Genomic DNA, 230,686 nt, shown 5'->3' with positions numbered 1-230,686 from the left:
TTTTATTCGGGTCCACGGCATCACTCAGTTCTAACTCAGAGACGCTGCAATCTTCAAGGTGATCGCCTGAACAGCAGCATGGCACCGTGCCCTCTTTTTGATAAGATTGAAGGAGATCTGGAATATTGGGATTGGTCTCATTTTTATAGCCATCAACCACGGTATGAAGTTTCCCGGTCGTTGGATGCATCACAAGGCCGTGAATGGCGACATGTTGCGGCATGAGTGGATGATTTTTTACTTTTTCAACGGTATAACGCACCGAATCGGCCACATTATCAAACCCGCGTAACCAGCCATCAAGATCAATCCCGGCGTTACGAAGGGTGGTGATGGTCTCTTCTTTGATGCCACATTTCATCGCTTTATCGAGCAGATGTTGTGGCTCAAATCCGCGCATACCACAGTCGGTGTGCCCGATCACTAAGATCTCTTTTGCATTAAATTCAAGCGCTGCCACAATCAAGCTACGCATCACCGCCCCCCAAGGGTGACTCACTAATGCGCCGGCGTTTTTGATGATCTTCGCGTCCCCATTTTTGATGCCCATCGCTTTCGGTAATAATTCCACGATGCGCGCATCCATACAGGTTAAAATCGCAATTTCACGGCTAGGATATTTATCCGTACGCAGTTCGCCATACTCTTTTGCATCAACGAACTCTTTATTAAAATCTAAAATCTCACTTAAAATGGTCATTGTTACTCTTTTACCTAATTCTGAGTTAAATGCTTCGTTTGACGCCCCTCGAAAAAAGAGGCTATTAAAATAATTACGACGCCAACGGAGACAAAAATGTCGGCTACATTAAAGACCGGCCAGTTAAACCAGCCATAGGAGACATGTATAAAATCGATCACTTTCCCGAGGAAAAGTCGGTCAATAAAATTGCCCACTGCACCTGATAGAAGGAGGGTTAATCCCCACAATTGCAGGCGATCACGGCGATCTGTTTTCACCATCCAATAGGCGATGGCGATCGAGGCAAAAAAGGAGACCGCGGTGAAAAACCAACGCTGCCACCCTCCTTGGTCGGACAGAAAGCTGAATGCAGCCCCTTTATTATATAGTAGATTCCAGTCCAAAAAGGGCAAAACTGGCACCGAAATCCCAGGAATTAATTGAGTGTGGGCGATCTGTTTGGTCACAAAATCCAAAATGATTCCCACCAATGCAAAAAAGAACCAGCGATATTTCATCGCCAGTTCTTTTCTAAATAGACGTATATTACGCATATTTTCGTTCTTCACCTAATGGAGAGAGGTTCTCAACACAGCGACCACAGAGCGTTGGGTGCACTTCCACTTTGCCCACATCATCACGATGATGCCAGCAGCGTTCACACTTGTGATACTCTTCACCAAGCGCCGATACCGCTACTGCAAAGGTCAATCCTTCCACCTCTAAAGTCTCAAGATCGCTTGGTTTTTCCGCCATCGGTTTGACTTCCGCGTATGAAGTGAGAAGGACAAAGCGTAACTCATCTTCAAGGGCAGCAATATCATTATAGAGCTCGCCGTCGGCGTAGATTACCGCGCGCGCTTCTAACGAGGCACCAATTGCCCCTTCGTTACGCGTTTTTTCGATCGCTTTCGCCACTTCCGCACGAACCGTTAACAGCTCGCTCCAGAATTTATGCGAAAACGCACTATTTTCATCAAGCGGCACTAAACCTTCGTAGAACGTCTCAAGAAAGACCGATTCACTGCGCTCATCGCCACGCTCACGCATGTTGAGCCAGATCTCTTCTGCAGTAAATGATAAGATCGGCGCCATCCAGCGAACCATCGCTTCAAGCACGTGGAACAGAGCGGTTTGACACGAACGGCGTGCCAGTGACTCTTTCGCACAGGTGTATTGACGGTCTTTAATAATATCGAGATAGAAACTGCCTAAGTCGATCGAGCAGAAGTAATGCAGCTTTTGATACACATTATGGAATGAGTAGCTCGTGAACGCTTCCGCAATCTCTTTTTGCACTGTTAGCGCGCGGTCCACAATCCAGCGATCAAGCGGGAGCATCTCATCATAACTTAATCCATTTTCATCCATATCGAACTCATTGGTGTTCGCAAGGAGGAAACGCATTGTGTTACGAATACGGCGATAAGTGTCCGCAGTACGGGTTAAAATCTCATCAGATACCGGAATTTCAGTGCGATAGTCGGTCGATGATACCCAAAGTCTTAAGACATCCGCCCCACGTTTTTTGATCTCTTCGTGTGGATCGACCCCATTGCCTAATGATTTAGACATTTTGCGGCCTTGACCATCAACGGTAAATCCGTGGGTTAAGAGCGCTTTATAGGGCGCAATGCCGTTAATCGCGGTCGAAGTACAGATCGATGAGTTGAACCAACCTCGATGCTGATCCGATCCTTCAAGATAGAGATCAGCAGGATATTGCAGTTCATCACGACGTGATAAGACGCTAAAGTGCGTCGTTCCGGAGTCAAACCAAACGTCTAAAATATCGCGGTTTTTCTCATAATCATTGGCTTCACCGGCGGGTAAAAAGTCTTCTACCGTTGCGCCAAACCAGGCTTCTAATCCATCTTTACGAATGCGATCTGACACCTCTTGCAGTAATTCATCGGTACGAGGATGAAGCTCACCGGTCTCCTTATGAAGGAAGAACGGAATCGGCACACCCCAATAGCGCTGGCGTGAAATACACCAATCACCACGACCTTCGATCATGCCGTAAAGGCGCTCACGCCCCCAGCTTGGAACGAATTGAACTTTATCAATCTCGCTTAAAATATCCTGACGCAATCCTTTTTTATCCATGCTGATAAACCATTGTGGTGTTGCACGGAAAATAGTAGGCGTTTTATGGCGCCAACAATGAGGATAGCTATGGCGAATCTTGCTTTGGCAGACTAAGATCCCTTTTTCCTCAAGTTTTGCGAGGATTTCAGGCTCTGCTTTACGGATATTCATGCCCGCAAAGAAGGGCGTTTGTGAATTAAACGTTCCGTTTGCAAGGACGTAGTTTTCAAAACTAACATTGTATTTTTGCGCAACAGCGTAGTCTTCCTCACCGTGTGCAGGTGCGGTATGAACAAATCCAGTACCGGCATCTAATGTGACGTGATCGCCCAAAATAACGGGCACAGTTTCACCTGAGAATGGGTGAAATACGCGTAGATTCTCGAGGGCTTCCCCTTTAAATTCGGCAACAACCGGAAGCGCTTTCCCCCAACGCTCGCGAAGTGATTCTGCAAGTTCAGCGGCAACAAGATAATAGGCCTCTTCAGCATCAACAACCACATAATCAAATTCAGGATGTGCGGATACGGCGGCATTTCCCGGAAGTGTCCAAGGCGTTGTGGTCCAAATTACGACAGATGCCGGCTTATCAAGGCTCACATTAATGCGTTTTTCAAGCTCTGCTTGATCTTCCACACCAAAGGCCACATCGATACTGAGCGAGGTTTTATCTTCATACTCCACCTCAGCTTCCGCAAGTGACGATCCACAATCGATACACCAGTTAACCGGACGGGCACCCTTCTCAATATGACCGCCTTTTACGATCTCTTTAAGTGCAAGTACGATATCCGCTTCGGTATCTTGATTCATCGTGATATAAGGGGCTTCTTTATGAGATAACACCCCTAAGCGCTCAATCCCTTCAGCTTGAATATCAATTTGGCTTTTCGCAAATTCGCGACATTTCGCGCGGAATTCCGCTTCCGTCAGTTTTTCACCAACTTTACCAAATTTACGCTCAACCACTAATTCAATGGGTAATCCGTGACAGTCCCAGCCTTGAACATAGGGCGCATCATAGCCCAATTGTCCGCGGGACTTAATAATCATATCTTTTAATATTTTATTCACTGCATGACCTAAGTGGATCGCTCCGTTCGCATAGGGAGGGCCATCGTGTAAGACGAATTTAGGACGGCCTTCAAATTTTGCACGTTGCTTTTTGTATAGGTCAATATTATTCCAGTGATCAATAAATATAGGCTCACGAACCGGTAAGTTCCCGCGCATCGCGAAATCGGTCTGTGGTAAATTAAGCGTGTCCTTATAGACACCCTCATCTTTCAATTTATTATTTTTTTGTTTAGTCACTGCGTATTCCCTAGTCATAAAATATTAAAAAATATGTCCTCAATTGAGCGCAAGCATTCTCGATATGTAAGAAGTCGTTCATTCTCAACAAGGCTCTGATCGGTGGGATCACCCCTCCAGAAAATCAATTTAAGATGACGTCGAATGGCTTCAACATTATCTTAAAGGAATCTTCTAAAGTAAGCTTAATTCCCCGAGAAAGCAAATTTACTCCTACTAGTTTTACCACAAATTTGTGCAATCGGCAGAAAAATAACCACAATAAAAAAGCCGGCTATATCGCTATAACCGGCTATTTAAACTATATCGCTTTATTAGTTTGCTTCTTCAACTTGAGGCAAAACACGATCGACTAATTCAACATACGCCATAGGCGCGTTATCGCCGGGTCTAAAGCCACATTTCATAATTCGAAGATAGCCACCATTACGCTCTTTGCAACGTGGTCCTAAATCATCAAATAGTTTTGCAACCATTTCTTTAGAACCTAAACGAGCAAACGCTTTACGGCGATTAGCTACTGTATCATTTTTCGCTAAAGTGATTAGCGGTTCAACAACTCGTCTTAACTCTTTTGCTTTAGGAAGAGTTGTTTTAATAATTTCGTGCTCAATAATAGAAACTGACATATTTTTGAACATTGCCGTTCTATGTGCGCTTGTGCGACTAAAGGCACGACCTGATTTACGATGACGCATTTTTTTACTTCCTATTAAATCTTAATTATCTAAATTTATTTATGCTGGTGGTTTAGTCGTATCTAAGTGAGGTGGTGGCCAGTTTTCTAGCTTCATACCTAACGATAAACCATACTGTGCTAACACATCTTTAATCTCAGTGAGTGACTTCTTACCTAAGTTAGGGGTTTTAAGAAGTTCAGTCTCAGTTTTCTGGATTAAATCACCAATATAGTAAACACTTTCTGCTTTCAAACAGTTCGCCGAACGAACGGTGAGTTCAAGATCATCCACAGGTCTTAAGAGTGTTGGGTCGATCTCAAATTCTGGCTCTTCTGGCTCCGGCTCTTCTTCAGGCATTGGTTTGAGGTCTACAAATACCTCTAATTGCTGATGAAGAATCGTCGCTGCATTTCGGATTGCTTGTTCAGGGTCGATGCTTCCGTTTGTCTCAAGAGAGATTACAAGACGGTCTAAGTCAGTACGCTGTTCAACACGAGCGGTTTCAACTTTATAGCTCACTTTTTCAACTGGGCTAAAGGTTGTATCTAACTTAAAAAGACCTAATTGCATAGAAGCACTATCGCCACTTTCAAGCTCACGAGATGCCGCAGTACTATAACCACGACCCATCTCGACTTTAAGGCGCATGTTGACACTGCCGCTAGAGGTTAAGTTTGCGATCACGTGATCAGGATTTACCACTTCCACGTTATGCGGAAGTTCTAAATCAGCTGCAGTAACTACACCTTTGCCTTTTTTATTTAAAGTGATCGTCGCCTCTTCAGCATCGTGTAAAATTAATGACACGCCCTTAAGGTTCTGAAGCAGGTCAATCACATCCTCATGCATCCCAGGAATTGCCGAATATTCTTTTTGAAGACCTTCGATTTCACACTCAGTAATCGCCGCACCTGGCATAGATGACAAAAGAATCCTTCTCAGAGCGTTACCCAAAGTATGAGCAAACCCTCTTTCTAAAGGTTCAAGCGAGATCTCCGAGCGGTGATTCTCATCTGTTTGAATATCTACTATTCGTGGAGTTAACAACTCATTTAAAGCCATAAATATATTTACCTAATTACTGAATTAAGAGACGGATCAATAACAATATTACTTAGAATACAACTCAACTACGAGTGATTCGTTAATATCTGCTGGTAAATCCGCACGATCAGGAACGCGTTTGAATTCGCCTTCCATTTTGTTCGTATCTACTTCAACCCAGTCTACAAAACCTGATCCTTCTGCTAATTCTAAAGCGGTAGCGATACGCGCTTGTTTTTTAGCTTTTTCTCTTACTGAGATTTTATCTTCAGCTTTTACTTGGTAAGAAGGAATGTTTACCTTTTCACCATTCACTAAGATTGCACAGTGGCTAACTAATTGTCTTGCCTCTGCACGAGTCGCAGCAAAACCCATACGATATACTACGTTGTCTAAACGTGACTCAAGGATTTGAAGTAAGTTCTCACCTGATGATCCACGACGACGATCTGCTTCTTTATAGTAGAGACGGAACTGTTTCTCAAGAACGCCATAGATGCGTTTGAGTTTTTGTTTTTCTCTTAACTGTAAGCCGTAGTCTGAAAGACGGGTTGGGCGTCCACCATGTTGTCCAGGAGTCTTATCATGTTTACATTTTGACTCAAAAGGACGTGCGCCTGATTTAAGAAAAAGGTCAGTACCTTCTCTTCTTGCTAATTTACACTTTGGTCCTAAATAACGTGCCATTCTATCTTATACTCCTTAAATTACACTCTACGTTTTTTCGGTGGGCGGCAGCCATTATGCGGGATTGGAGTTACATCAGCGATTGATGTAATTTTGTATCCAATTGCATTAAGCGCACGAACTGCTGAGTCACGTCCTGGGCCAGGGCCACTTACGTTAACATCAAGATTTTTAAGTCCATACTCTTTAGCCGCTTCACCAGCGCGTTCCGCTGCTACTTGAGCTGCGAAAGGAGTTGATTTTCTTGAACCACGGAAGCCTGAACCACCCGCTGTTGCCCAAGATAACACGTTACCTTGTCTGTCTGAAATTGAAACAATTGTATTATTAAATGATGCTTGTACGTGAGCAACACCGTCTACAACCGTTCTTTTTACGCGTCTGCGTACTTTTACTGAAGGTTTTGCCATTATAAATTCCTATTCCTATTATTTAACTAATCTTCTTGGACCTTTACGTGTACGAGCATTAGTCTTAGTGCGCTGCCCTCTTAAAGGAAGGTTGCGACGATGACGAATACCTCTATAGCAGCCAAGATCCATTAATCTTTTAATACTCATAGAAACTTCGCGTCTTAAGTCACCTTCTACTGTGTACTGTCCAACTTTGTCACGAAGAGCTTCGATTTGCGCTTCTGTTAATTCTCTAACTTTGGTTGTTGGGTCAACATTCGCCGCTTCACAAATTGCTTTTGCGCGAGTTGCACCAATTCCATAAATTGATTGTAGTGAAATAACTACATGTTTTTGTAGTGGTATGTTGATACCTGCAATACGTGCCATACTTAACCTTATTCTAAAATCATATCAAGCAGAATATTCTACACGATATTTTATTTATTCTCAATAAATTTAACCTTGACGTTGTTTGTGGCGACCGTCTGAACAGATCACTCGCACAACACCACCGCGTTTAATAATTTTGCAATTACGACAAATTTTCTTTACTGATGCTCTAACTTTCATTTTAAAACTCCAAAATTTTTATATTGATGGTGGGTTTCCACCTAATGCCGAACTAATATTCGCTTTCTTCATTAACGATTCATATTGCTGCGACATTAATTGTGCTTGAATCTGTGCGATGAGGTCCATAACGACCACCACTGCGATCAAGACTGAGGTCCCACCAAAATGCATATTCATGTTAAAAATGCCATTGATAAACTCAGGCAATAGACAGATAGCAGTAATATAAAGTGCTCCCCAAAGCGTGATACGGGTTAATACCTTATCAAAATATTGTGATGTATTAATTCCTGGACGAATCCCTGGAATAAAGCCACCTTGACGCTTAAGGTTCTCCGCTGTCTCTTTTGAATTGAACTGGATTGCAGTATAAAAGAAACAGAAGAAGATAATTAAAGCTGCAAATAGTAAGAGATACGCTGGTTGACCTGGTGCGAAATAACGCACCCCTGCAACGCCGATTTTATTGAAGAAAATCGCCATAGAATGACCGAATTTATCCAAGAAACCGAGGCTCGCTAACGCTTCCGCACTCACATCCTCAACCTTGATATTGCGTAGAGCATCACTGATTGTGTAGACGAAAGAGAGAAACGCTGATCCGAAGATCGCAGGAATTACCCCCGACATGTTAAGTTTTAAGGGTAAGTGGCTTTGCTGGCCACCAAGTGACATCATTCTTCCTTGCTGTCTGCGCGCATAGTTGATCGTAATACGACGCTGACCACGCTCAACAAACACAATGAAGAAGATTACCGCCAAGATCACCGCGAAAAGCACTAAAGGAAGCGCCCATGCGAGCCCGCCTTCAACTTTTGCCATCTCAAAGAGATATGCAAGCCCTGAGGGAACGCCCATCAAGATACTTGCAAAGATGATCATAGAGATCCCGTTACCTACACCGCGCTCAGTGATCTGCTCACCAAGCCACATGAGGAAAACAGTCCCTGTCACAAGAGTTAAGGTAGATAGTGCTACGAAGAACGTGGGTTCTGTGAGCACTACCTGTGTTCCATTTGTAAAACTACCATTTGCGATTGCTACTGAATAAACAATTCCTTGAACGGATGCAAATCCAATCGTCATATAACGAGTGTATTGTGTAATTTTTCGCTGACCGGCTTGACCTTCTTTCTTAATTTGCTCAAGCGGAGGATAAACTACCGTAAGCATTTGCATCACAATCGATGCCGTAATGTATGGCATTACCCCGAGCATAAACACAGACATTCTTTCAAATGCCCCGCCCGAGAAAAGGTTAATCATCGCTGAAATACCACCGGTTGATTTCTGGCTTTCAATAATCGACATTAAGCCAACTGCATCAATACCAGGAATCGTGATATGTACACCAATACGGTATACGATCAGCGCCCCAATCAGGAAAAATAAACGAGAGACCAGACCTGAATATCTGTCTAATCCCCCTGCATTCGTTCTATTCATAATTGTTAGTCTTCTATTTTACCGCCAGCAGCTTCGATCGCCGCTTTAGCACCTTTAGTTACTTTTACAACGTCGACAACAACTTCGTTGCCACGGCTATTTTTAACTGTTTTGGTACCTTTAATGGTTAGAGCTTTGTCAATTGTGCCTGATAACATAATTTTAACGCGCTCAAATTTAGCGGAAATAATGTTACTTGCAATTAACGCTTCTACGGTTACAACATCGCCTTGAAGCTTGTTTAAAGCGCTTAATGGCACTTCTGTTGTTACTAATGAAAGCTGTGAATTAAAGCCCACTTTTGGTAAGCGTCTTTGAAGAGGCATTTGTCCACCTTCAAAACCAACTTTGTGGTAGCCACCTGATCTTGAATGTTGACCTTTGTGACCGCGTCCTGCTGTTTTACCTAGACCAGAACCGATACCACGCGCTACACGTTTCTTCGCTGATTTACTTCCAAAAGCAGGTTTGATTGTATTTAATCTCATGATGTATACCTATCCTATCTGAGCTTATTTACTCTACTTTTAGCAAATAAGAAACTTTGTTAATCATTCCCATATTTTCTGGGGTTCTTTCAACGGTTACGGTATCGTTGATCTTACGTAACCCAAGACCTCTAACGCAATCTTTGTGGCTTTGAAGTCTTCTATTTGTACTCTTAATAAGAGTGACAGTAATTTTTTCGCTTGCCATGACTCTTACCCTCTGATTTCTTCAACAGTTTTACCGCGTTTTGCAGCAATTTCTTCTGGAGTTTTCATCATCGCAAGACCTTTAATCGTTGCTTGAACAACGTTAATTGGGTTACGTGAATTTTGACATTTAGCTAAAACGTCTTTAACACCAGCTACTTCAAATACCGCACGCATCGCACCACCGGCAATTACTCCAGTACCTTCTGATGCAGGTTGCATAAATACGCGAGCCGCATTATGGATACCTGTTACAGGGTATTGAAGAGTGCCATCTTTAAGTGCAACTGTTTGGATGTTTTTCTTTGCTTGCTCGATTGATTTTTTGATTGCAGCAGGTACTTCTTTCGCTTTCGCGTAGCCATACCCGATACGACCGTTACCATCACCTACTACAGTAAGTGCAGCAAACGCAAATTGTCTACCACCTTTCACAGTTTTCGCAACACGATTCACAGTGATGAGTCGTTCTTGAAATGCGTCTGGAGGAGTAATATTTGTATCTCTAGTTGTCATTTTCTATTTCCTTTCTAACTAAATTTAAAACTCTAATCCAGACTCTCTAGCTGAATCGGCTAAAGCTTTAATTCGGCCATGAAACTTAAATCCAGAACGATCAAATGCAACTGAGGTAATATTTAATGCTTTTGCTTTTTCTGCGATATCTTTACCAACCGCTTGAGCAGCTTCAATGTTGCCACCGTTTTTGATTTGAGATTTTACGCTCGCAACGAGTGTTGAGCTTGACGCTAACACCTTGTTTCCTTCAGCGCTAATAATCTGTGCGTAAATGTGTCTTGGAGTTCTATGAACAGTTAGACGATTTACACCTAAATCGCGGATTCTAATTCTGGTTTTTAGACCGCGTCTATATCTTGCTTCTCTCTTACTCATGAACTTCACCTATTTTTTCTTAACTTCTTTCAATGAAACGATTTCATCAGCATAACGAACACCTTTACCTTTATAAGGCTCTGGTGGTCTGTAGGCTCTGATTTTAGCAGCTACTTCACCGACTGCTTGCTTATCAACGCCACGGATGATGATTTCAGTTTGTGAAGGAGTTTCACAAGTAATGCCTTGAGGCATCTCGTGCACTACTGGGTGAGAGAAACCTAAGGTTAAGTTTAACTTAGCACCTTGTGCTTGAGCACGATAACCAACCCCATTAAGGATTAATTTACGCTCGAAGCCTTCTGATACACCAACAATCATGTTGTTCACGAGTGAACGCATGGTACCCGCAATTGCGTAGTTACCTTTGGTTTGCGCTAAATCTGGAACGATACGAAGCTCGCCACCATCTTGCTCAATCCCTACAGCTGAATGAAGCTGAAGACTGATTTCGCCTTTAGCACCCTTCACTTGAACATTGTTTCCTGCTATTTTTACTTCAACACCGGCAGGTACGGGAATCACTTGTTTTGCTACGCGTGACATATCTATTCCCCTTTAAAGATTAAGCAACCACACACACTACTTCACCACCAAGTGAAAGTGAGCGTGCTTTATGGTCAGTCATTACCCCATGAGATGTAGAAACGATCGCGATACCTAAACCACCTAATACTGATGGAAGGCTGTTTTTGTCACGATAGATTCTTAAGCTTGGTTTACTCACGCGCTCAATCATCTCGATTACAGGTTTGTTAAGGTAGTATTTAAGTTTTACTACTAATGCTTTAGTAGCAGGCTTATCACCTTCAACTTTAAAGTCTTCGATATATCCTTCGTCAAGCAATACTTGTGCGATTGATTCTTTCATTTTTGAGAAAGGAATAGATACTACTACTTTCTCCGCAGCTTGTGCGTTTCTGATGCGTGTTAGCATATCAGAAATTGGATCATGCATACTCATTCGTATTCTCCCTTATCCTACCAGCTTGATTTTCTTAAACCAGGAATGTCACCACGCATGGTGATTTCACGTAATTTGTTACGGCCTAAACCGAACTTACGATACACGCCGTGTGGGCGTCCTGTAATGCTACAACGTCTTTGACGACGGATAGGTGAAGAATCGCGAGGCAATTTCTGTAATGCGAACATTGCTGCTTCTTTTTCTTCCATAGTAGCGTCTTCACTACTAATGATTTTTTTTAATTCTTCGCGCTTTTCAGCGTACTTAGCTACGAGCTCAGTACGCTTATTTTCGCGATTAATCATTGATACTTTAGCCATAAAATCCTACTTTAAAATTAATTGCGGAAAGGAAAGTTAAAAGCACTTAGAAGAGCTTTTGCTTCCTCGTCTGTCTTAGCGGTAGTTGTAATACTAATATCCATACCGCGCATAGCATCTACTTTTTCGTATTCGATTTCTGGGAATACGATTTGCTCTTTAAGACCGAAGCTATAGTTTCCTTGACCATCAAACGATTTACCATTAACACCACGGAAGTCTCTTACGCGTGGTAAAGAAATGTTGATCAATCTATCTAAGAATTCATACATAGTTGATCTTCTGAGGGTGGTTTTACAACCAACCGGCCAGCCATCACGAATTTTAAATCCTGCAACTGACTTTTTCGATAAAGTAATTTGCGCTTTTTGCCCTGCAATAGCAGTCATATCAGCAACAGCATTATCCATTACTTTTCTATCAAGCACAGCTTCACCTACACCCATATTGAGCGTAATTTTAGTGATTTTTGGCACTTCCATAGGGTTTTTGTAGCCAAATTGCTCTACTAATTTTGGCACTACGATCTCGTCGTAGTATTGTTTCAATCTTGCTTTCATTTTTATCCTCAACAAATCACGGATATATCTTTTAATGCGATGCATCCTGTGATTTTGCTATTAATCTTAAAAAGAAGCTGGCTATATTATCAAAGAATATCTAATTAGCCAACTTTTTTATTTGTTGATGCAAAGAAGCGCTCTCTAGTAACCGTTACTTTACCAGACTCGTCTTTTGTTTCGGTTACTTCGATTTTTACGCGATCACCCTTGTTGGTCTCTGGGTTGAAAAGCATAACGTTCGAAATATGAATCAACATTTCTTTCTCAATTCGACCGCCTTCAATGCCCGCTTGTGGGTTAGGACGTTCGTGTTTAATTGAGCGATTCACACCGGAAACTAAAACTTTGTCTTCTTTCACTTGAAGAACGTGACCGCGTTGGCCTTTGCTCTTACCAGTGATTACAACAACTTCATCACCTTTACGGATTTTATTCATCTGAGTCTCTCCTACTAGATTACTTCTGGAGCTAATGAAATAATTCTCATAAATTTATCACCGCGAAGCTCACGCGTAACGGGTCCAAAGATACGAGTACCAATTGGCTCAAAGTTATTGTTTAAAAGAACCGCAGCGTTTCCATCAAACTTAATTAAAGAACCATCTTGACGACGAATACCTTTACGAGTTCTAACTACTACTGCGTTGTAGATCTCACCTTTTTTCGCACGTCCACGAGGAATCGCTTCTTTAACAGAAACTTTAATTACATCGCCAACACTTGCGTAACGGCGATGAGATCCCCCAAGTACTTTGATACACATGAGTTTTCTAGCACCTGAGTTATCGGCCACATCCAAAATTGTTTGTGTCTGAATCATTTTTAACCTCTTGCTGCTTCAATCACTCGCACCAATTTCCAAGATTTATTCTTAGAAAGTGGACGAACTTGTTTAATCTCAACGATATCCCCAATGTTACAGCTGTTCTCTTCGTCGTGCGCAAGGAACTTGGTTGAACGCTTAACGTATTTTTCATAAAGCTTATGCTTCATTAAACGCTCAACATAAACTGTAATTGTTTTATCCATTTTGTTGGATACCACTTTACCTGTTACAGTACGTTCTACTTTGTTTTGCTCTGCAGTCGCCATTATTTCTCTCCCGCCTCAGCTTTATCATTTAACACGTGATTAATTCTTGCGATCTCACGACGATTTTCTTTGAACTGATGTGGTTTAGTTAGCTGACCAGTTGCTTTTTGCATACGCAAATTGAACAATCCACGCTGTAACTCTACTCTTGTTTCTCTCAATTCTTCGACTGATTTCTCTCTTAATTGAGATGCTTTTGTCATTTTACTCATTTCAATTCCTACTTAACTTAAAGAACTGTACGCTCAGCAAAAGCAGTCTTAACTGATAGCTTCGCAGATGCTAATCTAAATGCTTCACGAGCCACTTCTTCAGTCACACCTTCGATCTCGAATAATACGCGACCTGGTTGAACTTTCGCTACCCAAAACTCAACGTTACCTTTACCACTACCCATACGTACTTCTAGGGGTTTACCAGTGACTGGAACGTCTGGGAAAATACGGATATATACTTTACCACCACGGCGAACGTAACGGTTAATAGCACGACGAGCGGCTTCGATTTGGCGCGCGGTAATTCTACCACACTCAGTTGCTTTAATACCAAATTCACCGAAGTCTACTTTGTTACCTGCAGCCGCAACACCACGGTTACGACCTTTACGCATTTTTCTAAATTTAGTTCGTTTAGGCTGCAACATAACTATTCACCTTTCCTTCTGCTACTTCTTCTTTTACCTGCTTTAGGCTCTTCTTCATTGCTCGCTTGGTAATCAAAGACTTCGCCTTTGTAGATCCAAACTTTAACGCCTAAAATCCCATAAGTTGTTAATGCTTCTGCTGTACCGTAATCGATATCAGCTCTGAAAGTGTGAAGCGGAACTTGACCTTCTCTGTACCACTCGGCACGAGCGATCTCAGCACCATTTAAACGGCCTGATACGTTCACACGAATACCTTCAGCACCCATACGCATTGTGTTCGTTACCGCACGGCGCATTGCACGACGGAACATTACACGGCGCTCTAACTGCTGAGCAATTCCTTCAGCCACTAAATAAGCATCTAACTCAGGCTTTTTGATTTCTTGAATTGAAACGTGAACTGGGCAACCCATCATGTCTGTCAATTCTTTTCTTAGCGCATCAATATCTTCACCTTTTTTCCCGATAACGATACCAGGACGTGCAGTGTGGATAATCACTTGAGCTGATTTAGAAGGACGAGTGATTTGAATTTTAGAAACCGCTGCGTTAGCAAGTTTTTTACGTAAGAATTCTCTCACTCTAAAATCGGATTCGACAAACTCAGGAAACTCTTGGCTCGTTGCATACCAACGTGAATTCCAGTCTTTTGAAATCCCTAAGCGAATACCGGTAGGATTAACTTTTTGACCCATTTTCTCTACTCCTAATAAACTTCGGCAACTGTAACAGTTATATGACTAGTTCTCTTAAGGATACGGTCACCACGGCCTTTAGCTCGTGCGCGCATTCTTTTAAGAGTAGGACCTTCGTCTACCATTACTGATTTAACTACAAGATTATCGATATCTGCACCGAAGTTATTTTCAGCGTTTTCCATTGAAGACACTAAAACTTTAGCCATAATCTCTGCAGCTTTTTTATCGCTGAATTTTAAGATAGTGAGTGCTTTCTCAACTGGGAGACCTCTCACCTGATCTGCCACTAAACGCGCTTTCTGAGGAGAAATTCGCGCATGGCGATGTACTGCTCTTGACTCAACCATTTTCTACCTCCTAACGTGCTTTCTTATCTGCGGCATGACCACGGAATGTACGCGTAATCGCGAACTCACCGAGTTTATGACCGATCATATTTTCTGTGATTAAAATAGGCACATGGATTTTACCGTTGTGCACTGCGATTGTAAGACCAATCATCTCTGGAAATACCATTGAACGACGTGACCAAGTTTTGATTGGTTTACGGCTTTTAGATTCAATTGCTTCCTCTACCTTTTTAAGTAGATGATGATCGATAAATGGACCTTTCTTTATAGAACGTGGCATATTTTACCCTTTATCTGATTAATTAGCGTGTACGACGACGAACAATATATTTGTCAGTACGCTTGTTAGTACGTGTTTTGTAACCTTTAGTAGGTTGACCCCAAGGTGTAACTGGGTGACGACCACCTGAAGTTCGGCCTTCACCACCACCGTGCGGGTGATCTACCGGGTTCATCGCAGCACCGCGAGTTTGAGGACGAATCCCTCTCCAACGGTTAGCACCTGCTTTACCAAGAACACGCAAGCTGTGTTCGCCGTTGCTTACTGTTCCGATTGTAGCTTTACAATCTGAGTGAACACGACGGACTTCACCTGAACGAAGACGAATTGTTGAGTACTCACCTTCTTTCGCTACTAATTGAACCGAAGCCCCTGCTGAACGAGCTAATTGCGCGCCTTTACCAGGTTTCATTTCGATACAGTGAATAGTCGAACCGATTGGGATGTTACGTAAAGGTAACGCGTTACCTGTACGGATCGGTGCGTTTGCACCTGAGAATACAACGTCACCTGCTTTTAATTTTGCAGGCGCAATTACGTAGCGACGCTCACCATCGGTGTAGCATAGAAGAGCGATATGAGCTGATCGGTTAGGATCGTACTCGATTCTTTCTACTTTCGCTGGAATGTTGTCTTTATCACGTTTGAAGTCAATTACGCGGTAATGTTGTTTATGACCACCACCTCTGTGACGAGATGTGATACGACCTGCGTTGTTACGACCACCTGTGCTGCTTTTACCTTCGAGAAGGCCTGCGAAAGGTTTACCTTTGTGTAAACCTTCAACTTTAACTTCGATTAAAGAACGACGTCCAGGCGATGTTGGTTTTGCTTTTTTAATACTCATTACATCTCACCTAAAAAATCAATAGTTTCTGAACCTTCTTCAAGAGTGACATAGGCTTTTTTCCAGTCTTGTCTTTTTCCTGAGAAACGGCCGAACATTTTGCTCTTACCTTTTTGATTAAGAACTTTAACATCAACAACTTTTACATTGAACATTAATTCAACAGCGTCTTTAATTTCGTTCTTGTTCGCGCTTTTAAGCACTTTAAAGGTTACTTGATTGCTGTCCTCCTCAAGACGTGCAGTTTTTTCTGACACGTGAGGCGCAAGAATCACTTTCATTAATCTTTCGTTTGTGCTGATACTCATGCTAAACACTCCTTAATTGACTCAAGTGCAGGTTTTGTCATGACAACTTTTTCAGCGCCAACTAAGCTAGCAGGATCCACGATTGATGCTTCGATCGTGTAAACGTTTGGCACGTTTCTCGCGCTTAAGAAGAGATTATAATCTACAGCTTCAGTTACAACTAAAACTTTGTTGCCCGCAACGCCAAGCTCTTCTAATTTTGCTACGAATTGTTTAGTTTTTGGCTCAGCCATTGTCAACTCTTCAACAACAACTAAACGCTCAGAACGGATTAATTCAGACAAAATGTTGAGCATTGCTGCACGATACATTTTACGGTTTACTTTTTGAGACCAATCTTGAGGTCTTGCAGCGAATGTTACCCCACCGCCTCTCCAAATTGGGTTTTGCGCTGTACCAACGCGAGCACGACCTGTGCCTTTTTGTCTCCATGGTTTTGCACCACTTCCACGAACGTCTGCACGGCTTTTTTGAGCTCTAGTACCCGCACGGCTACCTGCTAAGAACGCAGTTACTACTTGATGAATCAAGGCTTCGTTATATTCGCGCGCAAATAATGAGCTATCTAATTGTACGGGTGTTCCCCCTACTACTTGAATTTCCATTACGCTTTACCTCTTTTAATTTTAACCGCTGGGCTTACGACAACATTTGAGCCTTTAGGTCCTGGAATTGCACCTTTAATTAAGAGCAGATTGCGGTCTGCATCTACGGATACAATTTCAAGGTTTTGCGTTGTTCTTCTCACCGCACCCATATGACCGGTCATTTTTTTACCTTTAAATACTCGACCAGGATCCTGACATTGTCCGATAGAACCAGGAACTCTGTGAGAAACGGAGTTACCGTGAGTATTTCTTTGCGCAGTAAAGTTATGGCGTTTAATTGTACCCGCATAACCTTTACCTTGAGTGATGCCTGAAACATCTACTTTTTGACCTACTTCAAAGAGAGCTACGTTTAATTCTTGTGCAAGTTCGAATCCTTCGATTTCTGCACTGTCAACACGGAATTCCCATAAAGCGCGGCCACCCTCAACATTTGCTTTCGCAAAGTGAGCATCTTGTGCTTTATTTTTTTTGCTTTTTAAAGTTTTACCCACTGCAACTTGGATTGCGGTATAACCATCAATCGCATCAGTTTTGATTTGGGTAATTTGATTCGCATCAACTTCAACTACAGTAACAGCTTGAGCACGGCCATCTTCGCCGAATACTCTGCTCATTCCTAGTTTTTTTCCAATTAATCCAACTGCCATTTTAATACCTCAATTTTAAATAAATTGTTAACTTACGAGAGGAAGGTTGGCGACCTTCATCGCAGCAAATTAACTTAACCTAATTTAATTTGCACATCAACACCAGCAGCAAGGTCGAGCTTCATTAAAGCATCAACTGTTTTGTCTGTAGGGTTGACAATATCCATTAAACGCTTGTGCGTTCTGAGTTCATACTGATCTCGAGCATCTTTATTAACATGTGGAGAGGTTAACACAGTGAAACGCTCGTGCTTGATTGGTAAAGGAATTGGACCTTTAACCTGTGCACCAGTACGTTTTGCTGTTTCAACGATCTCTTTTGCTGACTGATCGATTAAACGATAGTCGAATGCTTTTAGACGTATTCTGATTCTTTGATTATCCATACTTCTCTCATTTCTTGAAAATCGAGAGCACCCCACTATCGGGATGCTCTGAAGGAAATAAACTTATTTAATTACCTTAGCAACAACACCAGCACCAACAGTACGGCCACCTTCACGGATTGCGAAGCGTAAACCTTCTGCCATTGCGATTGGGTTGATTAACTCAACAACCATTTTAATGTTATCACCAGGCATTACCATCTCAACGCCTTCAGGAAGCTCACAAGCACCTGTTACGTCAGTTGTACGGAAATAGAATTGTGGACGATAACCTTTGAAGAACGGAGTATGACGGCCACCTTCGTCTTTAGAAAGGACGTAAACTTCTGCTTCAAATTGTGTATGGGGAGTGATTGTGCCGGGTTTAGCAAGAACTTGTCCGCGCTCAACATCTTCACGACGAGTACCACGAAGAAGAACACCAACGTTATCTCCTGCGCGACCTTCATCAAGAAGTTTACGGAACATTTCAACACCTGTACAGGTTGATTTTTGAGTATCGCGGATACCAACGATCTCAACTTCTTCACCTGCTTTAAGAATACCTGTTTCAATACGACCGGTTACAACTGTACCACGACCTGAGATTGAGAACACGTCTTCGATAGGCATAAGGAAAGGTTTATCGATTTCACGCACTGGCTCTGGAATCCATGCGTCTAATGATTCGATAAGTTTTTTGATTGCAGGTACACCGATTTCAGACTGGTCGCCTTCGATCGCTTTAAGTGCAGAACCTACAATTACTGGAGTATCATCGCCAGGGAAATCATATTCGTTAAGAAGATCACGAACTTCCATCTCAACAAGTTCGATCAACTCAGCATCATCAACCATATCTGCTTTGTTTAAGAAAACAAGAATATATGGAACACCTACTTGGCGTGATAATAAGATGTGCTCACGAGTTTGTGGCATAGGACCATCTGCAGCTGAACATACGAGAATCGCTCCGTCCATTTGCGCAGCACCAGTGATCATGTTTTTAACATAGTCAGCGTGTCCTGGGCAGTCTACGTGTGCGTAGTGGCGATTAGGTGATTCATATTCAACGTGTGAAGTTGAGATTGTGATACCACGCTCTCTCTCTTCTGGTGCGTTATCGATTTGATCGTACGCACGGATATCTCCACCGTATTCTTCAGCACCAACTTTCGTTAATGCAGCAGTTAAGGTAGTTTTACCATGGTCAACGTGACCAATTGTACCCACGTTTACGTGTGGTTTATTACGACTAAAAGTTTCCTTTGACATTTTAATACCCCAAATTGTTAAAGAGCTAAAAACAAGCACTACATTATAGTGCTTGTTTTAGATTTTGCAAATATAATTTATTTTACAGCGTTAGTAATTAAGGATTTAATTACTCGCCTTTGTTACGAGCGATGATTTCATCAGCAACGTTTTTCGGAGTTTCTTGATATTTTAAGAACTCCATCGAGTAGGTCGCACGACCTTGAGTTGCTGAACGAAGTGAGTTCGAATATTTGAACATTTCAGATAATGGAACTTCCGCTTTGATGAGCTTAGAACCATACGCATCTTCGATACCTTGAAGACTACCGCGACGACGGTTAAGATCACCCATAACGTCACCCATGTAATCTTCAGGTGTTTCAACTTCAACAAGCATAACCGGCTCAAGTAATACAGGACCCGCTTTGGCAGCACCTGCTTTGAAACCCATAGAACCTGCGATTTTGAACGCCATTTCACTTGAGTCAACTTCGTGGTAAGAACCATCGTAAAGTGTTACTTTCACGTCTTCTACTGGGTAGCCCGCGATAACACCGTTTGCCATTTGCTCTTTGATACCCGCGTCAACAGCTGGGATGTATTCACGAGGAACAGCACCACCAACGATTTCGTTAACGAACTCGTATCCTTCACCTGGCTCTCTTGGCTCTAAACGTAACCATACGTGACCGAACTGACCGCGACCACCTGACTGACGAACGAATTTACCTTCAACTTCGACAGATTTGGTGATAGTTTCACGGTAAGCAACTTGCGGCGCACCTACAGCACATTCAACTTTGAACTCTTCTTTAAGACGATCAACGATGATTTCTAAGTGAAGCTCACCCATACCACCGATGATTGTTTGTCCTGATTCTTCATCTGTGCGAACACGGAATGAAGGGTCTTCTTGCGCTAATCGACCTAAAGCCATACCCATTTTTTCTTGGTCAGCTTTTGTTTTTGGCTCGATTGCAACAAAGATTACTGGCTCAGGGAACTCCATACGCTCAAGCGTGATGATGTTTTGTTGATCACAAAGAGTATCACCCGTAGTAACGTCTTTAAGACCTACCATCGCTGCGATATCACCTGCACGGATCTCATCAATCTCGCTACGTGAGTTTGAGTGCATTTGAAGTAAACGACCAACGCGCTCACGGCGATCTTTAACCGGGTTATAAACAAAATCACCTGATTTGATCACGCCTGAGTAAACACGCACGAAAGTTAAGTTACCAACAAATGGGTCGTTCGCTAATTTGAACGCTAGCGCTGAAAATGGCTCTTCGTCTGAAGAAATACGCACACCACGCTCACCGTCAGGCAATTCACCCGCAATGTCTTTTACTTCTGTAGGAGAAGGAAGATAGTAGATTACGTCATCAAGAAGTGCTTGAACACCTTTGTTTTTGAACGCTGTACCACAGGTTACTGGAACGATTTCAGAGGCAAGTGTACGCACACGGATACCGCGACGAATATCATCTACTGAAAGTTCACCCTCTTCAAGGTATTTTTCCATTAACTCTTCTGATGCTTCAGCTGCAGCTTCTACCATTTGTGAACGATAGTTTTCTGCGTCTGCTAAAAGCGCTTCAGGAATATCACGCTCTTCAAACTTCATACCCATTGACGCTTCGTCCCAGTAGATCGCTTTCATTGTTACTAAGTCGATCACACCTTCGAACTCGTCTTCAGCACCGATTGGAAGCTGAATAGGTACAGCGTTTGCACGTAAACGGTCTTTCATTTGCTCAACAACGCGTAGGAAGTTAGCACCAGTACGGTCCATTTTGTTGATGAACGCGATACGTGGAACTTCATACTTGTTAGCTTGACGCCATACAGTCTCTGACTGAGGTTGAACACCACCTACTGAACAGTAAACCATTACCGCACCGTCAAGAACACGCATAGAACGCTCAACTTCGATTGTGAAGTCAACGTGACCTGGAGTGTCAATTAAGTTGATGCGATGCTCAGGGAATTGTTGCTTCATTCCACTCCATGAACATGTAGTTGCAGCAGATGTGATAGTGATACCACGATCTTGCTCTTGTTTCATCCAGTCCATTGTTGCGGTACCATCGTGAGTTTCCCCGATACGATGACTTCTACCTGTGTAATACAGAATACGCTCTGACGTCGTCGTTTTACCTGCGTCAATGTGTGCGCTAATACCGATATTACGATAACGCTCAATAGGCATAGTTCGAGCCATAATAAATCCTTCTCTTTACAAAATTATAATTTTCTTAAAGCAATAAATGCGGTAACCCAAAGTTTGAGTAACCGCATATATAAACAGCAAGTGTCTGTTAGCTAATGTAACAATCTTACCAACGGAAATGCGAGAACGCTTTGTTCGCTTCCGCCATGCGGTGAACGTCTTCACGCTTTCTAACTGCCGCACCACGATTCTCGACTGCATCTAAAATTTCAGCTGCCATTCTGCGAACCATTGATTTTTCTGAACGTTTTCTTGCAGCATCAACCATCCAACGCATTGCCAAAGCATCACGTCTTGACGCTCTAACTTCTACTGGCACTTGGTATGTCGCACCACCAACGCGGCGTGATTTAACTTCTACTTTAGGACGTACGTTCTCTAAAGCTGTCTCTAACGCTTCGATTGGATCTTCGTGACCCTTCTCTTTAACTTCTTCTAATGCACCATATAAGATGCGCTCTGCGATTGACTTCTTACCAGAAATCATCACCATATTAATGAATTTCGCGAGCATTTGACTTCCATATACCGGATCAGGTAGGACGTCACGCTTCGGGACTTCTCTTCTTCTTGACATGAGATTCTCTCAATAAATACTAAATCCAAAAATACCAAAAAACCTATTAACGAGGTCTCTTAGCACCATATTTCGAACGACCTTGACGACGTTTATCAACACCTTGCGCGTCTAATGCACCGCGTACAACGTGATAACGAACCCCTGGAAGGTCTTTCACTCTACCGCCGCGAACCAATACCACACTGTGCTCTTGTAAGTTATGACCTTCACCACCGATGTAGCTAGATACTTCATAACCGTTTGTCAATCTTACACGACAAACTTTACGCATAGCAGAGTTAGGCTTTTTAGGTGTCGCTGTATAAACCCGAGTACAAACTCCACGACGTTGAGGTGAACCCTCAAGCGCTGGAACGTCAGATTTATCAGTTTTTGATCTGCGCGGACGGCGAACCAATTGATTAACTGTTACCATTAAATCTAAATCCTTGCTAAAACAATAATTTATTAAAAATAAAATTCTTTGGGCATACTCCCAAAGAGATGAAATTTTATAAAGAGTTCACTGCTATGTCAAGAAGAATAAACATTTATTTTATTGACTCTTGAGAAAGCGGCGAGCTTAATTTGATGCTCTTTTGCCAAATTAACAGCCATTAATGTGGGCGCGGAGATCGCCACTAGAAGATTAAATTTTGCGCAAATTGCTTTTTGAACCATCTCAAAACTTGCGCGAGAGGTGATCAAACAAAATTTATCGTGCGTGGGAATCCCTGCACGAATGAGCGCACCGATCAATTTATCCATCGCAACGTGCCGCCCAACATCCTCTCGGACTAAAAGAATTTGACCCATTCTATCACAAAGAAACGCACCGTGCGCGCCTCCGGTTTTCTGATTGAGCGCTTGATAATCAGACGCCACTTTAAGCGCCTCATTAATCGCACTTATCTCAACCTCACTTTGTGTCTCAATTTTCTTGAGCGGGCGCACCACCTGATCAAGGGAATCGAGCCCACAAATCCCGCACCCCGTACGCGCACTCATTTGACGCTTACGCGATTCGAGCCGAATCATGCACTCAGGCAAAATTTCCACTTCTGCTACTACGCCATTCTCCCGCAGATCAAGGTGAATGGAGAGAATCTCTTCCGCTCGATTCACAATCCCTTCGGTAAAACTAAAGCCGTATATAAAATCTTCCAAATCCTTCGGCGTACACATAATCACCACATGCGGATAGCCGTTATAAACGATCGATACCGGCTTCTCATTGAGCAAAAAATCATCCTCAACAAACTCGCTTTCACCCCGATAACGCGTCACACTCACCGCTTTATAACTCGGAAGATCTGACATCTGAACTCTTATTCCCTCTATATTTCTATATTTAATACTGCACTACCCTTCCAATCGATGTAATTGGAACCGGCTCTCTAAATTCTGACTAAATTCCAAAACACAACTTTCAATTTCATTCTTAATCGTCTGAACTCGTCCATCAGCGCGAATGTCTAAACATCGATCTTCACCCTTTAATTTTAGCGTAATTCCCAAGGAATGCTGAACAAATTTTTCAATCATTACGGACTTACCTTTTTCCGTAAATGCAACTCCCCATGCAAACGCCTCTTCACCCTCCAAAACCTCATCACCTGACAACTCAATATCGATCCATTTGCGCTCGATATAACGGCGCCCACTATATAGATCAAACGCACTTTTTTGTACCACACCGGATGACTTATCTATCTTATATAGATGTAGCATCGACCCAATCTTTTGTAGGACAAAACGAGAACTCTCTCCACCCGACGCATCGTCAACCGCGAAACGGGTAATCCAAGTTAAATTCGCCCTTTTCGATGCAATCAATCCTTCTAAATCGATCGACCAAATATTTCCATCTCTTAAATAAAGATAATAAGCATTTTCCGATAGTGCAGTTGCGATTACCTCTTTCCTATCATTTAAAAACAGTTCGCTTGGAGGCTCCACCCTATACTTTTCACCCTCTGACTCAATCACAATCGAACTCTCTTCAATACTCAATTGATAATAACGCCCGCCATGCAATACTCGGTTATCGAAACCATCAACCATCTTAATGGAGAGATATGCAAAACGTCGCTCAATTTCATCCAATCCCCACAATTCAAAATAAGAGGATTCCATAGGTGCGTCATAATAATAAGTCACCAAATATTGCTGCCCGTTTTCCATCATCTGCTTTTTTATTTGGCTTGAAAACGTTTGATCAAAACGATCGGCATAGACCATCTCTCTCCAACCAACTTTAATATCGCCTTGAATCCTTTCCTCCAAATGACAGAGCGCGTTACGACAGGTTTTAATCGCTTTCTCTAATTGAACCCCGCGCTCCCGAAGACGATCGGTAAACGCTATTGCGCTGGCTTTATCGATCTCTATTAAATTGTGCAGACGAAGCGCGCCATTTATTTTCCAGGCATAGTAGCCACCCAAAATCGAAAGTAGCAATAAAATCCCGAGCATACTAATTAGTACGACGCCTCGGTTTTTGAATCTTATAGAGCGCCTATTCATGATTCACCCAGATAGAAAAGCAGACGGCGTGCATCAACCCACTTTGGATGGTGATTAATTTCCGTTATCATCTCAACCTCAGCAGATTCACGGTATAAAAACTCAACGTCTGAGGATTTCCACTCCCCTACACCACCGATAAGCTCAACCGAAATCAGCGCAGAATTTGTTTCATCTAGATCCCAATCATATTCCCAACGCCGAGTATTCTTATTAAAGACAGCAAGCCGAAAACGAATCATATTTGGAATCCGGATAAACGCCTGCCCATCAAACCCATCGATCACAAACGCGTGCTCGCCTCGTTCTTTTAATGTATAAAACTGCTTTGATTGGAGCTGATAGAGGAAAATGGGTGTAGCACTCCCTTTTAGAGTCGTTGCCGATAGCGCTTTAATTTGCCGTAGATCTGCTGATGCAATGCCTAAAGCCTCTTTATTCTGTAGACCTACCTTAAACAGAACTCCCGTTTCGCCATTCGTTGCCCACAACAGAGGTGGATATTTTCCCGACACAATTTGCGCTCGCTCGATCGCACTTTGCAATACTTCCGAAAGAGACACCTCATCAGAGGGCCGCCAATAACCAAGCGAAATCTTTTCTGTCGTAATGAGCAGATCACTCTCACGCGCAACGTATCGCACACCGCCGATGTAATACTCTGATTTTTCATGATTTGAACGAGCTAACCTTAATCCACCTGTATTTCGATTCCCGTCTTGTAAGGATTGATCCTGAGATTGATCAGACAACCGATCAGAAGAGTGATCCTCAAAGCGATACCAGTGAATCGGATAACGCAAAAGATTAATTTCAAATGCCGAAATATTTTCACCAATGACAATTTCACCAACATCACCACCATAATCCGTTCGCTCAAAGGCATCTCTTAACAAAATTTCTGCCATATCAAATTGATTGACGAGCTCAATCTGGTCTTGATCCTGATGAATCCGTACAAGCATTGCGCTGTAATAGTGAAATCCGGAGGCAATTAACGACAACCCAATCGCCAAACTAATCATTAATTGAAGTGGTGAGGCGCCACGAGATCGATATAACCCCCTCATTGAGAAATTCGCTCAATGCATTTCTCTGTGAGCTTACCAGCATTAACACGCGACGCCTTCCGTGTTTTTTGAAAACTGCGATACTGAGAAAGAGCTTGAACATTGTAATTACACAGTGATTTGAGATGTCCGTTACGAAGCACCACTTTCGACTCGATGCTCGATAAATAAAAATGCTGAAAACCCAGTACCGCAAAAAGAAGAAGCGCAAGTGCGATCATCAGCGATACCATCATATACCCCGCCTCAATATCTATTTTCACCATAACCCCACCTCTCTTTTAAATCAAAACGCCTATCACCCTCGCAAAATATTAATTTAAAATCAAGCAGATATAGAAAAAAGACAACAAAAAAAGCACCTTCGGGTGCTTTTATCAATATCGTTGTTCTGTTAAATCCCGCGATTTAATTTTGAGAGCGGTTCATTCACATTAAAATATTTAATCTCAATATTGGTTGCGCCGATCGATTTTGCCCGCTCCACATGCATTTTCGCGTAATTTTGAGCATTTTCGAGCGTATCGAACATATAAATTCCGCCACTCTCCTCCGTCTCCGCATTCTCGATCCACACTTTGGAAATAAAGCCCGGTTCTTGATTGATACTTTCCGCAAGTCCGCGTCCATTTTCCGTTAAAGCATCGCCCATCGCCTCTTTTGGATAGCCAAAATTCATTTGTAATAAAATCATCTCGATACTCCTTATATAAATAAGACTTGAAATTGTTCCTATATTATAAGAGAATAACGGATTGATTGATAGGTAAATGGGCATTTGCTATAAACGGTTAAATCCTGCAAAGAATAGTTAGTTTTATTCTCTGCTCTCTCTTTAATTGGGGAAAATAATTGGTTAAAACTTGACTAATCAAATTTTAATCATTAGAATCGTTCCTCTTAAATTGGCAATTATAATGATTGCGACTATTGAAGAAGAGAAAGCAATAGCCAGTTTTCACACATTTTGTAAATTATTTTATGCGGAGCATTCAGCAAATGTATGCAGTTATAAGAACAGGCGGTAAACAATATCGCGTTGCGGAAGGTCAAATCCTCCGTATTGAAAAAATCGAAGGCGCAGAAGAAGGTTCAACAGTTGAGCTTTCAGACGTTTTACTTGTTAGCAATAATGGCGACGTAACCGTGGGTACTCCTGTTGTTGAGAACGCAAAAGTTACAGCTACTGTAAGAAAACAAGGTCGTACTCGTAAAATCGAAATTGTTAAATTCCGTCGTCGTAAACATTATCGTAAACGTCAAGGTCATCGTCAGCACTTTACCGAGATTCAAATCACTGGTATCAGTGCATAACTAGTATTAAAAAAGGAACTTAATTATGGCACAGAAGAAAGGTGTTGGTTCTAGCCGTAACGGTCGCGACTCGGAAAGTAAACGTTTAGGAGTGAAACGTTTTGGTGGCGAACTCGTAACAGCAGGCTCTATCATTGTTCGTCAACGTGGTACTAAATTCCACGCAGGCATTAATGCAGGCCTCGGAAAAGATCACACAATTTTCGCAAAAACAGATGGTCACGTACAATTCATTACGAAAGGCCCAAACAAGCGTAAATATGTTAGCATTGAGCCAATCGCTTAATTAGCATATGCTACTCTTTTAATAAAGCTCCATTTTTGTGGAGCTTTTTTTATTTCTAATTAAGATAGATAGACGATTATGAAATTTATAGATGAAGCTCGAATTCGAGTAGAAGCAGGAAAAGGCGGTAATGGGTGCTTAAGCTTTAGACGCGAACGCTTTATTCCCTTTGGGGGACCCGATGGGGGCGATGGCGGCGACGGGGGTAGCATCTATTTAAAAGCTGTTGATTCCTTAAACACCCTAATGACATTCCGCTATGAGCGCAGCTTTAAAGCTAAAAATGGTCGCCCTGGTGAAGGGTCAAACCGTACCGGCCGATCGGGCGAAGACCTTATTTTAGAAGTCCCGCGCGGTACGCAAGTATTTGATGCGGAAACCAATGAATTTATCTGCGATTTAACCAAACATGGACAGATCGTAAAAGTGGCTCAAGGCGGTATGCACGGTCTTGGAAACGCTCGCTTTAAGAGCTCAACGAATCGCGCCCCGCGTCAAACCAAGCCCGGTACCGATGGGGATATTCGCGAACTTCGCTTAGAGCTTAAAGTGCTTGCTGATGTGGGTCTTTTAGGCCTTCCCAATGCCGGAAAATCAACGCTCGTGCGCGCAATTTCTGGTGCTCGCCCGAAAGTGGCTGATTATCCATTTACCACCCTAACCCCAAGCCTTGGCGTTGTGGAACTCGATTACGACAACTCGTTTGTTGTGGCCGATATTCCTGGGTTAATTGAAGGGGCATCAGAAGGCACTGGACTTGGGCATCAATTTTTAAAACATCTTGCCCGCACCAGTGTTTTACTCCATTTAGTGGATATTTCTCCTGCGAGCGACAGCCAAGATCCCGTACAAGATTATTTTACGATCTTAAATGAGATCAAAAACTATAGCGACGATCTCTACAATAAGAAACGCTGGTTAGTGCTTAATAAAGTCGACCTCATCCCTGAAGATGAGCGTGATGAGCGCATCGCTGAGTTTTTAAAAGCGATCGATTGGAATCCGGAAGATCGTTATTTCACCATCGCAGCGGTTTCGAAAACCAATACCAAAGAGATGTGTTATCAGATCATGGAGAAACTAAACGAACTCCGCGCCGAGGAAGAGGCTGAGTAATCCTCCCCGAGGCAGATCGATAAGCAATCGATAGAATAATAGAATACGGCTCGATAAATAGAGCTCCATAAAAAAGCCACTTTCCGCATCAACTGCACGAAAGTGGCTTTTTGTTATCTCAACGAATATATCAATGAATATCTCAATAAAGGATCAATTCATTGGCATCATTGCTACTCCATCGTTCCCTACATAAAGCTCATTAACGCAATAACGATAATTAAGAGCGGAATGAAATATTTGATGTAGTAAAAGAGCGGTCCTGCAACTTTTTGATTGATGGTATTTCCATTGGTAATCTCATCAATCATCACTTTCTTACCAAGCACAAAGCCAATAAATACACAGGAGAGGAAGCTCGTTAACACGAAGAAGATATTCGCACTGACGAAGTCAAACGCGTCAAATACGCTCATGCCAAATACGCGCACATCCTGCCATAGACCGTCGGATAATACCGCTGGAAGGTTCCCTAATAAGAAGATTGTACCGAGCGTGATAAAGGTCGCAAAGCTACGGCTCATGCTCGTTTTCTCCACAAGCGTTGTGATCACCACCTCATAGATTGTAAGTGATGTGGTGAGCGCAGCAAAAATCAAGAGTAAGAAGAACGCGATCCCAACAACAGTACCAAAAGGCATATTAGAGAAAACAACCGGAAGCGCTTGGAATACGAGCGTTGGCCCTGCTGATGGCTCCATACCTACCGAGAAGAGCGCCGGGAAAATTACAAAACCTAATAAAAATGGAATTACCGTATTAATTACACCCGCCGATAAACTAATGCCCACCATATTCTCTTTTTTATGTAAGTAAGAGGAGAGCGTGATCATCACCCCAAAACCAAGACTCAGCGCGAAGAATACTTGCCCAAGTGCCTCTAAGAAAATGCCGGCATTGATGCGACTAAAATCAGGAATCAGATAGAATTTAAGCCCCTCTTTTGCCCCCGGAAGCTGGAGCGAATAGATCACCATCACCACTAAAATAATGAGGAAAAGAGGCATCACCCGCGATATCAATTTCTCAATCCCTTGAATAATTCCCTTCACTAAAATGTAGTAGTTGATCGCCACAAAGATAAAGGTGTAGCTCAACATTTTCCAGGTATTACTGATGGACCCCGAGAAAAACGAGGAGATATATTCTCGCCCTAATGGCTCAGATAGGTTAATCGCGCCTCGGGTAATATCGGCAATGTAACTCATCACCCACGCCCCAAGCACCATGTAGTACGCTAAGATCCCAAAGGCCCCGATGATCGCTAAAACCCCCACCCCTTTCCAAAATTTGGAGATCGGTTTTTTAAGATCGCCCTGCCCAAAGGCATCGACGGTATTGGTTTGCAAACGTCGCCCGATAATGTGCTCCGCCATCAACATCGGCACACCCAAAATAATCATGGCGAGCATAAAAACAAGTAGATAGGCACCGCCACCATTTTGCCCTACCTGATATGGAAACCGCCACGTTGCGCCAAATCCAATGGTCGCACCGGCAACGGTTGAGATATAGAGTATTTTATTACTCCAAGTTTCACGAGACATAAATTTCCCCCTGTTATTGTTATTATCATAATTCTTATCTGGTTGAATTTTTTCATTGTCAATGACGAAAAAACCGCCGGATATGAGCTACAATACTATAAATTGACCGAAAGAACTTGCTTATTAATTAAACAGATCTTGTACTAATCCTATGAAAGAAAAACCGAATAGCCTTCACTTTTTTCCGGAAGAGAGCCCGCCTGCCATTGCCAAAATTCGCAATCGTGTACGCGGCTATCGCCCGACGTGGGTTGAACGGCATAACCTCAAAGATTCCGCCGTCTGCGCCATCATTATTAAAAAAGATGATCCTGAACTTATTTTTACACTGCGCGCATCCGATCTGACGACTCATGCAGGACAAGTCTGTTTCCCCGGTGGCATGCGCGAAAAAGAGGATAAAAACCTCCTCATCACCGCTCTTCGCGAAACGGAAGAAGAGATTGGTCTTGCGCCACACAAGATCGAAGTGCTTGGCGGTTTAACGCCGGTTGTCTCTCATCATGGCATCTGGGTGCGTCCCTTTGTCGGGCTGATTGACGATGCGCTCACCTTTGAGAAAAATCACGATGAAGTCGCCTCAATCTTTAGCGTCCCGCTCTCCTATCTTAAGAATGCGCCGCAGCAAACCTACCATAATACACCTTGTTATCACTATCGCGACTATAAAATTTGGGGATTAACTGGGCAAATGGTGAAAGAACTGACGCAAATTATCTTATAAGCCCCCTATTCTCGCAATTTCTAGCTGATTTATTCTTAAATATTAAAATATTCCGCCACGCAATAAAAAAGGATCGCCAAGCTCACTCATACACTTAGACGATCCTTTAGTCTTCACAAAACAGACCTAATTCTCTTTTAGCGACTCATAAATATCGAAATCGATAATTGCTCTAAATCCGCCATCGCGCTCTTCAATTTTTATGCCATTGAGATAGGCATCTTCATTGGTTACCACAAGATTAACCCCATCAATAATACGCGTCTTTTTCATCACATTTTTGGCCTGTAGACGAAAGCGCTCGCTCGGGATTTTGAGCTCGTTATCAAATTCAAACCCCGCTTTACTCTGCGCTGCATTAAAGACCCGATCGATCTCTTGCGGCTCTAAATAGGGTTTTGAGAGATCGTGCAGATCGCGAAGCTCAAGCTCATCACGCTGATCAAGATAATTTTCCAATCCTTGATTAAAGGCTAAATGATCGCTTGGATTCTCGATCCGGCTCGACAGCCCACGGAGAATATCGCCACTTGCTTTAAGTTCCGCCTCTTCCGTCTTTTTTGGCGCAACTTTTAAGAAATCATCGTGCCAATATTTCGTGCGTTTTTTGAGGATGTCGATCGCAAGCACGGACATATCGCTCGATAAAATAAGCGCTCCTTTCTGAATCTCGCGAAGGGCAATCCCCTCTTTTTCAATGAGCTCAAGCGTGCCATTTTCATTACGAATATCGAGATAATCATCTTTCGATTCCACTTTTAATACCGCTAATCCCATTGAATTTGCGCTACCGACGACAATGTTTGAAAACAGAATGGCGATAAACTCACCACCCGCGATATTGGGGTGATTGGAGACGCTATAGAGATGTTTGGCGATCTTGATCGATTGCTCTTTAAAGCTCTCCGGCGCGTTAAAAAGGCTCTCAGAAAATTGTGCAATGGCGTTGAGCTCAAGATCCGATTCATGATAGAAGATCGAGGGCTCGGTCACCTCAGATAGCGGGCGCAGATAATGTTCGGTGAGGAGCATTTTTAAATATTCACTCGGCGTCGCTTCCGTTTCCGAAAAGAGACAGCCCTCTTCTTGCCCCTTATTGCCCACCTTATGGATAATAATATTCTCAATCTCGGCCTTGGTAATATCGATCACAACTCTCTCCTTGCACTCACATAACGAGCGGTTATTGTAGCAATAAAAATCCCCCAATGACGTTCATCACGGGGGATTATTTTTACGTTAAATTTTAACTTAAATTAACGACGTTTTTTAGGCGGTAGATCCGTACACGCGCCCTCTAAGTTTTCCGCCGCCATTCCAAGCGATTCGGTTAAGGTCGGATGCGGGTGAATGGTGTGACCCATATCGATATTATCCGCGCCCATCTCAACGGCAAGGCAAACCTCACCAATCAGATCGCCCGCGTGCGTGCCGACAATACCGCCACCAATGATCTGTTTTGTTTCAGGATCAAAGAGCAGTTTGGTAAAGCCTTCATCACGGTTATTGGCGATCGCTTTTCCGCTTGCCGCCCATGGGAACACCGATTTTTCATACGGAATATTTTTCGCTTTCGCTTCCGTTTCGGTGAGCCCTGCCCAAGCAATTTCAGGATCAGCATACGCAACCGAAGGAATTTGACGCACATCGAAGAAACGCTTGTGACCGGCACACACTTCCGCCGCCACATGGGCCTCATGCACGGCTTTATGGGCAAGCATTGGCTGACCCACAATATCGCCGATCGCAAAGATGTGCGGAACGTTAGTACGCATCTGCTTATCAACGCTGATAAACCCGCGCTCATCAACAATTACGCCCGCTTTTTCTGCATCAAGAAGATGCCCATTTGGCGCACGCCCAACCGCAACTAATACGCGATCATAGACTTCATCAGCGATCGGCGCGTTGCCTTCAAAGCTTACTTTAATGCCCGCATCGGTCGCTTCCGCTGCCACCACTTTTGTGCCAAACATCACGCGCTCAAAGCGGTTTTTATTGTGCTTTTCAAACACCGAAACAAGGTCACGGTCCGCGCCCGGCATAAAGCCATCAGTAAATTCAACAATCGACACTTTCGAGCCAAGCGTTGAATAAACCGTTGCCATCTCAAGGCCGATAATTCCGCCACCGACAACGAGCATGCGTTTTGGAATATCTTCCAATTTAAGCGCGCCGGTTGAATCGATAATACGCGGATCTTCCGGCATAAAGGGCAAATTAATCGCCCGTGAACCCGCGGCAATAATGGCGTTATGGAAGGTAATTTCACGCACGTCCCCATGATAGATCACTTTAACGGTGTGATCGCTTTCAAAGGTTGCGGTGCCTTGAACCACTTCCACATTACGCATCTTCGCCATGCCACCTAAGCCGCCAGTGAGTTTGTTCACCACCGACTCTTTGTAACCACGAAGCTTATCGAGATCAATTTTCGGAGTGCCAAAATCAACGCCGTAATCGTTCGATACTTTCGCTTCATCAATCACGCCCGCAACTTTAAGGAGCGCTTTCGATGGAATACAGCCCACATTTAGACACACGCCGCCAAGCGTTGGATATTTCTCAACTAAAATTACTTTTAAGCCAAGATCCGCCGCACGGAATGCCGCCGAATATCCACCAGGGCCGGCACCAATCACTAGAAGATCACAATCAGGTGCAACAACGCTTGATTTGATCCCTTCAGATGGCGCTGCTGATTTTTCAGCACTTGCACTTGTATTTACACTCTCGTCAGCGCAAGGCGCAGAAGCAGGTTGAGCCGTTTCAGCTTTAGCCTCAACAGCCGGCGCGCCTTCAGAAGGCTCGATACGGAAAATCGCATCGCCCTCTTTAATTTGATCGCCTACATTCACTAAAATTTCCGTAATGGTGCCCGCAATTTCTGCCGGAACATCCATTGAGGCTTTGTCAGATTCAAGCGTTAAAAGTGGATCATCCACCGCAACGCTATCGCCCACATTCACCAACACTTCGATGACATCGACACCATCAAAATTACCGATGTCAGGTAATTTCATTTCTATAGCCATCTCTCCTCCTAAATTAACGCACGGCGCATATCGGTGAGAAGCGCGTTTAAGTACACTATAAAGCGTGCCCCGAGCGCCCCGTCGATCACGCGGTGATCGTATGATAATGAGAGTGGAAGCATTAAGCGTGGCTCAAACTCTTTACCATTCCACACAGGCTTGGTCTCATTACGAGATACCCCTAAAATTGCCACTTCTGGCGCATTAATGATCGGAATAAAATTCGTTCCACCAATGCCGCCTAAGGATGAAATGGTAAATGTTCCGCCCTGCATTTGATCCGGTTTTAATTTTCCATCACGGGCAAGACCAGCAAGTTCACGCATTTCAGCAGCGATCTCGATCACCCCTTTCTTATCACAATCACGAATCACAGGAACCACTAAGCCATTCGGCGTATCCGCTGCAAAACCGATGTGATAGTACTTTTTAAGAATAAGTTTATCGCCATCAAGCGAGCTATTAAATTCAGGGAATTTTTGCAGTGCTTTCACACAGGCTTTCACTAAGAATGCGAGAATCGTTAGACGCGCACCTTCTCGCTCAAACTCTTTATTGAGCTGTTTACGAAGGGCTTCTAAACTGGTGATATCCGCTTCATCAAATTGCGCAACATGGGGAATCATCGCCCAGTTACGCGCAAGGTTTGCCCCTGAGATTTTCTTAATGCGCGACAGTGGCGCTTCTTCAATCTCACCAAATTTCGCAAAGTCCACTTTTGGCCATGGAAGAAGATCGAGTCCTCCACCATAAGATGCGCCTTGCGGTGCCGCTGCGCCAGCCAATTGCGTTTTGCCTGAGAGCACATTTTTAATGTAGAGCGTAACGTCATCGCGAAGAATACGGCCTTTACGTCCGCTACCTTTCACTTGATTTAAGTCTGCGCCAAGTTCACGAGCAAATGCACGAACTGAAGGTGATGCGTGCGCGGTTGAGATATCAACGCTTGCCGCTGGCTCTGGCATGTGCGGTGCTTCTGGAATGGGATCTGCTGGGTGAGGTGCTTTGAAAACGCCCGTCACTGATGCGATCGACTCTGTACGCGCCGGTGCTGCCGCTTGTGAAGCTACTTGTGCTTGCGCGGGAGCAGATTGCGCCGCTGCCGCAGGGGCTGCACCTTCCACTTTAAGCGTACCAATGAGGTCACCCTCTTTGATTTTATCGCCCACATTCACCACAATCGATTCGATCACGCCCGCTTTTTCAGCCGGAACGTCCATCGACGCTTTATCAGATTCCAAAGTTAATAGAGGCTGATCAAGCTCAACGCGATCGCCTGCCGAAGCAAGCACTTCAATTACGTCGACTTCATCGAAATTCCCAATATCAGGCACACGAAGTTCAATCACTTCCGCAGCGGCTGAAACCGGTGCAGGAGCTGCTTGTGGCGCTTCTTGAGCGACGACAGGTGCATCCGCTTTGGGCGCTTCAACGCTTGGCTCTTCAGCCTTCGGCGCATCTACCGCACTCATATCGATACGCGCGTAAACGTCGCCTTCTTTAATCTTATCGCCAATTTTTACTAAAATTTCCGTAATGGTACCGGCCTTATCAGCAGGCACATCCATCGATGCTTTATCGGATTCAAGCGTTAGAATCGGATCATCGATTGCGACGGTATCGCCCACATTTGCAAGAATTTCAATTACATCGACGTCATCAAAATTCCCAATATCTGGCACAATTAAATCAACTTTTGCCATAATTTTTTATCCTTTTTTCATAATGAACCCAAAGGGTATTTAACGGTTGGAAGTGCGCTTAAAGCTGTTCTTTTCTCTCCCTATATAAAAGGGAGTTTGCAGACTTTAAGCGCCTTTGCATCATTTAAGAAATTGACGCGATTACACCGTTAAAGGATTGGGTTTATTAACATCAATGTTGTATTTCTCAATCGCTTTTGCCACAACGCTAGCTTCGATCTTGCCCTGTTTTGCAAGCTCGCTTAATGCCGCGATGGTGACGTAATAACGATCGACTTCAAAGAATTTACGCAGTTGCGCACGGGTATCTGAACGGCCGAAACCATCGGTTCCAAGGACGCGATACGGCGCTGTGATCGCTGGGCGAATCTGCTCTGCATACATTCTGACGTAGTCGGTTGATACAATCACCGGCGCATCGGAATCATTGAGGCATGAGCCAACATACGATTCTTTCGCTTCTGCACCTGGATTGAAGAGGTTTTGACGCTCTACTTCATGGAAATCACGCGCAAGCTCAGTAAAGCTTGGGCAGCTCCAGATATCCGCTTCAACGTTCCAATCATTTTTAAGAAGATCCGCTGCTTTTAACACCTCTTGGAAGATGGTGCCTGCGCCTAAAAGACGAACTTTTAGATCGCTCTCGCCGCCTTTACGGAAGAGATACATCCCTTTAAGAATGTCATTCTCAACGCCTTCGGGCATCTCTGGGTGCGCGTAGTTTTCGTTCATGATGGTGATGTAATAGAAGACATCTTCTTGGTCTTCCACCATGCGTTTTAAACCGTCTTGAATGATCACTGCTAACTCATATTGAAGCGCTGGATCATAGGATACACAGTTAGGAATGAGGCTCGCTAAGATATGGCTGTGGCCATCCTGATGCTGTAAGCCTTCGCCGTTAAGCGTTGTGCGCCCAGCGGTACCACCCATTAAGAATCCGCGCGAACGCTGATCCGCTGCCGCCCACACTAAGTCCATCGTACGTTGCAGTTGGAACATAGAGTAGCAGACAAAAAATGGAATCATCGGAACATTTGAGTTGGCATAGGAGGTTGCTGCGGCAATCCATGAGCTCATCGCGCCCGCTTCGTTGATCCCTTCTTGGAGGATCTGACCATCTTTTGATTCTTTATAGAACATCAATTGATCCGCATCTTGCGGGGTATATTGCTGCCCTGCTTGCGACCAAATCCCAAGCTGACGGAACATCCCTTCCATACCAAAGGTACGAGATTCGTCTACTAGAATCGGCACAATGTTTTTACCCAGCTCTTTATCGCGCACTAAGGTATTTAAAATACGCACAAAGCTCATGGTGGTTGAAATTTCGCGCCCTTCAGCGGTCGCTGCTAATTGATTTTTAAAGGCATCAAGCGCAGGTACTTTTAGCGCAACATCGGTTTTTGGACGACGTTTTGGCAGATAACCGCCAAGTGCTTTACGGCGCTCGTGCAGATATTCAAGCTCTGGGCTACCCTCTGGTGGGCGAATGAAGTTGATCTCTTCTAAATCTTCATCCGAGATTGGCACTTCAAAACGGTCACGGAAACGGCGTAAGGTCTCAACGCTCACGGATTTTTGTTGGTGAGCGGTATTTTGCGCCTCCCCATCTTGGCCCATTCCGTAGCCTTTGATGGTTTTCACTAAAATAACAGTAGGTTTACCTTCCGTTTTCACCGCTGCATCATAGGCTGCAAACACTTTATTCTCATCGTGTCCACCGCGATTTAAACGCCATACGTCGTTATCGGACATGTGCGCAACCATCGCTTTAAGCTCAGGACTATTGAAGAAATGTTCGCGAACATACGCGCCATCGCGGGATTTATAGGTTTGATAATCCCCATCGACACACTCCATCATGCGTTTACGGAGAATTCCGTCATGATCTTGCGCTAACAGTGAATCCCAACCGTTGCCCCAAATGAGTTTAATCACGTTCCAGCCGTTGCCGCGGAAGCCTGATTCAAGCTCTTGGATAATCTTGCCGTTCCCACGAACTGGGCCGTCAAGACGTTGTAAGTTACAGTTAATCACGAAAATTAAGTTATCAAGTTTTTCGCGTCCTGCAAGTGAGATTGCTCCGAGTGATTCTGGCTCATCCATCTCACCATCGCCACAGAAACACCAGACTTTACGGCCTTCTGTATCGGCTAATCCGCGTGAGTGGAGATATTTTAAGAAGCGCGCTTGATAGATCGCTTGAATCGGGCCAAGTCCCATCGATACCGTTGGGAATTGCCAAAATTCTTTCATCAGCCATGGATGCGGATATGATGGAAGTCCATTACCATCCACCTCACGGCGGAAATTCATCATCTCTTCTTCGGTGATGCGCCCTTCAATAAACGCACGCGCGTAGATACCGGGGTCTGAGTGTCCTTGGAAGAAAATTAAATCGCCTTCTTGATTCTCGTTTGAGCCTTTCCAGAAATGGTTAAAACCCACTTCCCACATGGTCGCAAGCGATGCATAACTTGCAATGTGTCCACCAATTGAGGAATCTTCCATATTGGCTTTAACGATCAATGCCATCGCATTCCAACGGGTATAGGAGCGGATTTTATGTTCCAATTCCGAGTTACCAGGATAACGAGGTTGTTTATCTGCAGGAATGGTATTGATATATTCCGTTGTTCCTGAGAATGGGATTTTCACTCCATCGCGATGCGCACGTTCGATCACTTTTTCAATCAAGTAATGGGCACGTTCTTCGCCGTCAGTGTCTAATACACTCTCAATTGAGTCTACCCAATCCTGTGTTTCCATTGGATCGACATCATGTTTTAACATCTGCTTAGACATAATCTTTTTCCTCAACTTGTCTACAATTTTTCGAATTTAATTTCTCGATTCCCCTGCATTATACCGAACTTCCAAGCGAAACTGATTAATAGTATTTATCTCGCTGTTTTTCATGATCACACCTGTGACAATGCCGATGTTCGCCCTATAACGCAACGAGGAGCGTTCGAAAAATGATTCCATTTGGGTGTATCGTCTATTTTTATTGCGCAATATACGTCAAAGACACAATAAAAAGCACAATCGATCATCCCACAATGGGGCTTGCTTTCTATAAAAAAAGCGCACAATGCGCTTTTATCCTCTTAATTTTTCTTCAAAAGCTCTGCGAGCTCGGTTTCGTAGAGCTCTAAAATGGCTTTCTCTTTATTGAGTTTAAGCTCTTTTTTCGCGATCGATTCTGCTTTTCCGCTAAGACGGGCTTTTTCGAGCTCATACTCAGCGTCAATGAGATCGCGTTTTTGCTCAAAGACTCGTTTTTGTAACGATTCGATTCGATCAACCTGTCCGTTTAATGACGTGGCTTCGGTCTCGTTTAGATCAGTATCCGATCGATCAGTTTGATAATGATGGGTACGCCCATCATTGCAATAACGGCGCGTTTTATTGAGCGCAATTTCAAGTCCCCGAATACGCTCTTGATTATTATATTTTTTTGCGTACTCAAGCTGCCTTAAAAGGTTCGCTTCTTTGTGGGCACAATCGGCCCATGATATTTGACTTAACGTGGCGAATCCGCACAATGTGCCGACGATTATCGTTCTTTTTAGGGTCATAATCTTCCTTCTTTTATCTGATTACGTTTCAGCCTATCGCCACACCGATCAGCCAAATAAATTCACGCGGCACTTGGGTAAAGCACACCGTGAAATAATCCACGCTCCATTTTACATTAACTCGTAGCCAAAGACTAACCTTTAAGTGTCTGAGTTTTTAACACTATTTAACATAGCATCATTCTGGGCGATAGAAAAACCCAGCATACAGAGGGGATTTTACCGCGTTATTACGACCTTAAATTAACTTAACGGAAAGATAGATTATTCCCAAAACGAGCAGAAAATCGATAAATATTTAGCCAGTTTTTCGTCTCTTTATGCTCCCTTTTGGCTACGCATTTGGCTTCTATTTATACCAATTTTATAAAATCGCCATACGTACTTTTACAAAAAAGTGGCTTTATAAGACCAACAATTCCCCTAAATAGACTACGCAACTTGTGTATAATTTGGTATTGTTTCTAGATTATTAAAATTAATCCCACCTGCGCGACGATATCGCTCTACGCCCACTGATTGAATTCTCAAAATCGATCCGATTTACCGGGGAGCGAGCGCATCAATCGTCCGCACATCGTTTTAGGACGCATCATGATTCAGATTAAGAATTTATATAAATCATACCCCTCGGGCGATCAGACGATCACCGCGCTGTCAAACATTTCACTCGATATCCCTAAAGGGGAGATCTACGGCATTATTGGGCATTCAGGCGCGGGGAAAAGTACGTTAATTCGCTGTCTCAATCTGCTTGAACGCCCCGACAAAGGGCAAGTTATGCTCGACGATACCGACATTACTCAGCTCTCATCGAAAGAGTTGATGCTGGCGCGCCGTGGCATTGGGATGATTTTCCAACATTTTAATCTGCTCTCAAGCCAAACGATTTTTAATAACATTGCCTTCCCGCTTCGCCTGCAAAAACTCACCTCTAGCGAGATTAATCAGCGCGTCAATGAGCTTTTAGAACTGATCGGACTCACCGAGCACGCCCATAAATATCCCGCGCAACTTTCAGGTGGGCAAAAACAGCGTGTCGGGATTGCGCGCGCCATCGCCAATTCGCCAAAAGTCCTTCTTTGTGACGAGGCAACCTCAGCCCTTGACCCGCAAACCACGCAATCAATTTTAGCGCTCTTAACGGACATCAATAAAAAGCTCGGGCTCACCATCGTCTTAATTACTCACGAGATGGATGTGATTAAGAGCATCTGCCATAAAGTTGCGGTGATTCACGATAGCCAAATTGTGGAAGAAGGCCCGGTGGAAGAGATTTTCCTTCATCCAAAACATCCGGTTACCCGCGATTTCATTCTCGATTCAGGGCAACAAAATGAGCTCCGTAAACATCTTGAAACAGCGCTTTCTGAAGGGGCGAGCCTCTATCAGATCACCTATTCGGGGATGGAAACCTTTGAGCCTCATTTAAGTAACATCATCAAAAAAACCGATATCGATTTCTCGATTTTCTCGGGCAATATTAGCCACATTCGTGATCTTCCCTACGGACAACTGGTGATCTCGATTAAAGGCGATGATGCGAAAAAAGCACAAGTGTTAAAAGAGTTCGAAGCCCGCGATATTAGCGCCCTTGAGATTCATCTCTAATTTAAAATACCTATTATATAAAGGAGACTTCATGAGCACGATTCATGCTGCTGTCGTCGGTTTTGGTAACATTGGCCGTTACGTTATCGACGCACTCGAAGCCAGTTCTGATTTCACTGTGGCGGGGATTGTCCGCCGTACCGCAACGCCGATCGAGGGATTAAATTACCCGATCGTTACCGATATTCGCGATCTGCCAAAAGTGGATGTGGCCATTTTATGCGTACCGAGCCGCCATATTCCCGCATACGCTAAAGAGATGCTCGCCCTTGGCATTAATACCGTTGATAGTTTTGATATTCATAGCAATATCGCAGGCCTTCGCCGCGAGCTTGAAACGGTCGCGAAAGCCCATAACGTGAGCGCGGTAATCTCCGCTGGTTGGGACCCGGGTACCGACTCCATTTTACGCGCGATCTTTTTAGCCGCAGCACCGAAAGGCATCACCTATACCAACTTTGGCCCTGGCATGAGTATGGGGCATTCAACGGCGGTCAAATCATTTGAAGGGGTCAAAGATGCGCTTTCAATCACCATTCCGACCGGCACCGGCGTTCATCGTCGCCTTGTCTATATTGAAGTGGAAGAGGGCGCGAGCTTCGAGAGCATCAAAACCACTATCTTAAATGATGATTACTTCAAAAATGATGAGTGCATTATTAAAGAAGTGGAGAACGTCGACGAGCTTAAAGATGCCGGCCACGGCGTCAATATCGTGCGTAAAGGAGTTTCTGGAAAAACGCAAAATCAGCTCTTTGAATTTGATATGCGCGTTAATAACCCAGCACTCACCGCACAGATCCTTGTTTCATCAGCTCGAGCAGCAACGAAACAAGCGCCCGGCGCTTACACCATGATCGAAATTCCATTAATTGACCTTCTTCCTGGAAATCGAGATGACCTTATCGCACAATTGGTGTAAAATAGTGCAACCTTTCAAACCGAACTAGCTACAGATTAAACGATTGACTTTTGAATAAGTATTGACAAATCTTAAAAAAAAGTTGATCATATGAGATTAGTTGAATTTTATTCATGACGACAGCCTAGACTGTACGCATTAACTTAATTAGATTTATTACTGGAGTATTACCTTGGCAAATACAGCACAAGCAAGAAAACGAGTTCGTCAAGCGGTTAAAAGCCACGCGGCAAACGCATCATACCGCTCAATGACAAGAACCTACGTTAAAAAAACTATCAAAGCAATTAACAGCAATGATAAAGAAGCTGCGAACAAAGCACTCGTTCAAGCTCAAAGCGCGCTTGACCGTTCTGTTAAACGTGGCCTTATCCACAAGAACAAAGTAGCTCGTCTCGTTAGCCGTTTAAATGCACAAATTAAAGCAATCGCTTAATTTGTTGTAAGACGCTAGACGCGAAACAACACACGTTTCAAAGCCCCAAACAAAGTAATTTGTTCTGGGGTTTTTTATTGCCCGTCATTATCTATCCCCCCCCTAGTTTTCTCTTCTTTTTCCTAGTTTCATGAGTCATTTTATGGAACAAAAAAATACCTGAGCATTTTTCAATACTCAGGCATCTCATCAATCTGGTTGAACGGTTGTTTATCGTTTATAAAACAAACCCTATAAAACAACTTCCCCTGAATGGATTTTACCAATCAAGTCTAAGGTCTCTTCCACTTTATCTCGCGCTGGCTTACGGCGAACCGACGTATATGCCGAGAGTTTTCCATCAATAAAACATGGATTTACCGATGCATATACCCAATAATAACGACCATCTTTACGGAGATTTTTTACATATCCGTACCAAGGTTTACCGCTTGAGATGGTATCCCACATCTGTTTAAAGATAACACCGGGAACGTCGGGGTGACGCAAGATTGAGTGAGCAGAGCCAACAAGTTCTTCTTCAGAATACGCAGACATATCCACGAATGCTTTATTGGCATGCGTGATTCTACCGGAAAGATCAGTACGGGAGACGATTAAACGGCCGTCAGGATAAGGAACTTCCTCATCGACAACATAGATACGACGGGCATCCCCATCATAATACGTCAATTCCATCTCTTCATACTCAGCGCCCTCGGGTAGGTCTGTGATTTCCATATCGGGCAACATTTTTTTATTCTCACTCATATCTTCATCCTATCTATCGAATATGTTGAATAAAATTTAGTGTATCACGACTATAATCTGAATGAAACATAGCCAATTAATATTTCAGAGGAGTTCAATTAAGATCAATAAAGCGTTAAATTTAGTTATGCATTCTCAGCATTTAAACGCTTAATCAGTTCAATTGTCTCTTCCACTTTTTCACGCGATGGTTTACGGCGCACAGAGGTGACCGCCTTTAGCTCGCCATCAACATAGGTTGCATTCACGGACGCATATACCCAGTAGTAACGACCATCTTTACATAAGTTTTTGACGTAACCGTACCAAGGTTTATTGGCCTTGATGTGATCCCACATATCTTTAAAGATCGCGGCCGGTACATCGGGGTGGCGAAGCACACAGTGTGGCATGCCAATTAATTCATCTCGCTCATAGCCTGAGATATCTACGAATGCCTTGTTCGCTTGTGTGATCACCCCTTCTGGATTGGTGCGCGACACAATCAAACGGCCTGTAGGATAAGGAACCTCTTCGTCTACAACGTACACCTTACGCTCTTGACCACCGTAATACTTCATCGTGATCTCTTTTGCATTGGGCGCGATACACGCAAGGTCCATATCTGGAATCTCAATCATAAAAATTTTACCTCTCTACCTTTTCTAAACGGGGTGATTAACGAATTCGTTGACCGGTTTTCAGGTCGTCGATACGCGTTGAACGGCTCAATGTTCCAACGCTGCCCGCTAAAACACCCGCAATATCACTCTTAAATACATCAACAATCGCCTCCGCACTCTTAAGCGGTGCTTCACGACTAATATTGGCGCTCGTTGAGACAATAGCCCCGCCGAAACGCTCACATAATGAATGCGCAAGTGGATGGCTTGTGATACGGATCGCAAGCGATTCAAATTGCCCCGAAAGATACCGTGGACACTGCTCCGAAATCGGAACAATCCAGGTATAGCGATAATCGCCCTCGGTTGCATTCATAATTTTTGCCTCTTCATCCTCGGATAATGGCTTTAACCACGGTTTAATTCGCGTAAGCGAATCCGCCATAACGATGAATCCCTTCTCTTCTGGACGCTTTTTAAGATCCAAAAGGGCGCGGACCGCAGCTTCATTTGCCGCATCGGCCGCCAATCCAAACACCCCTTCCGTGGGGTGCGCAATAATCTGCCCTGCTTTAAGCGCAGCGGCTGCTTCATCTAAATCTAACATCATACAAACAATGCGGTTCCTAAATAGTAGAGTCCAAACGACAAACCTGTGGAGACAGGCAGCGTTAGAATCCACGCAATTAAAATATTTTTCACCGTCGATTTTTGTAATCCCGCTTTGTTCGCTACCATCGTTCCCGCAACGGAGCTCGATAGAATGTGCGTCGTTGATACGGGGAAGCCTAAATGGCTCGCTGAGGCAATCGCAACCCCCGATACAATCTGCGCACTTAATCCTTGCGCGTAGGTCATATCTTTTTTACCGATCTTACCGCCAACGGTTTCAACCACACGTCGCCAGCCGATCATCGTTCCTGAACCTAACGCCATCGCCACCGCAACAATCACCCAAAATGGCGCGTATTGCGTCGTTTTCGTTAAATCCTGAGCAATTGAATGGTACGATTTACGATAGCTTTCAGGAATCTCTTTTGAAGACTCAAGCGTTTTTGCAACGCTCGCTAAACACATCACCTCATTACGCACCGCCCAACGCTGATCCACATCAAGCGCATCGTAATCGTGCACGCCTTCTAAAATATTCATTAATTTTGCTGCGTGAACATCCACTTCGGACATTTCACAGGAGAAAAGCTGCTCTTCCCCTTTTATAATCTGCTCTTTTTCACCGGCGGGAAAGATCGAATCGATCGTCTTTTGATTGGCATGATAATACTCAATCATATGCTCCGCCGCTGCGCGCGTTTGCCCAATTTCAAAGGCACTTGAATTCATATCTAAGACAAATTTTGCCGGCATTAAACTAAAGAGCACCAGCATCACAAGCCCAATCCCTTTCTGCCCATCATTTTGTCCATGAGCATAACTCATGCCGAGCGCTGAACAGATCAGCCAAAAACGCGGCCAAAATGGAGGGCGTTTGCGTTTTTCAATCACGTGGCGCTGATAAGGCGTTTTGTGAATGTAACTTTTCGGTTTCCATTTAAGAAAAAAGAGGAGCAATAAACCCGCAAGCCCCGCCCCGATAATGGGCGAAAAGAGGAGCGACTCAAATACACCCATCGCTTTTGACCAGTTCACTCCCACAAAAATAGAGCGATCGGTCATGAGCGCATTTGCAAGACCCACCCCTAAAATGGATCCAATTAAAGTATGGGAACTTGATGCCGGAATCCCGAAATACCAAGTTCCCAAGTTCCAAATTAATGCCGATATCAATAATGAAAAGACCATGACGATGCCTTTCACCGATGATGCACTTGCTAAAAGGTCCATCGGCAGGAGGTTGACGATCGCGTAGGCAACCCCAAGCCCCCCTAAAAGAACGCCTAAGAAGTTAAAGATACCTGATAAAAATACAGCCATCCGTGGCTTCATTGATTTCGTGTAGATGACGGTTGCGACCGCATTGGCCGTATCGTGAAATCCATTAACAAACTCAAATGCGAGTACCAACCCAATCGAGAAAATGAGTACGACTGCTACCGAAAAATCCAATCCCTGAAATAAATCAAACATCAATTAGTCTCTACAAAATTTTAATCGGCTTTCCGCTAACGAAGCGTTGAAAGTTCTTCCGCTGAAGTTGGGTGAAGTGCAACGGTGTCGTTAAAGTCTTGACGGGTTGCGCCCATGTTAACGGCTACCGCGAATCCTTGCAGCATCTCGTCAACTTGCGGACCATACATATGAATGCCCACGATCTTCTCATCGCGCCCTTCACAGATCATTTTCATCGCCGTTTTTACCGGATGATCGCTAAAGGTTGAGTACATTGAAGTAAATGAAGTGGTGTAGATTTTAAGATTCTCTTCACCATATTTCTCAATCGCTTCTTGCTCGGTTAGACCGACCGTTCCGATCGCGGGATGGCTAAAGACGATGCTCGCAATATTTTCATATTTGAGGAAACGCCCTTCCATACCACCATACATGCGATCGGCCATACGGCGTGCCGCTGCAATCGCAACCGGCGTTAACGGGAATTTACCAGTGATATCGCCCACCGCGTAGATGCCTTTCACGTTGGTTTCTTGGAATTCATCGGTCGAGATTGAATCATCATCATTGATCACAACGTCGGTATTTTCCAGACCGATATTACGTGTATTGAGTCCACGACCAATCGCCCAAATTAAGAGATCCGCTTCAACGGTATCGCCTTTTTTCGTGGTGATGGTGAGTGATCCATCGGCGTTTTTCTCCACTTTTTCCACTTCACTGTGGCGATGGAGATGAACGCTCTTTTCAAGCTCTTCTTCTAAATGCTCAGTAACAAATGGGTCAAATGAACGCAGCACCATTTCACGGCGACAAAGAAGATGCGACTCAACGCCAAACGTGCTTAAGACTTGTGCAATTTCAACGGCGATATAGCCCGCGCCCACAACGGCAACGCGTTTTGGAAGCTCTTCAATGGAGAAAAATTCATTTGAAGTAATGCCATATTCAGCGCCCGGTACATTCGGAACAAGTGGGTAGCCCCCGGTTGAGATCACAATTTTATCGGCGGTGTACTCTTTTCCATCGACGCTCACGGTGTTGTTATTAACAAATTTTGCCGCGCCGTGAACAAGATCAATTCCCGCCCCTGGAATGTAGCTTTCGCCATACCATGAGGTGATATTGTTGATGTATTGATCGCTTTTTGCTTTTAAGGTTTTCCAATCAAACCCTTTTTTCTCAACATCAAAGCCGTAACCCTTCGCATCCCCAATGGCGTGCGCAACCGTTGCCGCATTCCAGAGAATTTTCTTCGGCACACAACCAACGTTTACGCAGGTACCGCCGAGTTCGCTTTTTTCAATCAAAAGGCATTTCGCGCCGTAGCTCGCTGCTCGCTCAGCAAATGAGAGTCCGCCTGAGCCCGCACCAATTACGATAGCATCATACTTTTGCATATATTTTAATTCCTTTTTTTGTCTGTATTAATGGTTATTTACTGAATTTCAAAGAGTGGAACAATCTCAGCCACCCCCGACACGCCACGCACAATATTGACTGCGATATCAGCCTCTTCACGGGTCACAATACCCATGAGATAGACGATGCCGCGCTCAGTTTTCACCTTGACGTGAACTGAATTAAAGCCTTTTTTCTTAATTTGTGCTGTGAGCGCTGTCTTCACTTTTGAGGTGATGAGTGCGTCATTACTAATGCTAGAAACAGACGCAGGTTCACTAATAATTAGCTCATTAATAACATCTCTTACATGCTCAACCGACCGAATGTCTCGCTCTGCGCGAAGACCAAAATCACGGCTCGGGACTTCCCCTGTCAATAGCACCCGTTGGTTATAACTTAGGACACTAACATGCGCTTTTTGACGATCAGGATAATCTTTTATTTTATGCTGTGCTTTTACTTCGATTGACTGATCTTCTACTAAAACGCCGGAGGTTCGCCGTTCATTTACACCTAACGCCCCCGCACCAACACCGCCAGCAATCAGTGCTGGGGCACAGGCATTGAGCGTTAATAGCATTGCTAAACTTCCAATGATCATTTTTAAATTTTTCATTTTCATAGGTCTCGCTTTGTACTTTCAAATGGATTTTAATGCTTCATTCCAAGCTTACGCAAATTCGTTATCCACCAATACACACCAGGTATGGATGATTAACATATGCACCTCTTGGATTCGCGCTGTGCGTTTACTCGGCACTTTAACTCGCATTAATGAGTCGTAGTCGAATCCATTCGATTTCCCGCCATCTTCACCGGTAAGTAAGATGACGCGCATTCCTTTCTCGATCGCAACCTCGATCGCATTATTGATGCTCACTGAGTTTCCGCTCGTACTAATAGCAACGAGGGTATCTTTCTCATCACCCAACGCTTCGAGCTGTTTGGAAAAGACCACCTCGTAGCTGTAATCATTGGCAATGGACGTTAAATTAGAACTGTCTGTGGTGAGCGCAACCGCGGGGAGGGGACGACGCTCTTTTTCAAATCGATTAATCAATTCCGCCGCAAAATGTTGCGCATCGGCCGCCGATCCACCATTGCCGCAAATATAGACTTTGCCGCCTTGATGAAAGGTATCGATTAGGGCTTGCCCCGTTGTCTCCACAACGTCTACCAAGCACTCAAGCGTTTTCTCCTTGACGCGAATGCTCTCGGCAAACTCGTTTTTAACTAGCATCTTTTCTCTCCCTATATAGAAAAAGACCCAAGTGTTCTCTCTTGAGTCTCTTTAAAATCGATTAAATGACTAATAAGCTTTTCATTCGACTCATCGCCTGATTCTCGATCTGGCGAATGCGTTCAGCCGAAACTGAATATTTTTCCGCAAGATCGGTAAGCGTTGGCCGCGCTTCATCTTCATCATGCATCCAACGTTGGACGATAATATCTTTACTGCGTTCATCAAGCGTTTCAAGCGCCGCAAGCAATTTCTCTTGCGTGTGTTCCGCGTTATCACTCGCTTCCACAATCATCGACGGATCTTTACCCTCATCAGAGAGCCAATCGGACGGCGTATAGCCCTCTTCATCCGCGCCCGACTGGGGAAGATCAAAGGCCAAGTCGTTCGAGAAGAGGCGCATCTCCATGCGTTTCACCTCTTCTAAACTCACATTGAGCTCTTTGGCAATCTCTTTGGCTTCTTTTTTCGAGAGCCAGCCGATATGCTCTTTTGATGAACGGAGATTGAAAAAGAGTTTCCGTTGCGCTTTTGTAGTCGCAACTTTAACAATGCGCCAATTCTGGATCACAAAGTTATGAATCTCCGATTTAATCCAATACACCGCAAATGAGATCAAACGCACATTAAAGCTTGGGTCAAAGCGTTTTACCGCTTTCATCAGCCCAACATTCCCCTCTTGTACTAAATCGATGAGCGGAAGCCCGTAGCCGGTATAGCTTTTGGCAATGTGCACGACAAATTTGAGGTGCGATAAGATTAAACTTTGTGCTGCATGCAGATCCTCATGCTGAATGAATCGATACGCAAGTTCGCGCTCTTCCTCAGCACTTAATGTGGGGATATCGGCAATCGCACTAATGTACGCATCGAGACCTTCTGCGGTCGATGGTAATGTATTGGCGCGTAGCACTAAATCTTTAGTTTCTGGCATTATATGAATACCTCCTCAATCATTTGTCCCACTTAGTTTAGTCTAAGTAAAACGTTCTTTTTCTCTATTTCAAGTGAACAATTATACCATTTTTCTCACGGCATGTCGCTTCAATTCCTTTTCAAAAGAATAGGGTAATTTTAGTAAAAATGCGTCAATTTTTGCGCTTTTTTAAGACTTTAATTGTTTCAATTGCAACGTAAATGGCCCATTAAATAAGCGTAAAGCAAATCCTTAACGAACCCTCACAAATCGTGCACATTACTCGATAGATAAACGAGCCGATTATTGTTAATATATTCCCTTCATATTCTAATAAGTATAATAAAAGGATATTTAGACGCGATGAACACTGAAGAAACAATGAACGAAGCAGAAGAGCTCCGCAAGGAAGCGCTTCTCTATCATGCTCGCCCTGTACCGGGCAAGATCTCCATTACCGCCACAAAACCGATGGTGAACCAGCGAGATCTATCGCTTGCCTATTCGCCAGGCGTTGCGTATGCCTGTGAGGAGATTCAAGCAAACCCCCTAACCGCTCTTGATTACACTGCCAAAGGAAACTTAGTTGCGGTCATCAGTAACGGAACGGCTGTATTAGGCCTTGGAAATATTGGCGCCCTTGCCGGAAAACCTGTCATGGAAGGAAAAGGCGTTCTCTTTAAAAAATTCTCCGGAATCGATGTATTTGACATTGAAGTTGATGAAACCGATCCCGATAAATTAATCGACATTATTGCGAGCTTAGAGCCCACCTTTGGCGGGATCAACTTAGAAGATATTAAAGCGCCTGAGTGTTTCTACATTGAAACTGAACTCAAAAAACGCATGAATATCCCCGTATTCCACGATGACCAACACGGTACCGCGATCATTGCCGCAGCGGGCGTATTAAACGCGCTCAAACTTGCGGATAAAAAAATCGAAGAAGTTACCCTTGTGTGTAGTGGCGCAGGCGCAGCCGCAATCTCATGCTTAAATCTTCTTGTGCAACTGGGTCTTCGTAAAGAAAATGTCTTTGTATGTGACCGTGATGGCGTGATCAATCACACCCGCGCACCGGAAACGCTCGATGAATATAAGAGCAAATATATGCGCGAAACCGACAAAACCACCATGGCGGAAGTGATGGTGGGAGCGGATATTTTCTTAGGTCTTTCCGCGCCTCGCGTTGTGAACCAAGAGATGGTGAAAACCATGGCGCCCAATCCATTAATCTTCGCCCTTGCCAATCCTGAGCCTGAAATTCGCCCAGAGATTGCCCTTGCGGCGCGCCCCGATGCGATCATTGCAACGGGCCGTTCAGATTATCCTAACCAAATTAATAACGTACTCTGCTTCCCTTATCTTTTCCGCGGAGCCCTTGATTGCGGCGCCACTGAAATCAACGAAGAGATGAAATTGGCGTGCGTGAAAGCGATCGCAGAGCTCACCCATCAGCAGGCAACGGAAGAAGTTCTCCACGCCTATCAAGGGGAAACCTTACGCTTTGGTCGTCAATACATTATTCCAAAACCATTCGACCCGCGTTTAGTGACCGAGCTTCCCGCAGCGGTTGCGAAAGCGGCGATGGATTCAGGCGTTGCTCAACGTCCGATTGCCGATTTTGAAGAGTATCGTCATCTTTTAAGCCTTCACATCAACAAAACCAACATGACCATGCGCCCGATCTTTGCTCAAGCGAAGAAAAATGCGCGTACGATTGCCTATGCCGAAGGGGAAGATGAGCGCGTTCTCCGTGCGGTTCATATTGTTAAACAAGATCAGCTTGCGAACCCTATCTTAATTGGCCGCCCCGATGTAATCGCGGAAAAGGTGGAAGAGCTTGGCATTAACCTTAAACTGAAAGTGTTAACCACCGGCGATGAGATCAGCAAAGATATTGGCGCCGACTATATTCAAGTGGTCGATTATCGCAATCCGCCCTACTTTGATGAATGCTCTGAGAAATATTATGAGGTGATGCAACGTAAAGGGATTACCCCTGAACTTGCACGCCAACGCATGCAAACTCGCGGCAATCTTCTTGCGGCAATGTATATTGAGCTTGGCATTATTGATGGTCAAATCAGTGGTGTGCTTGGGCAATATCATCGTCACATTCATCATATGGTGGATGCGCTTGGCCTTCGTGAAGGGATCTCTCAGCCAGCGGCGATTAGCGTCTTATTATCACCGAAAGGCCCGATCTTCTTCTGCGATACACATATCAATGAAAACCCCACAGCGGAAGAGCTTGCAGACATCACCTTGATGGCAGCGGAAGTGGTGGAACGCTTTGGTATGACGCCGAAAATCGCCCTTGCCTCTCACTCAAACTTTGGTTCACGTGAATCATCGTTCTCGGTGAAAATGCGTAAAACCCTTGAGCTCCTACGTGAACGCGCACCGGAACTTGAGTGTGAAGGGGAGATGCAGCCGGATCTCGCGCTTTGGGATAAATATCGTAAGAACTACTTTCCAAGCTCGCGCTTAGAAGGCATGGCAAACCTCTTTGTTTTTGCCAACATCGATACGGCAAACGTCACCTATAACTTCGTACGCGGCATTACCGACAGCGTCGTGGTAGGCCCGATTGTGGCAGGTCTTGCGAAATCATCCCACGTGTTAACCAATGCGGCAACCCCTCGCCGAATTGTGAATTTAACCGCGGTGTGCGCAACGGACGAATTTTTATAAGTCCGGCAGCATAAAACGCATTACGGCGCAAATGCTCACGTAATCATAAAGATAGGAATCTTTGAGCTGCGTCGTAAAATGCGCAATATCGTAAAAATCGCCCCTCTAAATATTGATAACATGATAATATAATTTGTTGTGACTGTTTAGAGGGCTTTTTTTGCCCAAACAAAAGGACGATCAATCAGGCATGAGAAAACGAACGCTATATCTAACCGCCCTGACCGCAGCCCTACTCTTTTTACAAAGCTGCGCTTCCAGTGGTAAATATACAGTGAAACGAGGCGACTCTCTCGGCGCTATCGCAAGTCGCTATAATATGAGCGTGAATGATTTGGCACGGATGAATAATATCAACAATCCCAACTTCATTCGCCCGGGGCAAGTACTCCGCGTCAAAGGCTCGAACGTGCGTGGTCCTCGCTCCTCTTTTGGTAGCGTGAGTCAGCCCGCGCCTCGTACAGCCAATGCTCGCTCATCCTCACCTAACCGCGCGACAGCCTCAACGCCAAGCCGCGCCATTGCCCCTGCAAAAGCACCAGCTCCACCTCAAGATCGTGTGAAAACGGGAATCAAAGGCTGGGCACGCCCAACGCCGGGAACCATTGTTAAGAGCTACAATCCTAATATTCCAGGCCAAAAAGGGATTCACATTGCCGGTCGCCCCAATCAAAGCATTGTCGCCTCTCATAATGGTGAAGTGGTCTTCGCAGGACGCGGGAATACCGGTTACGGTCAGCTAATTATTATTAAACATAATGGTAATACTTACAGCGCTTACGGCTATCTCGCCTCGATCTCTGTTGATGAGGGCATGAAAGTAAACCGCGGCCAACAGATCGCCACGATGGGACGCAATACCGAAGGAAAAGATGTGCTCTACTTTGAGATTCGCACCCAAGGACAAACGGTTAACCCCGCAAACTATATTTAATCTAATATTTACCAGCTGTTAACCCGATTTAACGGCCTATCAGCCTGCTTGTGTATTGCATAAGCAGGCTTTTATGTTGACGAGTAGCCAGTCCCAATGTGCGATAGTTACCAGCTCTAATAGAGTTTTATGGAAATTCTCAACCTTTTTTAATCGACTTTTTCCCACAATCGACTACACTTCTCTCTTCAAATTAATCCCTCTCTTTCGGAGCCATGGCATTATGCACCACTCAGCCGTCACCGACCGCTCACTCTTTTCCCTTAGCTGGCCGATTTTTATCGATCTCTTTCTCCACCAAGCGACAATCTTAATTAATATCGCCATGGTGAGCCACCTTTCAACCAACTATGTCGCTGCCATGAATGTGGGCAATCACCTCTTTCATCTCTGCGTGACGATCTTTAGTTTTATCAGCGTCGGTTGCAGTGTGGTCGTCGCTCAATATTTAGGAGCGCAAAAACGCGATACCGCGCGCAATGTGATCCATATCTCCATTGCCCTTAATATGCTGCTCGGCACTTTTGTTGCGCTTGTCATCTTCTTTTTTGGCTGGGATGCGCTAAAGCTGATGAATACGCCCGATTCACTTATGCAAGATGCCTACAATTATCTCCATATTTTAGGCATTTGCCTTTTGTTTGAAGCGATCTCTCTTATTTTAGCGGCCTCTATTCGCGTCTATGGTAAGACTCAAGCGGTGATGTATGTATCACTCTTTATCAATATTATTACTGTCTTTGGCAATATTTTACTGCTCTACGGATTTTTTGGCCTTCCGCAACTAGGGCTCATTGGCGTTGCCGTCTCCACCGCGTTTGGCCGCCTTGTGGGCATGGGGATTCTCTTTTATCTTCTCTTTCACGGGCTTAAAATTCATTTCGAATACCATCTTCTATTTCGCTGGACGAAAAAACAACTCGGACAGATTCTTAAGATTGGCCTTCCGTCAGCAGGTGAAAATCTCGTCTGGTTTCTCCACTATCTCACCGCCCTTGCCTTTGTCGGACTGATGGGCGAATTGAGCCTAGCCGCCGAATCGATCTACTTTGCCATTGCGAGTTTCATTATGCTGCTTGGCGCATCGGTCAGTATCGCGAACGAAATTATTGTGGCGCATTATGTGGGCGCGTCCCAATTTGATAAGGCCTATAAACAAGGCTTCCACGCAATCCGCGCGGGCTTTATTACATCGCTCATTGCCGCCGCTTTAATCTATCTTGCAAGCCCCTTCATTAGCCGACTTCTTACTGACGATCAATCGGTGATTGCGATCATGGCGCCGCTCTTTTTGCTCGGCATTTTACTTGAGCCCGGACGCTCGCTTAATATTGTGATGGTCAATGCACTTCGCGCATCTGGAGATGCCGCCTTCCCGCTTAAAACCGCCATTTTATTTATGTGGGGGATCTCCATTCCGCTCGGATATTATTTAGGGATTAAACTTGAGATTGGGCTGCTTGGGATCTGGATTGGCTTTTGCGCCGATGAGTGGATTCGCGGCTTAACCAACACCTATCACTGGTATTCGAAAAAGTGGCAAACCAAACGCCTCAATATCGATTAGTTATCGATTAGATATCGGTTAAAGATCAGCTCAACCAAAAAGTGCCGACACAAAAAAGACGACTCATTCATCTGATTGAAGGTCGTCTTTTTTATTACCTGGTGCTTAAGTTCAAATAAATCTAAGCCCTATTAGGACTCATCATTGCCCTGGTTCTCTTTTGATTGCTTTCGATTTCTCGGACGGCGACGACGGGTCTGCTCGCGGGTAATTCGCTTCGGCTCATCACGCTCTTCGCGTTTTTGCTTCTGCTCGAATTTCTCCCAACGCTCTTTCCAGAAATTGGCGCGTTCAATAATGGACTCCGACTCACCCGATTCCGCGCGAAGGAGAATAAAATCATAGGCCGGCTTAAAACGTTCATGGGATAAAATGCGACCGATGCGGCGCACGTTATTGGCGGTTAATCGGCTCTGGAAGGTCCAAAGTTCAACGATCAGATCTTTCACATAGCGTGGAAAGACGGTGATATCGCGCTGCTCACGGAAAAGATCTTCCGCCGCTTTTTCAACAGCAGGAAACTCTTGCAAGCCTTCCGCTTTATAGCCATCATAGCGAACCTTAAAGTCCGCCCACATGAGCGATGCGTAGAGAAAATAGGGGGAGCTATTGCGCCCGATTTTATGGCGCGCATCAGAATTACGGAGCGCCACCTCAAGCAGATGATTTTCAGGAAAGCCCTCTTTAAAGGCCTCCGCCGTTCCCGGAAATAGATATTTAAAGAGATCATATTTCACAAGCGACTGAAAACTCGCTTCCCCGTGACCGGTTAAGAAGAGTTTAATCACCTCATCATACATTCGCGATGGCGATACATGCATTAAAAGAGGGGCAAATTCTTTGAGCTTTGGCACCAATTTTGGATCGATGGTAAAGCCTAATTTTGCCTCAAACCGAACCGCGCGAAGGAGTCTCACCGGATCTTCTTCAAAGCGCTGATCAGGGTCGCCGATCAGACGGATCTCACGGCGTTTAAGATCTTCAAACCCGCCACAATAATCGATAATCTCACCGGATTCAGGATTATAATAGAGCGCGTTAATGGTAAAGTCACGACGCACTGCGTCATCATCAATTTCACCATAGATATTATCACGCATCAAAAAGCCCGTATCACTCTTTTGAAAGTGACGGGATTCTTCCTCTTTATCGGCGCGAAAGGTGGCTACCTCGATAATATCGCGACCAAAGAGAATGTGTGCTAAACGGAATCGCCGACCGATAATTCGGCAATTATTAAAGATCGATTTGATCTCATTGGGGTGCGCATTCGTTGCAATATCAAAGTCTTTTGGCTGATGGTCAAGCAACAAATCGCGCACGCCACCGCCGACTAAATACGCCTCAAAGCCCTTTTGTTGGAGCCTTTTTAAGACTTTTAATGAATTTTTGGAGATGGAGCGATTGCTAATGGAGTGCTCTTTCTCACGATAAATTTTTGGTTTCACAGCGTTTTTGTCTTCCCATAAGAAAAGCCTTTCGAGATGAAAGGCTTTTATCAATTTCAAAGCGTGTAATTTCAACAAATGAAAAATTAACGTTTTGAGAACTGTGTCGCACGACGTGCGCCGCGAAGACCAACTTTCTTACGCTCAACGCTACGTGGGTCACGAGTTACAAAGCCCGCTTTACGTAATGCTTCACGGTTCGCTTCATCATATTCGATTAAAGCACGTGTAAGACCGTGGCGAATTGCACCTGCTTGACCTGTCATACCGCCGCCTGCAACCGTTACAATTACATCGAATTGCTCAGCTGCTTCTAAAAGCGCTAAAGGTTGACGTACGATCATGCGTGATGATTCTCTTGAAAAGTACTCATCAAGTGGTTTGTTGTTTACAACAATATTGCCCGTACCTTTACGTAAGAAAACGCGTGCTGATGAGCGTTTGCGTCGTCCTGTACCATAGTTTTGGTTAGTTGCCATAATTAATACTCTCTTATCTAATTAGATGTCTAAAATTTTGGGTTGTTGTGCAGCATGATGATGCTCAGCGCCAGCATATACTTTAAGCTTTCTGAACATTTGACGACCTAAAACGTTTTTAGGAAGCATACCTTTTACCGCTAATTCTATAACCATCTCTGGTTTTGACTCTAACATTTTCTCAAGAGAGGTTTCTCTTAAATGTCCAACATAACCGGTGTGTTTGTAATAAATTTTTTGAAGCATTTTATTACCAGACACACGAATTTTATCCGCATTAACTACGATAATGTAATCACCTGTATCAACGTGTGGTGTGTATTCAGGTTTATGCTTACCGCGTAAACGTCTTGCGATTTCGGTCGCTAAACGGCCAAGTGTTTTGTTTTCTGCGTCTACGACGAACCACTCGCGTGTTACTTCAGCAGGTTTTGCACTAAATGTTTTCATTGAAAACTCCAAATAAAAAAAATCTCTAACAAAAAAATCCAAGCCAACAACACTCATAAGGTTGCATCTTATAAGCCTTTTCGTTGAAAGCTTAAATCATACGTTAGGGGTCGCTGGTAAACGATCCCGCTATTCTAATCAAAAATCATACAAAATACAAGGCAAAATCAATTGCTATCTCAGAATTTAACCCAGCGAAAAGTCATTACGCTATAATTGAAGCATAATCACAACAAACAAAGGAGTCCCTCTATGAGTTCGATGAAAAAAACCTTAATCGCCTCTGCCTTACTATTTGCGACAGCCCAAGCCGATACTCATCTTGTGGAGAGTAATCGTCAAGCGTCCGATGAAATTGCGATCACACTCTACAATAATGGGACCGCACTTGTAAATGAGTCCCGCTCAGTTCTCCTTAAAAAAGGCATTAATCAGCTTTTATTAAAAGATGTTTCAGCGCAGATTCGCCCGCAAACCACTCATCTTAAAAACCGTGGGAACTCTGCCCTACAGCTCATTGAGCAAAATTTTGATTACGATCTTCTCTCGCCGCACGCGATGCTCGAAAAATCACTCGGTACATCGATTGAAATTCGTTCATTTGATCCAACCGGTCAAAAAGTTCAAGAGACGGCCACCGTACTTTCCACAAATGGCGGACTGGTATTACAATATCCCGATCGCATTGAAACCGGGCTTCCAAAAGACGCGCAACTTATCTTTAAACAGATTCCCGATGGCCTTAAAGCCTCGCCAACGCTCTCTTTATTATTAGCGAGCGAAGCCGATGAAGCCGCGCCCCTTGAGATCACCTATCTCACCAGCGGCTTTGACTGGCAAGCCGATTACATCGCAACCCTTTCAAAAAATGAGACTGAATTTGATCTCACCGGTTGGATTACCCTTAAAAATAATAGCGGTACCACCTTTGAAAATAGTAAGTTGCAACTCGTGGCGGGCGATGTGAATCAAACGCCCAATTATGGCTCGCCGCGCATGATGAAAGCGAGCATGGTAGTTATGGATGAAAGCGCTTATCTTCCAAGTGAAGAGAGTTTTTCCGACTTTCATCTCTACACCTTGCCGATGAAAACAACGCTCAAAAACAATCAAGAGAAACAGCTCTCACTGCTCTCAGCAGACGCGATTCCGCTCACTAAAGAGTATCGTTTTACCCACTACGTTCAAGATCATTCGGAGAGTAAAAATCGCAAAGCGGCGATCTATCTTCTAATTGATAACACCGAAGCAAGCAACTTAGGCATGCCACTTCCGCAAGGGGTGTTCCGCGTCTATCAAGAGCGTGACAATGGTGAGGCACTCTTTATTGGTGAAAATCGAATCCCCCATGTGGCGGCCAATGAAACCTTCGAGGTTAATACCGGTAACGCGTTCGATGTATCAGTCTCTGAAAGTGTGACCCAGTTTGAGCGCATCACTAAAACGCGTACTCAGTCATCCCATCAAGTAATCTTCAAAAATGCGAAAAAAGTCCCCGTTGTGGCGAAATATACCGAACAATTTGGCATGAAAGGCTGGCGTTTACTCTCGGTTTCACATGAACCCTCGCAAAAAGTGGGCACCTCGGCCACCTGGAATATTGAAATTCCGGCAGAATCGAGCGTGACGTTAACCTATAAAATCGATCTTGAGACGGAATCGAAATAGCCTCTCTATATATAAGTTTTATATAGATAGTCGTCATTCAAACCCTCAATTAACACATTAATTAAAAAGCCACGAGATTCCTAAACGGGGTCGCGTGGCTTTTTTTGCCCGCAAAATTCTGTGTGAAAAATAAAAATGCCGCCACCTAAAAAATTCGCGCAAAATGGCAAGGTTTTTTCCCTGCGAACGCCTGATTTTTTCGCTATGATGGGAGTAATAAATCTCAATCATTAATAAGGAGAGCCCATGAGTGCGGCAATTGTGTTAGGTGTCATTGCGATTTTAATTATTAGCGCCATCAAAATTCATAACGGCATTATCAATCGTTATAACGCGACCGTGCGTGCGTGGGCCGATGTAGTGACGGAAGAACGCAATAAAAATCAGCTGTTTCCCGAGATTGAGCGCCTAGCAGAATCCTTTAAAGAGCATGAAGGCTCGGTATTAAAAGGCGTAACGGAACTTCGCGCTGCCATTTCACGCATTAGCGAAAATGATATCGACACCCATCAGCTCAAAGCGATCCAAACGCAAACTTCATCGCTCATTAAAAACTTAGTCGCCGTCTCTGAGGCCTATCCTGAGCTCAAAAGCTCCGAGGTTTTTAATAATGTGATCAATAAATTCACGATCCAACAAGACAACATTACCGCATCGTTGCGCATTTTTAACCGCAATGTGGAGCTCTTTAATAGTGGGATTGAGATTTTCCCCAATTCAATTGTAAATAACACTTTTACCAAAAAAGTCCGTCTGAACCGCTTTCATGATCATGCCGCAGAAGCGGGATTTGATTATAAGCCCAATTTTTAACCGTTTGACCTTGCGAGTCCGAAAAAAGATACCATGCCCCTACCCCGCTTAAGCGATATTTTTCAGCATAATCGCGCGCTCAATGAAGCGTATCGCTCTGTCGATCAGCTGCTTTCTCAGTCACCGAATCATGAGGCCATTCATTCGGCAGTCCAGCGTTTTTCAACCATTCGGGGCGGAACGGAGTATGATAATCGCTTACTCTATCTCGCAGGCGGCACGGGAATTTTACTGGTTACGATCGGCGTTTTGATCACCCATCTCCCGCTCCTTTTTTTACCGTTATTAATCTATTTAGGCGCGCTTTTAGCACTGGCCATCCTCCGTAAACGTCGCCTTGATCTCTATTCGCAAAAAATCTTTGATGCCAATTTAGTCCTCGATGAGGCGCTTGAGATTCCGAAATACAACTCAAAAGAGCTGATTGGACGCTACTGCGAATATTACCGCATCTTTCGCCGCGGCGATCAGCGCGATCTCCCTTTTTATGCCAAGGGCCGTTACCAAGGTAAAACCCTCTCTTTTAATTATTCGCTCTTTCACCTGCGCTATTTAGAAGAGAAGAATGAAAAAACCGGCAACACCCAATTTCAGCGTCATGATCGTTACGGCATTGTGATTCGCTCACCTTTTGTGAAATATCAACTCTCCTTTCTTAACCGGCGTGAATCGGCGTTTAAAAAACTTCAATCAAATTACGAGCCCGCGTCCATTCGCTTTAATCGTCACTTTAGAACCCTTGCCGCCAATGAAAAAGGAGCCGCGCTTTTTTTAACGCCGGTGGTTGTCGAAGCGCTTACCAATGCGGCGGATCGCTATTTGAGCATCAATTATGAATTTATTCCCGGCGCGCTTTGTGTCTCCTTTAAAGAAAATCTGCTCTTTACCCCAACGCCTGAAGCTTCCCTTCGCGATCCTGCGGCGTTTTTAACCGAGCTTACGAAAAAGGAGACAACGCCCCTTCATGAATTATTAGCCCATATCGAACGGCTCTTTATTCATACCAATGCACAAATCGGCACACTCAATTCCCCCAATTATGAGAGCCCAAATGATCAGCCATCATGATCAAATAGGGATTCTTTACACTTCTTTTCTCTATTTTGCGCGCTTTTATCTCCTTTAAGATAAATGAGTTAACGCCAATTTAATCAAAATTGTAAAAATCGCGATACTACAATTTGACAACAAAATTCAAAGGCGACTATAGTGAATCTATGCCGATTTGATTCAGCTTGCGGGCATTAACAGCTAAAGCGAGGTCACCACCCCACACGATGGTGATATACATAACTGACATTATTTCGCCCGGACACATTGTGCACGGGCTTCTTTTTATCTAAACAATTCTCCGGCAGATTTGATACCCCCTACTTTGCCTGACTAAACTGCGCTTTTTCCCCGTTCGAGCGTAAGCCAATTATCGCCCTTTATCGAAAAACCTCCAATCGATTAGACGAAATTTCGCATCCCCTCAACTCTTTTATCACTTTTCAAACATAAACCTAGTCAAAATCAAACGCTGATTTAATACCCCCTATGGAATTTTAAAAGTAGGCTAAACTGATTCAATCATTACGACGCTCGAGGAGGCATCCGATGGGAAAACCTTTAGTTGTGATTACAGGCGCAAGCAGCGGCTTTGGTCGCGAAATGGCCTATCTCTTTAGCGAAAAGGGCTACCCGCTCTTATTGCTAAGTCGCCGTGTGGAAGTGATGGAAAAATTCAACCTTCCCAATACGCTCTGCCGCGCGGTGGATGTTGCCGATTATGAGGCATTTACCCAAGCGCTCAGTGAGGCCGAAGCGCTTTACGGCCCGCTCAATCTTCTCATTAATAATGCAGGGCAAATGCTACTGCAAAAGGTGTGGAATCAAGACCCGCAGGAATGGGATCAGATGATCGATGTGAATCTGAAAGGTGTCTTAAATGGCTCCCAAATTGCACTCAAACGCATGCTCTCGCGAAAACATGGCACCATCATCAATGTCTCGTCCACCGCGGGATTTAATATCTACCAAAATCACGCCGCCTATAGCGCAACGAAATTTGCCGTTCATGGATTGACCGATACGCTTCGCATGGAGGCCGCGCACCACAATATTCGCGTGATGCTGCTCTCCCCAGGCGCTGCAGAAACTGATCTATTAACCCATACTACCGATGAAAAGATTCGCCAAAGTTATACAAAATGGAAAAAGAGCCTGCCTGAAGGGGCGGCGATGGATCCCTATGAAGTAGCGAAAGCGGCACTCTTTGTCTATGAGATGCCCCAAGAGATTTGTGTGCGAGAACTGGTGATTAGCTCCACTCATCAAGCTAATTAATCCGTCAAAAGAATCAATATAAAATATTTTTATATTAAAGATAATAGATTGCGCAAAGGAGGCTTCTTAATCAAAAAGTATGATCCACCGCAAGATTAATTAATTAAATTATGTTTATATATTTATACATTTCTTTACCTACATAATCACCGATTATATTTAGGAGATATTATGAGTAGTACTTTCTTTATGCCCCCCGTCAACGTCATTGGCGAAAACGCTTTAGATGACGCTCTTGCAACCCTTAAAGGCTACGGCTTTAAAAAAGGATTAATCGTTACCGATACATTCCTTGCAAAATCAGGCATGGCGCAAAACGTTGTGGATCTATTAGCAAAAGACAGCATCGAAGCTGTAATCTATGATGGAACACACCCCAACCCCACCACGAAAAACGTGGCTGACGGTCTTAAAATCCTTAAAGAGAATAACTGCGATTTCGTTATCTCCTTAGGCGGTGGATCGCCTCACGACTGTGCAAAAGGCATCGCGCTTTGTGCAACCAACGGCGACGATATCAGCGCATTTGAAGGATTAGATAAAACCAAACATCCTCAACTTCCAATGGTTGCGATCAACACAACTGCAGGAACTGCGAGTGAAATGACCCGTTTCTGCATCATTACCGATGAAGAGCGTCACGTAAAAATGGCGATCGTTGATAAAAACTCAACGCCGATCTTATCGGTAAACGACCCACGCCTCATGCAAGGTATGCCAAAAAGCTTAACCGCAGCGACCGGTATGGATGCATTAACTCACGCGATTGAAGCGTATATCTCAACAGCGGCAACGCCTATTACAGACGCCTGTGCTCTTCAAGCGATAACTCTGATTATCGACAACCTACAAACCGCGGTTGAATATGGCGATAATATGCAAGCGCGCGACAATATGGCCTACGCTCAATTCTTAGCGGGCATGGCGTTTAATAACGCATCGCTTGGCTACGTTCACGCAATGGCGCATCAGCTTGGCGGCATGTATGACCTTCCTCACGGTGTGTGTAACGCAGTGCTTTTACCGCACGTATTAGACTTCAATAAACAAAATGCAGCCGCACGTCTTAAAGATGTAGCGAAAGCGATGTATATCGACATTGAAGGTTTAAGCGATATGGACGCGGCCAATGCAGCGATTGCAAAAATCCGCGAACTCTCTGAGTCGATCAACATTCCTGCGAACTTAACTGCGCTCAATGCAAAAGCAGAAGACATTCCTCTTCTTGCAAAAAACGCGCTGTTAGACGTCTGTTCAGCAACGAACCCGGTTCAAGGCGATCAAACTGACGTTGAGAATATCTTTAAAGCAGCAATGTAACACCAATTTCCGAACGTAATAGTAGTATAATCAACTAAGCCCTACCCTCGTGGTTGGGCTTTTTTATTCGGACTTTTATCTAAAAATCGCAATGCAGAAACTAAGATCAAATAGATTGTTTGAGGTAAAGCGACTCTTCCGGAATTATCGGGCTATTAATGATAAAATCATTCTGACAGAGCCCTGCTCAACGCATCATCAACCGCGTTCATGTAAATCCTAATCGGACACCCTCCGATCCCACTTTTCTATTTTCTTCCAAGAGGACCGCTTGATTCATGGAAATCACCACGCCGCCCCCAAAAAATATTGACCCACTCCAACCGCCGATTCCCGAAGAAGGCCGCCTACCAACGTTACTGGAAGCGATGATTCCCGTACTTTTTATGATGGTTGCACTCGTAACCGGGATCTTTTTTCTTGAAACGAGCCCACACATTCCCCTTCTTGTAAGCGTGATGGTGGCAGCGCTCGTGGCGCTTCGATTAGGCTATACTTGGAGCCGGATTGAAAAGGGAATGCTCGATGCGGTGCGGCTCGCGCTCCAAGCGATTTTAATTTTGATGGTGATCGGGACGATTATCGCCTCGTGGATCGCCGCCGGCATTGTACCAACGCTCATCTATTACGGGCTCAATATTTTAGAACCGAAATATTTCCTCGTCGCCGCATGTGGAATCTCGTGCATTATCTCCATCGCCTCTGGAAACGCTTGGACGGCAGCAGGAACGATCGGGATTGCGATTATGGGAATCGGTTATGGTCTTGGCATGAAGCCTGAAATGGTGGCGGGCGCGGTGATCTCAGGCGTCTATTTTGGTGATAAGATCTCGCCTCTTTCCGAATCCACAAACCTTGCGCCCGGTATCGTCGGCGTGGATCTCTTTGAGCACATTAAATATATGCTCTACACCACCATTCCCGCCCTTGTGCTTTCGCTTATTTTATTTACCATTTTGGGCTTAAACTATTCGAGCGAAATGGTCGATAGCGCGAATGTGACCCTCACGCTGCAACACGATCTAAAAGAGCTCTTTGTGATTAGCCCGTGGCTGTTACTTGTTCCGTGCCTCATTATCGTGGTGATGATCTTCCGTATTCCCGCATTCCCGGGACTAATGATTGGCTCGCTGCTGGGTGTTCTCTGCGCGATTTTTATTCAAGGGGCCGATGCCGGCATGGTGATTAATGCGCTCTATGATGGATACTCCATCCAAACCAGTAACGAAACCTTAGCGAAACTCCTCAATAACGGGGGCATTACCTCGGTCCTTTTTACCGTGTCGCTTGTGATGATTGCCATGTGTTTTGGCGGAATTTTAGAATTTACCAAGATTTTTGAGGTGTTAATGCAGCAGATCGTCAAAATTGCAAAAACCACCAAAAGCCTCATTGTCTCAACCGTTGCCACCTGTATCACCGGCAATATTGTTGGCTGTGATCAATATATGTCGATCATCATTCCCGGACGCATGTACGCCGATGAATATCGCAAACGGGGCATTAAACCAAAAGTGTTATCGCGAACGCTTGAAGATGCTGGAACGATGACCTCCCCACTCATCCCATGGAATACCTGTGGCGCTTTTATGACGACAACGCTTGGCGTGAGCTCCTTTGCCTATCTGCCCTATACCTTCTTATGCCTCTTAAGCCCGATTATTGCAATTACTTACGCGCTTACCGGCTTTACCATTGAGTATTATGAAGAGGGAGAAAAACCGAAGAAAATTCGCCGATTCCGTATGGGAAAACGCCTCTAGAGTTTTCGATTTATATAAAATCACCCATAAAAAAGCCCCTTCACGTGAGTTAGAAGGGGCTTTTTATTCGTCGTAATAAGGTTAAATATAACGTTGAGTTATTGGGTTAATCTTATGATTATTCTTGGGTGAGATAGCGCGCAACCATGGTCATCTCATCGGCTGGGCCAATATCGGTATAGACCACATAGGGCGAGCCTTTGGCCACATCTACCACATTGCCCTCTTCATCTTTCATCTCACCGATAACGATGTCGCGGTTGCCATGTTGATTGATAATCTCAACGCGATCGCCCGTTTCAAAGCGGTTTTTCGCAACTAAACGTGAAAGACCGGTTTCAGGATTATACTCCGTCACTTCAGCGACATATTGCTGGCGTGAATGGATGGAATTTCCGGTAATGTAATTTTGATAGGCGTGCGCTGGGTGACGCTCAAGGAAGCCCGCCGTATACCCGCGGTTTGCCAGACCATCGAGCTTACCGTAAAGCTCAGGATTGAACTCACGGCCCGCTAACGCATCATCGATCGCTTGACGATACAGTTGTGCCGTACGTGCGACATAGTAAGGGGATTTGGTACGCCCTTCGATTTTAAGGGAATCCACACCGATCTCGATTAAACGCGCCACGTGTTGAATCGCACGAAGATCACGCGAGTTCATAATATACGTGCCGTTCTCATCTTCTGAGATCTCCATCCACTCGCCTTTACGCTGATTATTTTCTTGAATCAGATAGACCTCTTCCGCTTTTGGATGAGGCGTGTAGGCTTTGCCCGAGGTTAAGTCGGTATACGCTGGCTCATTCATGCCATCTTGGATAAATTTCACCGCGTTAATCCCTTCGTGAGGGTGCGCACTGCCCGAAGTGTAGATATTATTCATATCCGCGTGAATTGGGATAAGCTCGCCTTCAGGCGTCTGTTTGGCTTCCGTTAAACCATAATTCCAACGGCATGCATTGGTACAGGTTCCTTGGTTCGCATCACGATGATTAAAATAACCCGAGAGCAGACAACGGCCGGAATAAGCGATACAAAGTGCGCCGTGAACGAAGACTTCAAGCTCCATATCGGGGCACTCATTACGAATCTCTTCAATCTCATTGAGCGATAACTCGCGTGATAAAATCACTCGCGTTAAGCCTTGCTTTTGCCAAAATTGAACCGTTGCGCTGTTAACCGCATTTGATTGTACCGATAGGTGAATATCGATATCGGGGAAACGTTCACGCACGAGCATAATTAGGCCGGGATCAGACATAATCAGCGCATCAGGATTGAGCTGAATAATCGGCGCGATGTCATCAACGAAGGTTTTCAGTTTTCCGCCGTGAGGCATGGTATTGAGTGCTAAAAAGAATTTTTTGCCGTGCTCATGGGCATAATCAATCCCCATTTTAACGCGCTCAGCATTTCTAAAATCATTATTGCGCACACGCAGACTGTAACGTGGGAGACCGGCATAGACCGCATCCGCACCATAGGCGTAGGCATATTGTAAATTCTTAAAGGTACCTGCAGGCGCAAGTAGCTCGATTGATCGTTTCATAATTATTTATCCTTACAGGGGATCCGTGCCGCAGCACAAAAATAATGTGATTTTACCAAAAATTCCCGCCCTGTCATCTCAAAGATGGGCGATAATTTCCATTAAACAGCATATAGACAACAAAAAAGCTCTGGACGTAATATCCAGAGCTTTAAATGTATGGTGGGTAGTGAGGGGATCGAACCCCCGACCCTCGCCTTGTAAGGGCGATGCTCTACCAGCTGAGCTAACTACCCGAGTCAGGTGAACAATATTAGCGGTTATCCCCAATATTGTCAAATTCTTTTTTGCGCATTTGTTAACCAACGAACGCGCTAAACAAAAAAGCTCTGATCGCTATAATCAGAGCTTTTTAATGTGTGGTGGGTAGTGAGGGGATCGAACCCCCGACCCTCGCCTTGTAAGGGCGATGCTCTACCAGCTGAGCTAACTACCCGGGTCTGTGCACAGATCAAACAAATCTTAAAAAGATACGTTTTAAGCTAATTGGTTTATACTATTAAAACGTGTTTTGTTTGCCTGCTGTGCAGGATTGGTATAATACAAATCTTCCAATTTTTTGTCAAACGAAAAGTGGCTTTATTCTGAATAGATATTAACCACCTCTTATTTGCGCCCGTCCCACTACTTTAATTCCATCCCCAAAAGCGGTTTTTTAAGGATATGCGGTTTGATCGATCCCATCACATGCATCTCACATTTACGGCAATTAAATTTAAGCGTATAGGTTTCATCGCCGTGAACCAGCGTCATCGGTTCGGGTTTTACTTGCCCTTGCACTCCAGTCACGCCGATCGTCTGTTTCGGGCAGAGATTATAGGAAAAACGCAGGCAGTGTTTAGTGATCATTACCGGCACCTCCCCAAGCTCTTCATGGGCTTCAAAGGCCTTTTCGATCACTTTGACCCCATGTTTTTGGTAAAACTCCCGCGCCTTATCGTTATAGACGTTATTTAAAAAGGTGAGATGCTCATCGGGGAAAATCGCAAGCGGTTCAGCACGAGGACGACGCTCACCGCGCACATAATCCTGCTCCATCTGATTCTCTAATGTTTCAATCAACTCTCGGCGAAGCTGATTAATATGGCTTGCCGGAATAAAAGGTACGCGTTCACCAATCAGCTGAATGTTGTTTAGATAAAACGGTGTCTCTCCAAGTTTTGTGAGATTTCTCTCCAACATCTCACGGCCCTTTTCAGGATTTTTCGCCGCTTCAAAAGGCCCATCTAACATCACTTCTGCGAAGTTCCCCATCTCGGTCGTTGCAGATAGTTTCGCACTTGTCTCCCCTACTTCAAAAAAGAGATCGATCCCGATTTTACGTTCGGCGGATTCTTTCGTTAACAGCTGACTCCAAACCTGATCGTGATTGCGATTGAGTGCCAACGGTTTATGCAGGCGGAAGTTTGCCAGCGCTTCAGGAATCTCTTGCGGATAGATTAGATAATGATTGTTACCAATTTTATCGGCGCGGTTAATGCGAAAACCCACCACTTCCCGTTTAATAAGAACGTTAAGCCCATCGCCATTGGCAAGGGCGTCGGTCGTTTTTACTTCTAAATGATCTTTACCGATCGAGACCACCTGCCCAACCGGAAGCCCCACAAATTTAGGTGAATCAAAGGCACCGATATCGGTTTTTCGCTCATTGACGAAATAATCGGTACTACCACGATGGAAAGTTTTATCGGGATTGGGGATAAAATGATGCATAACGCGCCCATGTGATGCGCGCTGAAATTCCGGACGGCGCTCAATAATCTCATCAAGCACACGGCGATAGTGGGCGGTAATGTTTTTCACATAGGCCATATCTTTATAGCGCCCCTCAATTTTAAAAGAGCGAACGCCCGCATCGATCAGCGCTTCAACGTTATTGGTTTGGTTATTATCCTTCATCGACAGAAGATGTTTATCATACGCAACAACGCGCCCTTTCGGATCTTGCAACGTGTAAGGAAGACGGCATGCTTGCGAGCAATCCCCACGATTTGCACTGCGTCCTGTTTCCGCATGCGAGATATAGCATTGCCCTGAAAACGCTACACAGAGCGCCCCGTGGACAAAAAATTCAAGCGGAGTATTCGGGCGTGCATCATGAATTGCGCGGATCTCATCGAGTGATAATTCACGGGCTAATACAAGCTGAGAAAAACCCACATCGGCCATAAATTTCGCTTTATCTAAGGTGCGAATATCGGTTTGCGTTGAAGCGTGTAATTCAATCGGCGGCAGATCGAGCTCTAAAATCCCCATATCCTGCACAATGAGCGCATCAACGCCAGCATCGTATAGATCATAAATAAGCGCCCGCGCCTCTTCAAGCTCGTCATTATGTAAGATCGTGTTGAGCGCAATAAAAACTTTGGCATTAAAGGTGTGGGCAAAGCGAGTAAGCTTTGCGATATCCGCCACATTGTTCTCCGCCGCATGACGTGCCCCGAACTCAGGCCCGCCAAGATAAACCGCATCGGCGCCGTGAATAATCGCCTCTTTCGCAATGGTAATATCACGGGCAGGACTTAAGATTTCCAACTCATTTAATAAAAGACTCATAGGGATTTTACTTTCAACTCAACACTAAAAAAGAGCCTTAGTTTAGCAAATTCCAAGGAAAGCATGAAATATTCACATCGAAGCTATCCCAAAATAAAATGATATAAAAATGTGGCTAAATTGATGATCTCTTTTTCGAACATCGCGATCAGATCATCGTAATAAATCGCTATCAGTGCGATCACAATCACCGCAATCACCGTCAAAATTGCACCGACCCACGGGCCCTGTTTTACAGGCTTTCCAAAGGCATTTTCACCAATATCGCCGGGATAGACCATCATCCATAACACCCACAAAAAAAGCAGACCGCAATAGAGCCCAAAAATAAGATAGAACCCCATAAAAATATAATCCACCAGTAGATAACGGGTGAAGCCAAGATGCGGCGAACCAAGGATTAAATAGACTGCAAAAAAGAAGAGTAATAGCGCTAAGGGAACGCCCCAAAAGTAAAAAATCGTCTTTTTCGAGGGAATGCCCATATCGTGCCCGCGCAGGCAAATCAGGCGGAAATAGAAGATATAATTACTCAGTCCAATTAAAACCACGCAGAGCTGTGCACTCACCGTCGCCACCCGCGGACTTACCTGTATGATGGCGTAATATCCAAGCGATAGCAGCGTCATTAATATCGCGACAGAGAACACAATAATCCAAAACCCATTGATATAATTGAGCCTGCCAAGCCGCCCTTCAAACTCAAAATCAAAAATTTTCGGCGGTGAAACAACGGAACGCTCTTCCATTAACGCCTCACCCTTCGAACCGCTTAAGTGTTTATCGAACATGATGCCCACTCCTTATCTCAACGAACACACTTCTTTAATTATACCGATAATTCTCTGTTTTAATTTGATATCTATCGTCATAGTCCACTTTAGATGCGCCCGCAAAAAAGCCCTGAGATCACGATGACCTCAAGGCTCGGTTGATAGCTGTACAGATTTCTACTGATCGAACATTAATAATATTGTGATGCCGCGTAGAGAATGATGCCGACTAATCCTAATAGCGAAATAATCGTTAAGATCAGTCCTACATAACTGCCCTGACAAGGGGGTGCGCCCCAGGCATTGGTCTCTTTTTTCCCCGCCCAAACTAAGAGATAGAAATTAAGAAAAAAGAGATAAACACCGTAGATAATATTGATAATTTCAAAGATATAAAAAACCGTAGGTAGATTGCGCATCGGCATATCACCATTCATCACCGCGATCACAAATCTGCTCGGAAGCCCTGATGAGATCCCGACGATAAAGGTGATGATCGAAAGCGCGATGGGGATTACCAAAATCTGGATCAAGATCGCTAGCGTCGAGATATTGAGATCATGGGCCCGCAGTGAAATATTGCGCAGATACAAAATATAGACGTAGATCCCAAGCCCGATCATCGCAAGCACAGAAATGACTCCGCTGAAGGTTTGATTCAAAAATGAAAACACCCAGCTCACGATGCCGATAATAATGATGCTCAGTAGCGAAAAACCAAAGATCGCCCAGAAGCCGTTTAAATAACTTAACCGCCCAAAACGGCCTTGAAAACTCAATGAAATGAGCTTCGGAATCGCCGCTTCTCCACCCGAAAAGGTCGGCGCGCTGCTATATCCATCGCCTGATACGGCATACCAATTGGGGTTTTTCTCAAGCCCCGCTTTGCGATTGTCCTGCTCTCCACTTTGCATAATGCCTCCTTATGCCTCTATTTCTCGTCTATTTCGAATCTATTCACGCAATTGCGCTTAAAGGCCTAATAATACAGGATTATTAACTGTCTATTTTTATAAATATCAATCAATTGTGAACCTATTTTAAGTACGCTCGATGAAAACGACTCATAAACTGCTACGACTTATCATAAAAACCGCAGAATATTTCGTTGATTATTATTTAATCGCCCACAAAAGACAGATAATTCTAATTCATATTTAAATATAATTATAAAGTTGCATAATTTAGATAAATATTGATTGTTACCGCTAACCCTCAGATTTGCCTATAGACAGTCTCAAAATTACCCCATAAGATGAGGAGAAATGCTTATTTTTTAGATCAGATAAGAACTATCTCAGATGGGCCAAAAGGAGGGCTCTGATAATGATTAAATTACGAAATGGTGAAACGATTCCTTTAGAGATGCATAAAGTAAAAGTGGTGCAAAAAACCTATCTTTTACCGGTTCGTGAACGCCTAGAGGCCATTACTCGTGCGAGCAATAACACGTTTTTACTGCCAACGCGCGAAGTGTTCCTCGACATGCTGACCGATAGCGGCACCAATGCCATGAGTGATAGACAAGTGGCGGCATCGATGATGGCCGACGATAGCTATGCGGGAAGCGAGACCTTTTATCGTCTAAAAGATAAGCTCAAAAGTTTCTTTGGTACCGATTATTTCCTCCCTGCGCACCAAGGCCGTGCTTGTGAAAATATCATCTCGGAAACCTTCATTAAAGAAGGCTCGATCGTGCCGATGAACTATCACTTCACCACCACTCACGCCCATATTGCAAAGCGTGGCGGTGAAATTGCCGAACTGCTCATTGATGAAGGCTTTGAGATCACCAGCGACAATCCGTTTAAAGGGAATATGTGCCTGGATAAACTGCGCAATTTAATCAAAACCGACGGCCATCGTATTCCATATGTGCGTATGGAAGCGGGAACAAACCTCATCGGCGGGCAACCTTTCTCGCTTGCCAATCTGCGTGAAATTAGCGCGATCTGTAAAGCAAATAACATCATGTTGGTGCTTGATGCGAGCCTTCTCTCCGATAACCTCTACTTCATCAAAATGCGTGAAGCGGAAGCAAAATCCATGAGCGTGCATCAAATCGTGCTCGAAATTGCGAAACAGTGCGATATCATCTACTTCTCAGCCCGTAAACTCGGCAGCGCGCGCGGTGGTGGAATCTGTTCCAATAACCTCAAACTGATCGATGCGATGAAAGAGCTCATTCCACTCTATGAAGGCTTTTTAACCTACGGCGGTATGTCGACCCGTGAGATGGAAGCGCTTGTAGTCGGTCTTGATGAAACGCTCGAGCTCGACATTATCTCCCAAGGGCCGATGATGATCGCTCATATGGCTAAAGAGCTGATTAAACGCGGCATTCCCGTAATTACGCCTCCCGGTGGCCTTGGCTGTCACTTGGACGCGAGCGAGTTTGTCTCTCACATTCCACAAAATGAATATCCTGCAGGCGCGCTTGCGGCGGCACTCTATATTATCAGTGGCGTACGCGGAATGGAGCGTGGCACCATGTCAGAAGCGCGTCAGCCCGATGGCACGGAAACCCTCTCCTCGATGGAGCTGCTCCGCCTTGCCGTTCCTCGCCGTATGATGACGCTCTCGCAAATCGAATACGCCGTAGACCGCATTCACTGGCTCTACGATAATCGCCACCTCATTGAAGGACTGGAATTCTTTGAAGAGCCTAAAATCATGCGCTTCTTCTCAGGTCGTCTCCGCCCATTAACCGGCTGGCAAGATAAATTAGTGGAAGCGTTTGAACGCGACTTTGGTGAAAATTCACGTTAATTCGGCGCTTACCACGATTGAGTGGTATCGATTAAACCCATATAAAAGAGATATTTTTCGAAGTATCTCTTTTTTTTCTGTGACAAACCCTCATTATCGTTATAATGCAACGCAAACAATGATCTGTTTTATCGTGATTTAATCATCAAATAAAGGAGTGATTATGAATTTCCAATCAAGACCGGATGTGATTCAGCAAGGGCAAACGGTCCTTATGAACGACGTCATCAAAAAAGCGTATCTCCTTGTGGGAGTGTCGTTTTTACCGACGATTTTAGGCGCGCTCATCGGTATGGCTAATATCCAAGCGATCTTTAATTTAATTGTCAAAAGCCCGATTCTCTTTTTCGTTGGCCACATGATCGCCTTTTATAGCCTCTGTTTTATGATCGAGAAAAATCGTGACAACACACTTGGCGTCGTATTAATGCTCGGCTTTACTTTCTTAATGGGCGTAATGCTCGCACCGCTTTTAACCATCGCGATGAAAAGCAGCAATGGCGCGAACCTCATTATGACGGCAGCCGGCGGAACCGGAGCGCTCTTTATCGCTCTTGCCGCACTTGGCAGCGACAAAACCCGCGACTTCTCATTTTTAGGGAAATTTGTTGGGATCTCTGTGTTAATTTTAATGGCAACCATCGTCTTAAACGTACTCTTCTTAAAAATGCCGGTGATGAACCTGATCATCTCAGCAGTGATTATCCCACTTTCAGGGGCGATCATTGTCTACCGCATTAACGATGCCGCTCGCGGTGGCGAAACCAGCCATGTGAGCCTTGCACTGGATCTTTATATCGGCATCTACAACATCTTCTCGGCCCTTTTACGTCTTTTAATCGCCTTTACCGGCAACGATTAATCGATACCGCGGCTCCTAAATAATAGACCGCAAAGAGAACAAAAAAGCGTACCCTTAACTGGATACGCTTTTTTGTGCATCAACGATTAGATACTTCTTAAATAGAGTCTTCCTGATTTAGCGTCTAAATCCTGATCTTTAATTCCTTTTAAATCAGGAATTGAGTGCCAACCGCCATTAAGTGTGCCAAAACTTGCATCTTCCAGAACCTCTTCTCCAACATATTGGCTTTCAGGATTTTCATCTCTCAACTTATCAAGATCATAATAGGATTGATTTCCTTTTGGATTATCACCCGAATCGTCATTACCAATCGTCATGTTCGCACCATTAGGAATACCTGGAGCATCATTATCAAAATAATAGCCTGAATGCATAGATCCATCTTTCTTGTAAAGATCTGAACGTTGGCCCGTATAGAGTGATAGTGTTAACATTTTTCCATAAATACCCCCTCCCAAACAGGGATCTTCTTTAAATTTCGAGTCTAACTGAACCCCAAACGTTGGAAAAACAATATACTTATTCCCTTGAATTCTTGCTGGAAAAATTACACGCTCCCCCACTCCGTTGAGTTCTAAATACCAGCCAGCAGTCGTTTTATCACTCGTTGTATTCGTGGTTGTCACATAAAATTTATGTTCGCTTTCACTTTTTGTATCCTGAGTTAAAACACGATGACGATGTAATTGATCCGTCGTCACTAAAGGCTGATTAGGCTTAAGCTCTTCTTCTTGCACAGAAGTGAACGTATCGTTAATTGCGTAAAAACCTTGTTGATCTTTAGAGTCCGCATCTTTCAACAGAATCGCCCGTCCGGTACCAAAGAACACCCAATGCTCTCCAGATGGGTTACGGGAGATAGTAGGGCGAACTGTAATGGGTTGCGTAGGCCCTAAATCAATCACCGTATTAACTTGATAGTTATTTAAATTTTCATCTAAAAATCGGATTCGATAAAGCTTACCACTATGATCACCTACATAGATTCTTTCAAGTTGCTGATAACCGCCTGTACCTATATTTTCATCATAAGGAGTCACAACAACCTCCGTAGCAGGACTCGATGCACCACCTTTCCCTGGCAATGGAATCTTACTTAAAAGCCTCCCATCATAAGCATCAATCAAATAAACAACCGAGCTTCCCCGCGGATTGTATCCATTACCAAAAACAGCCACCGCTTGAGGAACGCCATCAACTTCTCGATTAAAAAATTCAATATTAGAATAGGTATATCCTAATTCTGGAAAATTTTCTTTCGTAATCTCAAAGTTAATTCTAAAATTCTCGCCCCTCAAATCACTAAATGTGGAAAACCCAACAAACCCTTCTTTACCCGCTCCCATACTTGTAATGCCTAATGTATGGAAATGACGCCCGATTTTCGCATCAAAAAGATGCGTTGTCCCATTAACTGTATAGAGATGGTCATAATCTTTACGCGTTATATTCAGAAGATCTTCTTTAAAAAAGCTCGGAAAATAACTATAACGACGTTGCCCTCCACGATTCACTAATTCTACTTTTCCCTCTTGATTTATAAATGATCCAGACGGATAACGTTCATTTGCATACAAAATATTTAAAAGACCGTCATTTGAGCCTGCAATAAGATAGTTACGTAAATTAGCACTTGCATTTTTTTGGTATAGATAGGTTAAATACTCTTCCACTCGTTTAGAGTGAATTTTACTTAAATTAAGATGCAGAGCGTCTTTAAAAGCGTAGGTAATGTGTGAGTCAATTATATCTCCTAAAGGGTAACGATAACGAAGACCTGAGACTTGTCCGCCCTTTAACCAGTCTACATATTTTTTTTCGAGTCCCGCATCAGATAACTCTTTCTGCTGGTTATTCGTATAAGTATAAAATTTCCCTTGATTGGGTACTATTTTTTGATCATCTGTAGTCGACCAAAGTTTTTTAGTAAAGCGCTCCGTCTTTGAATCATAACCAAATGCAACAACCTCCCCCTTCCAAAGCCCTGGGATATAAGAAGTCGCATATTCAACACCTTCATCTGTAACAATATTTGCCTGACTTTTTGCTCTACCCGTCCCACTTCGGCTGTTAATAATTGTTTGATATATTTTATGAAAAGCGAGATCTAAACTACTTGTATCAGCAGCCACAGCAAAAACACCCCATGCATTATCTTTATTCCAATTCTCCTCTTTTAAGATTTCCACAATACTACTACCGGAGCCTTTATATTGTTGCCCAACAAATTTTCTTAAATATTTATCATACTGCTCTACATTTTCTTCACTACCAAATCGAATTGCATGCGTTATAATTGGCATTTTTTCAACACTTCCAGGGGATTTCTTCCAATCCATATCAGCTTGGTCTTTTGCATATGAAGAATTCTTTTTTGCAAAACTCAATACATCGTCGCGAACATCAATTGATTGTAGAAATATCCCAATATCAACTAAATTACCCGCACTACTGCTCGATAAAGTCAGACCTTGATCCTTGTCATGCTTAAGAAGTTCATGTTCAGTTGGTTCACCATCAGTTAATAAAATCAGATGTTGCTCTTGGCAACGATATTTTGGTGATGGCTTCACACTTGTTGAATACTTAGTCCAAGGACTAGACCCACCTGGTGGCTTCATTAAAATCCCACTGCCATCATTATATTCGTAATAAACTGTTGTTCCTTGAGGTGCTTGTAAACCTCTCATACGTGCTGCTGCACGATATGACGAATTTGTTAAAGGTGTTCCCCCCTCAACACGAAAATAGTCATAAAACCTTTTAAGCCCTGAATGTATGTCACATTTCATACTCTCTTTTCCGGAAATATCTTTACAATCATCAGTACTATACAGTTCTGCAGGATTCAATAATAATGCATCAAAATAACTTAATTTTCCTGTACGACTGTGCCCTGGACCTAATGGTGCAAGTCCAATATAGGCTTTATCACCATATTCCTTAATTAAATTATCAACTGTCCACATAAGGACCGCTGCTCGAGAATATAAACCTGGCACAAGCTCACGATCACCTGAAAAACGATAAAATTTACAGTCCTTTTGTCCATATGAAGGTTTTTTATAAGGTCGGTATAAGCAACGAACATTTCCTGTATACGACTGAGGGTATTCGCCTGCTTTAAAGGGTGCAAATTTACTAATCGCAAGTCTTTCATCATACCCATCGGGTTTATGCATATCAAAATACCCCATGCTCCCCGAGCTATCGAGTACTAACATGATATTAGGTTTAGGAGGGATTGATGAAACAATCGGCTCGTGATGTGGCATTAGCTCATCAGCAAAAACCACATGCAATAAACATATAAATAGAAGGGTCATACGTTTCATAAGAAAGCTCCTCACAACATATTAATCTAATTACATAATAGCACCTACTAGAATATTTTCTTTTATATTTGTATACAAAACATAATATTAAAGCCCTATTTTCAGTGCTTTTTAATTTAGATCTCTACCCGCAAAACAACTGTAAAATCAACTTAAAGCACAATAAAAATGGATATGATTTTACAATAAAAACCATTTACATAAAAATGTAAATTTAGACAAACATAAACATATTTAAAATTATTTTTATAAAAATCAATAGATAATTATTTTATAAATAAAAAACAAGACTCATACAAAAAATACCGCTTTAATCAAGAAAATAATCAGGAATCCGCCCTGCTTTCGCATAACGCTGATAAAATCGCTGAGTAAGCTCGACGCCGCTGGTCTCAAACAGAAGTGGTGAATCGGTGGGCGTTTCTAAAAGTACCTCAGTAACGCCCGCCATAAATGCGGCTAAAAAGTAGAGCTCATGGGGCTGATAGAGCTTCCCTTCAAAACTTGCACGCTGATCCATATAGGCAAAAAACTGCTCCGGCGACTCGATCACCTCACAAAGAAAATCGACAAAAAAGAGATCCGATACCAAGGAAGGATAGAGATCCCCCTCTTCAACGCGCAAAAAGACCTCCGCAAGACTTGAAAGCGTCGGAAAATAATCGGACACGGCGCAAACTAGATAGACCTCATCAATCGCCGGAATCTCAAGGGGCTCACTTGCAATCTGTAGGCGATTTCTGCCCGATGTTAGATGTTGATAACAGCTCACGCCCTGCTGATAGGATTTCTGCACCGCGCGGAAAAAGTCCCGTTTAAAACTCTTCTCATCGCCAAGGCGCGCCTTATCGGTAAGCCGCTGAGATTTCGCTTGCACCACAATCCCACGCCCCTCCCACAATACTAAAAGATCAATCTCACCGAGATCTACATCATTGCCGGCATCATCGCGCCCAATAATTTCAACATTTTGGTACACGTTTTCTCTACCGAAAACGTTTGAAAGCGCACGATTTAACATCGATTCGGTAAATCTGCCCCGATGCGTCGCCGCCTCATTACGATAGGCATTATCGGCAATCATCCAATCAAAGGGACGTGTATAGAGCGCCTCAAAGAGCGTAAAGAAATCGAAGATAAAATAATCCTGCCCCACCTTTAAAATCGGCGTTTCCAGCAGGGCATTTTTGACATTAATCGAATCAAATTCCGCATTGTACGTTCCGCGATTCATATCAAGCGCAAAGGCATCAAACAGGTTTAAAATCCGCTCCACCTGCGCTTTGGAAAAACGTTTTCCGAGCTCTTTTTTATTAAAGGTAAAAGCGGGCAAAAAAGTCAGCGTCTGGATGTTTTGTGCGTTAAGCCGTTCAAGGCGTTTTAAAAAGCGCTTTCGACTCGGCGATAGGAAAAAGGTGAAAAACTTCTCAAGCTCTGCCATATCCGCACTCTCAAAACCCTTATGCTCAAGGAGCCATGCATCATCTTTTTGATAGCGTTTCGGCGCGAAATCAATATATTGCAGATCAAACACCCCTGGCGGATTATAAAAAATTGGTACCACATAATATTCGGCGCGCATCATATAATCTTCAGGATAATTCACCCGGAGCTCATTCATCATCAGCCCGTGAATATGCGTCAAGCGGTGCAATAGCTCAAGCGCCTCCTCCTTCATCTCTTCGCTTTCAAACACCGACGGAAGCCTCGTATCGATCGGGTGTTTCGCCATCAATCCAAGCAAGAGCATAATTCCGTTACGGGTCGGCAGATGTTCTGCATCGTTCCCCATAAATTCGTAAAAAAAGGCAAAATAGGCCACCACATGGATAAACCCCTTGCGCGCTGTGAGCGCTTCAAGCGCCGTCATAATCTCTTTTTCTTCCATCAAAAAGCTCATGGAAACTCCTTCTCTCCTCTCATTTAGCTCACCAATAGTAGCGCAACTTAGAAGGCAATCAAACTTTTAAAGCCTGCATACCATTAAATAATTTAATCAATCCTCTTGAAATAAAATCAACCACCCCCATATTCAATAGTGAAAGGAGATTATGCGGATGGCATACTCCAAATTGTTTTTTTGATCGTAATAAAAGGAGGTAACCTTATGGCATTTCGTCCATTTTCATTAATTCCAGCCATTACATCAGATTCATTTTTCTCTGATCGTTTTCCACAAATGGATCACTTTTTCAATCGTTTTGGCGATCTTCCTACACAACATATGCCCGATTATAACATCAAAAAAATTGATGACTCCCATTACGCAGTCACCCTAAGTGTCCCGGGCTTTAAAGAGGAAGATTTGTCAATTAATGCAGGTCAAGGGCAACTCATCATTGAAGGAAAGCATGAAGAAAAATCTGAGAAAGAGACGGAAAATGATGAATATATTCATCGCGGTATCCAAAAACGTAGCTTCTCATTACGCTTTAATTTAGGGGAGCGTATGAAAGTGCAATCCGCCGATCTTGAGGATGGATTCTTAGAGATTGTGCTTGAAAAAGAAGCGCCAAAAGAGGAGGCTTTCGAGAAAATTGCCATCTCTAAAAAGTAAATTGATCGATCTCTTCTCTAATCTATGATGTAGCTAGCCCTAGATCGATCATGCCCAAGCGCTCTAAAAATAGCATGCGCTTGGGCTTTTTTTATGTTCTTATGCAAAACAGTGCTCGCTAAAAAATTGATACGCCCGTTTTTCCGCCCACGAATAGGGAGAGTCTTTGAGCGGAAATCCGCAATGGCCGCCATATTTCGGCGTTTCTAGATAAAAATAGCGGTGCTGTTCCGCCACATGATAAGGGTAACAGCTCTCGCCAAGCATCGGATCATTGAGCGCATTGATCGCTAAAATGGGCCGATCGATCTGTTCGATCACCCGTAGCGGCGAGGTTTGGTAATAATAATCCCCACCGTTTTTAAAGCCGTGAATCGGCGCGGTAAAATAGTTATCAAAGCTAGTGAAATCATTAACTTCATCGAGCTTATCTAAATTCGGCAGCTCTGGGAATTGTACCGCTTTCGCCTTTACCTTCTCTTTAAGTGTCCCGAGAAAATTTTGCACATAGACCTTATTAAAGCCCTGATTAATAAACTCGGCACTTGCAACAATATCGAGCGGCGTTGAGATACCCACCGCCCCTTTTACCCGCGGATCGAGTGTTTTTGTGTGCCCTAAATAATTAAAGCTCACCGCCGCCCCCATGGAAAAGCCGATTAGATAGATCTCCTCAAATCCCGATTGCAACGCATAACGCACAACCCGCGCAAGATCGTCATAAACGCCGTGATGATAAAAACGCAGCGTCCGATTCATCTCGCCACTGCATCCACGCTGATTCCACGCAAGACTCGAAAATCCACGCCGATAGAAATAGTCTGCCGTTGCGGTGATGTAGGGTCTTCGTGAATTTCCTTCGAGCCCGTGACTTAAAATAAGCAGTTTATTGCGCTCTTTTTGTTTAAGCCAATCAAGATCGAGAAAATCGCCATCGTCCAGCTCCAAACGCTCCCGCTGAAAATAGGGTGGCTGATAATCGCGAAATAATCCGGGAACAATCGTGGAATAGTGGGCACTTTTATGAAAAATGGAGGGCGCTCGATAGGCCGAGTCGGTAATTAATGGCATGATCAATACTCTAATTTTGCAACAATACGCGAACCTCTAGTGTACCACTTCTCGCCTTTTTGCCCGCATTGATCACTCGTCTGCTATGCTTATTAAACCCTCTTTTTTGCCACAGGAAACAGAGTCCCATGCACAACACCTCCTTCCAGCCGATGATCTCCAATCTCTTTTATAGCGAATCTTTTAAAACGGCGCTCAAATCCGCTGATTTATCCGCGATATCCCTTGCCGAAATCCTTAAAAAAGCGCTCGAAACGGAATTCCGTACTCTTAATTTAGCTCATACCGTCACACAAAAAAATCATCAATTATTTCTTCATGAAGCGGGTAACGGGGATAACAATAGTGAAAATGCGCCCTACTCAGTCAGCGTGATTCAATATCCTGAGGATCAAACGGCGCTTGAAACCGCGATCTCAACCGGCGATGAATTGATTCTGCTATTTACTCAAAAAAGAGACGACAACATCGAAAAACTCGCCCATTGTTTGGATGCGTTAGAGGATCATGGCGCTGCCTTGAAAGGCTTTACCCTGGCGCTTAACGGGGAAACAATCTATCTACAACTCTTCGAGAAATATTACGATTTTAACGTCGATACGTTTAATGATTATCGTTAATGATCTCGTTTAATGCCGCCATTAAAAAAACAGTCTTAACGAGTGCGCCAATGCCCCAGCAAATCAGGATCACCAAGAGATAGAGATGCGGGCGGAATCGTTCTGCCTGATGTTTTTCCGTCTCAAAAATGCCGTAGGTGCACCAGAGCGCGCTTAGCCAGCCGACAAGGCCGATGTGAATCAGAAAAAGATTGCCACTGACGATAAATCCAACAAGCGAAGTAACGAGATATTGGGCATCCACCGACTTTTTATAGCGGCGCATTAAGATCAGCGTGATCCCCGCAATCATCGCCGGTATAATCCCGAGCAGATAGCCAAACGAAAACGCGAGCATCATGCTCCCTAAATGCGGATCAATCAGAGTAATGACCGCGCACGCCATGATAATTCCATAAAAAGGCCCGTAAAGCATAAAGCGCCACAGAATCGACCAACCGCCAAGCGGACGGGTTAATGGTCGTTTAATTGAAAAAAGCGTCATGAAAATCCCCCGCAAGGTGCCAATCATTATGGATTAAGAAAGAACCTGAGTATACCGCGTTAAGGCAGCCGTTTCGTCTTTTTCACCATAAATAATCGCGCGCCCATCATTAAAGAGCATAATGCGTTTTTGTACCGCGGATTCAGAATTTAAATCTTCCTTGTCAGCGATATCATCGAGCATAATATTGAGGAAATAGTCGGTCTCTTTGTAAGCAAGGTTCCTCTGTTCAAGACGCGGTTTAATGCGATTAAAATCGTGGGGATTTGGTGCATAGACCATAAACTCACCCCCGCAGAGTGTGCGGATTTTAAACGCATTAGATTTTTCTTTGGAATCTCCGTTCGAATCTGCTTGAAAGAGCGCTGGAAACGTCGGCTCACTTCCGCAAGTTGAGCAGTCAGGATTTTTAAGTTTATCCAGATTGATCGATTGAGTATGAAAGTCCCAAAGCTCTGCGGTAAAGAGAGTATCACGCACCGAAAAACCGGTTAAAAACTTGATCGCTTCCGCCGTTTGCAGGCTTGAAATCAGTTGTAAAATTGGCTGAACTACGCCGACAGAGGAACAAGTATCCTCACTCTCAAGCGGGATCGCCCCGAGCAGACAGCGCAGACACGGCCCTTTTTTATCAGTTACGTCTAAAGGCGTGTCTAAAAAGTTATAGGTCATGCCGTAACTCTCAAGCGCGGAGCCAAAAATCCACGGGATCTTAAGTTTATAAGCGGCATCATTAATCAGCATGCGAATATTGAGATTATCAGTGCCATCTAAGATAAGATCGGCGCCTTCGAGCAGATATTCAATATTATGAGGCGAGACTTCGGTGAAAATTGGCCGAATCATCACCTCATGATTGATCGCCTTAAGATGCGCTTCAAGGGCGATCACTTTCGGAAGCGACGCCTTCGCATCAGCTTCGGTAAAGAGGGTTTGACGGCTGAGATTGGTGAGCTCAACGATATCACGATCGATCAAGGTGAGCGTGCCAACCCCAGAGCGCGTCAAGGTTTCCGCGTGTTGTGCACCGAGCGCGCCCGTTCCAATAATCACCACATGCGCCGCACGAAGTGCCAATACGCCCTTCTCGCCGAGCTGATGAAATCGGGCGAGCCGATGGTAACGCGGATTTATCATCGGATCATGCCTTCCACCGGGCTACTTGCGCGCCCAAGTTTGCTCATCTCCATGCGTTTTGCTTCAAAGGCTAAACGTCCGGCTTGTGTTGCTAAACTCATCGCACGGCTCATTTTGATCGGGTCTTCACTATAGGCGACCGCACTATTTAACAAAACGCCGTCCGCGCCAAGCTCCATCGCATAGGCCACATCTTTCGGGCTGCCTAAACCGGCATCGACAATCACCGGCACCGTCGCTTGGTCGATAATGTGCGATAAATTGACCGGATTTAAAATCCCTAATCCGCTCCCAATCGGCGATGCGCCCGGCATAATCGCGTGACAACCCATCTCTTGCAGACGGCGCGCGAGCACCACATCATCGGAAGTATAGGTGAGCACCGTCATTCCTTCAGCAAGGAGCATCTCCGTTGCGCGAAGGGTTTCAATGGGATCGGGCAGAAGCGTTTTATCGCACCCGATAATCTCCACCTTAATCATGTCGCAAAGGCCCGAACCTTGGGCTAATTTAGCAATGCGAACGGCCTCTTCAGCGGTTTTTGCCCCTGCGGTATTGGGAAGTAATTTATATTTTGTCAGATCGAGTTGCTCAAGAAGATTGGGCTGGCTTTGATCAAAAATATCCATCCGGCGCACCGCAAAGGTGAGCACTTCCGTATCACTTGCCTCAACGGCGCCCTTTTGCTCTTCAAACGAACGGTATTTTCCCGTGCCTAAAAAAATGCGGGAATTGAACTCGAACGAACCAATTTTAAGTGTCATGTGTTAACCTCCACCGACAAAATGCACGATCTCAAATGAGTCGTTATGATTGACAGATTCAGTGGCGTAATGCGCTTTGGTAATTACGTCACCATTTTTTTCAATGATAAAAAAACGGCGCGAAGCAAGGTCGAGCACCTCCACAAGATCAGCGACCGTCGCCGTCTCTTTGGCAATCTCAAGCGCTCGATCATTCACAATAATCGTAATCATAGTCATCTCCTTTTTAGGTTAATCATTTAACAGCGAAATTAACGTTTGGGCATAAGAGGCGGGATTTGCATGTTCAAAAAGCGCCGACATCACCGCCACCCCCATCACATAGGGGCGGACTTTTAGAAGCGTCGTATGATCGATCCCCCCAACCGCCACCAAATTATCCGCAATCGCACTCGCCTTTTTCAGGTTTTCGAGCCCAAAGGGAGGATAATTTTTTAACGCTGTGGGAAAGATATGGCCGATCTGCAGATAAGACGCGTGTAGATGATGCGCCATAATCTGCGTAAGCGAATGAACGGAACGGCTAAAGGAGAGCGCAGGAAATCCAATCTGTGCGCGCTGTAGCGGAATGCTTCGCTCCGTTAGATGAACGTGGTTAAGCCCATGCAGAAGGGCGAGATCGATGCGATCATTGATGATCAATTTTTGGGGCGGAATGCCGTTTAACAGCGCCGTCTCGATGAGCTGATCTTGCTCAAGGGGCGACAAACTTTTTTCCCTTACTTGAATAAAATCCACAATGGGCGCAATCTCACTCATAATCTCGAGCGTCGCGTCCATCGGTAAATTATCTGGCGTAATGGCAAAAAGCTGTTTCATCATCCCTCGCTTGCGGGAAGTGGTGCGCGCCTCTTTATACCCCGTCGATTCCATCGTGGCTCCTTTATCTGATTTTCTCGACCACGATCCGGTCAACTCAGTGTAAAGCCTCAATGTGGCAATCGTTTGGCATAAAAAAACTTCCTTAAATGGCCGTTGGAATAACCCAATCGTCCTTCTAAGAAAGTGTGCTGTGGCTCTAAAATCAATGTCGCTAACGCAATAATTATCTCTCTATCGCGCGAGGATTTATTTAAGAGCTCGCCCACTTTCCTCCGCTAGTCTTAACTAGTTCAGGTTCAAAGAGTCCCGAAGTTGATCACTTCAATCTCAGCTGTTTTCAACAGCACCTCTAGTGGAAATCGATTAATTTCTAAAATTGAGTATAGAGCAGAAATGCACAAACGGCAACTGCTCCGCATAAAGCGCTTACATTAGGCGATTCGTTTCGCGAGCATCGTCGCAAATTGAAGCTGAATGCGATTGCCATTTTCGTCCACACGGTGGAGCTCACCCACATCTTCGTTATAGGTCACAAGTTCCCAATTTTTATAATAATCCGCCAGCTCGCCCTCACCAAAAGTGAACGAAAAGCCTTGATGGCAGGGATATCTGTCCGTATGCATCGCCGACACAATGAGGTTATACCCGCCGGCCGCTGTCGATTGTTGCATATTGCGAATAATGTAGGGGATACGCTCCGCTTCCAAAAACATAAAAACCACGGTGGAAAAGATAAAACCATACTCCCCATCGAGCGTTGCATCATTAATATTGTAGAGAAACGGCGTAATTCCCTCGATCGATTCCGTCTCAATCACCGCTTTGAGCGATTCGATCGCATTCGGATTGGCATCGACGGAGGTCATAGTAAATCCCAGCTCGTTCAAAAAGAGCGAATTTCGGCCCATCCCGCAGCCTAAATCAAGGGCTGCACACGGCTTAATCAATTCACTTGCCGCCACCACATCCGTATGGGGGAGTGTTAATCCATAATTTTTCTGAAAATAATCTGCGTCACGTCCCTTTGATTCCATCTCCGACTCCTTCGCATTTTAATGATGAATATAAAAGTAATGTTTTATTGTCCCACAAAAAAGAGGATCGGTCACCCTCTCCTCTTATATATTATCTTCCATTTCGGACAGATCTAAAATTTACTCCAATGGGCTGATCTTAACCCACTTTTTCTTGATGATCTCCAATGCCGCACTGATGACAAAAATGTGCAAAGGTGCTTTTCCGTGCCCCACACGCGCCACATTCGGCAAAGAGATGCAGTCCGCAATGAGGGCAATAATCTCCTAAGTTTGAGGCAAGATTGAGCCGGCGTTCACACCCTGGGCAAACCCCCTTTTCAAGACGCGCAAAGACCATCTCATATTGCAACTCTTGCCGGCGCGCAGGTTCAGGGGCCGCTTCCGCCTCTTTTTGGCGTTTTAAATAATTTCGCAATGCATTAATCACATAATGACCACCGAAAAAGGTCAAAATCACACCCACGCCGTAGCGCACATAACCGCCGTAGCTCGGTAGATACGGGACGAGCTCCACAAAAAATGCAAAAAGCGCAAAGAAGATAAATCCCCACACAAACGGCCAATAGCTCGAATTGCGCTTAGTTTTAAAGAGATAGCCCGCAATCAGAAGTAGCGGTAAGGTTAATAATAATCGGTAGATAAATACGCGTAAATCCATCTGATCACGGGCTTTTTGGTAGAGCTTAAATCCCGCCTCGTGCGCCTCATAGAGCTCCCCTTGCAATGCCTCACGTTTTTCATTTAGTTGACGCGTCTCTTCACTTATCGCAAGCAGCGCCTGCTCCGCTTTTTCATGCTCAATTCGGAGCGTTTCGAGCACTTTTGCTTTTGCTAATAACTCCGGATCCTCTTTCGCCGTATCGGTAATCCCTTTCGTGGCTAAATAATTAAGATGATTCTCTTTTTCCGCCTGATAGCGTGCCGAAATTTGCGCTTTTTCGATCTCTAACCGCTCCCGCGATGAGCGAAGTTTTCCAAACTCTTGATCATATAAGATCTCTTTTTCACGAAGCTCCGGCATTACGGTCTCATCGTAGAAGTCCTCCACCATCAGCGGTTTTTCAACCTTTGGAAGATCATTGATAATCGTACTTCCAAGCCCGATTAAAAACCAAGCGAATAAAATACTCACAAGCCACAGCCCGCGATTAAACCATTTTTCCGACAAACGAAGATGCTTACTCATAGTGGCCTCTTAAAATGTTAACTGTTGTTTACTTTTTGTAGTGTAACGATTGCTCAATTTTCTGTCAATTAGTTTTTCAATTAAATGGTGAAAATACTCTCAAAAGCCCGATCCTATGCGAATAATCTACACAATTAAAGCCTGACACCTCGCCCGTTCTCCGTTATACTAGAAAACTTCGCAAGATAAGGGAATATCAAGCGTTTCATCAAATAAGGACAATCTGTGAGAAAAGAAGTAACCGAGTGGCTAAAAACTCTGGTGGCAGGGTTCGTTGTCGCGCTCGCGCTCTTTTTATATCCAAAATCAGAGGATCCCCGTTGGATTTTAGAGGCCGCGCTTTTGCTCGTCCTCCTCTGGATCATCACGATGTTTGGTTTTCTAAGCTCCCGCATCATTCGTGGTGGATATGAGCTTTTTCAGCGTGTTCGCAGTAATAAACGCTTCCGCTATATCACCCTAAAAGATATCGACCAGATGGAAGGCGATCAATTTGAGGCGTACATCGCCTATTTTCTCCGGCTCAATGGATTTAAGCGCATTAAAATTACCCAATATCAAGGGGATCAAGGCATCGATATCATCGCCCATAAAAAGAAGGAATCCTACGGGATTCAGTGCAAACGTTGGAGCCGAAATGTGGGAAATAGCGCCGTACAAGAGACCTATGCTGGCCAAGGGTTTTACAAGCTCGATCACGGCCTTGTAATCACCAATAGCTTTTATACCCAATCCGCCAAATCCCTCGCCGCCCAGCTCAATATCGAACTGCTCGATCGCAATGATCTGATCGATTTTTTAAAAACGAAAGGGGCGCGGAGGTAATAATATAGAATCTCTCACCTATCCCCTGATCCTGATTAACTCCTTACAGACAAGGATCAAAAAAACATTAATCCTTTGAAAAATACAATATATAACAGATAATATAAGGATAGATTAATCATTCTTACAAAGGAAATACTTATGGCACTTAAACCCGGCCCGAAACCAAAAGCAAAATCAACAGGAAAACTAGACTAACGTCGACGAGATAATAAAAATACTCCAGGCAATCAGCGATCATTAAAACCGAGCAAATCTAGCTCAAAAAAATAACTATTAACTTTTACATACTGAGAACTACCTATTAGAGCATTTCCCTGATCTAGCTCCCTTTCATATCCATCAATAAAAAAGGACTCACCCGATCACTCGAGGAGTCCTTTTTAAATCAATCTCTATCCTGTTTTAATCGATGATTTAATCGATAAAACCCTTCAATGATTAAAAAGTACGATCTACGGCATAATTCGCTAAGATTTCGAGCGCTTTTTTATGCTCAGAATCGGGAAGCGTTTTGAGGGCTTCGATCGCTAACTTCGCTTGCTCTTTTGCGACATTATGGGTGTAATCGATCGATTTTGTACGGCTGATAATCTCTAAAATGGCATCAAGCTTTGATATATCGGCATTCACAAGCGCATCGTGAATGAGCGCTGCATCGGCTTCCGTTCCCGCGCGCATCGCGTAGATTAATGGGAGCGTTGGCTTTCCTTCAGCTAAGTCATCCCCGGTATTTTTACCCATCACATCGCTTGTGGTAGTGTAATCCAAAATATCGTCAATCAGTTGGAACGCTGTGCCTAAATACATCCCATATTTTGAGAGCGCGTCCACATGATCGGGAAGGCCCGCTTCTCGTGCAATTACGCCTGCAACGCCGCCCGACGCTTCAAAGAGTTTCGCCGTTTTTGAATAGATCACATTCATGTAATTTTCTTCAGTGGTATCTGGGTCGCCGATGTTTAAAAGCTGCATCACTTCCCCTTCCGCGATAATATTGGTCGCTTCGGAAAGAATGTCCATAATCGGCATCGAACGGAGCGACGCCATCATTTGGAACGAGCGCGTATAGATAAAATCACCCACTAATACCGCCGCTTCATTGCCCCAAATCTCGTTTGCCGTCTCTTTACCGCGACGCATATCGGAGTGATCGACCACATCGTCATGAAGAAGCGTTGCCGTATGAATAAACTCAATTAAAGCCGCTGCCGTAATGTGTTTATCACCCTCATATCCCGCCGCGCGAGCACATAAAAGCGCGATCATAGGACGAATGCGTTTGCCCCCTGAATAGACAATGTATTTACCAATTTCATTGATAAGCACCACATCCGACTCAAGTGCCGTCAAAATCTTTTGGTTCACGGCCGTAAAATCGTCTTTAATTAACGTTTGTACTGATTCAATTGACATATTCTTCCTATAATTTCGGTCTAAAAATGAATTCAATGCCCCTATTATAAGGGAATCAACCGCAAAGGTAACCCGCGAGGGCAATTATATTTCCCCCAATTGATATGGCTTCGCCTCATACTGCGTTATAAAATCCGATATCGATCAAAATAACTGCCCATCGCTCTGCTATACTTTTTCTATGAAAAAGAAAAAAATGCGCTTTCCGCTCAAACCCAAACACCCCGAACGCATCTGCTGGGGCTGTGAAAAATATTGCCCTACCGGACGAATGCTCTGCGGCAACGGATCGGATCGCTCACAACACCCTATTGAAATCATCGGCGAGGATTGGTATGAAACCCTCACCGAAGAGGACAGAGAGAAGATTGAGATTGTGTAGCTGCCCAAAAATCACCCAACTTACCCATCACTTTGATTTTCTTCAATTATCTTAAAATTAAAGTGATTTACAATTCTTTAATGCCATGTTTATAATGCGGTTCGAGCATATATAGCTAAATTAGGATGAAATCCATGAAAAAATTATTTGCAGCGGCGACTTTAGGCGCTACCCTTCTCTTCTCTCAAGTGTCGTTTGCAGCCCCTGCGAGCGCTGAGAGTGTTAACCTCCTTCTTGAGAAAACAAAAGCCGCATCTATGGGCGTTGATATGATGATGGAGATGATCAATGACCTAAGCCAAGCAGGCGCGCCTCCTGAGTTTTTACAAGCGGTAAAAGATGAGATTCATCCTGCCGATCTTCAAGCGCTTTTAGTGCCGATCTATCAAAAACACTTCACCGAAGAAGATATCCAAGAGATCTTAAAATTCTACGATTCTGAAGTGGGCCAAAAAATGGTTGATAAAATGCCTGATATCATGAAAGATTCGATGAAAGAGGGTGAAAAATGGGGCGAAGCGATCGGTGAGCGCGTTGTTGAAAAAATGATGGCGCAATAAGCCAGCGTTTCTCAATCCCAAATTTAAATCGCCTGCGCCTTTGCGTGGGCTTTTTTATATCCGCCGATTTCCGCGTGAAAAAATCAACAAATGCCCCATTTTAGTTTATGATAAACCGTAACTATCCTGTAAATCTGAGGCGAGACGAGTCATATTGTGGAAACGTTAAAGCATAAACCGATCACCGATTTAAAAGGCGTGGGCCCAAAAATGGCGGAGACGCTGGCAAAGCTCGGCATTAAAACGTATCTCGATATGCTTTTTCATCTGCCCTACCGTTATCAGGATCGGACGCGCATTTCCCTCATTGCCGATATTCAGCCCGGCGACATTGCCATTATTGAGGGGCGCATCTTTAAAAAAGAGATGACTCGCGGGCGCCGTTCGACGCTACTTATCTGGCTTCAAGATGATTCGGGCGTGATGGCGATTCGTTTTTTTAATTACAATGCCGGCATGATTAAACGCTTTGAGGAGCTACAAACCATTCGCTGTTATGGCGAGGTGAAATATGGCTTTAATCATCTTGAGATGAGCCATCCGGAGATTCTCAATTTTGCCCAAAAAGATATCAAACTCGAGGAGCGATTAACGCCGATCTACTCGCTCACTGCAGGGCTTTCACAGCGTCAAATGCAGAGTCTGATCGATGCGCTTCTCGATGAATTGCACGATCATAATTTCCCCACCTATCTGCATAATCCTCCCATCAATCTAAAAGATGCGCTCTATTTTCTGCATAAACCGCCGACCGATGTGGATATTAAAAAGCTTGAAGAGAAACGCTATCCTGAGCAGCAGATGATGGCGCTTGAAGAGATTGTGGCTCATCAAGTCGCACTCAAACGTTCTCGTGCACTCTTTCAGACGGAAAAAGCCTTTCCCATTCACCTTCTTGATGACTCAAAACCGGCATTTTTAGCGGGACTCCCTTTTGAGCTTACCGGTGCCCAACAGCGCGTCATTGCGGAGATTGAGAATGACATTCAATCAACGCGTCCGATGATGCGTCTTGTGCAAGGGGATGTGGGTTCGGGGAAAACCGTTGTGGCGGCGATGGCGCTTCTTCACGCTGCAAAAGCAGGCTTTCAAGCAGTCTTTATGGCACCAACAGAGCTCCTTGCGGAACAACATTTTATCAATCTCGAACGCTGGTTTACCCCGTTTGGCATTGAAACAATCCTTTTAACTGGCAAACTCACCGAAAAGCAGAAGCGGGAAGCGCAAGCAAAAATCGCCGATGGCACGGTAAAAATCATCATCGGCACCCACGCCGTTTTCCAGGAAAATGTGCTCTATAAAGATCTCAATCTCGTCATTATTGATGAGCAACATCGCTTTGGCGTTGAGCAGCGGTTAACCTTGCAGAAAAAAGCGGAAGAAGGGTTTACACCCCATCAACTGATGATGACGGCAACCCCCATTCCTCGCACGCTTGCGATGACTGCCTATGCCGATCTTGAGAGCTCGATTATTGATGAATATCCGCCGAATCGAATTCCCGTAAAAACAAGCCTTATCAGTGTGAAAAAACGCGATGCCGTCATTGAACGAATTGGCGCGCAATGCGCTGAAGGCACGCAAGTCTATTGGGTATGCACCTTGATTGAAGAATCGGAAGTACTGCCTGCAAAAGCCGCCGAGATGGCCCATGCTGATCTTACTGAGCGTCTGCCAAATCTTCGTATCGGGCTAATTCATGGACGGCAAAAACCGCAAGAAAAAGAGTCAATTATGCTCGCCTTTAAACGCCACGAGCTTGATATTTTAGTGGCGACAACGGTGATCGAAGTGGGCGTAGATGTGCCCAATTCCTCCATTATGATTATTGAAAATGCCGAGCGTTTAGGGCTTTCGCAGCTCCATCAACTGCGTGGCCGTGTCGGGCGAGGTTCAAAAGCCTCCTTCTGCCTTCTGCTCTATTCGCCACCCCTTTCGAGCATCACCAAAGAGCGCTTAGCGATCATGCAACAGACCACCAATGGCTTTGAAATTGCGGAAAAAGATTACGAACTTCGCGGAGCTGGAGAGATTTTCGGCACCAAACAGACCGGCGTGCTTCAATTTAAGATGGCCGATCTACTACTGCATCAAGATCTGGTGGAAAAAGCGTCCACGATCTCGGCGAATATCATCGATAACGAGGCACTCTGCCAACATCTTATCGACCGCTGGATTGGTGAAAATAGCGATTTTATCTACTCATAATAATTCTTGACGACATTTCTCTTTTCCATTATCGTAAATAGGTGATCGCAACGGCGGTCACTCTATTTTTCGGGCGATTTAACCCAATTGCGGCCCTCAACTTGCTAAATAGGAGAAATATTATGGCTCACATTACGCCAAATTCACACTACCGTCTTCCCCATTCCGACCATTCGGTTTCCTTCAAAACAGAGCCAGGCTCAAGCTTGATTGGTGTCTATCTCTATTTTGATAATGCCCCATTTCACATCGGTCAATATGACCCCGCTTCTCACGCGTGGTGGCATTTAGGAGACAATGGAAAGCGTGATTTTATCGATCACAAAACGCTCTACGCGCACCATCAGCACCAGTTTGACACGCACAGTTTTCACTATGCTGATCTCCTCGAACTCACTGCCATGAGTGAAACGTTTTCAAATGAACGAAAGGCTCGATTTTTGCAATTAGCCAAAGAAGGCCGAACGCTTTCAGCGTGATATCACGATATTCGTAAATATAAAAGCTCCTCAGTGACTGGGGAGCTTTTTACATCACCACCAATACCCAAGTCCAATGGTGAGGGTGCGTTCGCTGGAATTTCCTTCTTTGCCCTTAATTTTCTCGTAATTTAGACCGGTTTTAAGGGAGAGTGAATTGGTGAGCTGGTAGGAAAGTGACGCATCTAACGTTAAATCAAGCGAGACGTTATTATTGATGCTTCGCCCGAGCCGACCGGCGGAATCAAAGCGGAACGATTTATTTAAAAAGTAGTTATGAAAGTCCCATTTGATCGCCAGTTGCGGGTCTTTACTCGTTTCCCCTGTTTGATATTTGAGCGCTTGATAATTGATGAGTGTCGCAAACGAGAGCGCGGAATGTTCATTATCCCACACCTGCCAACCCGGGCCCGTACCGACGCTGAAATCCTCGCGAATATCCTCGATCCAATCGTGTTTATAATCGATCGATCCTTGCCAGAAAAAACGATCGGTAAAGAAGCGGTCCACCGCATAATTGAGGGTGTAATAATGCTTTTTCGTCTTCGAATCATCTTCCTTACGATAGACCGAGCCTTTGACGGTATGCCGCCAAAATCCATGTTGAATCCGCGTACTTCCACCCAATTTATAGAGCGCTGAGGTCGTGCTATTTTTATCAAAATCGAGCGCAAGATCCACCATCCCCGACATTCTAAAATCCTGATAAATCGGCGTATGATCGTTAATCCGCGCGACGAGCAGATTCTCTTTATAGGGAAGTCTCAACACATCTTCCCCGCTCATCAAAGTGAGTGTTCGCGGTTCAGCGCGCTTTTTCTTACTGCCCGTAGGAAGCGTTTCGTGGAAGGTGATCGATTCCGCCGTCCGCCCTTTATCAAACATTCCCGCTTTGACATAGCTTGGATTTAAGATGGAAAAACTCGCCACTTTATGGCTATTGATCTTAATCACGCCGGCATAATCGGTCTGAATAAAGATGAGATCACCCTCAAGATAGGTGATCTCGCCCGTGATCTGATCACCATTTTTAAGCTTCACAATATCGGCAAGCGCGGTATTAATCAGCATTAAAAATGTGAGTAAGAGACCGGCCCAAAAAGCGTTTTTCTCATAGGTTTGGAGCATACCAACATCCTGTCGTTTATGTGATGGTTCATCAATTATCCGATTAAAACGGAGGTCATCGCAAGGGAGCCGGTAACGCTTTTATCATTAAAAATAAAGTGCTCATCCTCTTTGGTTTCTAATCCTAAAATATAGAGAAGAGGCAAGAAGTGCTCATCCGTTGGAATCGCTAAACGAAAGGCTTCCCCTTGATTTTCAAAATCAATCAGCGAGCGATGATCGTGCATTTTTATCATCTCAACCATACGCATTTTCGCCTCATCAGCCCACTCAAAGCCCTCGTGCGGGAGATTTCGATCGAGCATGCGCAGATTATGCACGATATTTCCGCTTCCCATAATCAACACGCCTCGCTCACGAAGTTTACTAAGCGCCCGCCCTAAATCATAGTGATATTGCGGCGAGCGAAGCTTGTCTAAACTGAGCTGAAGCACCGGAATATCAGCATCCGGATAGAGAAATTTAAGCACACACCACGTGCCATGATCAAGCCCCCACGCGTGATCGAGTTCAAGCGTCGTCATATCGACTAAATCGCAGATCTCCCGCGCTAATTCAGGATCTCCCAGCGCCGGATATTCCATCTGATAGAGCTTTTCAGGAAAATTGTAAAAATCATAGATCGTCCTCGGTTTTTTCATCGCGGTCACTTCCGTCCCAAGCGTCTCCCAGTGTGCTGAAATCGAGAGAATCGCCGTCGGTTTCGGGAGCGATGTACCGAGCGTTTGCCAGCTTTTGGTAAACTCATTATTGCTAAGTGCATTCATCGGCGAGCCATGCCCTAAAAAAAGAATCGGCATTTTCGGCGTGGTTTGAAGGCGACCAGCCCATGTAGCTAAATCCTGTAACGTCATACGAGCTCCTTTTTGATGATTATTACATACTTATACTTCACGACTGCACAAACTTCGTCAAATAAAAAAACCCTTTAAATCATAAAGGGCTCATTGATAAAAATATCAAATAATCTATTACGATCGTAGATCAAACGATTGAAATCTGCTCTTGCAAGATTGTTTTCTCTTTAAAATACGCACACCATTTATCAATCAAATCTCTATGGAATTGATTGAAGGTTGCCTTTGGCTGTTGTGAGATGAAAAAATCGAGGGCTGGCGATTCAACCTCTGTTTTTTTGCCGGATAATGCCTCAAGCGATGCAAGGCCACAAAAAGGAACATAACTCTCCGCATACCCTCCTTCATGCACAATGACTAATTTTCCATCACACAGGGATTCTGCTAACCTTTTCATACGTTTGGACATTTTATAATATGCCTCGGAATGCAACATCATCCGCGCAAGAGGATCGAGCGTATTGGCATCAAATCCAGAGGCGATAATGATCATTTCTGGCTGATACGCTTCAAGCGCTGGGATCACAAGATTATCTAAAGCGTAAAGATAAATTGCCTCACCACTTCCCGGAAGAAGCGGAATATTAAGGTTATACCCTTCCCCTTTACCAACGCCACAGGCTTCAATCGCACTCTTTTCATCGCCCTTTGCCACAATTGACTCATTGGGATAACAGCTCTCTTGATGAATCGAAATGGTTAATACATCATCTCGATCGTAGAAGATATCTTGTTGCCCATTGCCATGATGAACGTCCCAATCCACAATCGCAACGCGCCCAAGTCCTAGCTCTTTTTTAGCTTTCTCGATGGCAATACTAATATTATTAAGATAGCAAAATCCCATGGCTTGATTTTTCGTTGCATGGTGCCCTGGCGGACGCGAAAGAGAATAGGCATTCTGATATACCCCTTGATAGACATCCTTCACGGCTTGATAGGCAAGTCCCGCTGACATTAGAGCAATATCATAGGTTTTAACGCCAACCGGAGTATCCACTCGGAACGGCGCACTTAATTGCCCGCCTCCTGCATCACTTACCCGTTTTAACTCATCTAAATAGGCTGTATCATGAACCAATTTAGCATCCTGATAGGTAATCGGTTCAGCTGAGTTCACCGCAAACGAATCCATTAATCCAGAACGTTTAAATAAATTTAATAACCGGCGTTTACTCTCAGGCGATTCGGCGTGAGCGGAGCCAGCCGGAGGCTCAATCCATCCACCAACGGGAAACTGCAATATATATTGCCCTGCTGAGTGCCAGAATGTTGCTTCATTAGTATAAAATGCACTTTTTAATTGAGGCATACGTAACTCCTTTTTTATCATTATTATTGTTTCTAGGATTGAAACGCTGTCATTAATAATCAAGCCTCACTACAATATCAGCCTTTAAAATCAAAACTCAAGCATTTTAACTATCTTATTCATTTTAAACGTTTACTTACTTCCCCATCCGAAAGGGTATAATGAGGAGTTGAGCCGCACAAAAGAATGTGGCCTACGATTAGATTAGTAGATAAGAAGAAAAATAAGGTAGAGGAATGATTACGGTAACAACGTTGAAAAAAATGAAGGCGGCGGGCGAGAAGATTACGATGCTCACCTGTTATGATGCGTCGTTTGCGGGATTAATGAATGATGCGGGCGTTGAAACGCTTTTGATTGGCGACTCGCTTGGAATGGTGGTTCAAGGCCATGCAAGCACGCTCCCTGTTACGCTCGATGAGATGGTCTATCACACTGAAAATGTGGCGCGCGGGAATAAAAAAGCGCTCATTGTGGCGGATCTTCCCTTCGGAAGTTACGAGGAATCGCTCGAATCGGCCTATCAAAATGCAGTAAAACTGATGAAAGCCGGTGCGCATATGGTGAAGTTTGAGGGCGGACTTGAACAGGTGGAAAAAACCAATTATTTCACCAAACGCTCGATCCCCGTTTGCGCCCATTTAGGGTTAACGCCTCAAGCGGTCAATGCGCTCGGTGGCTATCGTGTTCAGGGGCGTGATAATGAGGCGGCCAATAGCATGATTGAGGCAGCGCTCGCGCACGAAAAAGCAGGTGCATCGTTACTGGTGCTCGAATGCGTCCCTAAAGCCCTAGGCAAAGCGATTAGTGAAGCGCTCACCATTCCCACCATCGGCATTGGCGCGGGCAATGAGTGCGACGGGCAGGTGTTAGTGATGCACGATATGCTCGGCGTCTATCCAACTCCTCCCCGTTTTTCGAAAAACTTTTTAGCCGACAACCCCTCCATTTTAGCTGCCTGTGAAGCTTATGTTGCTGAGGTAAAAGCGGGGACATTTCCTTCGGATGATCACTCATTTAATTAAATTAGGATTTCAGTATGAAACTCTTTAAAACCATCTCGACACTCCGTGATTTTCGCCGTGAATTAAGCGGCAGCGTTGCCCTTGTTCCCACCATGGGAAATCTGCATGAGGGGCATTTAGACCTTGTGAAAATCGCTCTCCAAAACGCCGATCACGTCTTTGTATCGATCTTTGTAAACCCGATTCAATTTGGTCCAGGAGAAGATTTAGATAGCTATCCCCGTACCTTAGAAGCCGACTGTGAAAAGCTCGAGGCGCTCGGAGTCACCGGCGTTTTCGCCCCGAATGCCAACGAAATGTACCCTAATGGCGTGCAATCGGTTCGTGTGGTTCCATCGAGCATTCAAAATGAGCTGTGTGGCGCGAGCCGTGAGGGACATTTTAATGGAGTAACCACAGTGGTTTCAAAACTGTTTAACATCGTTCAGCCCGATAAAGCCTGCTTTGGTGAAAAGGATTATCAGCAACTTCACATCATTCGTGAAATGGTGGCCGAGCTTAATATGCCGATCGAAATCATTGCTGTGCCCATTCGCCGTGAAGCGTCGGGCCTTGCCCTTTCAAGCCGTAATGGCTACCTCTCCGATGCGGAAAAATCAAAGGCACTTGAGCTCTCGCAAACCCTAAAAGCATTGAGCGATGCGATCGATCATCAAGACAACCCCAACCTTCGCGCGCTCGAAAATAACGCCATCGAAACGCTCAATAAACAGGGCTGGAAAGTGGATTATATCTCCATTCGCGATCAAAAAACGCTTACCGTTGCAAACTCTAAAGAGACGCCGATTATTATTCTAGCCGCCGCGCGAATCGGCACAACGCGCCTACTTGATAATATGAAAGTGAATTAGAGTGTAGATCCTGCACATCCATCACGTCTATTATTAATGGCATAAAAACGCTCGGGAGATCCTTTTATATAACGATCTCCCGAGCGTTTTTGTATCACAAGCTTTGATATCCGCTTACATTTTGAGGATCAATTACGCCTCTTCCACAACGCGATTGAGCTTACTCATGCCACTTGGGAAAAAACGAATCAAAATCACCGCATAGAGATAGCCCGCAATGGCAGAACCAAAGACTAAAATCGGCACGAGATAGATCACTTTAGTTTTAATCCCGCTTAAAATATCGAGATTCATCGTCACTAAATAGAGCACAACGCTCATTAAAATTGCCGCTAAAAATGGAGCGTAACGCGCTTTCCAATGGGAAATATTGAGCTCGCTACGACGGCGGAAATATAAAATCACCGAGATCGATACTAAAATCTCTAACAACAGAATCGACATCGTCGTAATCGCCGAACCCCAAGTAAAAATATCGATGAGCGGATCTTGCCCTAAGAGCGCAAGAATCACCGTTAAGCTGATCATAAAGATCGTTTGGCAAATACTCGAAATATAGGGCGTATCTTTGGTTGGATGCAATTTAGCAAGCTTCGGAAGGAAAATACCATCGCGCGCCATCACATAAAAATAGCGAGAAATATTATTATGAAACGATTGGGTCGCCGCAAAGAGACTCGTAATTAAGAGAATGTTAATCAAAATAACCGACCAGCTCCCAAGCGCCGATTCCGCAATATTAAAGACAAAGAGTTCAGGATTATCCGCCACCACTTTTTGGACATGATCCGAGCCATACGCCTGAATCATTCCCCAGCTACAAAAGGCAAAGAATCCCATAATAATCAGCGCTGCAATCACTGTCGCAACCGGGACATTTCGCTCAGGATCTCGGCACTCTTCCGCGTAGATCGCCGTCGCTTCAAAGCCGATAAAAGCCGCCACTGTAAAGACCAGCGCCATTCCCACGTTGCCATTAAATACAACGCTCGGAGTAAAAGGTTTTAGATCCAGCGCGCCCACCGAGCCCTGCTTTACCACCACAATCGCCGCAATCAGAACCGCAATGCCCACCTCTAAGAGCATTAAAATCCCAAGCACGCGACTGCCGATCTCAATTTTAGCGATCCCAAGCCAACACACAACGCCGAGCATCAAGACCGTATAGACCCACCAAGGCAGATTAAATCCTAAATATTCCTGAAAGAAAATCTGGGTAAACAAGCCGAAAATCGCCGCGATCGCAATCTGGATCGAAACATAGGATAAAATCGCAAGTGCAAGCCCGGTCACTCCCATTTTTATTCCCATACCGGCAGAGATATAAGAATAGAACGCCCCTGCATTTTTAATGTAACGGCTCATGGCAATGAAACCGACGGAAAAGATCAATAAAATCAGTCCAGAAATGATGTAAATTCCCGATATTCCGGCGCCATTCCCTTCTAAAATCGCAATTGGCATTGCGCCCACTAATCCCGTTAAGGGGGAGGCGGCCGCAACCACGAAAAAGATGAGCGACGCGAGGCCTAATGTCTGCTTTTTATAGGTGGAACTACTGGTTTCCATAGTGCAATCTCCTTGTCAAAATATGAGCGCAATCGATCCGATTTTTATCATTTTTAGGATGGTTAGTAAGGATGATTTAACTGCGCTTCATGAAATTATTATTGTTGTTATCTCAAGCTAAATGCTTCGTAATCCCGTCATTATCAGCCTTTCCCCGCCATTTATTGGTAAGCACTCTTTGCCAAACAGAGCTCATTTATGGGAAAAGCAATCTTTTCTTTTGATTTACGAATATGTTAGTGATATTTTAATATTCATGAGTCGTTGTCAAGTGTTATTTGCATAAAAGACAGTATATTGCAGCAACTTGATAACAAGATGTAGATTCAATCAGTTTTTAATCAAAAATTACAAAATAATAACAATATAAATATCACTCTAGGAGGATATGAAATGATTGAAGAGATCGATACCGCTACCTATTACACCGCGACGAAAAAATATTTCCTCAACTTTCCCCCGCTTGAGGCGGATATTGATGTAGACGTTGTGGTGATCGGCGGGGGATTTTCTGGCGTCAATACCGCCCTTGAACTTGCTGAAAATGGCATCACCGACATTGCTCTTCTTGAGGCGCGCCATCTTGGATTTGGCGGTACGGGCCGAAATGGTGGGCAGATCATGGCCGGCATTGGGCATGATATCGAAGCGATTCGTAAAGATGTGGGCGATGCGGGGCTTCAAACCATCTTTGAACTGAGCGATCAGGGCGCTAAAATCATCCAAGAACGCATTAAAAAATACGATATTGATGCCGATTTCCGCCATGGATATGCCTATATGGCCTTCAATTCCCGTCAAACTGAGACCCTCAAAAAGTGGGAAAAAGAGTTTAAATCTGTCGATACCGAAAACGAAATCTACTTTGTCTCCGGCAGTGAGGTGAAATCGGTCATTGGTTCAGATGCCTATCAAAGCGGGCTCGTTCACATGGGCGCAGGGCAAGTCCATTCATTAAATCTGCTTTTAGGCGAGGCAAAAGCGCTCACCTCTTATGGCGCGAAAATTTTTGAATATAGCCCGGCGGTTGAAGTGACCTATGGTGATCTGATTAAAGTGCGTACTCCAAATGGCACCGTCACCGCGAAAAAGCTTCTCTGGGCCTGCGATGGATTTTTAAATCGTTTAGAGCCAACGCTCTACAAAAAAACCATCAACACCTACGCTTTTCAGCTGATGACAGAACCCCTTTCAGATGAATTGATTGAGCGCATTAGCCCTATTCGTGGCGCGTATAGCGATATTCGCCCGGTGATCGATTATTATCGCGTCACCAATGAAAATCGCCTCCTCTTTGGAAGTGCAACGCGCTGGGTTGAGCATATTCCGAAAAATGTAAAAGAATTTAATCGTAAATTAATGCTCGATATTTTCCCCTACTTAAAGGATGTGAGAATCGATCTGGCTTGGGGCGGACCGATGGCCTGTAGCGCCAATCTCTTCCCGCAAATTGGCTCACTTCCGGATCACCCGAATGTCTTTTATGCACAGGGGTATTCAGGTTTTGGGGTCACGCCAAGCCACATCGTCTGTAAAATTTTAGCAGAGGGTATTTTAGGTGGGTCAAATCGATATGAACTCTTCACCCAAGTTAATCATAAAAATATTATTGGGAAAGATGCCCTACGCCCCTTCCTGTTAACCGGCGCAAAATGCGTCCACCAACTCTCAGGCTATTTTAATGGCCGTCGTTAATTATTTTATTCACGTAACTTTAAAAGTTTAAGGAATGTTTTATGTTAAAAATTAAAAAAAATGTACAACTCGATGAGCTCGATAGCTGGGGCACCATCACCGATTTAGGCTCTGAAATTGTTGAAGGTGAGTGCAAAATCTACGGTAAATTTACCGTGGGCAATCCTGAAGTACCGATCAATGGCGGCTATTTTGCGGTGACAAAAGGGACATTTCGCATGACCTATCCCTTCACCGAGCAAGCGACCATCGTCACCGGAAAACTCAAACTCACTAATGAGGCAACCGGCGAATCGTGGGAATTAAATGAAGGCGATAGCTGGGTTGTGGAAAAAGACACCACCCTTTTATGGGAAGTGGAAACTGACTTTTTCGTCAAACACTATCTTTCAGCGGTTTAATCTGCTAAAAAAGTAATATCATGCGTTAAAGGCCTTGCAACTTCATCTAATCCCCTTGATGTGCAAGGCTTTTAGCCATTATTTATCATCATAAACGCCCATCATTACAACGACAATAACAGGGAGTGATCATGAGTAAAATCACCATATTACCCAGCGTAACCGAATTTTTATCCGTGCAACACGGCAACTTTATCAATGGAGCGGAAGAGCAAAAGCCGGATGCTACGCCTCATGCGCTCTACAATCCCGCCACTGGCAATGTGTTAGCAAACGTCAATAAGTGCACTGTCGATGATATGGAACGCGCCGTTCAAAATGCGCACCAAGCCTTTACCGATCGGCGCTGGTCTGATATGCGTCCGGCCGATCGCGAGCGTATTTTATATCGTCTCTCAGAGCTTCTTCTTGAACACGAAGAGACGCTTGCGCAACTGGAAACCCTCAATCAAGGGAAATCGATCCATATTTCACGCGCGGTGGAAGTGAAAAGTACCGCAGAATATATCCGTTATATCGCCGGTTGGACCACAAAAATCACCGGCGAAACGATCGATGTCTCCATTGCAACGCCTGATAATGCGAATTTTACCGCCTACACACTCAAAGAGCCGATCGGCGTTGTGGCCGCGATTGCCCCTTGGAACTTCCCGCTCTCCATTGCCGCGTGGAAAACGATTCCCGCTCTAGCAGCTGGCTGTTCAGTTGTCTTAAAACCCTCTGAAGAGACACCTCTTACCGCGCTCTATCTTGCGAAACTGGCACTCGAAGCAGGCGTTCCTGCCGGCGTATTTAACGTATTGGTGGGCGCTGATGGCAGTATTGGGCAAGCGCTCGTTGAGCACCCCTTGATTCGTAAAGTGACCTTTACCGGATCGACCGCTGTGGGTAAAAAAGTGGGGAAAGCCGCCATCGATCATATGGCACATTTCTCCTTAGAGCTTGGTGGGAAAAATCCGATGATCATTATGGATGATGTGGATGTTGATGTGGCCGTCAATGGCATTATGATGGGGGCATTTTTAAACTCAGGCCAAGTGTGTGCGGCGGCCTCGCGTATCTATGTACATCAAAAAATTTACGAAAAAGTACAGCGCAAACTTCAAGATATTTTACTCAATATTAAAGTGGGCGATGGACTTGATGAGAGTGCCCAAATTCAACCGGTCGTCTCAAAACGTCAGCAAGAGCAGATTTTAAACTACTTCTCGGTTGCGCAAGCGGAAGGCGCGTCGATTCTCTGCCCCGATATTTCCCATCTGACCGAAGGGTTTTATGTGCCGCCGGCGGTCATTACTAACCTGCAAGTCACCAGCCGTATTTTAAAAGAAGAGATCTTTGGCCCGGTGATCGCGCTTGTCTCGTTTTATGATATTAACGAGGTGATCAATTACGCGAACAATACCGATTATGGGCTTGCGGCAAGCCTTTGGACCAATAATTTAAAACATACCATGGATCTCACCCGTAAAATTGAAGCGGGCACTGTATGGGTCAACTCGCACGTTCCGCTCGATCCGGCGATGCCTTTTGGAGGGGTAAAACAGTCAGGCATTGGCCGTGAATTTGGTAAAACCGCGGTGGAAAACTTTACTGAAACCAAAACCGTCTGTATCGCTCACTAATTCACACCAACCATCACTCTGTGAAAAAGCAGAGAAAAAGGCATAAAAAAACGCTCGAGGGATCTTTAATTGAGATCTCTCCGAGCGTTTTTGTATCGGTTAATTGATTTATCGGCTTGTCGCTGAAAAATTTAATGCATCGCTTTCGGTAAATTAAACGCGATCAAACGGGCAATATTTTCACTGAGTGCTGTGAGGTTTTCACCGCCATTTTTAAGCGCATCGTCAAGCGTAATCACACCAGGTGAGCAGCTAAAAATTGCATTAAATCCCGCTTCAAGCAGCTTTTCAGAATTCGCACCTAACGCTCCGGCAACGCCAATCACCGGCACGCCATACTCTTTCGCGCATTCCGCTACACCGATCGGCGTTTTACCAAATAAAGTCTGCTCATCGAGCTGACCTTCCCCAGTAATCACAAGATCGGCCGATTTAATATGATTGCGCAGATTTAAGTGCTCAATCACAAGCTCAATTCCTGAGTGAAGTTTTGCATCTAAAAAGCCCATGAGCGCTGCACCCATACCGCCTGCAGCACCGGCGCCTTGGATGTTATCAATCTCTTTACCCATATCGTGTTTTACCACATCGGCGAATTGCCCAAGTGCCCGATCGAGCATACCCACCATTTGTGGAGTTGCCCCTTTTTGCGGCCCAAAGACCGCTGATGCGCCATTGGTTCCCGTGAGAGGGTTTTTAACGTCGCACGCCACTTCCACTTCCACATTGAAAAGACGAGGATCGAGTTTTGAGAGATCAATCTCTGCAAGCTCTAACAGCGCGCGCCCGCCTTGCCCTAATGGATTGCCATTATGATCAAAAAACTGCACGCCCAGCGCTTGAAGCATCCCGACGCCACCATCGTTAGTGGCACTGCCGCCAAGACCGATTAAAATTTTCTTCGCCCCGTGATCGAGCGCCGCTAAAATGAGCTCGCCCGTTCCAAAACTTGTGGTATGAAGGGGGTTGCGATCAAAGGGGGAAATTAACTCAATGCCGCTCACTTTTGCGATCTCAATAATCGCGAGCTGTTCCGAATCCACCCAACCAAATTCACTCTCAATTTTACGCCCGATCGGATCGTGTGCACTCGCTTTAATGCGCGACCCTTCTTTTGCAAAGAGCATCGTTTCGATGAGCCCTTCGCCCCCGTCCGATACCGCTGCAAGATGGTAATCTGCTTCGGGTAATACACGCTTAAATCCTTCTGCAATCGCCGTTGCCGCTTCATCAGCGGTGAGGGATTCTTTGAAGGCATCGGGTGCAATGACGATGGATACTTTATCTTGTTTCATTAATTCGTCCCCTTAAAATTGGTGAATTGGTACACTGACATTATTTCGTTTTCTCCCGATCTGCTTTGATGATGCTCAAGCGACGATGGGATTTTATTCTCTTATTTTAATCAGTTTATCGATGGTGCGTTTAATTTTTTTTGTAAAATTCGGTAATAATCGGTATTCTCAAAGACCACACTGCGCACCTCATTTTCCGATAAGCGTTCAAGCCCCAAACAACGAAGCGAACCGCATCCCATCAGATAAACTTCCCGGTCCATTGTAGTAAGATAAACGAGTTCTGCGTAATATTGCGCATCTTTTTTATAGATATGGTCGAGCGTTTGCGCTGCGCTAAATTTCCCAATGCGAACGCCGGCGATCGATAAACACATCGCTACAATGGAAATCAACACCATAAAATAGAGGAAGTGTGTCACTTTATGAAAGTGGCTCGTAAAAAATTCCTGCGAATCGGGCTCTTTTTTAGTAAAAAGTCGAGCCCACGCAGTGTTATTGAGTGCGTTATTTAAGAATTTCATCCACGGCGCAAACAGAAGATGAAGGAGCGAAAAGAGGAGTAACCCGCCCAAAATAATTAGCGGCAATAACAGCGCTGAGAGATTGAGGTAGATATCGGTCGCTTGATAGAGCTGGTAATAGAGCCCTTCTTCAAGAGCGCGATATGGAAGAGCGAGCGAATCGTAATAGCTCTCTACCGTCAGCGTTACAAAGACGTAGAGCGGATAGGCGATAATCGGAAAAAGAAACAATAACTGCTTTGCAAATTCAAAAATTGAGTGCCGTGCCTGCGGTTTTTTAGCCATATTTCTCCTTATGGGACTCCTTATACTTCTCACTTTATGGCAGATAGAGTAAAGCCCTCAACATTGGAGGGCTTTAAAATGTGTTACCGAGCCATTTTTAGGCTTTGGTTAAATCCTCTTCAGAGGCATCGGGCGCGTTTTTCATAATGGATTGAATCCCTTTTTCACGTCCCGCTTCGGTTTTATAGATCTGGCTTGTGCCGATAATTTCGCCATTGGCCGCTTTGAGGCTAAAGGAGAATTTCCCGGTATCTGAGGTGTTACGTTTGTAACGATTCTCATCCGGTGCATTTTTACGGACCGATGCAATTCCTTTTTGGCAACTTGCTTTCGCTTTATAGCCTTCGCTGCTCAGAATATTTTCACCGTTTACCGCTTTTAATCGAAAATAAAATTGACCATCTTTACCTTTAAATAATTCAAACTTACCGCTCATAGGAGTCCTCCCATCTAGTTATATTGAGTGATTGAGTCATAAACTTAGTTTGGTCTCGTTTCAGTATAGCGTAAATTTTAAGCATTGCGAACGACTATTTAAGGCTTATTTACTGATTTTTACTCTATCTTTACTTTAAATGTAACCAAATGGGATCGCATCATTGCATCAAATGAGGATCACGTACCCCATTTTCTCTAATAGAGGAACAGGATGACTAAAAAAAGAGCGAATACTGCAATAAATTGCCAAAAATAACAACGCATTGCATAAAAGGTTTTCAGAAACTGATAAAATTTATTTACCATATTTATATGTTTGATTAATTATTTAAACTCATGATTCTCTAATAGGCGAACAATGCTTTCGGCAACGCCTTCGGTAAATAGCTCCCAATCGGGATGCTCATCTTTAAAATAGGCGTATTGAATGAGCGGTTCTAAAATGAGCCCGGTATAAAGAGAAATCAGCAAATAGAGCGATTTGGGCACAATTTCGCCGGATGCGAGCCCCTCTTCGATCACCTCACGCATCCAAAAATGCGGCTTTAACTCATCTTCCACCTGATCCCAAAATTGATATTGCGACAATAACGCAAACTGCACACTCTCCGGATCATCATGATAAAAGGCGTAGGTATAGCGTTGCATATCGCACAGACGCTCGATGGTGGTACGGGTTTTATCCCGCGCAATTTCACCAATATCGTGGGTGTAATGTTTTAAAATTAGCTCAAAGAGATAGAGGGTCATCTCCTCTTTACTCTTAAAATGACGATAGAGCGCTGCCTCCGATGTGCCCGCTTCTTTGGCGATATCGCGCACCGTCACGAGATTATATCCATGCTCAGCAAAGAGCTTTAACCCCGCAGACAGATAACGCCCTTTGCGCCCCTCTTGGTCTAGATCGATTCGCATCCTTTTTCTCCTCAAGCAAACAAACGTTAACTTAGTATAGCGAAGTTAAGCGCGGTTTTCTGCGGTTTTTGCACGCGTCCTAAAAAAAGATGTAATCAGTTGTTAACTTTTTACTTGACTTCCGCCAATATGACCGATTATCATACAGATAACGCAATGTTAACAAATGATAACTTTAACGTGCCCACCGATCAAATCCTCAGAGGAGGTTCTTATGAAACGCTTTTTGATTCTTTTAAGTTTAACCGCCATCGTCGCTGGAGGCTCTCACCTCTTAATTGAAAAAACCAACGCTCGCGTGCTCGATAAAGAGATTAAAAATGAGCTCATTTTATTAAGCGCGCAGCAGATACCTAACCGTTCCATCTATGAGGTTTTACCTTAGACATTAACCTTAAAGGGTAATCCAACGGTTACATTTCCCTTCACTCATCATTTCGCGGCAGGCACAAAAAAGCCAACCGCAAAGGCATTGACTATGTTCCTCTACGATTGGCTTTCCATGTTCGGCACGTTGTCGCTGATGTATTATCTTATTTCGCGCCGTTCTTAATTCTAATACTGTCTATAAATCTTAATCCGCTAATGCTTCAAGTTGCTCAAGCGATGGCGCATAGAGATAGCTTCCGGTCACCGCGTGTGTGTACGAGAGCATCGCATCAAATTCTCCATCGGTTTCACCAAACATCATGGCAAACATCTTCTCAATGCGGGTAAGCTCAGCGCTATAGGCTAAGAAATAGAGCCCTTTGGTGCCACTTGCTTTCCCGTATGGCAAGCTTTGACGGAGGATTTCAAGCTCTTCGCCATCTTCCTCAATCACAACGCGTGCGGTATGCGCTGTCGTCGGTTTTTCCTCATCATCCATCTCGATATCCCGCTCTTTGGTGCGCCCAAAGACATTTTCTTGCGCTTTAAGATCGAAATGCTCAAATTGCTCTAGATGATGCTCCCAACGTTGTGCAAGAACATAGCTTCCGCCCGCATCGACGCCTTCATTAATGACCGCCACATCCGTGCGATTCACTTGGCCTTTCGGGTTTTCCGTCCCATCAACAAAACCGCTCAAATCGCGCGCTTCAATCCAACGGAAACCGTGCGTTTCATCATCCACCGTCACCGCATCCCCAAACACCTCCACCACATCTTTTGCCAGGGTGAAGTTTAGATCATGACGATCCGATAAAATATGGATAAAGATGTCGCACTGGGTCGCTTTTGCCATGCCATATCCAAGCTCGCGAAACGGTTTTAATTCCGGCGCAGAGTCAGGATTATCGGACAGTTTACGCCAAAGATCGGGACCAAACGCGATCACCATCTCAATGTCTGAATTCCAAAAACGGGTTTTTAACGACGAAAGACGCCCGGCAAGTTCACCGCACGCATCGCGAATCGGATCGAGATCATCACCGACCACCGATAATTCCATAAAAATGCCGAAAATTTTGTTCTCAAGGGTAATTCCAGGTTGGTGTAAACTCATAACCACGACTCCTTTTTAGTAACACTACACAATAAACGAAAGTTCTTTGATTATCATATCGCAAAATGCGCACAAATATCGGGAACTGCGCAATATTTTTTACTTATCTTAATGATTATTACCCGCGCTATCGCCCCGTGGATGACGCGCCCACCGATGCCACAATAATTGCCAGTAATGCGCACCACTGCGTCACCGTTAAAATCTCATTTAAGAGAAAAAATCCGGCCAGTGCGCCAAAGGCAGGGTCAAGACTCGTGAGTGTTCCGAAGGTCTTTTTCGGAAGCTTAGCTAATACATAGAGCTCTAACGCAAAAGGAATCGCCGAGGACAAAAGCGCCACGCCAAACGCAAGGGGTAAAATATCAAGCGAGAAGAGCGCCGACCCTTGCATCGCAAGCCCGACAGGGAAATAGATGAGCGCCCCAATCCCCAGTCCAATACCCGAAGCGGAGATTCCAAACTCCATCCCCGTTTTTTGCCCAAAGATAATATAAAGCGCCCAGAATGCGCCAGCGCTTAAGGCATAGAGCACCCCAATCGGATCGACATCGCTATTTTCGCCCCACGGCAGCAGAAAGAGTAGCCCTGCAATCACGAGTAAAATCCAGATAAAATCCACCGGCCGACGAGAAGAAAGAATCGCCACTAGCAAAGGCCCGGTAAATTCAAGCCCCACGGCAATCCCGATATGGAGGCGATTGAGCGATTGGTAAAAGAGAAAATTCATTGTCCCGATCGCAATGCCGTAATAGAACAGATTGATGCGATTTTTCTTCGGGAGATTACGCTTCCACGGCTGAAAGACCAAGAGCAAAATAATCGCGCTAAAGCCAAGGCGCCACGCCGTCACCCCTTCGGGACCAATCTCAGCAAAGAGCGTTTTCGCCAGTGCCGCGCCCCCTTGTACCGAAACAATTGCCACCACCAGTAAAATGATGGGCATCATCGATCGCTTCATTTCAGTCATATTATCCACAATCTCCCTAAAATCAATTAAATAAGCATCATCCCGATGCACCAAATTCGCCCTCTATGATAATCCTTTTTCGATAAAATAGCGGGCTTTTCTTCTTGAATAGCTCTTGAATGGACCACACAATCTCTCTACAATGCACTCCCCCGTTCACGCTTTGGAGAAACGCCATGACAACGCCCCACCCCTCCGATAAATATTTCTATCTCGCCGCCGCCATCATTACCGATGCGAGCGATCGCCTCCTTGTGGTGCGAAAACAAAATACCCATAAATTTATGCTCCCCGGTGGAAAGATTGAAGCGGGTGAAACGCCGCGGGAAGCATTACTACGTGAACTAGAAGAAGAGATTGCGCTCAAAATTGAGGCATCGCTCCCTATCTTTATTCAAGAATATGAAGCGCCCGCCGCCAACGAGCCCGATTACCGCATTAAGTCGAATCTATTTCGCGTTAAACTTGATGAAATTTTGACCATTCATCCCGAGGCAGAAATTGCCGAAATTCGTTGGGTTGAAAAAGACCAAACGGAAGGGATTGATTTTGCACCGCTCATTGAGAGTTTTGTGATTCCGCTCTGGCGCTCCGAGCTTGAAAATGCAGCTCACAGCGATATCGATTAATAATTGAGCAAAAATAGTGTTGACTCTCCGCGAGATTCGCCTATAATAGCATACCTGTTCAGCGGGAATAGCTCAGTTGGTAGAGCACAACCTTGCCAAGGTTGGGGTCGCGAGTTCGAGTCTCGTTTCCCGCTCCAAATTTTAAAAGCAGTCATTTTATCAGATGACTGCTTTTTTTATTGTCTAAAATTTAATGACGCTAATTTATTACCCCTATTGAATTAGGATAAACTGATCTTTCCTCTGTCATAAAAAAGAGATGAATAATTCTATGCCTTCTCAAATTCCCAACGCATTGGCAATCAAACTAGCATCCGATCCCAAGTGGATTCTTAAACGCTTTGATGAGCTCACGACCCTCGAGCTTTTCTCGATTTTAAAGCTGCGTCAAAATGTCTTTATGCTCGAACAGACCTCGCTCTACCCCGATATTGATGAGGCGGATCTAACCGCATTGCACCTCTTTTTACTGTCGGATCAAGATGACGCTGAAGCTGAAACGCAAACCCCACTACCAATTCTTGCTTATGGGCGAATCCTCGCGCCGACCCAACTTAAAGAAGACTTGGCATCTTCGCAAAAGATTTCCTTTGGACGCGTCATCATTGCCAAAGAGGCACGCGGGACGAGGCTTGGCACTGCGTTAATTGATCAATTAATGGAGACAATAAAAATGCGCTTCCCCGACGTCTCGCAAATTGAGATCGGAGCGCAAGCGCATTTAGAGAATTTTTACGGAAAATTTGGTTTTGTCAAAGTAACCGAACCGTACGATGATGGCGGCGTTTTGCATATCGATATGCACTGCCGACTTTAATACAAGATTTAAATCAATTTAAATCTACAGACGCGTCATGCAGAAATAGATCGGCTCTTTACGTTCGGCAACAACCGGGAGATTTTGCAAGGTCGAGCATCCAAGTTTCACCTGATGGAAACCACGTTTTTTACCCTTTTCAATGAGCGTGCCTTTATCGCCTTGTGCTTCCCAACGGATGCCCTCGGCTTCATAGACCGCACCTTTGCTCCACGCCTCAATCTGCGGCAACACAATCACCCGATCAGGAATGAAACTGAGTTCTACTTCGCGCGTTCCATTTTTAAGCTCCCGATAGGTCACTTTTAGCCCACGATCGGTACTTTTATCGGCCTGATAGAGATATTCCACCGGACTTAAGAGCTCATACCCCTCACGGTTTGTGGGTTTCGCTAACCACACATTATCGCCATTGGGTTTTTTATAGAGATAGGTGCCTGAGGCATTGCCTGTAGAGCCCGTCGTTGCACAGCCCGTAATTAAAATCGCTGTAGCAATAAGTGCCGCTAGATAACGCATAAAAGTATCTGTCCTTCCGTTTTAATGCTGATTGAATGCTGATTGAATGCTGATTGAATGCTGATCGATTATTTTTAAAGTGCATAAAATAATACCCAATTTTCGTTAAAAACTGTAATCTTTTTCGGTTTTTCTTCGGTTATTTACACATAGATCAATCTTTTTAAAGCCCGCAATCCTCGCACGATCGACACTTATTTGAATCTCAGCATAAAGCGCTAAAACGTAGCACAATCGCCAATCTTCCACTATAGTAAAAGAGAACACTTTATCATTTTATAGAATTATAAAATCATTCATTCAATAATGAAAAAGAGGAGCGGAGTATGAATATTATCATTATCGGCGGGATTGCAGCAGGAATGAGCGTTGCCGCTAAAGCCAAACGTGAAGCACCCGAGGCAACGGTGACGGTCATTGAAGCGGAGGATTATATCTCCTTTGGTGCCTGCGGTCTGCCCTATTATCTCGGTGGCCATTTTGACGATCCCAACACTATGTTTGCCCGCACGCCGGAGCAGATGGAAACGCAAGGAATTACTCTCTTAACGCGTCATCTTGCAACGGGAATTCATTTTGATCAAAAAGCGGTGAGCGTCCGCAATCTCGCAACGGAAGACGAGACGATGATGCACTACGATCGCCTCATGATTGCAACCGGTGCTACGCCCGTGAAACCGCCTATTGCCGGCATCGATGCAGATAACGTCTATACGCTGACCAAACTCAATGAAACGCAAAAACTTAAAAATTCGCTCGGCCGATATGAAACGATCGGCGTGATTGGTGGTGGATTTATCGGGATTGAAGTCGCAGAACAGCTCGCGCTGATGGGTAAAAAAGTCAAACTCATTCAAGCAAGCGGCACACTCATCAATCGCCCCTTCGATCCTGAATTTTCCGCCAAAATTTTAACAGCGCTTGAAGAGATTGGCGTTAAAGTAGTGCTCAATACGCTGATTGAATCCTTCACCCTCAACGAGCAAAAAAACGTCACGCAGATGGTCTCAAAAGAGAGCGTTTATCACGTCGATGCGGTGGTGGTGGCCATCGGATTTCGCCCCAATACCGCCTTTATTACCGACCCGCGTCTTAAAAAGCTCGACAATGGTGCGATTGTGATTAATGCCTATGGTGAAACGTCGATTCCTGATGTCTTTAGCGCGGGAGATTGTGCAACGATTCCCCATAAATTTCACGGCAATATCTATCTTCCTTTAGCGACGGGCGCCAATAAAATGGGCCGTGTGATCGGGACCAATATTGTCTCAGAGAATAAACATCGCGAGCAATATGTCGGTTCGCTCGGCAGCAGCGCCATTAAAGTTGGGCATTATGAAGCGGGGTCGACGGGGCTTACCGAGCGGGATGCCAAAGCGCTCAACATTCCCTATAAAACCACCACCATTACCACTCAATCCCACACCGCCTATTATCCCGGGGCAACGCCGATCGATATTAAGCTTGTCTATAATGCGGAGAGTAAAATCCTCCTTGGCGCGCAACTCTTTGGGAAAAAAGATGCCGTGCTGCGGATGACGGGATTATCTACGGCGATTTATGCCAATCTTAAAACCGATGAGATTGGCCTGCTTGATTATGCCTACGCTCCGCCCTTCTCACTTACCTGGGAAGCGCTCAATATCGCGGCCAACACCGCTAAATAATCAATCAATACGTTTAAAATAGCTAGCGGTATCAGATTGTTACGCCGGTCGCTATTGTCTTTCTATGATTTCAGATATGACAAAAATGCATTACTCAAACCGAAAAAAGTATGCGACAGTGAACTCAGTCCACAACCATTCATCTCAAAAAGGAGATCGACATGAATGCAGCATTATTACATGAGAATCGCGATTATTTTGAGCTCGTGCGTCAAGTGGTTAAACGCATTGAGCAAGGCGCATTCTTACCGGGGGAATATCTCCCGAAAGCTGCGGATATTGCCAAAGAGATGGGCGTGGAGACGGAATCGATCGAAACGGTTTTAAACCGATTTGAAGCAGAGGGTATCATCTATAAAAAACCAAGTGGTGAGTACTTTCTCTCCAATAGCGATCGTGGCCTCTTGATTGCGAAGATTAAAAGCAACATTTTACACGTCCACACCGAGGATCTCATTGAACTCCTTGAGGTGCGTGAAGCGATTGAATCGCGTGCCATTGCGCTTGCCTGTGACCGCCGTACTGAGCCCGATTTAAAGGCCATTGAAGCCGCGCTCAATACCCTCGAAGAGGCGATCGCCAATAAACAGGTGGCCGCCAAAGCCGATATCGCCTTCCATAAAGCGATTATCAAAGCGAGCCATAATCATATGCTGATCAAGATTGCCGATATTTTGTTTGATAGCTTTAAGGAATCGCTCCTTGAAACGCGCACCAAAGTCAGACGTCTTGACCGAGTCGATCACTTTATTAACGAGCATCGTCAGATGTTTAACCTGATTCGAGATCAGCAGAAAGAGGAGGCCGTTTCGCTGATGATGAACCACATTGAAAATACCATTGGTCTCTACCGCTCTTTAAAAGAATAACCATCAAAAAGAAGAAGAATAATTAAGAAAAAGAAGAAAGGTGATGGGGGAGAAATAATAATAACAATAACCGATTCAACCCTTTTATAGAGCACTAAAAACCGCCTTACACCAAGGGAACCCCTGAAGTATAAGGCGGTTTTTCTCATTTCCTCTTGGCCAAATCCATTACGCTTTGGGTTTGGGAGGCTGAGGTTTTTCAACGATCATAAAGACCAATTTTTGTGCGATTGGCATAAATATAATCATCGTAGGATACGCAACCGCCCACGAAATCATCCACGACACCATCCATTTTGCAAAGAAAATATCGGATCCACCTGCGACACGCCACGTACTAATACCGGCGACCACAAATGTCATTAAAAACGTAAGCACGAGGGGTACGATAAATCGTGCATATTTTGAGGGTAGTTTGCTACGTTTAACGGGTGTTTCGGTTGACTGAGTCATATTGATACCTCACTTATCTCAAGATCGTTGAAGGAATACTGTAGCATATTTTTTATTCATTCTACAATTTTATATATCAAAATAGATGCCCATTATGCGAAGACCAATCTCCGACTCAGTATCGGATCACAATCACAATGCCCACCATCACTAAAAAGTAAGCCAGATAGAGCGCAGAGAGTACCAAACAAAAAAGCGCCAACGGTAGATTTCCTCGCGTCACCGGCGCGCCAAACGGATTGACATAATCCACCCCTTCATTCACCAGTAGCAAAAACATCATCACCCCGAGCGCAATGCCAAAAGCGATGGGATGAATCCAATAAAGAAGTGGCAATAAAATGAGATAACCGCCGGTAATATTAAAATCATGCAGGCGAAGCGCCATAAACCGAATGGTAAAAATACCACTCAAAACGATTAACCCCGCGACCACCGCGAGCATTATGCCACTCTCACCCCGAACCATCTCCGTCCAGAGCGGGCCTTCATTAATCTCATAGCCCACATAGCGAAAAACGGTATACGCCAAAAAGGGGAGCATCGAAAAAAATGCGCCAATGATAAATTGCAAGCGCCCAATTCGCCCCTTAAAACTTAAGCTAAAATAGCTCGGATGCGCGGCTGTATCACTATACTCCCGCGTTACCTCTTCCCGATAAAGGCCGGTGAGTTTCGCTTTAACCTCACGAATCTCCGCCTCATCTACCTCGATTTCATTCCATTCCTGCTCATCACGCATTGATGCACTCCTTTCATCATTTTTAGCTAATGCTTAGTAAATTCCTAGTCAATTCTGAGTGAATGATTGGTAAAGCTCACTCAATTCACGCCTCATCCGACTAATTATACCGAGCTTTAAGCTAATTTTCCGCTTACGCTTGATTTAAAAAGAAACTTTTAAACTCTTGATAGAGAAAGTAGATCGCAAAGCCTGAAAAGATCACCCCGGCCACCCCATCGATCACCCGCATCACTTTTTTATACGCCCGCTTCATCGCCGGAAGGGAAAACACAAGGATCACAATGCAAAACCAAATAAGCGTCTCAATTGCCACCACCGCAAAGATCGCAAGTTTCGTCTCAGTGCCCATGCCATCACTGACAAACATCGAAAAAACGCTGGCAAAATAGGCGATCGCTTTGGGATTAGCGAGATTGGTCAAGAGCCCTTTTAAAAAGAGATGTTGCCCCGCTTCCGGTAAAAAACTCACCTCTTCCGCGCCCACCTGTTTGGAAAAGGCCGAACGGAGTAACTGCACCGCAAGATAACTCAGATAGAGTGCCCCGAGAATCACAATAATATGGCGTAGCCAGACAAATTTTTCGAGGACAAAATGGAGTCCAAGCAGCGCAAGCCCTGCCCAAATCATCACCCCAACGGTGATCCCGAGCACCGCTTTAAAACTCTCTTTACGCGAAAAACGCGCCGCCGTCTGCGAGATAAAGAAAAAGTCAGGCCCGGGCGTAATAAGCGCCATTAAATGAATCCCGATAATGCTGAGTAAAATTGCAAACATAGCTCTCCTTATTGATGCGTTCCATGCCAATTGATTCACGACGTTTATAGTGTAAAGGAAATGACGATCTCATCCGATAATATTTACCCTTCTTTCCACCGCGATTTACTGTCAATCTTATCCACATTTCCTGTGGATAACTCTACGGATAACACTCTTATAAACCAAACTATGCAATTTTTCACTCTTTTTAAGAATTTCAAAGCCTCGCAATTGACGCTATACCATAGATCTTTTACTATGATGAGTGGTTTTTGATTTTATTGAGCAATATCGCTCTTTCTTTCATTCGATTACAGAGGAAAATAAAAACAGATGGCTGATTCAATTATCAAAAATGGCGGCGTGATCATGGACGTGATCAATGCGGAACAAGCTAAAATCGCTCAAGATGCCGGCGCAGTGGCAGTCATGGCGTTAGAGCGCGTTCCTTCAGACATTCGTAAAGCGGGCGGCGTTGCCCGTATGGCGGATCCGCGCATTATTGAAGAAGTATTAGGTGCAGTATCGATTCCCGTGATGGCTAAAGCTCGTATCGGCCATATTGTTGAAGCGCGCGTTCTTGAATCGATGGGCGTTCACTATCTTGACGAAAGTGAAGTATTAACCCCAGCGGATGAAGAATTTCACCTCTTAAAAAGCGACTTTAAAGTCCCATTTGTATGCGGATGTCGCGATCTTGGGGAAGCGGCTCGCCGTTTAGGTGAAGGCGCGAAAATGCTCCGTACCAAAGGTGAACCCGGAACCGGAAACATCGTCGAAGCGGTACGTCATATGCGTAAAGTGAACGCGCAAGTGCGTAAACTTCTCCATATGAATAACGATGAAATCATGACCTACGCAAAAGATCTTGGTGCACCGTATGAAGTGCTTTTACAGATCAAAGCGCACGGCCGTCTACCGGTAGCAAACTTCGCAGCGGGCGGCGTTGCAACTCCTGCAGACGCGGCACTGATGATGGAATTGGGCGCGGATGGCGTATTCGTTGGATCAGGTATTTTCAAATCAGAAAACCCTGAAAAATTCGCACGTGCCATCGTTAAAGCCACTGAAAACTATCAAGACTACGCACTCATCGCAGAACTCTCAAAAGATTTAGGCGAACCCATGCGCGGTTTAGAAATCAGCAAATTAAACCCAGAAGAGCGCATGCAAGAGCGCGGCTGGTAATCGGTTAACGATTTCGATAAAAAGCCATCTTTTCAATTAGGAAGATGGCTTTTTTTGTTTGTGTATGTTTTGAAATTCTAGATGTAAAACGGGATTTTAACCACTAATCAAAATAATCAGAATCGATCGCGGGAAGTTTAATCGAGCGCGAGCTCACGCCAACCTCCGCATCCATCATTAAATACACTAGTTGCACCCCGTCGATTAACACTACCCCTTCTACCGATTGTGCAAATTCGATCGCCTGTTTTGAGTAAGATGAGGTCGTAATAAACACGCCGCGTTTTGCTTTTTGCCCTGCAAGTGCCCCGTAAAAGGCTTGAATCTCTGGTCGCCCCACCGTATCTTGCCAACGTTTCGCTTGAACATACACCTTTTCAAGCCCTAAACGATCGAGCACAATTAGTTCAAATCGTTGGGGCGAGACCTCTTTTAAAATGGTCAGCAATTCACTTGCTACTGTCTCTTTAATGGTGCGAACTGCCTCTTCCAAGCGATCATCAGGGCTTTCCACACTGAGCGATTCACTGCGATCCGTTTGAGTATTGGCATAATTAATTGGAGATACATCCGCGCCTTCCTCATCGGTTAATTTAACCTCTAAAAAATCAAACGCCAGATGACGACGCGTCTCTTTACTTAATGGAAACCTGTGCGTTTTTACCCAATCCCGCCCCTTTTCCGTTAAGCACCATACGCCGCGTGAAATACTCTCCGATAAACCGGCGCGTTTTAAGCGATCATGCGCCCATCCCGAACGATTTTTATAGATCGCTTGCCCACTTGAGACCGTCTCTAAACGCGCATCATGGCTCAAATCTAAATAGTCCGCTGCCGCCTCATGCACCTCGCGCGCAGGCACCCCTTCGGGACAGTTTGCCAACACCTGTAAAACGGGCTCGATAAAAAAATCATACGATGGGACATTGTCTTGCATGCTCTATTCCATAGTTTTAAATAAATATGCTTCATCATAAATGAACGCGCACTTAAAAACGAATTAAAATCCCTTCACAATGACCGTGGTTCTCGTTAAAGTAATGAATTCATCTCAATAGGTAATGGCTAACGCGCAGCAAAGGATCGGCAATGCAACTGGATTTAAATGATCTCTACTATTTTGTAAAGTCGGTGGAACATGGCGGATTTTCAGCAGCGGAACGAGCGTTGGGGATTCCGAAATCACGGCTCAGTCGGCGGATTTCAACCTTGGAAGAAACCCTTGGCGTTCAGCTAATTCAGCGTTCGACCCGTCAGTTTCGTTTGACCGATCTCGGCGAGACCTATTTTACCCACTGTAAGGCGATGCTGATTGAAGCGGAAGCGGCGCAAGAGGCGATTGATCTTGCCCGAAGTGAGCCAAAAGGCGTGATCAAAATTTCTTGCCCACGTGCTCTATTGCAAACCCATGTGAGTGATATGCTCGCGCGATTTATGCTGATTCATCCGAAAGTCACAATTCAGCTGCTTTCGACTAATCGGGCCGTCGATCTTATTGGTGAAGGGATCGATATTGCGCTTCGTGTTCGTTCAAATATTGAAGATAGCGAGTTAGTCATGCGTCAGCTCGGCACTCGCACGATAGCGCTTTTTGCAAGCCCTATTTTAATCGATACGATGCAGGGAATGCCCGAAAGTTTAGATGAGCTTTCCGCGTGGCCACTGCTTGCCCATAGCTCCCAACCGACCGGGCATTCTTGGACATTTCTCAATAAAAAGGGCGATGAGTTTTGTTTTCCCATCACCCCGCGGTATATGACGACCGATATGGATGCGCTCAAACAGGCGGCGCTTGCGGGCGTTGGCGTGATTCATTTCCCGCATATGTTGCTTAAAAATGAAGTGGCCCGCGGCGAGCTGGTTAAATTATTGCCTGAGCTCACTACAACCCCTGAAATTATCCATGCCGTTTTTCCGTCCCGCCGTGGATTACTCCCGTCGGTGCGGGCGCTGATTGATTTTCTCGTCGTCGAGTTTGAAGCAATTTGTGAAGAATAATCGCCCTTAAACTAACACTTTTGCGACGTTGAGCGCCGCGTCATAATCAGGGTGATCCGTCACTTCTGCAACATACTCAATGTGTTTCACGGTATTGTCGCCATCAAGCACTACAATCCCACGGCTTAATAGGCGCAATTCCTCGATGACAAAGCCATATTTCAAGCCAAAATCAAGATCGCGATGATCGGACAGTGTCAAAAGATGATCGATATTTTTGGCACCGCAGAATCGGCCTTGCGCAAAGGGTAAATCCACCGAAAGTGTGATGACAACGGTATTTTTAAGCGTTTCAGCTTCTTTATTAAAGCGAACAGTTTGCAATTCACACACGCCCGTATCAAGCGATGGCACAACCGAGATAATCTTCACTTTATCGCCCGCTTCGTGGAGTGAATAGGAAGTGAGAACCTGCTTAAGTGCAGTAAAATCCGGCGCCTTCTCGCCAACTGTTAATGCGTGGCCCAACAAGGTAACAGGATTGCCCGCCATGGTGATTCCTTTGCGGCGTTCATCAGTTTTCTGAGTCATAAAAGCTCCTTTATCGTTTAATGGTCCAGTTAAATTATTGTTCTTTTTTCTCGGGATAAGCCCAATATTCCTCATTACTATAGCGCATAAAAAAGCGGATGATGGGTTTATCACATCCCCAATCACCCGCCAACTATGCACCTATTAATCGCCAAATATTTATCTATTATGGGCGTTTAATCGACCTTCATCAATTCGCCATCAATGGTAATTAAGACTGCTTCGCCCACGTTCGGTGAGAGGAAATTCATGCCCCACTCGCTGCGCATCAAGGTGGTTTTGGCGCGATAGCCAATGGTTTCCACCTCTGTCATCGGGCTCACTGCGTCTTTAAAGAGTTCCACATTAAGCGTGACTGGTTTGGTGACGCCGAGTAGAGTTAATTCGCCGTGCACCATACCGGTTTTTCCATCATCACTCTCAAAGCCGCTCCCTTTAAAGGTCATGGTCGGAAAGCGCTCGACGTTGAAAAAATCCGCCGTTTTAAGGTGATCGTTTAAGCCCTTTGAAACGGTCATCACGCTCCCGGTTTGAATGGTTACTTCAAGCTCCAAAAGATCCGGCTCATCCCGATCGTAACGTACCTTGCCATCGTATTCGGTAAAATAACCGTAGGTAGTCGAATAGCCCATATGATCAACTCCAAAGCCGATCCGCGTGTGATCGTGATCGAGCGCCCAACTGTTCGCCTGCGCACTCCCCATAAACGCCCCAAACAGTAGCGCACCGGCACTCAATTGAATCATTCGTTTCATTGTTTTGTTCATAGTCTTTTTCATAGTCTTCTTCATCGTCTGCTCCTCATCGTCATAATTATGCTCCCCTCACCCTAAAAATTTCGGAGGTGGAATTCATTCTCAGTATAATGGACAACTCATTGTTTGAATATCTCTGATTGTTGGAGAGTCTGTTCTAAATTTGGAACAATTCGCGGCGGGATCGCGGTAAAAGGATCGTTATGTTTTTAGTGCTGTTAATTTTAATCTTTGGCCTGCTCGGTTATCACTTTTTTGGCGTGATTGGGGTAATTATCTCCACACTTATTTGGCTCTATCTCTTTTTAATTCATTTTAAAAAGCCAAAATCGCGCGAAAACAATTAAATATTCGCAGAAAATAATATTTTTAGGCGTAAATATAGAATTTTGTAAGGAAATCTAAAATTTAGGAGTCCGCTAAGATCAATGGATTAGCGCGCAAATGTACAAATGTTTACGAATCGTAAACGGAGATTTAAATTCCCTTTACTAAAATTGAAGATTGATTCTCTATACTTAAACCCATAGCCAATTGCAAAGATTTTCACTCTAAGCAATATACATATACATTTAACGACAAAAAAGAAAAAGCTCCAATTACCCCCTGGAGCTTTTTTATTGCCCGAAATATCCGTCAGCATAAAAAAAAGACGCCGTCTAGCCGGCGCCCTCTTAACCTTAATGAATCAAATCAATTGAGTCTTATCCGTGAAATTCCCGTACGGCTTTAAATTTAATTTCAGGATAGCGTTCTTGCGTTAACGTTAAATTGACGCGAGTCGGCGCGACATAGACATATTCCCCGTGATGATCGACGGCAAGATTGTCGTAACAGCGTTTTTTGAACTCTTCAAATTTCTTCTTATCGTCCGATTCTACCCAACGTGCGGTGGCAACATTCACCTGCTCGAAAATACAATCGACGTTGTATTCAAGTTTCAAACGGTGCGCGACCACATCAAACTGAAGCACCCCAACGGCGCCGATAATCAGATCGTTATTGTGAAGCGGCTTAAAGAGCTGAGTTGCTCCCTCTTCACAGAGCTGTTCAAGCCCGCGCTCAAGGTGTTTCATGCGAAGCGGATCGCGAAGACGGGCCCGGCGGAAAAGCTCTGGCGCAAAGTCCGGAATCCCTTTAAAACTTAGGTCTTCCCCTTCAGTAAAAGTATCACCGATTCGAATCGTACCGTGATTGTAAATCCCGATAATATCGCCGGCATAGGCCTCTTCTAAATGGCTACGGTCGGAGGCCATAAAGGTCATCGCTTCTGGGATTTTAATATTTTTGCCGATACGCACATGTTTCGCACTCATGCCCGGCGTATATTTTCCTGAACAGATGCGCATAAAGGCGATTCTATCGCGGTGGCGCGGGTCCATGTTGGCTTGAACTTTAAAGACAAAACCTGTGAGTTTCTCTTCACCGGCGTGAACCTCGCGCGTTGTGGTTTTTTGCACGCTTGGCGGGGGCGCAATTTGAACAAACCCATCGAGCATCTCTTGCACTCCGAAGTTGGTGATCGCAGAGCCAAAATAAACCGGCGTTAAGCGTCCTGCACGATACTCATCGAGATCAAACTCGTTACTCGCGATCTGGACAAGCTCCACCTCTTCTCTAAAGGCATTGGCGCGTTCTTCCCCCAAAACCTCATCGAGCTCTTTACTATCGAGCCCTTGAATCACGCGACCTTTACTCGTCGTCCCGCGCTCTTCATCGTCATAAAGGTGAATGTAATCTTCTAAAATATGGTAAACGCCTTTGAGATCGCGCCCCATACCGATCGGCCAAGTGACCGGTGCACAATTGATTTTAAGCACCTCTTCCACTTCGTCTAAAAGATCGATCGGATCGCGTCCATCACGGTCCAGTTTGTTGATAAAGGTGATGATCGGCGTATCACGAAGACGGCACACATTCATCAATTTAATGGTCTGTTCCTCAACCCCGTTCGCGCAGTCGATCATCATCAGCGCCGAGTCCACCGCAGTAAGCGTGCGGTAAGTATCTTCCGAGAAGTCTTGGTGCCCGGGGGTATCAAGCAGGTTGATCATGTAATCTTGATAGGGAAACTGCATCACCGATGAGGTTACCGAGATTCCCCGTTGTTGCTCAAGCTCCATCCAGTCCGATGTGGCATGACGGGCCGCTTTACGGCCTTTGACCGATCCCGCTAAACTGATCGCGCCCCCAAATAGAAGGAGTTTTTCAGTCATTGTCGTTTTACCCGCATCCGGGTGAGCGATGATCGCAAAGGTTCGACGGCGTTGGCTCTCTTTTAACAATTTACTCATAGTGATGATAATCTTTATAAAACAATTTTTTAAATGGCAACTCAAACCGCCCCTCTCTCACAAAAAGGTAAGGGATGAGCGAACGTTAAGTTAAAAATAGATAAATTTTGACTGCCATATTGTACATGAATTTACTAAACTAAGGGTAGAAAAAGCCACAAACCTGCGATCAGCAAATGCGACATTTTTTAGCGTAAACACTGACGAATAGCAGGAAGTCGATGCGCTTCCATCATCATAATTGATTAATTGCGAAGCGCTTGGTATATAATGTAAAGATTACTTAAATCCTATGGGGGAATTTGAAATGACTGATGAGATCCATGACGATTTCAAAGAACAGTACAAACACATTTTAGTCGCCGTTGACCAGTCAGATGATGCGGAAGCGGTCGGCCGTAAGGCGCTCGGTGTGGCTAAACGAAATCGTGCAAAATTAACGCTTCTTAACATTTTAGAGAGCATTAGCCTCAATACGAGCTATGAGTTAATGCCCGTGATTCCTCAAGGCACCGATGATGAAGTGTTAGCGGAAGCGAAAAAATCGATGCGTGAGCTCTCATTTAAACTGGGGATTCCCGATGCGGACACCTTAGTGATCTCGGCACTTTCCACAAAAGAGGGAATTTTAAAAGCCGCGAAAGAACTCGACGTTGATCTGCTTATTATCGGCTCGCACACCCGTCAAGGATTGGCCCTTCTGCTTGGCTCAACCTCAGGCTCAATCATCAATGATTCACCGTGCGATATTTTAACGATTAAAGTGTAACGCCTCTATTTATTTGATAATTGGTTTAATGCGAAGCATTTAATACTGAAAACGCCTCCGGGATTGGGATTGATTAATTGATTTATTGATTTATTGATCCAATCAATCTTTGGGGGCGTTTTTGCGTTTGGGAGAATCTTTTGATTAACGGATCAACTCATGAAATGTCGGGCGAATGCGTCTACCCTGCTTAACCTCTAAAATCATCTGCTCAAGCATATTGGCAATCGGGTCTTCTGAATCGATCGCAAGAGCCGCGGCAACCATCTCGAGCGCTTTTTCATCATTACCCGTGACAAATAAATTCGCGGCATGATTGGTGATCGCATTGAGATAATCGGGCGCTCGGCGCACCGCCTCTTCGGAATAACGGACGGCCCGCGCGGTTAGATCTAAACTCATCGCCACAATAGAGGCTTCCATCGGCGCATTGCAATCACTTGCATGGTTATTGACCGCCTCTTCAAGATAAAAGAGTGCACTTTGATAATCTTCCAAGCGCTGATAAATTTTGCCCAAAAAGAAGATCGAGGGAAAACTCCCCGGGTTGATCTTAAGCGCCTCTTTAAAGAGTGCCGCCTTTTGCTCTAAAATCACGACATCCCCATCTGTGAGCGCTCGACGTGCATTACCCTCAAGCAAAAGATAGCCCTCAAGCCCGCTCGTTGCGGCATCGTAACATTGCTGATATCGCTCCACATCCTGTTTATCAAGCACCATAGTCCTTCCTTTATCCGTTATTATCTCAATTATTCAGATAATCGCATTTTGTTCTCAATTCGTACAGCTGAATATAGCATTATTCGCCCATCAAATAGAGCCTCTCTCCGATGAAAATAAGGCTCATTTAGATTAAAATCTTCTTTTTACTAACAAAACTTGCATAAAATCTATTTATGTAATGAAATGTTAGCCAGGCCGCTGATTGTTTGCCTGTTTTCCTTGTATACAAAAGAGACTCATGCTATAAATTCAGAGTAATGGGCACCAAAATAATCTGCCCGCATAAACCATTATAAATTAAGCTTTTTAGGGCTTGGAGGAAACACTATGTATGATTTAAATCGGATTATCAATCATAAAGAGTTCGGGGAGTTCACTAGCGCAACGTTCTTCGATGTGATTGGTAAAATGCATCTTAAGGACGAAGAGGAATGCATTCGTGATCTGCGCGAAATTATCGCACCGACTACGGATACCGAGCAGAAAATCCGACAAAAAACCTACGATGTCGTACAACGCATTCGTAATAGCCCTGAAATTGAAAGTTCGCTCGATGCTCTTCTGCGTGAATATAATCTCACCACCAAAGAAGGGCTTATTTTAATGTGTCTTGCGGAAGCGTTTTTACGGATTCCCGACAAAAAATCCGCCGATGCGCTGATTCGCGATAAGATCGCCGGCGTCAACTGGTCATCACATAAAGGCAATAGTAATAAGCAACTGGTAAACTTTGCCACCTGGGGACTGATGCTCACCGGGAATTTGGTGGATATTGACGATGAGAGCAGCGCGCTTAAAAAGCTCACCAATAAGATGACCGAACCTGTGATTCGTAAATCAGTGAACGTTGCGATGCAGGTAATGGGGAAACAGTTTGTCCTTGGCGAAACCATGGCGGAAGCGCTAAAAAATGGTCGTAAAGTACGCGAACAAGGCTATACCTATACCTTCGATATGCTCGGAGAAGCGGCGATGACGCAAGCCGATGCCGATCGTTATTTTGAAGATTATAAAAATGCACTAAAAGCTGTGGGCGCGGAAGAGGCGCTACCGAATAGCCGTAAACCTTCACTCTCAATCAAACTCTCAGCCCTTCATCAACGTTACACTGTCGATCAAAAAGATCGCGTAATGACCGAGCTTTTCAATCGCGTGAAAGAACTTGCGCTATTAGGAAAAGAGCTTGATGCGGAAATTAGTATTGACGCGGAAGAGGCGGATCGTTTAGAGCTCTCACTTGAGCTATTTGAGAAACTTGTGCGTGTGCCTGAAATCGGTTCATGGGGCGGATTAGGCCTTGTAATTCAAGGGTATGCAAAACATGCGATGCCGTCATTAATTTGGGTGAGCCTCCTTGGCCGTGAGCTTGGCATTGAAATTCCGGTTCGTCTTGTAAAAGGGGCGTATTGGGATACGGAAGTGAAAGATTCACAAGTACGCGGACTCAATAATTATCCCGTTTTTACTCGTAAAGAGAATACCGATATCTCCTACCTTGCGTGCGCACGCTTTATGTTAAGCCCTGCAGCACAAGGGGTGATTCGTCCTCAATTTGCCACCCACAACGCGCAAACAGTGATGACGATTTTAGATTTCAGTGAGCGTTTTAATAACGATAATTTCGAATTCCAACGCCTCCACGGCATGGGTGAAGCGCTCTATAACGAAATTATTAAAGAGTATGGTAAAAGTGTGCGGATCTACGCGCCGGTCGGACTGCATCATGACCTGCTCCCCTACCTTGTACGCCGTCTCCTTGAAAATGGGGCAAACTCATCATTTGTTCACCAGCTCGTTGACCCAACCGTTCCGATCGAAAGCTTAATTGAGCATCCAGTAACAGTCGTTGATGGCTACGAGACAATTAAAAACCCCAATATTCCTTACTCCGATGAGCTCTACAAAACCCGTAAGAACTCACGCGGTCTCAATATGAACTTCTCAAGCACGTGGCTTCCCTTTGAAAGTCAGTACAACGAGATGATCACTAAACGCTGGCGCGCAAAACCGATCATTAATGGTGTGCCACAAAAAGAGGGGCAAGAGACCTATCAAGCCCGCTCACCGTTTGATTTAGAACATGTGGTTGGTAAGGTGACTACCGCCAATGAAGCGCAGGTGAAAGCGGCGATCGATTCGCTCGATAAAGCGTGGTTTAACTGGAATGAGACGCCCGTTGAAGTGCGTGCAAGCATTTTAGAAAAAACCGCAGACCTTCTTGAGGAAAATCGCATTGAACTGATCGCGCTTTGCTCCATGGAAGCGGGTAAAACCATTCATGATGGAATCGATGAGGTGCGAGAAGCCGCTGATTTCTGCCGATACTACGCGCAAGAAGCTCGTAAACACGGCACAGTCAAAGAGCTCAAAGGCCCAACGGGCGAGCAAAACCTCTACTACCACGCCGGTAAAGGAGTCTTTGCCTGTATCAGTCCATGGAACTTCCCTCTTGCAATCTATTTAGGGCAAATCGTCGCAGCACTTGTGAGCGGTAACACCGTTCTTGCAAAACCTGCAGAAGCAACGCCCATGATCGCCTATCGCGTGGTAGAACTTCTCTTTGAAGCGGGGCTGCCGAAAGAGGTGATCGCACTTCTTCCTGGATCTGGGAAAATGCTTGGGGATATCTTCACGCAAGATCCTCGCGTTGTGGGTGTTTGTTTTACCGGGTCCACCAGCACCGCGCGCGCCATTAACCAAAACTTAGCAACGCGTGAAGGGGCAATTCCGACCCTAATCGCTGAAACCGGCGGACAAAACGTCATGTTCGCGGACTCTACCTCATTGCCTGAGCAAGTGGTTCGTGACGCGCTTCAATCGGCATTTGTGAGTACCGGTCAACGCTGTTCGGCGCTGCGTGTGCTCTATCTTCAAGATGAGATCGCCGATCGCATTATCGAGCTCTTAAAAGGCGCGATGGACGATATCGTTGTGGGAGTTCCTTATTCGCGTAAAACCGATGTTAGCTCGGTGATTGATGAGCGGGCAAAAGCAAGTCTTTTAGAGCATATCGATGCCCTTAAAGCACAAGGTAAACTGATTGCAGAAGCCAAAATTGATCCAAAACTCAACGGACACTTTGTGGCGCCGGTGATCTTTGAGATCGATTCCATCTCAGAGCTTAAAAAAGAGCACTTCGGCCCGATCATGCATGTGATTCGCTATAAGAGCGATAAACTGCTCGACATGATCCACGAGGTCAACGCAACCGGATTTGGACTCACCATGGGCGTACATAGCCGTAATGATGACTATATTCGCTTTATTGAAACCCACGCGCGCGTTGGTAACTTCTACGTAAATCGTAACCAAGTCGGTGCGATCGTTGGGGTACAACCGTTTGGTGGACGCGGCCTCTCAGGAACCGGTCCAAAAGCGGGCGGTCCACACTATCTTCCACGTTTTATGACAGAACGTTCAACCTCCGTTAATACCGCGGCTATTGGAGGAGACGCGGCACTCATCAGCCTTGCTTATGACGAACAAGGATAAATAAAAATAATAATATTTATACGACCCCCTCACCGCTTTTAGTTTAAGGTAGTGAGGGTGTCTTAACCAATGAGGAACAGATTATGGGTTCGTTACAACCTTTACATATCACATTTTTTATCTATATTGTCGCGATGATCGGCATTGGATTTTACGCCTATAAATCCACCAGCAATCTATCGGACTATATTCTTGGCGGACGCCGACTCGGTAGCTTCGTCACCGCACTTTCTGCCGGTGCATCAGACATGAGTGGATGGCTCTTAATGGGGCTTCCCGGCGCGATCTTCATCTCCGGAATCTCAGGCTCATGGATCGCCATCGGATTAACGCTCGGTGCCTACTTAAACTGGCTCTTTGTCGCGGGACGCTTACGGATGTTTACCGAAAAAACAAACGATGCGCTCACCCTGCCGGACTTTTTCCACGGCCGTTATGAAGATAATACCCGTCTCTTAAAAATCATCGCGTCGATGATCATTCTCTTCTTCTTTGTGATCTACTGCGCCTCAGGCGTCGTGGCAAGCGCGCGTCTTTTCACCAGTACCTTTGGCATGAGCTATGAAACCGCAATCTGGGTCGGTGCCTTTGCAACGATTGCCTATGTATTTATCGGTGGATTCTTAGCGGTGAGCTGGACGGATACCGTTCAAGCCTCACTCATGATCTTTGCGCTTTTATTAGTGCCGATGATCATTGTGTTAAAACTTGGAGATTTAGGCAGTTTAGATGTGGGCGCAACCATTGAAACCATTCGCACCTATAGCCCAACTCACTTAAATTTCACCCATGATCTTACTTGGATCACCATCGTATCGCTCATTGCATGGGGCCTTGGATATTGTGGTCAGCCACACATTTTAGTGCGTTTTATGGCGGCCGATTCAGTTAAAACGATTCCCAATGCTCGCCGTATCTCCATTACTTGGATGGCGCTTTGTTTAATGGGCGCGGTTGCCGTTGGATTCTTTGGATACGCCTATGTCATCGAACACCCTGTTGTTGCGGCAAACATCATGAGTGGCACACATCCTGTGACCGGTGAAGTATTAAGCGGTAATCCTGAGTCGGTCTTTATGGAACTTGCTAAAGTTCTCCTGAACCCATGGATTGCGGGCATCGTATTATCGGCAGTACTCGCTGCGGTCATGAGTACGCTTAGCTGTCAGTTGCTTGTGGCATCAAGTGCATTAACCGAAGACCTCTACAAAGGTTTCTTACGTAAAGATGCAGGCGAACAAGAGCTTGTATGGATTGGTCGTTCAATGGTATTTGCGGTAGCCGCGATTGCGATCTACATCGCGCACGACCCAAACAGTAAAGTATTAGACCTTGTCTCATACGCGTGGGCAGGATTTGCCGCGGCATTTGGTCCGATCATTATCTTCTCAGTATTCTGGCGCAGAACCACCCGTAACGGTGCGTTAGTCGGTATGATTACAGGTGCTTTAACGGTCATCATCTTCCCTAAAATCAAAACATGGGTAGCGGCAAGCCAAGGCGTAAGCGTTGATGCTATCTTAGCAAAAATGCCACTTTTAGGGCTTTACGAGATTATCCCAGGCTTCCTTTTAGCGTGTATTATGATCGTAGTGGTGAGCCTCATGGGTAAACCTAGCAAAACGATGAAAGCAAACTTTGATGATGCAACTAAATCCTATCGCGATGCGATGGCGAAATAATTGATTAAGTAACACGCAATAAAAAACCCTTACGGAACGCTCATTAATTCTGAGTCATCACCGTAAGGGTTTTATTTTGTCTAATAGTTTAACCTGTTTCGATTATATAAGCATGAATACGCCTTAGATATGACTAGATCGCCGCCGTACGCTCATTGAGCCACGCAAGCGCACGCTCACAGCTCAATTTCGGCGCAAGACGCTCACGCACCTCTTGATGATAGGCATTAAGCCACGCCACCTCTTCTTTAGTTAATAGTGATGAATCAATACAGCGCGTATCAACTGGGCAGAGGGTTAAGGTTTCAAAGGCCATAAATTCGCCAAATTCACCGCCCGCCTTTTGTGTAGTGCCCGTTGCAACCACTAAGTTTTCAATGCGAATGCCCCACTTTCCTTCACGATAGAGTCCTGGCTCAATGGAGGTAATCATGCCATCACGCACTTCCGATTGCGGCGTTAATTTTGCATTATAGGAGAGCACTTGCGGCCCTTCATGCACATTCATAAAGTAGCCCACCCCATGCCCCGTTCCGTGGCCATAATCAAGGTGTGCCTGCCATAAAGGTGCGCGAGCAATGGCGTCTAGTTGTGGCATTTTAATCCCTCTTGGAAAATGCGCACGGCTCATCGTAATCATCGATTTCAGCACTAAAGTAAAATCGCGTTTATGCGCGTCGGTAATCGTGCCAATCGGAATCACGCGAGTGATATCGGTGGTGCCATTTTGATATTGCGCGCCTGAATCAATTAAAAGAAGGCCGTCGCCCTCAATCACGGAATGCGCCTCAACCGTTGCACTATAGTGCGGGAGCGCCCCATTTTCATTAAATCCGGCAATGGTGCCAAAACTGAGCGAGACATAGTTCGGTTTAGCACTGCGTTTCTCTTCTAACATCTCGGCGACGGTAAGCTCAGTGACCGCTTCACCCCGGGCCATTTTCTCTTCAAATTCTGCAAAAAACTCACACAGCGCTGCGCCATCTTCTTCCATCGCAACGCGCACATGGGCAATATCTGCCTCCGATTTTAAAGCTTTTTCCAGCGTACTCGGATTAAATAGTGGGAGCACATCACAACTTTCTGGAATCGCTTCAAGGAGCGCATAGTTGGTGCGCGCAGGATCGAGCATAATGCTATTACCCACCTCAAGCTCTTTGAGATCAAGATAGATCTCGTGATAGGATTTCACCATCACCCGAGCGGCATCAAGTGCTCTGACCGCCTCATCACTCAATTTTGCCGAATCCACATAGAGTGCCGCACGATTGGGTTCAATTAAAAGATAGGATAAAAAGAGCGGATTGTATTCTACGTCGCTGCCTCGAAGATTTAAAATCCAAGCGATATCATCAAGCGTTGAGACTAAATGAAAGTCGGCACTCGCATCCTCCATCACCGCGCGAATCTCGCCCAATTTCTCCATCATCGTGTGAGAGACAAACTCTGCCTCATGAGGATAGATCGTCTCAAGCGGTAACGGCGGGCGATTCGGCCAAAGGCCATTAAAAGGATTGAGCGAGGAGACCAGTTCAATCGATTTACTATCGAGCGCATCCTCCAAATTAAAGAACGCTTCCACCGAAATGGTCTCACCCAAGAGCGCAACACTGCTCCCTTCTGGCAAGGTATTTAATAAAAAATCGGTATAACTTGGGATATTGGGCGCGCCGAGTTTTTGCAACGTAATGCCACTTCCGCCTAGCTCTTTGGCGGCCTGTACCCAATAACGGCTATCGGCCCAGAGATACGCGCTCTCTTTTAATACCACCAGCGTTCCCGCCGACCCGGTAAATCCTGAAAACCACGCGCGGAGCTTCCAATGTTCCGGAAGATATTCCGACAGATGGGGATCACTGCTTAAAATAATCCACGCATCCACCTCATCGCGCACCATCGTCTGTTGTAATGCGGCAATCCGCTTCGCTGCACTTGTCATCGCTCACTCCTCTTCATATCGGCGGGCTATTTTGCGAGCCCAATATAGATCGTTACACTGCCATCGACGCTGTATTTTTCATAATCAATGCCATACGCACGTTGCAATTTTCCCTCTTCCTCAAGCGTCCAAATCTCTTGCCACATCGCGATCACGCCGTTCGGATCAAACGGATCGACCTCAAAGGCTTGATACGACACCTCAGGATCAAGGCTCACAATTGCCTCACGATCCTCAAGGAGCGTATCGCTTAGCCCCTCCGTCGGAATCGCTAGCGTTAAGGTATATTCGCCATCATAATCGGACTCATATTCATGGTAAAGCGCATAGCGATCGCCATGATAATTGAGTGTTTCCAGCATTTTCCCACCGTTACGCCATAGGCCAATAATCTTCTCTAAAATTTTAAGATCGTTAAAGTTATGGGTGCGAACCGATGAGAGCGTTAATAATTCCATGGGAGCCTCGTGCTAATCGTGGTAAAAGGGGATTTAATCTTCAATGATTTCATTATACAAAATGAGGGGCCCGTCCGCCGAATATTGCCCCGTTTCTGATTTTGTTTCTGCTTTTAATTCGGCTTTTAGCAAAGACTTTATGATTCGATCGGCAGATAATCTTTGTAGCGCAGAACGCCCTTAATAATTCGATAGATATACCAGATAAAATTGATCCCGATGATCAAAAATCCGATTAAAAAGGGTGCAGTAACAATCCCTAAAATAAAGGTGATCGCAAGAATCCAGCTAGTTCTAATCAGATAATTTAAGTGACCATAATAGATCGTGTCTTTGATGTTATCACGGCGCATATAGGCATAAATGATCGCCACAATCCAACCGAGAAAGCCCGACACCGCAATGCTTCCAAGCGCAATATAGACCACCAGCGCATCATCGCGTCCTTTCGCTTTGGGATTCATTCCTTGGGCGGTATCAGTCTGCCCATTTTCATCACGAGAAGCGGAATCTCCCACAAACTCAGGGCGACTATAATCGAGGCGATATCGATCCTCCTCGAGCTTTTTCCGATTGTGATCATCATTCAAATCATCCATTTAAATCTCCTAAACCTGTACTACAAAACATGCCTTTAAACATCAATAATCTATTAATAATTCAAGCTATTATACACAAATACAGTTTGAAATCCGCTACCGAAGCCTTACCCCATGGTTTAAATCAATTCCCATAAAAAAGGCCTTACTCCACTTAGGAATAAGGCCTCTTACAATCAGTTAACACGTAAACTCATTACGAAATTTTCGCGCCGGGTTTAAGTTCACTCAGTGAGGTGAGGAGCGAGAGTTCATCTTTTGTCGATGCCGATAAGATCATCCCTTCGCTGACACCAAAGCGCATTTTACGGGGCGCTAAGTTCGCCACCACAATCACATACGTTCCCACGAGCGCTTGAGGATCTTCGTAGAATTTACGAATGCCCGAAAAGATGGTGCGCGGTTTTTCTTCCCCAAGATCGATCTGGAAGGTCAGAAGTTTATCCGCCCCTTCGATGAAATCGCACTCAAGCACTTTCCCTAAACGGAGATCCACTTTGGCAAAGTCATCAATGGTGATGTAATCACCATCCGCAGCTGCATTCTTATCGGCTTTTTTATCAGCCTTTTTGTCCGACTTTTTATCCGCTTTTTGATTGTCTTTACGCTCAACACTTAACGCCGATTTATTCGCTTCCACCAACCGATCGAGCGCTTTACGGTCAAGACGCGTCATCAAATGCTCATACTCATTAATCTCGTGCCCCGCTGCAAGCGCATCATCAAGAGTCGCGTAGCTAAGCGGTGCAATATTAAGATAACCCTCCGCCGCGGTGACCACATTAGGAATCACCGGTTTTAAGTAGAGACTTAAGAGACGAAATGCTTCCAAATACCCGGTACAGAGCGCATGGAGACGGGAAAGAGACGCTTCATCACGTACCAATTCCCACGGTTTTGTGCTATCGAAATGCTCATTCACCACATCGCATAGACGCGATACTTCACGCAGTGCTGCGCCAAAATTACGGCCATCAAAGCCGGCAGCAATTTTCTCGCTCGCCCCTTTAATCTCCGCTAAGAGTTCCACAGTTTCATCGCCCAGTGCACCGAGTTTATTCTCAAAATTACGCGAGATAAAACGGCTGGTGCGTGAAGCAATATTGACATATTTTCCGATAAGATCGGCGTTGACACGATTGACAAAATCATCGAGATTTAAGTCAAAGTCATCGATCGCACCGGTAGATTTTGCCGCAAAATAGTAGCGTAACCACTCAGGATTTAAGCCCTGCTCGGTGTAGGATTTCGCTGTCATAAAGGTGCCGCGTGATTTACTCATCTTCGCGCCATCGACAGTTAAAAATCCATTAATCGCATATTGGCTTGGAATACGGTGGCCTGAAAAGTGGAGCATCGCTGGCCAGAAAAGCGTATGGAAATACATGATATCTTTCCCGATAAAATGCACCATCTCAGTACCCGCCTTATCGGCAGAATCCGCTTTTACAAAGCTCTCAAAGTCGATGCCTTCACGCTCGGCGTAGTTTTTAAGTGAGGCAAAATAGCCAATCGGCGCATCAAGCCACACGTAGAAATATTTGTTTTCTGCATTCGGGATCGGGAAACCAAAGTATGGCGCATCACGGGAAATATCCCAGTCAGAGAGTTTTTCATCGCCCTCTTCACCGATCCACTCACGCATTTTATTGGCCGCTTCCGACTGCAAGCGATCTTTGTCTTCCAAAAACTCACGCAAAAACGCAACGCATTTTGGATCAGAGAGTTTAAAGAAGAAGTGCTCAGAGGGTTTCATCACCGGCGTTTTACCAGTGACCACTGAAAACGGCTCAATCAATTCTGTGGGGCGATAGGTCGCGCCGCACGCTTCACAGTTATCGCCATATTGATCTTTCGCATGACATTTAGGGCACTCACCTTTGATAAAACGGTCCGGCAGGAACATTTTGCGCTCTTCATCGTAAAACTGCTCAATGGTGCGGGTTTCAATGAGGCCTGCATCAACAAGTTTCAGATAGATCTTTTCAACGAGTTCCTGATTCTCTTTACTGTGGGTGGTGTAGTAATTATCGAAATCGATCGAGAAATCTTGGAAATCTTTTAAGTGCGCCGCATGAGCTTTTGCGATCAATTCTTCAGGAGTAATGCCAAGCTCGTGGGCTTTCAGCATAATGGGCGTACCATGCGTATCATCGGCACAAATATAGTGAACGACATGACCACGCATTCGCTGGAAACGCACCCAGATATCCGCTTGAGCATAGCCCAGCAAGTGACCTAAATGAATATCACCATTCGCAAATGGCAGTGCATTCGTTACAAATAATTGTCGTTGATTCTGCATCGTACTCTTAAATCCTATCTATAAAACGTGTTTAGGTTGATCGTTATTAAATGTTTAATTCAGTATAAATGTTTCTAGTGCGTTTTGCGTGATTTTAATAATACCGCCGCTTGCGCCGCAATGCCCTCTTCACGCCCGACAAAGCCAAGCTTTTCTGTAGTGGTCGCTTTGACGTTTACCCGATCGGTTCCGATCATGAGGTCGGTGGCGATATTTTGTTCCATCTCACCGCGATATGGCAGCAGTTTTGGGCGCTCCGCCATGATGGTGATATCGATATTTTCCACTTCCCAGCCCTTCTCAAGAACCACTTGGTAGGCCTCTTTTAACAAAACGCGGCTATCGGCATCTTTATATTTTGGATCGGTGTCGGGGAAAAGCGTGCCAATATCGCCGCCTTTTACCGCGCCTAACAGCGCATCGGTCAGCGCGTGAAGCACCACATCCCCATCGGAATGTGCTTTAAAGGCGCGCACAAACGGGATTTTAACGCCCGCTAAGACTAAATGATCGCCCTCTTTAAAAGCGTGCACATCAAAACCAAATCCTATTCGCATCGTTCTCGTCCTTTAAAATGGAGGCGCATCAGCTCAAGATCGCCCGGATAGGTAATCTTAAAATTATGCGTGTAGCCTCGATAAACTTTGGGAAAGCGTTCATTATACTCTAAAACGGACGCCTCATCAGTGACCGGCGCATTTTCTTTTAGGCATTTAGCTAAGAGTGTGTAAAGAAGCTCAAAGGGCATCATCTGCGGGGTTTGCGCAAGCCAAATATGATCACGATTGAGCGTTTTTTCAATGGTATTATTCGCACCCACTTTCTTAATGGTGTCTTGCGCCGGAAGCGCCATAATCCCGCCATAAGGGTGATTGTCCGTTAAGACAGCTGCAATAAATTGATCAAGTTCCGTACTTGAAAGCCCCGGCCTTGCCGCATCATGCACAAGCGCCCAGCTCTTTAATACCGCCTCATGTTCGCTCTCACTCACAGCTTTTGCCGATTTTAAAATAAAATCCATCGCATTAAACACCGTTTCCGCACGACTCTCGCCGCCCTCAGTTCGATAAATGGCGATTCGATGAGGGGCGGTGCAATCAAGATCCGCTTGGTCAAAACTCTGCTTTTCTGGAAGCACAAAATAGGGATCTTCTTTCGCAATGCCCACATAGAGTCCATCGAGCCGCTCACTTTTTTGAAAGACCGCTAAGGTCTCTTCTAAAATGGTGTGAGTCGTCAGCATAAGATATTGCTTCGGGCAACTCGCTTCCATCCGCGCACCGACGCCGGCCGCCGGGATAATTCCGTAGACGCGAGGGGATTTTTCTCTATGTGAAATAGAGCGATGAGAATCGGGCGATTGAAGCGGTAAATCGTTAGGCATAATCTTCGTATCCGTTGGAAGTTCGAAAATGGAGCGCCCATAAAAAAAGCGCTATCAAATGATAGCACTTTTCCCTTCAATAATTAATATCGCATCCGGTGAATCGAGATTCTTTACCCCCTCTAACGAGACGATTGATTCACCTGCAAAACCGACTTATTGAATGTCAAAATCGTGACGGCTTTCGTTGACGCTTTCACGGAGGTGTTTACCTGCTTTGAAATGTGATGCGTATTTACCGCTTAATTTTACAGAATCGCCAGTTTTAGGGTTACGACCCGTTTTCGGCGCACGATAGCGAACAGAGAAGCTACCAAATCCGCGAACTTCAATGCGACGGCCTTCACCTAACGCTTCGCTGATCTGATCTAAAATAATTTTAACCCCTTTTTCGACTTCAGCGTTGGTGTAGTTAGGATACTTTTCACCTAAACGCTGTACTAATTCTGATTTAGTCATAATATTTCACTCCATTAAAATATTCAAAATTAACCTGATACCTAAAACTTCAATTAAATCTAATTAAAATTAGGCGCTTCACAGGATTATCATATTAGTATATAAAAATTAAAAATATGTAAAAAAGTCTAAAAATTTTTACAATTCTTAATAATACAAAAAACCATTATGAGCGACTAAACCCATAATGGCTTTTCAACAATTATAATTATTGCTGTTTCATTTGCTCTTTAAGTAGATCACCTAAAGTTGCGCCTACTTGGCTGTTCTCGTGTGAGTAGCCAGAGATATCTTTAGCGCTTACTTCGTCGATCGCTTTTACAGAAAGAACGATTGAACGGTTTTTGCGGTCAACGTTGATGAATTTAGCTTCAACTTCGTCGCCTACATTGTATACGTTACGAACATCTTCAACGCGCTCGTTAGAGATTTCTGATGCACGTAAGTTACCTTCGATACCGTCGCCAAGATCGATTACTGCGAATTTAGCATCAACAGAAACGATTTGACCTTTAACGATTGAACCTTTCTCGTGTGCTGCTAAGAAGTTTGAGAATGGGTCTTGGTCAAGTTGTTTGATACCAAGTGAGATACGCTCACGCTCAGCATCGACAGCAAGTACCATCGCTTCGATTTCATCACCACGTTTGTAGTCACGGATCGCATCTTCACCGGCAACATTCCAAGAAATGTCTGATAAGTGAACAAGACCGTCGATACCGCCATCTAAACCGATAAAGATACCGAAATCAGTGATTGATTTAATCGTACCAGTGATTTTATCGTTCTTGTTGTATTTCATCGCGAACTCTTCCCATGGATTTGGTTGGCATTGTTTCATGCCTAAAGAGATACGGCGACGTTCTTCATCGATGTCAAGAACAACTACATTAACTTCTTCACCAACCGTCACAACTTTTGATGGGTTAACGTTTTTGTTTGTCCAATCCATTTCTGAAACGTGAACAAGACCTTCGATACCGTCTTCGATTTCAACGAAGCAACCGTAATCGGTAATGTTAGTTACTTTACCTTTTACTTGGATGCCTGATGGGAAGCGCATTCCGATATCTTTCCATGGATCTTCACCTAATTGTTTAAGACCTAAAGATACGCGGTTACGCTCACGATCGAATTTAAGAAGTTTAACTTCGATCTCATCGTTGATGTTAACGATTTCGGAAGGGTGACGAACGCGTTTCCACGCCATGTCTGTGATGTGAAGTAAACCATCAATTCCACCAAGATCAAGGAACGCACCGTAATCAGTAAGGTTTTTAACCACACCTTTAACGATATCGCCTTCTTCAAGGTTTTTAAGTAACTCTTCACGCTCTGCAGAGTATTCTTCTTCTACAACCGCGCGACGAGATACAACGATGTTATTACGTTTTGGATCAAGCTTGATTAATTTAAGCTCGAGTTCTTTACCTTCTAAGTAAGAGATATCACGTACAGGACGAACATCTACTAATGAACCGGGTAAGAACGCTCTTTCAGTACCAAGGTCAACGGTGAATCCACCTTTAACGCGGCCAGAAATAACCCCTTTAACGATCTCATCAGCTTCAAGTTTTTTCTCAAGAGCTGCCCAAACTTCTGCACGTTTTGCTTTTTCACGTGAAAGACGGGTTTCACCGAAACCATCTTCAAGTGACTCAAGCATTACGTCAACGTCTGAACCTACTGCAACTTCTAATTCACCGTTGATATCTTGGAATTGGTCGATAGCGATGCGACCTTCACTTTTAAGTCCAGCATCTACGATGACGAACTCGTTTTCAATTGCTACTACGGTAGCTTTAATAATCGAACCAACTGTACGAGATTCCTCTTGAGCGATCGATTGTTCAAATAACTCTGCAAAACTTAATGACATATATTTATAAACTCAAATGGGCAAAATCGCTTATGATCAAAAGGTTTTGTTCCCTCAATCACCGTCAATATGCGTTTTTACCGTCTGTTAAATGTTAAACACTATGCATTTTAGATGCCCGTGTGAATCCGTCCCGGCAGTCAGCGTTTACTGTCTACCCTACTCTGATCAAATTTAAGTCATTTAAATCTAAACCATGAGATTTATGATCGGATTCGGCAATCCTCAATGCGCCTTAATTAATTTCCACTGAAGCGATATTTGCCCAAACTTTCTCAAACACCTCATCTGCTGAAAACTCCGATGTATCAACGATCACGGCATCTTCGGCAGGGATAAGGGGAGAGCTCTTTCGCGAACGATCTCGCTCGTCTCGGGCTTTCACCTCAGATAAAATCTGCTCTATTTTAGCGCAAATTCCATTTTCCAACAACTGTTTATATCGTCTTTTTGCGCGCTCTTCGGCCGATGCGGTCAGAAAGATCTTTAAGGGCGCTCGGGGAAAGACCACCGTTCCCATGTCTCTACCATCTGCAATCAATCCTTTAGCGGTTGCAAAATCTCGTTGGCGCTGCAATAAATTTTCACGCACTTTGGGCAATTTCGCCACAATCGACGCTTTATTGCCGGTGGTTTCTAAGCGAATGGCATCGGTACGATCTTCACCATCGAGATAGATTAATACGCCCTTCTCGCCCGGTTTAAATTCAAGCGGTAATGTGAGCGCTAATGCAGCGACCTTTGCTTCATCGTTAAGATCGAGCCCGTTTTCTTCAGCAAAGAGCGCAAGCGCACGATAAATCGCCCCTGAGTCAAGGAGCTCCCAGCCCAACTTTTCCGCTAGCTTTTTCGCCAAAGTCCCCTTGCCCACGCCACTTGGACCATCGATTGTAATGACTCTCTCTTTTTCCATCTCTCTTTCTCTTTGAACTGAATTAAAAATATGGGTGATATATGATAACGTCCACTAAAGTGTTAAAATCACTGATGTATAATTATATGGGAATTTTCGTTTGAAAACTCATCTCAATATGAATCTACGACAAAGGGAATTAAAGAATCAATGAAATTAACGATCGCAACACGAGAAAGTCCTTTAGCACTCTGGCAAGCCAATCACGTTCGAGATGAACTGTTAAAACTCTATCCCGATCTAACCGTAGAGATTCTCGGGATGACCACTCGCGGCGACCAAATGCTCTCCTCACCGCTCGCTAAAATTGGCGGAAAAGGATTATTCTTAAAAGAGCTGGAAGTCGCGATGCTTGAAGGCCGTGCCGATATCGCGGTTCACTCGATGAAAGACGTTCCCGTCGTCTCAGCGCTTCCTGAAGGATTGATCGTTCCGGTGGTGCTTAAACGTGAAGATCCCCGTGATGCCTTTGTATCGGATCATTATAAATCGATCGATGATCTTCCTAAAGGCGCGGTGGTTGGATCGTGCTCTCTTCGTCGTCGCGCGCAATTGCTCGCCCATCGCCCCGATCTGCAAATTAAAGATCTCCGCGGCAATGTGAACACTCGTCTTAAAAAGCTCCATGATGGCGAATATGATGCGATTATTCTCGCCGCCGCCGGATTAAAACGCTTAGGCTTTGATAAGCACATCACCGAAACCATTAGCCAAGATCTCTCCCTCCCCGCGGTTGGGCAAGGCGCGATCGGCATTGAGTGCGTTGAGGCGAATCAAGAGGTGCGCGATCTAATCTCAAAACTCAATCATGAAGAGACCTCCATCTGCGTTGCGGCCGAAAGAGCCTATAACGCGCGCTTAAATGGCGGTTGTCAGGCGCCGATTGCAGGCTATGCGGAACTCACCGAAAAAGGGTTATGGGTTCGCGGTCTTGTCGGCGATCTTGATACAGGAGAGATCATCTATCATGAGCTCTACGGCGCTCCGGAAGATGCCCAAAATTTAGGCGTCGAACTTGCGGAGAATCTCTTATCTCGTGGAGCCGATAAAATTTTAGAAAAAATCTACGGGTAGAGGAACGCACAATGAAAGCAGATCTACGTCAAATCGGTGTCATCGTGACCCGTCCTGAAGCACAGGCAGAATCACTCTTAAATCGCATTCACGAGCATGGCGGAAAAGGCTTTTTAGTCCCCGCCCTTGCCATTGTTAATGCGCGCAACAGCAAAGGGGCAAAACGCATCTTAAGCCAGAGCGATCAGAATGATTACTTCCTCTTTACGAGCCCCAATTCCGTTATTTTTGCCAAAAAACTGGGCTTTAAATTCCCGGTGGACAAGGGGTATATCTCCATTGGCCTTGGGACGGAAAAAGCGCTCCACGCAGAAGGCATTACCCACGATGTGAATGATAAAATCATCACCGCGCCCAAACCTTACACTTCTGAAGCCTTGATCGAAACGCTTAAATCATACGATTTGACCGATCAATCGGTGCTGATTGTAAGCGGTGAAGGCGGACGTAGATTACTTGGCGATGCCCTCATCGAACAGGGCGCGAAGACGAAATATGTCAATGTCTATCGCCGGGTGAAACCAAAAACATTTGCTCTTGAACCGGTCACAACTTATATCAAAGAGCATCCCGTTCTCCTGACGCTAACAAGCTCAGAGGCGATCGATACCCTCCTACCTGCCCTACAAGATGCAGAATTAATGGAGACAATCGATGCGGTTATCGTGGGCAGTGACCGGCTCGCAAATCATGCGATCGACGTGGGTTTTCACAATCCGATCGTAGCTCAATCGGCGCTTGAAGATGATCTTTGGGACGCAATCGTAACCTATAGTGAATCGCTCACTCAAACTGATAATAATGAGGCGACTATGCAAGAAAATAACGACACCAAAAAGACTCCTAAGGAGGAGCTTGAATCGATTGAAACCGCTGACACGGTCGGTGCGGAATCATCCAATTCTCCCGCAAAAAACGATACGCCAGAGAAAAAATCGTCTGCGAAATCCGATGTGATCGGCGCAAACAATAAAAAAACCAATAAAGCCAACAAAGCGAAAAAAGAATTCGTCGAAATGCCGCTTGGCCCAACGCCTGAAGAATCCACCCCCGTTGTAACGGAAAAAGTAGTGGAGAAAAAAGGCGGTGGCATTGCGTGGCTTGCCTGTGCGATTGCTCTGGGTTCGCTCGGCTTTAGTAGTTATCTCTACTTAAATCCACCGGCGCCAAAATCAGTTGAGACACCGGCCGTTGATACCTCACACATTGATAACGCGATCGCGACCTTAAAGGGCGATCTTTCCAGTGTACAATCTCAATTACAAACGCTTCCGAAAACTGCTGAAAAGATCGATTTAAGTGGCCTTGATTCGGCGCAAAAAGCGATTGAGAATTTGACGAAAAAAGTGGATAACCTCACCGTCATTCAATCACAAAACCAAAAAATGGAGAGCATGATTGAGGCGCTTAAAGAGGCCAACAGTGCTCTTCAAACCGATTTTAACGATCAGAAAGTGCTGCTCACCGGAATTACCGATCTTGCAAAAGATGCCTCAAAACGCGCTGATACCTTAGCCGTTGAACTCGCGCAAAACAAGATCACCCAAGATAGCACCATTATTGAAGCGCGCGAGCTGATCAAAACCATTAAAAACACCACCGATCTTGATACCTTTAAACTCGCTGAGATCGAATATCTGCTCAAGTTTGCCAAATATAAATTGGAATATGAACGCGATACCGATTCGGCCATTAATGTCTTAGAGACGGCCAAAGCACGCATGGCGGGCATTGAAGCGATTCCTTTTACCGTTGCGATCGGTCATGTGGACGCCACCTTGGAGATGCTCAAAACCTTCAACGATAATAATCAACATCGTGATGTCACCGCCGCAAAACTCTTTGAAATTACCAAAGAGATCGCCCATGCACCGCTTAAAGAAGATGGCGCAATTGCGGCCTTTAGAGATAAAATCTACAGCACGCAAAAAGAGATCGAGACCGATAAAGCATGGTACAAAAACATTCTCTCCTCCCTTGTCTTTGTGGAGCAAGAGACTGTTGAGCCACCAAAACTGATGGCAGAGCTCGATAGTCTCTACATTCAGCACAACATTCAAGTACAGCTCTCCGCGGCGCGCTTAGCGCTTTTACAAAATATGCCGGCGCTGCATAAGGATTCGGTCACCCTTGCCCGCACCTGGATTGTGGAATATTTCGATCCTCGTGATGCGAGCGTTGCCAAAGCCGTTGCCGAGCTTGATCTCATGCTTGAACAAGATTATAGCCAAGCGCTTCCCGATGTAACGCCTGCAATTTTAGCGTTTAGTGCGGCGATCGAAGCGCGTCAACCGAAAGGGGGTCAATAATGAGACGCTTTGGTATCCTATTTTGGACCATTTTAATCCCTGCTCTTGCGGCTTTTCTGGTCTCCGTGATCCGTAAAGAACCCGGGCTTGTGATGATCTCAGGTCCCATTCCCTTCCTCGGCGAACGCACCATCTATCTCACCTTTTTAGGCGCGATTGTCTTTGGCATTGGGGGATTTTTCTCACTCTATTTTATTTTACGTTTCTTCTCACGCCTCATTCGTACACCGGAAAGCATTGGGCATTTTAATCGCCGTCGCCGTGCTAAAAGTGCCGACCGTGAATTTGCCCGTGCGCAACTTGCGATCTATGAAAATCGCCCGAAAGATGCAGAAAAACTCTTTATCTCCGCAGCGAAAAAGAGCGACTTCCCTAGCATCTGTTATATCGGCGCAGCAAAAGCCTCTCATATGCTTGGTGATAATGCCCAGCGTGACCGCTATTTAAGTGAGATTGATTATCTTGACGATAAGATCAATGAAGATCTCTCCCTTGTGGTTCGTGGCGATTTCTTAATCGAAATTGGTGAATTTGAGAAGGCAGAACAGGTGCTCACGCGCCTTGTGAAAGAGGATCGTGGTAACGCAAAAGCGACTTTACTCCTCGCGAAAGCCTACCATGGCCTTGGTAAATTTGAGGAACTCATTAAACGCCTCCCCGATATTCAAAAAGCGATTCGTAAAGCCTCAACGCCCTGTGAAGAGCGCGGTCTCTATTGCGATATTTTAGAATATGCGGCGAAAGATCTCGATGTGAAACGCATTAAAGAAACTTGGTGGCAGTTCCCGAATGAAATTAAACGCGATCATGCATCGATGATTAAATACGCCCATCTATTACTTGATGCCGGCGACCCCGATTCTGCGGAAGCGCTTCTACGTGGCGAGCTGCGTAAATCATGGGATGAAAACATGATGATGGCCTACAGTCAGCTCTATCGTGGCAACATTCATCAGCTCATTAAACAATCGCGTAATTTTGTGAAAACTCATGAAGAGAGCGCCATTGCCCGTTATTCCCTTGCGAATTTTTTAGTCCGTAATAACGAGCTTGCCGAAGCGGAAGAGGTATTAATGGCGGCGATCAAACTCGATCCAACCTTAGCGCCTGCGCATAAACTCTTTGGTGAATTAAAACTTCGTCAAAATGATTCGGCGGCAGCGCTTCAATCATTCCAATTTGTGAATGATCTGCTTCTTTCTGATCGCCCGGCTCATGTGAAAAAGGCCGATGGTGAATTGTTAGTTGATGAAACCGTGAAACTTCCCGAGACCATTGCGGAAGTGATCGACGGTGAAGTCGCGGATGATGCAGACAAGAATAAAGAGGCAAACTCAAGCGAGGACGCGCCGAAAGCGTAATCCTCTCTTAATCTCGATACAGCGCGCAAAGAGCCCGTTCTCTTTTGCGCGTTTTTTATTCCCTCAAATTTTCCATCACTTTTTTCCCGAAACGCTCCGAAATCGTTATAATATTGTGCGTCATTGCATCACTTATCACCCCGTTCATTTCCGTTCACTGGAGAAGGCACCCTGCATATCATGGCTAAAATTCTACGCTTTAATCAAACATCGCTTCATTTCGATCGCACCCAAATTATGGGCATTTTAAATGTCACCCCCAACTCATTTTCCGATGGGGGCGATTATTATGATGCTGAAAAGGCGCTCGAACACGCCTATCAGATGATTGAAGAGGGCGCAGATATTATCGATATTGGCGCAGAATCCACTAATCCGAAAGCGGCCCCCATTACCGCCGAAGAAGAGATCGCCCGCCTTCTCCCAGTCGTTAAAAAACTGACCGCGCATATCAATGTGCCGATCTCAATTGATACCTTTCGCGCTAAAACCATGGCGGTGATGATCGCGGAAGGCGCCGATATTATCAATGATGTCACCGGATTAAGTGACCCCGATTCTCTCCCCATCATTGCCAAAAGTGAGGCGGCGGTTTGCCTCATGCATCAACTTGGAAACCATGAAAAGATGCATATTGAGGGCGATCTCACCTATCCTGGCGGCATTACTCATTCGGTGACGGAACATCTCTTAAAGATCGCCTATCGCTGTGAAAATGCAGGAATTGATGCCTCGCGCATTATTTTAGACCCGGGCTTTGGCTTTGATAAAACCAATCCCGACCAGCTCTCGCTGCTTAACGAGATCCATCATCTAATCGGGACAGACTATCCCGTATTAGTCGGCGTATCTCGTAAGCGATTAATTGGGGCTGTTACCCATGTGGACGTGGCAAAAGAGCGCCTTGCGGGCAACTTAAGTGCGGCGCTCTGGGCGATGAATGCGGGTGCTGAAATCTTACGCGTGCACGATGTCAAAGCCACCAAAGAAGCCTTTTTAATGTGGGAAGCGATCGAATCGGCAACGCCGACGCTCCCCTCAAACGATTTAACTTAAAACACTGCCAATATTTATGATCGAATTTAGTAATCTCTCCATTCGCATGAATGCGAATCTCTTAATTGATGGTTTTTCCTTTACCCTCTCGCCGAAGATGCGTGTGGGCATTGTCGGGAAAAACGGCACCGGTAAAACGACCCTCTTCAATACGATTTTAGGGCGTTTAGAGCCGGATAAGGGCGATATCTATATCCCCAAAAATTATGTGATTGCCGAGGTTGCCCAAGAGATTCACGACACCTCGCTCACCGCCTTTGAATATATTTTATCGGGCGATGAAGAGCTCGCTGAGCTCCGTAAAGCTGAAGAAAAAGCGCTCCTTGAAGAGGATGGATTTGCCATTAGCGATATTCATCAACAGCTCGAACGCATCGATGGATACCGGGCCGATAGCCGTGCCTACCAGCTCCTTAAAGGGCTTGGGTTTATTGAAGCGGATTACCATAAAAAAGTACGCGAATTTTCGGGCGGATGGCGCATGCGTCTCAATATTGGTAAGGCGCTGATGTGTCGCTCCGATCTTCTCCTCCTTGACGAACCGACGAACCACCTTGACTTTGAAACGGTGGTTTGGGTGGAAGATTGGCTCAAAAATTATGGCGGCTCACTGATGGTGATCTCCCATGACAAAGAGTTTCTCGACAATATCTGCACCCACATCATTCATCTCAATCAGCAAAAAGCGACCGCCTATACCGGAAACTACAGCGATTATCTGCGCCTCAGTGCGGAAAAACTAGCGCACCAACAAGCGCTCTATGAGAAAAATGAGAAGACTCGCGCCCATCTGCAACAATTTATCAATCGATTTGGCGCGAAAGCGACAAAAGCGAAACAAGCACAAAGCCGTGTTAAAGCGCTTGAAAAACTGGAAGATATTGCACCGGTGGTGGCGGAAAACGAATTTAAATTTAGCTTTAGAACGCCCGATCGCCTGCCCGATCCGCTCATTCGCATGGATGAAGTGGATTTTTCTTACGATGGCGAACGCAACATTTTGCAAAACATCAATCTCACCATCACCCCCGAAACTCGTTACGGCATTTTAGGGCGAAATGGTGAGGGCAAATCGACACTCATTAAACTGATCGCAGGCGAACTTAGCACCGATCAAGGCCTAATCGTCGCCTCCGAGCATTTAAATGTGGGCTATTTTTCTCAGCATCAAGTGGAATATCTTCGCCTTGATGAGACGCCGCTTTGGCATATTCAGCAACTCGATAGCACGTTAATTACCCAAGAAGCGCGCAATTTTCTTGGCTCGTTTGGTTTCCATGGGGAAAAAGTCGATGAAGCGATCGGCCCCTTTTCAGGCGGTGAAAAAGCCCGTCTTGCCCTTGCGATGATCGTCTATCAAAAGCCGAACCTGCTCCTCCTTGACGAACCGACGAACCACCTCGATATTGAGATGCGTGAAGCGATCGCCATTGCGCTGCAAGCCTTTGAGGGCGCGGTGCTGATGGTCTCCCATGATGCCTCGCTCCTAAAACTTTGTTGCGATGAATTTATGTTGGTGGCGAAAAAGACGCTCAAGCCCTTTAAAGGCGATCTCGATGATTATCGTGATTACCTTATTGAGCAAAATCGAGAAGCAAATCGTAAAGAGAGTGGCGCAACGGAAGCGCTTATCGCACCGAAAAAAGAGACTTCTCAGCAGAGCCGTGAAGAGCGTAAGCAGCTCAACAATGAGCTCCGCCGGATTACCCGTGAAAAAGAGAGTGCCGAGAAAAAGATTCCGAAACTTGAGGATCAAATTGGCGAGATCGACGCGATTTTGGGCGATCCTGAGACCTATAATACTCATTCGCCCCAAGCGATCGAGAAGCTCAACGCCGATAAAGAGACCCTTGAAACCGAGCTGATGGCGCTTGAAGAACTTTGGCTGACCCATAGCGGACGCATTGAAGAGATTAACGAGCTGATTTAATCTCATCGATATCTGCACGATTACGGTTATAGTTATAAGAACCCTACACTCTATACGCGCCCTTCCCCTTCGACAAAAGAGCGCGTAGGATAGAGAGATTACACCATACAAAAGGAGAGAGTGATGCGAGTCATTTTAATTTCTGGAGCCTCTGCCGGATTTGGGATGGAAGCGGCGAAAAAGTTTATTGAAAACGGCGATTTTGTCATCGGTCTTGCGCGCCGTAAAGAGCGTTTAGATGAGCTAAAAGTGCTGCTTGGCGAACGTTTTTTACCGGTGGTTGCCGATGTAACCAACCATAAAAAACTTAAAAAAGCGATCGAATCGATTCCTGAGCTTTTCAATCAGATCGATGTGCTTGTCAATAATGCTGGCCTTGCGCTTGGGCAAGATCCGGCCTTTGAGGCAGATTTTTCCGACTGGGAAACCATGATTGATGTGAATACCAAAGGGCTCACCTATCTAACCCATCTGGTGCTTCCGCAAATGGTAGAGCGCAATCGCGGCTACATCATTAATTTAAGCTCAATCGCGGGCAATTACCCCTATAAAGGCTCCAATGTTTACGGCGCCACCAAGGCGTTTGTCACGCAGTTTTCGCTCAATCTCAGAGCCGATCTTGTGGGGAAAAACATTCGCGTTACCAACGTCGAACCCGGGCTTTGCTCAGAAACAGAATTTTCCAATGTGCGCTTTAAAGGCGATGATGAGCGCGCTGCCGATGTTTATGCTGATGTAAAAGCGATCACCGGTGAAGACGTGGCCAATATTTTAGTCTGGCTCTCCAATCAACCGGAGCACGTCAATATTAATCGCATCGAAATGATGCCAACGGCGCAAACCTTTAACGGACTAACGGTTCATAAGGGCAAGCTTTAACACGGAGTGCATAATCCCGACTAAAAATCGATATCAAACAAAAAGGAGACTCAAGCTGATGACTTAAGTCTCCTTTTTTCCATCTTGTTAATCCACAATCTCAAAACGAATTCGCGGCGCTAGATGGGTAAAAATGGTATAGGGAATTGTCCCACCCCAGAGCGCAACGCGTTCAATCGGGAGTGCATCGCCAAAGAGCGTTACTTCCTCATTCCACGACTCCATCGGCACAGAACGCAGATCGATCATCATCATATCCATCGCCGGCCGGCCAATAATCGGCGCTTTATGCTCACCCACTAAAACATACGCCTCCGTTGAAATTTCACGGGGATAGCCATCGGCATAGCCCATCGCAATCACCCCAATCGGCATCGTTTCCGGTGCGGTAAATTTCGCCCCGTAACCGACCGTTTCGCCCTTTTCAATAATGGAGGTATGGATAATTTTTGTAGTGAGATTAATGAGCGGTTTGAGGTTAAAATCCGCACCCGTGGTATCGTCAATCGGCGAGACGCCATAGAGCGAAATTCCAAAGCGAACGATGGCGTTATGAGTCTGCGGAAGCGTTAGTACCGCCGCGGAATTGGCATTGCTTTGAGGCGCATCGATCTCTTTTAGCGCTTCCATAATGGCGATCTGTTTTTCCGTTAAGGGAGAATCCGCCTCATCGGCGCAGGCAAAATGGGTCATCAAAGTGACCGATTTCACGTTTTTTGATGAACTCACACACTCGTAGATCTCCGGAATATCCGCCGGATTGGCTCCGAGGCGATGCATGCCACTATCGACCTTTAAAAAGACATTGAGCGGTTTTTTAAGCTCCACATCGGTGAGCCATTTGAGCTGTTTGGCATTTGCGACCACCACTGCAAAATTGTATTCAGACGCGGTGTAATACTCCTCTTGCTCAAACACGCCCTCTAAAAGAAGCACCGGCTTTTGCGCCCCAAATTCACGAATCTCAAGCGCCTCTTCAATGATCGCGACCGCCAAATAGTCGATCACAGGATTGCGCTCAAGTTCAGGCAATAATAATGGCACACGGTGCCCGTACGCATTCGCTTTAATCACCGCGACGTGTTGGCTTTCAGGTGAGCACGCGCGCAGCGTTTCAAGATTGTGTTTCAGTGCATTGATGGATAAATTTGCTTGTAATGGCCTCATTTAGACTCCTCCCCATAAAGTCATTTTTTGTTGTTATTGCATTACATTTTTCATAAAAATTTTTGGTTTAAAACGCCTTCACACCATCGTAATCTACGCCGATGTAAAGGTTTGCTAAGCTTAGCAAGTTTTCAAAATTCCTTCAAAAAGATTTCCCGCTAAGATGGCAAGCGCTCGTAAAAAAGGAGCTTTTATAAAAGCTCCTCCTAATGTGTGATCTAATTAAAAAAGACGCCGCCATTTTTGGCCATATTTTTAATGAAATTTTCTTTCCATTCTCGATCAATCATCGGCGCAATAAAGGGCTCATTTAAGAGCGTATTGCGAAGTGCGGCAAGCTTTGGAAAGCCGCTTAAAAGATCGCCTGAACGCAGTTCATCAACAATCACAAAACGAGCAAACATCGGCGCAAGCACTAGATCCACTAATGAAAACTGATCCCGACTAAAGTAGCGCGCATCAGGGTTTTTCTCATTTTCTAAAATCGCGAGCGTTGCTTTAAGCGCATCAAAGTATTGATCGGCATCCTCTACGGTTTTAGTGCGCATCGACATATATTGAGGCCCGTAAAGTTCGCCTGCAACCCCTGCCCACGCGCGATCTTTCGCCCGGGAAATCGGACAGATTTCATAGAGCGAATGCTCCGGATGCTCTTCTTCGATAAACTCCACAATCGCGAGCGACTCAAAGAGCACATCCCGTTCACTTACCTTCATGACCGGCACTTTTCCAAGCGGTGACCACGCGTTAAACCAATCGGGCAACTCGCCATGCGGATCGAGCCACGTCAATTCATGCGCCACCTTTTTATAATTGAGCGCAATCAACACGCGCTGAACAAAGGGACACAACGGATAACCCACTAATTGATAACTCATCTTCACTCCTTTTAGAGCCTTATTTTAAGCTCTCGGTTAAGCTAAAATATTGGGAATCGCCTCCCTCTTACACCACGGTTACACCCGTCAAAAAAGGGAAATATTCCTTCTGTATACTAACACACAACCGCCTGATTCATAGAGTGCTATGCGCTTTTCATCATCCCCCACTCAATCCATGTTAAGATAGGAAAATTACGAATAAAAGGAGACTTTACATGATTGAACTCTCAGCCATTCATCTCACCGGTGCCGATGCGGGCACCTTTATTCAAGGCCAAATCACCGCCGATATTAATCATCTTAATTTTATTGAGCAAACTGCCGAAAACACAGGGCTTGGGGCACTTTGTACCCATCAGGGCCGTGTGGTGGTGGTGATGTGGATTATCCGTCATGCTGAAGATGACATTGTGCTCTTAATGCCAAGCGATATGGCGGAGCAAATTAAAGCCCATCTTACCAAATTTGTCTTTATCTCTAAGGTGAAAATTGAGCTTAGAGAGGCGCTAGCGGACGAGCTTGCTACGCTGCCCGAAGATCTATTAATTCCTTGGATTACCCAAGCGACAACGGAAAAGTTTGTGCCTCATATGTTAAGCCTCGATAAATTGAACGGGATTCACTTTAAAAAAGGGTGCTATACCGGACAAGAGGTAGTGGCGCGGATGGAGTATTTAGGCGCTCCGAAACGCCGCCTTGCAAAAATTACAGCAAGTAACGTAAAAGAACTTGCCTATGGCGCAGAAATCCTTAATGATGAGGATAAATCAGCGGGAACGATTATCTACTTTGAAGGGGATAATGCGCTCGCGGTGATTCAATTGAGCGCGAAAGAATCGGCGCTAAAACTTAATGAACCCATCACGATCGAACATATTTGGGAGTAAAAACACTATCATGGCGAACGGAAAACATATCGGGATTTTAACCGCAGGCGGTGACTGTCAGGGGCTTAATGCAGCGCTTCGAGGCGTTACCTTATCGGCGCTCAAAGAGGGCTGGAAAGTCACCGGGATTAATGACGGATTTGTTGGATTGGCAGAAATGGCGCACACGCCCCTCACCTTTGAAGATGTCTATCAAATCGCAGGGACCGGTGGCACCATTTTAGGAACCGGCCGAGGTGGTGGACGTGCCCGCAATACCGAAGAGGCGGTCGCAAACTGCGTTGAGAGCTTTAAAAAACTGGAGCTCGATGCCCTTGTCTGCCTTGGAGGGGACGGAACGCAACGATTTGCCTCCTATCTCCATCAAGCGGGCATTCCAGTCGTCACCCTTCCGAAAACCATCGATAATGACATTGCGAAAACCGATGTCACCTTTGGCTATGATACGGCGGTTCACGTCTCTGTGATGGCGCTCGATCGCCTTCGCACAACGGCCGATTCTCATCACCGGTTAATGATTTTAGAGGTGATGGGACGCGATGCCGGTTGGTTAGCAGCAGGCGCGGCGCTTGGTGGCTCGGCGGATATCTGCCTTATTCCTGAGATGCCCTACTCGATGGAATCGCTCGTCAAATACATTAACAAACATATCTATAACAAACGCTCGGCGCTACTTGTGATTGCGGAAGGCGCAGTCTCGGAAGAGAATCACGCGCTCGGTCTTAAACCCAAAAAACATGCCGAAGCGATTAAGATCGTCGATGCTATTCCAGAACTCACCGGAATGCAAGCCCGTTTAACAACGCTTGGTTATGTGAGCCGTGGCGGCGTGCCAACGGCAAGTGACCGAATCTTTGCCACCCAATGCGGCACTAAAGCAATCGAGCTCATTAAAAAGTCACAATACGGTGTGATGGTCGCGCAACAAAATGGTAAACTCACCTCGGTGCCAATCGAGGAAGTGGCCGGGAAACCCCGTCTATTACCGCGCAATCATAGCCTCATTAAAACGATGCTCGACACCGGCGTCTGCATGGGCATTTAACCCGAATCACACGCACTATAAAAATACTATCAAGGAGACATCATGAAAAAAATTATTCATACTGATAACGCACCGAAAGCGGTGGGTCCTTATTCACAAGCGAATGCACTTGGTAACTTAGTCTTTACCTCAGGCCAAATTCCACTCGATCCTGCTACGATGCAAGTGGTCGAGGGCGATGTAAAAGCGCAAGCACGCCAAACGCTCCTTAACTTAAAAGCAGTCCTTGAAGAGGCGGGAGCGGGCTTTGATAGCGTACTCAAAACCACCTGTTTCTTAGACGATATTAAAGACTTTGCCGCTTTTAATGAAGTCTATGCAGAGTTCTTTGGGTCTGAAAATACGCCTGCGCGCTCATGCTTTGAAGTCGGTAAATTACCGATGGGCGTATTAGTGGAAGTGGAAGCGATCGCTTACGTTAAATAAGTTTATGCGTCCGTTTTAATGTCGCTTTATTCAAGCGATAAAAAACCGGCTCACAGATAATTCTGGAGCCGGTTTTTGTTTTTATGGTGTTTCTTTACTTGATCGTCACTACACTTTCGTGCGTTTTCCAACGATCAATCTAAAGAAGACCGGAGCGTAGAAGATCACGAGGAAGGTCCCTGCGATCATCCCGCCGACAACGGTTTTACCCACCACGTTTTGTGCGCCAGAGCCCGCACCGTTTGCCAGCGCAAGAGGCACAACCCCAAGACCAAACGCGATCGAGGTCATCATAATTGGGCGAAGACGTAAGTGCGCCGCTTCAACCGTTGCGGTGATCACATCTTTTCCTTCACGCATGATGTCACGGGCAAATTCTACGATTAGAATTGCATTTTTCGCTGTTAGCCCAATCGTCGTCAACATCCCTACTTGGAAGTAAACGTCATTATCAAGGCCTTTACCTAAATGCGCCGTCAATACCGCCCCGATAATCCCCACCGGAATAGTGAGAAGTACCGCAATCGGAATGCTCCACGACTCATAAAGCGCCGCTAAACTTAGGAAGATAACAAAGACCGATACCGCAAAAAGTACCGCCTGAATATCGCCGGTTTGACGCTCTTCATAGGAAGTCCCTGACCACGCCACATCAATCCCTTGAGGGAGTTTGTCACGCACAAGACGCTCAATCTCCAGCATCGCTTCACCGGTACTGCGACCTTGGTTCGCTTCAACGGAGAGTTTAAACGCCGGATTACCATTAAAACGGTCAATCTGAGGAGAACCAGAGCTCCATTTACCGGAGGCAAAGGCACTAAAGGGCACCATTTCACCTTTGGTATTACGCACATACCAGCGATTAAAGTCGGACGGCATCATACGAAATTCAGCGTCACCTTGCACCTGAACCTTTTTGATTCGGCCACGATCGACGAAGTCGTTAACATACATACCACCCCACGCCACCGAGAGCGATTGGTTAATCATATCGATCGGTACTTGAAGCGCTCGCGCACGGTCACGGTCGATGTCGATATAGTATTCCGCTTTATCCATCATACTGCCGTCACGCAAGGTTTGCGCATTGAAGATCGGCGATTGGCTGATCTCTTGTTTGAGCATATTCGCCGCTTTTAACAGCTCCTCATGCCCAAGCCCGATCGAGTCTTGCAGATAAAACTCAACCCCGGTTGATACCCCAAGTTCTGGGATTGCTGGCGGAATAAAGGCAAATCCAAAGGCATTATGTTTAAGTGCAAAGCCCATCAAATGCTGATTGACTCGGCCAAGTGTTGCTTGGATCGGCTCTTTACGCTCATCCCACGGTTTCATCATGAGGAAGTAGAGCGCTTGGTCACTTCCGCGACCGGTAAAGCTAAAGCCCGCAACGGTCATGATCGACTGCACGTTTTCGCTCTCTTCTTCCAAAATATATTGGGTCAGAGAGGCAAGCGCTTCTTCGGTGACATTAAGGGAGGCGTTACTTGGGTTAATAATCTGCCCAAGCGCAAACCCTTGGTCCTCTTCCGGTAAGAAGCTCGTTGGAATCGTTTTAAAGAGAAATCCAACGCCCACAAGCACGATCAAAAGTCCCATCACAAAGCGTTTTGGACGAGTTACCGCACCACGAACGCCTTTCTCATAGGCCACGTTCCCGCGATCAAAGAGACGGTTAAAGCCATCCACTAAAAGGTGAATTACTTTGGTAATCGGCGCAACAAGCGTCAACCAGATTTTCAATAACCCCGTCGGCTCTTTTGCTTGATCTTCTTTTGATTTTAAGATCGTCGCACAGAGTGATGGCGTAAAGATAATCGCAACAAGCACCGAAAGGAGCATCGCGGTAATAATCGTCACCGAGAATTGGCGATAGATAATCCCTGTCGCGCCCGGCATAAAGGCCATCGGTACGAATACCGCTGAAAGCACCACCCCGATCCCAACAAGCGCGCCAACGATCTGATCCATCGTTTTCTTCGCCGCTTCATAAGGGGTCGCATCCTCTTCTTCCATAATCCGCTCAACGTTTTCTACCACAACGATCGCGTCATCAACGAGCAGCCCGATCGCAAGGACCATCGCAAAGAGGGTTAAGGTATTTAAGATAAAGCCCATCGCCGCCAAAATTGCCAGCGTCCCGCATAATACATAGGGAATCGCAAGGAGCGGAATCAGTGCCGCGCGGAAGCTTCGGAGGAAGACATACATCACGATAAATACGAGAATGATCGCCTCAATTAAGGTCCCCATTACGTTATTGATCGACACCTCAACAAAGGGCGTTGTATCGTAAGGATACATATATTCCATCCCTTCCGGGAAGTTTAAGCTCGCCGTTTCTAAGAACTCGCGCACCGCTTTTGCCGTATCGAGCGCATTGGCACCAGAGGCTAAGTTAATCGCCATCGCCGTTGCGGGTTTACCGTTATAGTGCGAGGAGAATTGCTCATTTTCAGGCGACAGTTCCACCCGCGCCACATCGTCTAATAGGACTTTACTTCCATCTTCATTTACGCGAAGTTGGATCGCTTTAAACTCCGCTTCCGTCTCTAAAAGCGATTGTGCATTGATGGTATAGCGCAGTACCTGCTCTTTTTTCGCCGGCATTGCCCCTAAATCACCGAGCGTTGCTTGCGTATTTTGCTCTTTAATCGCCGCAACCACATCGAGTGAGGTCATGCCATATTGATTAAGTTTCATCGGGTCAAGCCAGATGTTCATCGCATAACCAGAGCCAAAGAGTTGCGTTTCCCCAATCCCGTAGAGTCGGCTAAGCGGCTCGGAGATATTCGACGCGACATAGTCTCCTAAGTCCGCATGGGTTAAAGAGCCATCAGGCGAGTAGAATCCGACCACCATCAAGAATGAACTGGATGATTTTTGTACTTGAATCCCTTGCTGCTGTACTGCTTGAGGAAGCTGGGTGAGCGCCGTTTGAATTTTGTTCTGTACCTGAACTTGCGCCATATCTGGGTCCGTTCCCTGCTCAAAGGTGATCGCAATCGAGACCACCCCAGTACTTGAACTTTGTGAAGACATATAACGGAATCCATCGAGCCCGGTTAAACTCTGCTCGATCACCTGCGTTACACTCTCTTCAACAGTTTCTGCGTTCGCACCAGGATAGACGGCCATAACCCGAACTTCTGGTGGCGCAATTTGCGGATATTGCGCAACGGGCAGATTCACCCCGGCAAATATCCCGATAGCTATCGTCATAATTGCAAGAACCCATGCAAATATCGGACGATCAATAAAAAAGTGTGCCATTTATAATATCCTTTTGTGTTGCCTGCGATTCATCGGTGAATCGATTATTTCCCTGTACCTTCCAGTATCGCTTTGGTGTAGACATCTTCGGTGAGTACTTCTACTGGAATAATGGGGCTTGGCGAACGTTGAAGCGCCATTTGAATGAGCTGGAAGCCGCGCGTTACCACAAATTCGCCCTCTTCTAAGCCCGAGGCCAATACCCAATCAGTACTGTGTGAGCGAGAGATCACCACCGAACGCTCTTGCGCAACCCACTCAACATCCGCGCCCATCTGCTCTTTCATCATCGCTCGCTCTTCTGCATCTGCTTTACGCGCAATAATTACCTTACTTTTGCCGGATAAATCTTGCGTCAAAATGCGTTGAGGTACGGTTACTGCACCAATCTCAATCCCCTGCTCAACCACGGTTTTAACAAACATTCCCGGAAGGAGTGCACCTTCATCATTATTAAATTCTGCCTGAAGGAGAATTGAACCAGTGGTTAAATCAACGGTCGGGTCTTCAAAGCGAATGTAGCCGGTCTCAGGATAGAGCGAGCCATCTTCTAAGAAAATGCGAACGGGATGATATTTCACCTCTTTCCCATGTTGATCGATACGGGTCTGGCTTTTATAAACGCCCGATTTAATTTTACGTTGAAGGTCGGAGTACTCCGCCGCTGAATAGGCAATATCAACGCGCATCGGATTGAGCTGCTGAATCACCGCCATCTCAAGCTGTTGCCCTGGTGAAACGAGCGCCCCTTGGGTAAAGTTAGATTTACCAATTTTTCCGCTAATCGGTGCGAGCATTTTACTGTAGTTGACGTTGATCTCAGCATTTTTCACTTGCGCTTCAGCACCATAGACTTCGGCATTGGCTTGAGCGAGTGCTGCGTTTGCATCATCAACATCCTGCGCACTTACCGCTTTTGAGCCACTGCTACGAAGCGAGTTCATCCGCTCTGCCCGCATTTTTGCCGCATATTGCGCCGCTTTGGCACGCTCAAGCCCCGCTCTTGCTTGACGGAGATTTGCTTCATAGATCGCCGAATCGATCTGATAGAGTGTCTGCCCCTCCTCAACGCTCGATCCCTCTTCGAAATTTTGCGTCAAGATAATGCCGCCAACCTGAGGGCGCACTTCCGCCATCACCGATGCAATCGTTCGCCCCGGCAGTTCCGACTCAACAGTAATGTTGCGTTTTTCAACTTGCTCCACTACCACGCTCGGAATCTGCATGCCGGCTTCTTCCTTTTTCTCGCCACTAAAACAGCCTGTCAATACAAGCGCTGCTACCGATAATGCGAGAAGACTCTGTATCGATTTAACTCTTTTTTTCATACCAATCCTATCTCTTAATTTGGGTTTTTATTCTAAAAATGGGTCACTTCATTCAAAACAGTTAATACGCCACTCAAATCAATATGATCATACTTTTTCACCAGCCCGTTCATCCATGGGTCAAATACGTCCATAAAAATCGCATCGAGCGTCATTTCACCTTTTTCCGTCAGCACATAAAAAGAGGAACGCTTATGATTCGGGTTTTCACACTTTTCAATCAGCCCTTCCTCCATTAACTGCGTTACCTGCCGTTGCACCGCTTGGCGAGAAATCAGATATTTTTCCGCAATTTGTGGCACTGTAATATGATTTTCAGAACGACGAATCGACACCATCACCGATAGTGCCGTGCAACCAATGTTGTACTGACTGTTATTGAGGAGCTCTTCTGCGATCCGATTTAACTTGATCGATGCGGCAAAAACGCCGGAGACTACCTGCTCTAACTGCTCTTTTTTACTAATTTCTTTCACATTTACCTAGTCATGAATCCTATAGAATAACAATGACGTAGTTTAAAACTTGACAACCATGTTGTCAAATAAAGTGAGATTAAAAAATGTAATGACGCACCAAATTCCGCGCATAAAAAAACCTAAGTCTTGCAAAAGAATCTTAGGTTTTCATTGAGATAACGCAGTAAAAGCTACGCTTCGACGCTCATTTTCACCGTAATCGCCGCCACAAGCGGGCAGATCGCAAGCGCCATTAAATTCGCCGCGATTAAAATTAGAATAAAACTGCTAATCTCGTGGCCAGCCACTAAGACCGAAACGATGTGCACCCCTAAAATTAGGAGCGGAATATAGAGCGGTAAAATAATGATGCTAAGTAGCAATCCCGCTTGACGAAGCCCCACCACAATGCCCACACACATCGCACCAATTAGGCTAAGGAGCGGCGTTCCAAGCAGGAGCACCCCTGCAATTTTAAGCGCATCGCTAAAACTAAAATAGAGCATCACCCCCAAAATGGGCGAGAAAAACACAAGTGGCAATGCCGTTAACATCCAGTGCGCCACAATTTTCCCTAACACAAGCGGATAGAGCGGTGCCCCGCTAATGATAAATTGCTCAAGCGAGCCATCATCATAATCATTTTTAAAGAGACGATCCATCGTCAGCATCGTCGCGAGTAACGCTGCCACCCATAAAATGGCTGGCGCGGATGCTTTAATTAGATCCTGCTCCTCAATCCCTAAACCAAGGGGAAAAAGGCTCACAATAATGAGGAAAAACATAATCGGCATCATCAGCTCAGAGCGCTGGCGCATTCCGATTTTAAGATCCCGCCGAATAATCGCTAAAAAGGTCTTCATCGTGTTTTCGCCTCCACCGTTAGGGTTTTAGTAAACACGCAATCACTCGGCGCTTGGTGTGAGGTGAAAATAATCATCCCGCCCGTCTCAATATGCGCTGCCATTTTCGCTTCAAGCAGTTCAATGGAGCCCACATCGAGCGCGGTAAAGGGTTCGTCCAAAATCCAGATGGGACGCTCTTCAAACCAAAGTCTCGAGAGCGCAACACGGCGTTTTTGCCCTGCAGAGAGATAGCGAATCGGCCGATCATGTTGCGGAATATTGAGCGTTTCAAACACCTCGTTACACTCTTTTTCACTCAAAGTTTGCCCACGAATCGCTAAGATCGAGGCCAGATTTTCCCGCGCGGAAAGATCATAATTGAGGCTTAACGCATGGCCAACGTAGATGATCGAACGCGGATAGTGATGCAGAAGTTCACGGCGCTCAATCGCATTGAGGAAAATCTTCCCGCGATATTGCTGACTAATCCCCGCAAGGACGCGGAGCGAGGTGGTTTTCCCCGCACCATTCGCCCCTTTAAGGTAGAGCGATTCGCCGGCGCTAAGGGTAAATCCATAAGGCTCAAACACCGGCTGATAATTGCGCTGGACGGTAAAATCCTCAATGCGAAGGAGCGCGTTCTCCATGCTTTTTCACTCCACCATGCGATCTAAAATGAGCGACAGCGAATCTTCTTGATCTCCGCGAATCACCACGATCCCAGTTTCATAATCGCCCGCCCCTGCGACCGGGTCGCCGGTTTGGCTAATGCGCGCCGATACTGCAATACCCTTCATCTCAGCAAAAGGTTTGCCACCGCCCATTAAGCGATCATTTTCACCAATCGTCACCGTCAATGGCCACGATTGAATCTCTCGTAGAGGAATCCGTTTTGCCGCAAGAGGCGGACCGCCCGCACTGCCTTCAGGCCGCAGATAGACAAATAAAATGCCATTGGGATTGACCGCATCCACATTAAAGTTTGGCGCAAGCGAGAGCTCAACACGATAGCCCGATTCAGCCACCGCACTCTCCTCTTTCGCCTCATTTAACGCATTCGCTTCACTTACTTTACGCGCTCTAAAATCACGAATCACGCTCTCAGTTGCGGATTTCGCATTGGGATCTAAAATCCCCTCTTTGAAACTTTCAAGTTGCGTAATCGCCCCATCGTAAAGTCCGTTATTGCCTAAAATAAGGCCATATTCAAAAAATTGCGTCACATCGTCAGGATAATTACGCACCAGCGCATTAAAACGATTCACAAGCTCGGGGGTTAAGCGCCCTTTTGCCGCATCACCTAAAAGGTAGGCCATGGAAAACTCAAGATTTAAGTAGACGCGATCGATGTGATAATTCTCAGGTTCGATCGATTCAAGCGCTTCGAGCACCGGGGGCAAAAGGAAAAACTCATTGCGTTTTAAGAAGAGATCAAGCAGCACATAAAGACGCTTTGGATCGTCATTCTCAACGGAGGCATTAAAGACTTGGACAACGCGTTTAGCACTGTCAGGATTGCTCGTTAAGAGCTGCATGAAATTATCGGGATAGGGCATTTCGTCCGTTAAATGACGATTACGAAGCCACTCAATATTTAAGCGATCGGCCCACGCAGTGAGCTCTGCAATAAAGGGCTCTTCTTCCGCCGTTAACGCGATATTGGGTGCTAACGCCGCGCGATAATAGAAATGGCGCAGATAGGCATTGGCTTTTTCCGCTTTATTATGTTTTTGCAGCACATCGACATAATCAAGTAGGAACGCCTCTTCATCGGGATAATTGGTGGCAAGCGTATCAAATAGCCCTTCAATCCGCGGGGTTAATTCCTCATTACCACGAAGATATTGCAGGCGAACGAGCGAGGATTGCAAGAAGAAACTCGGCTCTTTCTCAACGCTGTAGAGATCGACATAAATATCGTATACCGTATCTAAAAAGCCCTTCTCATATTGCGCATAACCCAAGTAAAAACTTGCGAGCACGTAGAGGAGTTTGGCATCCTGATGCTCATCTTTGGTACTTAAATAATTGAGCACACGAAATGCTCCGCGATAACCCTCTTCACTTGAGATCAAATCCTCTGGTGGCGGGAAATCAGCGGGCGTTGCCCCATTACGCAGTGCCTCAAGATCCATCTCAGCTAACCACGCCTCAACAATTGGCAGATAGTGGTCTCGCTCAAGATCGAAGGTCTTTTCCGCTTCCGCGTAATCGGTCTTCCAAAAGTAGGTGGCCGTTAAACCGGTAACAAACGCGCCAAGCAGTACAAAGAGCGCAAGCGTTGGCATCGAAAATTGACGATCCTCGCGAGAAACGGCTAAAAGGTCTCGGGCAAGCTCGGTTTTTTGATGCTCATATTCCGCTTCCGTCAGTTTCCCGGCGTTAAGAGAGCGTTCAAGCGCTTCGGTATCGCTGTGATATTTCTCGCGGTACACCTCTTTAAGACGCACTTTTTTAAAGGAACGCTTGAAAAAGAGTGAATAGAAAATCACCCCGAGCGTAATTAAAATCAGTAAAACTGTGGTAAGAATCATAATGTCTCGTCTTTTTGTAATATCTCGTTCAGGCGGGCGGTTTCATCGGCAGAGAGCTCGCTACCGCTCGGTACTTTCGTCTCTTTTGGGCGACGAATAAAGAGTACATACCCTAAAATTAACAATAAAATCACCACCGGGCCAAACCAGAGCACCCAAGTGACCGGTTTCACGGGGGGATTATAGGTGGCAAAATCGCCGTAGCGCTCCACCATAAAGCCCACAATCTCCGCATCCGAACGCCCATCAACAATGAGCTCGTAGGTCAAATCTTTCATGGTTTGTGCCGAGAGCGCATTCGATTCCGCAATGCTTTGGTTTTGACAGGTCGGGCAACGAAGCTCACTAATGAGCGACTGGAAACGGCGCTGATCGACCTCATTGTCAAACTCATAGACGTTAATCGCAGCGCTTGCCACATTCAATGTCAGCATCGCCACCAAAATGAGTGAGAGCGTCTTCATCATCTTTATTAAACGAATCATTTTTCCGCTCCTATGGCTTGAACCTCTGCCCACGATTTACCGTAATACGCTTTGAGCGTGGATTCCCAATTCTCTAAACTCACTTCGCCGGTATGACGATAGGTGACAATGCCATCGGCATCAATAAAGTAGGTTTCAGGCGCGGCGTAGACACCAAAGTCAAAGCCGATTCGCCCTTTGCGATCTTCAATGGTTAAAAGATAAGGATTGCCTAAATCGCGCAACCATTTATCCGCTTTCACCGGATCATCTTGATAATCGATGCCGTAGATTTTAACCCCGCGGTTTGAGAGCTCGTTAAGCGCTTCATGCTCCGCTTTACAGGTCGGACACCAGGTCGCCCAGACGTTAATGAGGGCAGGACCTTTAAAATCACTGTCGGTAATGATGGTTTTCACCTCACCCGGCGCTTTTAATTGATCCGCACTAAACGCCGGCAATTTGTTGCCGATAATCTGCGCTTCAAGTTTTGTCGGATCGTTCCCGAGCCCGGTAAAGAGGAAGATCATAAAGCCGAGCGTCACAACGACAATGCCGGCAATTACTGCTCGAATCATCTTATTCTCCTAATCATTTTGTGCCAAACTGCGACGTGCGCGATAACGGCGATCAAAGATCGATAACATGGCTGCAAACGCCATAATTCCGCCCCCAATCCAGATCCAGCGCACAAACGGTTTCACATAAATTCGTAATGCCCACACCTCAGCGCCCCGCTCTTCCGCCATCGCCACATAAAGATCATCAATCAGCGACGCGCGCAGTGCCACCTCACTCATCGGTGAGCCGGTCACGGTATAGAGGCGTTTTTCGGGATACATCATCATTAACGGTTTATCGTTTTTATAGACTTGAATGGTGCCTTTATCGCCGATATAGTTCGGACCTTGCAGCTTTTCAAGCGCTTTTAATTCAAATCCATATTCACGAATATCGACCCGTTGCCCCACTTTCATCAATTGGTCTTGCTCAATGCTGTAGTGCGAGGTGAGCGTGATGCCAACGATAGTGACAACCAGTCCTAAATGCCCAAGATTCATGCCCCAGCGTGAAAGACTTTGATTGACCACTGCGCCGGCAAAACTTTGCCCTTTACGGCGACTGTGATGAATCTCAAAGATCACCCCAAAGACCACCCAGAAGCTCAAGGTTAATCCGATCACCACCCACGGATCGAGGCGACCTGCATAGAAAAAGCTGGTGCCAACGCCAAGAACAATGGAGCCAACCGCCATAATGATGAGCTCTTTTTTAATACGGCTTAAAGAATCTTGCTTAAAGCGAAGAAGCGGGCCAACCCCGAGTGCAAACAAAATCATGCAAGCAAGCGGCACAGCGTATTGATTAAAATACCCCTCCCCAACGGAGATTTTACCCACTTTTAAGATATCCACAATAAGCGGGAAGAGCGTTCCAAGCACCACCACAAAACAGGCGATCGCAAGGAAGATATTATTGAGTAAAATACCTGATTCTTTCGAGATCAATCCAAATGAGGATTCTTGGCGAATTTTTGAGGCTCTAAAGAGGAGGAGCACCATACCAAAAAGGGTAATAATCGCGAGAATTAACAAGATGAAAAGCCCGCGATCAGGGTCTGAAGCAAAGGAGTGAACCGAGGTTAAGATCCCTGAACGAACTAAGAAGGTACCGAGCACACTGAGGGAAAACGTTAAGATCGCCACAATTACTGACCAGAGGGTAAAGGCTTTACGTTTTTCCGTCATAGCGAGCGCATGTAACAGTGCCGCGCCTAAAATCCATGGAATGAGCGACGCGTTTTCAACCGGATCCCAGAACCACCAGCCGCCCCAGCCAAGTTCATAGTAAGCCCACCAGCTGCCGATCGTGATCCCGAGCGTTAAGAAGAGCCACGCGCCGAGCGACCATGGGCGAATCCAGCGAATGGAAACCCGGTCAATATGGCCGGTCATTAAAAGGGCACAAACAAAGGCAAACGGCACGGCATAGCCCACATAGCCTAAATAGAGAAGCGGTGGGTGAATGATTAATCCCGGGTCTTGCAGTAGCGGATTGAGGTCACGTCCGTTATAGAGTGCGCCAAAGAGATTGCGCTCAAAAGGGCTTGAGGTAAAGATCAAAAAGGCTAAGAAACCAACGGTAATCCCCCCCAAAATCGCGAGCGTCGTTGAGGAGAGCTCAATTGGCATGTTTTTGGTGAAAATCACTACCAAAAGCATCCAGATCGCAAGGGTAAAGACCCAAAGGAGCATCGAGCCTTCGTGCCCGCCCCAGATCGCCGTTAATTGATAGATTCCGGGGAGTTTTGTATTGGAGTTATTGGCCACATATTGATAGCTAAAATCATTAATCCAAAACGCATAGCCAAGGGCCACGAACGACAGGAGCACCAATAAAAAGAGCCAAACCGCTAAGGGGCGCGCCGAGTAGATGAGGCGCTGATTGCGAAAATAGATTCCCACAAGCGGCATAATAAAGAGAAGTATAGAGACGCCCAGAGCAATGTACAGGGCGAGCTGACCAATCGGAAGCATAACGATTTCCTATCTGTTGCGGGTTATTTTTCAGTTAAACTGTGAGATGATTTTTCAATCGCATCGGCCACTTCAGGCGGCATATAGGTTTCGTCATGTTTTGCTAAAATCTCATCGGCAATAAAGGTGTTGTCATCTTGGAGTTTTCCCTTCGCCACAATGCCCTGCCCCTCTCTAAAAAGATCAGGCAAGATGCCATCATAAATAATTTTAACCGGCGTTGCGTCCCCCACCGATACGGTGAAATCAACCGCAAGCGTTTCCGTACCGCGATTGAGCGAGCCTTCATCAACCACCCCGCCAACGCGAATGGTTTTATGCAGCGGCGCTGCACCGGCTTGCACATCATCTGGTGAATAGTAGAGACTTAAATTATCGCGCGAAGCCCATACCATCAATCCTACCGAGACAAACGACATAAGCGCAATCCCGACCACAATCATTAAGCGTTGTTTACGTTTTGGTGTCATTTTTATAATCCTTCCTGTTTGAGTTCTTTTTTAAGCTGTTTACGTTCGATGATTAACGGCACAATAAGCCCTAAGAGGCACAATGCAAAAAAGCCGTAACTTAACCAGACATAAAGTCCATGCTTCCCCATCTGTAAAAATTCAGCAAATGAATTAAACGCAAATTCCATGGTCTATCCTCTCATATAGTGCTTCATTAGGCGCTCTTTGTTGATGAGATTTGCGCTCTTAAGGCAGACATACCCCAGTGAAAAAAAGAGATACGCGCCAAACATATAAAGTGCGGGATAGAGCATGTTTGAGGTGATGCTCGGACCGCCTTTGGCGAAAAAGGTACTGCCTTGATGAAGACTGGTTGAAAAGTAAATCGAAAACTTCACGATCGGAACGTTGATTAATCCCACAAGGGCCAATACCGAGATCGCTTTATCGGCGCGCTCGCGCTCTTCGATCGCAAGGTCTAGGGCTATGTAGCCCATATAGAGGAAAAAGAGGATGAGCTGTGAGGTTAATCTGACATCCCAAACCCACCATGTTCCCCACGTTGGCGCGCCCCAAAGCGCACCGGTGACAAGTGAAATAAGAGTAAAGGCGGCGCCTAAAATCGCGAGAGACCGTGCAATGATGGCAAAGAGTTTAATGCGCCAAATGAGATAGATCCCACTTAAAATCGCCATCGTTGCATAAACGGCCGTCGATAAAATTGCCGCAGGCACGTGAATATAGAAAATACGGAAACTATTGCCTTGTTGATAATCCGGCGGCGCCATGGCCAATCCTGATACAAGCCCCGCTACGGCTAACATCGCACTGATCACAAAGGCCCATGGGGCCACTTTAGTCACAAGTGGGAGATAGTATTTATAGCTTGCGTATTTATAGAAGAAGCTAAGCCAGGTCCGTCTCTTACGTTTATTCACTAAAATCCCTCACTAAAATCCTAAACCTTATATCCATTCTGACAACCTATTTATTTATATAGGCGCACCATAGTATAACGAAATCCCAAAGCTTTGAGAAATTATAAATTCCCCGTAAAATTGACATTTTTCACCCTTAAAACCGCGTCAATATCGAAATCCGGTTGTATTCAAATTCTCCTTCTTTTATTCTAGGACAAACGTGCGATAAACTAATCAAGTTCTAATCAACTCAAATTGATATTAGTTTCATCGCGAGCATGCGCTTGCATGCTAAGATGGTGCCGTTAGTTTATTGAAGGAGTCCTTATACCTATGAGTAATCGTATTATTGTTTTAAAAGAGGGACATGATGGTGAAAAGCGCGTCGCGCTCGATCCAAAGATTGCCGCTAAATTTAGCGCCCTCGGCTTTGAGGTTGTCATCGAAACCGGTGCCGGCGATCAAGCCCATTTCCCAAGCGACAGTTATGACAATGTCACCGTTGCCGATCCTGAATTTAAAGATCGCGACATTATTCTCTGCATTCAGCCCCCAACGCTTGAGCAGATCAATTCATTTAAACCCGATAGCTTAGTCGTCGGTATGCTCGATCCCTATCGTAATTTAGAGACGATCGAAGCCTTCAAAAATGCTCGCATTAGCACCATCGCATTAGAATTCATTCCCCGTATTACCCGTGCGCAAAGCATGGACGTACTCTCATCTCAAGCATCGATCACCGGCTACCAAGGCGCGCTGATTGGCGCTTCATTAGCACCACGCTTTTTCCCGATGTTAACCACCGCTGCCGGAACAATTCGTCCTGCACGCGTTGTAGTGATTGGTGCGGGCGTTGCCGGATTACAAGCAATCGCCACCGCTCGCCGTTTAGGGGCGCAAGTGGAAGCGTACGACATTCGCGCTGCCGCAAAAGAGCAAGTGGAATCCTTAGGGGCTAAATTGATCGAAACTGGCGTTGATGCCTCAGGTCAAGGCGGTTACGCTCGTGAACTGACCGAAGAGGAGAAAGCAAAACAAGCGCAAGCCCTCTTTGATCACATTGCCAAAGCCCATGTGGTGATTAGTACTGCTGCCGTTCCCGGTCGCCGTGCGCCGTTAATTATTACCCAAGAGATGGTGGAAGCGATGCCGAAAGGCGCGGTCATTGTAGACCTTGCCGCAGATACCGGCGGAAACTGTGCCCTCACAAAACCAGGCGAAACAATCGTACATAATGATGTCACCGTCACCGGGCCACTTTTAGTACCGACCCGCTGCGCTGTGCACGCCTCTGAAATGTACGCTCAAAACATCTTTAATTTACTCTCTCCATTCATTAATGAGGGCAAACTTGAGCTCGATTATGATGAAGAGATTATCCGCGAATGTATGATCACCCACGACGGCCAAATCGTCTCTGATCGTATTCGCAAAGCAATGGAGGACAATCAATGATTACAGGATTTGCAGCACTCTATATTGTGATGCTTTCAGCGATTGTAGGGTTTGAGGTCATCTCACGCGTCCCTGCAATTTTACACACGCCCTTAATGTCAGGCTCGAACTTTATCCACGGAATCGTCTTAGTCGGCGCCATGATTGCTCTTGGCCACGCTGATGGTTTTTTCCAAACAACGCTTGCGTTTATCGCGGTGGCGTTTGGTGCGGCAAACGCAGTGGGCGGTTACGTGGTAACGGACCGAATGTTAGAGATGTTTAAGCCAAGCAACAAGGAGAAATAAGAGATGAGTTTTATTGTTGAAGCGGGCTACTTTATTGCCGCGATTACCTTTATTTTTGCGCTTAAACGCATGAGCCATCCTTCCACTGCTCGTTCGGGCATCAATTGGGCGGGAATGGCGATGCTTTTTGCCACCATCATCACCATTTTCCACCCCGCGGTGAGTAAACATTATCTATTAATGATCCTTGCGATCGCGCTTGGCGGCGGTTGGGCACTTCGTTCAGCGAAAAAAGTGGCCATGACCGATATGCCGCAAATGATTGCGATCTACAACGGCGTTGGGGGCGGTTCGGCTGCTTTAATCGGTGCCATTGCCCTGTTACAAATTGATGCGACAGCAGCTGGTTATTCATCAAGCATTGTCTGGCTTGCGGCGGTGGGCGCGCTCATTGGGGCGATCTCATTTACCGGATCAATCATCGCTTGGGCAAAACTCGATGGCCGTTTAAAAGGCACCATTCGTTTTAAAAATCGTAACGCCATTAACGGATTTATCATTGGATTTGCGCTCGTATTCACCCTGATTATCGCAGGGGACGCAACGCCCAATTACGGTTTAATCGCGCTCTTTTTCATCATGACCTTAGCGTTTGGGGTGTTAATTACGATTCCAATCGGTGGCGCGGATATGCCAGTAGTGATCTCACTATTTAACGCATTAACCGGTTTAGCGGTCGCGTTTGAAGGGATTGCGCTCGATAACGGCGGTCTTATCATTGCCGGTACGGTTGTTGGTGCGGCAGGTACGCTTCTCACCCAGCTCATGGCGAAAGCGATGAACCGCTCACTTGCGAACGTGCTCTTTTCAAACTTTGGTGAGCAACAATCTGAAAATAGCGAAATCGAAGGCTCGATGAAACCGATGGATTCCTCTGATGCGGCAATCTCAATGAGCTTTGCTGAGAGCGTGATTATCGTTCCCGGTTATGGTTTAGCTGTCGCGCAAGCGCAACATAAAGTTGCTGAACTCACTAAACTTCTTCAAGATCGTGATATCGATGTGAAGTTTGCGATTCACCCGGTTGCAGGGCGTATGCCAGGCCATATGAACGTTCTCCTTGCGGAAGCAGGCATTCCTTACGATCTCATCTTCGACTTAGATGAAATTAACGAGGAATTTGAGAAGACCGATGCAGTGCTTGTGATTGGTGCAAACGACGTGGTAAACCCCGTTGCCCGTACCGATAAATCAAGCCCGATTTACGGCATGCCGATCTTAAACGCAGACCAAGCGAAACAAGTATTCGTAGTTAAACGCGGACAAGGTGCCGGCTTCTCAGGCATTGAAAATCACCTCTTCTACCTCGACAATACCAACATGGTCTATGGCGATGCGCAAAAAGTGGTGAGCGATATGATCGCTGCGATTAAAACGCTTTAATCAGCCCTTTTAATCAACCGTGATTATTGCGTTAATAAGCAGTAATGTATTCAAAAGCGTTAAGTCTTTGGCTTAGCGCTTTTTTGTGCGCTACACTAAACCCCTGAGTCATTTGAATAATTCCAAACCATCCTAAATCTCCGGAGGCCTTATGTCGAATGTATCCAATCTGTCCAATCTACCTGATCTATCCAATTGTTCTGATTCCTCTACCTTTTCGGTCACGAGTTATCTAGGAAAAATCCAGCCATTTGCCGGCGCAGAACCAAGCGCAATTGCCAAAAAGGCCTTTCAAACGCCGGTCTTTCTTACCAAACTCGGGCTCGTCGGCGATGAGCAGGCTGAAAAACGTTTCCATGGCGGACCGGATCGAGCGCTGTGTCACTATCCGCGCGAGCATTACACCTATTGGCAAACGACCTATCCCGCTCTTGCCGATTATTTTGTCGCACCCGGTTTTGGGGAAAATATCTCCACGCTCGGCATGACTGAATCGAATACCTTTATAGGCGATATCTACCGCTGGGGCGATGCGATCATTCAGGTAACGCAACCGCGCTCCCCCTGCTATAAACTCAATTTCCATCTTAAAATTGATGACCTTTCGCTACAGATGCAACAAACCGGCTTTTGCGGCTGGCTCTATCGCGTCATTTCTGAAGGGGTGGTTTCGCCCGATACGCCGCTCGAAAGACTTTCGCGCAATAGTAGTCTCTCCGTCCAACGCGACATCGATATCGCATTTAATGAGCCTTTTAATGAAGCGAACACCCGTTTAATTCTCCAAAGTGCCGGCCTTTCAGCAAGCTGGTGTCACACTATGCAAACACGGCTACTCACCGGCGAAATTGAGAGCTTTGAGGGCCGTCTATTTAACAATCCTCACGCAAAATAAAAACCACTGCAGTTACCCTACAGTGGTTTAGTAAAGACTTAATTAAAGAATCGAATTAATCGGCGAGTAATCGGCCTTCTTTATCGGTAAATTTACCCACAATGATCATCACTAAATCGATTAACGCCCAGATGCCTAAACCGCCCAGCGTTAAAATCATTAAGATTCCAGTGCCGATTTTACCGACATAAAATCGGTGAATGCCTAAACCGCCTAAAAAGAGACATAATAAAATTGCGGCTACCTTACTCTTATCGCTATTGCCCACTCTGCTATCCTTTGTTAAATAATGAATGACATAAAAAGTATAGCAACGGAGCGTTTATTTTCAATAGCATATATTATAAAATTATAGACCTAGATCAATTTGCAGTGCTGTCCCAGTTCTTACCGATACCTACATCCACTAAAAGCGGCACTTTAAGCTCAAAGACTTTGGTCATGTCGCGCTCAAGCAGCTCAGTTACGCGCGGTAAATCCCCATCGCTCACCTCTAAGATCAATTCGTCATGTACTTGAAGTAAGAGATTGGCATTTAGCTTGGGATTATCCGTTAAGGTTTGATCGACTCTGAGCATCGCAAGTTTAATGATATCGGCGGCCGTTCCTTGAAGCGGCGCATTGATCGCGACCCGTTCCGCTCCCGCTCTCGCGGCACCATTACTGCCGGTAATTTCAGGTAAATAGAGACGACGACCTAACAGCGTTTCCACATAACCTTGATCTTTCGCCTGCTCTTTCGCGCGATCCATGTAAGCCAACACGCCCGGATAACGGCTAAAGTAAAGGCTAATATATTCCTGCGCTTGCCCGCGAGAGATCCCAAGTTGACGGGCTAAACCAAACGCGCCCATGCCGTAAATTAGCCCGAAGTTGATCGCTTTTGCAGCCCGGCGTTCATCACTGCTTACCTTATCGAGCGGGGTTTTAAATACCTCTGATGCGGTCGAACTATGAATGTCATGTCCTTTTAAGAATGCATTTAAGAGCGTCTCATCTTCAGAGAAATGTGCCATTAAACGGAGCTCGATTTGCGAGTAGTCCGCCGAGAGCAATTTAAATCCATCCGGCGCAATAAAGGCTTCACGAATGCGGCGGCCTTCCGCAGTACGAATTGGAATATTTTGCAGATTCGGTTCACTTGATGAGAGGCGACCGGTGCTTGTTAACGCTTGGTTAAACGAGGTGTGAATGCGTTTCGTATCGGGATTAATCTGCGCAATGAGTGAATCGGTATAGGTCGAGCTCAGTTTTGAAAATTCACGATGCTCCAAGATCAATTTAGGGAGCGGATAATCGAGCGCAAGCTCACTTAAGACCGCTTCATTCGTTGACGGTTTACCGCCTGGTGTTTTACGCAATACCGGAAGCCCTAGCTTATCAAATAAGATTTCGCCCACCTGTTTTGAGGAGCCTAAATTAAACTCTTCTCCGGCAAGCTCAAAGGCTTTTGCCTCAAGTGCGTCGAGCTTTTCGCCAAACTCAACTTGCAGATTTTTAAGATGTTCCGCATCGACTAAAATGCCTTGATGCTCCATCTTCGCAAGCACGGGAAGAAGCGGGATTTCCACCTCTTCGTAGAGTTTATATTGTTTCTCAAAGGATTTTAATTGCGGCACGATTGCATGCTGCAATTGAAGAGTGATATCGGCATCTTCACAGGCGTAAAATTCCGCCGTTTCGATATCGATCTCATCGAAGGTTTTTTGGGATTTCCCCTTCCCTGCAATCGATTCAAAGGAAGTGGTTTTATGATCTAAAAACAGATCCGCCAACACATCCATATTGTGACGATTTTTAGTGGGGTTTAAGATATAGCTCGCGAGCATCGTATCATCTTTGATGCCCTCCATTTTAGCGCCATATCGCGCAAGGACATGCCAATCAAATTTGATGTTCTGCCCAACCTTCTCCACAGAGTTATCCACAAGCATTGGGGTTAAAATCTCCACCGCTTTTTCCGGCGTTAATTCCGTTTCGAGCCCTTCATGTTTAAAGGGAATATAGAACGCTTCCCCGGCTGCCACGGCGATCGAAATTCCAACGAGATTGGCCTGCATGGAATCGAGGCTATCGGTTTCGGTATCGAGCGCGACGCGATAGACATTTTGACAACGTTCCACTAACTCGTGGAGCGCTTTTTCGGTGGTGATACGGTGATAATATTGAAAGTCCGGCTTACGGGGTTTAACCCACTCTTGCCCGAGCGCCTCATTTTGATGAGTGCCCTGTTGCGGCGGCGGAGCAAAGGTCCCGCCATCATTGCCGTTATCAAGTTCCATTAAAAGCTGACGAAATCCAAGTTCGGTATAGATCTCTTTTAGGCGCTGAACTTCACGATCTTTGGGCTTTAAATCCTCAAAGGTAAGATCCACATCGGCCTCAAGATAGAGCGTTGTAAGCTCTTTTGAAAGGGGCAGCAAATCTAAATTCTCACGAAGACGCTCACCCACTTTTCCTTTAAAACTCTCCGCATTGGCAATAATATTATCAAGCGAGCCGTGCTCATTAAGCCATTTTGCCGCCGTTTTCGGGCCCACACCAGGAATCCCTGGAATATTATCGGCCTTATCGCCCATCAGACTTAAATAGTCGCGCACAAGTTCAGGATAAACGCCATATTTTTCAAAGACCGTTTCTCGATCAAGCATCTCGTTTTTCATGCCGTCGTACATGGTAATGATGCCATCTTCCACCAGTTGCGCTAAGTCTTTATCGCTTGAGGCAATAATGGTGCGAATCCCTTCGGATTTTGCGCGAACGGCTAAGGTCGCGATCACATCATCCGCTTCAATTCCATCAATGATGAGACGGGGATATCCGAGCATATCGATAATGGAATAGAGTGGCGCAATCTGCTCGCGAAGATCATCAGGCATTGGCGGACGGTGCGCCTTATAATCGGGATAGAGATCGCTGCGGAAACTTTTCCCTTTTGCGTCAAAGACCACCGCCAAATAATCGGGATTGAACTCATTTAAGAGACGATTAAACATCGTAATCACGCCACGAATCGCGCCGGTAGGTCGTCCATCTGGACTTTTTAACGGAGGCAACGCATGAAATGCACGAAACAGAAAATTGGACCCATCGACTACTAGAAATGTTTTCGCCATAAACTAACTAACTCTATCCTTTACTTTTTTTGCTCTAAACAACCTATTTATGAGCTAACCAGTATACATCTTATAGAGAAAGTTAATAAGGATGATGGTGAGAAAAATCGCAAAAATCTGGCGAATGCGCTTCACCGGTAAAATGTACACCAGCTTCGCGCCAAGCGGTGCAAAGACGATGCTTGAGAGGGATAATCCAATAAATGCCGGGAGATAGACATAGCCAAAAGAGCCATCCGGTAAGTTTGATTCTCCCCAACCATTTGCGATCGCAGCAAGCGCGCCAAAGAAGGCTAAAATTGCCCCAAGAGCAGACGATGAACCGATGGCATTTTTCATTTTATGCCCCACTTTACTTAAAATGGGTACCGTTAAGACGCCACCACCAATCCCGACAAAACTTGCGACAAATCCAATCAGCGCGCCCATACCGGTATAAGGTCCTGGCCCCAATTGAGCAGGCTCCGCCGCTTCCGGTTTTGAGGCGGTAAAAATCATATTGGTAATAGTGTAAGCAAGGAAGATACAGAAGATTACTTGAAGGGTGGTATTAGAAAGTTTACTGACGATCGCGCCGCCAAGCCCAACGCCAATCGCCGAACCAATCCCCATAAAAAAGACCAATCGCCACATCACCGAGCCCTTTTTATTGTGCGCCACCACCGACGACAAACTGGTGACCACAATCGTGGCAAAAGAGGTGCCGAGCGCCATCTTCATAATGAGATCGCTCTCTGCGCCGTAAGCGGTTAAAAAGTAGATCATGGTCGGCACCACAATGGTTCCACCGCCAACGCCTAAGAGCCCTGCGATCACCCCGGTGATACAACCAAGCCCCAAAAAGATCAAATATTCAAGTATCACGTTTTATCCTCGTCCATCATGGTTATGTAAAAGCGCTTAGCGTTAAGCGCTCATTGAGACAATTTTTAATAAAAACTATCCGTTAATTCGGGCAATGAGTCCTTCGAGCTCATCGATCATCACCACTAAATTCTCAGGTTTTGAGAGACGATGATCGCCCCCTTCCACCGGAACGAGCACGCTATCCTCTCGCCCACATTCACGGTAAAGCTTTTCGCCCCAGCTAAAGGGAATCGCCGCATCATCGGTACCGTGGACAATCGTCATCGGTAGATCGACCCGCATGTTTAGGGGGAAATAGAGATGCTGTTTCGCCTCTTCTAAGTAAGCGGCATAAATGGGATAACCATCAGCTTCATAGATCGACGGCAAACGCACGACGCCTTTCGTTGCAAGATCGTTTTTCTGCTCGTCATTTAACCGCGTCATTACAATGTTTTCCGTATAATCCACCGCCGGCGCCATCAGCATAAGGCCAACGGGGGTAATATCGCTGTTACGCTCGCGCAAGAGATTGACGAGCAATAGAGTAATCCAACCGCCCATCGAAGAGCCGACAATGATCACTTCACGCCGAGTGTTCTCGATCATCTGTACCACCTCAAACGCCTCTTCAAGCCACTGGCCTAAACGCCCTTCTGGAAAAGTACCGCCGCTCTCACCAAGCCCTGAATTATCAAAGGCGAGCATCTCGTAATTATTCGCATCCGCCCACGCTTTGAGGTGCACCACCTTTTCGCCCGATTTATTGGAACGATAGCCATTAAGCCACAGTAATGCCGGTTTTTGCGGATCACCCTGACGATGATCAAAGGCAATCTCCCTACCATACCCCTCAAAATCCACGCGTAAACGACCTTGAATCCAAGCCATTTTATCCTCCTCTAAAAACATTATATTATTTTATATATTGATTAAGATCAAATCAAATGCCCTATCATCATACGGTGAGGCTCAATTTTGCGCCACCGCCTCCCGACAATAAGCTGAAATTTTTCCAAAAATATCATATAATTTATCTCTTTCGTTTAATAATATTTAGATAAATTAGAGGTAATTGCTATGCCGATTTATGCTTATCGTTGTGAAGAGTGCAATCATGAGCTTGAAGCTTTGCAAAAGATGTCAGATGATCCGTTAGTGAAATGCCCTCAATGTCAGAAACCTGCCCTTAAAAAATTGATCTCGGCAGCCTCCTTTCGTTTAAAAGGCGATGGCTGGTATGAGACCGACTTTAAGAGCGGATCGAAGAAAAATCTTGCCTCATCTGATTAGCCCATTTTAGCGGCCTCAGATAGAATCAATCGTACATGTACAAAGACAAAGTGATTTAAGGAATTAGTAAATATGCGAACTCATTATTGTGGATTAGTTAGTGAAGAACTAGTCGGAGAGAGCGTAACCCTCGCGGGTTGGGTTCATCGTCGCCGTGACCATGGTGGCGTTATCTTTATTGACCTGCGCGACCGTGAAGGCATCGTTCAGGTGGTGATCAATCCTGAAAGCCCAGACTTTGCTGAAGCTGAAACGATCCGTAATGAATGCGTTGTTCAAATCGAAGGTGAAGTGGTACTTCGCCCCGATGATATGATCAATCCAAACATCGTATCGGGTAAAATCGAAGTGGTTGCCAACCGCTGTAAGATTTTAAACCGTGCCGAAGCGCTCCCCTTCCAACTCGGTGATGACACGACCTCAGAAGAAGTTCGCTTAAAATATCGCTACCTCGATCTGCGTAACCCGAAGATGCAAAATCGTCTGATTTTACGCTCTAAAGTGACCCGTTTAATCCGTGAATTTATGGAAAACAAGGGTTTTTTAGATATCGAAACTCCATTTTTAACCAAAGCAACGCCCGAAGGCGCCCGCGACTACGTAGTGCCTTCAAGAACCCATCAAGGGGAATTTTTCGCGTTGCCACAAAGCCCTCAGCTCTTCAAACAGCTCTTAATGATGAGCGGCTTTGACCGTTATTATCAGATCGTTCGTTGCTTCCGTGACGAAGACTTACGCGCTGACCGTCAGCCTGAATTTACCCAGCTCGACGTGGAAACCTCATTTTTAAGCGCCGAAGAGATCCGTGAGATTGCTGAAAATATGATTCGTCATATCTTTAAAGAATCGATCGGCGTTGAGCTTACCGCAGAATTCCCACAAATGACCTACGCGGAAGCGATGGGCCGTTTCGGGTCAGATAAGCCTGATCTTCGTATCCCGCTTGAATTTACCGATGTCACTGAATTGATGAAATCAGCGGAATTTAAAGTCTTTAAAGATGCTGCGAATATGGAAAAAGGCCGCGTTGTGGCGCTCAATATTCCAAATTCATCGGATAAATTCACCCGTAAAAACATCGACGAATATACAGAGTTTGTTAGCCGTTACGGTGCGAAAGGCCTTGCCTACATTCGCGTAAATGATGCGAAAGCGGGTCGTGAAGGCCTCCAATCGCCTATCGTTAAATTCTTAGACGATGCAACCCTTACCGCGCTTTTAGACGCCGTAAATGCAAACGATAACGACATCATCTTCTTCGGTGCGGACAAAGCAACCGTTGTCAATGATGCCATCGGCGCACTTCGCGTTAAAATCGGTAAAGATCTCGATATGTTAACCTGTCAGTGGGCGCCTTTATGGGTGATCGATTTCCCGATGTTTGAGTATGATGAAGATGAGAAACGCTATGTGGCGGTTCATCACCCCTTCACCTCACCCAAAACCGGCATTGAATCATTGACCGATCCTGAAAATTCACTGGCTAACGCGTATGACATGGTGCTTAACGGAACCGAGCTTGGCGGTGGATCGATTCGTATCTACAAACCGGACATGCAAGCGAAAGTATTTGAGCTATTAGGCATCTCAAAAGAGGAAGCGGAAGAGAAATTTGGCTTCTTACTCGATGCGCTTAAATACGGAGCACCTCCTCACGGCGGTATCGCATTCGGTCTTGACCGTTTAATCATGCTGATGGCGGGCGCAAGCTCCATCCGTGATGTGATGGCCTTCCCTAAAACACAATCTGCCGCGTGTCTCTTAACGGACGCACCTGCTGCAATTGGGGATCGTCAGCTCAAAGAGCTCAACATCGCTGTATTGGAAAAAGAAGAGAAAGCTGAGAAATAGAGCCTCGAGTTTTCCCGCTTTCATCTAAAAACACCATAATGCTTGCTATTAAAGAATTAAACGTAGACCCCGAAATTGGGACTATACTACTCTGTGATAGTGAGCATTATTTATTTAAGGAGAAATAATATGAGTACTGAAATGAACGATCCGATCATCTTCACCGATGCGGCGGCGTTAAAAGTGAAAAGCCTCATTGATGAAGAAGATGTGGATAACTTAATGCTTCGCGTCTATATTCAAGGCGGCGGTTGCTCTGGATTCCAATACGGTTTCCGCTTTGCAAACGTTGTGGAAGAGGGCGATACCGAGATTGTTAAACAGGGCGTTACCCTGCTCGTCGATCCATTAAGCTTCCAATATTTAGCGGGCGCTGAGATCGATTATGTAAAAGATTTAACCGGTGAGCAATTTGTGATTCGTAACCCGAACGCAACGACAACTTGTGGCTGTGGTAACTCATTTAGCGCCTAGTGTGATCTAAATGGGATCTCTATTCCCCATCCATTCAAATGCTTAAAAATCGCTCATAATCGGGCGATTTTTTTTATATCCACGTGTTTCATCGATAGATTTTTCACTCATTTAACGCTAAGATAATCAGTTAGGTAAATCAGATACTATTCCTACGTTCATTCGTAATTTTTTAACGCTTATCACAACCAAACAAGGGGCGCGCATGTCGTTTGTCTTAATTCTTTTAGTCGGTATCGTCATTTTTGTCAGCTCTGGAATCAAAATGGTTCCCCAAGGGCAAGAGTATACAGTTGAGCGCTTTGGGCGCTATAAACAGACCCTCACACCGGGCATCTCATTTATCGTGCCTTTCTTCGAGCGCATCGGTAAAAAAATCAACATGATGGAACAGGTGATGGACGTTCCCTCACAAGAGGTGATCACCAAAGATAACGCCATGGTGCGTGTGGACGGTGTGGTCTTCTTCCAGATTAACGATGCAGCGCGCGCGGCCTATGCGGTCACCGATTTAACGCTCTCAGTATTAAATCTCACCATGACCAACATCCGTACCGTAATGGGGGGAATGGATCTGGATGAACTGCTCTCAAAACGCGATGATATCAACGCAAAACTTCTATCGGTAGTGGACCACGCAACGGCGCCTTGGGGCGTTAAAGTAACCCGTATCGAAATTAAAGATATCGCGCCACCCCGTGACCTTGTCGATTCCATGGCAAAACAGATGAAAGCCGAGCGTGAAAAACGTGCGTCCATCTTAGAAGCGCAAGGAATTCGCGAAGCACAGATCCTAAGAGCGGAAGGGGAGAAACAATCGCGCATTTTAGAAGCGGAAGGGGAAAAACAATCGGCGATCTTAGAAGCGGAAGCGCGCGAGCGTTTAGCGGAAGCGGAAGCAAAAGCAACCTATGTGGTCTCTCAAGCGATTCGCGAAGGGGATGTGCAGGCGATCAACTACTTCGTTGCGCAAAAATACATTGAAGCATTTGGCAACATCGCTGAGAGCAAAAACGATAAGATTATTATGATGCCGATGGAAGCCTCTGGCATGGTCGGCTCACTTGCGGGTATGGCAGAATTGCTTAAAAATAGCGGTCAATCCCAATCAAAATAATCACTCCGCAATCCATTTATCTGAGCGCTCGATAGCTCGTTTTTGATCGATCGGGCGCTCATACTTTCTCTTTTTACCCCGTCACCGGATAAGGATCTCCATGGAACTCTTTAAACTTGCAGCAGATTACGTCAATTGGTTTATTCTCGGCATTTTTTTAGTGAGCGCTGAGCTGTTAATTCCGGGCGTTTACGTCATCTGGTTTGGCGTTGCCGCGCTTGTGATGGGTGCGATCACCTTTTTAATTCCCATGGGACTTGCTTGGCAGATCGCGCTGTTTGGCATTTTGTCGCTCATCTCAACCGCGATCGGCGTAAAAGTCTACCGTAAAGAGGGACAAGTGGTAAAATCAGGGGTACTCAATACAGTCCGCGGCTCTGAATATATTGGGCTGCGCTTTAAGACCGAAACCCCGATTCTGAACGGCATTGGCCGCCTCAATATCGGCGATAGCAACTGGACCATTATGGGCGATGATTGCGAAATCGGCACAGAGATTGAGATCACTGGCGTTGACCTAAACGCACTCCGTTTTAAAATTATTACCCCCGATACCGATGGCACAGATTGATTCAAACACCACCCTCAACCAATTTATGAAGACCCAAATCCCGGTACTGATCGGCGTTTGGGTTCTTTTTTTAATGGCGATCACCTTTTTAGGAAGCCGCTCGCTCCTGCAAAGCCCGATTCAGCCACTCTATTTAGTGAGCCTGCTGATTCTGCCCTCGCTCCTCTTTTTAGGTTTCACCCTCTTTGGCGGGGTATCCCTGCTCGCGAAACTCTTTACCAATATCGCAACGATTCTGTGGAACCGTCGCCAAAAAAAGCTGGCCGAAACCGCCTCTTCTCAAAACGAGATGCTCTATCAAGGCGGAGCGTTCATCGATCAACATCGTCATTTTCGGTACTTTTTTAGCTTTATCGCCCATCTCTCTTGGAGCATCATTTTTACCGCAACGCTCTTAAGTTTTGCACTTCAATTTTCGCTCAAAGCCTACCCCTTTATCTTAAGCAGCACTCTATTTCCCACCGATGCACCGCTCTATCATTCGCTTTTAATCGGGATTGATGCCCTGCCTGCGCTAATCGGCAAACCCTTTGGCGCTGTGCCCATCACCGAAACGCTTATTACCGAGAGCCTTAATCAAACCATGCCGGCAGAGCTTACCGCCTTTTGGGCACGCTGGGTGTTGAAAATTATTGCGGTGTACGGCATTTTACCGCGCGCACTTTTTACGATCTATCATTACATTCGCTTTAAACGCGCCCTTAATGCTGCGCTTTATGAAGAGACACGAATCCGGGCACAAGCGCCGATCTCCCATACTAAAACGCTCGAAAAAGCGCCGGCCAAACCGGTAGTGAGCCGAGATGAGAAGAAGACTCGGGAGCTGCGCAAAGGGAGCGGATATGCCGCGATTGCCCTTGATATGGATGAGGCGTGGACGATCGATCCCCGCATTCAATATCTCAATACGCTGGAAACCTTTAAAGCCTTTGAAGAGCGCATTCAAAGTGCGCCCCTTGAAACGCTCGATCTCTTTATTGATGCCTCGCACACTCCCGATCGGGGCATTTTACGGCGCATTACTCGCCTGTTAAATCATACCAAAACGGCCAATCTCTACTGCATTTGCCAAACTCCCGATGAGAGCCGTTTTGCGGAATGGCACCAAAAACTCACGCCCCTTTTAGGCGATCGCGAACTCCTCTATAATGATTTAGCGACATTTAATCCGAAGGAGAATTCATGAAATCGATGCGGTTAGCCATCGTCGGCCATACCAACACCGGCAAAACCTCACTCATTCGTAACCTTGCGCGAGAACGAAACTTTGGCGAGGTGCGCGATGAAGCGTCCACCACGATCGACGTGAGCTCGGTATCACTCAGCCATGAGGCGCTCTCCTTTGAATATATCGACACGCCCGGCCTTGAAGATGCCATGGGCATTTTGGAGATTTTAGATGACTCCAAACCGCTCCAATCAAAACGCGATGAGCTCGCACGCTTAGAAGCCTTTATTGAAAATCCGCACTATCAGCTCGATTTTGATCAAGAAATTAAGGTGCTTAAACAGATCCTCAAATCCGATCTTATGGTCTATGTGATCGATACGCGCCTCCCGTTTTTGCCCAAATTTAATGATGAGTTAACGCTGATTTTACAAACTCATAAGCCGATGCTCCCAATCTTAAATTTCTTGCAACAAGGGGAGTATATCGATGAGTGGAAAGAGAATTTAAAGGCGCACGGCATCCATCATTACCTTGAATACGATACCATTGCACCACCGCAAAAACGCCGCATCTACGAACAGATCGCCATTATGTTTCCCGAGCACTATCAGGCGATGCGCGCCATTATCGATGCTGAAGAGAAAGAACAAATTCGCCTCTTTGAGCGGAGTATGGAGCTCCTTGCGGACTTTTTTATCAATCTACTAACCTATCAGGTCACCTTTAAAGAAAACAGCGCTGAGAAAAAGGTGATGGAGCGGCTCGCTAGCGACGTGACCGAGCTTGAAGCCCGTACCATTAAGGCGCTACTTGCACTCTATCGTTTTAATAAAGATGATGTGGAATATCTCGCACTCGATATTGAGCAAACCCGCTACGATCCAGACTTTTTAGCCGGGGATCAGCTCTGGGATTTCTCCATCCATTTTGGAAAAGGGGCGACGGTGGGTGCGGGGATTTTTGCAGGCGTTGATGCGCTCGCAGGCTTTACCACTTTGGGAGCCGCAACCGCAACGGGCGCGATCTTAGGTGGGCTCACCAATTCCTTTAAGTTTTATGGCAATCATCTTCTCAATAAATTGCAGAGCAAAGAGATTTTTTGCATCAATAATGAAGCGGTCATCGCGCTGATGATGCGGATGGTGGCGCTGATCGGCCTTTTAAACGGACGCTCCCACGCGGAAGTCACCCCCATTATTTTAGATGATTCCAAATCGGTCACCGATGATAAGGAAGCGATCGGCTTTTTACGTAATTTTGTCGAGCATGCGCAAAAATTTAGAGCCTATCCCGATTATTGCACCTTAAAAGGGGAATCGCTCTCTGAATCGCGCAAAAAAACAGTGGAAAAACTCGGCAAAGAACTCAACATGCATTATCAATATGGACTGATGCAGCGCTAATTTATATGGCATTAAAAAACGGTAGCGAATCACTCACTACCGTTTTTTGTTTTTGAAGAAAAACTACGACTCTCTACGGCGCAGTATAACCGCCATCGACCATTAAACTACTGCCGTTGACAAATGAGGCATCATCGCTCGCAAGGAACAGAACCGCCCGCGCCACCTCTTCAGGTCTACCTAAGCGGCCTTGGGGATGCAACGAGATCAGCTCATTTTTAAACGCATCATCAAATACATCGAGAAGCGGCGTATCAATATAGGCCGGACAGACCGCATTAATACGAATATTATCTTTGGCATAATCGATCGCGAGGGTCTGCGTTAAGAGCTTCACGCCCCCTTTTGCAGCGGAATAAGCCGTCAGCCCCGTGCGCCCAACATGACTATGGATCGAGCCACAATTCACCACAACGCCGCCGCCCTGCTTAAGCATCACCGGCAATACATATTTATTGGAAAGAAATACGCCGGTTAGATTGATATCAATGGTCTTTTGCCACGCATCAAGCGAGAGTTCAGTTAAGTGATTATCCCGCGCAATGCCCGCGTTCGCAAAGAGAATATCGATGCGCCCGTAGGTGCTAAGCGTTTCGTCTACCATACGTTTTGTATCGGCTTCGCTCGCCACATCGACTTTAATAAAATGCGCTGTCCCACCGGCTTTTTCAATGGCGCTCACCACCTCTTTGCCACGCTCTGAAAAATCCGCTACCACCACTTTTGCGCCCTCTTTGGCAAACTCAAGCGCCGTTGCTTCGCCAATGCCACTCGCACCACCAGTGACAATCGCTACTTTATCGGTAAATCTCATACAGGTCTCCTTCGTGTTTATTATAGGGATACCCTCAGCATAGCGCATTTTTGTTACATCTTTCTAATCAATGTTTTGTTTTTATTTTCAATCAAAAGATAAGAGCGTCGGATTGCCGTTTAATCGTGTTAATTGTCCTTACCGAGTGTAAACTCAAAAAGATTAAATCCTTCTGGATCAACGCCCACATGCGTTGCCGGATAGATCGCCTCTTGTGTAATATAATCATGGACGCGCGGATGATTGCTCGTCTCCATCACGGCGCTAATTTTGCCGAGCTTTGTCATATCAAAGTGCCAATTTTTAGCAACAAGCGTTTCAACCACCCCTTTTTTAGCGATTTCATGTTCAATAAATTGGCGGATCACATCGGGGATTTCAATCGTGGTAATGAGCACCGCATTTTCTTTGCCTGCTCCCGGGAACCGGTCAACTAGCGCGCGATAACTATTGGTGGCGAGCATAAATTCCATCTCATCGGTAACCGGTTTTCCTTCATAGGTAAGATGGGAGATTCGGTGCGCTTCTGCATTAATAAATTTAAGATCCCCATCGTAACGTGGCGGCGCAGAGAGATCGACGTGATACTCAACGCCCTTCATAATATCCACATTATAGGAGCGATATTCTTCCCAATTGATGAGCGCTTGCCCTGCTTGATTGGGGGTTAGCGTGTGATACATACTGACGCAACATTCGAGCCATTCACGCAGATTTTTGCCCGATAATTTAAGCACCACCAATTGATTGGGATAGACATAGAGATCAGCAATGTCTTTAAAACTGATGGGACCCTGCGGAATCTCGGTAAAATAGGTGGGATCGTCTTTCCGGCTCCCAACTTTAAAGAGCGGAACGGCAGAGATCATCGGTAGATCCTGATATTCAGGGGCAAGACGTGCTTTCGCGGCGTAAATTTGCGCATCAGCCACAATCTGCACACAACTATCGTCTTGTAACAGCGTTAAATAACTAAAATAGTGGCTCGTCGCTTCCCCAATCGGCACATTCATAATATCGCGGGCTGCCTCGTGAGCACCGGATAGAACTTCAAGATAACGGGAGTTGATCGGCTTGCCTGGATCGCGTACCTCATCTAAATGCCAAAGTGCTGCCTTTTTCTCTGTAATGAGCCAACGAGAGCCCGATTTGGTCGGTTGCTGCCGTGGGGTCAGCGTCAGATCGATCACGCCTAAATATCGGCTCCAACTGCCCGCCATCACTGAGGCTGTGCCATTAATCAGCCCGCGCTCAAGATCAAATCCGTGAGCCCGATAGTGCGGCGTTTCAAAATCATGGGAGGGAAAACGGCGATGATTATGCCCGGCGATCACCACATCAATCCCTTCAAGCGTCGTCAGATGATAGGCGCAATTTTCTTTGCCCACCTCATAAGGATCGGTATCGTAGCCCGTATGCGCGAGCACCATAATGATGTCCGCCCCTTTTGCTTTTAGCTCCGGCAGATAGCGCTGAACGGCGGCGATAATATCGATCGTGGTGAGCTTTTCACCGGCATCACTTCCGGAATATTCATCAAAATGATTTTTATCCCATTTGGTAATTTGTGGTGGCAGAACGCCGATCACGCCGATATTTATCGGATGGGAGTTACCCTTTCGATCAGTGCAATTGCGCTCTAAAATCGTGTAGGGAGTAATCCACGGCACGCCCTTATGATTGACTAAATTGGCGCAAAGATAAGGGAAATTTGCCTGCGGGAGAATCGTTTTTAAAAAAGGGAGACCAAAATTAAACTCGTGATTGCCGAGCGTTGCCGCATCGTAGCCGAGTTGGTTCATCAAAAGATAGACAGGATGGCCCGTTTCTAAGGCATAATCTCGCATATAATCCCCAAGGGGATTGCCTTGAATGAGATCGCCATTATCAAATAAAAAGGTGTTCGGCACTTCAGAACGCGCCGCTTCAATCACATCCGCGAGAGCCACGAGGCCAAAATTGGGCACGGTCTCATCGCGGTAGTAATCAAAATTCATTAAATGAGCATGAAGATCCGTGGTGGCCAGTAATCGAATATCCAAAGGTATCATCGCGTCCGTCATCACAGCTCCTTTGCTAACGCTCATTTATATACATCTAACAGTTTAGTGATTATCCCCAAGCTCGGCAAGCAGGTCTGCCTGATGCTCATGAATAAGCGGTGCAATCACCTGATCAAGATCGCCGTTAATGATCTCTTCAAGCTTATAGAGCGTCAAATTGATGCGGTGATCGGTAATGCGCCCTTGCGGATAGTTGTAGGTACGAATTCGTTCAGAACGGTCGCCTGATCCCACAAGATTACGACGAGATTCACTCATCTCACGGGCTTCACGCTCACGCTCGGCCTCTAAAAGTCGTGATGCAAGCAGACTCATCGCTTTCGCGCGGTTTTTATGCTGAGAACGCTCATCTTGACACTCAACCACAACGCCGGTGGGAAGATGCGTAATTCGAATCGCCGAGTCCGTTTTGTTAACGTGCTGACCCCCAGCGCCCGAGGCTCTAAAGGTATCAACTTTTAGATCAGCAGGATTGATATCGACCATCTCCGTTTCCGGAATTTCTGGCAAAATCGCCACCGTTGCCGCCGAGGTATGAACACGCCCTTGCGATTCCGTTTCAGGCACCCGTTGAACCCTGTGAGCGCCCGATTCGAACTTAAGACGCGAATACGCCCCATGCCCGCTAATCAGCACAATCACCTCGCGGTAACCGCCGTGCTCACCTTCATGTTCACTAATAATCTCAACGCCCCAGCCTTTATTTTCGGCATAACGCATATACATGCGCAGAAGATCGCCGGCAAAAATCGCCGCTTCGTCGCCACCGGTTCCGGCGCGCACTTCTAAGAAGATATTGTTATTATCGTGAGGATCCGTTGGAAGCAGTAAAATGCTCAAAGAGTGGCTAAGCTCTTCGCGCTTCTCTTCCAAAATCGGAAGCTCTTCCTGGGCAAGTGCCTTCATTTCAGGATCGGAACTTTCGAGAAGCTCAAACACATCACTTAATGCACTCTCATTCTCTTTCCACGCGTCAAATTCTTCGACAACGGGCGAGAGCTGAGCATACTCCTGCGAGAGTGTACGGAAACGATCGTTATCGCCAATCACTTCCGGATCGGATAACAATATCGCAACCTCGTGATGGCGCTCAGTCAATTCATCTAATTTTGCAATTATACTATCTTTCATATGGTTTATAATGTTGTACAATAAATATATAAAGGTAACATTATCGCAAATTTAAGACGCTTCGTATATCGGGGAATGAGGAATTATGAATTTAATGCAACTGCTCTCCGCGGTACTTCTCTTGGTACTCGGCTTGCTCATCAACAACTTATGGTTCAATGAATCGACCGGGGTTAAGCGCCTCGCCGAGCTCGAAAAAGAGCTTGAAATACAAAAAAGTGAGCATGAACGTCTCGTTTCAAACAACGAACGCATCGAGCAGGTGGTCAACGGCATCAAATATAGCGTCGAAGCCCGTGAAGAACTTGCGCGAAAACATTTAGGACTCATCCAAAAGGACGAAACCTTCTTCCATTTTACGCCAGCGGATTAATCTTCCTATAAAATTACCCAATAAAAACCACTCAATAAAAAACGCTTAACTCGTTACTTGATGTTAAGCGTTTTTTATGATCGATTGATATGACTAGTAGAGCTCTCTATCCCCAAACATACGCACTCTCTAGCACATCGACAGTTCCTTGATAGAAGGTAATAATCACCGTGCGATAGAGGAATTGCTTTGGCCCGAGTTTAATGTCTTTCCCAACATTTTCGGAATTTAGCTGCTCAACATAATAATAGGTCGCTACCGATTCATTACTATTATTGGAGGTGAACTTGGTGAATTTTCCACTGGATTCATCATATTTCCCACTTTTGCGATACTCTTTAACAATTTTTCCGATCTGCTCATCGGTGGGCATTTCAGGTTTTTTATTCACTGTAAGTGAACCCGCTCCTGCTTGATACTGCTGCTCAAGTTGCGCAAGCGTATCTAAGTTAAATGAGGACGCCATCGCTTTGGCGCGGGAAATCCCGATACTGCGTGTGCTGTTGGTGACTTGGATATAAGTGGTGACGCTGATAATCGATAAGACTAACAGGAAAATCAACGTCGTTACGAGGACAAAGCCCTCTTCTTTACGGTTCAGCGAATTCATACGATATCTCATTATTTATTCTCCCCATCGGTACGCCACCACGCGTTTTCAATCTTCACCACACGCGATAATGTCACAGGTCTCAAACGATCATCAGGATCGACTAGGGTTAAGGTATATTTAACGCTGCGAATTCTGTTTACCGCGTGCGTGGCATCGTTTTCTAACTTATCCGCCGCCATATATGTGGTGACAAAATCCTCTTCCACTGTTTCAGCGAGCCCAAATTCAACAACAAAATCACGAACGCCCGTCACTAATAATTCACGATTATTTCGATTAAACGCATTCCCTCTTTCATGGTTATAGACATAGAGATTACCGAGTTGATTTTCACCCGGATAATCAAATTCCACCACATACGTGGTTAAAATGTCCCGCGGATGGCTCTTCGCTTGGTTGTTTTTATCACTATGATCTTGGCTCGCTAAACAGTGTGTATAGAAATAACTGTCGATCGGATCATTGATGCCCATATAGAGCGGTAATACGTAAGGATAGTTTTTTGTCGTAACGCCTATTGGCTCAAAGCTTAATGCGGAAAGCCCTTGAATGATTAAGCGATCACGACCATCAGCCTTGATACTCACAAAATCGAGCGGTGTACGATAGCCCTGTTTTTCAAAGGGCACACGATAGGTATTTCCATCTTCATAAAACATCTTAGTTGTACCTAAACATCCTGAGTAACCCGCCATTTGCGTTTGACGATTGAGCATTTCAAGTACAATTCGCGCTTTACGATTGAGTAATTGTTGCGAGCGAACGGTCTGCAGATTGAGCTTAACATTGGTATAAAATAACCCAATACTCAAAAGTAAGATGAGCCCGAGCGCCATCACAACCATAAGCTCAACAAGGGTGACCCCTTTCTGTTTATGTAACACATTTATTTGCATGATGATTCCTTTATAGTGCCTCTGGGATTACTCTGGTCTTGCTTCAGGATAGAAGCAGACCGATTGCGTTACCGTATCCGGCTCATTTGCGTCAAATTGCACCACTTCTGAAACCGTGATACGAAAGCCTCTCCCACCAGCGCCACAATTATCAATGCCCTCAATCTTAACCTGGCGATTAAAGAGCACTTCATTTCTCTTAATATCGGCTAATTCCGTTTTAACAAACTCCGATGAAGGATTCTTAAATTCGCCGACCTTGTCAAAGCCCGTCACCGACATTCGATCAATCACGTCCGACAAGATAAACCCGCTCGACATCATATCTTTATGCCCGCGCAGTTCACGCATGGTTTTGTTTTGCATTACCGCAAGTCCTGCAAGCGCAAAGGTTGCAATGCCTACAGCGACTAAAAATTCAAGTAAGAGCGAGCCTTTTTCACGCCCTGTCACTCTATAATTCTGTCTCATTAGTACGCCTCACATCGTAGATCTTTCAACGCATTATTGTTTGAAATATTCGTTACATTCGCCAGCACTGATCCATCAAAACGATGAATACCGAGCACATAGTTGGATGTACCGCTGTTATTGGCACGCGGATCTTTTGGAGCACAAAGCCCGACAGCATATAAAAGCTGCTCGTTACCGCTTGGCTCGCGCGCTTCACCGTCGCCTTTCCCACGGGCATTTTCACCTAAAAAGATCAGCGGTGCATTAATCACCCCATCTGGATAAAAGAGCATGGGGCCAACACCATTAACGGCAAATGATGCTTCCCATCCATTATTTGGAGCAAAATTACGATACGAGCGCATAATCACCGGTGATCTCTGCCCTGGGGTGGGATATTGTAAAACCTTTTGACGGGCGATCACACGCGTTGGGTCGGTGACATCATTGGTATAAAGAGCGGTTAAAAAACTCCCTGGGTTTTTATTGGCAATCTGCAGATGCTGGGCATGGGTAATGGGATTAACAAACACCATCACCCACTCATTGTTCATCCAGCGCTGTGCGTTGTCATTTTTAGCATTGCCAATACCACCAATTTCCGCCTTTACTTCATGCTGTAACCCATTTTTCGCTGAATCAGCATTGGGGACAATCGCAATAATCCGCCCTGTCGAGACCGCAATCTCTTGCGCCGTTTGCATAAAATTGAGAATACTATGGGCATCGGTTCCAATTCGTTCGCGCTCAATCAGGCGGTTAAATCCGGGAACAGCAAACATAATAATGATCGCAAGCACTGCGACCGTCACCATCAGTTCCGTCAGGGTAAACCCCTTGGTGCGATGGGCTTGGTTGATCTCTATATTTTTCATCATTATTGACTCTTTTAACCTACCAACATTTTGCGGCAACGGCCTCTTTAGGGCCTTTCTTACCCGCTTGATCAAGCGTTAATGTATGGCAATCCCCTAAGCGTTCTTTTTGATTGTCGTCTGCTGCGGTCGCCGTTAAGGTGTATTGAAAGACATTATCTTTCTTCACCGCATAGGTAATATTAAAGACCTTCGCTTTTGAGTAATAGACCGGAATCGCCTGACCTACTAATGCAGCGCCATTATATTGAACTGCCGCGTATCCCCTACCCTGCGCAAATTGACGCTCAACATGCCCTTGGATCTCAGTCAATTGCTGAACCGCATTACTAATGGCCCCGCGCGTTGCATAACGCTGGTAGCTTGCTAAGGCAAACACGGATAAAATTGCGACGATTGCCACGACAATCATAACTTCGATTAAGGTGAATCCACTACTTTTCTTGTTTGTCATACACTCAAAATTCCTACAAAAATCTTTACAAAATTATACCCTTAAGCCCGATGAAGCGAAAGAATAGTCACAACTTTATTGATAAAACACAGAGAAAAATCGCTTCGATCATGTTATCGCGCGTTTTTTCAATCGTTGGCATGAAGTCCCATTTTATCATAGAGAACTCATTGATTATTAATAATACTCTTGGGAATCCGTACCACTTTTTGCCCTTAGGCCTCTACAATCTTATTGATAATAAAGCCCGCTGCCATCATGCCCATCGTCGCCGTCATCGTCACAACTGAACCATAACCGCTGCAATTTAAGCCGCCTGCCGCCGTTTTAGTAACACTATTTTCTTGGCTAAAAACCACCGGCACATTCATCTTTTTCGGTTTAGAGGGAAAGCCATACTCTTTTTTAAGGTACGACTTTAACTTCGCACAGAGCGCATCGTGAAAACTATTATTTAGATCATCGATCAGAAGATCGGTGGGGATTGTTTTTCCCCCTGCTGCTCCGGTAGTAATAATCTTTAGTTTATTAAATCGCGCATGGGCAATGAGCGCCGCTTTGACGCGAACCTCGTCGATCGCATCTAAAATCCAGCCGGTTTTTCCCTCGCTAAATTGAATTAGCGACGGAATGTTTTCAAGGGTTAAAAAATCTTCCACGCAATGCACCTTGCAACCCGCATTAATATTGGCTATCCGCTCTGCCATCACTTCAATTTTTGGCGCTCCGAGCGTTGAGGTGAGCGAATGGAGCTGCCGATTAATGTTACTTTCCGCCACATTATCAAGGTCAATTAGGGTAAGCTCTCCCACCCCCGTTCGTGCGAGCGCTTCAGCTGCCCACGAGCCAACACCGCCAATTCCGGCGACAATCACATGAGCATTTTCAAGCTTTTTCAGCCCCTTATCGCCATATAGACGCGCAAGACTTGAAAAGCGACGATTATAATCTTCTTCCATCATCATGACTTATTCTTTCGATCTAATTTCAATCGGTTTATATCCTATCTACATGCATTTTCTATGCCAAATTTCAGACTGAAAAAAAGCACACGCAGAGGTGTGCCTTCTAAATCTGTTTAGAGAGTTATTTACGATTACGTTTCCCTTGGAGTCGTAAATTGCTCGGTACCTGATTTTCATTAAGCGCACCGGTATCGGTCATACGAATACGAAGAGCTAAGTTATTTTTCGAGTCGGCTTGACTAATCGCCTCTTCCGCACTGATTTTACCTTCGCTATAGAGCTGGTATAGCGCTTGGTCAAAGGTTCTCATGCCCGTAGTACCGCCATTTTCCATCGCTTCACCAATGATCTCTAGTTTCCCTTTTTGGATCAATTCGGCAATGTAAGGCGTATTGAGCATCACTTCCACCGCCGGCACTAATTTCCCATCAAGCCCGCGCACTAACCGCTGTGAAATGATCGCTTTAATGTTGAGCGATAAGTCCATCAAGAGCTGAGGACGCGCATCTTCTGGGAAAAAGTTCACAATTCGGTCTAACGCCGAGGCCGCATTTTTCGCATGAAGCGTCGTTAAACAGAGGTGACCGGTAATGGAGAAGTTAAGCGTTGCGCGCATCACCGTACGATTTCGCACCTCCCCCACTAAAATCACATCGGGGGCTTCACGCATCGCCGATTCAAGGGCGGTTTCGTAACTGTGCGTATCAAGCCCAACTTCCCGCTGCCCAATAATCGATAATTTATGCTCGTAAACGAACTCGATCGGGTCTTCAATGGTGAGAATATGACCCGTTGTTGAACTTGCGCGGTAATCAATCATCGAGGCAAGCGTGGTGGATTTACCACTGCCCGTTGCCCCAACCACTAAAATAAGTCCGCGTTTTTCCATCACGAGGTCTTTTAGAACCGGTGGGAGATTTAAGTCTTCAATCTCAGGAATTTCCGATTTAACGTAACGGATCACCAGCCCAAATTCCCCGCGCTGACGGAATACGTTGGCCCGGAATCGTCCGATATCTTCAATGCGAAGGGCGGTATTGAGTTCTAACTCTTGCTCAAACTCTTTAATTTGATCTTCGCGCAGCAATGAATAAGCAATCTCTTGCACCGCTTGCGGGCTAAGAGGCGTTGATCCAAGCGGTCTGACGCGACCATTAAGCTTAATGCTGATGGGTGCTCCAGGATAGATAAATAGGTCAGAAGCCTCTTTTTCTACCATCAGACGAAAATAGGGGGATATGTCCATCGATATTCCTTATCACTTAGTACGTTAAATTACGAAACTCGCTTCATTGTATCGAACTGCCAAGGTTCTGACTATCACTTAGTAGACGGCTATGCCCCTTTAGAGGCTTTCACCACTTTATCTAAAATACTATTAATATAACGATGACTGCCTTCAGCGCCAAATTTTTTCGCAAGCTCAAGCGCTTCGTTAATCACCACTTTATAGGGAAGCTCTGGGTGGAATTTTAATTCGTAGCACCCTAACCATAAAATCGCGCGTTCCACTGGGTCAATGAGATCTAATTCGCGATCAATATAGGGCGTGATCATCGCATCTAAATCATTCCGATTTTGCGTGATCTGTTGGAGCAGTTCATGGAAATACTCATTATTGGCTTTTTCAAACAGTGCATTTTCAGAGAAATGGCGCGCAATGCTGCTGATATTGCTCTGATTTAATTGCCACTCATAGAGCGCTTGCACTAGGAAAAATCGTGACCATTTCTTCGATAAAATATATTGTTTACGTTCCGACATCGTTTATTCTCTTTTTAAAATAAAAGAGCGCTCTATCTATATGGGATAGAGCGCTAGATATAGCGTTTGAGCTACGTCACCAACAAAAGTTATAAATCAAACTTAGTTGTTTTCTTTACGCTCTTGATGATGCACAAGACCTGTACCAGCAGGAATTAAGCGACCTACGATTACGTTCTCTTTGAGACCGCGGAGGTTATCTTTCAGACCACGCACCGATGCATCAGTTAAGACGCGAGTGGTTTCTTGGAACGATGCCGCAGAGATGAAGCTATCGGTTGCAAGTGACGCTTTGGTGATCCCTAAAAGAACCGGCATATAGGTTGCTGGCACTTTTCCTTCCGCTTCTAAGCGCTCATTTTCAGCAAGCACTGCCACCACTTCAGGCTGTTCACCTTTGATAAAGCTACTGTCGTTTGCTTCAACAATTTCCACTTTACGGAGCATCTGACGAATAATCACTTCGATATGTTTATCCGAGATTTTAACCCCTTGGAGACGGTAAACGTCTTGGATCTCTTTAACAAGATAGTTCGCTAGTTCTTTCACACCAAGGAGGCGTAGGATGTCGTGAGCGCTTAACTCACCATCCACAACAATCTCCCCTTTCTCAACGGTTTCCCCTTCGAACACGTTTACATGACGCCATTTTGGAATAAGCTCTTCGTGCACTTCTCCATCTGGAGCGGTGATCACAAGACGCTGTTTACTCATGGTTTCACGGCCAAAGCTCACAATTCCTGAAATTTCAGCAAGAATCGCGGCTTCTTTTGGACGACGTGCTTCAAATAAGTCTGCAACCCGTGGAAGCCCCCCGGTGATGTCGCGTGTTTTCGATGATTCTTGTGGAATTCTCGCAAGTGCGTCACCGACATTCACCTCATCACCATTGGCAAGCGATACGATCGCGCCCACAGGCAATGTGTACGATGCAGAGACATCGGTACCTGGGATTTTAAGCTCGTTACCCGCTTCATCAACGATAAAGATGGTTGGACGTTTGTCGCCGCGCGCCGCACCCCGTTGTTTACCGTCTTGAACGATTAAGTGTGAAAGACCGGTGATATCATCCGTTTGACGTTGTACGTTAATGCCTTCGTCAAAGTCTTCAAATTTAACGCGACCGGTTACCTCTACGATAACAGGATATGTATGCGGATCCCATGTTGCCACGATATCCCCAACATTCACCACACCGCCTTCATCAACGGTAATGGTTGCCCCGTAAGGTACTTTATAGCGCTCACGGTTACGACCAAATTCGTCCGTAATGATTAACTCGCCCGAACGCGATGTTGACACAAGGTTGCCATCTTTGTTCTTAACGGTTTTCATCTTAACGAGCTTCATAATACCCTTTGTTTTCACTTGGATATTTGAGATCGCTGCTGAACCCGATGCCGCACCCCCGATATGGAACGTACGCATCGTTAACTGTGTACCCGGCTCACCGATCGATTGCGCTGCAATAACGCCCACCGCTTCACCAACGTTCACAAGGTGTCCGCGACCTAAGTCACGTCCGTAACATTTCGCACAGAGTCCGTGGCGGTTTTTACAGGTGATCGCTGAACGTGCTAAAAGCTCATCGACACCCTTCTCATCGAGAAGTTCAACGGCTGCTTCGTCAAGTAATGTTCCCGCTTCAAAGAGCACTTCTTCAGTGCCTGGAACGTAAACATCTTCTGCAACCACAAGTCCAAGAACGCGGTCACGTAATGGCTCAACGATGTCGCCACCTTCAACGATTGGCGTCATTAAAAGACCATCTTTCGTACCACAGTCATCGGATGTGATGACTAAGTCTTGAGCAACGTCAACTAAACGACGGGTTAAGTAACCTGAGTTCGCTGTTTTAAGCGCCGTATCCGCAAGACCTTTACGAGCACCATGCGTTGAAACGAAGTACTGAAGAACGTCAAGACCTTCACGGAAGTTTGCCGTGATTGGGGTTTCGATGATCGAGCCATCTGGTTTTGCCATCAGACCACGCATACCGGCGAGCTGACGAATCTGTGCCGCACTACCACGCGCTCCGGAGTCTGCCATCATAAAGATTGAGTTAAATGATGCTTGCTCAACTTCTTTACCGGTCTGCTCATCAACAACTGTTTCCGTACCTAAGTTATCCATCATCGTTTTCGCCACTTCTTCGTTCGTGCGCGACCAGATGTCGATAACTTTGTTATAGCGTTCACCGTTGGTCACTAAACCTTGGGTATATTGCTCTTGAACTTCTTTAACTTCAGCTTCCGCACGCTCGATAATGCTGTATTTCGCTTGTGGAATTTCCATATCTTCGTAGCTGATTGATGAGCCTGAACGCATTGCGTAGTAGAAGCCCATATACATCAATTTGTCTGCAAAGATTACGGTATCTTTCAATCCTAAACGGCGATATGACGCGTTAATGAGGCTTGAAATCACTTTTTTCGTTAAAGGACGGTCGATCAATTCGAACGGCAATCCTTTTGGAAGAATGTTGGTTAAAAGTACACGACCGACCGTTGTTTCAACACGGCGATACTCTTCCCCTTCTTCCGCATCTTCAAACATCCATGCAGGAAGTCTGACTTGAATTTTTGCGTGAACGTCGATCTCTTTAAGCTCATAAACACGGTGAACTTCGCTGTGATTTGCAAACACACGGCCAGTTCCTTTCGCATTGATGCGCTCACGGGTCATATAGTAAAGACCTAAAACCACGTCTTGCGATGGAACAATGATTGGTTCACCGTTTGCTGGCGATAAAATGTTGTTTGATGACATCATTAACGCACGCGCTTCGAGCTGTGATTCGATCGATAAAGGTACGTGAACCGCCATTTGGTCCCCGTCGAAGTCCGCGTTAAATGCGGTACAAACGAGTGGGTGAAGCTGGATCGCTTTACCTTCGATTAAGACAGGTTCGAACGCTTGGATACCGAGTCTGTGAAGGGTCGGAGCACGGTTCAGTAATACTGGATGCTCGGTGATCACATTTTCTAAGATATCCCATACTTCGGGCACTTCGCGCTCAACCATTCGTTTTGCTGCTTTAATGGTGCTCGCGATGCCGCGTTGGATCAATTTAGAGAAGATAAAGGGTTTGAAAAGCTCAAGCGCCATTTTCTTCGGAAGACCACACTGATGCAGTCTTAACGTTGGTCCCACTACGATGACCGAACGGCCTGAGTAGTCAACACGTTTACCAAGAAGGTTTTGACGGAAACGACCTTGTTTACCTTTGATCATATCCGCAAGCGATTTAAGCGGGCGCTTGTTTGCACCCGTGATCGCACGGCCACGACGACCGTTATCAAGCAGTGAATCCACCGCTTCTTGCAGCATACGTTTTTCGTTACGAACGATGATGTCCGGCGCGCTTAGCTCTAAAAGACGTTTTAAACGGTTGTTACGGTTGATAACGCGGCGATAAAGATCGTTCAGATCCGAGGTCGCAAAACGGCCACCGTCAAGTGGAACGAGCGGACGTAAGTCTGGCGGTAACACCGGTAGACGCGTCATCACCATCCACTCAGGTTTATTGCCTGATTGGAGGAATGATTCCACTAATTTTAAGCGGTTGGTTAAGCGTTTGAATTTAGTTTCTGAACGGGTTTCCGCTAATTCTTCGCGAAGTTGTGACGCTTCTTGTTCAAGATCAAGGGCTTTAAGAAGCTCTAAAATCGCTTCCGCACCCATGCGCGCGTCAAACTCATCACCGTACTCTTCGATCGTATCTAAGAACTCTTCATCGGTTAAGATTTGTCCATGCTCAAGCGGCGTTAAACCGGGCTCGATCACTACAAATGCTTCAAAGTAGAGAATTTTTTCGATATCACGAAGCGTCATATCAAGGAGTAACCCGATACGGCTAGGCAATGATTTTAAATACCAAATGTGCGCAACCGGGGATGCAAGTTCAATGTGTCCCATGCGCTCACGGCGTACTTTTGAGAGGGTGACTTCAACGCCACACTTCTCACACACCACACCGCGGTGTTTTAAGCGCTTATATTTTCCACATAAGCACTCATAGTCTTTTACCGGCCCAAAGATTTTGGCACAGAATAATCCGTCTCTTTCGGGTCTAAAGGTACGATAGTTGATCGTTTCAGGTTTTTTAACCTCACCAAAAGACCATGATTTAATCATTTCAGGGGATGCAAGTCCGATCTTAATCGCATCAAACTCTTTAAGATCGTCGGGACTTTTAAATAAATTCAATAAGTCTTTCATTCGTTTTATTCCAATTTACAATTTTGAGAAAGTATTGCTAACAATAATTATTAACCGAATTATTCGTTATCAAGATCAATATTGATACCGAGCGAGCGAATCTCTTTAACAAGAACGTTAAATGATTCTGGCATGCCCGCTTCCACGATATTTTCACCGTTGACGATGTTTTTATATACCGCGGTACGACCTGTTACGTCATCCGACTTAACTGTTAACATCTCCTGCAATGTGTAGGCGGCACCATATGCCTCAAGTGCCCAAACTTCCATCTCTCCGAAACGCTGACCACCAAACTGGGCTTTACCACCGAGCGGTTGTTGCGTTACAAGTGAGTAAGGTCCGGTTGAACGTGCGTGCATTTTGTCATCGACCAAGTGGTTCAGTTTAAGCATGTACATGTAACCTACGGTCACAGGACGGTCAAACATATCACCGGTACGACCATCATAAAGATGCGTTTGTCCTGATTCAGGAAGCTCCGCTAAACGGAACATACGACGCATATCTTCTTCTGATGCACCATCGAACACTGGAGTTGCCATTGGCACCCCGCCTTTTAAGTTTTGGCAGAGCTCGATAATCTCTTCATCTGAGAAAGTATCAAGATCCACTTTTTGCGCTGCTTCATCTTGGTTATAGATCTCATTTAAGAAATCACGCAGTTCGTTCACTTTCGCTTGCGCATCGAGCATACGACCAATTTTCTTACCAAGACCTGCGGCTGCCCAACCTAAGTGAGTTTCAAGAATCTGACCGATGTTCATACGTGAAGGAACCCCGAGCGGATTTAAACAGATATCCACAGGTGTACCATCTTCCATGTATGGCATGTCTTCTTCAGGAACGATCATCGAAACAACCCCTTTGTTTCCGTGACGACCGGCCATTTTGTCCCCAGGCTGAATACGGCGTTTAACGGCAAGGTAAACTTTAACCATTTTAAGAACACCCGGTGCAAGCTCATCCCCTTGGGTCAGTTTTGCACGTTGCTCTTCAAATTTAGTGTTGAAGTCTTTACGTTGCTGCTCTAAAAGCTGTTTGATTTTCTCAAGCTCTTCTGCTGATTCTTCTGCTTTAAGCTTGATGTCGAGCCATTTTTCACGCTCTAATCCTTGAAGGAATTCGTCCGTGATTGCGCTGCCCGCTTTAAGGCCTTTATTACCGGCGGCCACTTCTAAACCGATGAGGTTTTTCGCAACACGCTCGAAAAGGTCATCTTCTAAAATACGAAGCTGGTCATTTAAGTCTTTACGGATGCTGCGAAGTTCACGATCTTCGATCTCTTTCGCACGGCTATCTTTCTCGATGCCATCACGGGTAAATACGCGAACGTCAATCACCGTTCCGTCCATTCCTGAAGGAACGCGAAGTGAGGTATCTTTCACATCAGAGGCTTTCTCACCAAAGATTGCACGAAGCAGTTTTTCTTCGGGCGTTAGTGTGGTTTCCCCTTTAGGAGAGACTTTACCTACTAAGATATCGCCTGATTTTACTTCCGCACCGATATAAGCGATTCCCGCTTCATCAAGTTTAGCAAGCGCTGTTTCTGACACGTTTGGAATGTCCGCACTGATCTCTTCAGGACCAAGTTTTGTATCACGAGCAATACAGGTAAGTTCTTCAATATGAATCGTTGTGAAACGGTCTTCTTTAACCACGCGCTCAGAGATTAAGATCGAGTCTTCGTAGTTATAACCATTCCATGGCATGAACGCCACGAGCATATTTTGACCGAGTGCAAGTTCACCTAAGTCTGTTGATGGACCATCTGCAAGAATATCTTTCTTCGCAATGATGTCGCCCTCTTTTACGAGCACTTTTTGGTTGATACAGGTGTTGTGGTTCGAACGTTGATATTTCGTTAAGTTATAGATATCAACCCCAGATTCCCCAACGATGGTCTCTTCATCATTCACACGAATAATGATACGCGTTGCATCGACGTAATCGACGATACCGCCACGTTTTGCAACCACACACACACCCGAGTCGCGCGCAACTGTACGCTCAATCCCGGTACCTACAAGCGGTTTGTCCGCCATTAAGGTAGGAACGGCCTGACGCTGCATGTTCGATCCCATGAGGGCACGGTTCGCGTCATCGTGTTCTAAGAATGGAATCAGTGCCGCTGCCACAGAGACGATCTGTTTTGGCGAGATGTCCATATATTGAATTTGTTCTTTAGTTAAAAGGGTAAATTCACCCTCAACACGTGATGCAATTAAGTCATCAACAAATTCATTGTTTTCATCTAATTTTGCGTTCGCCTGAGCGATCCCGAAATTTGCTTCTTCGTACGCAGAGAGGTAATCCACCTCATCGGTAACACGGCCATCGACCACTTTACGATATGGCGTCTCTAGAAAACCGTAACTATTGGTACGCGCGTAGCTCGCAAGTGAGTTAATTAGACCGATGTTAGGTCCTTCCGGAGTTTCGATCGGACAGACACGGCCATAATGCGTTGCGTGAACGTCTCGAACCTCAAAGCCCGCACGTTCGCGCGTTAAACCGCCGGGTCCAAGCGCCGAAATACGACGTTTGTGCGTTACTTCTGAAAGCGGGTTATTTTGGTCCATAAACTGTGAAAGCTGAGATGAACCAAAGAACTCTTTGATCGCTGCAGCCACAGGTTTTGCGTTAATGAGATCGTGAGGCGTTAAACCTTCCGCCTCGGCAATTAAAAGACGATCTTTTACCGCACGCTCAATGCGCACTAAACCGATACGATAGACGTTTTCAGCCATTTCCCCCACACAGCGAACACGGCGGTTACCTAAGTGGTCTACGTCATCGACCGTTCCGTTACCGTTACGAATATCCACAAGCGTTTTCATCACATCAAGGATATCTTCGTTTGAAAGCGTGCCTTCACCGGTATCGCTATCACGGCCTAAACGGCGGTTAAATTTCATACGGCCCACAGCAGAGAGATCGTAACGATCGTGTGAGAAGAAGAGGCTAGCAAATAAGTTTTCAGCCGCTTCTTGTGTTGGCGGTTCACCTGGACGCATCATGCGATAAATTTCAACTTGCGCTTCGAGCTGGCTGTTGGTGCTATCGGCACGTAATGTATCTGAGATATACGCTCCACGATCCACTTCGTTCGTGAAGAGTACTGGGAATTCTGTCAGTCCATTTTCAACAAATTTTGCAAGCGTTTCTTCAGTGATTTCGTCGTTTGCAAGTGCAATCACTTCGCCTGTATCTTTGTTAAAGAGATCTTTTGCGATCACTTTACCTAAGAGATATTCAAATGGAACTTCAAGCTCTTTCACTTCCGCTTTTTCAAGTGAACGGATATGACGAGCGGTAATACGGCGGCCTTTTTCAACTAAAAGTTCGCCATCGAGCATAATATCGAACGCTGCCATCTCACCACGGAGACGAGCAGGGATAAGCTCTAAAAATACTTTGTTTTTCTTGATTTTGAAGGTATTGGTTTCGAAGAAGTACGATAAAATTTCTTCGTTGCTTAAACCAAGTGCTTTGAGGATCACCGTTGAATGAAGTTTACGACGACGGTCAATACGTGCGTATAAAATGTCGCGCGCATCAAACTCAAAGTCTAACCATGAACCGCGATACGGGATGACGCGTGCTGAGAAAAGGAGTTTTCCAGATGAGTGGCCTTTTCCTTTGTCATGGTCGAAGAATACCCCTGGTGAGCGGTGTAATTGCGATACGATAACACGCTCGGTACCATTGATTACGAAGGTTCCGTTTTCAGTCATAAGTGGGATTTCACCTAAGTAAACGCCCCCACGACCAAATTTATCGATATCCGCTTCACGGATCTCTTTAATTTCGCCTGTTTCTAAATCGCTAATTTTTAAGCGTAACCCCGCGCGAAGTGATGCCGCGAAGGTAATGCCACGCATTTGACACTCTCTAACATCAAACTCTGGTTCACCCACATGGTAATCGACGTACTCTAATGACAGTCTAAATCCAGGAGAGGTTGCTGTTTTCGCTTTGATGGACTCAATCGGGAAAATTGATTTGAACGCCGCGTGCAAACCGATATCTTTTCGCTCTTTACGAGGAACATCATCTTGTAGGAAATTTCGGTAGGAGTCGAGTTGAATTGAGAGTAAAAAAGGAACTTCTTGTACTTCGGTTTGATTCCCAAAGTCTTTACGAATTCGTTTTTTTTCTGTGAAAGAGTAGACCATGCAATATTTTCCTCAATAGAACCAAGAGTATTTTTGTGATCATATAAATGTATCGCGCAATTTATATGATTTTATTAGAAGCTAGTAAAGGCCAGAGTTCATAACCCTAGCCTTTTCAACATTTTTAGCTAAATCTACCCACCAAAATAGGGTTTGGTGGATAGCCTTAACAATAAAATTATTTAAGCTCGACAGTTGCACCAGCTTCTTCAAGTTGTGCTTTAACTTTTTCAGCTTCGTCTTTTTCAACGCCTTCTTTGATTGTAGCAGGAACGCCTTCAACAAGCGCTTTTGCTTCACCAAGACCAAGGCCTGCGATTTCACGCACAACTTTGATAACGTTGATTTTTTTCTCGCCGAATGAAGTCATTACTACGTCGAATTCTGATTGCTCTTCAGCACCACCGGCTTCGCCCGCAGGACCAGCAGCTACAGCTACTGCTGCAGTTACGCCGAATTTTTCTTCGATTGCAGAAACTAATTCCATTACTTCTGCAGTTTTCATTTCTTCAATTGCATTAAGGATATCTTCGTGTGAGATTGCCATAACAATGTACTCCTATACTTATCTTTAAATAGTGTATAAATAATTCTAAATAATGACTGCTTAATTGAATTAAGCAGCTTCTTTTTGGTCGCGAACTGCTGCCAAAGTCGCCGCAAGTTTTTGAACTGGCGCTTTGAGTACAGCGAGTAGTAGAGAGATCGCTTCTTCTTTCGTTGGAAGAGATGCAATCGCTTTAAGCGCTGAGCCATCATGAAGCTCACCGTCATGTACAATCGCTTTAACGACAAGCTTTTCATTCGCTTTGTCTTTAAGGAAATTGTTAATCACACGCGCTGATGCTACAGGATCTTCTTCGTCTAATGAGAACGCCATTACGATCGGTCCCACTAAACTATCGATTGCACATTCGTATGCTGTGCCTTCGAGAGCTCTTCTAGCTAAAGTATTTTTAACTACTCGGATGTCAACCTTAGCCGCTCTTGCTTCGTTACGTAAGAGCGTCATTTGTGCTACCGTAAGTCCGTGATATTCCGAGAGCACTAATGCGTGTGCTTGGCTCGCAATCTCATTTACTTCAGCGACTACTACCTGTTTATCTTGTAAAGTTACACTCATTTTTTATTCCTTCACATAGGCAATAACCTAAATTAAACAACCCAAAATATTACTTTTGGCCCTACGGCAACCCTTATTAGAACTACCGTCTACGTAGACTACGCATCTTAATTCATAACCTTAAGTATTAGGGAAAAAGATGCGCGATTAAGCGTTGAGCGTCTACGGTCTTAGACTCATCCTTTTAATCCACTATTTTATTAGAGGCATTAAAAGATAAGTTCAATTCTTTGAAAATTAGATGGTCGCTACGTCCACAGAAAGACCAGGTCCCATTGTAGTAGAGATGGTTACTTTCTTAACGTAAATACCTTTTGAAGACGCAGGTTTTAAACGGCGTACTTCGGCTAATAGCGCACCTAAGTTTTCGTGAATTTGGTTTGATTCAAAGTCAATTTTACCAATTGAACAATGAAGGATACCTGCTTTGTCCGCACGGAAACGTACTTGACCTGATTTTTCGTTTGCAACGGCAGTTGCAACGTCAGGCGTTACTGTACCAACGCGTGGGTTAGGCATTAAACCACGTGGACCTAAGATTTGACCTAATTGACCCACGATACGCATCGCATCAGGAGTTGCAATTACTACGTCAAAATCAAGGTTACCCGCTTTAATGCTTTCAGCTAAGTCTTCGAAACCAACTACGTCCGCGCCCGCAGCTTTCGCAGCTTCCGCGTTAGGACCTTGTGCAAATACTGCAACACGTACTTCTTGACCCGTACCGTGAGGCATAATAGTTGCACCGCGTACTACTTGGTCAGATTTACGTGGATCGATACCAAGATTTACTGATACGTCGATTGATTCTAAGAATTTAGCTTTTGGAAGTTGTTTTAATACTTCGATCGCTTCTGCGATTGGGTATACTTTTCCAAACTCAACGATTTCTCTGATTTGCTTTTGCTTTTTTGTTAACTTAGCCATTACACACCCTCCACTTCGATACCCATTGAGCGCGCACTACCAGCGATGATACGCACCGCTGCGTCTAAGTCTGCAGCTGATAAATCGGGCTCTTTCGTTTTAGCAATTTCTTCTAATTGCTCACGAGTCACCTTACCCACTTTTTTAGTGTTAGGGGTTGGGCTACCTGATTTAATGCCGGCCGCTTTCTTAAGAAGGTAAGCTGCTGGTGGGGTTTTGGTAATGAACGTGAATGAACGGTCGTTATAAACCGTGATCACTACAGGAATTGGCATTCCTGGTTCCATTTGTTGGGTCTGTGCGTTAAACGCTTTACAGAATTCCATAATATTCACACCGTGCTGACCAAGTGCAGGTCCGATTGGTGGTGAAGGGTTTGCTTTACCTGCAGCTACTTGCAGGTTGATGTTTGTCATGACTTTTTTGGCCATTACTCGATACTCCAAAGTTGTGGGTCAACGCGTCGCCGCTTCCCAGCTTGTAAAAAAGACTATATATTGTAGTTTAATATGATTAAAAAAGCAACAATAGTTTCATCTTTATAGACACTAAATTGCACCAACTTTTAAAATAGCCGGTGCAATCAATGATAATTCAATATTTTCTAGATCTTTTCGACTTGACTAAATTCAAGATCAACCGGTGTTGCACGGCCGAAGATCATTACAGAGACCACTAAGCGGGCCTTTTCAGAATCCACTTCTTCCACAATTCCGTTAAAGTCGTTGAATGCGCCATCGGTGATGCGCACCTCTTCCCCAACTTCATAAAGAACTTTAAGACGTGGTCCCTCTTCTGCTTGCGCGATGCGATCTAAAATGCGATCCGCTTCTTTTTGTGTAATTGGGCTTGGGCGATCACTTTTACCACCAACAAAACCGATCACACGTGGCACACTATTGACTAAGTGCCATACTTCTTCATCCATATCGACTTGCATTAACACATAGCCTGGGAAGAATTTACGTTCGCTTTTACGGCGTTTTCCGTCGCGCACTTCAACCACTTCTTCGGTTGGAACTAAAATATCACCGAACTTCTCTTCCATTCCGTGCTGCGCGATGTACTCACGTAGTGTTCGAACCACCTGCGCTTCATATCCTGAATACGCTTGAATTACATACCAATGCATTATGTCACCTTTAACTTATGAGAATGAAAGAAATAGAGAGATCAACACGCGTAAGAGCCAATCCACAATCATAAGGAACATGAGCACAACCGCCATCACGATCAAAACGATTAGCGTTGTTTTCTTGGTCTCATCCATCGATGGCCAGAAAACGCGGCGCAACTCAATTCTCGCTTCTTTCACAAAGGTCACAAAATTGCGCCCCGTTTGCGATAAGAAAACCATTCCCGCTGCAGCTGCCATACAGACAATTAATACCGCAGATCCTAAAATGGTTGAGCTCTCTACTTTTCCGACCATATATTCAGGGAGACCCATCTTCATTAAAAGAGACTTTCCTGACATGCCCGTTAAGTAATAATACCCGACTAATCCAACAACGCCGACGACAATGGCTAAGGTGACAATCATCTTATTCGAATTTGTCGCCTTCTCTTCCGCCGCTACGCGCTTTGCTACGGCTTCCGCTTTAGCTTTTCTTTTTGAACTCATAACTTGTGATCTCTATTTATATATTTACAGCTTAAACCTAGCTATTATACACGCATAAAAAATAATAATAAAATAAAAGCAGTCATATAAGTATGACTGCTTTCTTTTTCTTGGCAGGCCAAGAGGGAATCGAACCCCCAACCTACGGTTTTGGAGACCGTCGCTCTGCCAATTGAGCTATTGGCCTAAATTTTATACGTCTTACGCAATCACTTTAGCAACAACACCAGCACCTACGGTACGACCGCCTTCACGGATCGCAAAACGTAAGCCTTCAGCCATAGCGATTGGGTTGATTAACTCAACTACCATTTTAACGTTATCACCTGGCATTACCATTTCAACGCCTTCAGGAAGCTCACAAGCACCTGTTACGTCAGTTGTACGGAAGTAGAACTGTGGACGATAACCTTTAAAGAATGGAGTGTGACGTCCACCTTCGTCTTTTGATAATACGTAAACTTCAGCTTCAAATTTAGTGTGTGGATTAATTGTACCTGGTTTAGCAAGTACTTGACCGCGCTCTACGTCTTCACGACGTGTACCACGAAGAAGAACCCCAACGTTGTCCCCTGCGCGACCTTCATCGAGAAGCTTACGGAACATCTCAACACCGGTACAAGTTGATTTCTGAGTATCACGGATACCAACAATTTCAACTTCTTCACCTGCTTTGAGGATACCTGTCTCGATACGACCTGTTACAACTGTACCACGACCTGAGATTGAGAATACGTCTTCGATAGGCATTAAGAATGGCTTGTCGATTTCACGTACTGGCTCTGGAATCCACGCATCTAATGATTCGATAAGTTTTTTGATTGCAGGCACGCCGATTTCAGACTGGTCGCCTTCGATCGCTTTAAGTGCAGAACCTACGATTACAGGCGTATCATCACCTGGGAAGTCATATTCATTAAGAAGATCACGAACTTCCATCTCTACAAGCTCGATAAGCTCAGCATCATCAACCATATCTGCTTTGTTTAAGAAAACAAGGATATATGGAACACCAACTTGGCGTGATAATAAGATGTGCTCACGAGTTTGTGGCATAGGACCATCCGCCGCCGAACAAACTAAGATAGCGCCGTCCATCTGCGCAGCACCTGTGATCATGTTTTTAACATAGTCCGCGTGCCCTGGGCAGTCAACGTGTGCGTAGTGACGGTTAGGTGATTCATACTCAACGTGTGAAGTTGAGATTGTGATACCACGTTCTCTCTCTTCTGGTGCGTTATCGATCTGATCGTACGCACGAATATCACCACCGTACTCTTCAGCACCAACTTTGGTTAATGCCGCAGTTAAGGTAGTTTTACCATGGTCAACGTGACCAATTGTACCCACGTTTACGTGTGGTTTATTACGACTAAAAGTTTCCTTTGACATAACGCTACTCTTTCTGTTGTTAATGACGACTGGAAGTAAATGGTGCTCATAACCGGAATCGAACTGGTGACCTCATCCTTACCAAGGATGCGCTCTACCAACTGAGCTATATGAGCGAATTTGGAGCGGGTGATGGGAATCGAACCCACACAATCAGCTTGGAAGGCTGAGATTCTACCATTGAACTACACCCGCGCTCATTTGCATGAATGGTGGTGGAGGAAGGATTCGAACCTTCGAACTCATAGAGGACAGATTTACAGTCTGTTGCCTTTAACCACTCGGCCACTCCACCAAAGGATTCACATTATACATTCAGCCAAAGAATTGTCAAACATGTTTTTTGTGTTTGCTTACTTTATATTCAACTCTTAATTTATTATTAATTAATCCGTTGTTTTGCTTCTAAAGTAAGCCGCTTTGACGCTGCAATAATGCTACCGTCCCGCTTATAGATATCAGGACGGAAAAGAATAGTACCATCTTTTTTTGCCTTTGTCGTCATGTAAAGCGTAAAAACAGGGATTTTTTTATCATTCGGGAGCTTAACCGTTGTTTCACGCCCTCTTTCGTACGCTTTTTGCACACGATTTTCATCCCAGCCCTGCTCTTCTAAGAAGTAAACCGCGAGCTCCGTGGGGTTTTCAATTCGAATACAGCCGGAGCTAAACATTCTCGACTCACGCTCAAAGAGATATTTCTGCGGCGTATCGTGTAGATAGATCGCATGGCTATTGGGAAACATAAATTTCACCTGCCCCAATGCGTTATTACGCCCCGGATCTTGACGAAGGCTATAGGGGAAGTTGCGCTGATTGTATTGACTCCAATCGACACTGCGCGGATCCACCTCTTTTCCTTTTGAGTCAAACACGCGAATATTACGATTCATCACAATGTTCGGATCGTTTTTAAGGCGGGGCAACTGATCTTTTACCGCCATCGAGCGCGGCACATGCCAATAAGGACTAAAGACAATATGATTCATATCCGATGAAAAGACCGGCGTCGGGCGAAGATCTTTCCCCACTACCGTTTTTGCGCGAAGCGTCACCTCGCCCTCTTTCACCACATAATATTCAAATCCAGGGATATCCACGACAATATAGTGATCCCCCATCGAACGAGGCATCCAGCGCCAGCGCTCTAAATTCACCTTAATCTTTTCAATGCGATCATCCACCGAGAGATTGAGTTCGCGAGTGGTTTGCCCGCCAACGATACCATCGGGCTCTAATTGGTGATCGCGCTGAAATTGTTGCACCACTTTATAGAGCGCATCATCATAATGGCTCGAGGTGGTTTGAGATTCCGCAAGATAGCCCGTTTCCGCTAATCGTTTCCGCAGAGTCACCACCGCCGCCGACTGCTGTCCTTTACGCAGAACATTCCCCTCAGAAAGACGTGTGATCGGTTTCCCGCGGGAATCATCGCTCATCTCTAAGTAATGTTTTAATCCCGTTTTAAGAAATTGGTATTCCGGATAAGTTGGTTCAAGAGCCGTTAATACCGCTTCATCACCGCCTGAACGAATAAATTCAAGGGCTGTTGCAACCGGACGCGCCTTTTCGCCATCTAATAACCAGAGGTCATCGAGCTTTTTAAGCTCTGGCCGCCCTTCAACCACGTCACGAATGTACGCTAAAAGCCCCATCAGCAACAACGAATCGGCGCGATAAATATTGGCCTCTTTATCGGCTAAAATTGCTTCAACACTATCTATATAGTAAAGCGCAGGATCAAGACCGATCATTTCACTTTGACGTAAATGGTCATAGGTGCGCCCCCCGAGCGTCGATAAGGTATGTTTTTTGTCAGATACCATCGAGCAAGCAAGTTTTTCCGTTTCGCACGCCGCTAACAATTCGGTGATCCACGCCTGATTAATCCGGCTCATGCGCTGCATCTCTTGCAACAGAGGCTTAACCTCCGCCTGTTTTACCGGCGCCGCATAATTAATCGGTCCAGACGTTGTATTACATCCTGCTAAAACCAAGGCCGCGCCCACTGCCGACCACCATTTTGCTTGTCTCATCAATGAATTCTCTTCTACTCTCTATCAGTCGTGTTTGGATTCACATCAGTTTATCGATTTTTCGTCACAATACGCTCCAACTCGTAAGGTGTCTCCTGGTATACGCAATAATTGAGCCAATTCGCAAACAGAAGATTTCCATGGGAGCGCCACGTCACGAGCGGCCCCCGTGTCGGATCATCATTAGGATAGTAGTTTTTTGGCGGATCGATCAACATACCTTTATCAATATCGCGCTTATATTCACGCTCGAGCGTATCGATATCATATTCCCCATGCCCCATCACATAGACATGACGCAGATCGCGATTGGCCACAATGTGCACGCCCGCTTCCGGTGATTCGGCTAAAATCATCAAATCCTCATGGCGTTCAATGTCCTCACGGCGCACCTCAGTGTGCCGGCTATGCGGCGCAAAGAAGAGATCATCAAATCCTCGCAAAATTTTAATATTATTTTCGAGCACATAATGCGGATAGACACCAAAGCGTTTCTCACTTAATTCATACTTAGGAATCCCATAGCGGTGATAGAGCCCCGCTTGCGCGCCCCAGCAGATATAGAGCGTCGAGAAGACATTTTTATCGGCCCACTCCATAATCCGCGTCAGCTCTTTCCAATAGACCACCTCTTCAAAAGGCATCGTTTCCACCGGCGCACCGGTAATGATAAAACCGTCAAAGGATTGCCCTTCCACCTCATCAAAGGTTCGGTAAAATGCATCGAGATACTCTTTATCAGTATTTTTGGATTGATAGCTTTCCGTTGTTAAAAAGACCGGCTCCACTTGCAGTGGCGTATTTCCAAGCACCCGTAAAAGCTGGGTTTCCGTCACTTCTTTGAGGGGCATCAAATTTAAAATCGCAATTTTTAACGGGCGAATATCTTGCATCTCCGCGCGGGATTCATCCATCACGAAGATATTTTCATTTTTTAAAATGGTAGACGCAGGCAATGCGTTGGGAATTTTTACTGGCATACGTTTCGTTCCTTTCATCTTAATCTCATCGGACTTTCGCGCACTCTATATATAAAACACTATAAAACGGCAGGATAGCCTTTTTAACAATCTATTATTAGATAGATTATAAGATGAGAAAAGCGCTGAACCCTAACGATCCAGCGCTTTTTTTGTAACAGCGTGTAATTTATTGTTGCGCTTTTTCGAGTGCTTGATCGATATCGGCGATCAGATCGTCCGCATCTTCAAGCCCCACAGAAAGACGCACTAACTCAGGAAGAACGCCCGCTTTTTTAAGGCCCTCTTCATCGAGCTGTGAGTGCGTGGTTCCGGCTGGGTGAATCACCAAGCTCTTCGCATCAGCAACGTTTGCAAGCAGTGAGAAAATCTCTAAATTATCGATAAATTTAATGCTCGCTTCGCGCCCGCCTTTCACACCAAAGGTGAAAATTGCACCCACCCCTTTCGGGAAATATTTCTCTTGACGCGCTTTATACTCACTTCCGGGAAGCGCCGGATGTTTCACCCATGCTACCGCCGGATGATTCGCTAAGTGCTCCGCAATTTTAAACGCACTTTGAGTCATGCGCTCAACCCGAAGGCTAAGCGTTTCAATGCCAAGCAAAATTAAAAATGAGTTAAAGGGACTGATGACTGCGCCTGAATCTCGTAGAAAAGTCACCCGCGCTCGTAAAATATAAGCCGCTTCCCCTAAATCCGCATATTTCAGCCCGTGATAGGCAGAATCGGGCGTATTGTATTGCGGGAAACGAGGATTGTCTTTGAAATCATAGGTGCCAAGATCCACAATCACTCCGCCAATGGAGGTGCCGTGTCCGCCTAAATATTTCGTCAATGAATGGACAATAAAGTTCACCCCATACTCTTTCAATTGAATGAGGTAAGGCGTTCCAAAGGTGTTATCAACCACGGTGGGAACATTGTGTTTTTTCGCAATTTCAACGATTTTTTCAATATGGGGAATGTTGATGTCTGGATTCCCGATACTTTCGAAGTAGATTGCGCGGGTTTTTTCATTAATCGCCGCTTCTAATCCGGCAAAATCTTCGGGCTCAACAAAATGCGCTTTAATGCCATATTGTGATTCTAAACGATCGTTAAAGAGCGTGTAGGTCCCGCCATAAACGGTGCTCAATGTGATAATTTCATCACCGGGCACGGCCAAATTTTGGATCGAGTATAAAATCGCCGCCATTCCAGAACTGGTACAGAGTGCACCAACGCCCCCTTCGAGCGCTGCCATGCGTTTTTCTAACACATCAGTAGTGGGATTCATTAAACGGGTATAGATATTCCCCGGTTTTGCGAGACTGAAAAGGTCCGCACCGTGCTGGGAATCATCAAAAACATAACTTGTGGTTTGGTAGATTGGAACCGCTCTTGATTTAGTATCGTTATCAACGGTTTGTCCTGCGTGGACTTGAAGGGTATCAAAACTCCAGCTCTGATTAGACATAATAAATTTACTCCTAAATTTTATTGGTTCAAATAAATAATCACGTTAAGTCCAAAAAATTAGAAACGTAAACTTAACGCTTAAAATATCTATAGCCCATCTAAAACTACAAAACAAGAACATAGGGAAAATATAATTCAAATAGCATAAAAAAAGACCGCTCATTTGCGATCTTTTATCACCCATAACTCTATGAAATAGAGCCAGTTAATCCTCAATTATCCGATAGTCTCATACGCTGCATCAAAATCAATCATAAAATTAAATTGATCGAGTGCTGCGCCGGTGTTGCCTTCCATTAATTCACGAAGCTCTTGCGCTTCATTGCCGATCTCTTGCACTGATGCGCGAAATTCAGAGTCGGTTGCGCCCATAAAAAGTAGCAATAATGTGGGCGATGTGGCAAAGCCGCAGATGGTTAATACATAAAACGAGCACGAAATTTACATTCTTTACGCTCAAGAATATTTAAGATGCAGGATCGGAAATGGATTGCCGGCACCATCGGTCTCCGAATAATCAAACATCGCAAAGCCTAACGCCTCATAAAAAGCCCGCGCGCCGTGATTATCCTCATTAACATCCACATAAACGGCGTCAAGCGTATCAATGGCATATTGAATTAACGCCCGCCCATAGCCCTTTTTCCACGCCACAGGATCGATAAAGAGCATCTCAATGGAATCCTCTTCAACGCCCATAAATGCCACGATTTCACCTGCTTCACGAATCATCAAAAATTGGCTAATCCCGATGATCGCGGGCGCGACTTGGGGCTTAATCTCAGCAATATTACGCTCCGTTAAAAAGGTGTGGCTTGCCCGAACGGAACGCTCCCAAAGCGCGATTAAATCGTCGAGAATCTCGTTACGATCATCCAGATCGATCGCTTCAATCAATTCTTCACCTTTATTAGAACTCACGGCTCAATTCCTTTACCCCTTTGCGGGCAATATTTTTAATGATCAATCCCGAAAAGAGTGTGCCGAGTACCGTGGCAAAGCCGGTGCAGAGAATCACCCATAAATAGGAACCTTCCGCGCGGAAAATAAAATTAAGCGTTAATAAAATTCCGCTGTAGATCGCCGTCACCACCGCCGCCTTCCAAAGGCTCGGTTTTATAAGCGCATTGAGATTATTGCCATCGTAATCGCTGCCGACCCAAAATCCGATCAACAGCGCGAGCGGAATCAGCACAAAGAGCGAGCCAATGAGCATCGGCACCGTGCGGAAAACGCGAAGTTCATAGAGAAATGGATTCTCCGAAAGCATCGCCGTCACCACAATATAGAGCGCGAGCAACACAAGCCCCATAAGGGGGAATTGAAAATAGTAAGAGAGGACAATCCGTCCGCGGGTATATTCCTTCATCATAGCCTCCTTTTTCAACCCAGATTTGATCGAGAATTGACCGTTTATGATCATTATTTTACCACTCACAATGTAAATTCTTTTCTATTTTTCATCAAAAAAAGCGCGCCCATTTAATTCCCCCGCAAGGTTCGTTACACTAAATGGATCGAATCGATCTTATTTTCAACAAGGTGGAACCTAATTTGAAACTCTTTCACACCGCCGATTGGCATTTAGGAAAGCTCGTTCACGGCGTCTATATGACCGATGATCAGCGCGTTATTTTGCAGGAATTTATTGAACATATTCGGCGCGAAAAGCCCGATGTCGTCATTATTGCCGGCGATATTTACGACCGTGCCATTCCGCCAAGTGACGCCATCACCCTCTTTAACGAAACGCTCAACACCATTATTTTGGAGCTAAACACCCCGGTCATTGCGATTAGTGGGAATCATGATAGTAGTACGCGGATCGATTTTGGCAGTGCCTTTATGAAAAATGAGGGCCTCCATATGGTGGGCGAGCTCAAATTCCCGCTAGAACCGATTGTGCTCAGCGACGCATTTGGCGAGGTGCATTTTCACCCGATTCCTTATATCGAGCCCTCGCAACTTCGCACGCGCGTAAAAGATGATTCCATTAAAAGTCATGACGATGCGATGAAATATCTGATCGATAACATCACCGACGATTTCGATCAAAACGCCCGCCATATCGCCATTGCCCACGCCTTTATTACTCACAGCTCAACGCCGATTAATACAAGTGAATCAGAACGTCCGCTTGCCATTGGAGGCACTGAATTTATTCAAGCGGATCATTTCGCGCCCTTCCATTACACCGCGCTTGGCCATCTCCATCAGGCGCAAATTGTGAAAGATGAACGCATTCAATACTCAGGCTCTCCGCTTAAATATTCCGGCTCTGAAATTCCACATAAAAAAGGCTTTTTGATGATTGAGATCGACGAGAAAGGTACGCTCACCACCACGAAAATTCCGCTCACACCCCGCCGAGATGTGATCGAGGTAAAGGCCACCTTGAGCGATCTATTAAAAATGCCCTATTCAGAGGATTACGCCTTTGTGACGCTGCTAGATAAAACCGCCATTATTCAGCCGATGGAGCAGGTTCGCACCGTTTTCCCAAATGCACTCCATCTTCGCCGAGATAGCGGATTGATTCGAACGCCCGATGAGATTAAAGCGCGCCTACTTGAAACCCGCGAGCAGAACGATCTTGAGCTGTTTAAAGCCTTTTATGAACTGCTCGAAACGGAGCATCCCGACGAGGCAACACAAGCTCTCTTTGAAGAGACCCTACACCGCGCGAAGGAGCCAAACGCATGAGACCCCATCAATTAACCATGACCGCTTTCGGCCCCTATAAAACCGCCGAAACCATCAATTTTGACGCACTGCTTCCTCACAATCTGTTTGTGATTTCTGGGCGCACCGGATCGGGGAAAACCACCATTTTCGATGCGCTCTGTTACGCGCTTTACGGCGTTGCAAGTGGGTCTGATCGAAGCGATATTCGTGCACTGCGCTCACACTTTGCCGAAAGCGATACCCCAAGCACAGTCGAGCTCATCTTCACCAGTAAAGGAAAGCGCTACCGCATTTTACGCCAGCTCCCCTATCAAAAGCCGGGCAATAAATCAGAAACCCCTGGGAAAATCGAATTCTTCCAGATCCTTGATGATGGCGCTGAAGTGGAAGCGGCGGAAAAACAGCAAGCCCGCGAAGTCCGTGAGGCAATTGAAGCAATTATCGGCTTTAATCACGATCAATTTAGCCAGCTGGTAATGCTACCGCAGGGGGAATTCCGTAAATTTTTAACCTCCGATACTGAAAATCGCGAGGCGATCTTACAGAAAATCTTCAACACGCATCTCTATAGTGAACAGCTCCAAATTCTTAGAGCCAAACGCGATGCGGAACATCAATCCTTCGAACTTTTAAATCGTGAACGCTCGGCGCTCATTCATGAGATTAAAACCCTGCCCGCCCGTGAAACGCCTTTTTTTGAGAGACTGCACGAGGAAACCATCAATTTTGAACAAGCGCTCAGCGGATTAAAAGCGGAAAAATCCCATTATACTGGGGAATTAACGGCGCTCAGCGGAGCCCTCATTGCGCTCAAAAAAGAGTACGATGAGGCGAGCGAAACGCTCAATCAAGCAAAAACCCTCAATCTATATTTTACTGAATTAACCGAAAAGCAAAATAATCTCACCGCGCTAAACGCAAAAGCGCCCCATTTTAATGCCCTTGCCCAATCGATCAAATCTGCGCGGAAAGCAATGCCTCTCATTCCACTACGAAATACTGTGCTCAAAAATGAGAAATCGCTCAAAGCGCTTAACGGAACGTTGCAGACGAAAGTGCAAGAACATCAGCAAGCAAACGAGCGTTTTAATAAGGCTGAAACCGCCCTCACTGCTGAAAAATCACGCAATGATACACGTGAAACATTGCAAAAAACGATTCATCAGCTCGAATCCCAGCAAAAAAATGTCGAGACACTGGCGACGCTTAAAACCGAGCTTTCTGCATTAAAAACGAAAGAGACTCATGAAAAGTCAGCTTTAGAGAACGATACAAAAGCGCTTACCGACCTCCAAAAAACGCTTGCCACCTTAACGGATGAACAGGAAACCTTAAGCCGAGTGCTCCTTGGGGAATCCTCGCTGCTTGAGGCGCGCCACACCACTCAAAGCGCCATTCTGTATCGACAAAAAGAAGCATCGGCACGCCGTGAAGAGAGTAAGCTTCAAACCGAACTTGAATCCGCGCGCGAGACTCTCAATCGCACCCAAACTGAGCGCGATCAGGCATTTAAACTCCTGCTTGAAAATCACGCAGAGCGTCTCGCTGAGAATTTGGAAGAAGGTGAGCCTTGCCCTGTTTGCGGAAGTAAAACCCACGAAAAGCGCCAGCCCGATCTCTTTGAACGTGCACCCATTATGAGTGAATCTGAGTTTCAGTCCCTCGATCTAACGCTCCAACAGGCGACCCAAAAAGAGAGCCGATTGGTGAGCAGTCTTAATCACGTGCGCCAATCCCTCGCTGAAATTACCGAACAACTCAAAACGCTAAAGGTATCGATTCCGCTGGAAACGCTCGAAAACCATCTCATCACGATTGAAACTGATCTTAAAACCCTACATGAAAAACGCACGCGCCACGATCAAGTGCAATTAAACCTCACAAAAAAACGCACGCAACTGACCAAGATTGAGGCGCAAAAACAGACGCGAGAAACCGTTCTCCATGAGACGCAAACCGCGCTTTCTCGGCTGGAAGCCCGCCTGACTGAAATGAGTCGCGCCATTCCGGAACATCTGCAAGATATCTCCGCCTTTAAAACGGCATTGGAGAGAGAGCAAAAAGCGCTGCAAACATTACAACGCGCGCTTGAAACGGCAGAAATCGAGCACCGCAAGGCCGAAACTCAGCTCGCAACGCTTGGGGCAGAAATTAATTCCCTCGAGATGCAACTTAAAACAGCAGAGGAAGACACTGCCCTCGCTCTTGAGCAGTTTGAAACGGCACTTCGTACGGCAGGCTTTACCGATTTGACGGCATTTGAAAAGGCGCAAACCTCCGATGAGAACTTAAACAACTGGGAAGCCGAACTTCGCACTTATGAAGAATCGCGCACCTTTTTAACGAATCGCATTGCTGAATTAACGGCGCTCACCCATGAGAAATCTCCTGCGGATTTAACCGCTCTCACCGAAAGCGCGACGCTGCTATTTACCCGTTATGAAAAGGCGATCGAAACCAAAACCCGTACCGAGTCGATATTAAAACAGATCCAATCGATGCAAGAAAAAATCGATAAAAATGCCAGCGCCATTCAACAAGCGGAGGCGGATTTTACTCGCATTGAGCACCTTTTTAATCTTCTACGAGGACAAAACTCGCTCAAACTCTCGTTTGAACGCTATATTTTGATCGATTATTTAGAACGGGTGATTGAAGCGGCAAATCTTCGGTTCCGTGAGATGAGTAATGGCCAATTTGAATTTGTTCGGAGCGATACGCAAGCCTCACACGGCCGTCAAAGCGGGCTCGATCTTGATGTTTATGACGCCTACACCGGGCAAAATCGCGATGTAAAAACCATGTCCGGCGGTGAGAAATTTAAAGCCTCGCTCTGCCTCTCTCTTGGGATGAGTGATGTGATTCAAAGTTTTAAAGGGGGCATCTCGATCGACACCCTCTTCATCGATGAAGGCTTTGGCTCACTTGATGCTGAATCCCTCGAGCAGGCGATCGACGTCTTGATTGATCTGCAAAAATCAGGGCGCATGATTGGCGTTATTTCCCACGTCGAAGAGCTCAAAGAAGCCCTCCCCGCACGGATCGAAATCACCAAAGATAAGAGCGGAATCAGTCATGCAGAGGTAATTATTGCGTGATCGTTAAAATGTTTATTTCAAGAAACTACCCTCATTAATCAATTTACTAATCTCGCGTAAGTGCTATAGTGATATTAAAGAAACGTTAATTGATTCCGACACACTTAATCTTAAAAGAGGAGCAACTATGACACCTTATTTAAATCTTGTGGGATATTCGGGCGTTTCAGCGTATGACGTGCAGGACGATGGCATTGTGATTCAATATAGCAATGGCGCAGAATATCTCTATAGTTACGAAAAACCCGGTAAAGACGACGTCGAAGAGATGATTCGCCTAGCGGAAATCGGCGAAGGATTGAACCGATTTGTTAATCGTCGCGTAAAACAAAATTACGAAAAACGCTTAAAATAATGGCATTTACGTTACCTTTTTAGGCTAATTCTACCCAGAGCGATGCAACGGAATACCCCGATTAAACGGGAAATTTTAGCATCGCTTTTTTACGCCCAATGTAAAGAAAGATAAATATCCACAGAGATTCTCAATAGAATCTATCCATAGTTAGCATTAAAAAATTCTAAGCGATTTCGCTGTTTTCACCGGCAAAATTTATGCTACTCTCAATAACGGTGTCGCGATAACCATCGCAGACTACCCGCTTTAACGGCTTTCGAGAATAACAATACAAGCCGATTCAATATCACCTCAGGAGACTTACATCACAATGAATGCGCTCATTCGTTTAAGCCAATTTGTGGGCAAAACTTTTGCGCTCTGGGTACTGCTCTTTGCGGCCCTCGCTTTTCTATCCCCCTCGTCATTTACGCTGATCGGCCAGTACATTCCGTGGTTACTTGGTATCGTGATGCTCGGCATGGGCATGACCTTAACTCTCGGCGATTTTCGTGAAATTATTCGTCATCCTTTAGCGGTGATTATTGGGGTTGTCTCGCAATTTGTGATTATGCCACTCATCGCATACGCGCTTGCAAAACTCTTTGCACTACCGCCTGCGATCGCGGTGGGCGTGATTTTAGTCGGCGCTTGTCCTGGGGGAACCGCATCGAACGTAATGACCTATCTTGCTCGCGGTAACACGGCGCTTTCCGTTGCCTGTACCTCTGTGTCAACGCTCTTAGCGCCAATTTTAACTCCAGTTGTCTTCTATCTTCTTGCTAGCGAATGGCTCGAGGTCTCGATGAGCGCGATGTTTATCTCGGTGATCAAAATGGTGCTCTTCCCCATTGCGATCGGCGTTATGTTACGCATGATTTTCAAATCCTCGATCGCTAAAGCGACCGAAGTGCTGCCCCTTGTATCAGTCTTTTCCATCGTATTAATTGTCGCGGCGGTTGTCAGCGGTAGCAAACAATCGATCATCGAATCCGGGCTCTTAATTTTTGGTGTTGTTGTACTGCATAACGGCCTTGGATATCTCTTAGGCTTTGGCGTAGCTCGCCTCTTTAAACTCAATTTTGCCGATAGTAAAGCGGTCTCCATTGAAGTGGGTATGCAAAACTCCGGTCTTGGCGCGGCACTTGCAAAAACCCACTTTGCCCTTGATCCGGTGACCGCTGTTCCGAGCGCGATCTTTAGCTTTTGGCACAATATTTCCGGCCCAATTTTAGCCACCTTTTGGGCATCTCGTAGCGATAACCCCGTCAAAACTACCGAGACTACCGAAACGGCCAAAACTAAGGCTGATGCCTAATCCAAAGTTTCTCTCTCCTCTCTGATTAACCTTGCGTTAATCGATTTAGACGACCCCTCTTCGGAGGGGTTTTCTCTTTTCTAATAATCATAAAAAATCACGCACCCTTTCCATCCCAGCGCAATCCCCAAAGTTATCCACAGGAAATGTGAATAACTCTGGATAACGGTGGATGAGCACTCGCACAACTAAGCCACATCAATCTCATATTTCATCTAAAAACCATTAAATTTCATCAATTTAAATCGCTAATAAAACCATTAAAGCAATGAAAGTGGCTCCTTTTTTCGATTAAAGATCGGTAAAATTATTGACAAAATATTGAAGTTTCCCCATTCTAAACCATCATCTTCGAATTTTGTCGACAGAAAAACCGATAAAAACCCTCACGACGTCGCGATGATCCCATTTATTTAGTTTGATATGGATGAAATACGATGAAAATGCTCTCTCCTACGACGCAAGTGCCGCTGGCTCGCGCATCGATTTTTACCCGCTTTCTCGATAAAGTGGAGCATTGGGGCAACAAACTCCCCGACCCAGTCATTATGTTTATGGCGCTTTGCGTCATGATTCTGCTCGCCTCGACCCTTTTTTCGCTCATTGGAACGGCGGTGGAAAATCCTATTTCTGGCGAAACGATTGAAGTGGTGAACCTGCTTACCATCAATGGGATCGTGCGGATTTTTGCAGAAGCAACACACAATTTCACCAGCTTCCCCGCACTTGGCATTGTGCTTGTGGTGATGCTCGGAATCGGCATTGCAGAGCATAGCGGTTACTTTAAAGCTCTGATGGTCTCAGCCGTTCAACGCGCGCCGCTTAAGGTGATTATGCCGGTGATTATTTTGGTGGCGATGCTTGGGACGATTGCGGGCGATGCCTCTCAAATTGTAGTGCCGCCCATTGCTGCGATGGTCTTTTTACGCTTGGGATATCACCCGATTGCCGGGCTTGTGATGGCTTATGCCGCGGCACTTGGCGCCTTTGCCGCGAACGTTTTAATCGGTATGTCCGACGCACTTTCGCTTGCGTTTACTGAATCGGCGCTTTTGATGATGGGTTCTGACATCAAAGTCAATATCGCGATGAACTGGTATTTTATGAGCGCCTCAATGTTTTTACTCCTCGGCGTGATTCTTCTGGTGACCTATAAAATCACCATTCCCCGCCTTGGCCATTATGATGAAACGCAGATCTCTCATGCTGACAATGAAACGGCGATGGACACACTCTCTTTTAATGAGCAGCGCGGGCTCAAATGGGCCAATCGCACAGTTGTATTCATTGTACTATCGATCACGATTATGGCATTGCCTGAATCAAGCTTTTTACGCAATCCCGACACCCACGGACTTATCGATGGCCCGCTCATTGATGGAATCTCGATGATTATTACCATGCTCTTTTTTATCCCCGGCATTGTCTATGCGGTGGTGGCGAAAAAGGTAAAAAGCTCCAAAGAGATCGTTGCGATGATGAATGATGCCATGTGTGGAATGGGGGCGTTTATCGTCATTGTCTTCTTCTCCGCACAGATGATCGCCTTTTTTAACTGGAGTAATTTAGGCGCCGTGATCGCGATTAAAGGGGCGGAACTTCTTGAGGGGCAACATGGCGTGGTGCTGATTTTAGGTTTTATACTTCTCACCAGTATTGTCAATATTTTTATGGGAAGTGCATCCGCAAAATGGGCTCTGCTTGCGCCAATTTTTGTGCCGATGTTTATGATGCTTGGCTATCACCCCGCCTTTACCCAGATGCTCTATCGCGTCGGCGATTCCATCACCAATCCGATTACGCCGATGCTCGCGTATCTGCCGCTACTTCTCTCCTTCGCGCGTCGATACGATAAAAATATCGGGCTCGGCACCCTGATGGCAAGCCTTTTTCCCTACACTATCGCCCTTGGCATTGTGTGGACGCTCTTTGTCCTTTTCTGGTACTGGCTCGGCATTCCGAGCGGTCCCGGTGGCCCCATCTATCTCTAAGATCGTCGGTAGAATTCGTATGGATTCCCGCCCCGATCGTGATACACTCGATGATTAAGTCGAGTCGCCATAACTATAATTACGAGGAACTCACTCATGAACATTATTTCTCAAACCGACTTAAGCCAATATTCAAGCCGCGTGCTTGAGTATCGCCGTCATCTTCACGCCCATCCTGAGCTCTCATTCCAAGAATTTAAAACGAGCCAATTTGTGGTCGATGAGATGGAAAAACTCGAGCATGTCGAGATTATTCGCCCTGCGGGCACGAGCGTTTTAGTTAAATTTGTCACCGGGAAACCAGGACCTAAAATTGGGCTTCGCGCCGATATGGATGCGCTCGCCATTCAGGAAGATCGTCAAGATCTCGCGTTTCATTCAAAAAATGAGGGCGTGATGCATGCCTGTGGCCATGATGGGCATACCGCGATGCTGATGACCGCGTGCCACTATTTTAATGACCATTTCGACGAGCTTGAAGGCGAGATTTGGGCGATCTTCCAACATGCGGAAGAACTCCTCCCCGGCGGTGCGCAAGAGATGGTAGCGACCGGCCTTTTCAACGAACTTGATTTTATCTACGGGCAACACCTTTGGTCATCCCTTCCCACCGGAACGCTCGATATTAAAGATGGTCCTGCAAGCTCGAATACCGATATTTATGACATTAAAATTCAAGGGAAAGGAGGGCATTCGTCACAACCGGAAAACTCCATCGATCCCATTGTGATCGGTAGCCAAATTGTGCAGAAATTCCAAACAATTGTCTCACGCCAAATTGCGCCGCACGAAGCGGGCGTTATTAGTAATACCGTGTTTCAATCGGGCTCGCCGGATGCGCTAAACGTCATTCCCGATACCTGTTATTTAGGTGGCAGTGTGCGCTCATCAAGTGAAGCGATGCGCCAATTATTTTACGATTCCATCACGAAAATGACTCATTCCACCTGTGAAGATTATGGGGCAACTTGCGAGATTAATTACGTGTTCGGCTACGGCGTTACCGATAATAATCCTGAGAAAACCGCCTTTGTGCGTACGCTTGGAGAGCAATTTGAAAACACCACGGTGATTGCCGATAAATGCATGCTCGGCGGAGAGGACTTTAGCGCCTTTTCCCATATTGTGCCGTCAACCTTTGTCTTTATCGGGTCACGCAATGAAGCTGAAGGATTTGATTATCCGCACCATCACCCCAAATTTGGCGTGGATGAAACAGCGCTTATGCACGGGGTACAGCTCCTTGTGAATGTAGTTAGAAATTATGGTGCGTATTTTAATGAGATCTCTTAATTAACATCTTAATTAGAGACCGCAATAATATCTAAAGCCAACCAAAAGCCCAATCAGCCAAGCATCTCATCGTACCGGCCGGATTGGGCTTCTTTTTATTTTAAAATTTACGCAGATTGCAATGCGCCAAATTATTCTGTCCACCAAGAACTTAATGCCTCATCCATCCGCATATAGCGCACAAGGACTTTATCTTTAAAGACATAGGTCGACGCTTGATTGACATAATAAAAGGTCTCATCACCAATCACCTCTTTCGAATAGCTAAAGCGCGGATCGGTATCAGCGTGCACCACAAACTCATCTTCAAGGGTGCGATCGGTCATCACAAGGCGCGGTAAAAAGAAGTGGGTGCCTTTCGGAATTGAGCCTAAAAAGTAGACCTCAAGCGGGCTTTCATCGTTAAGTTCTACATAATAACTGCGAAATATTTTATCTTTATCAAAGGTGACCAAGAGCTGTTCATTGTGCTTTTTAATCGAGGTGGGCTCACCAAAGAGCTTCACTAAATCTCGGTAAGGCACACCCTGATAGGCGACATAGAGATTTTTCCCACGGAGATTTTCTAAAATTCTCTCCTCAACACGACGATATTCTGCTTGGATTGGGTAAAAATACGAGTGTGCTTGATAAAAATACCGCTCTTCCAACGTCTTATCACCACGACGCTCCGTACCGTATAGTACGCCATCTTTAATCTCTTTTAGTGTAATTAAAAACGGCGGTGCTACCTCATCATATTCGAGCATAAAACGAGCTGAAAATCCGCGGAAATCAAAGCGATTATCGCCACGATTAATAAAAATGGCGTAAAGATGCGAGACAAACTCATCCTCCTTCATCTGATACCGAAACGGCAACACCACATCAAGGTGAGAATCCCCATTTAAATCCCCGATCACCACAGGACAATCGCGAGCGCGACGCAGTTCAGAGATATGTTCACGAATATTATAATCGGCATTGATGATTGTCTGCACTTTATTGAAAAGCGCCGTTAAAGTGGGCTCAGAAATAACGGCCTCACCTCGTGGAGACGCCGTTTTAGGAGGATTGCCAAGGGTCACTTGCTGAGCAATAACTGGGGAAAATATGAGGAGTGGAAGCAACCAAAAAATCCAATGTCGCCACTTATTCATCTGTGAGACTCCTTGATCGTGATCGAACCGTTTTTATTAGAGATATATCGACTCCTCCATGATAGTCCAAAAAGCGCTCTTTCATCAAGCAAATTATTGTTTTTACAAAACTTTTCAGCCTCTCACACCAATATTTAATCCCTTGATTCTATCACGTTCACTGCCACATAAGCCACTGTTTTAGGAGATGATTAGTGGCATCTGGCTGTTCAAGCGGCGGTAAATGCCCGGCGGTTTCGATAATGTGAAGCGCTGATTGCGGAATCTCTCGCGCCATCAATACCGATTCTTCAATTGGCGTTACTTTATCTGAATCGCCAATTGCAACCAGTGTCGGCACAGCAATATCACGTAGAAAAGGCGCTTGACTACGGCGCGCTAAAATCGCTTGTTGCTGACGAATAAATACGGCTTTCCCGAGCGTTTTCCCCATGGCAATCACCGTCTCTCCAGCTTCGGTATCAACCCATTTTTCATGAATAATCCGCGGTAATAACTTCCGGCTCACGCCTAAAAACTTGCCCTCTTCCGCCAATTTCAGCGAGCTAATCCGTTCGGCGCGACGCTCGGGGGAATCAAGGCGCGCGGAGGTATCAAATAGCGCCAACCGGCAAACGCGATCCGGCGCCATCTTAATGATCTCAAGGGCGACATATCCCCCCATCGACAACCCCGCAAGCGCGATTCTCCCACGCGTCTCATCGAGCACTTTTTCCGCCATTTCATGAATCGATTCACTTTGCGTCAAATCCGGCACAATCACCTCGCGCTCATCGGCAAAGTACACGCTTTGATGCTGCCATAAGCGTGCATCATTTAATAATCCTGGCAATAAAACAACTGCGGACATCCTCTTTCCGTCTCTTTTTTATAGTGATTAAAGAGGCATTATAGCGAACTTTTTCAGATCGATTTATGCAATGCCTAGAGAAGCGTCAAAATGTAAACAATAGTAATTATCATTTGCATTTAATAGCAATATGCAGCAATATAATGGTTGAATTTTTAATGGAGGACTCTCGTTATGAGTAATATTCATCGAACCGTTATTCGCGTTGTTGAGAAGGAATATCTCAGCCCGAACTTTCTTCGCATCACCTTACAAGGCGATGATATTGCCCCTTACCAAGAAGTGCCCTTGGGCGTTAATAATAAGATTTTCATCCCGCCTAAAGGCCACACTACGGTTGAAATGCCGATTTTTAATGAAGAGACGCGCCTCTGGGAGATGGACAATGAAGCCAATCGCCCGACGGTGCGCACCTATACGCATCGCTTGATCGACCTTGAAAAAGGACTTCTCACCATGGATTTTGCTGTACATGAAGGCGATAGCATTGCCTGTGATTGGGCGATGAATGCCCCGATCGGTTCTGAAATTGGTGTGGCGATGAAACTCAATCATCGTGAGCTTCGCCCTGAGGTAGATAATTATCTCTTTGTCACCGATATGACCGGAATTCCCGTCGTTTCAGCCATTTTAGAAACGCTGCCCGAAACGGCGAATGTCTCGGTGATTGCGGAAATTTTAGATAAGAGCGATGAAGTGCCTGAACACTTTTCAACCCGGGCCAATTTAACGCTGGAGTGGGTGCATAATCCAACTCCCGACCAAGGCAGTACACTTAGCGAGCGCGCCATAACTTTGGCAAAACCTCTACACCTCACTGATAGTCGTTTTGTCCACGTGACCGCTGAGTATGCAACCGTTCGAGCCATTCGAGACCACCTGCGCAACGACCATGCGTGGGAAGCTCGTGATCTTTTTGCCTGCTCCTATTGGCAGATTGGTAAGCGCGAGAACGAACCTCGAGAGAAGCGGATTTAGTAGCGGAAATCCCTCTCTTACCCCAAGCGGCACAGCGGCTCTAAACCCTGTGCCGCTCTCTTACCCCCCTAATTTTGGCCAGCTTTTACGCAAAACAAGTTTAACAATTCTCATTTACATGTTAACCTCTTGATTATATGTATAATAATATATTAGGAGGTTGTTTATGACGAATGTAACTCGCCGCGATCTACTTAGAATGATCGGATATACCGCCGGAGCATCCGTGATGTATCAAGCGATGGGCGGTCTTGGTTTTGCCGCTGAATCCCCCCGCCTAACCCCACCCAAACTCGGGCCCGCACCAAAAGATGCCTCAGTCATTATCTTGGGCGCAGGCATTGCCGGCATGGTAGCCGCTTATGAGCTTAAAAAAGCTGGCTACAAGGTTAAAATTTTAGAATATCAATCCCGCGCAGGAGGACGAGCCCACTCGGTTTACGGAGGCGATCGCTATACCGATACCGATGGCGTTACCCAAGAGTGTCATTTCGATCCGGGGCTCTATTTCAACGTCGGTCCATGGCGCATTCCTTATCATCACCGCAACGTACTTCACTACTGTCAGGAGCTCGGCATTAAGCTCGATCCTTTTGTACAGATCAACTTTAATAGCTATCTCCACGCGCAAAATGCCTTTGGCGGCGAGCCTAAACGCTTCCGCGAACTCTTTAGTGATTTTAATGGCCATATTGCGGAACTGCTCTCAAAATCGATCCATCAAACCGCGCTCGATGAAACGGTTACCAAAGAGGATCAAGAGCGTCTTCTTGAAGAGCTCCGTGCCTTTGGCGGACTCGACAATGAATTTCGTTACACCGCAGCGAGCGGTTCTCCCCGTCGTGGATTTAGTAAACCGTTAGGCGGCGGATTAACCGGTGCGCCCGAGCTTTCAACCCCGCTTGAACTTAAAGATCTTCTCGATGCCAATGCGTGGCAACGCATGAGTTATCATTTCCAACATACCTTCCAACAAACGATGTTTGAACCAAAAGGTGGGATGGAGATGATCGGAAAAGCCTTTGGCAAAGCGCTCGAAGGGACAATTCAATATAACGCGGTGGTGACCGAGATTGATCAATCCGATACTGGTGTTACCGTCACCTATCGCGATCAAAAAAATGGCGATACGGTTCAAACTGAATCAGCGGATTTTTGTCTCTGCACCATTCCGCTCCCCATTTTACGCACCCTTAATATCTCGGTAAATGATGGACTCAAACAGGCCATCGACACCATTCCGTACGCCTCTGTGGTGAAAGTCGGCGCACAATATAACCGCCGATTCTGGGAGGAGGATGAAGCGATCTATGGCGGCATGACCTTAACCGATTTCCCCATTTCGCACATTGCCTATCCTTCCGCAACGGATGAAATTTTAAGCCGTGGCAAAGGGATTTTACTCAATGGCTATATCGCAGGACCGAATGGCGTGGAATACACCAAACTTGCGCCCGATGCCCGCGTTAAAGAGACGCTCAAATATATGGGACACATTCACCCGCAAGCGCTTGATGAGTATGATACCGGCTATTCCACCGCATGGGATAAAGTGCCTTGGATTCAAGGGGGCTACACCTCGTGGAATGATGCCTTGCGAGAAACTCATTACAAAACGCTCGCTGAAATGGATGGGCGCATCGTCCTCGCCGGTGAACACGTTTCCTACATCTCCGGCTGGCTTGAAGGCGCGGTGACCTCATCGCTCGATGCCATCGAACGTCTCCATGAAAAAGCGGTCAGCCTAAAAGGTTAATCATTCGATCGATAACCAATAAAAAGCAAAAATAGAGGGAGTAAGATCGAGATCTTGCTCCCTTTTTTAATCGTTTTAATTTTTCAATTTTTTAATTACCGGCCTCCGCCACCCCCGCCGCCGGATCCTCCTCCAGAACTGCCCCCGCCGCCACTTCCTGAGCTACTGCGCGAACTTCCACCAAATGATGAGCCTGATAAACCGCTCGGTTGTGCAAAGCCACTCGTTTGATTCAATGAGGCACGATAAGAATGTGCATTAAATTGGCGCTCTCGATACCACTTTGGCTGGTAGCCACGATTGGCATCCATAAAGTTGCTTACCCAGCCCTGATCAATGCCGAAAATAATGGCATAGGGAAGCAAATATTCAAATTCTTCGGGCGGCAAAATTTGATAACGTGCCTTATCGGTAATCTCCATTTTTTCGCGCAGTGCTTGCACCTGTTGAACCAAGAGAACGGAGGGCTCCTTGGGTCTTTCAAAGAGATAGGCAAACAGAATAAAAACAGCGACATTCAGAAGGCCCGCGATCGCAAAGCCAAACACTGCCGGCGTTATCTCTAAACTCCCCACTAAAAAAGGCACCATCAGTAAAAAAGGGGGAAAGAAGAACAGCGCAAAGATCCAATGGAAAAGCTGGTCCCCCAGCCTCCAATCCTTGCCCTCGCCCATCGTATAAATATAGACAAAGAGCGCAACAAACCCCAAGATAAAGACCATAATGGCCGTCGCTAGATTCTCGCCGGGCGATTTGGGATAACAATAGAGAATCGCAAGCGCAATCAAAATTCCAATCGTCAGCCAGCCATTGTGATTAGTAATGTGTTTTTTGCGCCGAGCTTGCAACGCTTCAGTATGCTGGGTCAGGGCAAGATAGGCCTGAAGTGGCGGCGTTTTAAATAAAATTTTAGCATGAGCATAGTCACTCAACGATTTCCGCCAACCAAAGAGCTTCATCAAGAGATGTTTTTCATCCTCATCTGCCGGCAAATCAGAGAGCCCACGAAAATTCCGGCGAATCCCCTTTGTATCGAAGATCACATACCCCCGCACCGCAAGATCAATCAGCGTAACATTAATCACCCGCATAGGCTCAATCACACGCCTATGAGCCAGCGCCATCACATCACCGACAGAGAGCTCCGCAGGCGGATAATATTGAATCCCAATCGCATGAGACGTTTTGCCCCGCGCCACAAAAAACCAGACGCCTAAATAAAAGAGAAAGAGCACGCTTGCTGAGACTAAAAACGGAATACTCGTTGAGCTAAAAATCGTGGGAAGGCGCTCCAAAATTCCATTATTAAAGTGATCGATCGGCCCTGCGACAAAACCTTGCTTTTCCACAACATCCGGAGTAAACCCAACGGCAATGGTTAATCCCTCACCGCTATTTAATGCCCGCGCTGCTCTAAATTCGATCGTGTTATCACTCCGCGACACCTCAACCCCGCGGAGCGTACTCCCCATCTTGCCATAATAGCTCGCTGCTTGAATAATCGAAGCGCCCGCAGGTAACGTCACCCGCGCACTCACCTGATTTATAGGGAATTTCCAACCATTGCCCGTCACATTGTAATAGAGCTCATCGTACTCCTTAAAAGAGCGAATATGATTCTCACTGCGCCACTTAATCTCATATTGCGCAACGCCTTTTGGGAGATAATTGGCGGCGAGATTCTGCTCAGCACCGGTTAAAAGGCGCATCGTATCCTTACTAACCTCCTCCGTCCAATAGTGCTCAGGCGCGCCATCGCGGGTCACCGAGATAATCTGATACGGCGTCTCAATCCGCTTATGATTTGGGTAATACGCCGTCTCATAATCCCGATAGATCCCCAAACGAACCGCTTGATGATCGACGATGATTAAGATGCGCTCCGTCCCCTCAATGGTGCCATCCGCTAAGATTTCCACATCGAGGTGATACTCCAAAATTTCTTCGGCAAAAAGAGGCGAAAGCAGTGACAGAGAGAGCACAATGCAAAACACCTGAACGGTGCGCAGAAAACCCCACATCGGACGTAATGTAGAAGGAAAATCCTCTGTTTGCTCTCTCATGATTGCCTCATCGTATGAATTATAGATTGTCTAATGACCTTTTAACGGCCACCTCCGCCGCCACCACCGGAACCGCCGCCCGAGCTTCCGCCACCGCGACTTCCGGAGCTACTGCCAAAGCCGCCTCCAGAACTTCGCCCGCTGCCTCTTCCAGAAGAGCCTGAGGATGCTCGGCTCGATATGCCTCGGCTCAATGCACCGGTTGCCATGCCCATACTGAGCGCACTAAATTCCTGACCCTTAAACCATTCAGGACGATAATATTGATAATTTTTTCTAAATTCCGCGAACCATTTTCCATCAAGCTCAAATAAAATCGCATAGGGAAGATGTTTCTCAAACACCTCTGGGGTCATCACTTGATAGCGCTCTTTATCGGCGATATTGATATAGAGTTTTACCCCTTCCAAATAGCGCAACATCGGCACGGTACTCTCTTTCGGGCGGCGCAGTAAATGGGTAGTAATCACCGGCAAAATCACAAGCGGAATCCCCGTTAAGGTAAAGCCATACATGCCAATATCCGGCGCCATTCCTGCCATAGAATAGGGCATTTTAGAGACAAACCCCACCGTTAAAATCGCTGCAAACACGCCCAAAAAGATCACCGCGCTGTACTCTTTCTCTTTAAAGTTGCTGATCATCGCATTCAAAAGGGGCACATACATGATCGATACCATCAGTAACACTACCGTCGCGACTTTTCCAACATGCGGTGAAGGGTAGATAAAGAGCGCTAACGCCCCAAATCCAAGCCCCAGAAAGATCGGCCAAATGGTTTTCTCATACTGCTTCACCCCGTCGCGCCGTAACGCCGCAATATACTTGCTTGTCGCGCTCACACAGGTTCCCGGGAGCTTGTTTAAAGCCAGTTTTTTATGTGCAAAGCGCCCCGTTTTTTGATCAAATGCCCAAAACGCTCTGAAAAACGTCATTAATTCCGGATCAGAAATCTTTGTGTGATGCGCCTTTTCACCCATTTTCGTAAGACTGATACTCTCCATATCAAGCTCCACAAGCCCCATCGCCGCAAGCTCCACAAAGGTTGCGCTAATCACCCGTTTTGCATCAAATTCATAGCCAAAATAAGCCGCTGCCGCTTTACCGACCACCAAAGAATCAGGTTGCTTAAATTCAGGTTTGACAACGCCAAGACTGTGCCGTTTCCCATAACGAAACCATGCCCAAACGTAGATCATCAGCATGCAGATAAGCGCCAATAGATGGGGAAGCGCATAGACTGGGAAAAACCCCGGAAGCCGCTCGAGTATCGCATTTTGCTGTTCATCCGCTAAGCTCGCTTTATAGCCCACATTTTTAATAATTTTGGGCGTGAATCCCACCGCGATGGTGAGTCCTTCTCGAGCTCTTAAGGGACGCGTTGAAGCAGCTTGAATGGTTTGAGGATTAATCTCCGTTAGCTCTCCCGATTCACGACTCCCCGAGCGCCCAATATAGCTCGCGCTCTGCTTAATTTGTACCGCTTCCGGCAGGTTCACCGTCACCGTTGCCGACTCAATGGGGAAACTCCACTCATTGCCGGTCGCATTATAATAGAGCTCATCAAATTGACTAAAACGGCGAACATGTTGCTTAGAGCGCCAAGTAATTTGATATTCCGCCTTCCCTTTTGGGAGATAATTCTCCGGCCGATTGTCGCGAGCGCCAGTAAACAATTTTAATACACCATCGCGTCGCTCCGTCCAAAAAGGCTCGGGCTTACCATCCCGGGTCACAGCAATAATTTCATACGGCGATTTATAAGATTTACCAAGGGCAAAAAACCGCTCCGGATATTCCCGATAGATTCCAAGGCGCACTTGATTGTGCTCCACCGTCATTAAAATGCGCTCTTGCCCATAAAGCTCCCCGGATTGATCGAGCGTTAACGTTGTGTCGTAGTTTAAAATGGTCTCTGCATAAAGCGGGCTGATGATCTGAATCAGTGCAAAAAGAATCAACGCCACTCCGAGCCGTAACGGTTTTATCATGAGAGTGATACCCCCGGTGATTTGCGCGCATTATCTTCACTGACGGCAAAATAGGTCCCATCACTAAAGCGAAAGAGGTTTGCAATTAACACATTGGGAAATTGCTGTTTGTAGATATTAAAATAACGCACCGTGGCATTGTAATAACGGCGTGCTTCACCGAGCAGATCTTCAATATCCACTAGCTGGGTTTGCAATTCTGAAAAGTTTTGATTGGCGCGTAATTCAGGATAATTCTCTACATTGACCATCAGGCGTGCAAGCGCACGGGAAAGCGCCACCTCATTTTTCCCGAGTGCCTCCACCGAGAGCGTCCCCGACATCCCGCGACTGCGAAGTTCAATCACCTCTTTTAACGTGCTCGACTCATGCAGACGCGTCGCTTTCACAACCTCAACGAGCATCGGCACCAGATCATAGCGCAATTGCAACTGCACATCGATCCCCGCGTACGCCTCTTCAATCAGCATCTTCCGACGAATTAATTGGTTATAGACAACGATCGAATAGAGGGCGACGATCCCTAAACCGATGATTCCGATTCCCATGCTTTCTCCTTTAAAATAATGGATACAGTGTACCAAGTTAGTGGACTAAAACAATGATCTAAGCCGAAAAAACGGTGCCAAATTCTCACCGATTATCGCGCCTCATTCTGCCCTTCTGGCCTATTTTCGCATTCAATGAAAGGCTGTGCCAATGGAAAAGCAATTTCCGCGCCGATTGAGGCTAAATTCATGATAAAATAGAGTCATTTTTGAGCAGTCTTTCCCTTAAGCACACTTTATCCGCGCCCCATCGCTTACCCGATGCGCTCGATCAACTTTACTTTTTGACCTGTTAAAAGGACACTACGCTGTATGACACAATCGGATTCACTCTACCCCATCGCCACGTTGCCACGCCGTTTAGGCGCACTTTTATATGATTTAATGGCGGTGATTTCGCTCTTTTTAGTGGTTGGTGCCATCTGGGTGATTGGGTTTAATGAAGGGCTGGCCATTGAGCCGGGACACGCGCTTTATGCGCCAATGATGAGCTCGTGCTTCATCGTTGCCGTGGGGTTTTTCCTCTTTTTCTGGCTCCGTGATGGGCAAACCCTTGGCATGCGAGCCTGGCGACTCTCTATCCAGAGCCGTAATGGGCAAAAAATCACTTTAATTCAAGCCTTAATTCGCGCACTGAGCGCCATTGTGAGTTTTCTTTTTCTCGGGCTTGGCTACTTTTGGGCGCTTATCACCCCAACGCAGATGACCTGGCATGACATGATCTCCCACAGCGTCATCGTTCAATTACCGAAAAAGCGACAATAATCGAGTATTATGAAAAAAATCAGCTTTAAATCGCGCCCCATTCCAACGCAAAAACGTACCGCTCATTGGGCGCTTGAAAATGCCTCTCACTTTGCGCTTGCGCTCACAAAATCGGCGAAAAATAGCGACCAAAATCTGGTGGTGATCGTTCGCAGTATGAAAGAGGCGGAAGAGCTTCGCGATGATTGCCAATTTTTCGGGGGCGAGGCTGAGATTTTCCCCGATACGGAAACGCTGCCCTATGACCCGTTTTCACCGCAGGTTGATATTATTTCCCGCCGGCTTGCGATCTTATCGAAGATTAAATCGGGGCAGATTCCACTCACGATTATTACCGTTCCCACCTTGATGCAACGGGTGGCACCGACACACTTTTTGGCCGCCAATGTCCTCCTTCTTGAAACGGGAAGCCGGATGGACATTGAGGCGTTTCGTCAAAATCTCGAAAAGGCGGGCTATCTTGCGGTTAACAACGTAATCTCGCCGGGAGAATTTGCCGTTCGCGGGGCGATTTTTGATCTCTATCCGATGGGCTATCACACCCCGATTCGGATCGACTTTTTTGACGATGAAATCGACTCGATCTACACCTTCGATCCCGATACCCAGCACACCGATGAAAAGCTTGAGATTTTCTCCTTACTGCCGGCGCGGGAATTTGATACAAGCTCGGAAGCGATCGCGCGATTTAAGGAAAAATTTGAAGCAGCATTTGGCGATAATCCCGAGCGTTCCTTAATCTATAAAGAGATTATTAAGGGGAATCTCCCTTCCGGAATTGAGAGCTATTTTCCGCTCTTTTTCCAAGATACCTCCACCTTTTTTGATTATCTTCCCCCAAAAACAACGCTCATCACCTTCCCTAATTTAGAGACCGAGGGACTTCGCTTTCAAAAGCTGATTGATGAACGCTATGAGCGCTATCGCCACGATATGACGCGCCCGCTCCTGCCGCCATCGCGCCTCTTTTTAACCTTAAGCGCCCTCTCAGGCACGATTGGCGACTACCCGCAGGTATCCCTTGAATTTAATGCGCCGATCTACCCGAGCATCACCCTCGATCACCTTAAAGCGCAGATGGATGAATCGTTTCCGCTTGTGATCTGTACCGAAACTTCCGGGCGCCGTGAGACCTTGATCGGCCGGCTTGAAAATGAATCGATCACGCCCACAGTTTTTCCCTCAATCAATGCTGTATTTGACGCGCCAACGCCCCTTGCGATAGTGACGGGAACGCTCCGCCATGGTTTTCGCCTTGAGACGCCGCCGCTTACGCTCATTACTGAAGATGAATTTTTAGGGATTACCCGCAGCCGTTATCGCTCTAAAGAGAAAGTGGCCAATATTGAGAATATGCTCACCAGTCTCGATGAGCTTAAACCAGGCGATCCGGTGATTCATCTCACCCACGGAATTGGGCGCTACGATGGGCTCGCAACCATTGATAATACTGAGCTTGTGGTGATTCGTTATCAAGATAATGCCAAGCTCTATCTCCCCATCACCTCCCTTGATCTACTAGCCGCCTATTCCGGCACCGATAAAACAAAAGCGCCGTGGCATAAACTCGGCTCGGATCAGTGGGATAAAGCCAAACGTAAAGCCGCGGAAAAGGCCAATGATACCGCCGCAGAGCTCCTCGATCTTTACGCCAAACGAGAGGCGCAACCGGCAAAAGG

General features: G+C 45.5%; 220 protein-coding genes, 7 tRNA genes, 1 pseudogene and 1 riboswitch (1 of these 229 cut by a window edge). Of the genes and pseudogenes, 73 read left to right on the top strand and 155 right to left on the bottom strand.

The annotated features are described in order from the left end of the window. Positions 1–148 precede the first annotated feature (148 nt). The 40 genes and pseudogenes from OXI21_RS03695 to OXI21_RS03500 form a co-directional block, all read right to left on the bottom strand. A pseudogene (locus tag OXI21_RS03695) lies at positions 149–700 on the bottom strand (carbonic anhydrase); the annotation flags it as partial. Positions 701–714: 14 nt separating this feature from the next. Further along, positions 715–1,236 (bottom strand): signal peptidase II, encoded by a 522-nt coding sequence (gene lspA, locus OXI21_RS03690; RefSeq protein ID WP_279618210.1) that lies wholly within the window; start codon positions 1,234–1,236, stop codon positions 715–717. Then, on the bottom strand, positions 1,229–4,006 hold the full coding sequence (gene ileS, locus OXI21_RS03685; RefSeq protein ID WP_347815505.1) for an isoleucine--tRNA ligase: 2,778 nt from the start codon (positions 4,004–4,006) through the stop codon (positions 1,229–1,231). The genes lspA and ileS overlap by 8 nt, the downstream gene beginning before the upstream one ends. Positions 4,007–4,401: 395 nt before the next feature. Further along, positions 4,402–4,785, bottom strand: coding sequence for a 50S ribosomal protein L17 (gene rplQ / locus OXI21_RS03680; protein WP_279618208.1), 384 nt, complete (start codon positions 4,783–4,785; stop codon positions 4,402–4,404). 39 nt (positions 4,786–4,824) lie between these two features. Further along, a complete protein-coding gene (gene rpoA / locus OXI21_RS03675; protein ID WP_279619397.1) occupies positions 4,825–5,835 on the bottom strand; it encodes a DNA-directed RNA polymerase subunit alpha in 1,011 nt (336 codons plus the stop codon). Between the two features lie 42 nt (positions 5,836–5,877). Next, the gene (rpsD, locus tag OXI21_RS03670; RefSeq protein WP_279618207.1) at positions 5,878–6,498 is read right to left on the bottom strand and encodes a 30S ribosomal protein S4; all 621 of its coding nucleotides are present in this window, start codon (positions 6,496–6,498) and stop codon (positions 5,878–5,880) included. A 20-nt stretch (positions 6,499–6,518) separates the two neighbouring features. Continuing rightward, on the bottom strand, positions 6,519–6,908 hold the full coding sequence (rpsK, locus tag OXI21_RS03665) for a 30S ribosomal protein S11 (RefSeq protein ID WP_279618206.1): 390 nt from the start codon (positions 6,906–6,908) through the stop codon (positions 6,519–6,521). Between the two features lie 18 nt (positions 6,909–6,926). Then, complete coding sequence (gene rpsM / locus OXI21_RS03660) at positions 6,927–7,280, bottom strand: 30S ribosomal protein S13 (protein ID WP_279618205.1); 354 nt, start codon at positions 7,278–7,280, stop codon at positions 6,927–6,929. 69 nt (positions 7,281–7,349) lie between these two features. Continuing rightward, positions 7,350–7,463, bottom strand: coding sequence for a 50S ribosomal protein L36 (rpmJ, locus tag OXI21_RS03655; RefSeq protein ID WP_279618204.1), 114 nt, complete (start codon positions 7,461–7,463; stop codon positions 7,350–7,352). 18 nt (positions 7,464–7,481) lie between these two features. Next, a complete protein-coding gene (gene secY / locus OXI21_RS03650; RefSeq protein ID WP_279618203.1) occupies positions 7,482–8,912 on the bottom strand; it encodes a preprotein translocase subunit SecY in 1,431 nt (476 codons plus the stop codon). A gap of 5 nt (positions 8,913–8,917) precedes the next feature. Then, positions 8,918–9,400, bottom strand: coding sequence for a 50S ribosomal protein L15 (gene rplO / locus OXI21_RS03645; protein ID WP_279618202.1), 483 nt, complete (start codon positions 9,398–9,400; stop codon positions 8,918–8,920). A 28-nt stretch (positions 9,401–9,428) separates the two neighbouring features. After that, positions 9,429–9,608 (bottom strand): 50S ribosomal protein L30, encoded by a 180-nt coding sequence (gene rpmD / locus OXI21_RS03640; RefSeq protein WP_279618201.1) that lies wholly within the window; start codon positions 9,606–9,608, stop codon positions 9,429–9,431. Positions 9,609–9,613: 5 nt separating this feature from the next. Continuing rightward, a complete protein-coding gene (gene rpsE, locus OXI21_RS03635; protein WP_279618200.1) occupies positions 9,614–10,123 on the bottom strand; it encodes a 30S ribosomal protein S5 in 510 nt (169 codons plus the stop codon). 24 nt (positions 10,124–10,147) lie between these two features. Then, positions 10,148–10,501, bottom strand: a complete 354-nt coding sequence (rplR, locus tag OXI21_RS03630) for a 50S ribosomal protein L18 (protein WP_279618199.1) — start codon at positions 10,499–10,501, stop codon at positions 10,148–10,150. 9 nt (positions 10,502–10,510) lie between these two features. Continuing rightward, the gene (rplF, locus tag OXI21_RS03625; protein ID WP_279618198.1) at positions 10,511–11,047 is read right to left on the bottom strand and encodes a 50S ribosomal protein L6; all 537 of its coding nucleotides are present in this window, start codon (positions 11,045–11,047) and stop codon (positions 10,511–10,513) included. Positions 11,048–11,066: 19 nt separating this feature from the next. Further along, a complete protein-coding gene (gene rpsH / locus OXI21_RS03620) occupies positions 11,067–11,465 on the bottom strand; it encodes a 30S ribosomal protein S8 (protein ID WP_279618197.1) in 399 nt (132 codons plus the stop codon). A gap of 17 nt (positions 11,466–11,482) precedes the next feature. Then, positions 11,483–11,788 (bottom strand): 30S ribosomal protein S14, encoded by a 306-nt coding sequence (gene rpsN, locus OXI21_RS03615; RefSeq protein ID WP_279618196.1) that lies wholly within the window; start codon positions 11,786–11,788, stop codon positions 11,483–11,485. 17 nt (positions 11,789–11,805) lie between these two features. Beyond that, on the bottom strand, positions 11,806–12,348 hold the full coding sequence (gene rplE / locus OXI21_RS03610; RefSeq protein ID WP_279618195.1) for a 50S ribosomal protein L5: 543 nt from the start codon (positions 12,346–12,348) through the stop codon (positions 11,806–11,808). A 104-nt stretch (positions 12,349–12,452) separates the two neighbouring features. Further along, positions 12,453–12,788: a 50S ribosomal protein L24 gene (rplX, locus tag OXI21_RS03605; RefSeq protein WP_279618194.1), complete on the bottom strand. Its 336-nt coding sequence runs from the start codon at positions 12,786–12,788 to the stop codon at positions 12,453–12,455. A gap of 14 nt (positions 12,789–12,802) precedes the next feature. Continuing rightward, positions 12,803–13,171, bottom strand: a complete 369-nt coding sequence (rplN, locus tag OXI21_RS03600) for a 50S ribosomal protein L14 (protein WP_279618193.1) — start codon at positions 13,169–13,171, stop codon at positions 12,803–12,805. A 2-nt stretch (positions 13,172–13,173) separates the two neighbouring features. Continuing rightward, a complete protein-coding gene (rpsQ, locus tag OXI21_RS03595; protein WP_279618192.1) occupies positions 13,174–13,443 on the bottom strand; it encodes a 30S ribosomal protein S17 in 270 nt (89 codons plus the stop codon). Continuing rightward, the gene (rpmC, locus tag OXI21_RS03590; RefSeq protein WP_347815485.1) at positions 13,443–13,655 is read right to left on the bottom strand and encodes a 50S ribosomal protein L29; all 213 of its coding nucleotides are present in this window, start codon (positions 13,653–13,655) and stop codon (positions 13,443–13,445) included. The genes rpsQ and rpmC overlap by 1 nt, the downstream gene beginning before the upstream one ends. A gap of 17 nt (positions 13,656–13,672) precedes the next feature. Further along, positions 13,673–14,086, bottom strand: coding sequence for a 50S ribosomal protein L16 (rplP, locus tag OXI21_RS03585; protein ID WP_279618191.1), 414 nt, complete (start codon positions 14,084–14,086; stop codon positions 13,673–13,675). A gap of 2 nt (positions 14,087–14,088) precedes the next feature. After that, on the bottom strand, positions 14,089–14,784 hold the full coding sequence (gene rpsC / locus OXI21_RS03580; protein ID WP_279618190.1) for a 30S ribosomal protein S3: 696 nt from the start codon (positions 14,782–14,784) through the stop codon (positions 14,089–14,091). Positions 14,785–14,795: 11 nt separating this feature from the next. Beyond that, the gene (gene rplV / locus OXI21_RS03575; protein WP_279618189.1) at positions 14,796–15,134 is read right to left on the bottom strand and encodes a 50S ribosomal protein L22; all 339 of its coding nucleotides are present in this window, start codon (positions 15,132–15,134) and stop codon (positions 14,796–14,798) included. 10 nt (positions 15,135–15,144) lie between these two features. Next, the gene (rpsS, locus tag OXI21_RS03570; RefSeq protein ID WP_279618188.1) at positions 15,145–15,417 is read right to left on the bottom strand and encodes a 30S ribosomal protein S19; all 273 of its coding nucleotides are present in this window, start codon (positions 15,415–15,417) and stop codon (positions 15,145–15,147) included. A gap of 22 nt (positions 15,418–15,439) precedes the next feature. Next, positions 15,440–16,264: a 50S ribosomal protein L2 gene (gene rplB / locus OXI21_RS03565; RefSeq protein ID WP_279618187.1), complete on the bottom strand. Its 825-nt coding sequence runs from the start codon at positions 16,262–16,264 to the stop codon at positions 15,440–15,442. Next, the gene (rplW, locus tag OXI21_RS03560) at positions 16,264–16,572 is read right to left on the bottom strand and encodes a 50S ribosomal protein L23 (RefSeq protein ID WP_347815484.1); all 309 of its coding nucleotides are present in this window, start codon (positions 16,570–16,572) and stop codon (positions 16,264–16,266) included. Before rplW ends, rplB begins: the two co-directional genes overlap by 1 nt. After that, positions 16,569–17,177: a 50S ribosomal protein L4 gene (gene rplD / locus OXI21_RS03555; RefSeq protein ID WP_279618186.1), complete on the bottom strand. Its 609-nt coding sequence runs from the start codon at positions 17,175–17,177 to the stop codon at positions 16,569–16,571. The genes rplW and rplD overlap by 4 nt, the downstream gene beginning before the upstream one ends. Continuing rightward, on the bottom strand, positions 17,177–17,830 hold the full coding sequence (gene rplC, locus OXI21_RS03550) for a 50S ribosomal protein L3 (RefSeq protein ID WP_279618185.1): 654 nt from the start codon (positions 17,828–17,830) through the stop codon (positions 17,177–17,179). The genes rplD and rplC overlap by 1 nt, the downstream gene beginning before the upstream one ends. 74 nt (positions 17,831–17,904) lie before the next feature. Beyond that, positions 17,905–18,216 (bottom strand): 30S ribosomal protein S10, encoded by a 312-nt coding sequence (rpsJ, locus tag OXI21_RS03545; RefSeq protein ID WP_279618184.1) that lies wholly within the window; start codon positions 18,214–18,216, stop codon positions 17,905–17,907. Positions 18,217–18,279: 63 nt separating this feature from the next. Further along, positions 18,280–19,470: an elongation factor Tu gene (gene tuf, locus OXI21_RS03540; RefSeq protein ID WP_279618183.1), complete on the bottom strand. Its 1,191-nt coding sequence runs from the start codon at positions 19,468–19,470 to the stop codon at positions 18,280–18,282. 109 nt (positions 19,471–19,579) lie between these two features. Further along, positions 19,580–21,679: an elongation factor G gene (gene fusA, locus OXI21_RS03535; protein WP_279618182.1), complete on the bottom strand. Its 2,100-nt coding sequence runs from the start codon at positions 21,677–21,679 to the stop codon at positions 19,580–19,582. 115 nt (positions 21,680–21,794) lie between these two features. After that, complete coding sequence (rpsG, locus tag OXI21_RS03530; RefSeq protein WP_279618181.1) at positions 21,795–22,265, bottom strand: 30S ribosomal protein S7; 471 nt, start codon at positions 22,263–22,265, stop codon at positions 21,795–21,797. 46 nt (positions 22,266–22,311) lie between these two features. Further along, complete coding sequence (gene rpsL, locus OXI21_RS03525; RefSeq protein WP_279618180.1) at positions 22,312–22,683, bottom strand: 30S ribosomal protein S12; 372 nt, start codon at positions 22,681–22,683, stop codon at positions 22,312–22,314. A 98-nt stretch (positions 22,684–22,781) separates the two neighbouring features. Then, positions 22,782–23,567 carry a formate dehydrogenase accessory sulfurtransferase FdhD gene (gene fdhD, locus OXI21_RS03520; RefSeq protein ID WP_279618179.1) on the bottom strand — a complete coding sequence of 262 codons (786 nt, stop codon included), beginning with the start codon at positions 23,565–23,567 and terminating at the stop codon, positions 22,782–22,784. A 42-nt stretch (positions 23,568–23,609) separates the two neighbouring features. After that, the gene (locus tag OXI21_RS03515; protein ID WP_279618178.1) at positions 23,610–24,722 is read right to left on the bottom strand and encodes a hypothetical protein; all 1,113 of its coding nucleotides are present in this window, start codon (positions 24,720–24,722) and stop codon (positions 23,610–23,612) included. A gap of 47 nt (positions 24,723–24,769) precedes the next feature. Beyond that, complete coding sequence (locus OXI21_RS03510; RefSeq protein ID WP_279618177.1) at positions 24,770–25,789, bottom strand: hypothetical protein; 1,020 nt, start codon at positions 25,787–25,789, stop codon at positions 24,770–24,772. Between the two features lie 50 nt (positions 25,790–25,839). Continuing rightward, positions 25,840–26,109: a hypothetical protein gene (locus OXI21_RS03505; protein WP_279618176.1), complete on the bottom strand. Its 270-nt coding sequence runs from the start codon at positions 26,107–26,109 to the stop codon at positions 25,840–25,842. 128 nt (positions 26,110–26,237) lie between these two features. After that, a complete protein-coding gene (locus tag OXI21_RS03500; RefSeq protein ID WP_279618175.1) occupies positions 26,238–26,537 on the bottom strand; it encodes a monooxygenase in 300 nt (99 codons plus the stop codon). Positions 26,538–26,842: 305 nt separating this feature from the next. Between OXI21_RS03500 and rplU the strand changes: the two genes are divergently transcribed. The 3 genes from rplU (at position 26,843) to cgtA (ending at position 28,559) form a co-directional block, all read left to right on the top strand. Further along, complete coding sequence (rplU, locus tag OXI21_RS03495) at positions 26,843–27,157, top strand: 50S ribosomal protein L21 (RefSeq protein ID WP_279618174.1); 315 nt, start codon at positions 26,843–26,845, stop codon at positions 27,155–27,157. A gap of 25 nt (positions 27,158–27,182) precedes the next feature. After that, positions 27,183–27,443: a 50S ribosomal protein L27 gene (gene rpmA / locus OXI21_RS03490; RefSeq protein WP_279618173.1), complete on the top strand. Its 261-nt coding sequence runs from the start codon at positions 27,183–27,185 to the stop codon at positions 27,441–27,443. Positions 27,444–27,521: 78 nt separating this feature from the next. Next, the gene (gene cgtA / locus OXI21_RS03485; protein ID WP_279618172.1) at positions 27,522–28,559 is read left to right on the top strand and encodes an Obg family GTPase CgtA; all 1,038 of its coding nucleotides are present in this window, start codon (positions 27,522–27,524) and stop codon (positions 28,557–28,559) included. Positions 28,560–28,747: 188 nt separating this feature from the next. Here cgtA and OXI21_RS03480 read toward each other — a convergent pair whose 3' ends face one another. Next, positions 28,748–30,106 (bottom strand): sodium-dependent transporter, encoded by a 1,359-nt coding sequence (locus OXI21_RS03480; protein ID WP_279618171.1) that lies wholly within the window; start codon positions 30,104–30,106, stop codon positions 28,748–28,750. A gap of 151 nt (positions 30,107–30,257) precedes the next feature. Between OXI21_RS03480 and OXI21_RS03475 the strand changes: the two genes are divergently transcribed. Beyond that, positions 30,258–30,830 (top strand): CoA pyrophosphatase, encoded by a 573-nt coding sequence (locus OXI21_RS03475; protein WP_279618170.1) that lies wholly within the window; start codon positions 30,258–30,260, stop codon positions 30,828–30,830. Between the two features lie 126 nt (positions 30,831–30,956). Here the strand turns inward: OXI21_RS03475 and OXI21_RS03470 are convergent, their stop codons facing one another. The 5 genes from OXI21_RS03470 to OXI21_RS03445 all read right to left on the bottom strand — a co-directional run bounded on the left by OXI21_RS03470 (position 30,957) and on the right by OXI21_RS03445 (position 39,152). After that, positions 30,957–31,982 (bottom strand): nucleoid-associated protein, encoded by a 1,026-nt coding sequence (locus OXI21_RS03470; protein ID WP_279618169.1) that lies wholly within the window; start codon positions 31,980–31,982, stop codon positions 30,957–30,959. Between the two features lie 104 nt (positions 31,983–32,086). Continuing rightward, on the bottom strand, positions 32,087–33,865 hold the full coding sequence (gene lpdA, locus OXI21_RS03465; protein ID WP_347815483.1) for a dihydrolipoyl dehydrogenase: 1,779 nt from the start codon (positions 33,863–33,865) through the stop codon (positions 32,087–32,089). Positions 33,866–33,873: 8 nt separating this feature from the next. Then, positions 33,874–35,571: a dihydrolipoyllysine-residue acetyltransferase gene (gene aceF / locus OXI21_RS03455; RefSeq protein WP_347815504.1), complete on the bottom strand. Its 1,698-nt coding sequence runs from the start codon at positions 35,569–35,571 to the stop codon at positions 33,874–33,876. 138 nt (positions 35,572–35,709) lie between these two features. Continuing rightward, positions 35,710–38,376 (bottom strand): pyruvate dehydrogenase (acetyl-transferring), homodimeric type, encoded by a 2,667-nt coding sequence (aceE, locus tag OXI21_RS03450; RefSeq protein WP_279618167.1) that lies wholly within the window; start codon positions 38,374–38,376, stop codon positions 35,710–35,712. Positions 38,377–38,681: 305 nt separating this feature from the next. Beyond that, positions 38,682–39,152 carry a DUF1090 family protein gene (locus OXI21_RS03445; protein ID WP_279618166.1) on the bottom strand — a complete coding sequence of 157 codons (471 nt, stop codon included), beginning with the start codon at positions 39,150–39,152 and terminating at the stop codon, positions 38,682–38,684. Between the two features lie 594 nt (positions 39,153–39,746). On the opposite strand from OXI21_RS03445, the gene OXI21_RS03440 reads away from it, so the two are divergent. The 3 genes from OXI21_RS03440 to rpsT all read left to right on the top strand — a co-directional run bounded on the left by OXI21_RS03440 (position 39,747) and on the right by rpsT (position 42,121). Further along, positions 39,747–40,763, top strand: coding sequence for a methionine ABC transporter ATP-binding protein (locus tag OXI21_RS03440; protein ID WP_279618165.1), 1,017 nt, complete (start codon positions 39,747–39,749; stop codon positions 40,761–40,763). A 31-nt stretch (positions 40,764–40,794) separates the two neighbouring features. Next, entirely contained in the window at positions 40,795–41,685 is an 891-nt protein-coding gene (locus OXI21_RS03435; RefSeq protein ID WP_279618164.1) for a diaminopimelate dehydrogenase, read from the top strand. A 172-nt stretch (positions 41,686–41,857) separates the two neighbouring features. Further along, a complete protein-coding gene (gene rpsT, locus OXI21_RS03430) occupies positions 41,858–42,121 on the top strand; it encodes a 30S ribosomal protein S20 (protein ID WP_279618163.1) in 264 nt (87 codons plus the stop codon). Positions 42,122–42,352: 231 nt separating this feature from the next. Here rpsT and OXI21_RS03425 read toward each other — a convergent pair whose 3' ends face one another. From OXI21_RS03425 to rpoH, 8 genes are all read right to left on the bottom strand, one after another. Then, positions 42,353–42,799: a PAS domain-containing protein gene (locus OXI21_RS03425; RefSeq protein WP_347815503.1), complete on the bottom strand. Its 447-nt coding sequence runs from the start codon at positions 42,797–42,799 to the stop codon at positions 42,353–42,355. Between the two features lie 197 nt (positions 42,800–42,996). Next, entirely contained in the window at positions 42,997–43,491 is a 495-nt protein-coding gene (locus tag OXI21_RS03420) for a PAS domain-containing protein (RefSeq protein ID WP_279618161.1), read from the bottom strand. Positions 43,492–43,528: 37 nt separating this feature from the next. Beyond that, a complete protein-coding gene (locus tag OXI21_RS03415) occupies positions 43,529–44,083 on the bottom strand; it encodes a Sua5/YciO/YrdC/YwlC family protein (RefSeq protein WP_279618160.1) in 555 nt (184 codons plus the stop codon). Continuing rightward, complete coding sequence (locus tag OXI21_RS03410; protein WP_279618159.1) at positions 44,080–45,558, bottom strand: inorganic phosphate transporter; 1,479 nt, start codon at positions 45,556–45,558, stop codon at positions 44,080–44,082. The genes OXI21_RS03415 and OXI21_RS03410 overlap by 4 nt, the downstream gene beginning before the upstream one ends. Before the next feature lie 35 nt (positions 45,559–45,593). Next, positions 45,594–46,940 (bottom strand): glutathione-disulfide reductase, encoded by a 1,347-nt coding sequence (gene gorA, locus OXI21_RS03405; RefSeq protein WP_279618158.1) that lies wholly within the window; start codon positions 46,938–46,940, stop codon positions 45,594–45,596. Between the two features lie 38 nt (positions 46,941–46,978). After that, complete coding sequence (locus OXI21_RS03400; RefSeq protein WP_279618157.1) at positions 46,979–47,560, bottom strand: BON domain-containing protein; 582 nt, start codon at positions 47,558–47,560, stop codon at positions 46,979–46,981. Between the two features lie 54 nt (positions 47,561–47,614). Beyond that, positions 47,615–48,184, bottom strand: coding sequence for a D-sedoheptulose 7-phosphate isomerase (locus tag OXI21_RS03395; RefSeq protein ID WP_279618156.1), 570 nt, complete (start codon positions 48,182–48,184; stop codon positions 47,615–47,617). A gap of 61 nt (positions 48,185–48,245) precedes the next feature. Then, positions 48,246–49,118: an RNA polymerase sigma factor RpoH gene (rpoH, locus tag OXI21_RS03390; protein WP_279618155.1), complete on the bottom strand. Its 873-nt coding sequence runs from the start codon at positions 49,116–49,118 to the stop codon at positions 48,246–48,248. 345 nt (positions 49,119–49,463) lie between these two features. On the opposite strand from rpoH, the gene OXI21_RS03385 reads away from it, so the two are divergent. The 3 genes from OXI21_RS03385 to OXI21_RS03375 all read left to right on the top strand — a co-directional run bounded on the left by OXI21_RS03385 (position 49,464) and on the right by OXI21_RS03375 (position 54,298). Beyond that, on the top strand, positions 49,464–51,797 hold the full coding sequence (locus OXI21_RS03385) for an NADP-dependent malic enzyme (protein ID WP_279618154.1): 2,334 nt from the start codon (positions 49,464–49,466) through the stop codon (positions 51,795–51,797). A gap of 190 nt (positions 51,798–51,987) precedes the next feature. After that, positions 51,988–52,731, top strand: a complete 744-nt coding sequence (locus tag OXI21_RS03380; RefSeq protein ID WP_279618153.1) for a peptidoglycan DD-metalloendopeptidase family protein — start codon at positions 51,988–51,990, stop codon at positions 52,729–52,731. 223 nt (positions 52,732–52,954) lie between these two features. Then, positions 52,955–54,298, top strand: coding sequence for an MATE family efflux transporter (locus tag OXI21_RS03375; RefSeq protein WP_279618152.1), 1,344 nt, complete (start codon positions 52,955–52,957; stop codon positions 54,296–54,298). Positions 54,299–54,429: 131 nt separating this feature from the next. On the opposite strand, the gene pcnB is transcribed toward OXI21_RS03375, so the two are convergent. From pcnB to rplM, 3 genes are all read right to left on the bottom strand, one after another. Beyond that, a complete protein-coding gene (gene pcnB, locus OXI21_RS03370) occupies positions 54,430–55,746 on the bottom strand; it encodes a polynucleotide adenylyltransferase PcnB (RefSeq protein ID WP_279618151.1) in 1,317 nt (438 codons plus the stop codon). An 86-nt stretch (positions 55,747–55,832) separates the two neighbouring features. Then, complete coding sequence (gene rpsI, locus OXI21_RS03365; RefSeq protein ID WP_279618150.1) at positions 55,833–56,225, bottom strand: 30S ribosomal protein S9; 393 nt, start codon at positions 56,223–56,225, stop codon at positions 55,833–55,835. 21 nt (positions 56,226–56,246) lie between these two features. After that, on the bottom strand, positions 56,247–56,675 hold the full coding sequence (gene rplM / locus OXI21_RS03360) for a 50S ribosomal protein L13 (protein ID WP_279619393.1): 429 nt from the start codon (positions 56,673–56,675) through the stop codon (positions 56,247–56,249). Positions 56,676–56,927: 252 nt separating this feature from the next. On the opposite strand from rplM, the gene OXI21_RS03355 reads away from it, so the two are divergent. The 6 genes from OXI21_RS03355 to nhaC all read left to right on the top strand — a co-directional run bounded on the left by OXI21_RS03355 (position 56,928) and on the right by nhaC (position 64,567). Continuing rightward, on the top strand, positions 56,928–58,343 hold the full coding sequence (locus OXI21_RS03355) for a DUF4139 domain-containing protein (protein WP_279618149.1): 1,416 nt from the start codon (positions 56,928–56,930) through the stop codon (positions 58,341–58,343). A gap of 246 nt (positions 58,344–58,589) precedes the next feature. Continuing rightward, positions 58,590–59,156 (top strand): LemA family protein, encoded by a 567-nt coding sequence (locus OXI21_RS03350; RefSeq protein WP_279618148.1) that lies wholly within the window; start codon positions 58,590–58,592, stop codon positions 59,154–59,156. A 33-nt stretch (positions 59,157–59,189) separates the two neighbouring features. Beyond that, positions 59,190–60,224: a hypothetical protein gene (locus tag OXI21_RS03345; protein ID WP_279618147.1), complete on the top strand. Its 1,035-nt coding sequence runs from the start codon at positions 59,190–59,192 to the stop codon at positions 60,222–60,224. Between the two features lie 531 nt (positions 60,225–60,755). Further along, positions 60,756–61,484 carry an SDR family oxidoreductase gene (locus OXI21_RS03340; protein ID WP_279618146.1) on the top strand — a complete coding sequence of 243 codons (729 nt, stop codon included), beginning with the start codon at positions 60,756–60,758 and terminating at the stop codon, positions 61,482–61,484. 171 nt (positions 61,485–61,655) lie between these two features. Further along, entirely contained in the window at positions 61,656–62,804 is a 1,149-nt protein-coding gene (yiaY, locus tag OXI21_RS03335; RefSeq protein WP_279618145.1) for an L-threonine dehydrogenase, read from the top strand. Positions 62,805–63,082: 278 nt separating this feature from the next. Continuing rightward, positions 63,083–64,567 (top strand): Na+/H+ antiporter NhaC, encoded by a 1,485-nt coding sequence (gene nhaC, locus OXI21_RS03330; protein WP_279618144.1) that lies wholly within the window; start codon positions 63,083–63,085, stop codon positions 64,565–64,567. Between the two features lie 118 nt (positions 64,568–64,685). Here the strand turns inward: nhaC and yegQ are convergent, their stop codons facing one another. The 6 genes from yegQ to OXI21_RS03300 form a co-directional block, all read right to left on the bottom strand. After that, positions 64,686–66,119, bottom strand: a complete 1,434-nt coding sequence (gene yegQ / locus OXI21_RS03325; RefSeq protein WP_279618143.1) for a tRNA 5-hydroxyuridine modification protein YegQ — start codon at positions 66,117–66,119, stop codon at positions 64,686–64,688. Positions 66,120–66,279: 160 nt separating this feature from the next. After that, positions 66,280–66,355 (bottom strand) — tRNA-Val (locus OXI21_RS03320). Between the two features lie 124 nt (positions 66,356–66,479). Further along, a tRNA-Val gene (locus tag OXI21_RS03315) sits at positions 66,480–66,555 on the bottom strand. A gap of 188 nt (positions 66,556–66,743) precedes the next feature. Continuing rightward, on the bottom strand, positions 66,744–68,675 hold the full coding sequence (locus OXI21_RS03310) for a U32 family peptidase (protein ID WP_279618142.1): 1,932 nt from the start codon (positions 68,673–68,675) through the stop codon (positions 66,744–66,746). A gap of 83 nt (positions 68,676–68,758) precedes the next feature. Continuing rightward, entirely contained in the window at positions 68,759–69,466 is a 708-nt protein-coding gene (locus tag OXI21_RS03305; RefSeq protein WP_279618141.1) for a hypothetical protein, read from the bottom strand. Positions 69,467–69,639: 173 nt separating this feature from the next. After that, positions 69,640–70,362, bottom strand: coding sequence for a hypothetical protein (locus OXI21_RS03300; RefSeq protein WP_279618140.1), 723 nt, complete (start codon positions 70,360–70,362; stop codon positions 69,640–69,642). Between the two features lie 412 nt (positions 70,363–70,774). Between OXI21_RS03300 and OXI21_RS03295 the strand changes: the two genes are divergently transcribed. Together OXI21_RS03295 and OXI21_RS03290 are read left to right on the top strand one after the other, a co-directional pair. Further along, on the top strand, positions 70,775–72,217 hold the full coding sequence (locus OXI21_RS03295) for a tryptophanase (protein WP_279618139.1): 1,443 nt from the start codon (positions 70,775–70,777) through the stop codon (positions 72,215–72,217). Between the two features lie 163 nt (positions 72,218–72,380). After that, on the top strand, positions 72,381–73,079 hold the full coding sequence (locus OXI21_RS03290) for a Bax inhibitor-1 family protein (RefSeq protein WP_279618138.1): 699 nt from the start codon (positions 72,381–72,383) through the stop codon (positions 73,077–73,079). Between the two features lie 86 nt (positions 73,080–73,165). Here OXI21_RS03290 and OXI21_RS03285 read toward each other — a convergent pair whose 3' ends face one another. Both OXI21_RS03285 and OXI21_RS03280 read right to left on the bottom strand, forming a co-directional pair. Further along, complete coding sequence (locus OXI21_RS03285; RefSeq protein WP_279618137.1) at positions 73,166–76,417, bottom strand: PilC/PilY family type IV pilus protein; 3,252 nt, start codon at positions 76,415–76,417, stop codon at positions 73,166–73,168. Between the two features lie 310 nt (positions 76,418–76,727). Next, complete coding sequence (locus OXI21_RS03280; protein ID WP_279618136.1) at positions 76,728–78,317, bottom strand: hypothetical protein; 1,590 nt, start codon at positions 78,315–78,317, stop codon at positions 76,728–76,730. 207 nt (positions 78,318–78,524) lie between these two features. Between OXI21_RS03280 and OXI21_RS03275 the strand changes: the two genes are divergently transcribed. Further along, positions 78,525–78,974, top strand: coding sequence for an Hsp20 family protein (locus OXI21_RS03275; protein ID WP_279618135.1), 450 nt, complete (start codon positions 78,525–78,527; stop codon positions 78,972–78,974). 99 nt (positions 78,975–79,073) lie between these two features. Here the strand turns inward: OXI21_RS03275 and OXI21_RS03270 are convergent, their stop codons facing one another. Beyond that, complete coding sequence (locus OXI21_RS03270) at positions 79,074–80,045, bottom strand: alpha/beta fold hydrolase (protein WP_279618134.1); 972 nt, start codon at positions 80,043–80,045, stop codon at positions 79,074–79,076. 128 nt (positions 80,046–80,173) lie between these two features. Here OXI21_RS03270 and OXI21_RS03265 point away from each other — a divergent pair, with 128 nt between their 5' ends. Further along, entirely contained in the window at positions 80,174–80,665 is a 492-nt protein-coding gene (locus OXI21_RS03265) for a hypothetical protein (RefSeq protein ID WP_279618133.1), read from the top strand. On the opposite strand, the gene OXI21_RS03260 is transcribed toward OXI21_RS03265, so the two are convergent. From OXI21_RS03260 to OXI21_RS03230, 7 genes are all read right to left on the bottom strand, one after another. Then, on the bottom strand, positions 80,649–81,149 hold the full coding sequence (locus OXI21_RS03260) for a hypothetical protein (RefSeq protein ID WP_279618132.1): 501 nt from the start codon (positions 81,147–81,149) through the stop codon (positions 80,649–80,651). The genes OXI21_RS03265 and OXI21_RS03260 overlap by 17 nt on opposite strands. A 33-nt stretch (positions 81,150–81,182) precedes the next feature. Then, positions 81,183–82,286: a ThiF family adenylyltransferase gene (locus tag OXI21_RS03255; protein WP_279618131.1), complete on the bottom strand. Its 1,104-nt coding sequence runs from the start codon at positions 82,284–82,286 to the stop codon at positions 81,183–81,185. Continuing rightward, positions 82,283–83,050: a thiazole synthase gene (locus OXI21_RS03250; RefSeq protein WP_279618130.1), complete on the bottom strand. Its 768-nt coding sequence runs from the start codon at positions 83,048–83,050 to the stop codon at positions 82,283–82,285. Before OXI21_RS03250 ends, OXI21_RS03255 begins: the two co-directional genes overlap by 4 nt. Before the next feature lie 3 nt (positions 83,051–83,053). Beyond that, positions 83,054–83,263: a sulfur carrier protein ThiS gene (thiS, locus tag OXI21_RS03245; protein ID WP_279618129.1), complete on the bottom strand. Its 210-nt coding sequence runs from the start codon at positions 83,261–83,263 to the stop codon at positions 83,054–83,056. Between the two features lie 18 nt (positions 83,264–83,281). Beyond that, positions 83,282–83,923 carry a thiamine phosphate synthase gene (locus OXI21_RS03240; RefSeq protein WP_279618128.1) on the bottom strand — a complete coding sequence of 214 codons (642 nt, stop codon included), beginning with the start codon at positions 83,921–83,923 and terminating at the stop codon, positions 83,282–83,284. Positions 83,924–84,122: 199 nt separating this feature from the next. After that, positions 84,123–84,233: riboswitch (TPP riboswitch) on the bottom strand. Positions 84,234–84,303: 70 nt separating this feature from the next. Next, a complete protein-coding gene (gene tehB, locus OXI21_RS03235; RefSeq protein ID WP_279618127.1) occupies positions 84,304–84,906 on the bottom strand; it encodes a tellurite resistance methyltransferase TehB in 603 nt (200 codons plus the stop codon). Between the two features lie 139 nt (positions 84,907–85,045). Further along, positions 85,046–86,095 (bottom strand): hypothetical protein, encoded by a 1,050-nt coding sequence (locus tag OXI21_RS03230; protein WP_279618126.1) that lies wholly within the window; start codon positions 86,093–86,095, stop codon positions 85,046–85,048. Between the two features lie 225 nt (positions 86,096–86,320). Between OXI21_RS03230 and OXI21_RS03225 the strand changes: the two genes are divergently transcribed. Continuing rightward, entirely contained in the window at positions 86,321–86,920 is a 600-nt protein-coding gene (locus OXI21_RS03225) for a restriction endonuclease (protein ID WP_279618125.1), read from the top strand. Between the two features lie 441 nt (positions 86,921–87,361). Here OXI21_RS03225 and ispB read toward each other — a convergent pair whose 3' ends face one another. Then, the gene (ispB, locus tag OXI21_RS03220) at positions 87,362–88,336 is read right to left on the bottom strand and encodes an octaprenyl diphosphate synthase (protein WP_279618124.1); all 975 of its coding nucleotides are present in this window, start codon (positions 88,334–88,336) and stop codon (positions 87,362–87,364) included. A gap of 181 nt (positions 88,337–88,517) precedes the next feature. Here ispB and OXI21_RS03215 point away from each other — a divergent pair, with 181 nt between their 5' ends. From OXI21_RS03215 to OXI21_RS03200, 4 genes are all read left to right on the top strand, one after another. Then, positions 88,518–88,718 carry a DUF3079 domain-containing protein gene (locus tag OXI21_RS03215; RefSeq protein ID WP_279618123.1) on the top strand — a complete coding sequence of 67 codons (201 nt, stop codon included), beginning with the start codon at positions 88,518–88,520 and terminating at the stop codon, positions 88,716–88,718. A gap of 134 nt (positions 88,719–88,852) precedes the next feature. Next, the gene (locus OXI21_RS03210) at positions 88,853–89,278 is read left to right on the top strand and encodes a DUF2059 domain-containing protein (protein ID WP_279618122.1); all 426 of its coding nucleotides are present in this window, start codon (positions 88,853–88,855) and stop codon (positions 89,276–89,278) included. Positions 89,279–89,434: 156 nt separating this feature from the next. Beyond that, a complete protein-coding gene (recG, locus tag OXI21_RS03205; protein WP_279618121.1) occupies positions 89,435–91,486 on the top strand; it encodes an ATP-dependent DNA helicase RecG in 2,052 nt (683 codons plus the stop codon). 122 nt (positions 91,487–91,608) lie between these two features. Continuing rightward, positions 91,609–91,965, top strand: coding sequence for a hypothetical protein (locus tag OXI21_RS03200; protein ID WP_279618120.1), 357 nt, complete (start codon positions 91,609–91,611; stop codon positions 91,963–91,965). Between the two features lie 54 nt (positions 91,966–92,019). Here OXI21_RS03200 and OXI21_RS03195 read toward each other — a convergent pair whose 3' ends face one another. The 3 genes from OXI21_RS03195 to OXI21_RS03185 form a co-directional block, all read right to left on the bottom strand. Beyond that, complete coding sequence (locus tag OXI21_RS03195; protein ID WP_279618119.1) at positions 92,020–93,093, bottom strand: DUF481 domain-containing protein; 1,074 nt, start codon at positions 93,091–93,093, stop codon at positions 92,020–92,022. 35 nt (positions 93,094–93,128) lie between these two features. Then, on the bottom strand, positions 93,129–93,947 hold the full coding sequence (gene ygiD / locus OXI21_RS03190) for a 4,5-DOPA dioxygenase extradiol (protein WP_279618118.1): 819 nt from the start codon (positions 93,945–93,947) through the stop codon (positions 93,129–93,131). 130 nt (positions 93,948–94,077) lie between these two features. Next, complete coding sequence (locus OXI21_RS03185) at positions 94,078–95,262, bottom strand: class II histone deacetylase (RefSeq protein WP_279618117.1); 1,185 nt, start codon at positions 95,260–95,262, stop codon at positions 94,078–94,080. A gap of 236 nt (positions 95,263–95,498) precedes the next feature. Here OXI21_RS03185 and panB point away from each other — a divergent pair, with 236 nt between their 5' ends. Together panB and panC are read left to right on the top strand one after the other, a co-directional pair. Then, positions 95,499–96,287 (top strand): 3-methyl-2-oxobutanoate hydroxymethyltransferase, encoded by a 789-nt coding sequence (gene panB, locus OXI21_RS03180; RefSeq protein ID WP_279618116.1) that lies wholly within the window; start codon positions 95,499–95,501, stop codon positions 96,285–96,287. A 14-nt stretch (positions 96,288–96,301) separates the two neighbouring features. Further along, a complete protein-coding gene (gene panC, locus OXI21_RS03175; protein WP_279618115.1) occupies positions 96,302–97,138 on the top strand; it encodes a pantoate--beta-alanine ligase in 837 nt (278 codons plus the stop codon). A 132-nt stretch (positions 97,139–97,270) separates the two neighbouring features. On the opposite strand, the gene OXI21_RS03170 is transcribed toward panC, so the two are convergent. Beyond that, on the bottom strand, positions 97,271–98,707 hold the full coding sequence (locus tag OXI21_RS03170; protein WP_279618114.1) for an APC family permease: 1,437 nt from the start codon (positions 98,705–98,707) through the stop codon (positions 97,271–97,273). 396 nt (positions 98,708–99,103) lie between these two features. On the opposite strand from OXI21_RS03170, the gene OXI21_RS03165 reads away from it, so the two are divergent. The 3 genes from OXI21_RS03165 (at position 99,104) to OXI21_RS03155 (ending at position 102,428) form a co-directional block, all read left to right on the top strand. Continuing rightward, positions 99,104–100,402, top strand: a complete 1,299-nt coding sequence (locus OXI21_RS03165; protein WP_347815502.1) for an FAD-binding oxidoreductase — start codon at positions 99,104–99,106, stop codon at positions 100,400–100,402. Positions 100,403–100,443: 41 nt separating this feature from the next. Continuing rightward, complete coding sequence (locus OXI21_RS03160; protein ID WP_279618112.1) at positions 100,444–100,803, top strand: cupin domain-containing protein; 360 nt, start codon at positions 100,444–100,446, stop codon at positions 100,801–100,803. A 131-nt stretch (positions 100,804–100,934) separates the two neighbouring features. Then, the gene (locus OXI21_RS03155; RefSeq protein ID WP_279618111.1) at positions 100,935–102,428 is read left to right on the top strand and encodes an aldehyde dehydrogenase family protein; all 1,494 of its coding nucleotides are present in this window, start codon (positions 100,935–100,937) and stop codon (positions 102,426–102,428) included. A gap of 131 nt (positions 102,429–102,559) precedes the next feature. Here OXI21_RS03155 and OXI21_RS03150 read toward each other — a convergent pair whose 3' ends face one another. The 4 genes from OXI21_RS03150 to OXI21_RS03135 form a co-directional block, all read right to left on the bottom strand. Next, positions 102,560–103,723: a glycerate kinase gene (locus OXI21_RS03150; protein WP_279618110.1), complete on the bottom strand. Its 1,164-nt coding sequence runs from the start codon at positions 103,721–103,723 to the stop codon at positions 102,560–102,562. Positions 103,724–103,833: 110 nt separating this feature from the next. Beyond that, a complete protein-coding gene (locus OXI21_RS03145) occupies positions 103,834–104,532 on the bottom strand; it encodes a hypothetical protein (RefSeq protein WP_279618109.1) in 699 nt (232 codons plus the stop codon). Positions 104,533–104,629: 97 nt separating this feature from the next. Continuing rightward, positions 104,630–104,968, bottom strand: coding sequence for a YegP family protein (locus OXI21_RS03140; RefSeq protein ID WP_279618108.1), 339 nt, complete (start codon positions 104,966–104,968; stop codon positions 104,630–104,632). 326 nt (positions 104,969–105,294) lie between these two features. Then, positions 105,295–105,885, bottom strand: a complete 591-nt coding sequence (locus tag OXI21_RS03135; protein ID WP_279618107.1) for a TetR/AcrR family transcriptional regulator — start codon at positions 105,883–105,885, stop codon at positions 105,295–105,297. Positions 105,886–106,099: 214 nt separating this feature from the next. Here OXI21_RS03135 and OXI21_RS03130 point away from each other — a divergent pair, with 214 nt between their 5' ends. Further along, positions 106,100–106,270 (top strand): hypothetical protein, encoded by a 171-nt coding sequence (locus OXI21_RS03130; RefSeq protein WP_279618106.1) that lies wholly within the window; start codon positions 106,100–106,102, stop codon positions 106,268–106,270. A gap of 189 nt (positions 106,271–106,459) precedes the next feature. Here OXI21_RS03130 and OXI21_RS03125 read toward each other — a convergent pair whose 3' ends face one another. Together OXI21_RS03125 and OXI21_RS03120 are read right to left on the bottom strand one after the other, a co-directional pair. Next, the gene (locus OXI21_RS03125; RefSeq protein WP_279618105.1) at positions 106,460–107,371 is read right to left on the bottom strand and encodes a Dyp-type peroxidase; all 912 of its coding nucleotides are present in this window, start codon (positions 107,369–107,371) and stop codon (positions 106,460–106,462) included. 127 nt (positions 107,372–107,498) lie between these two features. Continuing rightward, positions 107,499–108,341 carry an EamA family transporter gene (locus tag OXI21_RS03120; RefSeq protein ID WP_279618104.1) on the bottom strand — a complete coding sequence of 281 codons (843 nt, stop codon included), beginning with the start codon at positions 108,339–108,341 and terminating at the stop codon, positions 107,499–107,501. Positions 108,342–108,517: 176 nt separating this feature from the next. Here OXI21_RS03120 and OXI21_RS03115 point away from each other — a divergent pair, with 176 nt between their 5' ends. The 3 genes from OXI21_RS03115 to OXI21_RS03105 all read left to right on the top strand — a co-directional run bounded on the left by OXI21_RS03115 (position 108,518) and on the right by OXI21_RS03105 (position 109,787). Beyond that, positions 108,518–108,970, top strand: coding sequence for an NUDIX domain-containing protein (locus OXI21_RS03115; protein WP_279618103.1), 453 nt, complete (start codon positions 108,518–108,520; stop codon positions 108,968–108,970). A gap of 61 nt (positions 108,971–109,031) precedes the next feature. Next, positions 109,032–109,107: transfer RNA gene (locus OXI21_RS03110), tRNA-Gly, on the top strand. Between the two features lie 134 nt (positions 109,108–109,241). Further along, positions 109,242–109,787, top strand: a complete 546-nt coding sequence (locus OXI21_RS03105; RefSeq protein WP_279618102.1) for a GNAT family N-acetyltransferase — start codon at positions 109,242–109,244, stop codon at positions 109,785–109,787. Between the two features lie 24 nt (positions 109,788–109,811). On the opposite strand, the gene OXI21_RS03100 is transcribed toward OXI21_RS03105, so the two are convergent. Beyond that, the gene (locus tag OXI21_RS03100; RefSeq protein ID WP_279618101.1) at positions 109,812–110,306 is read right to left on the bottom strand and encodes a hypothetical protein; all 495 of its coding nucleotides are present in this window, start codon (positions 110,304–110,306) and stop codon (positions 109,812–109,814) included. Positions 110,307–110,632: 326 nt separating this feature from the next. Between OXI21_RS03100 and OXI21_RS03095 the strand changes: the two genes are divergently transcribed. Further along, complete coding sequence (locus tag OXI21_RS03095; protein WP_279618100.1) at positions 110,633–111,973, top strand: CoA-disulfide reductase; 1,341 nt, start codon at positions 110,633–110,635, stop codon at positions 111,971–111,973. 161 nt (positions 111,974–112,134) lie between these two features. Further along, positions 112,135–112,842, top strand: coding sequence for an FCD domain-containing protein (locus tag OXI21_RS03090; protein WP_279618099.1), 708 nt, complete (start codon positions 112,135–112,137; stop codon positions 112,840–112,842). Between the two features lie 168 nt (positions 112,843–113,010). Here the strand turns inward: OXI21_RS03090 and OXI21_RS03085 are convergent, their stop codons facing one another. The 3 genes from OXI21_RS03085 to OXI21_RS03075 form a co-directional block, all read right to left on the bottom strand. After that, positions 113,011–113,295, bottom strand: coding sequence for a DUF2798 domain-containing protein (locus OXI21_RS03085; protein ID WP_279618098.1), 285 nt, complete (start codon positions 113,293–113,295; stop codon positions 113,011–113,013). Between the two features lie 115 nt (positions 113,296–113,410). Further along, complete coding sequence (locus OXI21_RS03080) at positions 113,411–114,037, bottom strand: DUF805 domain-containing protein (RefSeq protein ID WP_279618097.1); 627 nt, start codon at positions 114,035–114,037, stop codon at positions 113,411–113,413. Between the two features lie 133 nt (positions 114,038–114,170). After that, entirely contained in the window at positions 114,171–114,815 is a 645-nt protein-coding gene (locus OXI21_RS03075) for a LysE family transporter (RefSeq protein WP_279618096.1), read from the bottom strand. A 315-nt stretch (positions 114,816–115,130) separates the two neighbouring features. Here OXI21_RS03075 and pdxS point away from each other — a divergent pair, with 315 nt between their 5' ends. Further along, positions 115,131–115,985 carry a pyridoxal 5'-phosphate synthase lyase subunit PdxS gene (pdxS, locus tag OXI21_RS03070; RefSeq protein WP_279618095.1) on the top strand — a complete coding sequence of 285 codons (855 nt, stop codon included), beginning with the start codon at positions 115,131–115,133 and terminating at the stop codon, positions 115,983–115,985. A gap of 103 nt (positions 115,986–116,088) precedes the next feature. Here the strand turns inward: pdxS and OXI21_RS03065 are convergent, their stop codons facing one another. Further along, a complete protein-coding gene (locus tag OXI21_RS03065) occupies positions 116,089–116,922 on the bottom strand; it encodes a restriction endonuclease (protein WP_279618094.1) in 834 nt (277 codons plus the stop codon). A 152-nt stretch (positions 116,923–117,074) separates the two neighbouring features. On the opposite strand from OXI21_RS03065, the gene OXI21_RS03060 reads away from it, so the two are divergent. Next, positions 117,075–117,983 (top strand): LysR substrate-binding domain-containing protein, encoded by a 909-nt coding sequence (locus tag OXI21_RS03060; RefSeq protein ID WP_279618093.1) that lies wholly within the window; start codon positions 117,075–117,077, stop codon positions 117,981–117,983. A gap of 6 nt (positions 117,984–117,989) precedes the next feature. Here OXI21_RS03060 and tpx read toward each other — a convergent pair whose 3' ends face one another. Both tpx and OXI21_RS03050 read right to left on the bottom strand, forming a co-directional pair. After that, a complete protein-coding gene (tpx, locus tag OXI21_RS03055; protein WP_279618092.1) occupies positions 117,990–118,514 on the bottom strand; it encodes a thiol peroxidase in 525 nt (174 codons plus the stop codon). A gap of 176 nt (positions 118,515–118,690) precedes the next feature. Then, on the bottom strand, positions 118,691–119,305 hold the full coding sequence (locus OXI21_RS03050) for a YceI family protein (protein WP_279618091.1): 615 nt from the start codon (positions 119,303–119,305) through the stop codon (positions 118,691–118,693). A 167-nt stretch (positions 119,306–119,472) separates the two neighbouring features. Here OXI21_RS03050 and OXI21_RS03045 point away from each other — a divergent pair, with 167 nt between their 5' ends. Continuing rightward, positions 119,473–119,616: a hypothetical protein gene (locus tag OXI21_RS03045; RefSeq protein ID WP_279618090.1), complete on the top strand. Its 144-nt coding sequence runs from the start codon at positions 119,473–119,475 to the stop codon at positions 119,614–119,616. A gap of 357 nt (positions 119,617–119,973) precedes the next feature. On the opposite strand, the gene OXI21_RS03040 is transcribed toward OXI21_RS03045, so the two are convergent. Next, positions 119,974–121,563 (bottom strand): peptide chain release factor 3, encoded by a 1,590-nt coding sequence (locus tag OXI21_RS03040; protein WP_279618089.1) that lies wholly within the window; start codon positions 121,561–121,563, stop codon positions 119,974–119,976. Positions 121,564–121,870: 307 nt separating this feature from the next. Here OXI21_RS03040 and OXI21_RS03035 point away from each other — a divergent pair, with 307 nt between their 5' ends. After that, the gene (locus OXI21_RS03035) at positions 121,871–122,332 is read left to right on the top strand and encodes a universal stress protein (RefSeq protein ID WP_279618088.1); all 462 of its coding nucleotides are present in this window, start codon (positions 121,871–121,873) and stop codon (positions 122,330–122,332) included. Positions 122,333–122,476: 144 nt separating this feature from the next. On the opposite strand, the gene OXI21_RS03030 is transcribed toward OXI21_RS03035, so the two are convergent. Next, on the bottom strand, positions 122,477–123,052 hold the full coding sequence (locus tag OXI21_RS03030; RefSeq protein WP_279618087.1) for a hypothetical protein: 576 nt from the start codon (positions 123,050–123,052) through the stop codon (positions 122,477–122,479). A 330-nt stretch (positions 123,053–123,382) separates the two neighbouring features. On the opposite strand from OXI21_RS03030, the gene putA reads away from it, so the two are divergent. Continuing rightward, positions 123,383–126,547, top strand: coding sequence for a bifunctional proline dehydrogenase/L-glutamate gamma-semialdehyde dehydrogenase PutA (gene putA / locus OXI21_RS03025; RefSeq protein WP_279618086.1), 3,165 nt, complete (start codon positions 123,383–123,385; stop codon positions 126,545–126,547). 83 nt (positions 126,548–126,630) lie between these two features. Then, positions 126,631–128,229, top strand: coding sequence for a sodium/proline symporter PutP (gene putP / locus OXI21_RS03020; protein WP_279618085.1), 1,599 nt, complete (start codon positions 126,631–126,633; stop codon positions 128,227–128,229). Positions 128,230–128,362: 133 nt separating this feature from the next. On the opposite strand, the gene OXI21_RS03015 is transcribed toward putP, so the two are convergent. The 9 genes from OXI21_RS03015 to cmk all read right to left on the bottom strand — a co-directional run bounded on the left by OXI21_RS03015 (position 128,363) and on the right by cmk (position 138,165). Next, the gene (locus OXI21_RS03015; RefSeq protein ID WP_279618084.1) at positions 128,363–130,168 is read right to left on the bottom strand and encodes an aminopeptidase P family protein; all 1,806 of its coding nucleotides are present in this window, start codon (positions 130,166–130,168) and stop codon (positions 128,363–128,365) included. A gap of 26 nt (positions 130,169–130,194) precedes the next feature. Continuing rightward, positions 130,195–130,626, bottom strand: coding sequence for an effector binding domain-containing protein (locus OXI21_RS03010; RefSeq protein ID WP_279618083.1), 432 nt, complete (start codon positions 130,624–130,626; stop codon positions 130,195–130,197). Positions 130,627–130,763: 137 nt separating this feature from the next. Next, the gene (locus OXI21_RS03005; RefSeq protein WP_279618082.1) at positions 130,764–131,225 is read right to left on the bottom strand and encodes a hypothetical protein; all 462 of its coding nucleotides are present in this window, start codon (positions 131,223–131,225) and stop codon (positions 130,764–130,766) included. Positions 131,226–131,421: 196 nt separating this feature from the next. After that, positions 131,422–133,530, bottom strand: a complete 2,109-nt coding sequence (gene metG, locus OXI21_RS03000; protein ID WP_279618081.1) for a methionine--tRNA ligase — start codon at positions 133,528–133,530, stop codon at positions 131,422–131,424. Positions 133,531–133,604: 74 nt separating this feature from the next. Beyond that, positions 133,605–134,087 carry a 2-C-methyl-D-erythritol 2,4-cyclodiphosphate synthase gene (gene ispF / locus OXI21_RS02995; RefSeq protein ID WP_279618080.1) on the bottom strand — a complete coding sequence of 161 codons (483 nt, stop codon included), beginning with the start codon at positions 134,085–134,087 and terminating at the stop codon, positions 133,605–133,607. After that, complete coding sequence (locus tag OXI21_RS02990) at positions 134,078–134,914, bottom strand: 2-C-methyl-D-erythritol 4-phosphate cytidylyltransferase (protein WP_279618079.1); 837 nt, start codon at positions 134,912–134,914, stop codon at positions 134,078–134,080. Before OXI21_RS02990 ends, ispF begins: the two co-directional genes overlap by 10 nt. Before the next feature lie 156 nt (positions 134,915–135,070). After that, positions 135,071–135,373, bottom strand: a complete 303-nt coding sequence (locus tag OXI21_RS02985) for an integration host factor subunit beta (RefSeq protein WP_279618078.1) — start codon at positions 135,371–135,373, stop codon at positions 135,071–135,073. Positions 135,374–135,581: 208 nt separating this feature from the next. Continuing rightward, the gene (gene rpsA, locus OXI21_RS02980) at positions 135,582–137,252 is read right to left on the bottom strand and encodes a 30S ribosomal protein S1 (RefSeq protein WP_279618077.1); all 1,671 of its coding nucleotides are present in this window, start codon (positions 137,250–137,252) and stop codon (positions 135,582–135,584) included. A gap of 235 nt (positions 137,253–137,487) precedes the next feature. Further along, entirely contained in the window at positions 137,488–138,165 is a 678-nt protein-coding gene (cmk, locus tag OXI21_RS02975; RefSeq protein ID WP_279618076.1) for a (d)CMP kinase, read from the bottom strand. A 150-nt stretch (positions 138,166–138,315) separates the two neighbouring features. Here cmk and hemC point away from each other — a divergent pair, with 150 nt between their 5' ends. From hemC to OXI21_RS02945, 6 genes are all read left to right on the top strand, one after another. Continuing rightward, positions 138,316–139,239, top strand: a complete 924-nt coding sequence (hemC, locus tag OXI21_RS02970) for a hydroxymethylbilane synthase (RefSeq protein ID WP_279618075.1) — start codon at positions 138,316–138,318, stop codon at positions 139,237–139,239. Between the two features lie 11 nt (positions 139,240–139,250). Continuing rightward, positions 139,251–141,548, top strand: coding sequence for a uroporphyrinogen-III C-methyltransferase (locus OXI21_RS02965; RefSeq protein ID WP_279618074.1), 2,298 nt, complete (start codon positions 139,251–139,253; stop codon positions 141,546–141,548). Next, positions 141,548–142,909, top strand: a complete 1,362-nt coding sequence (locus OXI21_RS02960) for a heme biosynthesis HemY N-terminal domain-containing protein (protein WP_279618073.1) — start codon at positions 141,548–141,550, stop codon at positions 142,907–142,909. The genes OXI21_RS02965 and OXI21_RS02960 overlap by 1 nt, the downstream gene beginning before the upstream one ends. 180 nt (positions 142,910–143,089) lie before the next feature. Continuing rightward, a complete protein-coding gene (gene folP / locus OXI21_RS02955) occupies positions 143,090–143,965 on the top strand; it encodes a dihydropteroate synthase (RefSeq protein ID WP_279618072.1) in 876 nt (291 codons plus the stop codon). A gap of 16 nt (positions 143,966–143,981) precedes the next feature. Continuing rightward, on the top strand, positions 143,982–145,895 hold the full coding sequence (locus OXI21_RS02950) for an ATP-binding cassette domain-containing protein (protein ID WP_279618071.1): 1,914 nt from the start codon (positions 143,982–143,984) through the stop codon (positions 145,893–145,895). A gap of 123 nt (positions 145,896–146,018) precedes the next feature. After that, positions 146,019–146,774 carry an SDR family NAD(P)-dependent oxidoreductase gene (locus tag OXI21_RS02945; protein WP_279618070.1) on the top strand — a complete coding sequence of 252 codons (756 nt, stop codon included), beginning with the start codon at positions 146,019–146,021 and terminating at the stop codon, positions 146,772–146,774. Between the two features lie 87 nt (positions 146,775–146,861). Here OXI21_RS02945 and alr read toward each other — a convergent pair whose 3' ends face one another. Further along, positions 146,862–147,941 carry an alanine racemase gene (alr, locus tag OXI21_RS02940; protein ID WP_279618069.1) on the bottom strand — a complete coding sequence of 360 codons (1,080 nt, stop codon included), beginning with the start codon at positions 147,939–147,941 and terminating at the stop codon, positions 146,862–146,864. A gap of 218 nt (positions 147,942–148,159) precedes the next feature. Further along, positions 148,160–148,819, bottom strand: a complete 660-nt coding sequence (locus OXI21_RS02935; protein ID WP_279618068.1) for a glutathione S-transferase family protein — start codon at positions 148,817–148,819, stop codon at positions 148,160–148,162. Between the two features lie 218 nt (positions 148,820–149,037). Between OXI21_RS02935 and OXI21_RS02930 the strand changes: the two genes are divergently transcribed. The 3 genes from OXI21_RS02930 to OXI21_RS02920 are packed head-to-tail and all read left to right on the top strand — an operon-like array spanning position 149,038 to position 151,180. Next, positions 149,038–149,709: a hypothetical protein gene (locus OXI21_RS02930; protein ID WP_279618067.1), complete on the top strand. Its 672-nt coding sequence runs from the start codon at positions 149,038–149,040 to the stop codon at positions 149,707–149,709. A gap of 10 nt (positions 149,710–149,719) precedes the next feature. Next, positions 149,720–150,754 carry an ATP-dependent 6-phosphofructokinase gene (locus tag OXI21_RS02925; RefSeq protein ID WP_279618066.1) on the top strand — a complete coding sequence of 345 codons (1,035 nt, stop codon included), beginning with the start codon at positions 149,720–149,722 and terminating at the stop codon, positions 150,752–150,754. A 42-nt stretch (positions 150,755–150,796) separates the two neighbouring features. Next, entirely contained in the window at positions 150,797–151,180 is a 384-nt protein-coding gene (locus tag OXI21_RS02920) for a RidA family protein (protein WP_279618065.1), read from the top strand. Positions 151,181–151,288: 108 nt separating this feature from the next. Here OXI21_RS02920 and OXI21_RS02915 read toward each other — a convergent pair whose 3' ends face one another. The 12 genes from OXI21_RS02915 to ccmC form a co-directional block, all read right to left on the bottom strand. Further along, positions 151,289–154,453 carry an efflux RND transporter permease subunit gene (locus tag OXI21_RS02915; protein ID WP_279618064.1) on the bottom strand — a complete coding sequence of 1,055 codons (3,165 nt, stop codon included), beginning with the start codon at positions 154,451–154,453 and terminating at the stop codon, positions 151,289–151,291. A gap of 44 nt (positions 154,454–154,497) precedes the next feature. Then, on the bottom strand, positions 154,498–155,781 hold the full coding sequence (locus OXI21_RS02910; RefSeq protein ID WP_279618063.1) for an efflux RND transporter periplasmic adaptor subunit: 1,284 nt from the start codon (positions 155,779–155,781) through the stop codon (positions 154,498–154,500). A gap of 32 nt (positions 155,782–155,813) precedes the next feature. Next, a complete protein-coding gene (locus OXI21_RS02905) occupies positions 155,814–156,257 on the bottom strand; it encodes a MarR family winged helix-turn-helix transcriptional regulator (RefSeq protein ID WP_279618062.1) in 444 nt (147 codons plus the stop codon). A 173-nt stretch (positions 156,258–156,430) separates the two neighbouring features. Further along, the gene (gene ccmB / locus OXI21_RS02900; RefSeq protein WP_279618061.1) at positions 156,431–157,102 is read right to left on the bottom strand and encodes a heme exporter protein CcmB; all 672 of its coding nucleotides are present in this window, start codon (positions 157,100–157,102) and stop codon (positions 156,431–156,433) included. Continuing rightward, positions 157,099–157,731: a heme ABC exporter ATP-binding protein CcmA gene (gene ccmA, locus OXI21_RS02895; RefSeq protein ID WP_279618060.1), complete on the bottom strand. Its 633-nt coding sequence runs from the start codon at positions 157,729–157,731 to the stop codon at positions 157,099–157,101. The genes ccmB and ccmA overlap by 4 nt, the downstream gene beginning before the upstream one ends. 6 nt (positions 157,732–157,737) lie before the next feature. Beyond that, a complete protein-coding gene (gene ccmI / locus OXI21_RS02890) occupies positions 157,738–159,618 on the bottom strand; it encodes a c-type cytochrome biogenesis protein CcmI (protein ID WP_279618059.1) in 1,881 nt (626 codons plus the stop codon). Continuing rightward, a complete protein-coding gene (locus OXI21_RS02885) occupies positions 159,615–160,103 on the bottom strand; it encodes a cytochrome c-type biogenesis protein CcmH (RefSeq protein WP_279618058.1) in 489 nt (162 codons plus the stop codon). Before OXI21_RS02885 ends, ccmI begins: the two co-directional genes overlap by 4 nt. Continuing rightward, entirely contained in the window at positions 160,100–160,660 is a 561-nt protein-coding gene (locus OXI21_RS02880; protein ID WP_279618057.1) for a DsbE family thiol:disulfide interchange protein, read from the bottom strand. Before OXI21_RS02880 ends, OXI21_RS02885 begins: the two co-directional genes overlap by 4 nt. 9 nt (positions 160,661–160,669) lie before the next feature. Then, a complete protein-coding gene (locus OXI21_RS02875; protein ID WP_279618056.1) occupies positions 160,670–162,619 on the bottom strand; it encodes a heme lyase CcmF/NrfE family subunit in 1,950 nt (649 codons plus the stop codon). Positions 162,620–162,642: 23 nt separating this feature from the next. Next, positions 162,643–163,089 carry a cytochrome c maturation protein CcmE gene (gene ccmE, locus OXI21_RS02870; protein ID WP_279618055.1) on the bottom strand — a complete coding sequence of 149 codons (447 nt, stop codon included), beginning with the start codon at positions 163,087–163,089 and terminating at the stop codon, positions 162,643–162,645. Positions 163,090–163,091: 2 nt separating this feature from the next. Beyond that, complete coding sequence (gene ccmD / locus OXI21_RS02865) at positions 163,092–163,259, bottom strand: heme exporter protein CcmD (RefSeq protein WP_279618054.1); 168 nt, start codon at positions 163,257–163,259, stop codon at positions 163,092–163,094. A gap of 3 nt (positions 163,260–163,262) precedes the next feature. Next, positions 163,263–164,009, bottom strand: a complete 747-nt coding sequence (gene ccmC / locus OXI21_RS02860; RefSeq protein ID WP_279618053.1) for a heme ABC transporter permease CcmC — start codon at positions 164,007–164,009, stop codon at positions 163,263–163,265. Between the two features lie 315 nt (positions 164,010–164,324). Between ccmC and OXI21_RS02855 the strand changes: the two genes are divergently transcribed. The 4 genes from OXI21_RS02855 to yiiM all read left to right on the top strand — a co-directional run bounded on the left by OXI21_RS02855 (position 164,325) and on the right by yiiM (position 168,011). Beyond that, positions 164,325–165,446 carry an NAD(P) transhydrogenase subunit alpha gene (locus OXI21_RS02855; protein WP_279618052.1) on the top strand — a complete coding sequence of 374 codons (1,122 nt, stop codon included), beginning with the start codon at positions 164,325–164,327 and terminating at the stop codon, positions 165,444–165,446. Further along, positions 165,443–165,733: an NAD(P) transhydrogenase subunit alpha gene (locus tag OXI21_RS02850; protein WP_279618051.1), complete on the top strand. Its 291-nt coding sequence runs from the start codon at positions 165,443–165,445 to the stop codon at positions 165,731–165,733. The genes OXI21_RS02855 and OXI21_RS02850 overlap by 4 nt, the downstream gene beginning before the upstream one ends. A 3-nt stretch (positions 165,734–165,736) precedes the next feature. Continuing rightward, positions 165,737–167,116 carry an NAD(P)(+) transhydrogenase (Re/Si-specific) subunit beta gene (locus OXI21_RS02845; RefSeq protein ID WP_279618050.1) on the top strand — a complete coding sequence of 460 codons (1,380 nt, stop codon included), beginning with the start codon at positions 165,737–165,739 and terminating at the stop codon, positions 167,114–167,116. A 151-nt stretch (positions 167,117–167,267) separates the two neighbouring features. Then, entirely contained in the window at positions 167,268–168,011 is a 744-nt protein-coding gene (gene yiiM / locus OXI21_RS02840; RefSeq protein ID WP_279618049.1) for a 6-hydroxyaminopurine reductase, read from the top strand. Positions 168,012–168,066: 55 nt separating this feature from the next. On the opposite strand, the gene OXI21_RS02835 is transcribed toward yiiM, so the two are convergent. The 4 genes from OXI21_RS02835 to OXI21_RS02820 all read right to left on the bottom strand — a co-directional run bounded on the left by OXI21_RS02835 (position 168,067) and on the right by OXI21_RS02820 (position 172,864). After that, positions 168,067–168,279 (bottom strand): TM2 domain-containing protein, encoded by a 213-nt coding sequence (locus OXI21_RS02835; RefSeq protein ID WP_279618048.1) that lies wholly within the window; start codon positions 168,277–168,279, stop codon positions 168,067–168,069. A gap of 94 nt (positions 168,280–168,373) precedes the next feature. Continuing rightward, positions 168,374–171,127, bottom strand: coding sequence for a DNA polymerase I (gene polA, locus OXI21_RS02830; protein ID WP_279618047.1), 2,754 nt, complete (start codon positions 171,125–171,127; stop codon positions 168,374–168,376). A gap of 54 nt (positions 171,128–171,181) precedes the next feature. After that, a complete protein-coding gene (locus OXI21_RS02825; RefSeq protein WP_279618046.1) occupies positions 171,182–171,991 on the bottom strand; it encodes a sulfite exporter TauE/SafE family protein in 810 nt (269 codons plus the stop codon). A gap of 75 nt (positions 171,992–172,066) precedes the next feature. Beyond that, complete coding sequence (locus tag OXI21_RS02820) at positions 172,067–172,864, bottom strand: alpha/beta hydrolase (RefSeq protein ID WP_279618045.1); 798 nt, start codon at positions 172,862–172,864, stop codon at positions 172,067–172,069. Positions 172,865–173,053: 189 nt separating this feature from the next. On the opposite strand from OXI21_RS02820, the gene OXI21_RS02815 reads away from it, so the two are divergent. The 7 genes from OXI21_RS02815 (at position 173,054) to OXI21_RS02785 (ending at position 179,853) form a co-directional block, all read left to right on the top strand. Further along, positions 173,054–173,266: an FmdB family zinc ribbon protein gene (locus OXI21_RS02815; protein ID WP_279618044.1), complete on the top strand. Its 213-nt coding sequence runs from the start codon at positions 173,054–173,056 to the stop codon at positions 173,264–173,266. Between the two features lie 72 nt (positions 173,267–173,338). After that, positions 173,339–175,117, top strand: coding sequence for an aspartate--tRNA ligase (gene aspS / locus OXI21_RS02810; protein ID WP_279618043.1), 1,779 nt, complete (start codon positions 173,339–173,341; stop codon positions 175,115–175,117). A gap of 129 nt (positions 175,118–175,246) precedes the next feature. Next, positions 175,247–175,591, top strand: a complete 345-nt coding sequence (erpA, locus tag OXI21_RS02805) for an iron-sulfur cluster insertion protein ErpA (RefSeq protein WP_279618042.1) — start codon at positions 175,247–175,249, stop codon at positions 175,589–175,591. Between the two features lie 205 nt (positions 175,592–175,796). Then, positions 175,797–176,708 carry an SPFH/Band 7/PHB domain protein gene (locus tag OXI21_RS02800; protein ID WP_279618041.1) on the top strand — a complete coding sequence of 304 codons (912 nt, stop codon included), beginning with the start codon at positions 175,797–175,799 and terminating at the stop codon, positions 176,706–176,708. 100 nt (positions 176,709–176,808) lie between these two features. Beyond that, positions 176,809–177,279, top strand: coding sequence for an NfeD family protein (locus OXI21_RS02795; RefSeq protein ID WP_279618040.1), 471 nt, complete (start codon positions 176,809–176,811; stop codon positions 177,277–177,279). Further along, positions 177,266–178,465, top strand: a complete 1,200-nt coding sequence (locus tag OXI21_RS02790; RefSeq protein ID WP_279618039.1) for a DUF2868 domain-containing protein — start codon at positions 177,266–177,268, stop codon at positions 178,463–178,465. Before OXI21_RS02795 ends, OXI21_RS02790 begins: the two co-directional genes overlap by 14 nt. Then, positions 178,462–179,853, top strand: coding sequence for a GTPase/DUF3482 domain-containing protein (locus tag OXI21_RS02785; RefSeq protein WP_279618038.1), 1,392 nt, complete (start codon positions 178,462–178,464; stop codon positions 179,851–179,853). The genes OXI21_RS02790 and OXI21_RS02785 overlap by 4 nt, the downstream gene beginning before the upstream one ends. Positions 179,854–179,926: 73 nt before the next feature. Here the strand turns inward: OXI21_RS02785 and OXI21_RS02780 are convergent, their stop codons facing one another. The 3 genes from OXI21_RS02780 to prfA all read right to left on the bottom strand — a co-directional run bounded on the left by OXI21_RS02780 (position 179,927) and on the right by prfA (position 183,861). After that, the gene (locus OXI21_RS02780) at positions 179,927–180,667 is read right to left on the bottom strand and encodes a glucose 1-dehydrogenase (RefSeq protein ID WP_279618037.1); all 741 of its coding nucleotides are present in this window, start codon (positions 180,665–180,667) and stop codon (positions 179,927–179,929) included. A gap of 128 nt (positions 180,668–180,795) precedes the next feature. Next, on the bottom strand, positions 180,796–182,730 hold the full coding sequence (locus tag OXI21_RS02775) for a bifunctional 2',3'-cyclic-nucleotide 2'-phosphodiesterase/3'-nucleotidase (protein ID WP_279618036.1): 1,935 nt from the start codon (positions 182,728–182,730) through the stop codon (positions 180,796–180,798). 42 nt (positions 182,731–182,772) lie between these two features. Further along, the gene (gene prfA / locus OXI21_RS02770; RefSeq protein ID WP_279618035.1) at positions 182,773–183,861 is read right to left on the bottom strand and encodes a peptide chain release factor 1; all 1,089 of its coding nucleotides are present in this window, start codon (positions 183,859–183,861) and stop codon (positions 182,773–182,775) included. Between the two features lie 85 nt (positions 183,862–183,946). Here prfA and OXI21_RS02765 point away from each other — a divergent pair, with 85 nt between their 5' ends. Continuing rightward, the gene (locus tag OXI21_RS02765) at positions 183,947–184,234 is read left to right on the top strand and encodes a septum formation initiator family protein (RefSeq protein WP_279618034.1); all 288 of its coding nucleotides are present in this window, start codon (positions 183,947–183,949) and stop codon (positions 184,232–184,234) included. Between the two features lie 106 nt (positions 184,235–184,340). On the opposite strand, the gene OXI21_RS02760 is transcribed toward OXI21_RS02765, so the two are convergent. The 27 genes from OXI21_RS02760 to OXI21_RS02630 form a co-directional block, all read right to left on the bottom strand. Then, on the bottom strand, positions 184,341–184,844 hold the full coding sequence (locus OXI21_RS02760; protein ID WP_279618033.1) for a hypothetical protein: 504 nt from the start codon (positions 184,842–184,844) through the stop codon (positions 184,341–184,343). A gap of 11 nt (positions 184,845–184,855) precedes the next feature. Further along, entirely contained in the window at positions 184,856–185,743 is an 888-nt protein-coding gene (locus OXI21_RS02755) for a prepilin-type N-terminal cleavage/methylation domain-containing protein (RefSeq protein ID WP_279618032.1), read from the bottom strand. Between the two features lie 27 nt (positions 185,744–185,770). After that, a complete protein-coding gene (locus OXI21_RS02750; RefSeq protein WP_279618031.1) occupies positions 185,771–186,214 on the bottom strand; it encodes a hypothetical protein in 444 nt (147 codons plus the stop codon). After that, on the bottom strand, positions 186,214–187,074 hold the full coding sequence (locus OXI21_RS02745) for a prepilin-type N-terminal cleavage/methylation domain-containing protein (protein WP_279618030.1): 861 nt from the start codon (positions 187,072–187,074) through the stop codon (positions 186,214–186,216). The genes OXI21_RS02750 and OXI21_RS02745 overlap by 1 nt, the downstream gene beginning before the upstream one ends. Positions 187,075–187,090: 16 nt before the next feature. Continuing rightward, the gene (locus OXI21_RS02740; protein WP_279618029.1) at positions 187,091–187,525 is read right to left on the bottom strand and encodes a type IV pilin protein; all 435 of its coding nucleotides are present in this window, start codon (positions 187,523–187,525) and stop codon (positions 187,091–187,093) included. A 215-nt stretch (positions 187,526–187,740) separates the two neighbouring features. After that, the gene (locus OXI21_RS02735) at positions 187,741–188,490 is read right to left on the bottom strand and encodes a tRNA threonylcarbamoyladenosine dehydratase (RefSeq protein WP_279618028.1); all 750 of its coding nucleotides are present in this window, start codon (positions 188,488–188,490) and stop codon (positions 187,741–187,743) included. A gap of 121 nt (positions 188,491–188,611) precedes the next feature. Next, positions 188,612–189,736 carry a PilT/PilU family type 4a pilus ATPase gene (locus OXI21_RS02730; protein WP_279618027.1) on the bottom strand — a complete coding sequence of 375 codons (1,125 nt, stop codon included), beginning with the start codon at positions 189,734–189,736 and terminating at the stop codon, positions 188,612–188,614. An 89-nt stretch (positions 189,737–189,825) separates the two neighbouring features. Then, complete coding sequence (nusB, locus tag OXI21_RS02725; protein WP_279618026.1) at positions 189,826–190,254, bottom strand: transcription antitermination factor NusB; 429 nt, start codon at positions 190,252–190,254, stop codon at positions 189,826–189,828. Between the two features lie 102 nt (positions 190,255–190,356). Continuing rightward, positions 190,357–194,475 carry a DNA-directed RNA polymerase subunit beta' gene (rpoC, locus tag OXI21_RS02720; RefSeq protein WP_279618025.1) on the bottom strand — a complete coding sequence of 1,373 codons (4,119 nt, stop codon included), beginning with the start codon at positions 194,473–194,475 and terminating at the stop codon, positions 190,357–190,359. Between the two features lie 59 nt (positions 194,476–194,534). After that, entirely contained in the window at positions 194,535–198,653 is a 4,119-nt protein-coding gene (gene rpoB, locus OXI21_RS02715; RefSeq protein WP_279618024.1) for a DNA-directed RNA polymerase subunit beta, read from the bottom strand. A gap of 178 nt (positions 198,654–198,831) precedes the next feature. Then, entirely contained in the window at positions 198,832–199,200 is a 369-nt protein-coding gene (gene rplL, locus OXI21_RS02710; RefSeq protein WP_279618023.1) for a 50S ribosomal protein L7/L12, read from the bottom strand. 69 nt (positions 199,201–199,269) lie between these two features. After that, positions 199,270–199,776 (bottom strand): 50S ribosomal protein L10, encoded by a 507-nt coding sequence (gene rplJ / locus OXI21_RS02705; protein ID WP_279618022.1) that lies wholly within the window; start codon positions 199,774–199,776, stop codon positions 199,270–199,272. 237 nt (positions 199,777–200,013) lie between these two features. Next, positions 200,014–200,703 carry a 50S ribosomal protein L1 gene (gene rplA, locus OXI21_RS02700; RefSeq protein WP_279618021.1) on the bottom strand — a complete coding sequence of 230 codons (690 nt, stop codon included), beginning with the start codon at positions 200,701–200,703 and terminating at the stop codon, positions 200,014–200,016. After that, entirely contained in the window at positions 200,703–201,134 is a 432-nt protein-coding gene (gene rplK / locus OXI21_RS02695; protein ID WP_279618020.1) for a 50S ribosomal protein L11, read from the bottom strand. Before rplK ends, rplA begins: the two co-directional genes overlap by 1 nt. Before the next feature lie 173 nt (positions 201,135–201,307). Beyond that, positions 201,308–201,835, bottom strand: a complete 528-nt coding sequence (gene nusG / locus OXI21_RS02690; RefSeq protein ID WP_279618019.1) for a transcription termination/antitermination protein NusG — start codon at positions 201,833–201,835, stop codon at positions 201,308–201,310. 15 nt (positions 201,836–201,850) lie between these two features. Continuing rightward, the gene (secE, locus tag OXI21_RS02685) at positions 201,851–202,327 is read right to left on the bottom strand and encodes a preprotein translocase subunit SecE (RefSeq protein WP_279618018.1); all 477 of its coding nucleotides are present in this window, start codon (positions 202,325–202,327) and stop codon (positions 201,851–201,853) included. A 111-nt stretch (positions 202,328–202,438) separates the two neighbouring features. After that, a tRNA-Trp gene (locus tag OXI21_RS02680) sits at positions 202,439–202,514 on the bottom strand. A gap of 14 nt (positions 202,515–202,528) precedes the next feature. Next, a complete protein-coding gene (gene tuf / locus OXI21_RS02675) occupies positions 202,529–203,719 on the bottom strand; it encodes an elongation factor Tu (RefSeq protein WP_279618016.1) in 1,191 nt (396 codons plus the stop codon). 40 nt (positions 203,720–203,759) lie between these two features. After that, positions 203,760–203,835 (bottom strand) — tRNA-Thr (locus OXI21_RS02670). A gap of 5 nt (positions 203,836–203,840) precedes the next feature. Then, positions 203,841–203,914 (bottom strand) — tRNA-Gly (locus tag OXI21_RS02665). 15 nt (positions 203,915–203,929) lie between these two features. Further along, positions 203,930–204,014, bottom strand: a tRNA-Tyr gene (locus OXI21_RS02660). Positions 204,015–204,101: 87 nt separating this feature from the next. Continuing rightward, positions 204,102–205,754 (bottom strand): L,D-transpeptidase family protein, encoded by a 1,653-nt coding sequence (locus OXI21_RS02655; RefSeq protein ID WP_279618015.1) that lies wholly within the window; start codon positions 205,752–205,754, stop codon positions 204,102–204,104. 50 nt (positions 205,755–205,804) lie between these two features. Beyond that, entirely contained in the window at positions 205,805–206,734 is a 930-nt protein-coding gene (metA, locus tag OXI21_RS02650; protein WP_347815501.1) for a homoserine O-succinyltransferase, read from the bottom strand. A 169-nt stretch (positions 206,735–206,903) separates the two neighbouring features. Continuing rightward, positions 206,904–208,193: an O-acetylhomoserine aminocarboxypropyltransferase/cysteine synthase gene (locus OXI21_RS02645; RefSeq protein WP_279618013.1), complete on the bottom strand. Its 1,290-nt coding sequence runs from the start codon at positions 208,191–208,193 to the stop codon at positions 206,904–206,906. 218 nt (positions 208,194–208,411) lie between these two features. Next, positions 208,412–208,567 (bottom strand): hypothetical protein, encoded by a 156-nt coding sequence (locus OXI21_RS02640; RefSeq protein ID WP_279618012.1) that lies wholly within the window; start codon positions 208,565–208,567, stop codon positions 208,412–208,414. Positions 208,568–208,651: 84 nt separating this feature from the next. Next, entirely contained in the window at positions 208,652–209,116 is a 465-nt protein-coding gene (locus OXI21_RS02635; RefSeq protein WP_279618011.1) for a GNAT family N-acetyltransferase, read from the bottom strand. Then, positions 209,106–209,567, bottom strand: coding sequence for a hypothetical protein (locus tag OXI21_RS02630; RefSeq protein ID WP_279618010.1), 462 nt, complete (start codon positions 209,565–209,567; stop codon positions 209,106–209,108). Before OXI21_RS02630 ends, OXI21_RS02635 begins: the two co-directional genes overlap by 11 nt. Before the next feature lie 140 nt (positions 209,568–209,707). On the opposite strand from OXI21_RS02630, the gene OXI21_RS02625 reads away from it, so the two are divergent. The 6 genes from OXI21_RS02625 to OXI21_RS02600 all read left to right on the top strand — a co-directional run bounded on the left by OXI21_RS02625 (position 209,708) and on the right by OXI21_RS02600 (position 218,917). Further along, positions 209,708–210,898 (top strand): exonuclease SbcCD subunit D, encoded by a 1,191-nt coding sequence (locus OXI21_RS02625; protein WP_279618009.1) that lies wholly within the window; start codon positions 209,708–209,710, stop codon positions 210,896–210,898. After that, positions 210,895–213,978 carry an AAA family ATPase gene (locus tag OXI21_RS02620; RefSeq protein ID WP_279618008.1) on the top strand — a complete coding sequence of 1,028 codons (3,084 nt, stop codon included), beginning with the start codon at positions 210,895–210,897 and terminating at the stop codon, positions 213,976–213,978. The genes OXI21_RS02625 and OXI21_RS02620 overlap by 4 nt, the downstream gene beginning before the upstream one ends. A 127-nt stretch (positions 213,979–214,105) precedes the next feature. Continuing rightward, complete coding sequence (locus tag OXI21_RS02615) at positions 214,106–214,333, top strand: hypothetical protein (RefSeq protein WP_279618007.1); 228 nt, start codon at positions 214,106–214,108, stop codon at positions 214,331–214,333. Between the two features lie 313 nt (positions 214,334–214,646). Continuing rightward, positions 214,647–215,633, top strand: a complete 987-nt coding sequence (locus OXI21_RS02610) for a bile acid:sodium symporter family protein (RefSeq protein ID WP_279618006.1) — start codon at positions 214,647–214,649, stop codon at positions 215,631–215,633. Between the two features lie 437 nt (positions 215,634–216,070). Then, positions 216,071–217,624: an AbgT family transporter gene (locus OXI21_RS02605; RefSeq protein ID WP_279618005.1), complete on the top strand. Its 1,554-nt coding sequence runs from the start codon at positions 216,071–216,073 to the stop codon at positions 217,622–217,624. A 96-nt stretch (positions 217,625–217,720) separates the two neighbouring features. Further along, a complete protein-coding gene (locus OXI21_RS02600) occupies positions 217,721–218,917 on the top strand; it encodes an amidohydrolase (RefSeq protein ID WP_279618004.1) in 1,197 nt (398 codons plus the stop codon). Between the two features lie 131 nt (positions 218,918–219,048). On the opposite strand, the gene OXI21_RS02595 is transcribed toward OXI21_RS02600, so the two are convergent. Continuing rightward, positions 219,049–220,056: a hypothetical protein gene (locus OXI21_RS02595; RefSeq protein ID WP_279618003.1), complete on the bottom strand. Its 1,008-nt coding sequence runs from the start codon at positions 220,054–220,056 to the stop codon at positions 219,049–219,051. Positions 220,057–220,213: 157 nt separating this feature from the next. After that, positions 220,214–220,906, bottom strand: coding sequence for an alpha/beta hydrolase (locus tag OXI21_RS02590; RefSeq protein ID WP_279618002.1), 693 nt, complete (start codon positions 220,904–220,906; stop codon positions 220,214–220,216). A 174-nt stretch (positions 220,907–221,080) separates the two neighbouring features. Between OXI21_RS02590 and OXI21_RS02585 the strand changes: the two genes are divergently transcribed. Together OXI21_RS02585 and OXI21_RS02580 are read left to right on the top strand one after the other, a co-directional pair. Next, positions 221,081–221,884, top strand: coding sequence for a siderophore-interacting protein (locus OXI21_RS02585; protein ID WP_279618001.1), 804 nt, complete (start codon positions 221,081–221,083; stop codon positions 221,882–221,884). Between the two features lie 166 nt (positions 221,885–222,050). Next, on the top strand, positions 222,051–223,640 hold the full coding sequence (locus OXI21_RS02580) for a flavin monoamine oxidase family protein (RefSeq protein WP_279618000.1): 1,590 nt from the start codon (positions 222,051–222,053) through the stop codon (positions 223,638–223,640). 95 nt (positions 223,641–223,735) lie between these two features. On the opposite strand, the gene OXI21_RS02575 is transcribed toward OXI21_RS02580, so the two are convergent. From OXI21_RS02575 to OXI21_RS02565, 3 genes are read right to left on the bottom strand one after another with little or no spacing between them, the layout of a single operon-like run. Further along, a complete protein-coding gene (locus tag OXI21_RS02575) occupies positions 223,736–225,703 on the bottom strand; it encodes a DUF2207 domain-containing protein (protein WP_279617999.1) in 1,968 nt (655 codons plus the stop codon). Between the two features lie 41 nt (positions 225,704–225,744). Beyond that, positions 225,745–227,694, bottom strand: a complete 1,950-nt coding sequence (locus OXI21_RS02570) for a DUF2207 domain-containing protein (RefSeq protein WP_279617998.1) — start codon at positions 227,692–227,694, stop codon at positions 225,745–225,747. Next, positions 227,691–228,242, bottom strand: coding sequence for a LemA family protein (locus OXI21_RS02565; RefSeq protein ID WP_279617997.1), 552 nt, complete (start codon positions 228,240–228,242; stop codon positions 227,691–227,693). Before OXI21_RS02565 ends, OXI21_RS02570 begins: the two co-directional genes overlap by 4 nt. 312 nt (positions 228,243–228,554) lie before the next feature. Between OXI21_RS02565 and OXI21_RS02560 the strand changes: the two genes are divergently transcribed. Both OXI21_RS02560 and mfd read left to right on the top strand, forming a co-directional pair. Then, complete coding sequence (locus OXI21_RS02560; RefSeq protein WP_279617996.1) at positions 228,555–229,007, top strand: RDD family protein; 453 nt, start codon at positions 228,555–228,557, stop codon at positions 229,005–229,007. A gap of 9 nt (positions 229,008–229,016) precedes the next feature. Then, a protein-coding gene (gene mfd / locus OXI21_RS02555) for a transcription-repair coupling factor (protein ID WP_279617995.1) crosses the window boundary here: on the top strand, positions 229,017–230,686 show its 5' end (the start). Its footprint extends 1,714 nt past the window's final position; 1,670 of the gene's 3,384 nt are visible here — the first part of the coding sequence; its start codon is at positions 229,017–229,019; its stop codon lies off the right edge, out of view.

It is taken from the genome of Ignatzschineria sp. RMDPL8A, assembly GCF_029815055.1.
Taxonomy (GTDB): domain Bacteria; phylum Pseudomonadota; class Gammaproteobacteria; order Cardiobacteriales; family Wohlfahrtiimonadaceae; genus CALZBJ01.
This window is presented reverse-complemented; position numbering and strand designations above follow the sequence as displayed.

Excerpts from the sequence above, each read along its gene's own strand:
- OXI21_RS03120 (WP_279618104.1), bottom strand. The coding sequence starts at position 108,341 with ATGACTGAAATGAAGCGATCGATGATGCCCATCATTTTACTGGTGGTG.
- OXI21_RS02765 (WP_279618034.1), top strand. The coding sequence starts at position 183,947 with ATGAATTTAATGCAACTGCTCTCCGCGGTACTTCTCTTGGTACTCGGC.
- rplF (WP_279618198.1), bottom strand. The coding sequence starts at position 11,047 with ATGTCACGCGTAGCAAAACAAGTGATTCCCGTACCTGCCGGTGTTGAA.
- OXI21_RS03275 (WP_279618135.1), top strand. The coding sequence starts at position 78,525 with ATGGCATTTCGTCCATTTTCATTAATTCCAGCCATTACATCAGATTCA.
- ileS (WP_347815505.1), bottom strand. The coding sequence starts at position 4,006 with ATGCGCGGGAACTTACCGGTTCGTGAGCCTATATTTATTGATCACTGG.
- OXI21_RS03150 (WP_279618110.1), bottom strand. The coding sequence starts at position 103,723 with ATGAAACAAGATAAAGTATCCATCGTCATTGCACCCGATGCCTTCAAA.
- rpsE (WP_279618200.1), bottom strand. The coding sequence starts at position 10,123 with ATGACAACTAGAGATACAAATATTACTCCTCCAGACGCATTTCAAGAA.
- OXI21_RS02735 (WP_279618028.1), bottom strand. The coding sequence starts at position 188,490 with ATGATGATGGAAGAAGATTATAATCGTCGCTTTTCAAGTCTTGCGCGT.
- OXI21_RS02775 (WP_279618036.1), bottom strand. The coding sequence starts at position 182,730 with ATGACGGACGCGATGATACCTTTGGATATTCGATTACTGGCCACCACG.
- OXI21_RS02630 (WP_279618010.1), bottom strand. The coding sequence starts at position 209,567 with ATGATGAAGGAATATACCCGCGGACGGATTGTCCTCTCTTACTATTTT.
- rpmJ (WP_279618204.1), bottom strand. The coding sequence starts at position 7,463 with ATGAAAGTTAGAGCATCAGTAAAGAAAATTTGTCGTAATTGCAAAATT.
- rplP (WP_279618191.1), bottom strand. The coding sequence starts at position 14,086 with ATGTTGCAGCCTAAACGAACTAAATTTAGAAAAATGCGTAAAGGTCGT.
- rplX (WP_279618194.1), bottom strand. The coding sequence starts at position 12,788 with ATGAATAAAATCCGTAAAGGTGATGAAGTTGTTGTAATCACTGGTAAG.
- OXI21_RS02930 (WP_279618067.1), top strand. The coding sequence starts at position 149,038 with ATGATTGAACTCTCAGCCATTCATCTCACCGGTGCCGATGCGGGCACC.
- OXI21_RS03015 (WP_279618084.1), bottom strand. The coding sequence starts at position 130,168 with ATGACAAGTGCAGCGAAGCGGATTGCCGCATTACAACAGACGATGGTG.
- prfA (WP_279618035.1), bottom strand. The coding sequence starts at position 183,861 with ATGAAAGATAGTATAATTGCAAAATTAGATGAATTGACTGAGCGCCAT.
- OXI21_RS03145 (WP_279618109.1), bottom strand. The coding sequence starts at position 104,532 with ATGGCTAAAAAACCGCAGGCACGGCACTCAATTTTTGAATTTGCAAAG.
- OXI21_RS02575 (WP_279617999.1), bottom strand. The coding sequence starts at position 225,703 with ATGAGAGAGCAAACAGAGGATTTTCCTTCTACATTACGTCCGATGTGG.
- pdxS (WP_279618095.1), top strand. The coding sequence starts at position 115,131 with ATGGCTGATTCAATTATCAAAAATGGCGGCGTGATCATGGACGTGATC.
- OXI21_RS02845 (WP_279618050.1), top strand. The coding sequence starts at position 165,737 with ATGAGTTTTATTGTTGAAGCGGGCTACTTTATTGCCGCGATTACCTTT.
- OXI21_RS02945 (WP_279618070.1), top strand. The coding sequence starts at position 146,019 with ATGCGAGTCATTTTAATTTCTGGAGCCTCTGCCGGATTTGGGATGGAA.
- OXI21_RS02815 (WP_279618044.1), top strand. The coding sequence starts at position 173,054 with ATGCCGATTTATGCTTATCGTTGTGAAGAGTGCAATCATGAGCTTGAA.
- tuf (WP_279618183.1), bottom strand. The coding sequence starts at position 19,470 with ATGTCAAAGGAAACTTTTAGTCGTAATAAACCACACGTAAACGTGGGT.
- OXI21_RS03040 (WP_279618089.1), bottom strand. The coding sequence starts at position 121,563 with ATGAGTAAATTGTTAAAAGAGAGCCAACGCCGTCGAACCTTTGCGATC.
- OXI21_RS02985 (WP_279618078.1), bottom strand. The coding sequence starts at position 135,373 with ATGACTAAATCAGAATTAGTACAGCGTTTAGGTGAAAAGTATCCTAAC.
- OXI21_RS02875 (WP_279618056.1), bottom strand. The coding sequence starts at position 162,619 with ATGCTTCCGATTGGTCAGCTCGCCCTGTACATTGCTCTGGGCGTCTCT.
- rpsH (WP_279618197.1), bottom strand. The coding sequence starts at position 11,465 with ATGAGTATGCATGATCCAATTTCTGATATGCTAACACGCATCAGAAAC.
- OXI21_RS02625 (WP_279618009.1), top strand. The coding sequence starts at position 209,708 with ATGGATCGAATCGATCTTATTTTCAACAAGGTGGAACCTAATTTGAAA.
- OXI21_RS02655 (WP_279618015.1), bottom strand. The coding sequence starts at position 205,754 with ATGAGACAAGCAAAATGGTGGTCGGCAGTGGGCGCGGCCTTGGTTTTA.
- ccmA (WP_279618060.1), bottom strand. The coding sequence starts at position 157,731 with ATGGAGAACGCGCTCCTTCGCATTGAGGATTTTACCGTCCAGCGCAAT.
- rpsQ (WP_279618192.1), bottom strand. The coding sequence starts at position 13,443 with ATGGCGACTGCAGAGCAAAACAAAGTAGAACGTACTGTAACAGGTAAA.
- OXI21_RS02910 (WP_279618063.1), bottom strand. The coding sequence starts at position 155,781 with ATGAAAAAAAGAGTTAAATCGATACAGAGTCTTCTCGCATTATCGGTA.
- OXI21_RS02820 (WP_279618045.1), bottom strand. The coding sequence starts at position 172,864 with ATGGCTTGGATTCAAGGTCGTTTACGCGTGGATTTTGAGGGGTATGGT.
- metG (WP_279618081.1), bottom strand. The coding sequence starts at position 133,530 with ATGCAGAATCAACGACAATTATTTGTAACGAATGCACTGCCATTTGCG.
- OXI21_RS03425 (WP_347815503.1), bottom strand. The coding sequence starts at position 42,799 with ATGGAATTGACGTATTATGATGGGGATGCCCGTCGTATCTATGTTGTC.
- OXI21_RS02850 (WP_279618051.1), top strand. The coding sequence starts at position 165,443 with ATGATTACAGGATTTGCAGCACTCTATATTGTGATGCTTTCAGCGATT.
- ccmE (WP_279618055.1), bottom strand. The coding sequence starts at position 163,089 with ATGACACCAAAACGTAAACAACGCTTAATGATTGTGGTCGGGATTGCG.
- rpoH (WP_279618155.1), bottom strand. The coding sequence starts at position 49,118 with ATGCCAGAAACTAAAGATTTAGTGCTACGCGCCAATACATTACCATCG.
- rpoC (WP_279618025.1), bottom strand. The coding sequence starts at position 194,475 with ATGAAAGACTTATTGAATTTATTTAAAAGTCCCGACGATCTTAAAGAG.
- OXI21_RS03200 (WP_279618120.1), top strand. The coding sequence starts at position 91,609 with ATGGCTCACATTACGCCAAATTCACACTACCGTCTTCCCCATTCCGAC.
- OXI21_RS03440 (WP_279618165.1), top strand. The coding sequence starts at position 39,747 with ATGATTCAGATTAAGAATTTATATAAATCATACCCCTCGGGCGATCAG.
- nusB (WP_279618026.1), bottom strand. The coding sequence starts at position 190,254 with ATGTCGGAACGTAAACAATATATTTTATCGAAGAAATGGTCACGATTT.
- OXI21_RS03240 (WP_279618128.1), bottom strand. The coding sequence starts at position 83,923 with ATGGAATCGACGGGGTATAAAGAGGCGCGCACCACTTCCCGCAAGCGA.
- tpx (WP_279618092.1), bottom strand. The coding sequence starts at position 118,514 with ATGACTCAGAAAACTGATGAACGCCGCAAAGGAATCACCATGGCGGGC.
- rpoB (WP_279618024.1), bottom strand. The coding sequence starts at position 198,653 with ATGGTCTACTCTTTCACAGAAAAAAAACGAATTCGTAAAGACTTTGGG.
- panC (WP_279618115.1), top strand. The coding sequence starts at position 96,302 with ATGAAACTCTTTAAAACCATCTCGACACTCCGTGATTTTCGCCGTGAA.
- rplQ (WP_279618208.1), bottom strand. The coding sequence starts at position 4,785 with ATGCGTCATCGTAAATCAGGTCGTGCCTTTAGTCGCACAAGCGCACAT.
- OXI21_RS02755 (WP_279618032.1), bottom strand. The coding sequence starts at position 185,743 with ATGCAAATAAATGTGTTACATAAACAGAAAGGGGTCACCCTTGTTGAG.
- OXI21_RS03045 (WP_279618090.1), top strand. The coding sequence starts at position 119,473 with ATGTTTTTAGTGCTGTTAATTTTAATCTTTGGCCTGCTCGGTTATCAC.
- yegQ (WP_279618143.1), bottom strand. The coding sequence starts at position 66,119 with ATGAAACGATCAATCGAGCTACTTGCGCCTGCAGGTACCTTTAAGAAT.
- OXI21_RS03105 (WP_279618102.1), top strand. The coding sequence starts at position 109,242 with ATGCCTTCTCAAATTCCCAACGCATTGGCAATCAAACTAGCATCCGAT.
- rplE (WP_279618195.1), bottom strand. The coding sequence starts at position 12,348 with ATGAAAGCAAGATTGAAACAATACTACGACGAGATCGTAGTGCCAAAA.
- OXI21_RS02965 (WP_279618074.1), top strand. The coding sequence starts at position 139,251 with ATGAAAGCAGATCTACGTCAAATCGGTGTCATCGTGACCCGTCCTGAA.
- OXI21_RS03505 (WP_279618176.1), bottom strand. The coding sequence starts at position 26,109 with ATGGTGAAAATAGATATTGAGGCGGGGTATATGATGGTATCGCTGATG.
- OXI21_RS03170 (WP_279618114.1), bottom strand. The coding sequence starts at position 98,707 with ATGGAAACCAGTAGTTCCACCTATAAAAAGCAGACATTAGGCCTCGCG.
- OXI21_RS03160 (WP_279618112.1), top strand. The coding sequence starts at position 100,444 with ATGTTAAAAATTAAAAAAAATGTACAACTCGATGAGCTCGATAGCTGG.
- ccmB (WP_279618061.1), bottom strand. The coding sequence starts at position 157,102 with ATGAAGACCTTTTTAGCGATTATTCGGCGGGATCTTAAAATCGGAATG.
- rplV (WP_279618189.1), bottom strand. The coding sequence starts at position 15,134 with ATGGTTGAGTCAAGAGCAGTACATCGCCATGCGCGAATTTCTCCTCAG.
- OXI21_RS02610 (WP_279618006.1), top strand. The coding sequence starts at position 214,647 with ATGAATGCGCTCATTCGTTTAAGCCAATTTGTGGGCAAAACTTTTGCG.
- OXI21_RS03155 (WP_279618111.1), top strand. The coding sequence starts at position 100,935 with ATGAGTAAAATCACCATATTACCCAGCGTAACCGAATTTTTATCCGTG.
- OXI21_RS02620 (WP_279618008.1), top strand. The coding sequence starts at position 210,895 with ATGAGACCCCATCAATTAACCATGACCGCTTTCGGCCCCTATAAAACC.
- OXI21_RS02915 (WP_279618064.1), bottom strand. The coding sequence starts at position 154,453 with ATGGCACACTTTTTTATTGATCGTCCGATATTTGCATGGGTTCTTGCA.
- OXI21_RS02950 (WP_279618071.1), top strand. The coding sequence starts at position 143,982 with ATGATCGAATTTAGTAATCTCTCCATTCGCATGAATGCGAATCTCTTA.
- putA (WP_279618086.1), top strand. The coding sequence starts at position 123,383 with ATGTATGATTTAAATCGGATTATCAATCATAAAGAGTTCGGGGAGTTC.
- OXI21_RS02570 (WP_279617998.1), bottom strand. The coding sequence starts at position 227,694 with ATGATAAAACCGTTACGGCTCGGAGTGGCGTTGATTCTTTTTGCACTG.
- OXI21_RS03435 (WP_279618164.1), top strand. The coding sequence starts at position 40,795 with ATGAGCACGATTCATGCTGCTGTCGTCGGTTTTGGTAACATTGGCCGT.
- cmk (WP_279618076.1), bottom strand. The coding sequence starts at position 138,165 with ATGGAAAAAGAGAGAGTCATTACAATCGATGGTCCAAGTGGCGTGGGC.
- rpmC (WP_347815485.1), bottom strand. The coding sequence starts at position 13,655 with ATGAGTAAAATGACAAAAGCATCTCAATTAAGAGAGAAATCAGTCGAA.
- OXI21_RS02880 (WP_279618057.1), bottom strand. The coding sequence starts at position 160,660 with ATGATTCGAGCAGTAATTGCCGGCATTGTCGTTGTGACGCTCGGCTTT.
- OXI21_RS03060 (WP_279618093.1), top strand. The coding sequence starts at position 117,075 with ATGCAACTGGATTTAAATGATCTCTACTATTTTGTAAAGTCGGTGGAA.
- yiaY (WP_279618145.1), top strand. The coding sequence starts at position 61,656 with ATGAGTAGTACTTTCTTTATGCCCCCCGTCAACGTCATTGGCGAAAAC.
- ccmI (WP_279618059.1), bottom strand. The coding sequence starts at position 159,618 with ATGATTCTTACCACAGTTTTACTGATTTTAATTACGCTCGGGGTGATT.
- OXI21_RS03130 (WP_279618106.1), top strand. The coding sequence starts at position 106,100 with ATGAAACGCTTTTTGATTCTTTTAAGTTTAACCGCCATCGTCGCTGGA.
- OXI21_RS03065 (WP_279618094.1), bottom strand. The coding sequence starts at position 116,922 with ATGCAAGACAATGTCCCATCGTATGATTTTTTTATCGAGCCCGTTTTA.
- OXI21_RS02730 (WP_279618027.1), bottom strand. The coding sequence starts at position 189,736 with ATGGACATATCCCCCTATTTTCGTCTGATGGTAGAAAAAGAGGCTTCT.
- rpmA (WP_279618173.1), top strand. The coding sequence starts at position 27,183 with ATGGCACAGAAGAAAGGTGTTGGTTCTAGCCGTAACGGTCGCGACTCG.
- rplO (WP_279618202.1), bottom strand. The coding sequence starts at position 9,400 with ATGAGATTAAATACAATCAAACCTGCTTTTGGAAGTAAATCAGCGAAG.
- putP (WP_279618085.1), top strand. The coding sequence starts at position 126,631 with ATGGGTTCGTTACAACCTTTACATATCACATTTTTTATCTATATTGTC.
- OXI21_RS02600 (WP_279618004.1), top strand. The coding sequence starts at position 217,721 with ATGAACATTATTTCTCAAACCGACTTAAGCCAATATTCAAGCCGCGTG.
- rplM (WP_279619393.1), bottom strand. The coding sequence starts at position 56,675 with ATGAAAACATTTAGTGCAAAACCTGCTGAAGTAACACGCGAGTGGTTC.
- OXI21_RS02800 (WP_279618041.1), top strand. The coding sequence starts at position 175,797 with ATGTCGTTTGTCTTAATTCTTTTAGTCGGTATCGTCATTTTTGTCAGC.
- OXI21_RS02855 (WP_279618052.1), top strand. The coding sequence starts at position 164,325 with ATGAGTAATCGTATTATTGTTTTAAAAGAGGGACATGATGGTGAAAAG.
- OXI21_RS03080 (WP_279618097.1), bottom strand. The coding sequence starts at position 114,037 with ATGCGTGATGAGCAGGAATGGAATGAAATCGAGGTAGATGAGGCGGAG.
- OXI21_RS03480 (WP_279618171.1), bottom strand. The coding sequence starts at position 30,106 with ATGTCTCGTGAAACTTGGAGTAATAAAATACTCTATATCTCAACCGTT.
- nusG (WP_279618019.1), bottom strand. The coding sequence starts at position 201,835 with ATGCATTGGTATGTAATTCAAGCGTATTCAGGATATGAAGCGCAGGTG.
- OXI21_RS03195 (WP_279618119.1), bottom strand. The coding sequence starts at position 93,093 with ATGCTCCAAACCTATGAGAAAAACGCTTTTTGGGCCGGTCTCTTACTC.
- lpdA (WP_347815483.1), bottom strand. The coding sequence starts at position 33,865 with ATGGCTATAGAAATGAAATTACCTGACATCGGTAATTTTGATGGTGTC.
- OXI21_RS02925 (WP_279618066.1), top strand. The coding sequence starts at position 149,720 with ATGGCGAACGGAAAACATATCGGGATTTTAACCGCAGGCGGTGACTGT.
- OXI21_RS02785 (WP_279618038.1), top strand. The coding sequence starts at position 178,462 with ATGAAATCGATGCGGTTAGCCATCGTCGGCCATACCAACACCGGCAAA.
- OXI21_RS03010 (WP_279618083.1), bottom strand. The coding sequence starts at position 130,626 with ATGGAATTATTAACGCTCTCATCGGTTCGCACCCATAACTTTAACGAT.
- OXI21_RS02615 (WP_279618007.1), top strand. The coding sequence starts at position 214,106 with ATGACACCTTATTTAAATCTTGTGGGATATTCGGGCGTTTCAGCGTAT.
- OXI21_RS03400 (WP_279618157.1), bottom strand. The coding sequence starts at position 47,560 with ATGAAAAATTTAAAAATGATCATTGGAAGTTTAGCAATGCTATTAACG.
- tuf (WP_279618016.1), bottom strand. The coding sequence starts at position 203,719 with ATGTCAAAGGAAACTTTTAGTCGTAATAAACCACACGTAAACGTGGGT.
- aspS (WP_279618043.1), top strand. The coding sequence starts at position 173,339 with ATGCGAACTCATTATTGTGGATTAGTTAGTGAAGAACTAGTCGGAGAG.
- OXI21_RS02795 (WP_279618040.1), top strand. The coding sequence starts at position 176,809 with ATGGAACTCTTTAAACTTGCAGCAGATTACGTCAATTGGTTTATTCTC.
- OXI21_RS02920 (WP_279618065.1), top strand. The coding sequence starts at position 150,797 with ATGAAAAAAATTATTCATACTGATAACGCACCGAAAGCGGTGGGTCCT.
- alr (WP_279618069.1), bottom strand. The coding sequence starts at position 147,941 with ATGAGGCCATTACAAGCAAATTTATCCATCAATGCACTGAAACACAAT.
- OXI21_RS03290 (WP_279618138.1), top strand. The coding sequence starts at position 72,381 with ATGAATTTCCAATCAAGACCGGATGTGATTCAGCAAGGGCAAACGGTC.
- OXI21_RS03185 (WP_279618117.1), bottom strand. The coding sequence starts at position 95,262 with ATGCCTCAATTAAAAAGTGCATTTTATACTAATGAAGCAACATTCTGG.
- OXI21_RS03270 (WP_279618134.1), bottom strand. The coding sequence starts at position 80,045 with ATGCCATTAATTACCGACTCGGCCTATCGAGCGCCCTCCATTTTTCAT.
- OXI21_RS02745 (WP_279618030.1), bottom strand. The coding sequence starts at position 187,074 with ATGATGAAAAATATAGAGATCAACCAAGCCCATCGCACCAAGGGGTTT.
- fusA (WP_279618182.1), bottom strand. The coding sequence starts at position 21,679 with ATGGCTCGAACTATGCCTATTGAGCGTTATCGTAATATCGGTATTAGC.
- OXI21_RS03340 (WP_279618146.1), top strand. The coding sequence starts at position 60,756 with ATGGGAAAACCTTTAGTTGTGATTACAGGCGCAAGCAGCGGCTTTGGT.
- OXI21_RS02760 (WP_279618033.1), bottom strand. The coding sequence starts at position 184,844 with ATGAATTCGCTGAACCGTAAAGAAGAGGGCTTTGTCCTCGTAACGACG.
- rpsK (WP_279618206.1), bottom strand. The coding sequence starts at position 6,908 with ATGGCAAAACCTTCAGTAAAAGTACGCAGACGCGTAAAAAGAACGGTT.
- rplA (WP_279618021.1), bottom strand. The coding sequence starts at position 200,703 with ATGGCTAAGTTAACAAAAAAGCAAAAGCAAATCAGAGAAATCGTTGAG.
- OXI21_RS03135 (WP_279618107.1), bottom strand. The coding sequence starts at position 105,885 with ATGCGAATCGATCTAGACCAAGAGGGGCGCAAAGGGCGTTATCTGTCT.
- secE (WP_279618018.1), bottom strand. The coding sequence starts at position 202,327 with ATGAGTTCAAAAAGAAAAGCTAAAGCGGAAGCCGTAGCAAAGCGCGTA.
- OXI21_RS03385 (WP_279618154.1), top strand. The coding sequence starts at position 49,464 with ATGAACACTGAAGAAACAATGAACGAAGCAGAAGAGCTCCGCAAGGAA.
- OXI21_RS02790 (WP_279618039.1), top strand. The coding sequence starts at position 177,266 with ATGGCACAGATTGATTCAAACACCACCCTCAACCAATTTATGAAGACC.
- OXI21_RS03030 (WP_279618087.1), bottom strand. The coding sequence starts at position 123,052 with ATGGTGCTTGATAAACAGGATGTGGAGCGATATCAGCAATGTTACGAT.
- OXI21_RS02605 (WP_279618005.1), top strand. The coding sequence starts at position 216,071 with ATGAAAATGCTCTCTCCTACGACGCAAGTGCCGCTGGCTCGCGCATCG.
- OXI21_RS03355 (WP_279618149.1), top strand. The coding sequence starts at position 56,928 with ATGAGTTCGATGAAAAAAACCTTAATCGCCTCTGCCTTACTATTTGCG.
- OXI21_RS03415 (WP_279618160.1), bottom strand. The coding sequence starts at position 44,083 with ATGATGTTAGATTTAGATGAAGCAGCCGCTGCGCTTAAAGCAGGGCAG.
- OXI21_RS03375 (WP_279618152.1), top strand. The coding sequence starts at position 52,955 with ATGCACCACTCAGCCGTCACCGACCGCTCACTCTTTTCCCTTAGCTGG.
- OXI21_RS02960 (WP_279618073.1), top strand. The coding sequence starts at position 141,548 with ATGAGACGCTTTGGTATCCTATTTTGGACCATTTTAATCCCTGCTCTT.
- OXI21_RS03035 (WP_279618088.1), top strand. The coding sequence starts at position 121,871 with ATGACTGATGAGATCCATGACGATTTCAAAGAACAGTACAAACACATT.
- OXI21_RS03125 (WP_279618105.1), bottom strand. The coding sequence starts at position 107,371 with ATGAGTTTACACCAACCTGGAATTACCCTTGAGAACAAAATTTTCGGC.
- tehB (WP_279618127.1), bottom strand. The coding sequence starts at position 84,906 with ATGGAATCAAAGGGACGTGACGCAGATTATTTTCAGAAAAATTATGGA.
- OXI21_RS03255 (WP_279618131.1), bottom strand. The coding sequence starts at position 82,286 with ATGATAAATCCGCGTTACCATCGGCTCGCCCGATTTCATCAGCTCGGC.
- rplC (WP_279618185.1), bottom strand. The coding sequence starts at position 17,830 with ATGGCAGTTGGATTAATTGGAAAAAAACTAGGAATGAGCAGAGTATTC.
- rpsN (WP_279618196.1), bottom strand. The coding sequence starts at position 11,788 with ATGGCTAAAGTATCAATGATTAATCGCGAAAATAAGCGTACTGAGCTC.
- OXI21_RS03410 (WP_279618159.1), bottom strand. The coding sequence starts at position 45,558 with ATGTTTGATTTATTTCAGGGATTGGATTTTTCGGTAGCAGTCGTACTC.
- OXI21_RS02645 (WP_279618013.1), bottom strand. The coding sequence starts at position 208,193 with ATGTCTAATCAGAGCTGGAGTTTTGATACCCTTCAAGTCCACGCAGGA.
- gorA (WP_279618158.1), bottom strand. The coding sequence starts at position 46,940 with ATGCAAAAGTATGATGCTATCGTAATTGGTGCGGGCTCAGGCGGACTC.
- OXI21_RS03100 (WP_279618101.1), bottom strand. The coding sequence starts at position 110,306 with ATGCGTTATCTAGCGGCACTTATTGCTACAGCGATTTTAATTACGGGC.
- OXI21_RS03265 (WP_279618133.1), top strand. The coding sequence starts at position 80,174 with ATGCACAACACCTCCTTCCAGCCGATGATCTCCAATCTCTTTTATAGC.
- OXI21_RS03345 (WP_279618147.1), top strand. The coding sequence starts at position 59,190 with ATGCCCCTACCCCGCTTAAGCGATATTTTTCAGCATAATCGCGCGCTC.
- rplL (WP_279618023.1), bottom strand. The coding sequence starts at position 199,200 with ATGGCAATCTCACACGAAGATATCCTTAATGCAATTGAAGAAATGAAA.
- ispF (WP_279618080.1), bottom strand. The coding sequence starts at position 134,087 with ATGCGAATAGGATTTGGTTTTGATGTGCACGCTTTTAAAGAGGGCGAT.
- rplN (WP_279618193.1), bottom strand. The coding sequence starts at position 13,171 with ATGATTCAGACACAAACAATTTTGGATGTGGCCGATAACTCAGGTGCT.
- rpsG (WP_279618181.1), bottom strand. The coding sequence starts at position 22,265 with ATGTCAAGAAGAAGAGAAGTCCCGAAGCGTGACGTCCTACCTGATCCG.
- OXI21_RS02585 (WP_279618001.1), top strand. The coding sequence starts at position 221,081 with ATGAGTAATATTCATCGAACCGTTATTCGCGTTGTTGAGAAGGAATAT.
- OXI21_RS03475 (WP_279618170.1), top strand. The coding sequence starts at position 30,258 with ATGAAAGAAAAACCGAATAGCCTTCACTTTTTTCCGGAAGAGAGCCCG.
- OXI21_RS03095 (WP_279618100.1), top strand. The coding sequence starts at position 110,633 with ATGAATATTATCATTATCGGCGGGATTGCAGCAGGAATGAGCGTTGCC.
- rpsM (WP_279618205.1), bottom strand. The coding sequence starts at position 7,280 with ATGGCACGTATTGCAGGTATCAACATACCACTACAAAAACATGTAGTT.
- OXI21_RS03005 (WP_279618082.1), bottom strand. The coding sequence starts at position 131,225 with ATGGATGATTTGAATGATGATCACAATCGGAAAAAGCTCGAGGAGGAT.
- OXI21_RS02990 (WP_279618079.1), bottom strand. The coding sequence starts at position 134,914 with ATGCCTAACGATTTACCGCTTCAATCGCCCGATTCTCATCGCTCTATT.
- fdhD (WP_279618179.1), bottom strand. The coding sequence starts at position 23,567 with ATGTCAGATCTTCCGAGTTATAAAGCGGTGAGTGTGACGCGTTATCGG.
- polA (WP_279618047.1), bottom strand. The coding sequence starts at position 171,127 with ATGGCGAAAACATTTCTAGTAGTCGATGGGTCCAATTTTCTGTTTCGT.
- OXI21_RS03300 (WP_279618140.1), bottom strand. The coding sequence starts at position 70,362 with ATGCAAAGTGGAGAGCAGGACAATCGCAAAGCGGGGCTTGAGAAAAAC.
- rpsS (WP_279618188.1), bottom strand. The coding sequence starts at position 15,417 with ATGCCACGTTCTATAAAGAAAGGTCCATTTATCGATCATCATCTACTT.
- OXI21_RS02780 (WP_279618037.1), bottom strand. The coding sequence starts at position 180,667 with ATGAGATTTACCGATAAAGTAGCGATTGTCACTGGTGGTGCGAGTGGC.
- OXI21_RS02590 (WP_279618002.1), bottom strand. The coding sequence starts at position 220,906 with ATGTCCGCAGTTGTTTTATTGCCAGGATTATTAAATGATGCACGCTTA.
- rplB (WP_279618187.1), bottom strand. The coding sequence starts at position 16,264 with ATGAGTATTAAAAAAGCAAAACCAACATCGCCTGGACGTCGTTCTTTA.
- OXI21_RS02580 (WP_279618000.1), top strand. The coding sequence starts at position 222,051 with ATGACGAATGTAACTCGCCGCGATCTACTTAGAATGATCGGATATACC.
- OXI21_RS03305 (WP_279618141.1), bottom strand. The coding sequence starts at position 69,466 with ATGTTCGATAAACACTTAAGCGGTTCGAAGGGTGAGGCGTTAATGGAA.
- rpsJ (WP_279618184.1), bottom strand. The coding sequence starts at position 18,216 with ATGGATAATCAAAGAATCAGAATACGTCTAAAAGCATTCGACTATCGT.
- OXI21_RS03230 (WP_279618126.1), bottom strand. The coding sequence starts at position 86,095 with ATGAGTAAGCATCTTCGTTTGTCGGAAAAATGGTTTAATCGCGGGCTG.
- rpsI (WP_279618150.1), bottom strand. The coding sequence starts at position 56,225 with ATGGCAACTAACCAAAACTATGGTACAGGACGACGCAAACGCTCATCA.
- OXI21_RS03500 (WP_279618175.1), bottom strand. The coding sequence starts at position 26,537 with ATGATTTTATTACAAATGAATTTTGGCTATCCAAAAGAGGCGATGGGC.
- OXI21_RS02885 (WP_279618058.1), bottom strand. The coding sequence starts at position 160,103 with ATGATTCGTTTAATAAAGATGATGAAGACGCTCTCACTCATTTTGGTG.
- OXI21_RS03445 (WP_279618166.1), bottom strand. The coding sequence starts at position 39,152 with ATGACCCTAAAAAGAACGATAATCGTCGGCACATTGTGCGGATTCGCC.
- OXI21_RS03115 (WP_279618103.1), top strand. The coding sequence starts at position 108,518 with ATGACAACGCCCCACCCCTCCGATAAATATTTCTATCTCGCCGCCGCC.
- OXI21_RS03395 (WP_279618156.1), bottom strand. The coding sequence starts at position 48,184 with ATGCTAGTTAAAAACGAGTTTGCCGAGAGCATTCGCGTCAAGGAGAAA.
- OXI21_RS03075 (WP_279618096.1), bottom strand. The coding sequence starts at position 114,815 with ATGTTTGCAATTTTACTCAGCATTATCGGGATTCATTTAATGGCGCTT.
- OXI21_RS03285 (WP_279618137.1), bottom strand. The coding sequence starts at position 76,417 with ATGAAACGTATGACCCTTCTATTTATATGTTTATTGCATGTGGTTTTT.
- metA (WP_347815501.1), bottom strand. The coding sequence starts at position 206,734 with ATGCCAGTAAAAATTCCCAACGCATTGCCTGCGTCTACCATTTTAAAA.
- rpsL (WP_279618180.1), bottom strand. The coding sequence starts at position 22,683 with ATGGTAACAGTTAATCAATTGGTTCGCCGTCCGCGCAGATCAAAAACT.
- OXI21_RS03310 (WP_279618142.1), bottom strand. The coding sequence starts at position 68,675 with ATGAGTCTTTTATTAAATGAGTTGGAAATCTTAAGTCCTGCCCGTGAT.
- OXI21_RS03420 (WP_279618161.1), bottom strand. The coding sequence starts at position 43,491 with ATGATTGAGATTCCAGATATGGACCTTGCGTGTATCGCGCCCAATGCA.
- secY (WP_279618203.1), bottom strand. The coding sequence starts at position 8,912 with ATGAATAGAACGAATGCAGGGGGATTAGACAGATATTCAGGTCTGGTC.
- ispB (WP_279618124.1), bottom strand. The coding sequence starts at position 88,336 with ATGTCAATTGAATCAGTACAAACGTTAATTAAAGACGATTTTACGGCC.
- OXI21_RS03515 (WP_279618178.1), bottom strand. The coding sequence starts at position 24,722 with ATGCTCGGGATTTTATTGCTACTTTCGATTTTGGGTGGCTACTATGCC.
- rplR (WP_279618199.1), bottom strand. The coding sequence starts at position 10,501 with ATGAGTAAGAGAGAAGCAAGATATAGACGCGGTCTAAAAACCAGAATT.
- rplK (WP_279618020.1), bottom strand. The coding sequence starts at position 201,134 with ATGGCCAAAAAAGTCATGACAAACATCAACCTGCAAGTAGCTGCAGGT.
- OXI21_RS02740 (WP_279618029.1), bottom strand. The coding sequence starts at position 187,525 with ATGACAAACAAGAAAAGTAGTGGATTCACCTTAATCGAAGTTATGATT.
- OXI21_RS03295 (WP_279618139.1), top strand. The coding sequence starts at position 70,775 with ATGATTAAATTACGAAATGGTGAAACGATTCCTTTAGAGATGCATAAA.
- OXI21_RS03260 (WP_279618132.1), bottom strand. The coding sequence starts at position 81,149 with ATGACGCTTTTTTCAATTAAACGACCATTAACCCGTCCGCTTGGCGGT.
- rplJ (WP_279618022.1), bottom strand. The coding sequence starts at position 199,776 with ATGAGTGTAACTTTACAAGATAAACAGGTAGTAGTCGCTGAAGTAAAT.
- OXI21_RS03380 (WP_279618153.1), top strand. The coding sequence starts at position 51,988 with ATGAGAAAACGAACGCTATATCTAACCGCCCTGACCGCAGCCCTACTC.
- OXI21_RS03350 (WP_279618148.1), top strand. The coding sequence starts at position 58,590 with ATGAGTGCGGCAATTGTGTTAGGTGTCATTGCGATTTTAATTATTAGC.
- OXI21_RS03140 (WP_279618108.1), bottom strand. The coding sequence starts at position 104,968 with ATGAGCGGTAAGTTTGAATTATTTAAAGGTAAAGATGGTCAATTTTAT.
- ygiD (WP_279618118.1), bottom strand. The coding sequence starts at position 93,947 with ATGACGTTACAGGATTTAGCTACATGGGCTGGTCGCCTTCAAACCACG.
- thiS (WP_279618129.1), bottom strand. The coding sequence starts at position 83,263 with ATGATTACGATTATTGTGAATGATCGAGCGCTTGAGATTGCCAAAGAG.
- yiiM (WP_279618049.1), top strand. The coding sequence starts at position 167,268 with ATGTCGAATGTATCCAATCTGTCCAATCTACCTGATCTATCCAATTGT.
- nhaC (WP_279618144.1), top strand. The coding sequence starts at position 63,083 with ATGGAAATCACCACGCCGCCCCCAAAAAATATTGACCCACTCCAACCG.
- OXI21_RS03090 (WP_279618099.1), top strand. The coding sequence starts at position 112,135 with ATGAATGCAGCATTATTACATGAGAATCGCGATTATTTTGAGCTCGTG.
- OXI21_RS03280 (WP_279618136.1), bottom strand. The coding sequence starts at position 78,317 with ATGAGCTTTTTGATGGAAGAAAAAGAGATTATGACGGCGCTTGAAGCG.
- panB (WP_279618116.1), top strand. The coding sequence starts at position 95,499 with ATGATTACGGTAACAACGTTGAAAAAAATGAAGGCGGCGGGCGAGAAG.
- hemC (WP_279618075.1), top strand. The coding sequence starts at position 138,316 with ATGAAATTAACGATCGCAACACGAGAAAGTCCTTTAGCACTCTGGCAA.
- cgtA (WP_279618172.1), top strand. The coding sequence starts at position 27,522 with ATGAAATTTATAGATGAAGCTCGAATTCGAGTAGAAGCAGGAAAAGGC.
- OXI21_RS02560 (WP_279617996.1), top strand. The coding sequence starts at position 228,555 with ATGACACAATCGGATTCACTCTACCCCATCGCCACGTTGCCACGCCGT.
- OXI21_RS03050 (WP_279618091.1), bottom strand. The coding sequence starts at position 119,305 with ATGAAGAAGACTATGAAAAAGACTATGAACAAAACAATGAAACGAATG.
- OXI21_RS02595 (WP_279618003.1), bottom strand. The coding sequence starts at position 220,056 with ATGAATAAGTGGCGACATTGGATTTTTTGGTTGCTTCCACTCCTCATA.
- lspA (WP_279618210.1), bottom strand. The coding sequence starts at position 1,236 with ATGCGTAATATACGTCTATTTAGAAAAGAACTGGCGATGAAATATCGC.
- OXI21_RS02935 (WP_279618068.1), bottom strand. The coding sequence starts at position 148,819 with ATGAGTTATCAATTAGTGGGTTATCCGTTGTGTCCCTTTGTTCAGCGC.
- OXI21_RS02565 (WP_279617997.1), bottom strand. The coding sequence starts at position 228,242 with ATGGGAATCGGAATCATCGGTTTAGGGATCGTCGCCCTCTATTCGATC.
- rplD (WP_279618186.1), bottom strand. The coding sequence starts at position 17,177 with ATGGAAATTCAAGTAGTAGGGGGAACACCCGTACAATTAGATAGCTCA.
- folP (WP_279618072.1), top strand. The coding sequence starts at position 143,090 with ATGGCTAAAATTCTACGCTTTAATCAAACATCGCTTCATTTCGATCGC.
- OXI21_RS02750 (WP_279618031.1), bottom strand. The coding sequence starts at position 186,214 with ATGAGACAGAATTATAGAGTGACAGGGCGTGAAAAAGGCTCGCTCTTA.
- OXI21_RS03215 (WP_279618123.1), top strand. The coding sequence starts at position 88,518 with ATGAAAAAGAAAAAAATGCGCTTTCCGCTCAAACCCAAACACCCCGAA.
- rplU (WP_279618174.1), top strand. The coding sequence starts at position 26,843 with ATGTATGCAGTTATAAGAACAGGCGGTAAACAATATCGCGTTGCGGAA.
- rpmD (WP_279618201.1), bottom strand. The coding sequence starts at position 9,608 with ATGGCAAGCGAAAAAATTACTGTCACTCTTATTAAGAGTACAAATAGA.
- erpA (WP_279618042.1), top strand. The coding sequence starts at position 175,247 with ATGAGTACTGAAATGAACGATCCGATCATCTTCACCGATGCGGCGGCG.
- ccmD (WP_279618054.1), bottom strand. The coding sequence starts at position 163,259 with ATGGAATTTGCGTTTAATTCATTTGCTGAATTTTTACAGATGGGGAAG.
- rpsC (WP_279618190.1), bottom strand. The coding sequence starts at position 14,784 with ATGGGTCAAAAAGTTAATCCTACCGGTATTCGCTTAGGGATTTCAAAA.
- OXI21_RS02640 (WP_279618012.1), bottom strand. The coding sequence starts at position 208,567 with ATGGGCGCAACCGACTCTGAATTTCGCGCATCAGTGCAAGAGATCGGC.
- aceE (WP_279618167.1), bottom strand. The coding sequence starts at position 38,376 with ATGTCTAAGCAGATGTTAAAACATGATGTCGATCCAATGGAAACACAG.
- rpsD (WP_279618207.1), bottom strand. The coding sequence starts at position 6,498 with ATGGCACGTTATTTAGGACCAAAGTGTAAATTAGCAAGAAGAGAAGGT.
- OXI21_RS03085 (WP_279618098.1), bottom strand. The coding sequence starts at position 113,295 with ATGACTCAGTCAACCGAAACACCCGTTAAACGTAGCAAACTACCCTCA.
- OXI21_RS03210 (WP_279618122.1), top strand. The coding sequence starts at position 88,853 with ATGAAAAAATTATTTGCAGCGGCGACTTTAGGCGCTACCCTTCTCTTC.
- OXI21_RS03250 (WP_279618130.1), bottom strand. The coding sequence starts at position 83,050 with ATGACACTTAAAATTGGTTCGTTCGAGTTCAATTCCCGCATTTTTTTA.
- rplW (WP_347815484.1), bottom strand. The coding sequence starts at position 16,572 with ATGAGTATCAGCACAAACGAAAGATTAATGAAAGTGATTCTTGCGCCT.
- rpsA (WP_279618077.1), bottom strand. The coding sequence starts at position 137,252 with ATGTCATTAAGTTTTGCAGAGTTATTTGAACAATCGATCGCTCAAGAG.